This window comes from Devosia sp. P3_B2 (assembly GCF_056402875.1).
The window spans coordinates 1-221,000 of sequence record NZ_JBFUGO010000005.1 but is presented as its reverse complement, the minus strand read 5'-3'; the positions used below and the strand labels follow the sequence as shown (position 1 = coordinate 221,000).

The 221,000-nt window shown below is 65.6% G+C and carries 226 protein-coding genes (1 of these 226 running past the window's edge); 100 read left to right on the top strand and 126 right to left on the bottom strand.

Translation table 11 applies throughout. The features are described from left to right. Positions 1 to 846: the 3' portion of a GTP 3',8-cyclase MoaA gene (moaA, locus tag AC1DV8_RS09845; protein WP_477150294.1), read on the top strand. Its footprint begins 195 nt before the window's first position; only the last 846 of its 1,041 coding nucleotides appear in the window; its start codon lies off the left edge, out of view; the stop codon is at positions 844 to 846. 73 nt (positions 847 to 919) lie between these two features. Here the strand turns inward: moaA and AC1DV8_RS09840 are convergent, their stop codons facing one another. Continuing rightward, positions 920 to 1,687, bottom strand: coding sequence for an SDR family NAD(P)-dependent oxidoreductase (locus AC1DV8_RS09840; RefSeq protein WP_477150293.1), 768 nt, complete (start codon positions 1,685 to 1,687; stop codon positions 920 to 922). A 9-nt stretch (positions 1,688 to 1,696) separates the two neighbouring features. Beyond that, positions 1,697 to 3,343, bottom strand: coding sequence for a GMC family oxidoreductase (locus tag AC1DV8_RS09835; protein WP_477157335.1), 1,647 nt, complete (start codon positions 3,341 to 3,343; stop codon positions 1,697 to 1,699). A gap of 552 nt (positions 3,344 to 3,895) precedes the next feature. On the opposite strand from AC1DV8_RS09835, the gene AC1DV8_RS09830 reads away from it, so the two are divergent. Continuing rightward, on the top strand, positions 3,896 to 4,135 hold the full coding sequence (locus tag AC1DV8_RS09830; protein ID WP_477150291.1) for a helix-turn-helix domain-containing protein: 240 nt from the start codon (positions 3,896 to 3,898) through the stop codon (positions 4,133 to 4,135). Here AC1DV8_RS09830 and AC1DV8_RS09825 read toward each other — a convergent pair. The 3 genes from AC1DV8_RS09825 to AC1DV8_RS09815 all read right to left on the bottom strand — a co-directional run bounded on the left by AC1DV8_RS09825 (position 4,132) and on the right by AC1DV8_RS09815 (position 6,230). After that, positions 4,132 to 5,013, bottom strand: a complete 882-nt coding sequence (locus AC1DV8_RS09825; protein ID WP_477157334.1) for an alpha/beta hydrolase family protein — start codon at positions 5,011 to 5,013, stop codon at positions 4,132 to 4,134. The two genes, AC1DV8_RS09830 and AC1DV8_RS09825, sit on opposite strands and share 4 nt — an antisense overlap. A 1-nt stretch (position 5,014) precedes the next feature. Further along, the gene (locus AC1DV8_RS09820; RefSeq protein WP_477150289.1) at positions 5,015 to 5,494 is read right to left on the bottom strand and encodes an Lrp/AsnC family transcriptional regulator; all 480 of its coding nucleotides are present in this window, start codon (positions 5,492 to 5,494) and stop codon (positions 5,015 to 5,017) included. A 109-nt stretch (positions 5,495 to 5,603) separates the two neighbouring features. After that, entirely contained in the window at positions 5,604 to 6,230 is a 627-nt protein-coding gene (locus AC1DV8_RS09815) for a thermonuclease family protein (RefSeq protein ID WP_477157333.1), read from the bottom strand. A 180-nt stretch (positions 6,231 to 6,410) separates the two neighbouring features. On the opposite strand from AC1DV8_RS09815, the gene AC1DV8_RS09810 reads away from it, so the two are divergent. Continuing rightward, a complete protein-coding gene (locus AC1DV8_RS09810) occupies positions 6,411 to 7,925 on the top strand; it encodes a sensor histidine kinase (protein ID WP_477157332.1) in 1,515 nt (504 codons plus the stop codon). Positions 7,926 to 7,994: 69 nt separating this feature from the next. On the opposite strand, the gene AC1DV8_RS09805 is transcribed toward AC1DV8_RS09810, so the two are convergent. The 3 genes from AC1DV8_RS09805 to AC1DV8_RS09795 form a co-directional block, all read right to left on the bottom strand. Then, positions 7,995 to 8,786, bottom strand: a complete 792-nt coding sequence (locus AC1DV8_RS09805; RefSeq protein WP_477157331.1) for an aminoglycoside adenylyltransferase domain-containing protein — start codon at positions 8,784 to 8,786, stop codon at positions 7,995 to 7,997. Between the two features lie 3 nt (positions 8,787 to 8,789). After that, positions 8,790 to 9,803, bottom strand: coding sequence for a nicotinate-nucleotide--dimethylbenzimidazole phosphoribosyltransferase (gene cobT, locus AC1DV8_RS09800; protein WP_477157330.1), 1,014 nt, complete (start codon positions 9,801 to 9,803; stop codon positions 8,790 to 8,792). A gap of 88 nt (positions 9,804 to 9,891) precedes the next feature. Continuing rightward, positions 9,892 to 10,356: an SRPBCC family protein gene (locus AC1DV8_RS09795; RefSeq protein ID WP_477157329.1), complete on the bottom strand. Its 465-nt coding sequence runs from the start codon at positions 10,354 to 10,356 to the stop codon at positions 9,892 to 9,894. Positions 10,357 to 10,417: 61 nt separating this feature from the next. Between AC1DV8_RS09795 and AC1DV8_RS09790 the strand changes: the two genes are divergently transcribed. After that, the gene (locus AC1DV8_RS09790) at positions 10,418 to 11,266 is read left to right on the top strand and encodes an adenosylcobinamide-GDP ribazoletransferase (protein WP_477150283.1); all 849 of its coding nucleotides are present in this window, start codon (positions 10,418 to 10,420) and stop codon (positions 11,264 to 11,266) included. On the opposite strand, the gene AC1DV8_RS09785 is transcribed toward AC1DV8_RS09790, so the two are convergent. Further along, a complete protein-coding gene (locus AC1DV8_RS09785) occupies positions 11,263 to 11,895 on the bottom strand; it encodes a glutathione binding-like protein (RefSeq protein ID WP_477157328.1) in 633 nt (210 codons plus the stop codon). The two genes, AC1DV8_RS09790 and AC1DV8_RS09785, sit on opposite strands and share 4 nt — an antisense overlap. A gap of 119 nt (positions 11,896 to 12,014) precedes the next feature. On the opposite strand from AC1DV8_RS09785, the gene AC1DV8_RS09780 reads away from it, so the two are divergent. Genes AC1DV8_RS09780 through AC1DV8_RS09770 form a run of 3 tightly spaced genes read left to right on the top strand, consistent with a single transcriptional unit; the run spans position 12,015 to position 14,175 of the window. Then, positions 12,015 to 12,902, top strand: coding sequence for a LysR family transcriptional regulator (locus AC1DV8_RS09780; RefSeq protein WP_477150281.1), 888 nt, complete (start codon positions 12,015 to 12,017; stop codon positions 12,900 to 12,902). 51 nt (positions 12,903 to 12,953) lie between these two features. Then, positions 12,954 to 13,640: a retropepsin-like aspartic protease family protein gene (locus AC1DV8_RS09775; RefSeq protein WP_477157327.1), complete on the top strand. Its 687-nt coding sequence runs from the start codon at positions 12,954 to 12,956 to the stop codon at positions 13,638 to 13,640. A gap of 43 nt (positions 13,641 to 13,683) precedes the next feature. Further along, positions 13,684 to 14,175, top strand: a complete 492-nt coding sequence (locus AC1DV8_RS09770) for a nucleoside deaminase (protein ID WP_477150279.1) — start codon at positions 13,684 to 13,686, stop codon at positions 14,173 to 14,175. A gap of 36 nt (positions 14,176 to 14,211) precedes the next feature. Here AC1DV8_RS09770 and dusA read toward each other — a convergent pair whose 3' ends face one another. Both dusA and AC1DV8_RS09760 read right to left on the bottom strand, forming a co-directional pair. Then, positions 14,212 to 15,228, bottom strand: a complete 1,017-nt coding sequence (gene dusA / locus AC1DV8_RS09765; protein WP_477157326.1) for a tRNA dihydrouridine(20/20a) synthase DusA — start codon at positions 15,226 to 15,228, stop codon at positions 14,212 to 14,214. A 62-nt stretch (positions 15,229 to 15,290) separates the two neighbouring features. Next, on the bottom strand, positions 15,291 to 16,709 hold the full coding sequence (locus AC1DV8_RS09760) for a homospermidine synthase (RefSeq protein WP_477157325.1): 1,419 nt from the start codon (positions 16,707 to 16,709) through the stop codon (positions 15,291 to 15,293). Between the two features lie 203 nt (positions 16,710 to 16,912). Here AC1DV8_RS09760 and AC1DV8_RS09755 point away from each other — a divergent pair, with 203 nt between their 5' ends. The 6 genes from AC1DV8_RS09755 (at position 16,913) to AC1DV8_RS09730 (ending at position 22,399) form a co-directional block, all read left to right on the top strand. After that, a complete protein-coding gene (locus AC1DV8_RS09755) occupies positions 16,913 to 17,377 on the top strand; it encodes a MarR family winged helix-turn-helix transcriptional regulator (RefSeq protein ID WP_477150276.1) in 465 nt (154 codons plus the stop codon). Position 17,378: 1 nt separating this feature from the next. Beyond that, a complete protein-coding gene (locus tag AC1DV8_RS09750; RefSeq protein ID WP_477157324.1) occupies positions 17,379 to 18,524 on the top strand; it encodes an HlyD family secretion protein in 1,146 nt (381 codons plus the stop codon). 1 nt (position 18,525) lies between these two features. After that, a complete protein-coding gene (locus tag AC1DV8_RS09745; RefSeq protein ID WP_477157323.1) occupies positions 18,526 to 20,079 on the top strand; it encodes a DHA2 family efflux MFS transporter permease subunit in 1,554 nt (517 codons plus the stop codon). 65 nt (positions 20,080 to 20,144) lie between these two features. Beyond that, positions 20,145 to 20,672, top strand: a complete 528-nt coding sequence (locus AC1DV8_RS09740) for a TetR/AcrR family transcriptional regulator (RefSeq protein WP_477157322.1) — start codon at positions 20,145 to 20,147, stop codon at positions 20,670 to 20,672. After that, positions 20,650 to 21,003 (top strand): winged helix-turn-helix transcriptional regulator, encoded by a 354-nt coding sequence (locus AC1DV8_RS09735; protein WP_477150272.1) that lies wholly within the window; start codon positions 20,650 to 20,652, stop codon positions 21,001 to 21,003. Before AC1DV8_RS09740 ends, AC1DV8_RS09735 begins: the two co-directional genes overlap by 23 nt. A 121-nt stretch (positions 21,004 to 21,124) precedes the next feature. Beyond that, entirely contained in the window at positions 21,125 to 22,399 is a 1,275-nt protein-coding gene (locus AC1DV8_RS09730) for an NAD(P)/FAD-dependent oxidoreductase (RefSeq protein ID WP_477157321.1), read from the top strand. Between the two features lie 81 nt (positions 22,400 to 22,480). On the opposite strand, the gene AC1DV8_RS09725 is transcribed toward AC1DV8_RS09730, so the two are convergent. Both AC1DV8_RS09725 and AC1DV8_RS09720 read right to left on the bottom strand, forming a co-directional pair. Further along, complete coding sequence (locus tag AC1DV8_RS09725) at positions 22,481 to 22,690, bottom strand: cold-shock protein (RefSeq protein ID WP_055879654.1); 210 nt, start codon at positions 22,688 to 22,690, stop codon at positions 22,481 to 22,483. Positions 22,691 to 22,883: 193 nt separating this feature from the next. After that, on the bottom strand, positions 22,884 to 24,272 hold the full coding sequence (locus AC1DV8_RS09720) for a M24 family metallopeptidase (protein ID WP_477157320.1): 1,389 nt from the start codon (positions 24,270 to 24,272) through the stop codon (positions 22,884 to 22,886). Positions 24,273 to 24,415: 143 nt separating this feature from the next. Here AC1DV8_RS09720 and AC1DV8_RS09715 point away from each other — a divergent pair, with 143 nt between their 5' ends. From AC1DV8_RS09715 to AC1DV8_RS09700, 4 genes are read left to right on the top strand one after another with little or no spacing between them, the layout of a single operon-like run. After that, positions 24,416 to 25,312, top strand: coding sequence for a metal ABC transporter substrate-binding protein (locus tag AC1DV8_RS09715; RefSeq protein WP_477157319.1), 897 nt, complete (start codon positions 24,416 to 24,418; stop codon positions 25,310 to 25,312). Continuing rightward, positions 25,309 to 26,226 (top strand): manganese/iron ABC transporter ATP-binding protein, encoded by a 918-nt coding sequence (locus tag AC1DV8_RS09710; RefSeq protein WP_477157318.1) that lies wholly within the window; start codon positions 25,309 to 25,311, stop codon positions 26,224 to 26,226. Before AC1DV8_RS09715 ends, AC1DV8_RS09710 begins: the two co-directional genes overlap by 4 nt. Next, positions 26,223 to 27,080: a metal ABC transporter permease gene (locus AC1DV8_RS09705; protein WP_477150267.1), complete on the top strand. Its 858-nt coding sequence runs from the start codon at positions 26,223 to 26,225 to the stop codon at positions 27,078 to 27,080. Before AC1DV8_RS09710 ends, AC1DV8_RS09705 begins: the two co-directional genes overlap by 4 nt. Beyond that, positions 27,080 to 27,934 (top strand): metal ABC transporter permease, encoded by an 855-nt coding sequence (locus AC1DV8_RS09700; protein WP_477157317.1) that lies wholly within the window; start codon positions 27,080 to 27,082, stop codon positions 27,932 to 27,934. Before AC1DV8_RS09705 ends, AC1DV8_RS09700 begins: the two co-directional genes overlap by 1 nt. Here the strand turns inward: AC1DV8_RS09700 and AC1DV8_RS09695 are convergent. The 4 genes from AC1DV8_RS09695 to AC1DV8_RS09680 all read right to left on the bottom strand — a co-directional run bounded on the left by AC1DV8_RS09695 (position 27,931) and on the right by AC1DV8_RS09680 (position 30,828). Beyond that, positions 27,931 to 28,848 carry a DMT family transporter gene (locus AC1DV8_RS09695; protein ID WP_477150265.1) on the bottom strand — a complete coding sequence of 306 codons (918 nt, stop codon included), beginning with the start codon at positions 28,846 to 28,848 and terminating at the stop codon, positions 27,931 to 27,933. The two genes, AC1DV8_RS09700 and AC1DV8_RS09695, sit on opposite strands and share 4 nt — an antisense overlap. Positions 28,849 to 28,851: 3 nt before the next feature. Continuing rightward, a complete protein-coding gene (locus AC1DV8_RS09690) occupies positions 28,852 to 29,763 on the bottom strand; it encodes a DMT family transporter (protein WP_477150264.1) in 912 nt (303 codons plus the stop codon). 102 nt (positions 29,764 to 29,865) lie between these two features. Next, positions 29,866 to 30,387 carry a DUF6580 family putative transport protein gene (locus AC1DV8_RS09685; RefSeq protein WP_477150263.1) on the bottom strand — a complete coding sequence of 174 codons (522 nt, stop codon included), beginning with the start codon at positions 30,385 to 30,387 and terminating at the stop codon, positions 29,866 to 29,868. 60 nt (positions 30,388 to 30,447) lie between these two features. Further along, entirely contained in the window at positions 30,448 to 30,828 is a 381-nt protein-coding gene (locus AC1DV8_RS09680) for a winged helix-turn-helix transcriptional regulator (protein WP_477150262.1), read from the bottom strand. 102 nt (positions 30,829 to 30,930) lie between these two features. Between AC1DV8_RS09680 and AC1DV8_RS09675 the strand changes: the two genes are divergently transcribed. Continuing rightward, positions 30,931 to 31,917: a quinone oxidoreductase family protein gene (locus AC1DV8_RS09675; protein WP_477157316.1), complete on the top strand. Its 987-nt coding sequence runs from the start codon at positions 30,931 to 30,933 to the stop codon at positions 31,915 to 31,917. An 18-nt stretch (positions 31,918 to 31,935) separates the two neighbouring features. On the opposite strand, the gene AC1DV8_RS09670 is transcribed toward AC1DV8_RS09675, so the two are convergent. The 7 genes from AC1DV8_RS09670 to AC1DV8_RS09640 form a co-directional block, all read right to left on the bottom strand. Next, positions 31,936 to 32,982, bottom strand: coding sequence for a Gfo/Idh/MocA family protein (locus AC1DV8_RS09670; protein WP_477157315.1), 1,047 nt, complete (start codon positions 32,980 to 32,982; stop codon positions 31,936 to 31,938). A 50-nt stretch (positions 32,983 to 33,032) separates the two neighbouring features. Next, positions 33,033 to 34,067 (bottom strand): Gfo/Idh/MocA family protein, encoded by a 1,035-nt coding sequence (locus tag AC1DV8_RS09665; RefSeq protein WP_477157314.1) that lies wholly within the window; start codon positions 34,065 to 34,067, stop codon positions 33,033 to 33,035. A gap of 60 nt (positions 34,068 to 34,127) precedes the next feature. Beyond that, a complete protein-coding gene (locus tag AC1DV8_RS09660) occupies positions 34,128 to 34,898 on the bottom strand; it encodes a ThuA domain-containing protein (RefSeq protein ID WP_477150258.1) in 771 nt (256 codons plus the stop codon). 192 nt (positions 34,899 to 35,090) lie between these two features. Next, the gene (locus tag AC1DV8_RS09655) at positions 35,091 to 36,101 is read right to left on the bottom strand and encodes an ABC transporter ATP-binding protein (RefSeq protein ID WP_477150257.1); all 1,011 of its coding nucleotides are present in this window, start codon (positions 36,099 to 36,101) and stop codon (positions 35,091 to 35,093) included. 5 nt (positions 36,102 to 36,106) lie between these two features. Next, the gene (locus AC1DV8_RS09650; protein WP_477150256.1) at positions 36,107 to 36,946 is read right to left on the bottom strand and encodes a carbohydrate ABC transporter permease; all 840 of its coding nucleotides are present in this window, start codon (positions 36,944 to 36,946) and stop codon (positions 36,107 to 36,109) included. After that, positions 36,946 to 37,839: a carbohydrate ABC transporter permease gene (locus AC1DV8_RS09645; protein ID WP_477150354.1), complete on the bottom strand. Its 894-nt coding sequence runs from the start codon at positions 37,837 to 37,839 to the stop codon at positions 36,946 to 36,948. The genes AC1DV8_RS09650 and AC1DV8_RS09645 overlap by 1 nt, the downstream gene beginning before the upstream one ends. Positions 37,840 to 38,013: 174 nt before the next feature. Next, a complete protein-coding gene (locus AC1DV8_RS09640; RefSeq protein ID WP_477157313.1) occupies positions 38,014 to 39,276 on the bottom strand; it encodes an ABC transporter substrate-binding protein in 1,263 nt (420 codons plus the stop codon). A 474-nt stretch (positions 39,277 to 39,750) separates the two neighbouring features. On the opposite strand from AC1DV8_RS09640, the gene AC1DV8_RS09635 reads away from it, so the two are divergent. Beyond that, on the top strand, positions 39,751 to 40,770 hold the full coding sequence (locus AC1DV8_RS09635) for a substrate-binding domain-containing protein (protein ID WP_477150254.1): 1,020 nt from the start codon (positions 39,751 to 39,753) through the stop codon (positions 40,768 to 40,770). Between the two features lie 2 nt (positions 40,771 to 40,772). On the opposite strand, the gene AC1DV8_RS09630 is transcribed toward AC1DV8_RS09635, so the two are convergent. The 6 genes from AC1DV8_RS09630 to AC1DV8_RS09605 form a co-directional block, all read right to left on the bottom strand. After that, complete coding sequence (locus AC1DV8_RS09630) at positions 40,773 to 41,561, bottom strand: PP2C family serine/threonine-protein phosphatase (protein ID WP_477157312.1); 789 nt, start codon at positions 41,559 to 41,561, stop codon at positions 40,773 to 40,775. 60 nt (positions 41,562 to 41,621) lie between these two features. After that, the gene (locus tag AC1DV8_RS09625) at positions 41,622 to 42,515 is read right to left on the bottom strand and encodes an alpha/beta hydrolase (RefSeq protein WP_477157311.1); all 894 of its coding nucleotides are present in this window, start codon (positions 42,513 to 42,515) and stop codon (positions 41,622 to 41,624) included. Positions 42,516 to 42,705: 190 nt separating this feature from the next. Further along, positions 42,706 to 43,803, bottom strand: a complete 1,098-nt coding sequence (locus AC1DV8_RS09620; protein ID WP_477157310.1) for a DUF1513 domain-containing protein — start codon at positions 43,801 to 43,803, stop codon at positions 42,706 to 42,708. A 2-nt stretch (positions 43,804 to 43,805) separates the two neighbouring features. Beyond that, the gene (locus tag AC1DV8_RS09615; protein WP_477157309.1) at positions 43,806 to 44,879 is read right to left on the bottom strand and encodes an imelysin family protein; all 1,074 of its coding nucleotides are present in this window, start codon (positions 44,877 to 44,879) and stop codon (positions 43,806 to 43,808) included. Beyond that, positions 44,879 to 46,387, bottom strand: coding sequence for a di-heme oxidoreductase family protein (locus AC1DV8_RS09610; RefSeq protein WP_477157308.1), 1,509 nt, complete (start codon positions 46,385 to 46,387; stop codon positions 44,879 to 44,881). The genes AC1DV8_RS09615 and AC1DV8_RS09610 overlap by 1 nt, the downstream gene beginning before the upstream one ends. A gap of 98 nt (positions 46,388 to 46,485) precedes the next feature. Further along, positions 46,486 to 47,739: an imelysin family protein gene (locus AC1DV8_RS09605; protein ID WP_477157307.1), complete on the bottom strand. Its 1,254-nt coding sequence runs from the start codon at positions 47,737 to 47,739 to the stop codon at positions 46,486 to 46,488. Positions 47,740 to 48,106: 367 nt separating this feature from the next. Here AC1DV8_RS09605 and AC1DV8_RS09600 point away from each other — a divergent pair, with 367 nt between their 5' ends. From AC1DV8_RS09600 to sseA, 5 genes are read left to right on the top strand one after another with little or no spacing between them, the layout of a single operon-like run. Then, a complete protein-coding gene (locus AC1DV8_RS09600) occupies positions 48,107 to 49,219 on the top strand; it encodes an ABC transporter substrate-binding protein (RefSeq protein WP_477150247.1) in 1,113 nt (370 codons plus the stop codon). 1 nt (position 49,220) lies between these two features. Beyond that, positions 49,221 to 50,159, top strand: a complete 939-nt coding sequence (locus AC1DV8_RS09595; RefSeq protein ID WP_477150246.1) for an ABC transporter permease — start codon at positions 49,221 to 49,223, stop codon at positions 50,157 to 50,159. Then, positions 50,156 to 50,944 (top strand): ABC transporter permease, encoded by a 789-nt coding sequence (locus tag AC1DV8_RS09590; RefSeq protein ID WP_477157306.1) that lies wholly within the window; start codon positions 50,156 to 50,158, stop codon positions 50,942 to 50,944. Before AC1DV8_RS09595 ends, AC1DV8_RS09590 begins: the two co-directional genes overlap by 4 nt. Before the next feature lie 3 nt (positions 50,945 to 50,947). Next, positions 50,948 to 52,015 (top strand): ABC transporter ATP-binding protein, encoded by a 1,068-nt coding sequence (locus tag AC1DV8_RS09585; protein ID WP_477157305.1) that lies wholly within the window; start codon positions 50,948 to 50,950, stop codon positions 52,013 to 52,015. Positions 52,016 to 52,065: 50 nt separating this feature from the next. Next, on the top strand, positions 52,066 to 52,902 hold the full coding sequence (sseA, locus tag AC1DV8_RS09580; protein ID WP_477157304.1) for a 3-mercaptopyruvate sulfurtransferase: 837 nt from the start codon (positions 52,066 to 52,068) through the stop codon (positions 52,900 to 52,902). 62 nt (positions 52,903 to 52,964) lie between these two features. Here sseA and AC1DV8_RS09575 read toward each other — a convergent pair whose 3' ends face one another. Together AC1DV8_RS09575 and AC1DV8_RS09570 are read right to left on the bottom strand one after the other, a co-directional pair. Next, complete coding sequence (locus tag AC1DV8_RS09575) at positions 52,965 to 56,006, bottom strand: alpha-mannosidase (protein ID WP_477157303.1); 3,042 nt, start codon at positions 56,004 to 56,006, stop codon at positions 52,965 to 52,967. A gap of 114 nt (positions 56,007 to 56,120) precedes the next feature. Continuing rightward, positions 56,121 to 58,607 carry a beta-mannosidase gene (locus AC1DV8_RS09570; RefSeq protein ID WP_477157302.1) on the bottom strand — a complete coding sequence of 829 codons (2,487 nt, stop codon included), beginning with the start codon at positions 58,605 to 58,607 and terminating at the stop codon, positions 56,121 to 56,123. 153 nt (positions 58,608 to 58,760) lie between these two features. Between AC1DV8_RS09570 and AC1DV8_RS09565 the strand changes: the two genes are divergently transcribed. Both AC1DV8_RS09565 and AC1DV8_RS09560 read left to right on the top strand, forming a co-directional pair. Further along, entirely contained in the window at positions 58,761 to 59,513 is a 753-nt protein-coding gene (locus AC1DV8_RS09565; protein ID WP_477157301.1) for an ArsR/SmtB family transcription factor, read from the top strand. Positions 59,514 to 59,545: 32 nt separating this feature from the next. Next, positions 59,546 to 59,854 carry a YciI family protein gene (locus tag AC1DV8_RS09560; protein WP_477157300.1) on the top strand — a complete coding sequence of 103 codons (309 nt, stop codon included), beginning with the start codon at positions 59,546 to 59,548 and terminating at the stop codon, positions 59,852 to 59,854. Between the two features lie 36 nt (positions 59,855 to 59,890). On the opposite strand, the gene AC1DV8_RS09555 is transcribed toward AC1DV8_RS09560, so the two are convergent. Next, the gene (locus tag AC1DV8_RS09555; RefSeq protein ID WP_477157299.1) at positions 59,891 to 61,063 is read right to left on the bottom strand and encodes an FAD-dependent monooxygenase; all 1,173 of its coding nucleotides are present in this window, start codon (positions 61,061 to 61,063) and stop codon (positions 59,891 to 59,893) included. A gap of 112 nt (positions 61,064 to 61,175) precedes the next feature. Here AC1DV8_RS09555 and AC1DV8_RS09550 point away from each other — a divergent pair, with 112 nt between their 5' ends. The 4 genes from AC1DV8_RS09550 to AC1DV8_RS09535 all read left to right on the top strand — a co-directional run bounded on the left by AC1DV8_RS09550 (position 61,176) and on the right by AC1DV8_RS09535 (position 63,640). Next, positions 61,176 to 61,742 carry a TetR/AcrR family transcriptional regulator gene (locus tag AC1DV8_RS09550; protein WP_477157298.1) on the top strand — a complete coding sequence of 189 codons (567 nt, stop codon included), beginning with the start codon at positions 61,176 to 61,178 and terminating at the stop codon, positions 61,740 to 61,742. Positions 61,743 to 61,998: 256 nt separating this feature from the next. Continuing rightward, positions 61,999 to 62,415 (top strand): DUF4260 domain-containing protein, encoded by a 417-nt coding sequence (locus AC1DV8_RS09545; RefSeq protein WP_477157297.1) that lies wholly within the window; start codon positions 61,999 to 62,001, stop codon positions 62,413 to 62,415. Beyond that, positions 62,399 to 62,956: a TetR/AcrR family transcriptional regulator gene (locus AC1DV8_RS09540; protein WP_477157296.1), complete on the top strand. Its 558-nt coding sequence runs from the start codon at positions 62,399 to 62,401 to the stop codon at positions 62,954 to 62,956. Before AC1DV8_RS09545 ends, AC1DV8_RS09540 begins: the two co-directional genes overlap by 17 nt. 81 nt (positions 62,957 to 63,037) lie before the next feature. Further along, positions 63,038 to 63,640: a dihydrofolate reductase family protein gene (locus tag AC1DV8_RS09535; RefSeq protein WP_477157295.1), complete on the top strand. Its 603-nt coding sequence runs from the start codon at positions 63,038 to 63,040 to the stop codon at positions 63,638 to 63,640. A gap of 6 nt (positions 63,641 to 63,646) precedes the next feature. Here the strand turns inward: AC1DV8_RS09535 and AC1DV8_RS09530 are convergent, their stop codons facing one another. The 3 genes from AC1DV8_RS09530 to AC1DV8_RS09520 form a co-directional block, all read right to left on the bottom strand. Continuing rightward, positions 63,647 to 65,515, bottom strand: a complete 1,869-nt coding sequence (locus AC1DV8_RS09530) for an ABC transporter ATP-binding protein (RefSeq protein WP_477157294.1) — start codon at positions 65,513 to 65,515, stop codon at positions 63,647 to 63,649. A gap of 204 nt (positions 65,516 to 65,719) precedes the next feature. Further along, complete coding sequence (locus AC1DV8_RS09525) at positions 65,720 to 67,588, bottom strand: ABC transporter ATP-binding protein (RefSeq protein ID WP_477150232.1); 1,869 nt, start codon at positions 67,586 to 67,588, stop codon at positions 65,720 to 65,722. A gap of 353 nt (positions 67,589 to 67,941) precedes the next feature. Beyond that, complete coding sequence (locus AC1DV8_RS09520) at positions 67,942 to 69,792, bottom strand: ABC transporter ATP-binding protein (RefSeq protein ID WP_477157378.1); 1,851 nt, start codon at positions 69,790 to 69,792, stop codon at positions 67,942 to 67,944. A gap of 318 nt (positions 69,793 to 70,110) precedes the next feature. On the opposite strand from AC1DV8_RS09520, the gene pepN reads away from it, so the two are divergent. The 4 genes from pepN (at position 70,111) to AC1DV8_RS09500 (ending at position 75,691) form a co-directional block, all read left to right on the top strand. After that, positions 70,111 to 72,750, top strand: a complete 2,640-nt coding sequence (gene pepN, locus AC1DV8_RS09515; protein ID WP_477157293.1) for an aminopeptidase N — start codon at positions 70,111 to 70,113, stop codon at positions 72,748 to 72,750. Between the two features lie 179 nt (positions 72,751 to 72,929). After that, on the top strand, positions 72,930 to 74,186 hold the full coding sequence (locus tag AC1DV8_RS09510; protein WP_477157292.1) for a sensor histidine kinase: 1,257 nt from the start codon (positions 72,930 to 72,932) through the stop codon (positions 74,184 to 74,186). 398 nt (positions 74,187 to 74,584) lie between these two features. Continuing rightward, positions 74,585 to 74,878: a hypothetical protein gene (locus AC1DV8_RS09505; protein WP_477157291.1), complete on the top strand. Its 294-nt coding sequence runs from the start codon at positions 74,585 to 74,587 to the stop codon at positions 74,876 to 74,878. A 306-nt stretch (positions 74,879 to 75,184) separates the two neighbouring features. Further along, a complete protein-coding gene (locus AC1DV8_RS09500) occupies positions 75,185 to 75,691 on the top strand; it encodes a hypothetical protein (protein WP_477157290.1) in 507 nt (168 codons plus the stop codon). A gap of 14 nt (positions 75,692 to 75,705) precedes the next feature. On the opposite strand, the gene AC1DV8_RS09495 is transcribed toward AC1DV8_RS09500, so the two are convergent. Continuing rightward, a complete protein-coding gene (locus AC1DV8_RS09495; RefSeq protein WP_477157289.1) occupies positions 75,706 to 76,410 on the bottom strand; it encodes a helix-turn-helix transcriptional regulator in 705 nt (234 codons plus the stop codon). Between the two features lie 71 nt (positions 76,411 to 76,481). On the opposite strand from AC1DV8_RS09495, the gene AC1DV8_RS09490 reads away from it, so the two are divergent. Next, positions 76,482 to 76,907: a VOC family protein gene (locus AC1DV8_RS09490; protein WP_477157288.1), complete on the top strand. Its 426-nt coding sequence runs from the start codon at positions 76,482 to 76,484 to the stop codon at positions 76,905 to 76,907. 57 nt (positions 76,908 to 76,964) lie between these two features. On the opposite strand, the gene AC1DV8_RS09485 is transcribed toward AC1DV8_RS09490, so the two are convergent. Continuing rightward, complete coding sequence (locus AC1DV8_RS09485; protein ID WP_477157287.1) at positions 76,965 to 79,733, bottom strand: bifunctional [glutamine synthetase] adenylyltransferase/[glutamine synthetase]-adenylyl-L-tyrosine phosphorylase; 2,769 nt, start codon at positions 79,731 to 79,733, stop codon at positions 76,965 to 76,967. A gap of 92 nt (positions 79,734 to 79,825) precedes the next feature. Here AC1DV8_RS09485 and AC1DV8_RS09480 point away from each other — a divergent pair, with 92 nt between their 5' ends. Further along, the gene (locus AC1DV8_RS09480) at positions 79,826 to 80,434 is read left to right on the top strand and encodes a hypothetical protein (RefSeq protein WP_477157286.1); all 609 of its coding nucleotides are present in this window, start codon (positions 79,826 to 79,828) and stop codon (positions 80,432 to 80,434) included. Here the strand turns inward: AC1DV8_RS09480 and AC1DV8_RS09475 are convergent. From AC1DV8_RS09475 to ccmI, 9 genes are all read right to left on the bottom strand, one after another. After that, a complete protein-coding gene (locus AC1DV8_RS09475; protein WP_477150223.1) occupies positions 80,431 to 80,640 on the bottom strand; it encodes a hypothetical protein in 210 nt (69 codons plus the stop codon). The genes AC1DV8_RS09480 and AC1DV8_RS09475 overlap by 4 nt on opposite strands. 81 nt (positions 80,641 to 80,721) lie before the next feature. Next, positions 80,722 to 82,131 (bottom strand): sensor histidine kinase, encoded by a 1,410-nt coding sequence (locus AC1DV8_RS09470; RefSeq protein WP_477157285.1) that lies wholly within the window; start codon positions 82,129 to 82,131, stop codon positions 80,722 to 80,724. 2 nt (positions 82,132 to 82,133) lie between these two features. Further along, positions 82,134 to 82,805, bottom strand: coding sequence for a winged helix-turn-helix domain-containing protein (locus AC1DV8_RS09465; protein ID WP_477150221.1), 672 nt, complete (start codon positions 82,803 to 82,805; stop codon positions 82,134 to 82,136). A gap of 128 nt (positions 82,806 to 82,933) precedes the next feature. Then, the gene (locus tag AC1DV8_RS09460) at positions 82,934 to 84,490 is read right to left on the bottom strand and encodes a Do family serine endopeptidase (protein WP_477157284.1); all 1,557 of its coding nucleotides are present in this window, start codon (positions 84,488 to 84,490) and stop codon (positions 82,934 to 82,936) included. Positions 84,491 to 84,607: 117 nt separating this feature from the next. Continuing rightward, entirely contained in the window at positions 84,608 to 85,357 is a 750-nt protein-coding gene (locus AC1DV8_RS09455) for a sulfite exporter TauE/SafE family protein (RefSeq protein WP_477157283.1), read from the bottom strand. Between the two features lie 100 nt (positions 85,358 to 85,457). After that, complete coding sequence (locus AC1DV8_RS09450; protein ID WP_477157282.1) at positions 85,458 to 85,904, bottom strand: cytochrome c-type biogenesis protein; 447 nt, start codon at positions 85,902 to 85,904, stop codon at positions 85,458 to 85,460. Beyond that, positions 85,901 to 87,868, bottom strand: a complete 1,968-nt coding sequence (locus tag AC1DV8_RS09445; protein ID WP_477157281.1) for a heme lyase CcmF/NrfE family subunit — start codon at positions 87,866 to 87,868, stop codon at positions 85,901 to 85,903. Before AC1DV8_RS09445 ends, AC1DV8_RS09450 begins: the two co-directional genes overlap by 4 nt. A gap of 58 nt (positions 87,869 to 87,926) precedes the next feature. After that, on the bottom strand, positions 87,927 to 88,370 hold the full coding sequence (gene ccmE, locus AC1DV8_RS09440; protein ID WP_477150216.1) for a cytochrome c maturation protein CcmE: 444 nt from the start codon (positions 88,368 to 88,370) through the stop codon (positions 87,927 to 87,929). After that, the gene (gene ccmI / locus AC1DV8_RS09435) at positions 88,367 to 89,434 is read right to left on the bottom strand and encodes a c-type cytochrome biogenesis protein CcmI (protein WP_477157280.1); all 1,068 of its coding nucleotides are present in this window, start codon (positions 89,432 to 89,434) and stop codon (positions 88,367 to 88,369) included. The genes ccmE and ccmI overlap by 4 nt, the downstream gene beginning before the upstream one ends. A gap of 101 nt (positions 89,435 to 89,535) precedes the next feature. On the opposite strand from ccmI, the gene AC1DV8_RS09430 reads away from it, so the two are divergent. Both AC1DV8_RS09430 and AC1DV8_RS09425 read left to right on the top strand, forming a co-directional pair. Further along, positions 89,536 to 90,633 carry a hypothetical protein gene (locus tag AC1DV8_RS09430; protein WP_477157279.1) on the top strand — a complete coding sequence of 366 codons (1,098 nt, stop codon included), beginning with the start codon at positions 89,536 to 89,538 and terminating at the stop codon, positions 90,631 to 90,633. Then, positions 90,630 to 92,630 (top strand): FAD-dependent oxidoreductase, encoded by a 2,001-nt coding sequence (locus AC1DV8_RS09425; RefSeq protein WP_477157278.1) that lies wholly within the window; start codon positions 90,630 to 90,632, stop codon positions 92,628 to 92,630. The genes AC1DV8_RS09430 and AC1DV8_RS09425 overlap by 4 nt, the downstream gene beginning before the upstream one ends. Here AC1DV8_RS09425 and AC1DV8_RS09420 read toward each other — a convergent pair whose 3' ends face one another. The 21 genes from AC1DV8_RS09420 to AC1DV8_RS09320 form a co-directional block, all read right to left on the bottom strand. Further along, on the bottom strand, positions 92,631 to 93,836 hold the full coding sequence (locus AC1DV8_RS09420; protein WP_477157277.1) for a hypothetical protein: 1,206 nt from the start codon (positions 93,834 to 93,836) through the stop codon (positions 92,631 to 92,633). A gap of 135 nt (positions 93,837 to 93,971) precedes the next feature. Then, on the bottom strand, positions 93,972 to 94,457 hold the full coding sequence (locus tag AC1DV8_RS09415; protein ID WP_477157276.1) for a hypothetical protein: 486 nt from the start codon (positions 94,455 to 94,457) through the stop codon (positions 93,972 to 93,974). A 26-nt stretch (positions 94,458 to 94,483) separates the two neighbouring features. Then, positions 94,484 to 95,905 carry a sensor histidine kinase gene (locus tag AC1DV8_RS09410; protein ID WP_477150210.1) on the bottom strand — a complete coding sequence of 474 codons (1,422 nt, stop codon included), beginning with the start codon at positions 95,903 to 95,905 and terminating at the stop codon, positions 94,484 to 94,486. Between the two features lie 218 nt (positions 95,906 to 96,123). Beyond that, entirely contained in the window at positions 96,124 to 96,783 is a 660-nt protein-coding gene (locus AC1DV8_RS09405; RefSeq protein ID WP_291311524.1) for a response regulator transcription factor, read from the bottom strand. A 94-nt stretch (positions 96,784 to 96,877) separates the two neighbouring features. Beyond that, on the bottom strand, positions 96,878 to 97,168 hold the full coding sequence (locus AC1DV8_RS09400) for a hypothetical protein (protein ID WP_477157275.1): 291 nt from the start codon (positions 97,166 to 97,168) through the stop codon (positions 96,878 to 96,880). 44 nt (positions 97,169 to 97,212) lie between these two features. Continuing rightward, on the bottom strand, positions 97,213 to 98,754 hold the full coding sequence (locus AC1DV8_RS09395) for a hypothetical protein (protein ID WP_477157274.1): 1,542 nt from the start codon (positions 98,752 to 98,754) through the stop codon (positions 97,213 to 97,215). Positions 98,755 to 98,870: 116 nt separating this feature from the next. Next, positions 98,871 to 99,146 (bottom strand): hypothetical protein, encoded by a 276-nt coding sequence (locus tag AC1DV8_RS09390; protein WP_477157273.1) that lies wholly within the window; start codon positions 99,144 to 99,146, stop codon positions 98,871 to 98,873. Next, the gene (locus AC1DV8_RS09385) at positions 99,139 to 102,843 is read right to left on the bottom strand and encodes a baseplate multidomain protein megatron (RefSeq protein ID WP_477157272.1); all 3,705 of its coding nucleotides are present in this window, start codon (positions 102,841 to 102,843) and stop codon (positions 99,139 to 99,141) included. Before AC1DV8_RS09385 ends, AC1DV8_RS09390 begins: the two co-directional genes overlap by 8 nt. Then, positions 102,844 to 103,260, bottom strand: coding sequence for an NlpC/P60 family protein (locus AC1DV8_RS09380; protein ID WP_477157271.1), 417 nt, complete (start codon positions 103,258 to 103,260; stop codon positions 102,844 to 102,846). It abuts the gene before it with no gap. Further along, positions 103,257 to 104,147, bottom strand: a complete 891-nt coding sequence (locus tag AC1DV8_RS09375; RefSeq protein WP_477157270.1) for a DUF2163 domain-containing protein — start codon at positions 104,145 to 104,147, stop codon at positions 103,257 to 103,259. Before AC1DV8_RS09375 ends, AC1DV8_RS09380 begins: the two co-directional genes overlap by 4 nt. After that, positions 104,144 to 104,770 carry a phage distal tail protein, Rcc01695 family gene (locus AC1DV8_RS09370; RefSeq protein WP_477157269.1) on the bottom strand — a complete coding sequence of 209 codons (627 nt, stop codon included), beginning with the start codon at positions 104,768 to 104,770 and terminating at the stop codon, positions 104,144 to 104,146. Before AC1DV8_RS09370 ends, AC1DV8_RS09375 begins: the two co-directional genes overlap by 4 nt. Continuing rightward, positions 104,767 to 105,303 carry a phage tail tape measure protein gene (locus AC1DV8_RS09365; protein ID WP_477157268.1) on the bottom strand — a complete coding sequence of 179 codons (537 nt, stop codon included), beginning with the start codon at positions 105,301 to 105,303 and terminating at the stop codon, positions 104,767 to 104,769. Before AC1DV8_RS09365 ends, AC1DV8_RS09370 begins: the two co-directional genes overlap by 4 nt. Continuing rightward, positions 105,303 to 105,500: a rcc01693 family protein gene (locus tag AC1DV8_RS09360; RefSeq protein ID WP_477150200.1), complete on the bottom strand. Its 198-nt coding sequence runs from the start codon at positions 105,498 to 105,500 to the stop codon at positions 105,303 to 105,305. Before AC1DV8_RS09360 ends, AC1DV8_RS09365 begins: the two co-directional genes overlap by 1 nt. Continuing rightward, a complete protein-coding gene (locus AC1DV8_RS09355) occupies positions 105,497 to 105,811 on the bottom strand; it encodes a gene transfer agent family protein (RefSeq protein WP_477150199.1) in 315 nt (104 codons plus the stop codon). The genes AC1DV8_RS09360 and AC1DV8_RS09355 overlap by 4 nt, the downstream gene beginning before the upstream one ends. Continuing rightward, on the bottom strand, positions 105,811 to 106,224 hold the full coding sequence (locus AC1DV8_RS09350; RefSeq protein ID WP_477157267.1) for a phage major tail protein, TP901-1 family: 414 nt from the start codon (positions 106,222 to 106,224) through the stop codon (positions 105,811 to 105,813). The genes AC1DV8_RS09355 and AC1DV8_RS09350 overlap by 1 nt, the downstream gene beginning before the upstream one ends. A gap of 12 nt (positions 106,225 to 106,236) precedes the next feature. Beyond that, positions 106,237 to 106,623, bottom strand: a complete 387-nt coding sequence (locus AC1DV8_RS09345) for a DUF3168 domain-containing protein (RefSeq protein ID WP_477157266.1) — start codon at positions 106,621 to 106,623, stop codon at positions 106,237 to 106,239. Continuing rightward, the gene (locus AC1DV8_RS09340; protein WP_477157265.1) at positions 106,623 to 106,964 is read right to left on the bottom strand and encodes a phage head closure protein; all 342 of its coding nucleotides are present in this window, start codon (positions 106,962 to 106,964) and stop codon (positions 106,623 to 106,625) included. The genes AC1DV8_RS09345 and AC1DV8_RS09340 overlap by 1 nt, the downstream gene beginning before the upstream one ends. Beyond that, entirely contained in the window at positions 106,961 to 107,524 is a 564-nt protein-coding gene (locus AC1DV8_RS09335; protein WP_477157264.1) for a head-tail connector protein, read from the bottom strand. Before AC1DV8_RS09335 ends, AC1DV8_RS09340 begins: the two co-directional genes overlap by 4 nt. A 63-nt stretch (positions 107,525 to 107,587) precedes the next feature. Next, entirely contained in the window at positions 107,588 to 108,805 is a 1,218-nt protein-coding gene (locus tag AC1DV8_RS09330; protein WP_477157263.1) for a phage major capsid protein, read from the bottom strand. Positions 108,806 to 108,815: 10 nt separating this feature from the next. Continuing rightward, positions 108,816 to 109,301 carry an HK97 family phage prohead protease gene (locus AC1DV8_RS09325; protein ID WP_477150193.1) on the bottom strand — a complete coding sequence of 162 codons (486 nt, stop codon included), beginning with the start codon at positions 109,299 to 109,301 and terminating at the stop codon, positions 108,816 to 108,818. A gap of 141 nt (positions 109,302 to 109,442) precedes the next feature. Then, on the bottom strand, positions 109,443 to 109,631 hold the full coding sequence (locus tag AC1DV8_RS09320) for a hypothetical protein (protein WP_477150192.1): 189 nt from the start codon (positions 109,629 to 109,631) through the stop codon (positions 109,443 to 109,445). A gap of 220 nt (positions 109,632 to 109,851) precedes the next feature. Between AC1DV8_RS09320 and AC1DV8_RS09315 the strand changes: the two genes are divergently transcribed. Then, positions 109,852 to 110,082 carry a DUF2442 domain-containing protein gene (locus tag AC1DV8_RS09315; protein WP_477157262.1) on the top strand — a complete coding sequence of 77 codons (231 nt, stop codon included), beginning with the start codon at positions 109,852 to 109,854 and terminating at the stop codon, positions 110,080 to 110,082. A 4-nt stretch (positions 110,083 to 110,086) separates the two neighbouring features. Here the strand turns inward: AC1DV8_RS09315 and AC1DV8_RS09310 are convergent, their stop codons facing one another. The 3 genes from AC1DV8_RS09310 to AC1DV8_RS09300 all read right to left on the bottom strand — a co-directional run bounded on the left by AC1DV8_RS09310 (position 110,087) and on the right by AC1DV8_RS09300 (position 113,037). After that, a complete protein-coding gene (locus tag AC1DV8_RS09310; RefSeq protein ID WP_477157261.1) occupies positions 110,087 to 111,235 on the bottom strand; it encodes a phage portal protein in 1,149 nt (382 codons plus the stop codon). Positions 111,236 to 111,389: 154 nt separating this feature from the next. Further along, a complete protein-coding gene (locus AC1DV8_RS09305; RefSeq protein WP_477157260.1) occupies positions 111,390 to 112,637 on the bottom strand; it encodes a DNA-packaging protein in 1,248 nt (415 codons plus the stop codon). Then, positions 112,618 to 113,037 carry a hypothetical protein gene (locus AC1DV8_RS09300; RefSeq protein ID WP_477157259.1) on the bottom strand — a complete coding sequence of 140 codons (420 nt, stop codon included), beginning with the start codon at positions 113,035 to 113,037 and terminating at the stop codon, positions 112,618 to 112,620. The genes AC1DV8_RS09305 and AC1DV8_RS09300 overlap by 20 nt, the downstream gene beginning before the upstream one ends. A gap of 45 nt (positions 113,038 to 113,082) precedes the next feature. Between AC1DV8_RS09300 and AC1DV8_RS09295 the strand changes: the two genes are divergently transcribed. Continuing rightward, positions 113,083 to 113,331 carry a KTSC domain-containing protein gene (locus AC1DV8_RS09295; protein ID WP_477157258.1) on the top strand — a complete coding sequence of 83 codons (249 nt, stop codon included), beginning with the start codon at positions 113,083 to 113,085 and terminating at the stop codon, positions 113,329 to 113,331. An 83-nt stretch (positions 113,332 to 113,414) separates the two neighbouring features. Here the strand turns inward: AC1DV8_RS09295 and AC1DV8_RS09290 are convergent, their stop codons facing one another. Continuing rightward, positions 113,415 to 113,807 carry a VOC family protein gene (locus AC1DV8_RS09290; protein ID WP_477157257.1) on the bottom strand — a complete coding sequence of 131 codons (393 nt, stop codon included), beginning with the start codon at positions 113,805 to 113,807 and terminating at the stop codon, positions 113,415 to 113,417. 32 nt (positions 113,808 to 113,839) lie between these two features. Further along, complete coding sequence (locus tag AC1DV8_RS09285) at positions 113,840 to 114,799, bottom strand: LysR family transcriptional regulator (RefSeq protein WP_477157256.1); 960 nt, start codon at positions 114,797 to 114,799, stop codon at positions 113,840 to 113,842. A 128-nt stretch (positions 114,800 to 114,927) separates the two neighbouring features. On the opposite strand from AC1DV8_RS09285, the gene AC1DV8_RS09280 reads away from it, so the two are divergent. From AC1DV8_RS09280 to AC1DV8_RS09230, 11 genes are all read left to right on the top strand, one after another. After that, positions 114,928 to 116,331, top strand: coding sequence for an MFS transporter (locus AC1DV8_RS09280; RefSeq protein WP_477157255.1), 1,404 nt, complete (start codon positions 114,928 to 114,930; stop codon positions 116,329 to 116,331). 126 nt (positions 116,332 to 116,457) lie between these two features. Then, positions 116,458 to 116,649, top strand: a complete 192-nt coding sequence (locus tag AC1DV8_RS09275) for a cupin domain-containing protein (RefSeq protein ID WP_477157254.1) — start codon at positions 116,458 to 116,460, stop codon at positions 116,647 to 116,649. A gap of 286 nt (positions 116,650 to 116,935) precedes the next feature. Further along, positions 116,936 to 117,271: an ArsR/SmtB family transcription factor gene (locus AC1DV8_RS09270; protein WP_477150182.1), complete on the top strand. Its 336-nt coding sequence runs from the start codon at positions 116,936 to 116,938 to the stop codon at positions 117,269 to 117,271. Further along, the gene (locus AC1DV8_RS09265) at positions 117,271 to 117,786 is read left to right on the top strand and encodes an SRPBCC family protein (protein ID WP_477157253.1); all 516 of its coding nucleotides are present in this window, start codon (positions 117,271 to 117,273) and stop codon (positions 117,784 to 117,786) included. Before AC1DV8_RS09270 ends, AC1DV8_RS09265 begins: the two co-directional genes overlap by 1 nt. Beyond that, complete coding sequence (locus AC1DV8_RS09260; RefSeq protein ID WP_477157252.1) at positions 117,786 to 118,358, top strand: dihydrofolate reductase family protein; 573 nt, start codon at positions 117,786 to 117,788, stop codon at positions 118,356 to 118,358. The genes AC1DV8_RS09265 and AC1DV8_RS09260 overlap by 1 nt, the downstream gene beginning before the upstream one ends. Before the next feature lie 373 nt (positions 118,359 to 118,731). Beyond that, complete coding sequence (locus AC1DV8_RS09255) at positions 118,732 to 119,598, top strand: alpha/beta fold hydrolase (protein WP_477150179.1); 867 nt, start codon at positions 118,732 to 118,734, stop codon at positions 119,596 to 119,598. 13 nt (positions 119,599 to 119,611) lie between these two features. Beyond that, positions 119,612 to 120,397, top strand: coding sequence for a hypothetical protein (locus AC1DV8_RS09250; RefSeq protein WP_477157251.1), 786 nt, complete (start codon positions 119,612 to 119,614; stop codon positions 120,395 to 120,397). A 27-nt stretch (positions 120,398 to 120,424) separates the two neighbouring features. After that, entirely contained in the window at positions 120,425 to 121,027 is a 603-nt protein-coding gene (locus tag AC1DV8_RS09245) for a TetR/AcrR family transcriptional regulator (protein WP_477157250.1), read from the top strand. Between the two features lie 135 nt (positions 121,028 to 121,162). Next, a complete protein-coding gene (locus AC1DV8_RS09240; protein ID WP_477157249.1) occupies positions 121,163 to 121,480 on the top strand; it encodes a hypothetical protein in 318 nt (105 codons plus the stop codon). 290 nt (positions 121,481 to 121,770) lie between these two features. Then, positions 121,771 to 122,304: a hypothetical protein gene (locus tag AC1DV8_RS09235; protein WP_477157248.1), complete on the top strand. Its 534-nt coding sequence runs from the start codon at positions 121,771 to 121,773 to the stop codon at positions 122,302 to 122,304. 412 nt (positions 122,305 to 122,716) lie between these two features. Continuing rightward, positions 122,717 to 123,400 (top strand): STM3941 family protein, encoded by a 684-nt coding sequence (locus AC1DV8_RS09230; RefSeq protein ID WP_477157377.1) that lies wholly within the window; start codon positions 122,717 to 122,719, stop codon positions 123,398 to 123,400. A 106-nt stretch (positions 123,401 to 123,506) separates the two neighbouring features. On the opposite strand, the gene AC1DV8_RS09225 is transcribed toward AC1DV8_RS09230, so the two are convergent. Next, complete coding sequence (locus AC1DV8_RS09225; protein WP_477157247.1) at positions 123,507 to 124,028, bottom strand: AAA family ATPase; 522 nt, start codon at positions 124,026 to 124,028, stop codon at positions 123,507 to 123,509. Positions 124,029 to 124,237: 209 nt separating this feature from the next. Then, positions 124,238 to 124,825 carry a DUF308 domain-containing protein gene (locus AC1DV8_RS09220; protein WP_477157246.1) on the bottom strand — a complete coding sequence of 196 codons (588 nt, stop codon included), beginning with the start codon at positions 124,823 to 124,825 and terminating at the stop codon, positions 124,238 to 124,240. A gap of 147 nt (positions 124,826 to 124,972) precedes the next feature. On the opposite strand from AC1DV8_RS09220, the gene AC1DV8_RS09215 reads away from it, so the two are divergent. Further along, a complete protein-coding gene (locus AC1DV8_RS09215; RefSeq protein ID WP_477150173.1) occupies positions 124,973 to 125,554 on the top strand; it encodes a TetR/AcrR family transcriptional regulator in 582 nt (193 codons plus the stop codon). A 176-nt stretch (positions 125,555 to 125,730) separates the two neighbouring features. Here AC1DV8_RS09215 and AC1DV8_RS09210 read toward each other — a convergent pair whose 3' ends face one another. Continuing rightward, the gene (locus tag AC1DV8_RS09210) at positions 125,731 to 126,114 is read right to left on the bottom strand and encodes a DUF2147 domain-containing protein (protein WP_477150172.1); all 384 of its coding nucleotides are present in this window, start codon (positions 126,112 to 126,114) and stop codon (positions 125,731 to 125,733) included. Between the two features lie 289 nt (positions 126,115 to 126,403). Further along, on the bottom strand, positions 126,404 to 129,283 hold the full coding sequence (locus tag AC1DV8_RS09205) for an autotransporter family protein (RefSeq protein WP_477157245.1): 2,880 nt from the start codon (positions 129,281 to 129,283) through the stop codon (positions 126,404 to 126,406). Positions 129,284 to 130,031: 748 nt separating this feature from the next. Between AC1DV8_RS09205 and AC1DV8_RS09200 the strand changes: the two genes are divergently transcribed. From AC1DV8_RS09200 to AC1DV8_RS09190, 3 genes are read left to right on the top strand one after another with little or no spacing between them, the layout of a single operon-like run. Next, on the top strand, positions 130,032 to 130,343 hold the full coding sequence (locus AC1DV8_RS09200) for a hypothetical protein (protein WP_477157244.1): 312 nt from the start codon (positions 130,032 to 130,034) through the stop codon (positions 130,341 to 130,343). Then, on the top strand, positions 130,340 to 130,546 hold the full coding sequence (locus AC1DV8_RS09195; RefSeq protein ID WP_477157243.1) for a hypothetical protein: 207 nt from the start codon (positions 130,340 to 130,342) through the stop codon (positions 130,544 to 130,546). Before AC1DV8_RS09200 ends, AC1DV8_RS09195 begins: the two co-directional genes overlap by 4 nt. Further along, positions 130,543 to 130,797 (top strand): hypothetical protein, encoded by a 255-nt coding sequence (locus tag AC1DV8_RS09190; RefSeq protein ID WP_477157242.1) that lies wholly within the window; start codon positions 130,543 to 130,545, stop codon positions 130,795 to 130,797. The genes AC1DV8_RS09195 and AC1DV8_RS09190 overlap by 4 nt, the downstream gene beginning before the upstream one ends. A 33-nt stretch (positions 130,798 to 130,830) precedes the next feature. Here AC1DV8_RS09190 and AC1DV8_RS09185 read toward each other — a convergent pair whose 3' ends face one another. Together AC1DV8_RS09185 and AC1DV8_RS09180 are read right to left on the bottom strand one after the other, a co-directional pair. Further along, positions 130,831 to 131,214, bottom strand: a complete 384-nt coding sequence (locus AC1DV8_RS09185) for a response regulator (RefSeq protein ID WP_477157241.1) — start codon at positions 131,212 to 131,214, stop codon at positions 130,831 to 130,833. 214 nt (positions 131,215 to 131,428) lie between these two features. After that, positions 131,429 to 131,728 (bottom strand): hypothetical protein, encoded by a 300-nt coding sequence (locus AC1DV8_RS09180; RefSeq protein WP_477157240.1) that lies wholly within the window; start codon positions 131,726 to 131,728, stop codon positions 131,429 to 131,431. A gap of 186 nt (positions 131,729 to 131,914) precedes the next feature. On the opposite strand from AC1DV8_RS09180, the gene AC1DV8_RS09175 reads away from it, so the two are divergent. The 5 genes from AC1DV8_RS09175 to AC1DV8_RS09155 all read left to right on the top strand — a co-directional run bounded on the left by AC1DV8_RS09175 (position 131,915) and on the right by AC1DV8_RS09155 (position 135,231). Further along, positions 131,915 to 132,340 (top strand): Rrf2 family transcriptional regulator, encoded by a 426-nt coding sequence (locus AC1DV8_RS09175; protein WP_477150165.1) that lies wholly within the window; start codon positions 131,915 to 131,917, stop codon positions 132,338 to 132,340. Positions 132,341 to 132,525: 185 nt separating this feature from the next. Continuing rightward, the gene (locus tag AC1DV8_RS09170) at positions 132,526 to 133,296 is read left to right on the top strand and encodes a nuclear transport factor 2 family protein (RefSeq protein ID WP_477157239.1); all 771 of its coding nucleotides are present in this window, start codon (positions 132,526 to 132,528) and stop codon (positions 133,294 to 133,296) included. A 153-nt stretch (positions 133,297 to 133,449) separates the two neighbouring features. Then, entirely contained in the window at positions 133,450 to 133,791 is a 342-nt protein-coding gene (locus tag AC1DV8_RS09165; RefSeq protein WP_477150163.1) for a cupredoxin domain-containing protein, read from the top strand. A gap of 9 nt (positions 133,792 to 133,800) precedes the next feature. Further along, entirely contained in the window at positions 133,801 to 134,634 is an 834-nt protein-coding gene (locus AC1DV8_RS09160) for an FTR1 family iron permease (protein WP_477157238.1), read from the top strand. Positions 134,635 to 134,784: 150 nt separating this feature from the next. Then, entirely contained in the window at positions 134,785 to 135,231 is a 447-nt protein-coding gene (locus AC1DV8_RS09155) for a hypothetical protein (protein WP_477157237.1), read from the top strand. A gap of 49 nt (positions 135,232 to 135,280) precedes the next feature. Here AC1DV8_RS09155 and AC1DV8_RS09150 read toward each other — a convergent pair whose 3' ends face one another. Next, entirely contained in the window at positions 135,281 to 135,736 is a 456-nt protein-coding gene (locus AC1DV8_RS09150) for a YcgN family cysteine cluster protein (protein WP_477150156.1), read from the bottom strand. 132 nt (positions 135,737 to 135,868) lie between these two features. Here AC1DV8_RS09150 and AC1DV8_RS09145 point away from each other — a divergent pair, with 132 nt between their 5' ends. From AC1DV8_RS09145 to AC1DV8_RS09135, 3 genes are read left to right on the top strand one after another with little or no spacing between them, the layout of a single operon-like run. Further along, positions 135,869 to 138,034 carry a transglycosylase domain-containing protein gene (locus AC1DV8_RS09145; protein WP_477150155.1) on the top strand — a complete coding sequence of 722 codons (2,166 nt, stop codon included), beginning with the start codon at positions 135,869 to 135,871 and terminating at the stop codon, positions 138,032 to 138,034. Between the two features lie 3 nt (positions 138,035 to 138,037). Further along, entirely contained in the window at positions 138,038 to 138,616 is a 579-nt protein-coding gene (locus AC1DV8_RS09140) for a DUF1214 domain-containing protein (RefSeq protein WP_477150154.1), read from the top strand. Further along, positions 138,613 to 139,161, top strand: a complete 549-nt coding sequence (locus tag AC1DV8_RS09135) for a DUF1254 domain-containing protein (protein ID WP_477150153.1) — start codon at positions 138,613 to 138,615, stop codon at positions 139,159 to 139,161. Before AC1DV8_RS09140 ends, AC1DV8_RS09135 begins: the two co-directional genes overlap by 4 nt. A gap of 1 nt (position 139,162) precedes the next feature. On the opposite strand, the gene AC1DV8_RS09130 is transcribed toward AC1DV8_RS09135, so the two are convergent. Then, positions 139,163 to 139,954, bottom strand: coding sequence for a hypothetical protein (locus AC1DV8_RS09130; protein ID WP_477157236.1), 792 nt, complete (start codon positions 139,952 to 139,954; stop codon positions 139,163 to 139,165). A 365-nt stretch (positions 139,955 to 140,319) separates the two neighbouring features. Here AC1DV8_RS09130 and AC1DV8_RS09125 point away from each other — a divergent pair, with 365 nt between their 5' ends. After that, entirely contained in the window at positions 140,320 to 141,462 is a 1,143-nt protein-coding gene (locus tag AC1DV8_RS09125; RefSeq protein WP_477157235.1) for a DUF2336 domain-containing protein, read from the top strand. On the opposite strand, the gene AC1DV8_RS09120 is transcribed toward AC1DV8_RS09125, so the two are convergent. The 4 genes from AC1DV8_RS09120 to AC1DV8_RS09105 form a co-directional block, all read right to left on the bottom strand. Further along, positions 141,459 to 141,794 (bottom strand): DUF1491 family protein, encoded by a 336-nt coding sequence (locus AC1DV8_RS09120; protein ID WP_477150150.1) that lies wholly within the window; start codon positions 141,792 to 141,794, stop codon positions 141,459 to 141,461. The genes AC1DV8_RS09125 and AC1DV8_RS09120 overlap by 4 nt on opposite strands. Positions 141,795 to 141,826: 32 nt before the next feature. After that, complete coding sequence (locus AC1DV8_RS09115) at positions 141,827 to 142,357, bottom strand: shikimate kinase (protein WP_477157234.1); 531 nt, start codon at positions 142,355 to 142,357, stop codon at positions 141,827 to 141,829. A gap of 97 nt (positions 142,358 to 142,454) precedes the next feature. After that, complete coding sequence (locus tag AC1DV8_RS09110) at positions 142,455 to 143,789, bottom strand: peptidoglycan-binding domain-containing protein (RefSeq protein ID WP_477157233.1); 1,335 nt, start codon at positions 143,787 to 143,789, stop codon at positions 142,455 to 142,457. After that, positions 143,786 to 145,600: a PAS domain-containing sensor histidine kinase gene (locus AC1DV8_RS09105; protein ID WP_477150147.1), complete on the bottom strand. Its 1,815-nt coding sequence runs from the start codon at positions 145,598 to 145,600 to the stop codon at positions 143,786 to 143,788. Before AC1DV8_RS09105 ends, AC1DV8_RS09110 begins: the two co-directional genes overlap by 4 nt. 383 nt (positions 145,601 to 145,983) lie before the next feature. Here AC1DV8_RS09105 and AC1DV8_RS09100 point away from each other — a divergent pair, with 383 nt between their 5' ends. From AC1DV8_RS09100 to AC1DV8_RS09090, 3 genes are all read left to right on the top strand, one after another. Beyond that, positions 145,984 to 146,241 (top strand): hypothetical protein, encoded by a 258-nt coding sequence (locus AC1DV8_RS09100; RefSeq protein WP_477157232.1) that lies wholly within the window; start codon positions 145,984 to 145,986, stop codon positions 146,239 to 146,241. Between the two features lie 270 nt (positions 146,242 to 146,511). Continuing rightward, a complete protein-coding gene (locus AC1DV8_RS09095; RefSeq protein ID WP_477150145.1) occupies positions 146,512 to 146,931 on the top strand; it encodes a SufE family protein in 420 nt (139 codons plus the stop codon). 21 nt (positions 146,932 to 146,952) lie between these two features. After that, positions 146,953 to 147,630 carry a class I SAM-dependent methyltransferase gene (locus AC1DV8_RS09090; protein WP_477157231.1) on the top strand — a complete coding sequence of 226 codons (678 nt, stop codon included), beginning with the start codon at positions 146,953 to 146,955 and terminating at the stop codon, positions 147,628 to 147,630. Between the two features lie 17 nt (positions 147,631 to 147,647). On the opposite strand, the gene AC1DV8_RS09085 is transcribed toward AC1DV8_RS09090, so the two are convergent. The 10 genes from AC1DV8_RS09085 to mbhE all read right to left on the bottom strand — a co-directional run bounded on the left by AC1DV8_RS09085 (position 147,648) and on the right by mbhE (position 155,379). After that, on the bottom strand, positions 147,648 to 148,409 hold the full coding sequence (locus AC1DV8_RS09085) for a DUF6456 domain-containing protein (RefSeq protein ID WP_477157230.1): 762 nt from the start codon (positions 148,407 to 148,409) through the stop codon (positions 147,648 to 147,650). Next, the gene (locus tag AC1DV8_RS09080; protein WP_477157229.1) at positions 148,396 to 148,809 is read right to left on the bottom strand and encodes a helix-turn-helix domain-containing protein; all 414 of its coding nucleotides are present in this window, start codon (positions 148,807 to 148,809) and stop codon (positions 148,396 to 148,398) included. Before AC1DV8_RS09080 ends, AC1DV8_RS09085 begins: the two co-directional genes overlap by 14 nt. A gap of 144 nt (positions 148,810 to 148,953) precedes the next feature. Beyond that, positions 148,954 to 149,376, bottom strand: a complete 423-nt coding sequence (locus tag AC1DV8_RS09075; RefSeq protein WP_477150141.1) for a Ros/MucR family transcriptional regulator — start codon at positions 149,374 to 149,376, stop codon at positions 148,954 to 148,956. A gap of 153 nt (positions 149,377 to 149,529) precedes the next feature. Then, positions 149,530 to 149,856, bottom strand: coding sequence for a monovalent cation/H(+) antiporter subunit G (mnhG, locus tag AC1DV8_RS09070; RefSeq protein ID WP_477157228.1), 327 nt, complete (start codon positions 149,854 to 149,856; stop codon positions 149,530 to 149,532). Further along, complete coding sequence (locus tag AC1DV8_RS09065) at positions 149,853 to 150,158, bottom strand: MrpF/PhaF family protein (protein ID WP_477150139.1); 306 nt, start codon at positions 150,156 to 150,158, stop codon at positions 149,853 to 149,855. The genes mnhG and AC1DV8_RS09065 overlap by 4 nt, the downstream gene beginning before the upstream one ends. Further along, positions 150,155 to 150,634 (bottom strand): Na+/H+ antiporter subunit E, encoded by a 480-nt coding sequence (locus AC1DV8_RS09060; protein WP_477157227.1) that lies wholly within the window; start codon positions 150,632 to 150,634, stop codon positions 150,155 to 150,157. Before AC1DV8_RS09060 ends, AC1DV8_RS09065 begins: the two co-directional genes overlap by 4 nt. Then, positions 150,631 to 152,208 carry a proton-conducting transporter transmembrane domain-containing protein gene (locus AC1DV8_RS09055; protein WP_477157226.1) on the bottom strand — a complete coding sequence of 526 codons (1,578 nt, stop codon included), beginning with the start codon at positions 152,206 to 152,208 and terminating at the stop codon, positions 150,631 to 150,633. Before AC1DV8_RS09055 ends, AC1DV8_RS09060 begins: the two co-directional genes overlap by 4 nt. Next, on the bottom strand, positions 152,208 to 152,585 hold the full coding sequence (locus AC1DV8_RS09050) for a Na+/H+ antiporter subunit C (protein WP_477157225.1): 378 nt from the start codon (positions 152,583 to 152,585) through the stop codon (positions 152,208 to 152,210). Before AC1DV8_RS09050 ends, AC1DV8_RS09055 begins: the two co-directional genes overlap by 1 nt. After that, positions 152,585 to 153,007 (bottom strand): MnhB domain-containing protein, encoded by a 423-nt coding sequence (locus AC1DV8_RS09045; RefSeq protein ID WP_477157224.1) that lies wholly within the window; start codon positions 153,005 to 153,007, stop codon positions 152,585 to 152,587. The genes AC1DV8_RS09050 and AC1DV8_RS09045 overlap by 1 nt, the downstream gene beginning before the upstream one ends. Then, entirely contained in the window at positions 153,004 to 155,379 is a 2,376-nt protein-coding gene (mbhE, locus tag AC1DV8_RS09040) for a hydrogen gas-evolving membrane-bound hydrogenase subunit E (protein ID WP_477157223.1), read from the bottom strand. The genes AC1DV8_RS09045 and mbhE overlap by 4 nt, the downstream gene beginning before the upstream one ends. A 167-nt stretch (positions 155,380 to 155,546) precedes the next feature. Here mbhE and msrB point away from each other — a divergent pair, with 167 nt between their 5' ends. The 4 genes from msrB to AC1DV8_RS09020 all read left to right on the top strand — a co-directional run bounded on the left by msrB (position 155,547) and on the right by AC1DV8_RS09020 (position 159,630). After that, positions 155,547 to 155,948 carry a peptide-methionine (R)-S-oxide reductase MsrB gene (msrB, locus tag AC1DV8_RS09035; protein WP_477157222.1) on the top strand — a complete coding sequence of 134 codons (402 nt, stop codon included), beginning with the start codon at positions 155,547 to 155,549 and terminating at the stop codon, positions 155,946 to 155,948. 235 nt (positions 155,949 to 156,183) lie between these two features. Next, entirely contained in the window at positions 156,184 to 158,256 is a 2,073-nt protein-coding gene (locus AC1DV8_RS09030) for a S9 family peptidase (RefSeq protein ID WP_477157221.1), read from the top strand. Positions 158,257 to 158,359: 103 nt separating this feature from the next. After that, complete coding sequence (locus tag AC1DV8_RS09025; RefSeq protein WP_477150129.1) at positions 158,360 to 158,968, top strand: superoxide dismutase; 609 nt, start codon at positions 158,360 to 158,362, stop codon at positions 158,966 to 158,968. A 158-nt stretch (positions 158,969 to 159,126) separates the two neighbouring features. Then, positions 159,127 to 159,630 carry a hypothetical protein gene (locus AC1DV8_RS09020; protein ID WP_477157220.1) on the top strand — a complete coding sequence of 168 codons (504 nt, stop codon included), beginning with the start codon at positions 159,127 to 159,129 and terminating at the stop codon, positions 159,628 to 159,630. Positions 159,631 to 159,692: 62 nt separating this feature from the next. Here the strand turns inward: AC1DV8_RS09020 and AC1DV8_RS09015 are convergent, their stop codons facing one another. Beyond that, positions 159,693 to 160,679: an NADPH:quinone reductase gene (locus AC1DV8_RS09015; protein ID WP_477157219.1), complete on the bottom strand. Its 987-nt coding sequence runs from the start codon at positions 160,677 to 160,679 to the stop codon at positions 159,693 to 159,695. Between the two features lie 151 nt (positions 160,680 to 160,830). On the opposite strand from AC1DV8_RS09015, the gene AC1DV8_RS09010 reads away from it, so the two are divergent. Next, complete coding sequence (locus AC1DV8_RS09010; RefSeq protein WP_477157218.1) at positions 160,831 to 161,142, top strand: winged helix-turn-helix transcriptional regulator; 312 nt, start codon at positions 160,831 to 160,833, stop codon at positions 161,140 to 161,142. A 94-nt stretch (positions 161,143 to 161,236) separates the two neighbouring features. Here AC1DV8_RS09010 and AC1DV8_RS09005 read toward each other — a convergent pair whose 3' ends face one another. Both AC1DV8_RS09005 and AC1DV8_RS09000 read right to left on the bottom strand, forming a co-directional pair. After that, positions 161,237 to 161,803 (bottom strand): hypothetical protein, encoded by a 567-nt coding sequence (locus AC1DV8_RS09005; RefSeq protein WP_477157217.1) that lies wholly within the window; start codon positions 161,801 to 161,803, stop codon positions 161,237 to 161,239. Continuing rightward, complete coding sequence (locus AC1DV8_RS09000; RefSeq protein WP_477157216.1) at positions 161,793 to 163,310, bottom strand: helicase HerA-like domain-containing protein; 1,518 nt, start codon at positions 163,308 to 163,310, stop codon at positions 161,793 to 161,795. The genes AC1DV8_RS09005 and AC1DV8_RS09000 overlap by 11 nt, the downstream gene beginning before the upstream one ends. A gap of 247 nt (positions 163,311 to 163,557) precedes the next feature. On the opposite strand from AC1DV8_RS09000, the gene AC1DV8_RS08995 reads away from it, so the two are divergent. From AC1DV8_RS08995 to AC1DV8_RS08985, 3 genes are all read left to right on the top strand, one after another. Then, a complete protein-coding gene (locus AC1DV8_RS08995; RefSeq protein ID WP_477157215.1) occupies positions 163,558 to 164,883 on the top strand; it encodes a TIGR03808 family TAT-translocated repetitive protein in 1,326 nt (441 codons plus the stop codon). 106 nt (positions 164,884 to 164,989) lie between these two features. Further along, positions 164,990 to 165,238, top strand: a complete 249-nt coding sequence (locus tag AC1DV8_RS08990; RefSeq protein WP_477157214.1) for a DUF1902 domain-containing protein — start codon at positions 164,990 to 164,992, stop codon at positions 165,236 to 165,238. Beyond that, a complete protein-coding gene (locus AC1DV8_RS08985) occupies positions 165,239 to 165,433 on the top strand; it encodes a type II toxin-antitoxin system HicA family toxin (RefSeq protein ID WP_477157213.1) in 195 nt (64 codons plus the stop codon). 12 nt (positions 165,434 to 165,445) lie between these two features. Here the strand turns inward: AC1DV8_RS08985 and AC1DV8_RS08980 are convergent, their stop codons facing one another. The 6 genes from AC1DV8_RS08980 to AC1DV8_RS08955 form a co-directional block, all read right to left on the bottom strand. Then, a complete protein-coding gene (locus AC1DV8_RS08980; protein WP_477157212.1) occupies positions 165,446 to 166,441 on the bottom strand; it encodes an asparaginase in 996 nt (331 codons plus the stop codon). A 163-nt stretch (positions 166,442 to 166,604) separates the two neighbouring features. Continuing rightward, entirely contained in the window at positions 166,605 to 166,946 is a 342-nt protein-coding gene (locus AC1DV8_RS08975) for an SH3 domain-containing protein (RefSeq protein WP_477150120.1), read from the bottom strand. 177 nt (positions 166,947 to 167,123) lie between these two features. Continuing rightward, positions 167,124 to 167,540, bottom strand: coding sequence for a hypothetical protein (locus tag AC1DV8_RS08970; RefSeq protein WP_477150119.1), 417 nt, complete (start codon positions 167,538 to 167,540; stop codon positions 167,124 to 167,126). A 244-nt stretch (positions 167,541 to 167,784) separates the two neighbouring features. After that, on the bottom strand, positions 167,785 to 168,387 hold the full coding sequence (locus AC1DV8_RS08965) for a hypothetical protein (RefSeq protein ID WP_477150118.1): 603 nt from the start codon (positions 168,385 to 168,387) through the stop codon (positions 167,785 to 167,787). Positions 168,388 to 168,605: 218 nt separating this feature from the next. Then, positions 168,606 to 169,004, bottom strand: coding sequence for a hypothetical protein (locus tag AC1DV8_RS08960; RefSeq protein WP_477157211.1), 399 nt, complete (start codon positions 169,002 to 169,004; stop codon positions 168,606 to 168,608). Between the two features lie 168 nt (positions 169,005 to 169,172). Then, positions 169,173 to 169,592 (bottom strand): hypothetical protein, encoded by a 420-nt coding sequence (locus tag AC1DV8_RS08955; RefSeq protein WP_477150116.1) that lies wholly within the window; start codon positions 169,590 to 169,592, stop codon positions 169,173 to 169,175. A gap of 216 nt (positions 169,593 to 169,808) precedes the next feature. Here AC1DV8_RS08955 and AC1DV8_RS08950 point away from each other — a divergent pair, with 216 nt between their 5' ends. The 6 genes from AC1DV8_RS08950 to AC1DV8_RS08925 all read left to right on the top strand — a co-directional run bounded on the left by AC1DV8_RS08950 (position 169,809) and on the right by AC1DV8_RS08925 (position 177,475). Continuing rightward, positions 169,809 to 170,666 carry an NAD-dependent epimerase/dehydratase family protein gene (locus AC1DV8_RS08950; RefSeq protein ID WP_477157210.1) on the top strand — a complete coding sequence of 286 codons (858 nt, stop codon included), beginning with the start codon at positions 169,809 to 169,811 and terminating at the stop codon, positions 170,664 to 170,666. Then, positions 170,666 to 171,517 carry a sugar phosphate isomerase/epimerase family protein gene (locus tag AC1DV8_RS08945; RefSeq protein ID WP_477157209.1) on the top strand — a complete coding sequence of 284 codons (852 nt, stop codon included), beginning with the start codon at positions 170,666 to 170,668 and terminating at the stop codon, positions 171,515 to 171,517. The genes AC1DV8_RS08950 and AC1DV8_RS08945 overlap by 1 nt, the downstream gene beginning before the upstream one ends. 84 nt (positions 171,518 to 171,601) lie before the next feature. Continuing rightward, complete coding sequence (locus tag AC1DV8_RS08940; RefSeq protein WP_477150113.1) at positions 171,602 to 172,714, top strand: microcin C ABC transporter permease YejB; 1,113 nt, start codon at positions 171,602 to 171,604, stop codon at positions 172,712 to 172,714. Further along, complete coding sequence (locus AC1DV8_RS08935; protein WP_477157208.1) at positions 172,714 to 173,889, top strand: ABC transporter permease; 1,176 nt, start codon at positions 172,714 to 172,716, stop codon at positions 173,887 to 173,889. Before AC1DV8_RS08940 ends, AC1DV8_RS08935 begins: the two co-directional genes overlap by 1 nt. After that, on the top strand, positions 173,886 to 175,517 hold the full coding sequence (locus tag AC1DV8_RS08930; RefSeq protein ID WP_477150111.1) for an ABC transporter ATP-binding protein: 1,632 nt from the start codon (positions 173,886 to 173,888) through the stop codon (positions 175,515 to 175,517). Before AC1DV8_RS08935 ends, AC1DV8_RS08930 begins: the two co-directional genes overlap by 4 nt. 116 nt (positions 175,518 to 175,633) lie before the next feature. After that, complete coding sequence (locus tag AC1DV8_RS08925) at positions 175,634 to 177,475, top strand: extracellular solute-binding protein (RefSeq protein WP_477157207.1); 1,842 nt, start codon at positions 175,634 to 175,636, stop codon at positions 177,473 to 177,475. A 184-nt stretch (positions 177,476 to 177,659) separates the two neighbouring features. On the opposite strand, the gene AC1DV8_RS08920 is transcribed toward AC1DV8_RS08925, so the two are convergent. From AC1DV8_RS08920 to AC1DV8_RS08870, 11 genes are all read right to left on the bottom strand, one after another. Beyond that, a complete protein-coding gene (locus AC1DV8_RS08920; RefSeq protein ID WP_477157206.1) occupies positions 177,660 to 179,324 on the bottom strand; it encodes a urocanate hydratase in 1,665 nt (554 codons plus the stop codon). 198 nt (positions 179,325 to 179,522) lie between these two features. Beyond that, positions 179,523 to 180,653 carry a DUF917 domain-containing protein gene (locus tag AC1DV8_RS08915; RefSeq protein WP_477157205.1) on the bottom strand — a complete coding sequence of 377 codons (1,131 nt, stop codon included), beginning with the start codon at positions 180,651 to 180,653 and terminating at the stop codon, positions 179,523 to 179,525. 1 nt (position 180,654) lies between these two features. Next, complete coding sequence (locus AC1DV8_RS08910; RefSeq protein ID WP_477157204.1) at positions 180,655 to 181,893, bottom strand: Zn-dependent hydrolase; 1,239 nt, start codon at positions 181,891 to 181,893, stop codon at positions 180,655 to 180,657. Next, a complete protein-coding gene (locus tag AC1DV8_RS08905) occupies positions 181,890 to 183,233 on the bottom strand; it encodes a dihydroorotase (protein WP_477157203.1) in 1,344 nt (447 codons plus the stop codon). The genes AC1DV8_RS08910 and AC1DV8_RS08905 overlap by 4 nt, the downstream gene beginning before the upstream one ends. 9 nt (positions 183,234 to 183,242) lie before the next feature. Then, complete coding sequence (locus AC1DV8_RS08900) at positions 183,243 to 183,992, bottom strand: ABC transporter permease (protein WP_477157202.1); 750 nt, start codon at positions 183,990 to 183,992, stop codon at positions 183,243 to 183,245. Then, positions 183,989 to 184,927 (bottom strand): ABC transporter ATP-binding protein, encoded by a 939-nt coding sequence (locus tag AC1DV8_RS08895; RefSeq protein ID WP_477157201.1) that lies wholly within the window; start codon positions 184,925 to 184,927, stop codon positions 183,989 to 183,991. The genes AC1DV8_RS08900 and AC1DV8_RS08895 overlap by 4 nt, the downstream gene beginning before the upstream one ends. Next, entirely contained in the window at positions 184,920 to 186,110 is a 1,191-nt protein-coding gene (locus AC1DV8_RS08890) for an ABC transporter permease (protein ID WP_477157200.1), read from the bottom strand. Before AC1DV8_RS08890 ends, AC1DV8_RS08895 begins: the two co-directional genes overlap by 8 nt. A gap of 82 nt (positions 186,111 to 186,192) precedes the next feature. Next, positions 186,193 to 187,101 (bottom strand): glycine betaine ABC transporter substrate-binding protein OsmF, encoded by a 909-nt coding sequence (osmF, locus tag AC1DV8_RS08885; protein WP_477150102.1) that lies wholly within the window; start codon positions 187,099 to 187,101, stop codon positions 186,193 to 186,195. 99 nt (positions 187,102 to 187,200) lie between these two features. Then, positions 187,201 to 188,754, bottom strand: a complete 1,554-nt coding sequence (locus tag AC1DV8_RS08880) for an aromatic amino acid lyase (RefSeq protein WP_477157199.1) — start codon at positions 188,752 to 188,754, stop codon at positions 187,201 to 187,203. 53 nt (positions 188,755 to 188,807) lie between these two features. Beyond that, entirely contained in the window at positions 188,808 to 189,602 is a 795-nt protein-coding gene (locus AC1DV8_RS08875; RefSeq protein ID WP_477157198.1) for a creatininase family protein, read from the bottom strand. Between the two features lie 14 nt (positions 189,603 to 189,616). After that, positions 189,617 to 190,006, bottom strand: a complete 390-nt coding sequence (locus tag AC1DV8_RS08870) for a RidA family protein (protein ID WP_477157197.1) — start codon at positions 190,004 to 190,006, stop codon at positions 189,617 to 189,619. Positions 190,007 to 190,236: 230 nt separating this feature from the next. Between AC1DV8_RS08870 and AC1DV8_RS08865 the strand changes: the two genes are divergently transcribed. The 6 genes from AC1DV8_RS08865 (at position 190,237) to AC1DV8_RS08840 (ending at position 196,335) form a co-directional block, all read left to right on the top strand. Then, the gene (locus AC1DV8_RS08865) at positions 190,237 to 191,241 is read left to right on the top strand and encodes an ABC transporter substrate-binding protein (RefSeq protein WP_477150098.1); all 1,005 of its coding nucleotides are present in this window, start codon (positions 190,237 to 190,239) and stop codon (positions 191,239 to 191,241) included. Positions 191,242 to 191,367: 126 nt separating this feature from the next. Continuing rightward, positions 191,368 to 192,132: an ABC transporter ATP-binding protein gene (locus AC1DV8_RS08860; protein WP_477157376.1), complete on the top strand. Its 765-nt coding sequence runs from the start codon at positions 191,368 to 191,370 to the stop codon at positions 192,130 to 192,132. Next, positions 192,132 to 193,004 (top strand): ABC transporter permease, encoded by an 873-nt coding sequence (locus AC1DV8_RS08855; RefSeq protein WP_477157196.1) that lies wholly within the window; start codon positions 192,132 to 192,134, stop codon positions 193,002 to 193,004. The genes AC1DV8_RS08860 and AC1DV8_RS08855 overlap by 1 nt, the downstream gene beginning before the upstream one ends. A gap of 2 nt (positions 193,005 to 193,006) precedes the next feature. Continuing rightward, positions 193,007 to 194,323: a cytosine deaminase gene (locus tag AC1DV8_RS08850; protein ID WP_477157195.1), complete on the top strand. Its 1,317-nt coding sequence runs from the start codon at positions 193,007 to 193,009 to the stop codon at positions 194,321 to 194,323. Between the two features lie 3 nt (positions 194,324 to 194,326). Next, positions 194,327 to 195,736 (top strand): FAD-binding oxidoreductase, encoded by a 1,410-nt coding sequence (locus AC1DV8_RS08845; protein WP_477157194.1) that lies wholly within the window; start codon positions 194,327 to 194,329, stop codon positions 195,734 to 195,736. Further along, positions 195,733 to 196,335 (top strand): NAD(P)H-dependent oxidoreductase, encoded by a 603-nt coding sequence (locus AC1DV8_RS08840; protein ID WP_477157193.1) that lies wholly within the window; start codon positions 195,733 to 195,735, stop codon positions 196,333 to 196,335. The genes AC1DV8_RS08845 and AC1DV8_RS08840 overlap by 4 nt, the downstream gene beginning before the upstream one ends. Before the next feature lie 251 nt (positions 196,336 to 196,586). Here the strand turns inward: AC1DV8_RS08840 and AC1DV8_RS08835 are convergent, their stop codons facing one another. Then, positions 196,587 to 197,615: a cell wall hydrolase gene (locus AC1DV8_RS08835; RefSeq protein WP_477157192.1), complete on the bottom strand. Its 1,029-nt coding sequence runs from the start codon at positions 197,613 to 197,615 to the stop codon at positions 196,587 to 196,589. A gap of 235 nt (positions 197,616 to 197,850) precedes the next feature. Beyond that, on the bottom strand, positions 197,851 to 200,103 hold the full coding sequence (locus AC1DV8_RS08830) for a putative PEP-binding protein (RefSeq protein ID WP_477157191.1): 2,253 nt from the start codon (positions 200,101 to 200,103) through the stop codon (positions 197,851 to 197,853). A gap of 157 nt (positions 200,104 to 200,260) precedes the next feature. Between AC1DV8_RS08830 and ispH the strand changes: the two genes are divergently transcribed. From ispH to rnhA, 3 genes are read left to right on the top strand one after another with little or no spacing between them, the layout of a single operon-like run. Next, positions 200,261 to 201,223 carry a 4-hydroxy-3-methylbut-2-enyl diphosphate reductase gene (gene ispH, locus AC1DV8_RS08825; RefSeq protein ID WP_477157190.1) on the top strand — a complete coding sequence of 321 codons (963 nt, stop codon included), beginning with the start codon at positions 200,261 to 200,263 and terminating at the stop codon, positions 201,221 to 201,223. Beyond that, the gene (locus tag AC1DV8_RS08820) at positions 201,220 to 201,744 is read left to right on the top strand and encodes a GNAT family N-acetyltransferase (RefSeq protein WP_477150090.1); all 525 of its coding nucleotides are present in this window, start codon (positions 201,220 to 201,222) and stop codon (positions 201,742 to 201,744) included. Before ispH ends, AC1DV8_RS08820 begins: the two co-directional genes overlap by 4 nt. Further along, entirely contained in the window at positions 201,741 to 202,214 is a 474-nt protein-coding gene (rnhA, locus tag AC1DV8_RS08815) for a ribonuclease HI (RefSeq protein ID WP_477150089.1), read from the top strand. Before AC1DV8_RS08820 ends, rnhA begins: the two co-directional genes overlap by 4 nt. Here the strand turns inward: rnhA and AC1DV8_RS08810 are convergent. Then, entirely contained in the window at positions 202,211 to 203,326 is a 1,116-nt protein-coding gene (locus tag AC1DV8_RS08810; protein WP_477157189.1) for a nucleotidyltransferase family protein, read from the bottom strand. The two genes, rnhA and AC1DV8_RS08810, sit on opposite strands and share 4 nt — an antisense overlap. Positions 203,327 to 203,493: 167 nt before the next feature. Between AC1DV8_RS08810 and AC1DV8_RS08805 the strand changes: the two genes are divergently transcribed. Further along, positions 203,494 to 203,820 (top strand): hypothetical protein, encoded by a 327-nt coding sequence (locus tag AC1DV8_RS08805; protein ID WP_477157188.1) that lies wholly within the window; start codon positions 203,494 to 203,496, stop codon positions 203,818 to 203,820. Between the two features lie 15 nt (positions 203,821 to 203,835). Here AC1DV8_RS08805 and AC1DV8_RS08800 read toward each other — a convergent pair whose 3' ends face one another. From AC1DV8_RS08800 to AC1DV8_RS08780, 5 genes are all read right to left on the bottom strand, one after another. After that, positions 203,836 to 204,762: a glycine--tRNA ligase subunit alpha gene (locus AC1DV8_RS08800; protein WP_477150086.1), complete on the bottom strand. Its 927-nt coding sequence runs from the start codon at positions 204,760 to 204,762 to the stop codon at positions 203,836 to 203,838. A 71-nt stretch (positions 204,763 to 204,833) separates the two neighbouring features. After that, positions 204,834 to 206,024, bottom strand: coding sequence for a low temperature requirement protein A (locus AC1DV8_RS08795; protein ID WP_477157187.1), 1,191 nt, complete (start codon positions 206,022 to 206,024; stop codon positions 204,834 to 204,836). A gap of 58 nt (positions 206,025 to 206,082) precedes the next feature. After that, a complete protein-coding gene (locus AC1DV8_RS08790) occupies positions 206,083 to 206,301 on the bottom strand; it encodes a hypothetical protein (protein WP_477157186.1) in 219 nt (72 codons plus the stop codon). 2 nt (positions 206,302 to 206,303) lie between these two features. After that, positions 206,304 to 207,128 carry a S49 family peptidase gene (locus AC1DV8_RS08785; protein ID WP_477157185.1) on the bottom strand — a complete coding sequence of 275 codons (825 nt, stop codon included), beginning with the start codon at positions 207,126 to 207,128 and terminating at the stop codon, positions 206,304 to 206,306. 49 nt (positions 207,129 to 207,177) lie between these two features. Beyond that, entirely contained in the window at positions 207,178 to 207,960 is a 783-nt protein-coding gene (locus tag AC1DV8_RS08780; protein WP_477157184.1) for a tRNA1(Val) (adenine(37)-N6)-methyltransferase, read from the bottom strand. A 70-nt stretch (positions 207,961 to 208,030) separates the two neighbouring features. On the opposite strand from AC1DV8_RS08780, the gene AC1DV8_RS08775 reads away from it, so the two are divergent. Beyond that, complete coding sequence (locus tag AC1DV8_RS08775; protein ID WP_477157183.1) at positions 208,031 to 209,050, top strand: polyprenyl synthetase family protein; 1,020 nt, start codon at positions 208,031 to 208,033, stop codon at positions 209,048 to 209,050. Positions 209,051 to 209,203: 153 nt separating this feature from the next. Then, entirely contained in the window at positions 209,204 to 209,887 is a 684-nt protein-coding gene (locus tag AC1DV8_RS08770) for an outer membrane protein (RefSeq protein WP_477157182.1), read from the top strand. Positions 209,888 to 209,940: 53 nt separating this feature from the next. Here the strand turns inward: AC1DV8_RS08770 and AC1DV8_RS08765 are convergent, their stop codons facing one another. The 3 genes from AC1DV8_RS08765 to AC1DV8_RS08755 all read right to left on the bottom strand — a co-directional run bounded on the left by AC1DV8_RS08765 (position 209,941) and on the right by AC1DV8_RS08755 (position 214,339). Then, a complete protein-coding gene (locus AC1DV8_RS08765) occupies positions 209,941 to 210,810 on the bottom strand; it encodes a 4-(cytidine 5'-diphospho)-2-C-methyl-D-erythritol kinase (RefSeq protein WP_477157181.1) in 870 nt (289 codons plus the stop codon). Positions 210,811 to 210,829: 19 nt separating this feature from the next. Continuing rightward, positions 210,830 to 212,566: a tetratricopeptide repeat protein gene (locus tag AC1DV8_RS08760; protein ID WP_477150078.1), complete on the bottom strand. Its 1,737-nt coding sequence runs from the start codon at positions 212,564 to 212,566 to the stop codon at positions 210,830 to 210,832. Between the two features lie 114 nt (positions 212,567 to 212,680). Then, entirely contained in the window at positions 212,681 to 214,339 is a 1,659-nt protein-coding gene (locus AC1DV8_RS08755) for an electron transfer flavoprotein-ubiquinone oxidoreductase (RefSeq protein ID WP_477157375.1), read from the bottom strand. Between the two features lie 49 nt (positions 214,340 to 214,388). On the opposite strand from AC1DV8_RS08755, the gene AC1DV8_RS08750 reads away from it, so the two are divergent. From AC1DV8_RS08750 to AC1DV8_RS08720, 7 genes are all read left to right on the top strand, one after another. Further along, on the top strand, positions 214,389 to 215,216 hold the full coding sequence (locus tag AC1DV8_RS08750) for a uracil-DNA glycosylase (RefSeq protein ID WP_477157180.1): 828 nt from the start codon (positions 214,389 to 214,391) through the stop codon (positions 215,214 to 215,216). A gap of 183 nt (positions 215,217 to 215,399) precedes the next feature. Then, on the top strand, positions 215,400 to 216,788 hold the full coding sequence (locus AC1DV8_RS08745; RefSeq protein ID WP_477157179.1) for an MFS transporter: 1,389 nt from the start codon (positions 215,400 to 215,402) through the stop codon (positions 216,786 to 216,788). Positions 216,789 to 216,792: 4 nt separating this feature from the next. Next, a complete protein-coding gene (gene moaB / locus AC1DV8_RS08740) occupies positions 216,793 to 217,329 on the top strand; it encodes a molybdenum cofactor biosynthesis protein B (RefSeq protein WP_477157178.1) in 537 nt (178 codons plus the stop codon). Positions 217,330 to 217,374: 45 nt separating this feature from the next. After that, positions 217,375 to 217,524, top strand: coding sequence for a hypothetical protein (locus tag AC1DV8_RS08735; RefSeq protein ID WP_477157177.1), 150 nt, complete (start codon positions 217,375 to 217,377; stop codon positions 217,522 to 217,524). Positions 217,525 to 217,554: 30 nt separating this feature from the next. Then, positions 217,555 to 217,743, top strand: a complete 189-nt coding sequence (locus AC1DV8_RS08730; RefSeq protein ID WP_477157176.1) for a DUF7230 family protein — start codon at positions 217,555 to 217,557, stop codon at positions 217,741 to 217,743. Positions 217,744 to 217,922: 179 nt separating this feature from the next. Further along, the gene (locus AC1DV8_RS08725; RefSeq protein WP_477150071.1) at positions 217,923 to 218,480 is read left to right on the top strand and encodes a LemA family protein; all 558 of its coding nucleotides are present in this window, start codon (positions 217,923 to 217,925) and stop codon (positions 218,478 to 218,480) included. A 196-nt stretch (positions 218,481 to 218,676) separates the two neighbouring features. Beyond that, positions 218,677 to 220,584 (top strand): DUF2207 domain-containing protein, encoded by a 1,908-nt coding sequence (locus tag AC1DV8_RS08720; RefSeq protein WP_477157175.1) that lies wholly within the window; start codon positions 218,677 to 218,679, stop codon positions 220,582 to 220,584. Positions 220,585 to 221,000: the final 416 nt, after the last annotated feature.

Here is a 221,000-nt window from a genome sequence, read left to right as displayed (position 1 = left end):
GACAGTATCGTCACCGCCTTCGTCGCCCGCGGGGTGAAGAAGGTGCGGCTGACCGGCGGCGAGCCGCTGGTGCGGCGCGACATCATGGAACTGGTCGAAAAGATCGGCGGCCATCTCGGGCAAGGGCTCGAGGAGGTGACGCTCACCACCAATGGCAGCCAGCTTCGCCGGCATGCGGAAGGCCTGGCCCGAGCTGGGGTGAAGCGGCTCAACGTGTCGCTGGATACGCTCGACGACAAGCGCTTCACCGAAATCACCCGCCGCGGACGGATCGCCGACGTGCTCGATGGGATCGACGCCGCCGACGAGGCCGGACTGAAGATCAAGATCAACATGGTGGCGATGCGCGGCGTCAACGAGGACGAGATCGAGCCGATGCTGCATTGGGCGCATGGCCGCGGCTTCGGGCTGACGCTGATCGAGGGCATGCCGCTGGGTGAGGTCGGGATCGACCGCGTCGACACCTACCTGCCGCTGAAGGAGCTGCGTGAGCGGCTGCAGTCGAAATACACGCTGGAGCCGACCGGGCACCGCACCGGCGGGCCGGCCCGCTACGACTACGTGGCGGAGACCAACGGCCTCGTCGGGTTCATCACCCCGATGAGCCACAATTTCTGCGAGAGCTGCAACCGCGTGCGGCTGACTGCGACGGGACAGCTCTACATGTGCCTGGGGCAGGACGACATGGTGGACCTGCGCGGTGCCATCCGCGACGGCGGGCCGGAGGCGCTGGACGCGGCGCTCGACCGCGCGATGCTGCTGAAGCCCAAGGGGCACGATTTCGTGCTGGACCGGGACCACACGGCGCCGGCGCTGAGCCGGCATATGAGTGTGACCGGCGGTTGACGGCGCCCCAGTCGTCCTGACACGTCGGTGGTTTGCCGCCCCCCACCCCTGGCTCGCGCCGGTGTTGGTGTGATCACCGCACCGTATATCCCCCATCCACCACCAGCACTTCGCCCGTTACATACCCCGACGCCGGTGAGCACAGGTATAGCGCCGCTGCGCCGATATCCGTGGCCGAACCCGGCCGCTTCATTGGGGTCATGTCGCGCCAGACCGGGCCCCAGACCGGATCCGCCAACCCGCCATTGGTCATGTCGGTGGTGATGTAGCCGGGGGCGATGGCGTTCACCCGGATGCCGTCTTCGGCGTAGTCCGAGGCAAGGCTCTTGGTCAGCATGTGCACTGCGGCCTTGGACGCATTGTAGGCTGCCTGCGGCTGCGGGATGTTCGAGATCAGCCCTGAGATCGAGCCGATATTGAGGATCACGCCGCTCTTCTGGGCGCGCATCGGGATGAGCGCCGCCTGGCAGGCGCGAAAGACGCTGTCGACGTTGATATCCATCAGCCGGCGATACTGCTCTTCGGGGAAGCTGTGGGTCTCGCCGTGCTGGGCGACGCCGGCATTGTTGACGAGGATGTCGAGCTTGCCGCCGCCGAGCCTTACTGCCTCGGCGACGAGTTGCGCGGGCACCGCGGGGTCCTGCACGTCGCCCTGGATATAGTCGACCTTGTGGCCGGCGTCCTTGAAGCGCGCGACGACATCCGGCTTGGGGACCTTGGACGAGAGGATCACGTGGGCGCCCGCGTCGGTCAGCGCTTCGACGATGCCGAGGCCGATGCCGCGGGTGGCGCCGGTGACCAGCGCGACTTTGCCGTCCAGACGAAACAGATCGAAGATCATTGCTCTCTCCTAATGCAGCACAGCTGTTGGCGGCCGGTCGAGGCCGAGAATGAAATCGGCGCAGCGGTCGCCCAGCATCATGGCGGGCGCCGTGGTGTTGCCGGCGTTGATGTTGGGTACCGCCGACATGTCGGAGACGCGGAGGTTATCCACGCCGCGGACGCGCAGGCGCGCATCGAGAACGGCCATCGGGTCGCCGTCGGCGCCCATTTTCGCCGTGCTGGCCGGATGGTAGTTGGTCTTGACGAACCGGCGGCAGTGCTCGGCCATCACCTCGTCGCTGAGGTCCGGGCCGGGTGGCGCGATGACCTTTTCGATGCGCTTGCCGAGGGGGCCGGTGAGCAGCACGTCGCGGAAGAAGCGCTGGCCCTCGACCATCATCTTCATGTCGTCCGGGTGCTGCAGCAGATGCGGCGAGACCAGCGGCATGTCGGCGGGGTTGGCGGAGCGGAGTTCGACGTAACCGCGTGATTTGGGTTTCACCAGCACGGTGGTGATGGTGACCCCGTAGGTGTCGTCGAACACCTTCAGCAGGTCGCGGTCGAGGTAGACGATCGGCACGCAGAACGCCTGGATGGAGGGCGGTGCGTCGCGGTCGACGGGGTTGATGAAGGCACCGGCCTCGAAGCCGGCGGAGAGGATCGGACCGTTGCCGAACAGCTTGAAGTTGAGGCCGTTCTTCAGCATGCGCCAGCCGACGCCCTGCTTGAAATAGCCGTAAGGCCCGTTGGCGACCGAGATCACCGGGACTTCGGGATGGTCGATGAGGTTCTGGCCGACGCCGGGCAGATCGACGAGGGTATCGATGCCGTGGCTACGCAACTGCTCGGCGGGGCCGAGGCCTGAGAGCATCAGCAGTTTCGGTGTCACCAGCGCGCCCGAGCTGAGGACAATGTCGCCAGATGAGTACGCGGTGTGCTCGGTGCCAGCCGCGTCTCGGTAGGTGACGCTGACCGCCCTGCCCTTCTCGATGTTGATCTTCTGCACCGCGGCGCGGAGGCGCACCGTCAGCCGCGGGTCGTCCTTCAGCGGCTCGACATAGGCGTAGGCGGCGCTCGAGCGTTTCCCCTTGCGGTTCATGAACTGGTAGAAGCCGACGCCGCGCTGCGTCACGCCGTTGAAATCGTTGGTGAACGGCTCGCCCTTCTGCTGCACGCTCTGTACGAACCAGCGCGACACGTCGTCGATGTGGCCCGGGTCGGAGACCAGCAGCGGGCCGTCATTGCCGTGGTAGTCGTTGCTCAGCCGGTTGTTGCCCTCGATGCGGCGGAAGTGCTGCAGCACGGTCGACCAGTCCCAGGCGGCGCCGTCATTGCTGCCGCGCAGGATCTGGTCCCACTCGTCGTAGTCCGAGGGCCGGCCGCGCATGTAGACCTGCGCGTTCACCGAGGTGCCGCCGCCGAGCACATTGCCCTGCGGAATGTCGTGCACGCGACCATTGAGGTGCTGCTGCGGCACGGTGTGGTGATAGGTCATGTACTTGGAGCCGTTGATCAGCTTGAAGATCCCCGGCGGCATGTCGAGCAGCGGATGATGGTGCGAATAGCCCGCCTCGAGCAGCAGCACGCGCCGCCCGCCATCGGTCACGAGCCGGGCGGCCGCGACACAGCCCGACGCTCCCCCTCCGATCACGATGTGATCGAATTCCTCCCGCATATTCGCCCCCTCCAGGACCGCGCCCTAACCGGCGCGCAGATCAGGCGCTTTGCGCCATCTTGTTCGCCTACCATAGACGGGCCGTAGAAAAAGTCGAACGGTCGGAGGGGGCCGGACCGCTCAAAAGTCAGGGGACGCGCAGATAACGGCGGTCCGTTATGTTCGCGTTACTTACGGATACGCGAATCGGCAAACTTCGCGCTCGTTCCATCATGTAAGACGTAATCCCACCCTGCCGGAGCAGCATTGTCTGCAAGTATCTGAGAGCACTTTCTGTCCTCATCCATCCGCTTTGACCGCCTAAACTTAACCATTCGCCTCTTATCGAAAAATGTGATTGGTATCGCCGCCTGTTTGACTAAATTTCGCCGCATATTCTGCGAATTGGAGACGCCAGCGCAGTCCCGGATGAGCCCGAATGGTCTTCCGGCGAGGCGATGTAGGGCTGGGACAAGTGAATACCGAGATACGTATTGATGCGCGTCGCATCGCGCCGCCGGATAATGTTGCGCAGCGGCGCCGGGATTGGCTGGTTTGCGGAGCGCCCGGAGCGTGACCGACAGTCCGTCGCATGCACAAATTCGCGCGGCGCGCGCCTATCTCGGCTGGACCGCCCTGGACCTTGCCGCCGAGGCAGGCGTCTCGTTCTCGACCGTGCGGCGCGTCGAAATGCCTGGCCCGCGGGCGGTACGCGACGAGAACTTCGCCGCCATATGCGACGCCTTTGCCCGCCATGGCATGCGGTTCGTCACGCATGACGATGGGACGCTTGGGGTTGCAGGCCCGCGCTAGAGGCTCTTGGCGAAGAACGCCAGCGCAGCTTCCCGCATGCGCGGCGTTTCCTGGTGCTTGACGCCAGGTTCCGACACCAGTTGCAGCCGGTCGGGGTGACCGGCGTAAGCCGCACTTGTCTCGTCCCAGGCCAGCGCGACGGCTTCCGGGGGCGTGAGCGAGTCCGCCTCGCCGATGCAGATGAGTTGCGGGCGCGGCGCGACCAGCGCTCCGATGGCGCCGGCATCGGCCTCGTTCAGCAGGCCCGGCACCACGAGATAGACACCGTGCCCGTCGTGGGCGCCCAGCTCGATCATGGTGCGGAGGTCGGCAAAGCAGCAGAGATGCGCCACGGCCTTGATGCGCTCGTCCATGGCGGCGAGCCAATAGCTCAGGGTGCAGCCCATCGAGATGCCGAAGGCGCCGATGCGGAGCGGATCGACCTCAGGGCGCGACGCCAGGTAGGTCAGCGCGGCCGAGTGATCACAGAGCATCTGGCCGAACAGGCCCTTGCCGTACCAGAGCAGCGCCTTGGCGGCGGCACCTTCCGACACGGTGGCGCGCTTGCCGAACACCGGCATGTCGATGCAGAGCGTCACATAGCCGGCGCGGGCGAAGACCGGCCCGAGCGGATCGAGCAGATACTCGCGGCCGTCGAGCAGTTCGTCGGCGCCGATGTCATAGCGCCCGCCATGCGAGTGGCCGTAGAGGATGGCCGGCAGGCGGCCCTCGACCTTGAGGGGACGGGTGAGGATGCCGCGCACCTCGGTGTCGTCGAGCAGCAGGGTCAGGTGTTCGACCTCGTAGCCGTCGCGCTGCTCGATGTGAGCCGCGCTCAGCGAGATAGCCGGTTCCACCAGCCCGACGAGCTGGCGCAGTCTTTCGCGGGTAACGGGCATGCTACTTGTCGTCGTCCGAAACGATGGCGAACTCGAGCGGCAAAGCCGTGGTGTACTTGATCTGCCCCATGGCGAAGGACGAGCTGACGTCGGTCAGATTGATCTTCGAAATCAGCTTTTTATAGAACGAGTCGTAGGCCGCGATGTCGGGCACGACGACGCGCAGCAGGTAATCGACCTCGCCGCTCATGCGGTAGAACTCGACCACCTCGGTGAAGTCGTCGACCACCGCAGCGAACTTCCGCATCCACGCGTCGTTGTGCTCGTTGGTGCGGATCGAGACGAACACGGTGACGCCGGCGTTGATCTTGGTGGGATCGAGAACCGCGACGCGGCCCTTGATGATCCCGTCCTCTTCCATCTTCTGGATCCGGCGCCAGCACGGCGTCGTCGACAGCCCCACCTTGCGGCCGATTTCGGCAACCGGAGTGGTCGCGTCCTTCTGCAGGAGCGCAAGAATCTTGCGATCGATCTTGTCCAAAGCTATGGCAGCCCCCTTGAAATCAGATTGCGTGATGGTGGAAAAATCACCGATGCAGCGCAAAAATACACAGTGCAGGCGGCCATACAACGCAAATATCTTGCGCCTGTCAACTAGACAGAAGGTTCCAAAGCCACGCCAGAAACCGATCAAATCGACTGGGATTTCCGGTCTCGGCGGCGGTAGCAGCCGCCTCGCGCCGGCGCCATGCGGCAGGCGCGTCGAAACTGCCTTGCCAGATGCCGAGCCGCGCCTTGCGGGCTGATGCCTCTACGCCGGCGTAACGGCTTGTGGCAACTGCAAATCCGTCGGCTACCATGGCCTCGGCGATGTCGGTTTTGCCATCGCGGCAGAGGGCGAGCAGCCGGCCGTAGCGGTCGTGGCCCTCCGGCCGGCAGGTGAGTGTCTTGCCGCGCGTCAGGTCGCGCATCCAGCGCGACGAGCGGGCGCCGCACTCCCAGGTGCCGCCGTCAGCCGTGCGGCAGGTCTGGTTCCACTCGGGTGCATCGAGGCCGGTAAGCCGGATGCGCTGGCCGGCGATGTCGATGGTATCGCCGTCGACCACGCGCTCCACGGTGCCAGTCAGCGGCGGGCCGTCGAGCGAGAAAGGTGCGTCGGGCATGATAAGGTAGACTGCGAGCAGCCCCACCCCGATCAACACGACGAACCAGCCTCGCCAACGCATGCGGAAACGGCGCGGCAGCGGCGTGCGGCGCCCGCTTGCCCAGGCCGGCATGGCACTCCGCACTACTGGCGAAGACTGCCGATCGTCTTGGGTTTCACCCATTTGGCCACCCGGCAGTTCACCGTAACTTAACCATGCGGCGCATAGGGTTTTTGCACAAGCGTAACGAACGCGTTTCCTGTTCGCGATAGTGTTGTGTTGAGTATTTGAGTAATGGCGTTGAAGCCCGCGATGCACGATGAAGACGTGCGCGCCCAGATGGGTCGCGAGCTTCGCCGTAACTCGCAGCGGACGGTGTTCGACGCGCGCCAGCGCCTCACCTCAAGCTCCGGCACCCGCGCTTCCTTCGATTTCGAACTGCTCGACGAATATGCCAGCTCCCGGCTTGGCGGGCTGCTGGCCGTGCCGGCCCTGGTGCTGATCCTGGCGCTGTTCGCCAGCCTGTGGGTGTCGCCGCTGGCCGCCGCGGGCTGGGCGGCCCTGATGATCGTCGCCAATCTGGCCGTGGCCTGGCTCTGCCGCCGCTTCAAGGACGAGCCGCAGGAGAAGTTCAACGCCGGGCGCTGGACCGCCAGCTTCGTCGTCGCCGAGATGGTGAACGGCATCGCCTGGGCGCTGCTGTCACTGTTCACGCTGATGACCACCGATGCCGGACCGCTGCTGGTCGCGATGTTCGCCATGGCGCTGATCGGTATTGCCGCCAACGCCGTATCGACGCGCACGCTGCCGGGTGCCACGCTGTCCAGCACGCTGCCCTCCGCGGTGACGGTGACGATGAGCCTCGTCACGGCCGGCGGCACGCTGAACTGGGCGCTGGCCGCGGTCGTCGTTGGCGGCGAGATGTTCTTCGTCTACCTGGCCAAGCAGCTCTACAAGTCGGAACTCGAGACCATCGAGCACCAGGCGGAAAAGGACTCGCTGATCAACGAGCTCGAGGAAGCGCGCGAGATGAGCGACGAGGCGCGACGGCATGCCGAGCAGGCTAATATCGCCAAGTCGCAGTTCCTCGCCACGATGAGCCACGAGTTGCGGACGCCGCTCAACGCCATCATCGGCTTTTCCGAAGTGCTGCAGTCCGAACTGCTCGGGGCGCATAACGTGCCACAGTACAAGGAATATGCCGGCGACATCCATTCGTCCGGCCAGCATTTGCTCAACCTCATCAACGAGCTGCTCGATCTGAGCCGCATCGAGGCGGGCAAGTACGACCTCAACGAAGAGGCGGTCTCGCTGATCGATATCGCCGAGGATTGCCGGCGCATGGTGGAGATCCGCGCCAAGGCCAAGAGCATCGAGCTCAGCGTTAGCTATGCGCACAACCTGCCCAAGCTCTGGGGCGACGAGCGGGCGATCCGCCAGGTGGTGTTGAACCTGCTCTCCAACGCCATCAAGTTCACCCCGCAATCGGGCAAGGTGCACCTGATGGTGACGCGCTCGGGCGATGGCGGGCAGTTGCTGAGCGTGCGCGACAACGGGCCGGGCATTCCCGAGAACGAGATCGAGACGGTGTTGTCGTCGTTCGGTCAGGGTTCGCTGGCGCAGAAGACCGCCGAGCAGGGTGCGGGGCTGGGGCTGCCGATCGTGCAGAAGATCATGGAACTGCACCAGGGGCGGTTCGACCTGTTCTCGAAGTTGCGGTTCGGAACCGAGGTGATCGCGACTTTCCCCCGGGCGCGGGTGATGGATGCGCTGGCGCCGGTGGTGGAGAAGAAGCCGCGGCTGCAGATTTACTCGGAAGCGAGCTGAGCGGGACGACATCCACCGGCCCCACTCTTCCCCGCGAGGGGGGAGATGGGCGTCGAGTAACCGGCCACGTCAGTCCACAATCTCCTCAATTGCCATCTCCACAAATGCCAGTGCATCCCTCCGCCTCGCGAACGGGTTGCCGTATCGCGATGGCTCACCTTTCCGATACGCCAGCGCTTCCTCCACAATCGGCCGCCACCGCGCATCGAACGCCGTTAGTGCCCACTCGCCGGCCGCGGACTTGGAAGCAATCTTGCCCGTGGCTTTGGTGTAGTGGAGGCGGCTGATGCCGAGGACGCCCCACATCGGCATGGCGCGGCCGAACATCTGGACTCCTGTCGACGAAACGCCCGACGCTCGGGCCAACCAACGCCGCCAGTAGCTCTCGGCGTTCCCGCGCACCCATGCGACGAGCCGTTCCCGGTCGTGCCACAGCGCGTCGCGGTCTAGCTCCCCGATGACTGTCACGGCGTCGGCGAGCGCGAACCACGTCACCGGGTTGCGGTTGCCGCGCGCCACGATGACGAAATCGCCCTGTTGGGACGTCGGCCCATCCGCGACAGCGTCGGGGCCGGCGTGCAGTTCATCCTCCGTCAGCCAGACGCCATCGAGGCTCGGCAGGGTCGGGTCGGTGCGATAGCTGCGGTGGACGACGACCAGCGCCTCGGCGTCGTCATCAGTCAGTTCCCGCGATAGCACAGCGACGAAATCGAGATCGCTCCTGCCCGGACGGAAATCGCCATCGGCAACGGAGCCGACAAGATGCAGGCTGCGGATCAGGTCGCCGGTATTGCGCTGCAGCAGGGCGACGAGATGGCCAGTGGCGAGGTCGATGGTCGACTGCGCACCGGCCGCGATCATCGCCTACGCCTCCTTGTCGCTGACCCCGGCGCTTCCGAAGGTCGCCATGTTTTTGTGCAGGTGAAGCGCGGTCTTGGCAAGCACCGCCGCAAGGGCCGCGCCGCTCCCCTCCCCCAGCCGCATGCCGAGGCTGAGCAGCGAGCGCTTGCCCATCGCTTCGAGCGCGCGGGCATGGGCATGCTCGGCGGACACGTGACCGAAGATGCAGTGGTCGATCGAATCCGGGTTCACGGCATGGGCGATCGCCGCAGCGGAGGTGGCGACGAAACCATCGACGATCACCGGGATTTTCTGCTGGCGCGCTGCGATGATGGCGCCGACCATGGCGGCGATCTCGCGACCGCCGAGGCGGGCGAGGATGGCGAGCGGATCGGTGAGCGCGCCGGCATGGAAGGCGATGGCGCGGTCCACCGCGTCGGCCTTGCGCTTGAGGCCGGCATCATCGACGCCGGTGCCGCGGCCAACCCAGTCCGCGCCGGTGCCGCCATAGAGGGCGGTGTAGAGCGCGGCGGCGATGGTGGTGTTGCCGATGCCCATTTCGCCGATGGCGAGCAGGTCGGGCTTTCCAGCGATCGCCTCCATGCCGTAGGCAATGGTGGCGGCGCACATCTTGTCGTCCATCGCCGCTTCGCGCGTGATGTCGCCGGTGGGCAGTTCGAGCGCCAGTTCGAAGACGCGCAGGTTCAGTTCGTGCAGTGCGCATATCTGGCTGATCGCGGCGCCGCCGGCGGTGAAGTTGGCGACCATCTGCGCCGTCACCTCGCGCGGAAAGGCCGAGACGCCCTGGTCGGTGACGCCGTGGTTGGCGGCAAAGATCGCGACCATGGGGTTATCGAGCGTCGGTTTCGCCTTCCCCTGCCAGCGGCCGAGAAACTCGACCAGCCCCTCCAGCTCGCCGAGCGAACCGGGCGGCTTGGTGAGCTGGCGATCGCGCTGGCGGATGGCAGCGACCGCGGCTTCGTCGCCCGAGGGGGCGATATGCAGGAGGTCGATGATGTCGGCGAAGGGGGACGGCAATTTCAGCTCCGGATCGGGGGACGACACTCATGGGCGAGTCCGGCCCCAAGAGTCCAGCACGATCGGGATCAGCAGTGCTGACCTGGGCTCAGCCGATGCCCAGCCGGGCCTTGAGGTCGGACTCGCCCCAGCCCATCAGCACATTGTGGTTCCAGGCGAAGGCGGGACGCAGGATTGGCGCGAAGGCGCGCATCCAGGGTTTGCCGAGGTCGATGCGCCAGTCGTAGCGCACTGCCGTGCCGTCGCCGTCGGTGGTGAGCGTCCAAAGTCCGACACCGTTCAGCTCGCCGCTGGCGCGGCCTTCGATCAGGCGCATCGGCTCTATGCGAGTGGACTCGACGTCGAACGTGATGGTGTAGGGCAGCGCCGTGACCCAGGTCAGGCGGCGGACCGCTCCAACCCCGCTCGCGTCGCCGTCGTGCAGCCGCTCCACCTTGCGAACGGCACGCCACCACGAGGGCCAGGCGTCGACATCGGCGATCTCGGGCCAGACGCGATCCAACGGCGCAGCGATCCGCCAACGCGACACCAGTTCGAACTGGGTGACACTCATCTTGCATTGCCCCGAAGGCCGAAGGACAAGCGAGCATCGCCCCATGGCAAGGGAACCGCAAGTGAGTGACGACGCCCCCGGATCGCCCCCACGGCAGGACAATCATCGCCCGGTCACGCCACCCGAGGCGCCTCCTGCCTATGGCTGGCGGCTGACCGACGACCTGATCATGGGCTTGCGGTTCTTCTCGCGGTTGCCAACCGGTGACAGCCCGTTCGAAAAGCCCGTTCTCAACCGCATCGCGGTGGGATTGGGCTTCACCAGCGTCGCCATCGGGTTCCTGCCGGCGCTGCTGATGATGCTGACGGCCTGGGCCGGGATCCCGAGCTATTTCGCCGCCACGCTGGGCGTCGCGGCCATGCTGGTGGCCACCGGGGCGATGGCCGACGACGCGATTGCCGACAGCGCCGATGGGCTGTTCGGCGGAGCAAGTGTCGAGCGCCGGCTCGAGATCATGAAGGACAGCCGGCACGGCACCTATGGGGTGGCGGCGCTTGGACTCTATCTGCTGTTCCGCATCACGGCGATCGGCGGGGTCGCTGCCCACAACCCGCTTGCGGCCGGCGCCATCTGGCTCGCCTCGACGGTGATCGGACGGTCCGCCTCGCTGTGGCTCAGTGTCGCGCTGCCCAATGCGCGCGAGGGCGGTGCTTCGGCGGCGGTTGGCCGGGTGTCGCGACGGGCCTTCTTCGGCGGCATGGGCTTTGCCGTGCTGCTGGCCTTCGTGCTCGCGGCACCGTTCACCAGCGTCGTCGCGGTGATCGTGTCGCTGGGCGTCGCAGCGGGTGTCGCAGCGGCGTGGGTGTGGGCCTGCCGCAAGCTCATCGGCGGGCAGACCGGCGACCTGATCGGGGCGCTGCAAGCGCTGATCGAGGTCGCCGTGCTGACCGTGTTGCTGATGTTCGTCTAGGCGGCCTTGGCCTCTGGGCTGGCCGAGTGCAGCCGGATCGCCTCGCGGACGTGCGGGCGGGCCTTCATCCGCTCGAACCAGGCGCGGATGTTGGGGAAGTCGCTGAGCGGCGTTTTCGCCGCGGCGGCCCAGTTGACCATCACGAACAGGTAGGCGTCGGCAACGGTGAACTGCTCGCCGAGCAGCCAGGTCCTGCCGGCGAGTTGCTGCTCGACGATGGCGTAGCGGGCGGCGACACGCTTGCGGGCATAGTCCTGCGCCTGTTCCCCGACTTCGGGGTGGAACAGCCAGGGCGAGTAGGTCTTGTGCAGCTCGGTGCCGAGGAAGGTCAGCCACTGGTTGAGCAGCCGCCGCTCGATCGTGCCGAGGCCGGGCGCAAGACCGGCCGCCGGGTTCAGGTCGGCGAGATACTGCAGGATAATGCCGGCCTCGCTGACTTCGCTGCCGTCGTCGAGCGCCAACAGCGGCACATAGTTGCGGGCGTTGATGTCGGTGTAGAGCGTGCTGTCGGCCAGCGTGTGCGGCTCGCCCATGATGTCGACATAGGTGAAATCGAGCGGGACGTCAGCCTCGGCGGCGGCGATGGCGGGGGCAAGCGAGCAACCGTAGGGGTGGTAGTAGAGCTGCATTTGGTCTCTCCGGGTTGGTGATGCCAGAGAGTTAGTCGCGGCGACTTCGAAAGGCGAATGGTGATTTCGCCATCAGCATTTGCATGCTTGCAAGCGGCGCCCATGCTATATCGAGAGCCATGGAAAACTGGAACGACCTGAAGCTGGTGCTCGCCATCGCCCGTGCCGGCACCCTCGGCGGCGGCGCCAATGCGCTGGGCGTCAACCACTCCACCGCCTTCCGGCGGCTGAATACGCTGGAGGAAAAGCTCGGCGTGCGGCTGTTCGAGCGGTTGCCTGGTGGTGTCTACCAGACGACCACCGAAGGCGAACGCGTTGCGACCACCGCCGAGCGGGTCGAAACGGAGGCGGATGCGCTGAGCCGCGAGGTCGGCGGGCGCGACCAGCGGCTCACCGGCGCGTTGCGCGTCACCTCGTCGGAGACGCTGGCCTACAGCGTCCTGACACAGCAGCTGGCTCGGTTCCGCGGGGCGCATCCAGGGATCGTGGTGGAGCTGGTGGTCGACAACCGGGTGCTGAGCCTCAGCCGGCGCGAGGCCGATATCGCGCTGCGCGTCACCCGGCCGAAGGAGCCAGACCTGTTCGGACGGAAGCTCGCCGACATCGCCTGGACCATCTACGGAGCGCCCTCGCTCGGGCCGGTCGACGACCTGGCCGGGCGCGACTTCATTGGCTGGGGCGCGGAGGTGACCGGTATCGCTGCGGCGGACTGGCTCGGCGAGAAGATCGAGCCGCGTCATATCGTCTATCGCGCCAGCAGCCTCATCAACCAGTTCACTGCCGCAAAGGCCGGCATCGGCTATGCGGTGCTGCCCTGCTACCTCGGCGACATCGAGCCGGGGCTGGTGCGGGCCAGTGCCGGTCCGGTCATCGAGTTGACACGCGAGCTATGGATCGTCACCCATGCTGACCTCAGGAAGACGGCGCGAGTCCGGGCCTTCTTCGATATCGTCGGCGATGGGCTGATCGCGCAGAGTTCACTGTTTGCCGGTCAGCGCACTGCTTGAATTGCGCCGGCGCCACCCCATTATCGTGGAAGCGCCAGCGAAGGGATTTGCATGCTGTTCATCGGTTTCGCCATCGTCATCGCCATCGGGCTGGCCCTCCTGGTCAGCGCCGACGCCGGAACGATGGTCGGCCTCACGCAGGAACAACTGGGCCAACTGCTGCCGCTGCTGGTCATCCTGATCTTCATCGCGGGCGGGCTGTTCTCTCGGCGACACAGGTTCTCCGAGCTGTTCGGCAACCTGATCCTGTGGGCCGGCATCTTCGGCGTCGTGCTGGTCGGCTACACCTATCGCGACGACCTCTCGGGGGTTGCGTCGCGGGTATTCGGCGAGCTGATGCCCGGCATCGCGGTGGTCGACGGAGAGCGCGGCACGGCCACGTTCCGCGGCGGGCGCGACGGGCACTTCCAGATCAACGCGACCATCAACGGCTCGGACATCCGGACCATCTTCGATACCGGCGCCAGCGCCGTGGTGCTGACGCATGGCGACGCCGAGAAAGCCGGCATTGCTACGGACGTGCTGAACTACAACGTCTCGGTCTCCACCGCCAACGGCACCGGCAAGGCCGCGAGCGTTACGCTCGACCAGATCGAGGTCGGCGGCATCGTGCGCAACAACGTGCGCGCCTTCATCGCGGAACGCGGCGCGCTGGAAACGAGCCTCCTCGGCATGAGCTTTCTCGGTACGCTGAGCCGCTATGCGGTGACCGGCAACGCGCTCGAACTGGTCGACTGAGCCGGGCTCGGGCATAGTCTGCGGGCAATCAACGGAGACCCCGATGCCCGCACGCCCCTATGACGAAGCCCTGCTGCGCCAATCCTTCGCCGTGGCCAAGCGCTCGCGCGATGGCGGCGACCATCCGTTCGGCTCGGTGCTGGCGGACAAGCACGGCAAGGTGCTGCGCGAACAGGGCAACGGCTACAGCTCGGAAGGCGGCGACCGCACCGCACATGCCGAGAAGCTGCTGGCTTCGTGGGCGGCCAAGAACCTCAGCCTCGAAGAGCTGAAAGACTGCACGCTCTATACCTCGGCCGAGCCCTGCGCGATGTGCTCGGGCGCCATCTACTGGGCCGGCATCGGCCGCGTGGTTTTCGGCCAGACCGAACGCGACCTCAAGGCGCAGACCGGCGCGCACGAGGAGAACCCGACGCTCGACTTGCCCTGCCACATCGTGTTCGAGGCGGGGCAACGGCCGACCGAGATCGTCGGGCCGATGCTAGCGGAGGAAGCGGCGCAACTGCAGGCGGACTTCTGGAAGGACAAGCACTAGAGGCCGGTGGCTCCCTGACTCCGGGGACGGCCTCAACTAAACCGCCAGCGCCAGCTCCGGCTCCAGCGCGTCGAAGGCGCGCATGATGACTTCCGGACCGGCGCCGCGCTTGCAGGCGTCGACGCTCAGGATCTGGCGGAAGGTGCGGGCGCCGGCGCGGGCGTTGGCGAGGCCCAGCATGTGGCGGGTGATGTTGTTGAGCCGTGCGCCCTTGCCGATCTCGCGCTCGGCATACTCGGCCATCGCCAGCATCACGTCGCGCAGTTCAACGGTCCGCTTCGGCGCGCCGAAGAAGCGCTCGTCGACCAGCGTCAGCAGCATCGGATCGTGATAGGCGAGCCGGCCGAGCATGACACCCGAGACATGCGGCATGTGCGCCTCGGCGTCCTTGATCGACTTGATGCCGCCGTTGAGCATGACCGGCAGTGGCGCCAGCCGCTCGGCCAGGCGATGAACGCGAGGGTAGTCGAGCGGCGGGATTTCGCGGTTTTCCTTGGGGCTCAGGCCCTTGAGCCAGGCCTTGCGCGCATGAACATAGAGCGCATCGACGCCGGCCGCGACCATGGTGTCGGCGAAGCGGTCGAGGCTCTCTTCGGTATCCTGATCGTCGATGCCGATGCGGCACTTCACCGTCACTGGCCTGTCGGTGGCGTCGCGCATCGCGCGGACGCACTCCGCAACCAGGTCCGGCTCCGCCATCAGGCAGGCGCCGAAACGGCCCGACTGCACGCGATCGGACGGGCAGCCGACATTGAGGTTGATCTCGGCATAGCCAAACTCAGTGGCGATGCGGGTCGCCTCGGCCAATTCCTTCGGGTCTGACCCGCCGAGCTGCACCGCTACCGGCTGCTCCACCGCATCGAATCCCAGCAGCCGCTCGCGCGGGCCATGCACCACTGCCGCGCTGGTCACCATCTCGGTGAACAGCAGCGCGCGAGACGTCAGCAGCCGATGCAGGTACCGACAATGCCTGTCGGTCCAATCCATCATCGGGGCCACCGAAAGGCGGCGGGCGGTTGCGAGGTCGTGTGCCATGCCCGGGAAATAGGGCATGCTGATCGAAAATGCCAGACGCCACGACCACCGGGTCGGGGTCACCCCATCAAGGAGCGTCCTCAGCAGACGCGCAGGTTCTTGAACTGCCAGGGGTCGTCCCGGTCCAGGTCTTCGGCGAAGAGCTGCCCCCGGCCATCGAGCGGCGACCAATCGCCGTAGACACCGACCACGTCGCCGAGATAGGGCCGCGCCACGCGCATGATGTCCTCATGGCCGAGGTCGTCGGGTTCGACGATGCCGGCATCAGGGTGCTGGATGGCCCAGACGGTGCCGGCGAGGATGCCCGCCGCGACCTGCAGGCTGGTGGCGTTATTGTGCGGCACCAGCGCCCGGGCCTGTTCGATGCCGAGGCGCGAGCCGAACCAGTAGACGCCCCGTTCGTTGCCCATCAGCAGCACGCCCAGTTCGTCCAGGCCGGAGACGACATCGTCCCGGATGATCCGCGCGCGGTGCTGCGGCACCCAGCCCCTGCCCGCCATCTCGTGCAATGACAGCACGGCGTCGTCGCAGGGGTGGTAGGCGTAGTGGACGGTCGGCCGGTACACCACGCGCCCGGCCTCTCGGACGGTCAGGTGGTCGCTGATCGACATCGACTCGCAATGGGTGATGAGGAACCCCTGGTAGGCGCCCTCGAGCGGCGTCCAGCTGCGCACGCGGGTCGAGGCGCCGGGGCGGTTGAGATAGATCGCGGTGCCGCAGCCGAAGCAGTGCCGCTCGGCATCTTCAGGCCAGTGACGCTCATGCGTGCCCCAGCCGAGCTCGGCCGGCTGCAGCCCCTCGGTCACGAGGCCCGGCACCGACCAGGTGTTGACGAACTCGTCCCGTTGCTTGCGCTGCGCACTCAGCTGGGTGTCGCGCTCGGCGACATGGATCGCCTTGATCCCGAGCGTGCGGGCGAGCTTGGCCCAGGCGACCCGCTCTGCCTCGTGGGGCGGGTCGATGCCGGCGTCGTCCGCCATGCGCAACAGCGCCTCCTTGACGAAGATCGAGGCAAGGCCGGGGTTGGCCCCCATTGTCATGACCGCGGTGGGACCGGCGGGGCGCTCACCGCGGAGGGCCAGCACCTCCTCGCGCAGGGCGTAGTTGGACCGCTCTGATTGCGTACGCAAGCCGAAGGGGTCGTCGCCCGGCCAGCGCTGAATGCAGGTATCGAGATAGAGGGCGCCGCGGGCACGGCAGAACTCAATCAAGGCGGTGCTGGAAAGACCGACCGACAGGTTGAGCACAAAGCTCCCCGGCACGATCAGCGGCTCGAGCACTTCGCGATAGTTGTACTCCGTCAGCGGTAGGATTCGGTGCCCCACGCCATAGGCGCGAGCAATCTCAGCGCCGTTGTCATCGGCGGTGATGATCTCGATCCGCTCTGGTGGCAGGTCGAGGTGACGCAGCAGCAGCGGCAGGCTTGCCTGCGCGATACTGCCGAACCCCAACATGACAAGTCGACCCGAGAGTGGCGCGTGCTTGATGTGGCTGTCCATTTTCGCTCGCCTTCGCGCGCGTGTTTTGGGCCTCTGCGAAGATAACTGTCTGACCCTGCTTTAAGTTTCATCGCGCAACGCTTTCTCGATGCAAGGCCGATCGAGTCGTCCCGCGCGCCATGCATGGGAGCAACGCGTCTTTAGATAGCATGCTAACGGTCCGGTTCATTGACTTCGTATGTGCACTTATTATATGTGCACTTATGAAATCGAATTTCGGATACAAGCACCAAGCCCCGCTGGGCTACCTGATCAACGAAGTGGGCCGACTGATGAAGCGCCGCTTCGAGGAAGAGGCCCGCATCCACGGCATCACGCTGCCACAGTGGAAGGTGTTGGCGCATGTCGGCATGAACGAAGGCATCACGCAGGTGGCGCTGGCCGCGGCGACCGACACCGACCCGATGACTGTATCGGGCGTGCTCGACCGGCTGGAGAAGCGGGGCCTGATCGACCGCTATGCCGACCCGACCGACAGCCGCGCCAAGCTCGCCCGGCTGACGACCGAGGGCGAAGAAGTTTATGCAACGGCCCGGAAGGTCGGGCTCGCCATGTATGAGGCCGCGCTCGAGGGAGTCTCCCCCGAGGATCGGCAAACAGTAATTTCTGCGCTCATGAGGATGCGCGACAATCTTTCCGGCCAGGCGGCCGAACTCGAGGAAGTCTGAAATGAACGCCCGCGTTACCCCCCCTGCTCCCGGCGAAGCCAAGCCGGTTCTGGTCCCGGCCGCCGAGGCAGCGAAGCCGGAGGCGGTCGCCACCCCCGAGGCGCCGGCCAAGAAGAAGCGTTCTGGCAAGCGGCTGGCATTGATGCTGGCGGTGCCGGTGGTGCTGGCGGCAGGTGGCGGCTATTTCTGGCTGACCGGCGGGCGCTATGTCGAAACCGACAATGCCTATGTGCAGCAGCCCAAGGTGTCGGTGTCGTCCGACGTCGCAGGCCGCATCGTTTCGGTGGCGGTAAAGGACAACCAGTTGGTCAAGGCCGGCGATGCGTTGTTCGCCATCGACGCCGAGCCCTATCGCATCGCCCTCAGCCAGGCCGACGCCGCGCTCGCCACCGCCCGGGTGAATGTCGAGCAGCTGCGCGTCGGCTATTCAACGGCCACCGCCAAGCTCGAGGCCGCCAAATCCACCCTCGCCATCCGGCAGAAGGAATGGGACCGCGCGTCGAACCTCCAGAAGCAGGGCATCTCGGCCGAGTCTGCACTCGATGACTCACGTCTTGCCTTGCAGCAGGCGCAGTCGAACGTGTCGCTCGAGGAGCAGGACGTGGCCAACGCCACGGCGGCACTCGGTGGCGATCCCAACATCAAGACCGACGACCATCCCGCGGTGCGCGCAGCCCTCGCGGCGCGCGACAACGCCCAGCGCAACCTCGACAAGAGCACGATCGTCGCTCCCGCGGACGGCATCGTCAGCCAGGTCGCGAGCCTCAATGTCGGCCAGTTCATCAACACCGGCTCGACCATCGCTACGCTGGTCGAAACCGGCGACACCTGGGTCGAGGCCAACTTCAAGGAAACGCAGCTCACCACTCTATCGGTCGGCATGCCGGCCGAGGTGAAGGTCGACGCCTATCCCGGGCTGGCGATCGAGTGCCAGGTCGCGTCGATCGGCGCGGCAACGGGCGCGGAGTTCGCGCTGATCCCGGCGCAGAACGCCACCGGCAACTGGGTGAAGGTTACGCAGCGCGTGCCGGTCAACATCTCGTGCGACACGGGAACGGACCTGCTCCGCGCCGGCATGAGCGCCTCCGTCAACGTCGACACCAAGCCCGAAGGGGGCCAGGCTGCCGAAGGCCCGAAGGCGCTCTAAAATGGCTGCCGCCGGTCCCGCTATCTCGGCCCCGACCGTTGTGGTGAAGAACAAGGGCCTGCTGACGGCCGCCATCATGGTGGCGGTGATCATGCAGGTGCTCGACACCACTATCGCGAACGTTGCCCTGCCCCACATGCGGGCCAGCCTTGGTGCGTCGCAGGACGAGATCAACTGGGTGCTGACCTCCTACATCGTCGCCGCGGCCATCGCGACGCCGCTCACCGGCTGGTTCTCCGACCGCTTCGGCCGGCGTAACCTGCTGCTCGCTGCCGTCGTGGGTTTCACCGCTGCGTCGCTGCTGTGCGGTATCGCCACCAATCTGACCCAGATGGTGCTGTTCCGCGTCATCCAGGGCGTCTGTGGCGCCATGCTGGTGCCGCTGGCGCAGGCGACGATGATGGACATCAACCCGCGCGAGCAGCTCGGGCAGGCGATGGCGATCTTTGGCGCCGGCATCATGTTCGGGCCGATCATCGGGCCGACGCTGGGTGGCTGGCTGACCGAGACGTTCAACTGGCGCGCGGTGTTCCTCGTCAACCTGCCGGTCGGCATTCTTGCCTTCTTCATGCTGTTCGCGCTGATGCCGAACACGGCCATCAAGGTCCGCAAGTTCGATTTCTTCGGTTTCGGCATGCTGGCGCTTGCCGTCGCGTCGCTGCAGATGCTGCTCGATCGCGGCCAGGGCGTCGGCTGGTTCGACTCGGCCGAAATCTGGATCTACCTGCTGCTGGCCATCTCGGGCGTGTGGGTGTTCGTGGTTCACTGCCTGACCGCCGAGAACCCGTTCATCGACATGGCGATGTTCAGGGATCGCAACTTCGTCACCGGCCTGACGCTGATCTTCATCACCGGCATCACCCTGTTCTCCGGCCTGGCACTGCTGCCGCCGATGCTGCAGGGGCTGATGGGCTTTCCGGTGATCGAAACCGGACTGCTGATGGGTCCACGCGGCATCGGAACGATGGTGTCGATGATCGTCGTCGGCCGCCTGGTGTCAAAGTACGACCCGCGCCTGCTGATCGTCGCCGGTACCCTGCTGATGGGCTACTCGCTGTTCATGATGACCGAGTTCGACATCGTGATGAGCTCCGGGCCGATCCTCGTCTCTGGCTTCATCCAGGGCGTCGGCATGGGCTTCATCTTCGTGCCGCTCAACTCGCTGGCATTCGCCACCATCAACGCGAAGTACCGGGTCGATGCGACCTCGATGTTCAGCCTCATCCGTAACGTGGGCCAGGGGGTCGGCATCTCGTTCGTCACGATGATCCTGGCGCAGATGCAGGTGGTGAACTATGGCGAGCTGGCCGAGCGCATCACCCTCGACTCGGGCCCGCTGCGCGACTTCGCGACGGCCGCGGGTGGCTTCGCCAATGTCGTCGGCTCGCTGCACGGCATGATCACGCAGCAGGCCGCGATGCTCGCCTTCCTCGATGACTTCAAGCTGATGATGATCATCACTTTCGCCTCGCTGCCCATCGTCTTCCTACTGCGCCGCCCCAAGGCCGCAAAGCCGATGACCGCTGAGGAACGCGCGCACGCCATGGGCGAATAGCGCGAGACACCGACCAATCCCGGTCGTCAGCCGGCGACCGGGGCAACTACGACTATGGGTGCTCTATGACTTCAGCTCTTCCCGGCAGACCTGCCGAACGCCGCGTGCCGAACTTCCGCCGGCAGGCGGGGCGACGCGACCAGATCATCGACGCGGCGCTCGAGGTGTTCTTCGACAAGGGCTACGAGCGCGGCCGCATCGAGGACGTGGCCAAACTCTCCGGCGTCGGCAAATCGGCGGTGCTCTACCACTTCGGCTCGAAGCTGGCGCTGGTGGCCAGTGTCGTCGCCACCCACTGCCTGCCGGCGACGCCCGTGGGCACGGCCGAACAAGCCATCGAGGCGGGCCTCACGCAGCCTACCGCTGCCAAAGTGCTCCGCTTCGTCATGACCGAGCAGCGCCGGCTACCGTCGCTGGGCCGGCTCTATGTCACCGCTATCGTCGGACGCGTCAGCAGCTGGCAGAGTTTTGACAACATCGACGCCGTACGGGCCGGGGTCGCCGGCGCCTTCGGGCGCATGGCCGCCCGCGTGCTGTTCGAAGGATATCCCGAGATTGAAGGAGAGCATGATGGCCGCAGCCAGCCAGTTTGAGATTGTGCACGAGATCCTCGATCTGGCCGGCGCCCGCTGGACCATCGACGTGTTGACTGCGCTGCGCGGCGAGCGCCTGCGCTTCAACGAGATTGCGCGCACCGTCGACGGCATTTCGCAGAAGCAGCTCACCCAGACGCTGCGCAGCCTGCAGCGTCACGGCTTCGCCCTGCGCGTCGCCTTCGCCACCATCCCGCCGCGGGTGGAATACGAGCTCACCGAGCTTGGCCAGGACTTCGTCGCCAGCGTTCGCCCGCTGGGGGCGTTCGCCGTGCGCAATCAGCAGAGCATCGAAGCGGCGCGCCGGGACTTCGACGCGCCGTCGCTCTAGCGGCCGACAGAGGCCCCTGCGACCCTCGCATGCGTGACCTGCGCTGACGCCTTGGCTCGACCGTTGTTGCTGATCTCGCCGGGGCTTACATGCAGGTCGGGCGCAAAGTTTGGGGTTTGAGATGACCAACTCGGCTCAAAGACATCGCGTCGTCGTCATCGGCGGCGGGTTCGGCGGATTGGCGGCAATCCAGAAGCTCCGGGGCGCCGATGTCGACATCACCGTCATCGACCGGCGCAACCACCACCTGTTCCAGCCGCTGCTCTACCAGGTGGCGACCACCGCCCTCAGCCCGTCGGAAATCGCCTGGCCGATCCGCATGCTGGTCAAGCACCGGCCGGAGGTCACGACGCTGCTCGGCAACGTCACCGGCATCGACAAGGCGGCGCAGCTGGTCGAACTGGAGGATGGCGGGCGCGTTCCCTATGACAGCCTGATCATCGCCACCGGCGCCCGGCACGCCTATTTCGGCCATGACGACTGGGAGCCATTCGCGCCGGGCCTCAAAACGCTGGAGGACGCGACCGCAATGCGCCGCCGACTGCTGCTGGCATTCGAGGCGGCGGAGCGGGAGACCGATCCGGAGAAGCGCAAGGCCTTGCTGACCTTCGCCATCATCGGTGCAGGCCCCACCGGCGTAGAGCTGGCCGGCGCGGTGATCGAGCTGGCGCGCACCTCGCTGAGGCACGAGTTCCGCTCGATCAAACCGGAAGAGGCGCGCGTCATCCTCATCGAAGCGGGGCCGCGCGTGCTGGCGAACTTCCGAGAGAGCCTCTCGGGCTACGCCAAGTCGGCGCTGGAAAAGCTCGGCGTCGAGGTGCTGCTGGGCCAGCCGGTCACCGAGGTGACGGCGGATACTGTCCGCTTCGATGGCCATGTGCTGCATGCCAACACCATCATCTGGGCGGCGGGCGTATTGGCGTCGCCGGCAGCCAAGTGGCTCGGCGTCGAGGCGGATCGTGCCGGGCGGATCAAGGTCGAGCCTGACCTTACGGTGCCGGGCAGCCCAAACATCTTCGCCATCGGCGACACGGTGACGGTGCTGGCGCCTAATGGCAAACCCGTGCCGGGAATCGGCGATGCGGCAAAGCAGGGCGGCAAGTATGCCGCCTCGGTGATCAAGGCGCGGCTCAAGGGGCAGACCGTGGGACCGTTCCGTTATCGCCACCTGGGCGACATCGCGACCGTGGGCAAGAGCGCCGCGCTGATCGACTTCGGCTGGATCCAGCTCACCGGCTGGATCGGCTGGTGGACCTGGGGGCTCGCCCACATCTATTTCCTGATCGGTCTCAAGAACCGCGTCTCGGTGGCGATCAGCTGGCTGTGGATCTACCTTACCGGCCACCGCAGTGCGCGGCTGATCACCTGGGGCGAGGCAGGCAGCGGAAAGAAGTAGCGACATACGCCGGCCCACGGCAATAAAGAGGCCGGGAACCTCGCGGTACCCGGCCTCTTCAATGCAAAATCCTACGCCAGATCAGGCGGCGGAGATCTCGGTGACGGCGATCTTGCCGGTGCGGCGATCTTCGCCGGTCTCGAACGAGACCTTCTGGCCCTCGCTGAGGCCGGTCAGGCCAGCGCGCTGCAGAGCGGTGGCGTGCACGAACACGTCCTTCGCGCCGCTATCGGGCTGAATGAAGCCGTAGCCCTTCTGATCGTTGTAGAATTTGACGGTGCCCTTTTCCATCGGGTAGTCCCTCTTCGCAGTGATGTTGGTGGACAGAACGACGTGCTATCACCCTGCCCGGTCAGTCGAATTTTGGAAGTCCTATCGTGCGCCTGACCGATCGCGGTGGCTTACGGCCGGAAGTCAGCCAAATGTCGATGGAAACGAGATAAATGGCGTTTAGCAAATTGGCAAGCACGGCTCGGTGTGCGCATCACGCTTTGGAAACGATCCGGTCGGGCGACAGCCAGTAAGGTGGCATGGCGCCGGCCAAATTCGATAGCGGCATAACTTCCGGCTTCAGCCGAATTCCGAGCACATCCCCCATGAAGGCGCGCCGCGCCTCGACGCGATTCCACACGTCGGGGAAGTCGGCTTTCAGCTCGTCCCTGCCCTTGTCGTCGAGCAGCGCGATGCCATCCTCGATGTTGGCGCCCTGGTATGGCGGCCCGGCCGCCGGAATGATGTCGCATTGCACCGCCTGGCCCGACAGGAACGGCTCCTTCGAACCCGGATAGACCGGCGTGTTCATCCACTCGTCGATGTGGATCAGGTGCCCGGGATTGAGCACCAGCTTGAAGAACGGCGTGTCGAGGTGCCGGCGCGCCAGCGCGTCGAGTTCGCCCCCCGTGACGCCGATGCCGATGGTCTCGTACCACCCGGCGGCGCAGGCGAAATAGGGTCCGGCGAGGCGGTCGACATAGTCGCGGACATTCTCCGGCAGTTCCGACTCATCGGCCACCAGCCAGCCCATACGGCTCGACAGGCCTCCCCAGTAGCCGACCGCCGAGGTCATCGGGTCGCCCTTCTCGAGCTTCTTACCGGACGGGCTGTTGAGCCCGACCAACCGATCGCCGGACGAGAACATGGTGTGGCACGAGTGCGGCAGCACGCCGAGCCGCATCTGCTGCACCGCCTCGAACTCGCTCATCCCCGGCCGTACATTGGCGATCACCGCCTTCACGGCTTCCGAGCAGGCCACCGCGCCGAACTCGAACTGCGCGATCTGCACGATCTCGTTGACGGCGCGCAGCCCGGTCACCGAGTGCATCAGCAGCGCGTTGGCGTTCACGACCCGGCCATCCGGCCCGACGATCTGGCGCAATGTGTCGACGATATACGATGGCGTCTCGAGCCAGGCCTCGGGCTTGGCCGCCTCATCGGGGCCAAAGTACTTCCAGCCGAGTACGCCGATGCGCTGGTGGTGGGCGATGCCGGCGTTGCGCAGCACCTCGGCCAGCGCCGGGGTCTTGGTGCGATCCTGCCCCAACAGGCCGAATGGCGGGTAGAGCCGGGCCTCCAGATCGATGGCGGCATTGGCGGCGCGGCCGAGGTTCTCGGGGCCGGCCAGCAGCGTCGGCGTGGTGTCCGGGGTGATCAGCAGCAGCGCTTCCTCGAAGCGCGGATCGAACCCGGTGATGTAGGCGAGGTTCGCCGAATGCTCGCGGTCAGCATAGACCACCAGCGCATCGAGCCCCGCCGCACGGCGTGCCCTGCCGAGCGCGGCGAAGCGGGCGAGATAGACGGAACGGTCGAGTTCAGGACGCGTTGAGGGAATGCCGAACTCAGGCAGCTTGGCGTCGATCATGCGAAAGGCAGGCATTGAGCGGGGTCCCCATCCCGGAGGCACTTTTCTTTGGTTGTCACGGAAAGCGCCGACGAAAGCAACTCAAGCCGGAAAGAGTTGACAACGGGGCGAAACTAGATGCTATTGCAAACCATTCGCAACAAGAGATTGCCCGAACAATGATCACCCGCCGCCGCCTCGCTGTCCTGGCCCTCGCTGCGCTGGCCGGGATGACGACCTTGCCTGCCCTTGCACAGGGGAAGTTCAAGGTGGTGACGACCTTCACCATCATTGCCGACATCGCCCGCAACGTTGCCGGCGACGCGGCTGTGGTTGAATCGATCACCAAGCCGGGCGCCGAAATCCACGGCTACCAGCCGGGGCCGCGAGACATCGTCAGGGCGCAGGGCGCCAACCTGGTGCTTTGGAACGGCATGAACCTCGAACGCTGGTTCGAGAAGTTCTTCGACAATGTGAAGGACGTGCCCCAGGTCGTGGTCAGCGACGGCGTCGAGCCAATGAGCATCGGTGAGGGCCCCTACTCCGGCAAGCCGAACCCGCATGCCTGGATGTCGCCGAACAACGCGCTGATCTATGTCGAGAACATCCGCAAGGCTCTGGTGCAGTACGACCCCGCCAATGCCGCGGCCTACGACACCAACGCCGCTGCGTATTCCGCGCAGATCAAGGCGATGGATGCGCCTCTGCGCGCCCGGCTGGAGCAGATCCCGGTCGAGCAGCGCTGGCTCGTCACCAGCGAAGGGGCTTTCAGCTATCTGACCCGCGACTACCAGATGAAAGAGCTCTACCTCTGGCCGATCAATGCCGACCAGCAGGGCACGCCGCAGCAGGTGCGCAAGGTCATCGACGCGGTGCGCGCCAACAAGATCCCGGTGGTGTTTTCGGAAAGCACGGTGTCGGACAAGCCGGCCAAGCAAGTCGCCAAGGAAACCGGCGCCGCCTATGGTGGCGTGCTCTATGTCGACTCGCTGAGCGAAGCCGACGGTCCGACGCCGACTTATCTCAAGCTGCTCGAAGTTACCGTCGACACCATCGCCAAGGGGTTCGGGAAGTGACGCTTACCGCAAACGTGCCGCACGAGGCATGGAACCCCGCCCCGCAGCCGAGCCTCGAGGTCGAGGGCGTCACCGTCGCCTACCCCAACGGCAATGTGGCGTTGCGCGACGCAACGTTCGGGCTTGGCGCCGGCACCATTGCCGGCCTCGTTGGGGTCAATGGCAGCGGCAAATCCACGCTGTTCAAGGCCATCATGGGCTTCGTACAGCCAATTGCCGGCGAGGTCCGGATCGCCGGACTGCCGGTGCGTGAGGCGCTAAAGCGCAACATCGTCGCCTATGTGCCGCAGGCCGAGGAAGTCGACTGGAACTTCCCCGTGCTGGTCGAGGACGTGGTGATGATGGGGCGGCAGGGCCACATGGGCTTTTTCCGCATGCCATCGGCGCGCGACCGCGAGCTGGTCGAGCAGTCGCTGGCCCGCGTCGGCATGAGCGACTATCGCAAGCGCCAGATCGGCGAGCTGTCGGGTGGGCAGAAGAAGCGGGTGTTCCTGGCTCGCGCCCTGGCGCAGGAAGGCCGCATCATCCTCCTCGATGAACCGTTCACCGGCGTCGACGTTCAGACCGAGGCAGCGATCATCACCCTGATGCGCGAACTGCGCGGCCAGGGCCAGCTGATGCTGGTCTCGACCCACAACCTCGGCAGCGTTCCCGATTTCTGCGACCAGGTGGTGCTGGTCAACCGCACCGTCCTCGCCTCCGGCCCAACAACCGAAGTGTTCACGCAGGCCAACCTCGAGAAGGCGTTCGGCGGCGTGCTGCGGCACTTCCACCTCGCCGGCGAGGACCTCCACGACGACAAGGACCAGCGCCGCGTTACCGTGCTCACCGATGACGAGCGACCGGTGGTGTTTTACGGCGAGAACGGCGGCAGCAAGCCGGCCTCGCCCAGCAAGTCGCAGGACGAGAAATGATCGAAGACCTGCTTGTCCCCTTCACCTACGACTACATGGTCAAGGCGATGTGGGTGTCGGCACTGGTGGGCGCCGTCTGCGCCTTCCTCTCCGCCTACTTGATGCTCAAGGGCTGGTCGCTGATCGGCGATGCCCTCGGCCACGCGGTGGTGCCCGGCGTCGCGACGGCGTACCTGTTCGGCCTCCCCTACGCTGCCGGTGCCTTCGTTGCGGGCGGCCTCGCTGCAGCGTCGATGGTGCTGGTGCGGGCGCGGACTAAACTGAGGGAGGACGCCGTCATCGGCATCATCTTCACCTCGTTCTTCGCTCTCGGCCTGTTGATCGTCTCGCTCAACCCCACCGCGGTCGACGTGCAGGCCATCGTCATGGGCAACATCCTCGGCATCTCCGACGGCGACGTCATCCAGGTGGTGATCATCTCGCTGGTGTCGCTGGCGATCCTGATCCTCAAGTGGAAGGACCTGATGCTGGTGTTCTTCGACGAGAACCACGCCCGCACGGTCGGCCTCAACCCGCGCCTGCTGCAGGTGCTGTTCTTCGCTCTGCTCGCTGCCTGCACCGTCGCGGCGCTGCAGACGGTCGGCGCCATCCTCGTCATCGCCATGGTGGTGACGCCGGGCGCCACCGCCTACCTCCTCACCGACCGGTTCCGGAACCTCATCATCATCGCCGTGGTGCTCGGCTCGGCCAGCGCAGCGATCGGCGCCTATGTCAGCTTCTTCCTCGATGGCGCGACCGGCGGGGTGATCGTCTCGCTGCAGACGCTGCTGTTCCTCCTCGCCTTCTTCTTTGCCCCCAAGCACGGGCGCATCGCCGCCCGCCGGCGGGCGCTGCGCGAAGCGGGAGCGAATTGATGGACGCCCTCTACGCCTTCTTCGTCGAGCCGCTGACCTACGACTTCATGCAGCGCGCTCTGCTGGTCGCGATCCTTGTCGGCGCGGTCTCCGCCGTGCTGTCGTGCTTCCTGGTGCTGAAGGGCTGGTCGCTGATGGGCGACGCGATCTCGCACGCCGTGCTACCCGGCATCGTCATCGCCTATGTGATCGGGCTGCCGATCGCCATCGGCGCGTTCGCCGCGGGACTCTTTGCCGCGGTGAGCACGGGCTACCTGAAAGACAACAGCCGGATCAAAGAAGATACCGCAATGGGCATCGTCTTTACCGGCATGTTCGCAGTCGGTCTGGTACTGTTTTCGCGCATCGAAACCGACCAGCACCTGAGCCATATCCTGTTCGGTGACATGCTCGGCGTCACCTGGCAGGACCTGATCGAGACCGCCATCATCGCGCTCGGCACGCTGCTCATTGTCCTCGCCAAGCGCCGCGACTTCCTGCTCTATGCCTTTGATCCGCAACACGCCCGCGCCATCGGCCTGCCGGTCAAACTCCTCCACTACGGCCTGCTCGCGCTGCTCTCGATCACCATCGTTGCCTCGCTGAAAGCTGTCGGTATCATCCTCGTCGTCGCCATGCTGATCGCCCCCGGCGCCATCGGCTTCCTTCTCGCCAAGCGCTTCGAAACGATGCTGGCCATCGCCATGACCGTCGCCATCGCCTCGGGCGTGCTGGGGACGCTGATCAGCTTCAGCATCAATGGCGCCACCGGACCCTGCATCGTGCTGATCCAGGCGGGAGTGTTCCTGCTCGCCCTGCTGTTCGCGCCGGGAAGCGGGATGCTCAGGAAGCGGACGGCGACACCGGCAGCCTAGTCCTCAATCGTGACTTCCGTGACCACCGACTTCGAGAGCTGGCGCTCGCGCAGCCAAATGTAGAGGCCGGAGGCCATGACGATCGGGGCGCCGATGTAGATCCAGACGTCGGGCGGCTGGTTGAAGACGAGCCAGCTGGCTCCGGTCATGAAGAATATCTGCAGGTAACCGAACGGGGCCAGCACCGAGGCGGGGGCGTAGCGGTGCGCGGTGGTGATGAACAGGTGGCCGATCAGCGCCGCGACGCCGATGCCGGCAAAGCACCCCCAGATCAGCGGATCGGTCGGCCAGGTCCAGCCGCCCAACGAGAAGGGCAGCACGCAAACCGTCGCGACACCGGCGGCATAGAACTGCTGCGCCGAGGTACTGTCGACGCCGGCAAGGCGGCGGGTCGAGAGGTTGTAGAGCGCGCTGCAGACGGCTGTGCCCAGCGACAGCAGCACGGCCGGATGGAAGGCCTCGGTGCCCGGCCGCACGATGATCATCACGCCCAGGAAGCCGACGCCGATCGCCAGCCAGCGCCGCCAGCCGACCGTCTCACCTAGCAGCGGGATCGACAGTGCGCAGAGGATCAACGGCATGGTGAAGGAGATGGCCGAGGTGATGGTCAGTGGCAGGTAGACCACAGCGATGAAGTTGAAGATGGTCGAGCCGAGCAGGAACAGCCCACGCGCCACCTCGAGCTTCAGGTTCCGCGTCGCGACGAGCGCCTTGCGGTCGCGCGGCACGAAGAACGCAAGCACGAGGATGAACTGGCCGGCATAGCGGACGAACACCACCTCCATCGGAGGTAGCCCGGCCTGCACCATCAGTTTGGCGCAGCTGTCGATCACGGTGTAGCAGAACAGGGCAGCGATCATCAGGCCGATGGCGAATGGCCGGCGGTCCTCGACGGGTTTCACCACGCTGGCCACGGCTCAGTCCTCCACCGGCTCGACGGTGATCTGGCGATCCAGCTGGCGCTCGCGGAACCAGATGTAGACCCCTGACCCGATGATGATCGGAGCGCCGACATAGAACCAGACGTCCGGTGGTTCGGCGAAGATCAGCCAGCTCGCCAGCGCCAGCAGCAGCAGTTCGGTGTAACTGAACGGCGCCAGCGCCGAGGGTGGGGCGAAGCGATGCGCGATGGTGTTGAGCTGGTGTGCGATCATGCCGGTGACGCCGATGGCGATGAACGCGAACCAACCTGACCCGGTGCTCGGCCACACCCAGCCGTTAAAGGCGAACGGGGTGATGCAGGTCAGCGCGATCAGGCCGGAATAGACCTGCTGCGTCGCGGCGGAGTCGACGCCTGCGAGCTTGCGGGTGATGATCGAGTAGAACGCCGCCGAGAGCGCACCGGCGAGGCAGATCAGCGAGGCCGGATGGAACGCCTCGGTGCCGGGGCGCACGATGATCAGGATGCCGACAAAGCCGGCGCCGACGGCGGCCCAGCGGCGCCAGCCGATGGTCTCGCCGAGCAACGGGCCGGAGAGCGCTGTCACCATCAGGGGCATGGTGAACATCAGCGCGCCGGTCACCGTCAACGGCAGGAAGCGCATGGCGAGGAAGTTGGCGCCGGTTACGCCAAGCAGGCACAGCCCCCGCAGCAGCTGCAGCTTCCAGTTCCGCGTGACGAACAGCCCGCGCTGCATCGGCGCGAACAGCGCGATCGCCAGCGCTACGTGGATGGCGTAGCGGACAAAGACGATCTCGGTCAGGGGAATGCCGATGACGGAGAGGTACTTGGCTGAGGTATCGAGCGTGGCAAAGAACAGCTGCGAGAACAGCAGGATGCCGATGCCGAGATTGCGGCGCTCCTCGACGGGGGCGATGGTGGAAGTCATGGGCTGGTCCGGAGGCCGCGAAGGTATGCGGCGGCAGGATCACCAAAGGGCGCACCGCCCCGGCCTGTCAATGGCGCGGCGGCGGCAAACGGTTCAGTTGAACTAAAGTCTGGCGCCTGCGGCGCCGGCGCCGCGGTCGACATAGCGGCGTGCGAGTACGAACAGGGCAAACAGGAGCGCGGTCGAGCCGATGTCGCCCACGAGGCTGTAACCCCAGAACGGAATGGCTGCCACGTAGCACGCTACCAGCCCATCTATCCCGAAGCCGTAGTAGCCGCCCAGATAGACGCCGAAATTCGAGATGACGAAGAACGCGAGGCTCGCGAGGAACGCGGCTCCGCCCAGTCGGACAACCGAAAGCTGCCGAAGCAGGCCGCGGCCGATAAAGGTGCCGGCCAGCATGCCGGCATAGGTGAACAGCGCCGAGCTGTGCCAGCCGAGGACGAGGTCGGATAGCGCCATCACCGCAAGAGGGATCAGCGCCGCGAGCCACGGACTGCGGGAGGCGTAGGCGCCGAGCAGCGTCACGCCGACGACGGCCGTGACGTTGGGCGGGTGCGGGATCACCCGGCTCAGCACGCCGACAACGATCAATCCTAGGGCCAGTCGTTCGCTATTGGTCACGGGCTTCTCCTCCACCGATTGTCGGGCGAACGCCGTGAAGGGTCAACTGCCCAGTGCGTTTCAGGCCGCCGTAGCGGCGCGGTTCTCGGCAGCGAAGGCATCGCAATAGACCATGCGCTCGTGGTCTCCGGTGGCCTTGGCCTGATGGATGCCCCATTGCTGCAGGCTATCCATCAGCGGCGCCAGCGACAGACCGAGTTGCGTGGCGCTGTACTCGACATGCGGCGGCGCGGCGGCAAACACCGTGCGGGTGATCAGCCCGTGCTCCTCCATCTCGCGCAGTTGCTGCACCAGCACCTTTTGCGAAATGCCTGGAATGCCGCGCTGCAGCTCGGACAGCCGCTGTGGGCCGGCGAGGACGTGGAACAGGATATAGAGTTTCCAGCGCCCGCCGATGATCTGCAGGGTGCGTTCGAGGGGCCAGGTCGAGAGCCGGTTCATCGCATTCTCCAAGCGCACCAGCCGGTGCGTATGACACCAGAAAGTCTGTAGCGGGCTCGGCTCGATATCGGAACAAGGGACGCCTTCGACAAGGAGAGTTCCATGCAGGTGGTTTCGATTTCGCAGTTCGGTGGTCCCGGTGAGTTGCAGGTCCGCGAGGTGCCGATGCCGGTCGCCGGCCGCGACCAGGTGCTGATCAGGGTGGCGTCAATCGGGCTGAACCTCGGCGACGCCATCATCCGCTCCGGTCGTTCGGGACTGCAGCTGCCGATGCCCTTTATCCCGGGCGGCGAGGTTGCAGGTACCGTCATCGCCCTCGGAGATGGCGTCAGCGGGCTGGCGATCGGCGACCGGGTGCTCGGGGCGATCTTCGCCGAGCCACGGCTCGATGGCGGCTATGCCGAGCATGTAGCGCTCGCGGCGGACGTGGCGTTTAAACTGCCGGCCGCCGTATCGTTCGATGCGGCGGTGTCGCTGGCCGTGCAGGGGCTGACGGCGGAGCAACTGCTGGCGCGCCATCCGGCCGCCAGCAAACGCGTGCTGGTCCACTCTGCGGCCGGCGGGGTTGGCCAACTACTGGTGCGTCTGGCTCGGCTCGCCGGTGCCGCGCGGGTCGTCGGAACGGTAGGCAATGCGGCCAAGATCGATGCGGCGTTTGCGGCAGGCGCGGACCAGGTCGTGGTGTCCGCCTCGGGCTGGGCCGAACAGGCACCCGGCCCATACGACGTGATCTTCGATGCGATGGGCGGCGAGGTCAGCACCGCGAGCCTGCCGCTGCTGGCGCCCGAGGGAAGCTACGCGGTCTATGGCGGCGCCAGCGGCGCCTATCCCGGCTTCACCCCGGCGCAGATGGCCGGCGTCACCGCCGCGGCGCAGACCATTTCCGGCTTCTCACTGTGGTCCCTGCTCGGCGATCCGGCACGTCGCGGCCCTGCCCTGCGGGCCTCGTACGATCGGCTGTTCGCGGCCGTCGCCGACGGCACGCTCGGCGTCGACATCGGCCACCGTTTTCCGCTGGCCGATGCCGCCGATGCGCATCGCCTGATCGAGAGCCGGGCCTCGATCGGCAAGATCGTGCTGGTGCCCTGAGGCCCGGGTTGGCGACGCTCAGTGCGTCGCCAGTTCCTTGCGCTGCTGCTCGGACACCGTTGCGAGGTCCAGCACCTTCTGCAGTTCCGCCGCGTGGCGGAAGCTCGGCTCCTGCATCTTGCCGGTCCGCACCGCTTCGGCGAAGCGCTGGTAGTTGGTCGGCACGGGCGGCACTTCCATCTCTTCCCAGGTGCCGCTCTCGACGTTGTCGCCGAGGCAGACGCGCAGGCGCGAGCCGTCGTGGCGGTGCTGCACTTCGACCCCGCCCTTCTCGCCATAGACGCGCAGGCGCAGCTCGTTCATGTGGCCGGTGGCCCAGCGGCTGGCATGGATCACGCCCAGTGCGCCATTGTCGAAATCCACCGCCATGGTGAAGCTGTCGTTGGCGTCGAGCTCGTACTCGCCGATCTTGTTGCCATCAGCCTTGTCGAAGGTCTTCAGCCGCGCGAACACGTGCTCGATCTCGAGCCCCGAGCCATACGAAGCGAAATCGAGGATGTGCACGCCGATATCGCCGAGCACGCCGTTCGAGCCGTGCTTCTTCGACAGCCGCCACAGCCACTGGCTTTCCGTGCGCCAGTCGCCCCAGGCCTTCGACACCAGCCAGCTCTGCAGGTAGCTCGACTCGACGTGCTTGACCGCGCCGATAGCGCCGGACAGCACAATCTCGCGGGCCTTCTGCAATTGCGCGACGTTCCGGTAGGTCAGGTTGACCATGTTGATCAGCCCGGCCTCCTCGGCAACGTCGACCATCTCGAAGGCCTTGGTCGCGTCGGTCGCCAGCGGTTTCTCGCAGAACACGTGCTTGCCGGCCTTCAGCGCCGCGATCGAAGTCGCGTGGTGGATCGAGTCCGGCGTGACGTTGGCCACCGCATCGAACTCACCCCAGGCGATCGCCGCGTCGAGCGAAGCGAAGCCGTTCGGGATGTTGTGCGTGGTGTTGAACTTCTCGAGCCGGTTCGGATCGACGTCGACGCCGCCGACCAGGGTCACCCCGTCGATGGCGGCGAAGTGCTTGGCGTGCTGGGCGGCCATGCCGCCGGTGCCGAGGATGAGCATTCGCATGTTGGTGTTCCCTAGAGAGTCGGACGCGCGAAGCGTCGCGGAGAGTTCGTTCATATCCGGTGTTCCTTGCGGTCGAGATCGGCGACGAGCGCCAGATCGAGGATCTTCTGCAGCCCCGCGGCGTGGCGGAAGCCCGGCTCCGTCTGGACGCCGGTTCGCACGGCCTCGACGAAGCGCTGGTAGTTGGTCTGCACTGGCTCGGCCTTCACTTCGCGCCAGGTCGAGGTGGCCACGTCCTCGCCCGCACATACGCGCAGCAGAGAACCCCAGTGCCCGTGGCTGAGTTCCAGCCCGCCCTTGTTGCCATAAACACGCAGCCGCTGGTCGTTCGAGTGGCCCGAGGCCCAGCGCGACGAGTGGATGGTGCCGATGGCGCCGTTGGCGAACTCGGCGCTGATGATGAAGCTGTCGTTGGCGTCGAGCACGTACTCGCCGATGCGGTCGCCCGGCACCTTCTGGAAGGTCTGCAGCCGGCTGTTCATTGCAACGATCGGCTGGCCGATGGCGAAAGTGGTGAAATCGATGATGTGAATGCCGATATCGCCGACCGTGCCGTTCGAGCCGTGACCCTTGCTCAGGCGCCACAGCCACGGACCGGGATCGTTGAAATCGCGCAGCGCTACCCAGTGCTGCAGGTAGCTCGCCTCGACATGCTTCACCTCCCCAATCGTGCCCGCCGCGATGATTTCGCGGGCTTTGTGGAGTTCGGCGACGTTCCGGTAGGTCAGGTTGACCATATTGATCAGGCCGGCCTGCTCCGCTGCCTCGACCATTTCCATGGCCAGCCCATAGCTCGGTGCCAGCGGCTTTTCGCAGAACACGTGCTTGCCGGCGGCCAGCACTTTCAGCGTCGTCGGGCGGTGGATCGAGTCCGGTGTGATGTTGTCCACCGCATCGAAATCGCCCCAGGCTAGCGCATCGTCCAGCGAGGCGAACCGGTTGGCGATCCCGAATGTGTCGGCAAAGCTGTTGAGATTCTCGGCGACGGGATCGACGGCGCCTACCATTTCCACGCCATCGATGGCCTGGAAGGCTTTCGCGTGATTGATGGCCATTCGGCCAGTGCCGAGCATCAGCAGGCGCATCGTCAAGGTCGTCCGTAACAGAATGGCGTGGGGCCGCCCGAAGGCGGCCCTGGTGTCAGATCATTTCGGGTGGTGCGTCAGCTTGGCGCCGCGCTCGACGATGTGCTCGATCGCCTTGTCCACCGGAGTATTCGGCGCCTTCAAGAGGTGCGCGTGGTTGTCCGGGTTGTAGGCCCAGTTCACCGCGTTGCGGATGACCTTGCCGACGGTGGCGTCGTGGTAGGTCGGATAGGTTTCGTGGCCGGGACGGAAGTAGAAGATGTTGCCGGCGCCGCGGCGGTAGGTGAGGCCCGAGCGGAACACTTCGCCGCCCTGGAACCACGAGACGAACACCGTCTCCAGCGGCTCGGGAACCGAGAACGGCTCGCCGTACATCTCTTCGTTCTCGAGCTCGAAATAGGCCGGCAGGCCCTTGGCGATCGGGTGGCCTGGGTTCACCACCCAGATGCGCTCACGTTCGCCGGCTTCGCGCCAGTGGAGGTTGGCCGGCGTGCCCATCAAGCGCTTGAACACCTTCGAGTGGTGGCCGGAGTGGAGCACGATCAGCCCCATGCCTTCCCAGACGCGCTGCACCACACGCTCGACGATCTCGTCCTTCACCTCGCCATGCGCCGCGTGGCCCCACCAAACCAGCACGTCGGTGTTGGCGAGCTTGTCGACGGTCAGGCCGTGCTCGGCGTCCTGCAGCGTCACGGTCGAGGTGACGATATTCTTGTCTTCGCCGATCAGCTTGGCGATCTGGCCGTGCATGCCGATGGGGTAATTCTCAGCCACGGCCTTGTTCTTCTGCTCGTGGACATTCTCGCCCCAAATGGTGGCTCTGATCGGCATGGGTCAACTCCTTGAATTCGTGGAAAGGGCCGGACGACGGCTCCGGCCCCAAGCTTCGAACATATCTTCCAAAGCGGTTTGAACTTTGAAGCGATTCACTGCATCGGCTTGCCGTGAATGGCAAGCAAGTGCGTCAAAAATCGGTTGCCCTGCGGCAATTTTGCCGCCGGGCGGAACGTCAGCTGAATATCGTCAGTTCTTGACCGGCTTACCGGCCTTGTCGAAGCGGTAGACCTTCCCCGGAATTGGAGCGATCGAGATTGCCGCATCGGGCTGGTGCATGTGGGTGCCTTCCTGACGCACGATGATCGGATCGCCGCCGGCGCCGATATCGACATAGACATAGCTGTCCGAGCCGAGGCTCTCCGAGTGCACGACCTTGCCCTTCCAGGCGCCGTCGCGGTCGGCGATCTCGATATGCTCGGAGCGCACGCCGATGGTGTTGGCGCCGAACTTCGAAGCGATCTCGCCATTGAGGAAGTTCATCTTGGGCGAGCCGATGAAGCCCGCGACGAACAGCGACTGCGGGTTCTCATAGAGCTCCAGCGGCGTGCCGACCTGCTCGACTAGCCCGTCGCGCAGCACGCAGATGCGGTCGGCCAGCGTCATCGCCTCGACTTGGTCGTGCGTGACGTAGACCATGGTGGCGCTGTTCATCGCGTGATGGAGCTTGGCGATCTCGAGCCGGGTGGCGACGCGCAGCGCGGCGTCGAGGTTGGAAAGCGGCTCGTCGAACAGGAACACCTTGGGGTCGCGCACGATGGCCCGGCCAATGGCGACGCGCTGGCGCTGCCCGCCGGAGAGTTGCTTGGGCAGGCGGCTCAGGTACGGGGTGATCTGCAACAGCTCAGCCGCCTTCTCCACCCGCTCCTTGATCGTTTCCTTGCTCGACTTGGCGAGTTCCAGGCCGAACGCCATATTCTCGTACACCGTCATGTGCGGGTAGAGCGCGTAGGACTGGAACACCATCGCGATGCCACGCTTGGAGGGCGCCAGCGCGTTCACCAGTGTGCCGTCGAAGGTCATCTCGCCCGAGGTGATGTCCTCGAGGCCGGCCATCAGGCGCAGCAGCGTGGACTTGCCGCAGCCGGACGGGCCGACGAAGACCATGAACTCGCCCGAGAAGATTTCGAGATCTACGCCCTTGATGACGTCGACGAGGCCGAAGGACTTCTTGATGTTCTTGAGTTCGATATGCGCCATGGAATTTAGCCCTTTACGCCGCCGGCGGTCAGGCCGGAAATGATCTTGCGCTGGAAGATGAGGACGAGGACGACCAGTGGCACGGTGACGATCACCGATGCCGCCATGATGTTGCCCCACGGGATTTCGTACTGGCTGCCGCCCGACAGCAGCGCGATGGCTACCGGCACGGTGCGGGTGTTGTTCGACGAGGTGAAGGTCAAGGCGAACAGGAACTCGTTCCAGGCCGCGATGAAGGCCAGGAGGCCCGTCGTCACGAGCGCCGGCCACAGCAGCGGCAGGAACACGCGCCAGATGATGATCCACGGGGTCGCCCCGTCGACGATGGCCGCCTCTTCGATCTCGATCGGCAGGTCACGCATGAAGGTTGTAAGCACCCACACGGTGAACGGCAGCGTGAAGATCGTGTAGCTGAAGATCAGCGCCCACGGCGTGTTGTAGATGCCGAGGAAGCGGATCACCTCGAACAGGCCGGCGAGCACCGCGATCTGCGGGAACATCGAGACCGCGAGGATGGTCATCAGCAGCAGCCCCCTGCCCCGGAACCGCACCCGGCTCAGCGCGAACGACGCGGTGATGGCGAGGAACAGCGCCGCCAGCACCGTCACCGACGCGACGAAGATCGAGTTGAGGAGGTTGCGCGGGAAGCTGCCGGTGGTCAGGACCGAGAGATAGTTCTCGATCGAGAACGAGGTCGGCCAATAGCTGACCCGGAACAGGTCGGTGCCGGATTTGAAGCTGGTGAGGATCGCGTAATAGAACGGGAAGATCGACACCACGACGATGAAGATGACGAGCGCGTAGAACGCCGTCCGCTTGGCAATTGCCCAAAGGTCAAGAGTCATCAGCGGTCTCCCCCGTCGAACCGTACCTTGCCCAGCCAGATATAGAGCGCGGTCATCACCGCAATCAGCAGGAACAGGAAGGTGGATTGCGCCGAGCCGTAAGCGAACTTGTCGAAGTCGAAGAGGTTCTCGCGCGAGATCACCGACATGGTCTTGGTGGCCGCGCTGTTGGGCGTCAGCACGTAGATCAGGTCGAAGATGCGCATTGCGTCGAGCAGGCGGAAGATCACCGCCACCATCAGCGCCGGCCGTACCAGCGGCAGCGTCACCTTGAAGAACACCTTCACCGGGTGCACGCCATCGATCTCGGCCGCCTCGTAGATATCCTTGGGGATCATCTGCAGGCCGGCGAGGATCAACAGCGCCATGAACGGCGTGGTCTTCCAGATATCGACGATCAGCACCGCGGTCATCGCCGTATCCGCAGAGGCGGTCCAGGCGATCTTGTGGCTGATCAGCCCCAGCTTCATGAACAGGTCGTTGATGATGCCGAACTGGTCGTTGAGCATCCACGACCACATCTTGGCCGAAACGATCGTTGGGATCGCCCACGGGATCAGGATGGCGGCGCGAACGATGCCCCGGCCCTTGAATTCCGCGTTGAGCACCAGCGCCACGACCATGCCGAGCACCGTCTCGAGTGTGACCGACACCACCGCGAAGCGCAGCGTATTGCCCACTGCGTTCCACCATGCGGGATCGACCAGGAGGCCGGAGAACACCGTGCGGCCGCTCTTCAGGGTGGTCCAGCTCAGGTAATTCTTGAAGCCTACGAACTGCGCCTCATAAAGGTTGGTCAGCGAGGCATTGGTCAGCGAGAAATAGATCGTCCGGAGCAGCGGCCACCCGGCCACTACGGCGAGCGCCGCGAGCATCGGGAGCAGGAACCACATCGCCGCGCCGACGCGGGACTTGAGCAGTTCGGACTGAATCTTGGGCTGGGTCCGGACAACCGGTCCGGCTGTGGCTTCGACGGTCATGGGGGCGGTCTTCCTGCTGCAGAAGAGGAGGAGACGGCGCGGGCAACCCGAAACGGATCGTCCGCGCCAATCGTCAGGACGAAAGCCTTACCAGGCGTCGCCCTTGAGCTCGGTCAGCTTGGCTTCCAGAAGCTCGAGGTTCTCGGCACCGGTGCCATTGCCCGACAGCGTATCATGCACGGCCGACCAGAACAGCGAGGAGACCTCGTTGTACTTCACCTTGGTCGGAGCCGACGGACGCGGCACGGCATTCTGGAACACTTCCTTCCAGTTCGGGATGATCGGCTGGGCAGCCGCAACATCGGAGTCGTCATAGAGCGAGACGATCGTGGGCAGGTTGGACTGCTTGATCGCGCGTTCCTTCTGCACTTCGGTCGACGACAGGAACAGGGCGAGCTTGATCGCCTCTTCCGGGGCCTTGGAGTACTTCGACACAGCGACGTTCCAACCACCGAGCGTTGCGGCCGAGCGAGCACCCTCGCCCTCGCCCATCGGCAGCGGCACCACGTCGAACTTGCCCTTCACGGCGGAGTCGTCGCCATTGCCGAGCTGGTAGGCATACGGCCAGTTGCGCATGAACACGGCATTGCCGAGCTGCCACACGCCGCGGCTCTCTTCTTCCTGGTAGGCGAGGACGCCGGCCGGGGAGATCGTGCCGACCCAGCCCTTGACCATGTCGATGGCCGCAGCGGCCTTCTCGTTGTTGATCGAGATGGTGCCATCGGGCTCGACGATCTGGCCGCCGCCGTTCGACATCACCCACTCGAGGGCGTTACAGGTCAGGCCTTCGTAGGCGTTGCCCTGGAATACGAAGCCCTGCATGTCGGGATTGCCGGCAGCGCGCTCCTTGTCCTGGATTTCCTGCGCGGTGGCAGTCAGCTCGGCCCAGGTCTTGGGCGGCGTCTTGCCGTACTTCTCGAGCAGGTCCTTGCGGTAGTAGAGCGCCGGAGCGTCGGTGAAAGCCGGCAGAGCGACGAGCTTGCCGTTCACGGTCTGCGACTCGATGATCGAGGGGAAGTGGTTCGCCACCACGTCCTTGGCGGCGTCCGTCAGGTCGAGGAACTGGTCCGCCAGCTGCGGAGCCCAGATCACGTCGGTCTGGTAGACGTCGATGTCGGAGTTGCCGGCCGCGAGCCACAGCTTGTACTGGCCGAACTGGTCAGTGGTTGAGGACGGCATCGGGACCACGGTCACCTTGTTGCCGGTCTCTTTCTCGAAGCGATCGAGCTGCGAGCGCAGGAACTCGAGGCCATTGCCGGTATCGCCCGAAACGATCGAGAGATCGGCGGCCTGGGCAGCCACGACGCCGAGCGTGGCGCTGGCAAGCAGGGCCGCGATCAGGGACTTCATTCTCATTATTCTTCCTCCCAAAGGACAAACATGACCGGGAGGCAGCCAAAGGCGATCGACGCCGGGGCGGCGTTGATCGGCACTAGTTCCTCCCACAAAAACACTCCGGAAAGCGAGCAGTTCGCCCCGCTAAAGTCTTCCAAAGCGCTTTGAATGAAACCTACCCAAATGGACGAAATCCTGTCAAGCGGGATTCAGCCGCCATTCCTTAACATCGGCATTGGCGGCGCAAATTATCCTTTGATAACAGCGTGTTGCGTTGGCACATCTGTTAACGCTCGAAAACTAACGCCGTCTGGCCTGAGGTACGAACCTCAGAAATGTTAGTATGAACGCGCCACTTGCGTTTGCGATTCAAATCGCTTTGAATGGCGCACTTGTGGAGGAGGACGTCCGGCATTGGGCTCCGGTCCGGGGCTTGGTTCGCGAGCGGAAACCGCCGCGTGCCGCAGTTGGGCGAGTACGCATTTGGTGATGAAACTCAAAGACTTGGCCGCGGAGCTGGGGCTGTCGCAGACGACGGTCAGCCGTGCTTTGAACGGCTTTCCGGAGGTCAATGAGGCGACCCGCCAGCGCGTCAGCGAGGCCGCCCACCGCTTGGGCTATCGCCCCAATGTCAGTGCCCGCCGTCTCGCTACCGGGCGTGCCGGCGCCATCGGCGTCACCCTGCCGCTGCAGCGCTCGATGCATTTCGGCCCGCATACGTCCGAATTCCTCTCCGGCATCAGCGAACGGCTGGCCCAGCACGAGATCGACATCGTCGTTACCCCGATCGATGCTGATGATGAAGTCCCGGTGTTCCGCCGTCTCGCCGCCAGCAAGCGCGTCGACGCCCTGGTGCTCTCGGCCCCGACCCCGAATGACCCGCGCATCGCCGCGCTCACCGAGCTCGGCATGCCTTTCCTGCTGCACGGCCGCTGCGAAGTGAACGTCCCGCACGCCTGGCTCGACATCGACAACGAGGGCGCGTTTCGCCGCGCCACCAGCCACCTGCTCGATCTCGGCCATCGCCACATCGCCATGATCAACGGACCCGAGGACCAAACCTTCGCCATCCACCGCGACCGCGGTTTCCGCAGCGCGCTCCAGGCGCGCGGGCTGACCGCGGATCCGCAACTGATTGGCGGCGGCCGTTTCACCGACGAAAACGGCTTCCGCCTCGCCCAGGCCTTCCTCGAGCGCCGCCCGCGTCCCACCGCCTTCCTCGCCGGCTCGATGATGACCGCACTCGGCGTGTTCCGCGCCATCCGCCTCGCCGGCCTCGAGCTCGGCAAGGACGTGTCGATGATCGCCCACGACGACGTCTTCCCCTATCTCAACGCCGACAACATGGTCCCCTCGATGTCGACCACCCGTTCCTCGATCCGCGCCGCCGGCGCGCGCATCGCCGAACTGCTGCTGCAGATGCAGGATGGCAAGCCGGTGGCGTCGATCCATGAGCTGTGGCCGGTGGAACTGGTGCTGCGCGAGTCGACCGGGCCGGCGCCGAAGTAGCGCTAGCCGCTAGGCATTAACCCGGCGCGCGGATTGTTGACCTGCCAGGCGATCACCGTGGCGCTGTCAGTTCCACCGAGGGCGTGAACGTCGTCCAGCATCCGTGACACCGAACCGCCCAGCCCTGCATCGGACAACAGCGCCTGGCTAAAGGCCGCCGCATCCTCATAAGGCCGGTGCGCGACCTCGAGCAGCCCGTCGGTGATCATCGCGATGGTACTCAACCCCTGCCTCAGTTCGCGAACGCCGCTCGAAAAGCACGGCACTTCGAGCGCCAGGCTGCTGCGCTCGCCGACCCACTCGAAGTAGTTGCGGACGGTCAGCGTATGCTGGCCCACCCGCTGCAGATCGGGTTGCAGCAGGTAGAGCGCGTTGTCGCCGATCGACAGCCAGTACAGATAGCTGCCGTGCTGGTAGCAGACGAGGCACGCCGTCTCGCCGCGCACCTTCGCCATGCGCTCTCGCGCGGACAGCAGCAGGCGCGACACGGCCGCCTGCACCTCGATGATGTGGGAGGGTTCCGGCCGCCCCATCAGGGCAACGAGTTCCGCCCTGCTTTCCGCAAACAGCCCGACCACAGCGTCGGCACTGGCGGAGCTCGCATGCGCGTCGCAGAGGACGGCGAAGACCCAGTCCTCCCCGGCCCAGACCAGCGCAGCGTCTTCGTTCTTCTTCGCCCCGAAGGCCGCGTTGCCGCCAAAGAGCCCTATGGTGACCCGACCAGCGGTTTCCATTCGCGGCCCATCGAGGCACGGATCGACGCTGCCGCTCCAGACATAGGCCTGCATCATCGCCCCCTCCGCTCGGGCACGACGATGGGGGCGACCCGCCGGGGTGTCAACGACCGGCCGCTACCCTCGCCCACACGTCGCATCGAGCTTCGGCACCAGCCATTCCAGCGCTGGGACGATCTGCTGCTGCCAGGTATCCCAATAATGCCGCCCCGGCCCCACCCGCAGCGTCGTGTCGATGCTCAGCTGCCTGAGGCCGCTGTGATACTCCACGGCTGCAGCGATAAGGTCGGGGAAGTCGTCGTCGCCGATGGTGAAATAGAACGCCGGCTTGTGCTCCGCCCGCCGCAGTTTCGGCATCAGCGTGAAGGCGTTGGCGGCATTGAACCGGTCGCGATCGAACGGCGCACCGAAGACGTTGCGGTAGAGGTCCGGGATCCAACGGCTGCGCGGATCATTCTTCTCCAGCGGCTCGTGCAGCGCTCCCGCAAAGCTCATCGCCGCCGCGTAGGTGTCGGGGTGGTTGATCACCTGCAGCACTGCCCCAACCCCGCCCATCGATACGCCGCCGATCGCCCTCCCCTCACGGCACTTCGCCGTCGGGAACTTCTTGTCGATGGCTGCCACGAGGTCAGTCGCGAACGCCGTGTCGATCAACCCGAAGCCACCCGGATCGGGGTTGTCCACGTACCAGCTATCCCCCGCCCCCGGCGCCACCACTACGAGTGGTGGAATCCGCCCATCGGCAATCGCCCGGTCGAGGATCGGTGCCAGGTTCCCCCAGGTGAACCAGTCGCCATCCGCCCCGGTCATCCCGTGCAGCAGATACACCACCGGCCAGCGCTCACCCTCGGCCGGCGCCGGAAACGGCGTGTAGACGGCATACGGGATCGGCCGCCCCAGCGTCGGGCTCTCCGCCTCGAGCCCAAACTCCACGATCCCAGCGCCGAACGCTGCGGAGCCGGCAAACACCATCGTGGCCGCGCCAAGCGCAGCCAGAAATTTCAGTTTCAAGTTGATCCCCTCAGATCGCCGGTATGCGGCGGATTCCATGTTTGAAAGCATGCAGGAAAACGTTTTCCTGATTGCATCCTACCGGTGCCGGTCGCTCCGGGCAACTGGCCGAAAGGTGGGGGATGAGCGTGCCACACGCGCGATGCCCATCTCCCCCTTGGGGGGTGAGAGATGGCCGAGAGGCCGGGTGTCAAACCGCCCGCAGCAGCCTCAGATGATTGTCGAAGTTCAGCTCGAACGTCGTCAGCGGCGCAGGTGAACCGGCAAAGCCGCCGAGCACGCCTTCCCCGCTTGAGGCCAGAAATCCGACCGTGTCCGGGGCGATGCCGCAGCCGTTCTCGAGGCCGAGGCTGGCGACGACTGTGGCGGTGTCCGGGTCGATGGCGAGGATGGTGCTTCCCTCCGGCGACGACACGCCGATCAGCCCGCCATCGGCGGAGGCGGCGACCGAGCCGATGTAGTTGCGCAGTTCCCCCAGCGTCGCATCAGGCAGCTCGATCAGTCGGATCTCGCCGTCGCGTGTCGCATAGCCCACCAGTTGCGGGCGATCGGCCGAGGGACCGCGGAACTGGCAGCCGAACCAGGCCCTGCCTTTGTGGTCGAACGCCATGTGCCGGATCGACAGCTGGTGCAGCCCGCCATCGAGCCGCAGCTGCCCGATCAAATCGCCCGAACGCCGGTCGACGAAGGCGATGGACGGGTCCATCGTCTCGATATTGAGCTCGGTCCGCCCATAGTCCGGATGCGTCTCGATCCCACCATTGGCGACAACGAACGTCTCGCCGTCCGGCATCAGCAGCATCTCGTGCGGGCCGGTGCCATAGGTGTCGAACTCGCCGATCCGCTTGTAGCCGCCCGCAACATCGTAGATGCCGATGACGCCGCGCGCGTTGTCGAAGTCGTTCTCGGTCGCATAGAGGAGCTTGCCGTCCGGCGAGAACGCCCCGTGCCCGAAGAAATGCCGCCCCTCGATGCTGGTCAGCGTCACCGGCGGCATGCCGCCTTTGGGGTCGAAGATCACCGCAAAGGTGCCCGGCTGGCGGGCGAACACCACCCCCTGCCCCGTGGTCGGTGAGAAGGTGATGTCGTGGCCGCGATCGGGCAGCTCGATCGTCGAGATCACCGAGCCGGCCTCGTTCACCAGCGCCGCGGCAAAACCACCCTCTCGCTTCTGGATCGAGGAGGCGAAGACCAGCTCGGCCCGCTCCAGCGCCTCGGCCCGTCGCGGCAGCAGCGACGCCGCGAACCCCGCCCCCGCTGCCTTGAGGAATGCCCGACGCTGCCACATCGTCAGTCTCCGTCGAGCGACGAGAACCCGACCGACAGGCCAAGCGCCGCCGCGAGGTTCTCGCCGAGGATGGTGTCGAGCGACTGCGTCACGATCACCAGGTAATCCAGCGCCTTCTTCTGCTTGGGCTCGGCCAGCGCCTGCTCGACCGGCTGGGTGACTACCTTGCCCGCCCGTTCGGCATTGCCGAACTCGAAGCTGGCGCTGTTGCCGACCCAGAGCTGGTCTGGCGTCGTCGCCTCGGCGATACGGGACTTTTCGAGCAAGGCTCTGAGGCCTTCGAAATTGGCGTTGATCGACGGCACCGTCATGCCGGAGCGCCAGAACAGCGCCGATTTCGGCTTCGGCGCCGCGCCATCGCGACCAAGGAACGGCAGCAGCCGCTGATCGCGGATCGCCTCGGTGCCGTGGGCCAGGAGCCCGGTCAGCGCCTCGGCCACCTCGCGAAAACTGCGATAGTCGGGGTCGCTTTCGGACGGCGCGAGCAGCCGCTTCGAAATGCCCTCGGGGTCGTTCCACTCGGCCGAGAGCTGCGCCGCCATGTCAGCCTGCAGCGTTGCGGCGGCGAGCGCGTAGCGGCAGCGGAAGGCCCATTGCGGCGTTTCCAGTTGCTCTGCCCCGGTGCCGAACAGCAGGAACTCCAGCGCCCCCAGCCCTTGCACCGCCACGCTCTTGATCGCGAGCTTGGCTGGATCGGCTGCGTCCCAATCGGGCTCGGCGAGGATCCCCTGCACCTGCTTCAGCGCGATGCCCTTGCGGTCGGGCCAGAACAGGATCTTGTCGTAGCGGTTCTCGGTCATCAGCGGCCCGAGCCGGTAGAGCTCGACCCGCGACCACGCCGCCACGGTCGATTTGAACTGCGCCCGCGCCGCCTCGAGCAAAGTGTCCGACGCCGCCTGGCAAAGCCCGCCGACACTGATGGTCAGCGCCGCCGTCTCCTCGGCATACTGCGTGAAACCGGGGCGGATCGCCTCGGTGATCGCTAGCGACACCACTTGCTCCGCCGTGAGCTTCTGCTCCTCAGCCATCGCCGGCATCACAATCAGCGCCAGAACGGCTGCAAGCAGTACGCGCATCACAGTGACCCCAGGAAAACCAGCAGATCATCGCGCTGCGATTTCGGCATGTTTGCGAACGCGTCGCGCGATTTCTGCGCCTCGCCGCCATGCCAGAGAATGGCCTCGGTCAGGTTGCGGGCCCGCCCATCATGCAGGAACTCGGTGTGGCCCGACACCGTCTCGGTCAGCCCGATCCCCCACAGCGGGGGCGTTTTCCACTCGTAGCCATCCGCATCGCCTTCCGGCCGATTGTCCGCCAGCCCCTCGCCTAGATCGTGCAACAGCAGATCGGTGTAGGGCCATATCAACTGGAACTTGTGCGCCTTGGTTGGCGCGTCCCGCGAGGTCACGTATTTCGGCGTGTGGCAAGCGGTGCAATTGGCCTCGTAGAACGCCTGCTTGCCGCGCAGCACCTGCGGCTCCCCGACATCGCGCCGCTGCGGCACGCCGAGGTTCTGCGAGTAGAACGTCACGAGATCAAGCACCGGATCGGGCGCCTCGGACGGGCCCAGCCGGGCCTGCTCGCCGGTCGGCGCCGCGAGGCACTCGGCTTCGGCGGCCGTGCAATCGCCATGCGGCTTCATCACCAGCGGCGTCGCGATACCGATATCGCCGGCAAATGCATCGGCCGACTGGGCCCGAATGACCGCCGCCCCGGCCTTCCAGCCGAACCGACCCAGCTTGCGCTGCCCGCTCACCGAGTCGAGCACGATATTCGCCCGACCCGAAATGCCATCCCCGTCACGATCGTCCGGGTCAACCTTCGCCAGGATGTCCTCGGCAGGAACCTGCTCCAGCAGCCCCAACCCGATCATCTGCGGCGAGACGCGCGGGCTGAGCATCACATCGTCGGCCATCGGCCCGTAGGCGAGATCGGTCACCGAGTATGTCGGCCGCCTGAGGGTCACCACCGTGCCGTCGCCGAGCGTCACCGGCTCGTCGGCATAGCTGATCGCCATCTTGCCCTCGGGCTTCACGCCCTGAACGGCGAAATCCTGCAGCTGGCCGCCATAGGTCGGCTCGGCGATCACCTTGGCGCCATCGGCCAGCGCCTGCTTGTCCGCATCGCTATGCGGCGGGACCGACAGGCGGAGGAACATCGAGACGGCATCGTCGCCATTGCCCGACGGCGTATGTCCGCGCCCGTCCTTCAGGTGGCAGTTCTGGCAGCCGCGCGCATTGAAGATCGGCCCCAGCCCGTCCGAGGCCTCGGTCGAGGATGGTGACGAGACCCAGAGCTTGCGGAACAACGCGTTGCCGAGCTTGAACTCACTCTCCTGCTCGAAGGTGAGGTTGGCCGACGAGAACGAGAAGATGTCCTGGTTGACGCGCTTCTTGATCGTGCCTGCCCCACCGGGCAACTGCTCGAAGTTCTCAGGCTTGGTAAAATCGCTGGTCAGCGCCGTGACGCTCTGGACCCGCTTCAGGTCCTTGGGCGTCAAATCGGTACGGGTCCCGCCATCGCTGGCGACGGCGAGACCCGCGATAAGGGTTATGACCAGGAACGCGGTCAAGCGCTTGTGCATGTCTCGCACCCTAGGCTTCCCGGCCACAGACCGGATGAAATGCGGCGCCGCGGATTCTTTCAACCCGCGACGCCGAGAAAACTATGGAAAACGCTCGTTTACTGGAACACCGCGTCCGGATTGGTGAGGCTGTCCGACTGCTCGATGGTCACGGTGTCGCCCAGTTCCAGCAGCGCCACGGCGCGTTCGACACCGCGTGTCTGGGCGATCAGCCCGTCGATCGCGGCCTGCACCACGGCGTTGCCCTCTGTGTTCCCCTCGGCGATCATCTGGTCGTACTTCTCGACCGTGTCGCCGCGGGTCTTCATCGTTTCCATCTTGGCGACCGTGTCAGCCAGCAGCGCCTTGATCTCGGTGTCGAGCGCCGCATCCTTGGCGGCGATCAGCTCCGAAATCGACGGGCCTTCGACAACTGAACCATCAACCCGGGTGTACTTGCCGAGGTAGACGTTCTGGATGCCGATCGCGTCGTTGAGATGCGAAATGTAGGTGTTGTCGGAGAAGCAGTCGTGCTCCTCCTCGGGATCGTGCAGCAGCAGGCCGAGCTTCATGCGCTCGCCGGCCAATTCGCCGAACGACAGCGAGCCCATGCCGGTGAGGATCGTCGCCACGCCAGTCTCGGCGAGAGCGGTGCGAGCCGGCCCACCCTCCTGCCAGTTGGCCACCATTTCCTCGAGATCGGCGACCAGCAGGTCGGTCGCTGAATCGAGATACTGGCCGCGGCGCTTGGCGTTGGCCTCGGTCGAATAGTCAGTGAACGGACGCTCGCCGGCGCCGGCCTCGGTGCCGTGCAGGTCCTGGCCCCACAGCAGGAACTCGATGGCGTGATAGCCGGTCGCGACATTGCTCTCGATGCCGCCGGCTTCCTGCAGCGTATCCTCGAGAAACGCGGGAGTGATCTCGGCCGCATCGACTTCGGTGCCGTCGATGGTGATCTTGGAGTTCGCGATGATATTGGCGGTGTAGAGCCCGTTCTCGTCGCTCTCGGTGCCGTACGAAGAGTCGACATAGTCGATCAGGCCCTCATCGAGCGGCCAGGCATTCACCTTGCCCTCCCACTCGTCGACGATGGCGTTGCCAAAGCGGAATGCCTCGGTCTGCTGATACGACGGCCGCGACGCCTTCCAGGCTTCGCGCGCGGCAGTCAGCGTCTCGTCGCTCGGGTTGGCGATCAGCGCGTCGGTCGCCGCATCCAGGGCCTTGGCGGTGGCGAGCGCGTCCTCGTAGGTGGCGAGCCCGATATCCGCATAGGTCTTGAGGATGGCATCGGCGGTAGGCTCGGCCGCCGACACGAGGCCGCTGCCCATGGCCGCGATGCCGATCGAAATGGCGAGCGTGCTGATCGTCTTCATTGGGGTTCTCCGGCGGGACGCCTAGCGTCCATTGGAGCGCGACCTATCAAAGTGGATTGCGTGGTTCAAGAAATATCGACCAAGGCTGGAACGGCTCTAAACTAGCCCTCCATCGCCCTCAGCGGTCCATCTCGACTCGTCCAAGTAAAACGGGCACTGTCACAATTGTCACAAATGACCTCGGGGGAAATCCGACGGGTGAATCGCCTGCGCTGCGGGACTTTCTTGCAGCCCTGGCAATACGGCGCCCTGTGCACGCCGCTCGTCGGTGTCACGCGCCTGTCACACGGCCAAAATAGGTGAAACGCGGCTTTTGGGGCTCCTCCCGAGTCAGGACAAGAAGCCAAATATTCCAGGGAGACGCAGAATGATCTTCAAGAACGCGCTCGTCGCATCGGTCTCGGTCGCGGCACTCGCCGCTTCGACCTTTTCCGTCTCGGCGCAGACCGACCTCACCGCCCTCTACGACGCCGCCAAGACCGAGGGCCAGCTCACCGTTATCGCGCTGCCCCACGACTGGTGCGGCTACGGTGCCGTCATCGAGGCCTTCAAGGCCAAGTACCCCGGCATCACCGTCAACGAACTGAATCCCGATGCGGGCTCGGCTGACGAAATCGAGGCCATCAAGGCCAACAAGGGCAACACTGGCCCGCAGGCTCCCGACGTGATCGACGTCGGCCTGAGCTTCGGCCCGTCCTCGAAGGCCGACGGCCTGGTGCAGGCCTACAAGGTCTCGACCTGGGACTCGATCCCGGACTCGGCCAAGGATGCCGACGGTTTCTGGACCGGCGACTACTACGGCGTGCTGTCGTTCCTTGTGAACACCGACCTCGTCGCCACTCCGCCGACCAGCTGGGCCGACCTCAAGAAGCCGGAATATGCCAACGCCTTCGCGCTCGCCGGTGATCCGCGCGCTGCCAACCAGGCGATCTCGGGCGTGCACGCCGCCGGCCTCGCAACTGGCGCCGCCGCCGGTGCCGATGCCGGCAAGGCCGGCCTCGCGTTCTTTGCCGACCTGAACAAAGCCGGCAACTTCGTGCCGGTGATCGGTAAGGCCGCCTCGGTGGCGCAGGGTACCACCCCGATCGTCGCCGCCTGGGACTACAACGCGCTTGCCTGGAAGGATGGCTTTGCCGGCAACCCCGCCGCGCAAGTGATCGTGCCCAGCGACGCGGTGGTCGCCGGTGTCTACATCCAGGCCATCTCGGCCTACGCTCCGCATCCCAATGCGGCCAAGCTCTGGATGGAGTACCTCTATTCGGACGAAGGCCAGCTCGGCTGGCTTGCGGGCTATTGCCACCCGATCCGCTTCAACGACATGGCGGCCCGCGGCGTGATCCCGGCCGACCTGCTCGCCAAGCTCCCGCCGGCGGATGCCTATGCCAAGGCCGTGTTCCCCACGCTCGACGAGCAGGGTGCCGCCAAGACGGAAATCACCGCTAACTGGGACAGCGTCGTCGGCGCGAACGTCGCAGAGTAATATGGCCAACGTCAGCTCTGCAGCTGACACCGCGACTGGCCCGGTTTCGACCGGGCCAGTTGTGCGCGTCGGCGGAAACCCGTTCCGGTTCATCACCAGTCTCCGCCCGGGCGACATCCTCGCCATCGCGCCGTTCATTCTGTTCGCCCTGCTGTTCCTGTTGATCCCGACGCTCGGCCTCGTGGTCGGCGCCTTCCAGGATCCGGCGGGCAATTTCACCCTGCAGAACGTCATCGATCTCGGCACGCCGCAAATCGTCGCCTCGTTCTGGATCTCGATCCGGGTCTCGGCTGCCTCGGCGCTGCTTGGCGCCGGCATCGGGCTGGTCATCGCGCTCGCCATCATCCGCGGCCGCCTGCCGCCGGCGATCCGGGCCACGGTGATGACCTTCTCCGGCGTCGCCTCCAACTTCGCCGGCATCCCGCTGGCCTTTGCCTTCCTCGCCACTCTCGGCCGGCTCGGGCTGGTTACGGTGCTGCTGAAGTTCGTCGGCTTCGATCTCTACAAGTCGGGCTTCAACGTGCTGAGTTTCTGGGGCCTCACGATCACCTACCTCTATTTCCAGATCCCGCTGATGATCCTGATCATCGCGCCGGCGATCGACGGGCTGAAGAAGGAATGGGGCGAGGCCGCCGCGACGCTCGGCGCCACCAACGGCCAGTTCTGGCGCTATATCGGGCTGCCGGTGCTGTGGCCGAACCTGCTCGGCACGCTGTCGCTGCTGTTCGCCAACGCCTTTGGCGCCATCGCCACCGCCTACGCGCTGACCGGCTCGTCGCTCAACATCGTGCCGATCCTGCTCTATGCGCAAATCCGCGGCGACGTACTGCACAATCCCGGCCTCGGCGCCGCGCTGGCGCTCGGCATGATCGTCATCACCGCCTTCGCCAACGTCATCTATCTTGTCATTCGCACTCGCGCGGAGAGGTGGCTCAAATGAAGTCGAGCAAGCTCTGGAGCTGGGTGATCTTCGGGCTCGGCGCGGCCTATTTCCTCGTGCCGCTGCTCGCCACCTTCGAGTTCTCGCTGCGCATCCGCCGCACGGGCTACACCTTCGATGCCTATACCTCGGTGTTCTCCGATGGCCGCTTCCAGGCCGCCTTCAGCTACTCGCTGATCATTGGCGTGTGCGCCATCATCGTCGGCCTGTTGATCGTCGTGCCCGCCGCCTACTACGTGCGGCTGCGCGCCCCGCATTTGCGGCCGATCATCGAGTTCGTCACACTGCTGCCGCTGATCATCCCGGCCATCATTTTGGTGTTCGGCTACATCCGGATGTACAACACGTCGTCGGTCCTGCCGCTGCTCGGCACGAACCTCGGCACCGACATCCTGCTGACCCTCGCCTATGTCGCGCTGGCGCTGCCCTACATGTATCGTGCGGTCGACACGGGCCTGCGCACCATCGACGTGCAAACTCTCACGGAAGCGGCCAACATCCTGGGCGCCAACCAGGTGACCATCATCGCCCGGGTGATCTTTCCCAACATCATCGTCGCCGTGCTGTCGGGCGCCTTCCTGACGCTCGCCATCGTCATCGGCGAGTTCACGATCGCGAGCCTGCTCAACCGGCAAGTGTTCGGCGTCTACATGCAGAACGTCGGCGCCAACCGGGCCTTCGAGCCCGCTGCGCTGGCAATCATCTCCTTCGTCATCACCTGGGGCGCCATGGGCATGATCCAGTTGCTCGCCCGCTTCGCACCCAAAACCGCTCGTAGGGACTAGACTATGGCCGAGGAATTCCTTCGCATCGAAAAGCTGGTCAAGACCTTCTCCGGCAACGCCGTGGTCAAGAGCGTCGACCTCTCATTCGACAAGGGCGAGTTCGTCACCCTGCTGGGCCCGTCCGGCTGCGGCAAGACCACCATCCTCAGGATGATCGCCGGCTTCGAGCGGCCGGATTCGGGCCGCATCCTCGTCGAGGGCAAGGATATCTCCGGCCTGGCCCCGAACCAGCGCAAGATCGGCATGGTGTTCCAGGCCTACGCGCTGTTCCCCAACATGAACGTCGCCGACAATATCGGCTTCGGCCTGAAGATCGCCGGCATGCAGAAGCCGCAGCGCGAAGCCCGCGTCGAGGAAATGCTGAAACTGATCGGGCTTTCCGGCTATGGCAAGCGTTACCCGTTCGAGCTGTCGGGCGGCCAGCAACAGCGCGTGGCGCTGGCCCGTGCGCTGGCGCCGAGCCCGCGCATGCTGCTGCTCGATGAGCCGCTCTCGGCGCTCGATGCCAAGATCCGCGTATCGCTGCGCGAGCAGATCCGCCAGATCCAGCGCGAACTCGGCATCACCACAGTGTTCGTGACGCATGATCAGGAAGAAGCACTGTCGATCTCCGACCGGATCGTCGTCCTCAACGCCGGCAATGTCGAGCAGTTCGGCAAGCCGTTCGACATCTACAACCGGCCACAGACCCGCTTCGTCGCGACCTTCGTCGGCACCCTCAATACCCTCAATGCCACCGTCGCCGACGCCGGCGCAAAGACTGTGACGCTCGGCGGCAACACCGTCACCATCCCTGCCCTGCCGGCCACTGCGCGTAATGGCGAGGCCATCGCGCTGACCATGCGCCCCGAAGCGGTGTCGCTGGCGAATGGCGTGACACGCGACATCGTGCTCGACGGCAAGGTCTCGGAGGTCAGCTTCCTCGGCTCGGTGATCCGGCTGAAGGTCGATCTCGGCGACAATTCGGTGAGCCTCGACACCTTCAACGACCAACGCACGCCCCCGCCGGCGCATGGCGCCCCGGTCCGCGTCGGCATCGCCTCCAGCGATGTGCTGGTGCTGGAGCGCTAGCCGAAACCGGACGAAGCTCTTAGGGTGCGCCGCCGAATAGCGGAGCACCCATGACCAACCCTCTCGTCACCACCGACTGGCTCGCCGAACACCTCGACGCCCCCAACGTCGTCCTCGTCGATGCCAGTTGGTACATGCCCGCGACAGGCCGCAAGGGCCATGCCGAATACCTCGAGAGCCATCTCCCCGGCGCGGTGTTCTTCGGCATCGACGACATCGCCGATAAGACCACCACGCTGCCCCACATGCTGCCGACACCTGAGGCCTTCGCCGAAGCCGTCGGCAAGCTGGGTATCGCCGATACCGATACGATCGTGGTCTATGACGAAGCCGGCATCTTCGCCTCCCCGCGCGTCTGGTGGAGCCTCCGCACCATGGGCGCCAAGGACGTGCGCGTGCTCGACGGCGGCGGCCTGAAATGGCGCGCCGAAGGCCGCCCCACCGCATCGGGCGAAGTGACGCGGGCGGCGCGTACGTTCGTCCCCAACTTTCAGCCCAACCAGGTGGAAGACTTCGACAGCGTCCTCAGCCTCACCTCGTCGAAGGCCAAGACGATCGTCGACGCCCGCCCTGCCGAGCGCTTCCGTGGCGAAGTGCCCGAGCCTCGACCGGGGCTGGCTTCGGGGCATATTCCGGGCAGCCTCAGCGTGCCGTCCTCGGCCGTCACCGCCGACGGCAAGATGAAGTCGGCGGCCGAACTGAGCGCGCTGTTCGCTGCAGCCGGTGTCGACGTGACCAAACCCATTGTCACCAGCTGCGGCTCGGGGGTTACGGCGTCGACGGTAGCGCTGGCGCTAGCCATTGCCGGGGCGAAGGACGTCGCGGTGTATGATGGCTCGTGGACTGAGTGGGGCGGACGGGCGGATGCTCCGGTGGACAAGGGCTGAGGGTACCGCCGCTCCAGCGCGAGTTCCCCCCACCGCCGCCAGTGGGAGCAACGCGCTCCGGCCTACTCCCGAGAAATCCGCCAACTCCGAACCTCGAACGGCCGCAGCTCCGCGCCCGGTCCCCGGTCCATCGGCTCCTCGAGGATGCTGAGGCTCTCACCCAAAGCCCACCCATCCGGCACGCTCAGCGCAAAATCGCCGCGGCGGCCCGACGGCTCATAGACGCGCAGCACCAGCCCGTTGCCGTCCTCGGCCGGCTTCAGCCCCGACAGCGCCGCCGCAATACCCTCCGCGCCAATCGGCTCGTAGTGCACCGACGCCACCCCACTCGCCGCCGCCGCCAGCAGCGGCTGGTTCAGGTCCTCGGCCTCCTCGCGCACCCGGCCCTCGTGCCAATCCCCGGGATGCGGATAGAGCGAATAGGTGAACCGCTGCCCGCCCTCGTCAGCGAGCGGATCGGGGTAAACCGGCGAGCGCACGAGGCTCAGCCCCAGCACGTTGCCCTTGGCGCTGTGCCCGTACTTGGCGTCGTTGAGCAGCGCCACGCCGAACCCCGGCTCGCTCATATCGAGGAAGCGATGCCCCGGCACTTCGAACTGCGCCTGATCCCACGACGTGTTGGTGTGCGTCGTACGCTGCACCACGCCATTGGCGTGCTCGAACGTCGCGTGCGTCGTCCGCACCGCCACCGGCGTCTGCGTCCGCAGCAGGCAATGCCGGTCGTGCCAGTCGATCTCGGTCAGGATGTCCAGCCGCACCCCATTGGCTTCGAGGATGTAGGTCTGCGTCACCGTCGAGGCGCGGAAGCGCCGCACGATGCGAACCGCCGCCCGCGCCGGCGTGTCCTCGACCACCTTGATGCTCTCGGGCCGGTTCAGCTCGATACCCTTCTTGGCGTAGTCCTCCTCAATGTCCCAGGCGTCCCAGTCGCGCGGCTTGTCGGCCGGATAGACCCAGAGCTGGTTGCCCCGCCCGGCCAGTGCCTCGCGCCCGGTCGCCTTGTGGATGAGGCTGGTGACCGAGCCATCGAGCCCGATGGTTGCGCGGATATGCGCGTTCTCGAGATGCCCCTCGCCTACCGACAGCCCCGGTAGCGGCTCGAGATCGGCGCGCGTGAACACCTTGATGCCGAGCGGTGCCATTACGTCGGTGCTCGAGTAGTGCGCGCCATCGCTCATCGTCACGCGCACCGGCCGGCGGCTGAGCGAGGGGTTGACCACCACCACTGCGTCCTCCACGTCGCCATCCGGGATCTTCGCGACGATCGCCGACATCGCCATCTGCTGGCGCGCCAGCGCCCGCCCGATGGCGTCGTTCAGCTCGCGCTCGGCGTCGTCATACACCTCGGCGATCGAGGAGCCCGGCAGGATGTCGTGGAACTCGTTCTTCAGCACCACGCGCCAGATATGCTCTAGGCTCTCCGGCTGCTCGCCACCCAGCAGCGCCGCCAGCGAGGCCAGCGTTTCCGCGGTGATCAGCGCGCGTTCCGCCTGGCGGTGCGCTTTCTTGGTGGCGCTCTGCGTGGTCAGCGTCGCCCGATGCAACTCGAGATAAATGTCGCCCTGCCACACCGGCAGCTGCGCCCTCTTCCCCGTCTCATGCGCCGCAGCGAAGAAGTCTTCGACCCGGCTCCAGCGCGCCTTCGGCAGCACGGGGAAATCCCGCAACTGCATCTCGCGCTCGACATATTCCGGCGTCACCCCGCCGCCGCCGTCGCCATAGCCCACCGCCAACAGCGAGGTCGGATGCGCCGACTTCTGCATGAAGTTGCGCCAGGTCTTCAAAATGCTCAGCGGGTTCACCGCCCCGTTGTAGCCGTGCCAGGGGTTGTTGAACGTGTGGGTCAGCACCCGCGAGCCGTCGATCCCCTCCCACCAGAAGAGGTCCGCCGGGATGGTGTTGGTATCGTTCCAGTTCACCTTGATGGTGAAGAACGAACTGATACCGCCTTGTTTGAGCAGCTGCGGTAGCCCGCCGGAGAAGCCGAAGCAGTCAGGCAGCCAGCACACCGTATGCCGCACCCCGAACTTCTGCTGGAAGTAGCGCTGCCCGTAGAGGATCTGCCGCGTCAGGCTCTCGCCTGTCGGCATGTTGGTGTCGGGCTCGACCCACATGCCGCCCACCGTCTCCCAGCCGCCGGCGCTGACCTTGGCCTTGATCTTCTGGAACAGCGCCGGATCGTCCTCCTCGATCTGCGCGTAGTAGTGGGCCGTCGACTGGTTGAAGCGGAAGCCGGATTGCGCCAGGTACTCGTTCGAGCCCTCCATCAGCGTCACCGCCGTGGAGAAGGTCCGCCGCATCTTCCGCCGCGTCTCGGCATAGGGCCACAGCCAAGCGAGATCGATGTGCGCATGCCCGGTGAGCGCGATCTCGCCCTGTTGCGGGAACCGCTCCTGCAGCTCGCGCAGCCTGCGGATCAGCTTGAGATCGGCCTTCACCACGCTCTGCCGCTGCTCATCGGTGAGCGGGGCTGGATTGTCCTTCAGCGGCGGCAACTGCCAGATCCGCTGCTGCCCCCGCTCCGCTGCGAAGCGCGAGACATAGTCCTGCGTCGCCGACGGCCACTCGAGCGCATAGAACGCCTCCTCGGCCGCCGCGACGAGATGCGGCACCACCTCGTGATCCCCGAGTTCCCCCGCTGCCTCATGCACCTGCAGCAGCCGCAGGCGCAGCGCATCCACCGCCCCATCGAGCCAATAGAGTTTCGCCTCGTTGAGGTGCGGCTTTCGCACCGGCTCGCCGAACGGCAACCGCGCCACCGCCTCCGCCTCGATGCGGAAGTTGTGGGCCCTGACCGGGAATTCCTTGTGATAAGGGTCGTTGCCGAAGCCGATATTCTCGTCCGCATAGATCAGCGTCGCCAGCGCCTCGCCACCGAGATCGAGGAACAGCCGCGCCTCACCAATCGGCCAGTTCGGCGGCACCGACACACCCACGGCAAAGCTCTGCACTCCGTCGCGACTCGGCCACGGCGCCCCGACCTCGATCGGCTTGCCGTTCAGCATCCAGCCGCTAACCGGAACGGTCTCGCGCTCCCGCCACCAGGTGAGCTCTTCCAGCCGCACCTTGATCCGGTCCAGCCGCTGCTCGATGGAGAGAGCCATGCGAATATCCTCTTTTGCAACGTTACAATGCGCGGCGGACAAAACCACAACTGCCCCCGCCTCGCTAGGGTCGGGACGCATTTTTGACGATGCGTCTCAACGGATCTTTATGGGTCAGTAGGTCTCGCGCAGATGGCTGAGCTTCAGCCCTTTAGCGAGGTCGTCCTTGCTCACCTTCGCCCCATGCCGCGGCGTGAAGCTCAGCTTTACTTCGCGGCCGGGGAGCAGGGTCACGGCGTTGTCGGAGAAGTAGCCCGGCACGTCCACCGTGGCGGTGACGAACACCGCCGGCTTGTCGGTGGTCAGCGTCAGCACCGGCGCCTTGTCGCCGCCCGACCAGCTTGCCTTTACCTTGGCTTCGGCGAGGTCGTAGGCCTTGTACGCTTTGGGGAAGTAGTCGTTCTCGCCCAGGAGCTTTCCGTCTTCGGCGGTCCAGGCGAAAAACAGGAACTCGTTCGGGCCGAGATCGCTGAGCTTCACCTTGGTCGCGACCACCGCCTTGTCAGGGTTGGTCTTCGCCTTCGCGGTAGCAATCACGCGGGCTTTGCCATTGGCATCCACCGCCTGGACTTCCACAGCGATTTCAGCCTTCTCGGCGGTATCGTTGATCGCTTTGAGGAGGATCGTGTCGCCGTCCGGCACCGCCACAACGTTGATGGGGTTGAAGAAGCGCTTCGCCATGTAGTGGAGCAGCTTCCACTGCCCGCCATAGTCGAGGCTCGACCAGCTGGCCACCGGATAGACGTCGTTGATCTGCCAGTAGAGCGTGCCCATGCAGCGCGGCTTGGTGGAGCGCCAGTATTCGATGGCGGTCTTGATGGCGAGGCCCTGCTGCACCTGGCTCAGGAACACCATGTTCTCGAAGCCCGACGGGAAGCGGAAATAGCGCGTCATCGTTTCGAGGATGCGCGAGTTGCCGCCGGTGTTGCGCTGGTGCGCTTCCATCACTGGCGAGGTCGGGTTGCGGTCCTCGGGCTTGGTGAAGCTCTCGATGACGTTCATAGAGGTGAAGCTCTGGAAGCCGAATTCCGAGGCGAAGCGCGGGTTCACGTCGCGGTAGGCGGAGAAGTCCTTGGCCGAGTGCCAGACGCTCCAGTAGTGCGTGTCGCCGCGCGTATCCATCAGCCAGCCGTCGGAATAGTCCATGTAGCCGAGCGACGGCGAGGACGGCCAGAAGCGGCGGCTCGGGTCTTCGTCCTCGACGATGTAGCCGAGCATCGAGTTCAGCCGGTCGTAGTTGGCGACATAGCGCTCCGGCGCCGCCTTGGTCTCGGGGTACCAGTGGAGCGAGCCGATAACCTCGTTGTCGCCGCACCACAGCGCGATCGAGGCGTGGTGGCTGAGGCGGCGGATCTGCTGGGTGATCTCGGTGCGCACGTCGGCGAGGAAGGCGCGATCCGAGGGGTAGCTCATGCAGGCGAACATGAAGTCGTGCCAGATGAGGATGCCGAGCTCGTCGCACATCTCGTAGAAATAATCCGGCTCGTACTGCCCACCGCCCCAGATGCGCAGCATGTTCATGTTCACGGCCTTCGCGCTTTCGAGCAGGTCGCGAACGGTGTCGGGGGTGATGCGCGAGGGGATGGCGTCGGCGGGGATCCAGTTGGCGCCGAACATCGAGATATCGCGACCGTTGATCCGCACCTTGAAGCTGTGGTCGATCTCGTCCTTCTCGACCAGCCACTCGAGCTTTCTCAAGCCCAGCTTGCGCTTGGTCACCTCGCCGTCGAGCGTGGTCCAGAGTTCGTAGAGCGGCTGCTCGCCCTGCCCGTTCGGCCACCAGAGCTTTGGGTTCTTGATGGTGACGTTGTGGGTGAAGACGTTCTCGCCCGGCCGCACCACCACCTTGTCGGCGAGCTTCTGCCCGTCGACCTCGTGCGTCAGCTCGACCGAACCCTCGGCGAAGGCGAAAACGCGAGTCGTGATCGAGAGTTCGACGGATTTCTTGCCATGCGACTGCTCGACCGTGACGCTCTCCTGGCGGGCGAGGCGCGAGCGGCGGATGGCCATCTTGCCGTAGACGCCAGTTGGCATCAGGCAGATGCCCCAGTCCCAGCCGGCGTGGCAGGCAGCCTTGCGCACGAAGTTCATGTGCACGCCTTCGAGGCCGTTCGACAGGTAGTTGTAGGTGAACGGGATCGGGAACGGATGGGCGTCGGAGCGCGCCTTCGCCACATCGCGGGTCACCGCGAACTCGATGCGTAGCGTGTTGGTGCCGATCTTCACCTTACCGGTGACGTCGATGTCGTAGCGGATGAACTGGTTCTGCGTTTCGGCGATCGGCTCGCCGTTGAGGATCACCGTGGCGATGGTGTCGACGTTGTCGAGCGTCAGCGTCAGGTAGCCATCGATGTCGGCAGCCTCGGCGTCGAACTTCCGCTCCACCGTCCAGGGGGTCTTGTTGACCCACATGACGTCGACTTCGTTCTGGCCGAAATACGGATCGGGGATTTGTTTGGCATCAAGCAGCGCGGTGTGCACGTCGCCGGGCAGCGTGATCGGCGCCTTGATCTTCGTCTTCGGCGAAGTCAGCTGGAACTGGCCTGCGAGGTCGAGTTCGCCATAGCCGGTAGCGGCCGAAACGGTCTTGGTCTTCGCCATTTTGGGGATCCTCCGATCGATGCGCGGCCGCGAAATCGATTTCACCGCCAGCGGACGACTCTCTAGCCGCTACCATTCCAGCTGCCAATCCCCTCCTCCGTAGCAGCCGCTATCGTCGACACTTGACACGTGACCATTTGGTCACCTATTGTTGTGACTGTGGATGCCGTCTTCAAAGCCCTGGCCGATCCGACCCGGCGACAACTTCTCGATAGTCTTCGGGACAAGGCCGGACAGACCCTTACCGAACTCGAGAGCGGGCTCGGTATGACGCGGTTCGGGGTGATGAAACACCTCAAGGTGCTCGAAGAGGCGAAGCTGGTGACGAGCCGCAAGGAGGGGCGGTTCAAATATCACTACCTGAACGCCTCCCCGATCCAGGAAGTCGCCGATCGCTGGATCGCGCCGTACCAGAAACCGTTCGCGCGCTTCGCACTCGATTTGAAGAACCAGTTGGAGAGTTCAGTACCGATGGCCGACAAACCGAACTTCGTGCTCGAGACCTACATCCGGACGACACCGGAAGCGCTCTGGGATGCGCTCACCAAGCCCGAGCTGACCGCGCTCTACTACTACGGCACGCGCGTCGACAGCGACCTCAAGCGCGGCGGGGCGTTCCGGTACCTGAGCGGCGACGGCCAGGTCATGCTCGACGGCGAAGTGATCGAGATCGAGCCGCTCAAGAAGATCGTTTCGACCTTCATTCCGAGCTGGGCCGAGAACTCCCAACCCACCCTCGTCACCTTCGCGATCGAGCCGATGGGTGAGGTCGTCAAGTTCACCATCACCCACCACGACTACGAGAAGGCCAATGCCGGCATCGATACCGGCTGGCCGGTGGTCGTTGCGGGTCTCAAGACGCTGCTCGAGACAGGCAAACCGCTGAACCTGCCGACCAGTATGTGACCGTAAGCAGCGGCAAACAGGGAAACAGAAAAATGGCGAAGTACATCCTGGGCTTTCACGGATCGCCCGCTTCCTCACCCGCAGACGTCGAAGACTCGATGGCCAAGTGGGTCGCCTGGTACAAGGGCATGGGCGGCGCGGTCGCCGACATGGGCAACCCGGCCGGGCCGAGCAAGACCATCGGCGCCGATGGACGTGTCACCAGCACCAACGGCAACGCGCTGACCGGCTACTCCATCCTCGAAGCCAAGAGCCTCGACGACGCGATTTCGCTCGCGCGCGGCTGCCCGATCTATGCGGCCGGCGGCTCGGTCGAAGTCGCCGAACTGATGCCGATGTGAATAGGATGGGCGGCGTTCCGACGCCGCCCTCTCCACTCAGATGCTGATCGCGTTGGCCGCAGCGTAGGTCTCCTTCAGCATCACTTCGACCGGCAGCAGCGGCAGCAGCTTCATCATCAGGTTGCGCACCCAGATGCCGAAATTGCCCTTCGGCACGAAGCCGCCGACCGCCTTGTGCGCTAGTGACTGGCTGGCGTTCACGAAGGGCTGAAGCTTCCGCTGATAGTTGTCGAATGCGGTCTGGTGATCGTCGCGCGAGGCGTTCAGTTCATGCGCCAAGATGTACGCCCCGACCACCGCCATGCCGGTGCCCATGCCCGATAGCGGCGAGGCACAGTGGGCGGCATCGCCAAGCAGCGCCACCCGGCCCTTCGACCAGCGCTCCATCACGACCTGGCTGATGGTGTCAAAGTAGAAGTCGGGCGCCACCTCCATGTCGGCGAGGATCTGCGGCACGTGCCAGCCCTGCCCGGCGAAGCGCTCGCGCACGAACCGCTTCTGCGCGCCCACATCGCGATAGTCGTAATCGCCGAAGTCGCCGTCGAAGAACATCAAGGCCCGCGCCTCCCGGTTCTGCCGCGCGCTGTAGACGCCGGCGAGCGTACCGGGCGCACTGAACAGCCGGCCTGAGTAGTCGAGGTTCATGCGGTTCGGCACCGTGAAGATCGAGGCATAAAGCCCGAGATCGCGCACAAACTGCTCCTCCGGGCCGAAGGCCAGCGCGCGGACGTTGGAGTGGAGGCCATCGGCGCCGATCACCAGATCGAAGGTCCGGTGCATGCCGCTCTCGAAGCGGACCTCCACCCCATCGCCGAACTCGGCGAGCTCGGCGATCGAGTCGCCGAAGATGTACTCGGTGCCTGCCTTGGTAGCGTCGTAAAGGATCCGCGCCAGGTCGCCGCGCATGATCTCTAGTTCGCCGCTGAACGCCGCGGCGGGCATGGTCGCGACCTGCCGGTCGCGGCGATCGACATAGTACATGTCCCCCATGTTGGTCGCCTCGGCCTGCACCGCCTCGAGCAGGTCCATGCGACGGAGCGCCTCCATCGAGGTGCCGCGGAAATCGACGGCATAGCCGCCCTCGCGCAGCTTCTTGGAGCGCTCGACGATGGTCGGCTCGAAGCCGAAGCGGCTGAGCCAGAAGGCGAGCGAGGGGCCGGCGACGCTGGCGCCAGAAATCAGCACGGTACGGATCGGGTGGTGGGTCATCACGGCATCTCCTGTTGCGATGCCGATATTCATACGTATGTATAAAACGGCTGTCTAGATGAATTTCATACGATCGTATAGAACCGACTCGTCGAAGCCGTTAGGAAGGGTTATGGGACACAAGGAAGATCTGCTCGCCGGCGCCAAGAAGTGCCTCCGCGAGAAGGGCTACGCCAACACCACGGCGCGCGACATCGTCGCCGCCTCGGGCACCAACCTCGCTTCGATCGGCTATCACTTCGGCTCGAAGGACGCGCTGATGACCCAGGCGATCATCGAGATGCTTGGCGAATGGGGCGAGCATTTCGGTGCCGAGCCGGCCGCCTCGATCCCCGACTACGGCGAGCGCTTCGAAAAGCACTGGCGCGACCTCGCCGCGGCCGTTGCCAGCGACCGCCAACTGTCGCTCGCCAGCTTCGAGAACGCCGCCACCGCCATGCGCATCCCCGAACTCGCCACCATCATCGCGAGCGGACAGGAGGATGCCCGCGCCGGTCTCGGCGACGATTTCGCCGCCACCGATGCTGATGCCGAAACCAAACGCGCCGTCGGTTCGCTGATGCTGGCGGTGACCACCGGTGTCATTGCCCAGTGGCTGGTCGACCCGGAGAGGTCCCCTACCCCCGACGACATCGTCAAAGCCTTCCACGCCATCGCCGCTGCGTTCGGGCGGAAGTAGCGAGCCAACCGCGGTAGCCGCGCCATACACCCCCACTACTTCCCTCCCACCGGCGTCATCCCCGCGAAGGCGGGGACCCAGTGGGATTTCTCAACGTTCACCTGCGACGCAGCATCCCACTAGGTTCCCGCCTTCGCGGGAATGACGGCGGAGGTGTATCCGCACCATCCCTACGCCCCGCACCACACCCCGCTTGACTCTCATGGCTAACACATGTAGCTATCATAGCTACACACGTTAGCCATTGAGGTTTGTCATGTCCGTCACCCCCGGTTTTCCGCCCAAGTCCGTCGTCTCGCACCTTCGTATCGAAGGCTTCGTGGCGCTCGCCGCCGCTGTTACCGCCTACTGGTTCCTCGGCGGCAACTGGTGGCTGTTCGCCATTCTGCTGCTCGCCCCGGACCTGTCGTTCTTCGGCCTCTATGCTGGTCCGAAGACCGGGGCGAAGATTTACAACCTGGCCCATACCTACGCGGTGCCCGCCGTGCTCGGCGCCATCGGCTGGTTCGGTGGCATCTTCTGGCTCACCGAACTGGCGTTGATCTGGGCCGCCCATATCGGCATGGACCGCGCTGTGGGTTACGGGTTCAAGTATCCCGGCTTCGACCACCACACGCATCTCGGCCTCATCGGGCCGGCCAGAAAGGCGCAAAAGCTTGCCGACGCCCGCTAAGACCTCGCCCGCGGAACTCGCCGCCATCGCCCTGACGCTGGTCGAGGCGTCGGGTCCGGAGGCACTGACCATGGGTGCCGTAGCACAGAGCGCGGGGGTGAAAGCCCCCTCGCTCTACAAGCATTTCGCCGACCGCGCAGCGATCCTGAAGGTCGTCGAGATCGAGATCCTCAACGGGCTAGAGGCCTATCTCCGTCGCGAAACCCAGGGCGACACACCCAAGGCGCGGCTCCTCGCCATGGCCACCGCCTATCGCCGCTTCGGCCTCACGACGCCCAACCGCTACAAGGCGATCTATAGCGGCAACGCCTTCAACGACCCGGAGATCCGCGCCGCCTGCCTGTTCTCGGCCCAGCCGCTGTTCGAGGAACTGAAGGCCGCCGGCATCGCCGAGGCGCGCATCCTGCCGCTGTCACGCACCCTGGTGGCGTTCCTCCACGGCTTTATCCTGATGGAGATCGGCAACGCCTTCAGCCTTGGCGGCAGCGTCGAGGAGGCGTTCACCTCGTCGCTGGAGACGATCTTGAAGGAGATCGGCTAGTCGCTGTCGAAATCGGGATCGCTCGTTCGTCGGGAACATAGGAGGCCAGTTCCGGCGTTCCACCGAAAAGGAGTGAAACCCATGTCTTCGAGCGTGCTCTACATGTCCATGTCCCTCGACGGCTTCATCGCCGGCCCCAACGAGCGCCCCGACAACGGCCTTGGCGACGGCGGCGACCGGCTGCACGAGTGGATATTCCCCGATGCCGAAGGCGGCGATTTCGACGCGGCCTTGGCCCGGTTGAGCGGGGTAAACCGGCAGGTCTGGGATGAGATGATGGCGACCGGCGCCGTGGTCGCCGGACGCGGCACGTTCGAGCCGGCCGGCGGTTGGAACGGCGACAATCACGGCGGGGCGCCCATCTACATCCTCAGCCGCCACGCTGCTCCCGACTGGGCAGCCAAGTGGCCGTTGGTCCACTACGTCGACGATCTCGCCTACGCCATGCGCGAGGCCAAGAAGGCTGCCGGCGGCAGGAACGTGCTGGTGCACGGCGCGAGCGTTGGCCCCATGGCGATCAAGGCCGGCTTGCTCGACGAACTGGAGATCCACCTGGTGCCGGTGCTGTTCGGCGACGGCCGGCGCCTGTTCGAGCATCTCGGCGTCGGGCAGCGCGAACTGGAACGTGTCCGGGTGCTCGAGGGCGACGGCGTCACGCACCTCCGCTACCGCATCCGGCGCTGAGGGCCCTTACTCCGCCGCCTTGAGATCCAGGAACCCGCCCGACTGCCGGGCCCACAGCGAAGCGTAGTGCCCGCCCGTCGCCAGCAGCTCGGCGTGCGTGCCCTGCTCGACGATCCGACCCTGCTCCAGCACGATCAGCCGGTCCATCTCGGCGATGGTCGAGAGCCGGTGCGCGATCGCCAGCACGGTCTTGCCGTCCATCAGCGTCTTCAGCTGACTCTGGATCGCTGCCTCGACTTCGCTGTCGAGCGCCGAGGTCGCCTCGTCGAGCACCAGGATCGGCGCATTCTTCAGCAGCACGCGGGCGATGGCGACGCGCTGGCGCTGCCCGCCGCTCAGCTTCACGCCGCGTTCCCCGACGAAGGCGTCGTAGGCGGTGCGGCCCTTCTGGTCGATCAGTTGCTCGATGAAATCGTCGGCCTCTGCCGATGCCGCCGCGGCGAACATCTCGTCGTCGGTGGCATCCGGCCGGCCATAGGTGAGGTTGGCGCGGATCGAGCGGTGCAGCAGCGAGGTGTCCTGCGTCACCACGCCGATATTGGCGCGCAGCGACTCCTGGGTGACGTGCGCGATGTCCTGCCCGTCGATGGAGATCGTGCCGCCCTGCACGTCGTAGAAGCGCAGCAGCAGGTTGACGATGGTGGATTTGCCCGCCCCGGAGCGGCCAATCAGCCCGACCCGTTCGCCCGCCTTGATCTCGAGTTGCAGGTCATCGATCACCGGCAAGGCGTTGTCGTACTTGAAGCTTACATGGTCGAACGAGATCGCAGCCTTGGTCACCACCAACGGCTTGGCATCCGGCGCATCGACCAGTCCGAGCGGCCGGGCGATCAGTTCGGCCGAGTTCTGCGCCGTGCCGTAATTGCGCATCAGGCCGTTGAGCTGGTTCATCAGCCGGCCGAGCAGGTTATAGAGCCTCAGGATCAGGCCGGTGGTGAAGGCGACGCCGCCAACGCTGATCAACCCCTCGGTCCACAGGTGCACCGATAGCGCCGCGATGCCGGCAATCGCCACGCCCGACAGCATGCCCATCGCCGTCCGGACGCCGACCAGCGTCCGCGCCAGCCTGGTCATCGCCGCAATGAAGGTCTCGAAGCCGGATTTGACGAACTTGTCGTCGGTCTCGGCAGTGCCGAACAGCTTCAGCGTCTGGATGTTGGAGAAGCTGTCGACGATGCGCCCAGTCAGCACCGAGGCCTGCTCCGCCGCTCCGGCCGAGAGTTTTCGCATGCGCGGCACGTAGTAGCGCGCCAGACCGGCGAACGCCGCAACCCACAACAGCACCGCCGCCGCCAGCCGCCAATCGAGTTGGCCGACCAGGACGATGGTGGTCACGGTGTAGATGCCGATGAACCACACCACCTGCAGCAGGCTGACCATGAAGTCGCCGACTGCGCCGCCTGACTGCCAGACCTTGCTCGCGATCGAGCCGGCGAAATCGTTCTGGAAGAAGGTCAGGTTCTGCCGGATCACATGCGCATAGGCCTGCCAGCGCACCAGGTTGTAGAAGCCGAGGTTGACTGTCTGCTCTTCTACCGTGGCCGACAGCCAGGTGATGACGAATCGGATGCCCAGCGTCACCACCAGCATCCAGACCAGTTCCGGCCCGAACCCGGCGATCAGCCCGGCCCAGCCTTCGGCCTGGTTGGAGCTATCGAGAATATCGACGATGCGGCCGACATAGTAGAACAGCGCCGCCTCGACCAGCGCCACCGCCCCGCCCAGCACCAGGAGGGCCAAGAACGGCAGCTTCGCCTGCGAGATGTAGAACCAGAAGAACCGCCACGTCACCGCAGGCGGCCGCAGATCGCCGGACTTCCCGAACGGGTCGATCCAGTTTTCGAACAGCCGGTGAATGGGTTCGAGGGGCTTCATTGATGTTCTCGTTGAACACTCAATAGCTTGAATTCAAACGAAGGAAACATGAAATCGGGGTAAGGTGCCATAGCACACTGACGGCCCCCCACCCTAGCTGCGCTAAGAACTTGGCTCGCGGCCAAGTTCAGCTTCGCTACCCTCCCCGCGAGGGGGAGGGAGAACCGGTGCAAAGAGGGGCGGACCGAAGCCCGCCCCCTGTTCTTACTCCGCGGCTTCCGCCTCGGCCTTCATATCCAGGAACCCGCCGGACTGGCGTTCCCACAGCTGGGCGTAGTGCCCGCCACGGGCCAGCAGTTCGGCATGTGTGCCCTCTTCGACGATCTGGCCCTTTTCGAGCACCACCAGCCGGTCCATCGCGGCGATGGTCGATAGGCGGTGGGCAATGGCGATCACGGTCTTGCCCGCCATCAGCGACACCAGCTGCTCCTGGATCGCCGCCTCGACTTCGCTATCGAGTGCCGAAGTCGCTTCGTCGAGCACCAGGATCGGGGCGTTCTTCAAGAGCACCCGGGCGATGGCGACGCGCTGGCGCTGCCCACCCGAGAGCTTGACGCCCCGCTCGCCGACATGGGCGTCATAGCCGGTGCGGTCGCGCGGGTCTTTCAACCCGGCAATCACGTCGGCCACCTTCGCCTGTTCGGCAGCGCGGATCATCTCCTCGTCGGTCGCACTCTGGCGGCCGTACTTGATGTTCTCGCGCACCGAGCGATGCAGCAGCGAGGTGTCCTGGCTGACGAGGCCGATCGCGGCGCGGACGCTCTCCTGCGTCACTTCGCGAACGTCCTGTCCGTCGATGCGGATGGTGCCGGCTTCCACGTCGAACAGACGCAGCAGCAGGTTCACCAGCGTCGACTTGCCGGCACCCGAACGGCCGACCAGGCCCACCTTCTCGCCCGGCTTGATGTGGAGGTTGAAGTTCTCCATCACCGTGCCTTCCTTGCCGCGCCAGTAGTTGAAGCTGACGTTGTCGAAGGCGATGTCGCCGGCCTTCACCAGCAGCTTGGGCGCCGTCGGGCTGTCGATCATGGTGATCGGCTGCGCGATGGTGTCCATCGAGTCCTTTACGGTGCCGATCTGGCGGAAGATGTTGGAGCCGATCTCGAGGATCCAGCCCGACATGTTCATGATCTGCAGTGCGAAGGGGATGGCCGTCGCCACAGCCGCGGCGTTCAGCGTGCCCTGGTTCCAGCCGGTCAGCGCGATCCAGGTGATCGACACCACAAGGCCGGCGTTCAGGATGAACAGGATCGACCACATGTAGGTGAACACCCGCATGAGCTTCCTGAACTCGACCGTGTGCTCCAGCACCGAGTCCGACACGTACTTGTCCTCGTGCCCGTCGGTCGAGAACGTCTTCAGCGTGTGGATGTTGGTGTAGCTGTCGACGATACGCCCGGTCATCACCGACTTGGCCTCCGAGAGATCCTCGGAATGCTTGGCGATCAGCGGCATGGTGACCGTGAACAGGATGCCATAGAGCAGCATCCAGACCGCGATCGGCACCAGCAGCACCCAGTCGAGCCGGGCCAGCACGACGATCGCGACAACGACGAACACCGCCGCATACCAGGCCGCGTCGATCGCCAGGTTGACCGCCGTTTCGATCGCCTCGCCCGCCTGCATGATCTTGTTGGCGATGCGGCCGGCGAAGTCGTTCTGGAAGTAAGTCCAGCTCTGCCGGATGACGTGCCAGTGGCTCTGCCAGCGGACGACGTTGACGAGGCTGGGGACGATCGCGTGGTTACGGATCATCGTATCGATGACGAAGGTGATCGGCCGGATGAGCACGACAACCGCGATCATCCAGAGGAAGGTCTGCCAGTTGAGGGTGAACATTTCGCCCGGCGGCGTTGTCGCCAGCATGCCGACGATCAGGCCGACGAAGATCGGCATCATCGCGTCGGCGATGGAGCCGATGGCGACCAGCACCATGCGCAGCGCGAACGCCGCACGGAACTGGGCAACGAAGTAAGTAATGAATTGGCGCACGCCCTGCGGGGGCTGCGGATTTTTCGCCAGCGCTACCGGAGAGTAACGGGCATTGAACCAGTCGATGACTCGGTTGAGCATTTTGAACTCATTTTCCCGAGCCCGGTATCCGACTTACTGAGTCAGGTCAGGGCTCTAACAGATTGTTTTCGCTTTAGTTTGGTCCAGCTGGCATTGGGGCCCGCGCTGAGGTCGATGAGTCCGATGAAGTTACGAGTTTCCATTTGATCCCTCCTTGGGATGGTTGAGTTGGCAGGCGAATTCTCTCAGTCGTCTCCCTCCCCCTTGCGGGGAGGGATCAAGGGTGGGGGTGGCCACACGCTCGGAGCGTCGTGCTCCCCCCACCCAGCTACGCAACGGACTTGACCAGGGCCAAGTCCTGCTCTGCTACCCTCCCCGCAAGGGGGAGGGAGATTCCGCGCGTGAGGCAAGCATCACTCAGCCGCCTCCTCCTGCACGTCCATCTCCAGGAACCCGCCCGACTGGCGAGCCCAGAGCTTGGCGTAGGTGCCGCCCAGCGCAATCAGCTCGGCGTGCGTTCCCTGCTCGACGATCTTGCCCTCGTCGATCACCACCAGCCGGTCCATCATCGCGATGGTCGAGAGGCGGTGCGCGATGGCGATCACCGTCTTGTTGCGCATCAGCAGTTGCAGCTGGCCCTGGATCGCGGCCTCGACTTCGGAGTCCAGCGCCGACGTCGCTTCGTCGAGCACCAGGATCGGCGCGTCCTTCAACAGCACCCGGGCGATGGCGATACGCTGCCGCTGCCCGCCGCTCAGCTTCACGCCGCGCTCGCCGACATGGGCGTCGTAGCCCTTGCGGCCCTTGAAATCGACCAGCCCCTCGATGAACGCATCGGCTTCGGCCAGCCGCGCCGCCGCGAGCATCTCCTCCTCGGTCGCGTCGGGGCGGCCATAGAGGATGTTCTCGCGCACCGAGCGGTGCAGCAGCGAGGTATCCTGCGTCACCACGCCGATCTGCTCGCGCAGCGTATCCTGCTGCACGGTGGCGATGTCGGTGCCGTCGATGGTGATCTTCCCGCTCTCGCGGTCGTAGAACCGCAGCAGCAGGTTGACGATGGTCGACTTACCGGCACCGGAACGACCGACGAGACCGATCTTCTCGCCAGGCGCGATCTTGAGGTCGAGGTGATCGATGACGCCGGACGCCTTGCCGTAGTGGAACCCCACATCGTCGAAACGAACGTCGCCCTTCACCGGGCCGATCGGCTTGGCGCCGGGCTGGTCGGCGACGACGCGCGGCAGCGAGATCGAGTTGATGCCATCGCGGACGATGCCGATGTTCTCGAACAGCTGCGACATCTCCCACATGACCCACTGGCTCATGCCCTGGAAGCGCAGCACCAGCGCCGTGGCGACCGCAATCGCGCCCGGCGTCATCGAGCCGTTCAGCCACTGGTTGATGCCCACCGCCATCACCGCGAACAGCAGCAGGTTGTTCATCAGCGGGATGACGATCTGCAGCAGCGCGAACATCCGCATCTGCTTGTGCACGGTGCCCATGAACTGATCCATGGCCTCATGCGCATAGGCTTCCTCACGGTGCGAATGCGAGAACAGCTTCACCGTCGCGATGTTGGTGTAGCTGTCGACGATGCGCCCGGTCATCAGCGAGCGGGCATCGGCCTGCACTTCCGCGACCTTGCCGAGGCGGGGGACGTAGTAGCGCAGCAGCGACACGTAGACGACGAGCCAGACCAGGAACGGCACGGCGAGCCACAGGTCGCTCATCGCCGCCAGCACCACGGCGCCGGCGAAATAGACGACCACGAACACCGTGACGTCGAGCAGCTTCATCACCACTTCGCGCACGGCGAGCGCGGTCTGCATCAGCTTGGCGCCGATGCGGCCCGCGAACTCGTCCTGGAAGTAGCTCATCGACTGGCGCAGCAGGTACCGGTGCGCCATCCAACGGATGCGCTGCGGCAGGTTGCCGATCAGCGTCTGGTGGATGATCAGCGTGTCGAAGATCTGCAGCGACGGCAGCACCAGCAACAGCAGCACCGTCATCAGGGCGAGCTTCCACCCCTCGGTCTGGAGGAAGGTGGCGCGATCGGCCGTGCCGAGCCAATCGATGATCGAGCCCATGAAGCTGAACAGCAGAATCTCGCCCAGCGCGACGCCCGCGCCGAGCACGGCCATGGCGATCAGCCAGCGCTTGGCGCCCTTGCAGTAATGCAGGCAGAACGCGACGAGGCCCTTTGGCGGCTGCACGGGTTCGCCCAGCGGATAGGGATTGAGCCGATCCTCGAACCACTTGAACACTTTGTCGAACACGACCGTCTCCCTCTTAGTCAGGATGGCGGCACGGCTACGGCCTCAACATAGGTTGAGGTCAAGCGGCTCTTGCCCATCCGAGGGCTTTACCCTCTTCTGTATTCTGGATTACGCACGCGTCGCGCCAATAGCGTGACGGAGGTGCGTGCTGGCGGGCCAGCCAGGCGCCAATCCCAATACTGCCGAAATCGGCAAGGATCGTGTCCAAATGGCTGGTTGTCAGCCGCACAGAATACACTAACCATGGGATTCGGCTGTTGCGCCTGCGCCACAGTTGGTTAACGAGTTGATGTTGCGGAGAATTTAATGCGCGGCGAGAACGAAGAGACGGTCTTTCTCAAGGATTATGCCGAGACGCCCTACGCGATCGAGAAGGTCGAGCTGGATGTCCAGATCGCGCCGGAGACCTCGGTCATCCGGGCGATGCTGACGCTGGTGCCGCGGGCCAATACCGCGCCGGGCACGCCGCTGGTGCTCGATGGCGAGGAGCTGACGCTGCGCAGCGTCGCCATCGACGGGCTGCCGCAGGCGCTCACCGCTTACGAGGCGACGGCCACCGGCCTCACCATTCACCAGCCGCCGACCAAGCGCTTCGTGCTCGAGACCGAAGTGGCGGTCGAGCCGGAAAAGAACATCCGCCTGATGGGGTTCTATCGCTCCAACGGCACCTGGTGCACGCAGTGCGAGCCCGAGGGCTTCCGCCGCATCACCTACTATCTCGATCGTCCCGACGTGCTGGCGCCGTTCAAGGTGCGGATGACCGCCGACCAGGTGCTGGCGCCGATCCTCCTCTCCAACGGCAACCTGGTCGAGAAAGGCGCCCTGCCCGACGGCAAGCATTTCGCCGTGTGGGAAGATCCGTTCCCGAAGCCGGCCTACCTGTTCGCAATGGTCGCCGGCGATCTCGGCTCGATCCATGACAGCTTCACGACCTCGTCGGGTCGCGAGGTGACACTCGGCATCTACTGCACGCATGGCAAGGAGAACGAGTGCCTTTACGCCATGGACTCGCTGAAGCGTTCCATGGCCTGGGACGAGCGCCGCTTCGGCCGCGAATACGACCTCGACGTGTTCAACATCGTCGCCGTCAGCGATTTCAACTTCGGCGCGATGGAGAACAAGGGCCTCAACATCTTCAACGACAAGCTGGTGTTCGCCAAGCCCGAGAGCGCCACCGACGCTGACTACATCAATATCGAGAGCGTCATCGCGCACGAGTATTTCCACAATTGGACCGGCGACAGAATCACTTGCCGCGACTGGTTCCAGCTCTGCCTCAAGGAAGGCCTGACGGTTTACCGCGATCAGGAATTCTCGATGGACGAGCGTTCGCGCCCGGTGAACCGCATCGACGACGTGCGCCAGCTGCGCCAGACGCAGTTCCCCGAGGATGGCGGCCCGCTGGCCCATCCGCCGCGGCCGGATCGCTACAAGGAGATCAACAACTTCTATACGGCGACCATCTACGAGAAGGGCGCCGAGATCGTCCGCATGCTGGCGACGCTGCTCGGCGAGGCCGGCTTCCGCAAGGGGATGGACCTCTATTTCGAGCGCCATGACGGCGAGGCGACAACCATCGAAGCCTTCATCAAGGTGTTCGAGGACTCCTCTGGCCAGAACCTGCAGCACTTCCAGCAGTGGTACCTGCAGGCCGGCACCCCTGAGGTCACCGTCACCGACCGGTTCGACCAGGCGACGCAGACCTACACGCTCGACATCGTGCAGGAGAACAAGCCGACCCCGGGCCAGGACAACAAGCAACCCATGGTGTTGCCGATCAAGTTCGGCCTCATCGGCCCCAACGGCAGCCCGATGAGCTGGGCTTCGGTCTCCGGCGGCGAAGTGCGCGACGACCTGATCGTCATGGACACCAACAAGATCAGCGTCAGCTTCACCGGCATCCCCAACCGGCCGGTGCCGTCACTGTTCCGCGGCTTCTCCGCCCCGGTGACGCTCAACAGCAATGCCAGCGAGGCGGACCAGCTGTTCCTCGCGCGGCACGATGCCGATCCGTTCAACCGCTGGCAGGCGCTGCAGGACGTCTCGATGCGCCTCCTCGTCGCTGCCGTCGGCGGCATGGCGTGGAGCGACGCGCAGGTTACGGCCATCGCCGATGCGCTCGAGGAAACGCTGGCCTCGAAGGAACTCGACCCGGCCTATAAGGCGCTGGCGCTCGTCCTGCCCAACGAGCAGACCATCGCCCGCGAGATCGGCCACGATGTCGATCCCGACCGCATCCACGAAGTGCGGACGGGCCTAGTGACGGCACTGGTCGCCCGCCTCGCCCCGACGCTGGAGAAGGTCTACCTCACTAATGACGGCCGCCTCGCCTACTCGCCGGATTTCCAGCAGACCGGCCGCCGTTCGATGAAGAACACGGCGCTCGGCCTGCTCGTCCTGGGCAAGGCCACCGGCGCCGACCAGCTGGCGCGCGAGCAGTACGAGCGGGCGCTCAACATGACCGACCGGCTGTCGGCGCTCTCCACCGTCGTCCAGTCATGGACGCCGGACGCCGATGCACTGCTGTCGGATTTCTACCGGCAGTTCACCGCCGATCCGCTGGTGCTCGACAAGTGGCTGTCGCTCAACGCGCTCGCCTCCGACGACGCTGCGCTCACCCGCATCAAGGCGATCCTTGCCTCGCCGGATTTCCCGCAGAACAACCCCAACCGGCTGCGGGCACTGATGGCGACGTTCGGCATGAACAACCCGACGCAGTTCGCCCGCAAGGACGGCGCCGGTTTCCGCTTCCTCGCCGAGTTCGTGGGCGACGTCGACAAGCGCAACCCGCAGGTCGCGGCGCGCGTGCTTACGGCTTTCCGCGTATGGCGCAGCTACGAATCCGTACGTCGAAGCGAAGCCGAGAAAGCGCTGAAATCGCTTCAGGAATCCGGCACCCTCAGCCGCAACACCGCCGATATCCTCGAGCGGACCCTGGCTGGTTAACAGAACCTTAGCGCTAGAAGAATTTTTCTTCGGCGCTAAGTGATTCAGCCGACTCACGATTTTGCGCTTCGCCGCCACCCCGTTCAGGAACCCCTCTGGACAGTGACGGCGAAGCGGATTCAAAGTCCCCCTACGGGGCAAATCACTGGGTCGTCCCAATCACATAGACGGAGAACTTGATGCGGCCGACGGAGCAATCCGGCGACGAGGCGAAGCGATTCCGTGCGCCTGACGGTGTGGTACGAAGCAGTTGGCTGCGTCGCACCGCCATCGGCGTGCTGGAGTGGTTGCTCACCCGTTTGACTGGTCGCACCGCGACCAGCGGCTACGCTGCATTGATCGAAACGCTGCCCTTCGGCGTCGCCTGCTGGGGTGCCGATGCGCGGCTCATCGCCAGCAATGGCCGCTTCGCCGAGCGGCTCGGCGTGGCGCACGACGCGCTCCCCTCCGGCTCCGCCTACCACGAAGTGGTCAAGAGCCTCGCCCAGGGCGGCTACATGCAATCGGTCCGCGAGGACTGGGAGAACCGACTGCTCGAACTCCACCGCGAGGACGGCTCCACCCTCCTCATTGAGGAGCGCCCGCTCGAAGGCTCGGGCTTCGTCACGCTGGTGATGGACGTCACCGAGAGCCGCCGCACCAACCAGTTGCTCACCTCGATCCGTGAAGAGCAGCGCCTGCTGGCCCGCCGCTACCACGAGGAAAAGCTCCGCGCCGAAGCCGCCAGCCGCTCCAAGACCAGCTTCCTCGCTCATCTCAGCCACGACATCCGCACCCCGCTCAACCACATCATCGGCTTCGCGGACATGTTGCGCCAGCAGCCCTACGGGCCGCTCGGCGACCCCAAATACGTGAGCTATGTCGAGGCCGTGAAAAGCTCCGGCGAACGCCTGCTCGGCTTCTTCGGCTCGATCCTCGAACTCGCCGAACTCGAAGGCGGCCGCCGCGAGCTGAAGTCCGACCGCTTCACCGCCGACGAACTGCTGGTCGGCGTATTCCGCCGCTTTGCCAGCCAGGCGCAGCAGGCGGGCGTCACCTTCGGCCTCGGCGGCCCCTGCACCGCGCTCCTCACCGCCGACCGCTTCGCGATCGAACGCATGATGTCCAACCTCGTCGAAAACGCCGTCCGCTTCACCCCGCGCGGTGGCAAAGTCACCCTTGCCGCCTACGCCGCCGCCGACGGCGTCGTCCTCGAAATCACCGACACAGGCATCGGCATGACCACCGAACGACTGGACACCCTGTCGCAGCCGTTCGTCTTCGGCGACGCCGCGCTGACGCGGGACCGCGAAGGCGCGGGGCTGGGGATTGCGATTGCGCGGGCGATAGCGGAGCTCAGCGGTGGCCACCTCGCCATCGACAGCCGGCAGGGGCTGGGCACAACCGTAGCGGTGAGCTTGCCGCTGCTGGCCGAGGAAGGCGCGAAGGCGGCTTAAGCGTCAGCGACACGCCTGAAGGTGTGGTTCGCCCCCGTGATCACTTTATCTCTCGCCTGTTGCGATAGGGCATAAGTCGGCGCACAGTACAATTTGGCTAAAATGTAGCCATGCCAGCGTATGACGCCCGGGGTTAGGGTGTTCAACTATTGAGTATGTCTTGTTAGTGCGTCTCCTATTCGGGGAATGGCTCGCTGCGCCTGCGAGAGCGTCTGTGTACCCTCTATCTGCAGAGCATATTGCCCAGATTTTTTCTCTCATCCCAACCGACTCGGCCGTCCTGCATTGGCGGAACGTGCGTGATTCTGCACCGCGTTCTGCTTTCGGTCACTGCCAGAGGTGGCTGACTGCTTGCGGTGTGGGTGGATCGGCTCTGGCGACGAGCAAGGAGAGAAATCATGCGTGGATACACTATGCTTATGGCCGCGGCGGCTACGATCACGTTGCTCGGCGGAGGCCTCGCGATCGGCACCGGCAGCGCCCTGGCGTCGGGATCGTCGGCCGCGTGCGAGGCCGACGGAGGGACCTACACCAAGAACGGTCCCGACTCGACCTGTACGTACCCCGTGACCACCAAGGACGTTAAGGGAAACGCCAACGGCACGGCGACGCAGGATACGACGACCGGGCAAGGTAACCTCGGCAACGACCCCGTTACCACCTGCACAGGCAACCCGGGCCACTGCAAGTGATGTAGCGGGTGCATCCCGCCTGGTGCCGCATCCTCGATGCGGCACCTCCCTCGATGCTGGCGGAGGAAAATGCGAACGCCGCCTAGGGGCGTCCTTACCGCATAGGTTAGTTCCCACCGCGATCTCCGCCTGCAAGATCGGCAGCAATACAAATTCTCGAAGATTTGGTCGCGCGTATTCTGCGATTGTTTGGTGTGCTTTGCGTCGAGGACGAAGTCATTTCCAACGCTGGTCGACATGACCGACGGATAACCGTTAGGATAGTGGAACAGGGCACTGCCGTATTGTCTGCATTTGGAGACTATTATGAGCCCAACTCACACCCTGCTTGCGGCCATCGCCATGACCTGCGCCGGCCTTGGGGCCGCCATGGCCCAGGAGGCACCTCCTCCGTCATGGCTGGCGGGCGGAACCTGCACCCTGCGATCGCCCGTCACCCCGCAGCAGCCGAAGTTCCTGCTGACCGTCTTCAGTTCGCTCAATGGTGAAAACCTGCGGCAGCTGACGCCCCGGCTGCAGGTCACCGCCGCCGATGCCAGCATCCCCGCAGCGGCCTCGCTCAAGGGCCTCACACTCGACATCCAGCCGGCGCAGTGGACCGAGCTCAGCGGCAAGGTCGAGATTGTCGACGGGTTGAGCATGGTAACGGTCGCCCCGAAGGTAGCGCCGGCGGAGCTCGTTGGCCCGATCAAGCTGGCCCGCACACTGGTCCTGACCTTGCCGGACAACGCCGGCCAGCTCGCCGTCGACCTCTCCGGTTCACACGAGGCCAGCGGCCCGCTGGAGGAGTGCATCGCGGCGCTGCCGAAGTAGCGGCATCGGCAAGATCAGGCGGTTGCCGGCCCTGTTTCGCGTGCCCGCAACTCCGTCAGGTAGTCCCGCAGCAACGCCGCGCGCCGTGGCCGAAAGCTGGTCCCCGCCATCCGCAGCTCCGTGATCCGGTCCGACCGGAACATGCGGAACGCCTCGCGCAGGCAGCACCACGCGAGCACAGTCAGCGTCCGGTCCGTGTAGACGACAGCCAGCGGCAGGATGGTGCGTTCCGTCACGGCGTGGCCCTTATCGGCATAGCGGATGGTCAGGGCTTGTTCGCGCCAGCAGGCCTGCCGGATCAGGTTCATGTCGAGGGCCGAGGCATGGCGCACCTCGGGGCGATAGACCTGCGAGATTGCGTGGAACAGATGCTGCTCGCCGTCATCGGGTAGCGTCGCCGCGACCTTGGCCAGCACCGCGGTGGCGGCCTTCGCCAGGTCCGGATCGCCCATCAGCTTCACCTGCGCCAGGCCCAATGCCAGCGCCTCGATTTCCGCCCGATCGAAGGTCTGCGGCGGCAGCGCATAGTCCTCGATCAGCCGATAGCCATAGCCCCGCTCGCCCTCGATCCGGGCGCCGCCTGCCCGCAGGCTGTCGATATCGCGATAGAGCGAGCGCAGCGATACGCCCATCTCGTCGGCGAGACGGGTCGCGGTGATCGGCGCGGGCATGACGCGCATCGCCTGCAGGAGCCGGAAAAGCCGGTCGGGTCGGGCCATCATCCAACTGACAGAAAGTGGCAGTTGCCGTGGCGTATAGCAGCTTCAGGCCAAACACAGAAGGAGCCACCATGACCATCAATGCCACGACCCACCTTAACTTCCGAGGCGATGCCCGCGCCGCGCTGGCGTTCTACCACTCCGTCTTCGGTGGCGATCAGGCACTGATCACCTACAGGGATGCAGGAGCGGTACAGAACCCGGCAGAGGCCGATCAGGTGATGTGGGGCCAGGTCGCCGCCGAGAGCGGCTTCCGCATCATGGCCTACGACGTGCCGTCGCGCCTGTCGTGGAACCCGGGCGAAATCCCGTTCTTCGTCTCGATCCGCGGCGACGGCGCCGACGAGATCAGCCGCTACTGGGAAAAGCTCTCCGACGGCGCCACCATCTTCCAGCAACTCGCCCCCGCCGGCTGGTCGCCGCTCTACGGCATGCTCAAGGACCGCTTCGGCGTTACCTGGGTGCTGGACGTGGAGGTCGCATACACCGCGGCATGATTGTGGGCGCGGGCACGGGAGGCCACTCCCCTGCCCGCTACCCGGCACCCGTGAGGGCTACATCCGCTCGGCCCGAGCGTACCAACCTTCAGCCGCCGCGCTTACCTCAGCCTCCATCTCGCGCACATCGGCCGCCAGGCGCTCGAAGTTCGGCGTGTTCGTTCGCTGCGCCAGCAGTTCGCGGAAGGCTTCGGTCCAGCCCTCGTCCTTGAACGGGTCGGCCAGCGCGGCGCTCATCACCTGCAACACGGTCGAATAGAGTTCGAGGATCTCGGCCAGCCGCAGCCCTGCGGGGACCAGCCCAGTCTCGGCCAGCCGTCGCAGCACCACGCCGGTGGTGGCCTGGGGTGTCGCGACGGTGTCCCCCGCCACCAGTTGGGCCGATTGGGCGATGAACTCGAGGTCGACCAGTCCGCCCGGCGCCAGCTTCAGGTCGAAGGCGTGCCGCGGCGGCCGTTCCTTGCTCATCAGCGCCCGCATCGCCAGCACATCGTCGATGGTCTTTGCCACCTCCCGCGGCCGCGACAGGATTTCCGCCACCGTCGCATCCACTTTGGCGCCGAGTTCGCCGTCGGCGTAGACCACGCGCGCCCGGCTCAGCGCCAGGTGCTCCCAGGTCCAGGCGCTCTCGTGGTGATACTGGATGAAGCCGGCGAGGCTGGTGGCCAGCGGGCCGGCATTGCCCGAGGGCCGCAGCCGCATGTCGGCCTCGTAGAGCACGCCCTCTGAGGTCGGGGCGCTCAGCGCCGCCAGCAGCCGCTGCGTCAGCCGGGCGTAATACTGGCTCGCCGCCAGCGGCTTTTCGCCGTTCGATTCCTCGCCGCTCGCGTCATAGAGCATGATGAAATCGAGGTCGGAGCGTGCCGTCATCTCGCGGCTCGCCATCTTGCCGAAGGCCAGTAATGCCACCCGCGCCCCGGGCACCACGCCGTGGCGCTTTTCGAACTCGCGCCGCACTGCGTCGAACAGCCGGGTCAGCAGCGCTTCGGCGAGCGTCGTGAACTGCTCCCCTGCCCGCGCCGCATCCATCGAGCCGGCGAGCAGCCCCGCCGCGATCAGGAACATCTGCTCCTGCCCGATGATGCGGGCGCGATCGATCACGTCCTGGTAGTCGCGCGCGTCGGCGAAGAACGCCTCGATCTTGGCCAGCAGCGTCTCGCGCCGCCGCACGTCGTCGGCGAAGGCCGGATCGATCAGCCCGTCCATCACATGCGCGCGGTGGATCACGGCGTCGGCCATGCGCGGCGCCGAGGCCATCAGCGCGACGAGGAGGCTGCGGAGGTTCTCGTGGTTGCGCAGCAGCGCGAAGAGCTGCACGCCAGAGGGCAACCGGGACAGGAAGTTGTCGAAGCGCCCCAGCGCCTCATCCGGGTTGCCGGCGCCCGAAATGGTCGAGAGCAGCGCCGGCAGCAGCTCGGTCAGATGCGCCCGGGCGGCCGACGCGCGGGTCGCGGCGTAGCTGCCATAGTGCCACTTCTTCACCGTCTCGATGGCTTTGGAGGGCTGCTTGAAGCCCATCCCCGACAGTGTCTCGATGGTCTCCGGGTCGTCGTCCGAGCCGGTGAACACCAGGTTGCCGCCACCCGCCGCAAGGCTCTCGCCCTCGGCGAACAGGTCCGAGTAGTAGCCCACAACCTGATTCAACGCCGCCCGGTAAACCGTTTCGAACGCTGGCAGATCCTTCTCGCCCATCAGCGTGCCGATCACCGCGATGTCGGCCTCCGCTTCGGGCATCACGTGGGTCTGCTCGTCGCGCAGCATCTGCAGCCGGTTCTCTACCGCGCGCAGGAACCAGTAGATGCGGGTGAGGTCAGTGGCCGCCCGCTTCGAGATCCAGTTCACTGCCGCCAACGCCTTGAGCGCCTCGGCAGTCGGCCGCACCCTGAGCGTCTGGTCGCGCCCGCCGGCGATCAGTTGCTGCGTCTGGGTGAAGAACTCGATCTCGCGGATGCCGCCCAGCCCGAGCTTGACGTTGTGCCCGGCCACGCGCGCATCGCCGACATTCTTGGTGATGTTGATCTGGCGCTTCATCGCCTGGATGTCGGCGATGGTCGCGAAGTCGAGGTGCTTGCGCCACACGTACGGCGCGAGGTCCTTCAAGAACCGCTCTCCAACCGCCCTATCCCCAGCGCAGGGCCGCGCCTTGATCCAGGCCGCCCGCTCCCAGTTCTGCCCACGGCTCTCGTAATAGGCGAGCGCGGCCTCGGTCGGCAGCGCAACCGGCGTCGCGCCGGGGTCGGGCCGCAGCCGAAGGTCGGTGCGGAACACGTAGCCATGCGTGGTGCGGTCCTGCATCAACGAGGCAAGCCGCTGAACAATACGCGTGAAGAACTTCGTCTCCTCGCCCCGCTCCGTCACCGCGCCCTTCTCGGGATCGAAGAACGCCACGATATCGATGTCGCTCGAATAGTTGAGCTCGCGCCCGCCGTGCTTGCCGAGCGCGAACAGCGCCAGCCCGCAGTTCGCTGCCGTCGCTTCGGTCAGCCCGCGCGCCGCCGCCAGTCGCAGCAGCACCTCGAGTCCCGCATCGAGTGCAGCATCGGCGAGGTCGGACAGCGCCGCTGTCGATTGCGCCGTGGTCCAGCGCCCCTCGACCTCGGACACTGCGGCCAGCAGCGCCACGCGCCCCTTGGCGATGCGCAATTCCCGGCCGATTTCGTCCTCGGTAGCGGCCGATTGCCCGGCCTTCGTCACCTGATCGAGCACCGCCGCCAACGCGACGTCTGGCGACAGTTTCCGCGCCGCGGCGAACCAGTCGGCGTGGCGTTCGGCGAGATCCCTAAGGTAGGGGGCGGACGACAGCAGGGTTTCGAGCGCGACTTTCATCCCCGTTCGATATCAAGCCCCGCCCAAATGTCACTGGATTTCGCCATCGGCATCGCTATGTTCCCGCGCCAGCGAAATCCCATGAGCTCCCGATGTCCCGCAAGCTTGCCGCCCTCGTCGCCGCCCTCACCCTGAGTGTCGTCCCCGCTTCCGCCGCCTCCCTGGGTGGCATGGGCGAAGCGATCTTCGGCAACAGCTTCAACTTCGCCAAGGCCAATCTCGAGAAGCCGCCGGTGAAGGCAATCGGCGTGGGCAAGCTGACTGTTCAGCTGCAGCGCACCAAGCTCAAGGATGTGCAGAAGGCCTTCGGCGGCACCATCCAGCATGAGGGTGACGGCGCCGGCCGCGCCGATTGGCTCTGCTATGGCACCGAGGGCGCCAATGTGTGGTTCATCTCGAACGCGCTGGGCGGCTTCGAGTTCGTCATGATGGTCGCCGCGGAAGCGGCAAAGAAGCCCGCCGCCGGCTGCGACGCCGCCCCCGCCGGCTTCGCGGTCCCCGCGTTCGGCATTCCCGGCCTCGGCGCCTCGACCGCCGACCTCAAGGCAACGTTCGGCGCCGCCTCAGGCGGCAAGATCGCCTACCGCGCCGACCGCCCGGGCGGCTACTCCGATATCGCGCAGTACATCGGCTACGTGCTGAAGAGCGGCAAAGTCGCCGGCATCGGCATCGGCGAGACCTCGGTACAGACGGCGCATTAGCCGCCGAGCAGCGCCTGGAACTGCCAGTCGGGAAACATCTTGGACAGCTTGCCGACCGTGCGGAAGGTCGTGCGGACAAGCGTGATCCTGCGATCCGGCCTCAGGCTGACGAGTTGTGGGATATGTACCCGCTCGACCGATGCCTGGTCGAACATGGACAGCCGGTGAAAATCGGTTGCCGGCAGATGGACTATGAACGTGGTCATAGCCGCCTCATGCCACGGTGCCGGTCTCCATTTGCTTACGCGCCGCCAGCAATTTGCGCATAGTTTCGCAGCGCGGGCGCATTAGGCCGGCAGATCAATCACTGCCCGCACACCCGGGGCGTTGTCCTCCAGCCGGAGCTCGCCCTTGTGCAGTTGCGCCACTGCCGCCACCAGCGACAACCCCAATCCGGATCCCGCCTCGGTCCGGCTTTTTTCCAGCCGCACGAAGCGCTCGACCACCCGGCCCCGGTCCTCGGCAGCGATACCCGGCCCGTTGTCGGCCACCTCGATGCGCACCCTGCCCGGCTCGCGCTTGAGGCTCACCTTGATCAGCCCGGCCTTGCCCTCTTCCGGCTCGTAGTATTTCAGCGCGTTCTCGATCAGGTTGACCAGCGCCTGCCCCAGCAGCTCGCGGTTGCCGTTGATCTTCACTCCGTCCGGAATGTCGGTCTCCAGGGTCAGCCCCTCTTCCTCAGCGAGAGGCCCGTAGAGCTCGGCGACGTCCACCAAAACGGCGCTCAGGTCGATCTCGCTCAGCGCCCCCGAGGGCGTTCCCGCCTCGGCGCGGGCGATCATCAGCAGCGCGTTGAAGGTCTTGATGAGCTTGTCGCTCTCCTCGATCGTGGTCTCGAGCGCTTCCTTGCGCGTCTCCTCGCCCTGCCCCTCGCGCAGCGCCGACTCCGCCTTGTTGCGCAGCCGAGTCAGCGGCGTCTTCAGGTCGTGGGCCACGTTGTCCGTCACCTCCTTCATCCCCTGCATCAGCTGTTCGATGCGGTCGAGCATGAGGTTGAGGTTGGTGGCGAGCGCGTCGAACTCGTCGTTGCGCTTGGTCACCGGCACGCGCTCACTGAGGTTGCCGGACATGATCTTGTTGGAGGTCGAGGAGATGGTGTCGATGCGGCGCAGCACGCGCACTGCGGTCACGACGCCGGCCACCAGCGAGAACAGCAGGATGCCGCCGGCGCCGACCGCGAACCATTGCAGCACGATGGCGGTGAACCCGCGCCGCTCTACCACGTCGCGCCCGACCACGAGGATCAGCCCGCTGGTCAGCTTCTCGGAGCGCACCATGGCGTAGCCCTGGCGCTGCGGCGATGCGGCGTCCTCGGCATCCGGATCGTCGAACGGCCGGGGCTTGGAATAGTTGAAGCTGTAGGTGCCGGGCTCGGCCAGCACTTCGGGGGGCAGGTCGGTGACATTGCCGACGATCAGCTGCCCTGAGGGGTCGGCGAGGAAGTAGATCCCCGGCCCGGGCTGGCTGGCCAGCCGCTGCACGGCGACGATGGTGCCCCGGAAACCCGCTTCGCTGTCGAGGCGCTTGAACTGGCCCACCTCGCGATCGATCGCGTCGGTCTGCTGGCGCTGCAGCTGCACCGAGGTCTGCCAGGTGATCAGCCCCAGCAGCACCACCGCGAAGATCACGAAGATCAGCATGAACAGCGCGGTGAGGCGCACGGTGGTCGTGCGCCAGAGCTGGGCGAGCCTGAACATCGTCAGTCGCGGATCATGTAACCCGCGCCGCGGATGGTGTGCAGCAGCGGGTTGGCGTGGCCCTTGTCGATCTTGGCGCGCAGCCGCGACATGTGCACGTCGATGACATTGGTCTGGGGGTCGAAGTGATAGTCCCAGACATTCTCCAGCAGCATGGTGCGGGTCACCACCTTGCCGGCATTCTTCATCAGGTATTCGAGGAGCCGGAACTCGCGCGGCTGCAGCAGGATCTGCTCGCCGTCGCGCTCCACCTTGCGGCTCAACCGATCGAGCGCCAGCCCGCCGACCTCGAAGCTCGTCGCCGCCTCGGCCGGCGACGAACGCCGTGCCAGGACTTCGATGCGCGCCAGCAGTTCAGTGAAGGCGTAAGGCTTGACCAGATAGTCGTCGCCCCCGGCGCGCAGCCCGGTCACCCGGTCGTCCACCTCGCCCAGCGCCGACAGGATCAGGACCGGCGTCTGGTTGTCCTCGGCGCGCAAGCTTTCGATGATCGACAGCCCGTCGCGGCGCGGCAGCATGCGATCGACCACCAGCACGTCGTAGTCCATCGACGACGCCATGGCGTAGCCGGTTTCGCCGTCGCTGGCGTGGTGGGCGATATGGCCCGCCTCGTCGAGCGCCTGGATCAGGTAGCTCGCCGCCTCGCGGTCGTCTTCGATCAGCAGAATCTTCATGTCGCTAGCCCTGCGCTATTCTGCGTCATTCCGGCAAAGACCGGAACCCTTGCGGATCCCGGTCTTTGCGAGGAGGACGTAAGGGAAAAAGGGCCCCGGAACGAGTGCTCCGGGGCCCGGTAGTGTGATTACGACTTGGCTTCAGTGATCGGCAGCCCGATGAACCGGGTGTTGCCCTCGCGCTGCGCCTTCACCAGGGCCGTGCTGCGGCCCGCATCCTTGACGGCCGTGATGGCCTTCTCGAAGTCCTCGACCGACTTCACGGCCTGGTTGTTGACCTCGAGGATGGTGTCGCCCACGGCGAAGCCCTTCTCGGCGGCCGGCGAGTTCGGATCGACGTCCTGGATCAGCAGGCCTTCGCCACCCGAGTTCGGCACCAGCGTCAGGCCGACGCTGGTCGGAGCAGGAGCGGCGGGCTCTTCGGCAGGCGCCTGCTGCTGCTCTTCAGTCGGAGCGGCAGCTTCGTCGAGCTTGCCCAGCGTCACGGAGATCTTCTGCTCCTTGCCGTCACGCCAGATCGACAGTTCGACTGCCGTGCCCGGGTTCTTGCCGGCAATAGTGCGGCTCAGATCGAGCGCGTTGCTGACCGACTGGCCGTCAACCGCAGTGATCACGTCGCCGGACTTCACGCCGGCCTTGTCGGCCGGGCTGTCCTTGGACGGCTCGGTGACGAGAGCACCAGCCGCATCCTTGAGGCCCACGCTGTCGGCGATGTCGCTGGTGACATCCTGGATGCCGACGCCGAGGAAACCACGGGTCACGCTGCCGCTCTGGATCAGTTGGCCGGTCACTTGCTTCACGACGCTGGCGGGGATCGCGAAGGCGATACCGACGTTACCGCCGTTGGGGGAGAAGATCGCGGTGTTCACGCCGACCACTTCGCCGTTCATGTTGAAGTCCGGGCCACCCGAGTTGCCGGTGTTCACCGCGGCGTCGATCTGGAGGAAATCGCCGTAGGCCGAGCCGGCGATATCGCGGCCACGAGCCGAAACGATACCGGCGGTCACGGTGCCGCCGAGGCCGAACGGGTTACCGACCGCGACGACCCATTCGCCGACGCGCACTTCGGTTTCCGACAGCTTGACGAACGGCAGGTCGGTCGCACCCTCGACCTTCACCACGGCGAGGTCGGTCTTCTCATCGGTGCCGATGACCTTGGCGGTCATTTCCTTGCCGTCGTCGAACACGACGGTCACCTTGTCGGCGTTCTCGACGACGTGGTTGTTGGTGACGATGTAACCGTCAGCCGAAATGGCGAAGCCCGAACCGGCTGCCATGAACTTGCGCGGCGGCTGCGGCTGGCCGGAGCCCTGCCCGCCATCCTGGCCGAACTGCTGGCCAAACTGGTCCATGAAGTCCTTGAACGGATGATCGTCCGGCAGATCGGGGAAATCGAACTTGAACTGCGGACCACCGCGCTGCAGCTGGCGCGTATCCTGCTTCTCGCCGCCTTCGACGATGATCGAAACCACCGCCGGCTTCACGGCTTCGACGAGATCGGCGAAGTTCGGGGCGTTGGTCACGGCCGGCGGGGTGATCTGCGCGGCTGGCAGGAGCTTGGCGCTCTGGGCGGTGGAAGGTGCGGTCGCCGCAACGAACGCGGTGCCGCCGCCGATACCGGCGAGGATCGCCAGAGCCGAGGCCCCGATCCAGCGGCGAGCGCGGGAAGAGTTAGTCGAGGGCATGATGATCTCCTTCAGTCAGGCACTCATTTATGGGCCAGACATATGGAGCCGGCCGCCTTTCTGCACCGTGACCCGGGTGTTAATAATCGGTAATGTTCGGCCCGGCGGAGGCCGCGCTCAGAGCAGCACCTCGCGCAGCAGGTCGAGCGCCACAAGCGTCAGCACGATCTTGAAACCGCAGCGAAATGCCGCCTCCGGCACCTTCACCAGCAGCCGGCTGCCGATCGCCGTGCCGGCGAAGCCGGAAAGGATCATCGCCAGGATCAGCGGCAGATAGGCCGCGAACGCGAAGCCAAGCAGCACGAACATGACGACTTTGAAGCTGTTCTGCAGCGTCATCAACATGGCGTGAGTCGCAACCAACTGCCGCCGGTCCGCCAACCCCTTGATGAACACCGCCACCAGCGGCCCGGTGGCCCCGACCACCATCGACACCGCCGCAATCACCGCACCGCCGATCACCTGCGCCACGCGGGACTTCCCGACGACCTTCGGCTGCGGCAGCCAGGTGGTCAGCAACACGAACGCCGCGATGGCCACCTGCAGCGCCGTCGCCGGCAACAGGCTGGCGAACTGCCCGCCGACAACGGTGCCGATCACTCCGCCCAGCGACAACCACAGCACCAGCGGCCACTGGATATGCCCTCGCTGCACCACCGCCCGCCCGGCATTCGAGCCAAGCTGGATGGCGCCATGCAGCGGCACGACGACGGTCGGAGGGAAGACGAGTGCGAGCACGGCCACCATCAGCGTGCCGCCGCCGAGCGAGAAGGTCGCGGTGATGAGCGAGGTGATGAAGCTCAGTGCGATGAGCGCGAGGGCGGTAGTGAGGGGGAGATCGGCGGGGAGCAGGTCGGTGAGGGACACGAAAGAGGACTACCGGTCGCGGACCGAGTCGTCACCGACCCCGAGCTCTCCACAGCGCCTTCTCCCCTTGTGGGAGAAGGCGACTACGGACGCATCGTGCCTACCGCTCCAGCTCCTCAATCGCCTTCGCCTCATCCTCGGTCAGCGCAGCCTGCCCCGCCACCCGTTTCCGTCGCGCGCCGATGAACACCGCGATCCCGCCGAGCACCAGTACCACCGGCGCCGCGACCCACAGCAAGATCGTGTGCGGCGCCATCACCGGGTTCAGCAGCACATACTCGCCGTACCGCGCCACGAGATAAGCCCGCACCTGGTCGTCGGTATCCCCGGCGGTCAGCCGCTCGCGCACCAGCACGCGCAGGTCATGCGCGAGGTCCGCATCGGAATCATCGATCGACTGGTTCTGGCAAACGAGGCACCTCAGTCCCTCGGAGATCGCCCGCGCCCGCGCCTCGAGCGCCGGGTCGGACAACAGCTCATCCGGCCGCACGGCCAGTGCCGGAACGCTCAGCAACGCCAGCATCACTAGCGCGAGGATCGCCCTCATTCGGCTGCCACCCGCTGCGCGGCGGGTTTTGGCGCGCCGATGCGCAGCCGGCGATAGCTCAGCGACAGGAAACCGGCGCCGGCCATCAAGAGGCACCCGAGCCAGATCAGCGTCACGTAGGGCTTGAACCACAGCCGCACCACCGATTTGCCGTCGGGCTGCGGCTCGCCCAGCTGCAGGTAGAGCTGGCTGAAGCCATAGGTCTCGATCGCCGCCTCGGTGGTCGGCTGGCCGCTCGCATTGTAGACGCGCCGCTCGGCCAGCGCCTCGCGCACCCCGCCGCCCGGCGCCCGGATCGAAAAGCGCCCGGTATCGGAGACGTAGTTCGGCCCCTCGACATGCTGCATGCCGTCGAACGTCACCTGGTGGTCCGAAATCACCACGCCCTGTCCCGGCACCACGGTGGTCACCAGCTCGGTGCCCCAGGCGCTCGCCGCGACGATGCCGATCACCGTGACGCCAATGCCGACATGCGCGATCGCCGTCGACCACGCGGTGCGCGGCAGGCCGAACAGCCGCTTGAACGAGGTCAAGACGTCCGTGCGGAAGAACTTCGCCCGGTCGACCAGCTCGGCCAGTGCCCCGAACGCCACCCAGAAGCCGAGCAGGAGCCCCAGCGGCGCCAGCGATACCTCGGCTCCACCAAGCGCAAAGCAGAGGATCGCCGCGAACAGCGCCAATCCGGCCGCTCCCGCCAGCCGCTGCGTCACCGCGATCAGGTCGCCGCGCTTCCAGGCAAGGAACGGCCCGAACGGCAGGATGATCAGCAGCGGCGCCATGATCACCCCGAAGGTCAGGTTGAAGAAGGGCGCGCCCACCGAAATGGTCTCATGCGCGATGGCATCGAGCAGCAGCGGATAGAGCGTTCCCACCAGCACCGCCACGGTGGCCGACGCGAGGAACAGGTTGTTGAGGATCAGCGCCCCCTCGCGGCTGATCGGCGCGAACAGCCCACCGTGCCGCAGCGTCGAAGCGCGGAAGGCGAACAGCGAGAATGCTCCGCCGATAAACGCCGCGAGCAGCGCCAGGATCACCATGCCGCGCGTTGGATCGGAGGCGAAAGTGTGCACCGAGGTGAGAATGCCCGAGCGCACCATGAAGGTGCCGAGGAGACTCAGCGAGAAGGTGATGATGGCGAGAAAGATGGTCCAGATCTTCAGCGCGTTGCGCTTTTCCATCACCAGCGCCGAATGCAGCAGCGCCGTGCCGGCGAGCCACGGCATGAAGCTGGCGTTCTCCACCGGGTCCCAGAACCACCAGCCGCCCCAGCCGAGCTCGTAATAGGCCCAGTACGAGCCCATCGCGATCCCGAGCGTCAGGAAGCACCAGCTCACCAGCGTCCACGGCCGCACCCAGCGCGCCCATGCCGCATCGATCCGGCCCGAGATCAGCGCCGCCATGGCGAAGCTGAAGCAGACCGAGAAGCCGACATAGCCCATGTAGAGCAGCGGCGGATGCACCGCGAGACCGATATCCTGCAGGATCGGGTTGAGATCCTGCCCCTCGAACGGCGCCGGCGAGAGCCTGAGGAACGGGTTCGAGGTGAACAGCGTGAACCCCGTGAACGCCGCCGCGATCAGGCTCTGCACCGCCAGCACCAGCGTCAGCAGATCCTTGGGCAGGTTGCGCCCGAAAGCCGCGACGGCAGCGCCCATGATCACGAGGATCAGCACCCACAGGATCATCGAGCCTTCGTGGTTTCCCCACACGGCGGTGATCTTGAAGATCAGCGGCTGCGCCGAATTGGCGTGCTCATAGGCAAGCTTCAGCGAGAAATCCGAGGTAACGAACGCCTGGACCAACGCCGCGAACGCCGCCGCAACCAGCAGGAACTGCAGGATCGCCCCCTGCTGCAGATACCCGGCCAGCGCCTCGCGCTTCCAGAACACCAGCCCGATTGTCGCCGAGATCGCCGAGATGGCGAAGGCGAGAACGAGGGCGAAATGGCCGAGTTCGATGCTCATCGAGCACCCCCGATAGGCGCTGGTGCGATATCTTTCAGCCCCGATGACAAAAACATCCTCACAGCGGAGCCCCCTCGCGCTGCCACTCGCCGCGCTTCTTCAACTCCTCGACCAACTCCTTGGGCATATAATTCTCGTCGTGCTTGGCCAGCACGTTGGTCGCGGCGAACGTCCCCTCGGACGTAACGCTGCCCTCGATCACCACGCCCTGCCCCTCGCGGAACAGGTCGGGCAGCAGCCCCACATAATGCGCCGGCATCTCGGTCTCACCGTCGGTCACCACGAAGTCCGACGTTTCGCCGGTCTTCTTCCAGGTGCCTTCCTTGACGAGCCCGCCCAATCGGATCGGCGTGCCGGCGGCGATCGACCGTTCCTTCACTTCGCTCGGCGAATAGAAGAACACGATCTGGTCGCGCAGGGCCACGAAGATCAGCGTCGCCGCAACGACCAGAACGGCCCCAAGGCCGCCAATGATGGCGAGACGTTTCTGCTTGCGAGTCAATTGCTTGCTACCAATCCATTATCCGCTGCGAGAACATCGAGTTCCGCGCGAGCGCCCGCATCGGGATAGGCCTTGCGAGCCGCATCATAGGCCAGTTGTGCCGCCTCGGTCTGCCCCAGCACCAGCCGCGAGCGCACCAGGCGCGTCCATTCGTCGATCGTGCCGCCGCTCTGCATCAGACGCTTCGACAACCCCTCGACCATGCCGGCGACGTCGGCATTGGCAGGCATGTCGCGGCCGAGCCCCGCCTCGGCCGCTGCCAGTCCGGCCTCGGCATTGGCGACCCAGCTTTCGCCACCGGTGCTCAGCTTCAGCAGCGCTTGCCACTGGGCCTTGGCGTTGGCGAAGTCACCCGCGCGCGTCGCTTCGCTGGCGAGGTAGTAGCGCGAGCGCACGTGCTTCACGTCGCGGTTCGACGCGCTGCGGAACAACTCCAACGGCTCGCCGCTGGCGTCGCCGTCCTTGGCCATCATCAGCGCCTCGCCCAGGTCGGTCTCGCGATCCGCGGTCGGCCCATCGAGCTCGATCACCTTGCGCAGTGCCGCTGCCGCATCGGCAAAGCGCCCCAGTTGCATGTAGGCTGGCGCGATCACGCTCCAGCCCCGCAGATCGTCGGGCTTGGCCTTGAGTTGCGCCTCGATGCGAGCGATCGCGTCGTCGAGCGTCATCTCTGGAGGCGGCACGTCCTTGCGCTCGGTCAGCGGCTGTGCCGGCAGGTCCGGCCGGCCAAGCGCGCTATAGACGCCGAAGGCCAGCAATGCGGTCGCCACCGCTGCACCCGCCACGATGCCGCGCCGCGATCCGGTGTCGGTCAGAGGCTTGGTCGTCCCCTTCAGCCGCATCAGTTCACGCGCCAGTTCACCTTTCGCGGCCACGCCTTCAGCCGGCCCGAGCCGCCCGAGCGCCAGGTCCGACTCGATTTCCCTCAGCTGCAGCTTCAGGTGCGCGACCTCAGGGCTGTCTACAACAGCGGCAGTCGCGTTGACCCTCCGCCCGGCCCCCGCATAATAGAGGGCGGCGCAGGCTATGGCTGTGACCACAAAAGCGAGCGACCAAAATATCATGTGCAGGGCTCTGCCTCATGCGAAGGTGCGGAAACGCGCCCGATCTATAAAGGCATTCTGGCAATTTATGCACCCGCACACATCGATGTGTGGGAGGCGCATTGCCGCAGCCCGAACAATGGTCCGCTAAACTCATGGCCGATGGCAGCTACGACTACCTGATCGTCGGCTTGACCCCGCTTGCCGGGCTGCTCGCCGGCCTGCTCGCGATGGAGCACAAGCGGCGCGTCTGCCTCGTCGGCGAGCCGTTCTCGCCGTTCCGCCTGCAGCGCAGCATCGATATCTCCGTGGCGCCGGTCACCCGGCCCGAAACCCTGCTGCTGACTAAGCGCGTCGCTGCCGAAACCACCAGGCTGGTGAGCGGCTGGGGAAAGGGCCTGCTCGGCCGCATCGATCCGCTGTTCGTCGCCGAAACCCCCTACAGCATCGCGGCGCTCGGCCATTTCCGCCATCTGGCCCTGGCGCTCGACTATGCGGTCGAGCCGGTCGCCGACCGCAGCATCTCCGAAGGCCTGATGCTGCGCGTCCGCGATGCGCAGATGCTCTGTCACGGCCGCCTGGAGCCGGCCATCGAGGCCTGGCTGGCCGCGCACGAGGTGCGCCATCTCGATCGCGCCCAGACTGAGCTCACCATCCGCAAGGACGGTACCGCCCGCATCGTCCATGACGGCCGCAGCGTCGAGGCGGCACAGGTGATCCTCGCGGGCGACGACGCCGTGCTCGAGCACCTGCCCGAGGACGCACGCGATCGTAGCCTCGAGGCGATATCGGGGTCCGCGCACCTCCTCGAGACCGGCAAGCCCCTCCCCGCCCCTTACATCGCCTTCCTCGACCGTGGCGTCATCCTCGGGCAGGACGGCAAGGTCAGCGTCTCGGCGCTGGTCGCCGGCGATCCGGCGACGGCGCGCGCTCGACTCGGTAGCGCCGCGGCGAAGACCGGGCCACTGCGCCTTGCTGGCGAGACCATGGTCGGCAGCCTCCGCACCAGCGATGGCGCGCCGTTCGTCGGCCAGGCCCGCGGCCAGAAGACCACCGTCATAGCCGGTCTCGGCCCGACCGCGGCGTTCCTCGCCCCCGCGCTCGCCCGCCATATCGCCGACGTTTCGCCCGCCGACGAGGCGCAATGGTTCGCCGCCCGCGGCCCCACCCGCGGCAACCTCCGGCTGCAGGCCGCCGACTACCAGGCGGTGCCGGCGTGAGCGACACTCCCCACCGACTCCGGGCCGACGCCCCGCACGGGCTTGGCGGCGCCGAGCTCGATCGCAAGACGCCGGTACAGTTCCGCCTCAACGGGCGAATGATCGACGGCTTCCTCGGCGACACCGTCCTCTCGGCGGCCCTCGCGACCGGCATCCAGATCGCCGGCCGCCACGGCGACGACGCGCTGGCGCTCGACGAGAGCTTCTCCCCGCTGGTCTCCTCGGGCAAGGGCGGTGCGCTGCCGATGGACCGCACGCCAGCGTTGCCCGGGCTCAACCTCGTGACCATCGGCCTACGGCGCGATCCCATCGCCTCGGGCGGCATCCTCGGCGCCTTGCGCAACAAGCTGGTCGGCCCCGCCCGCACCCTCAACCACCGCTTCGGCGATGGCGCGGTAGGCACCCCGCCCTGGCACAGCGCCCCCATCGACGAAACCATCGAGACCGATTTCGCCATTGTCGGTGGTGGCGTCGCGGGCCTCAGCGCTGCAGCCGCCGCCTCGGCCGCGGGCAAGCGCGCTGTGCTGATCGAGCGCACCCCCAGTCTTGGCGGCACCATCCGCTATTTCGGCGCCGTCGATGCCGAGGCCTCGCCGGATACGACGATCGAGCAGCTGGTTGCCAGCCTCGACGGCAAGGGCCCCGTCACCACCCTCACCCGTGCCGAAGCCTTCGCCATCACCGGCACCACGCTGCGCGTCCACCAGGTGGTGGTCGAGGCCGATAAACCCGCCTCGCGGGTGATCGCCATCGTCGCCAGGCACATCATCCTCGCCACCGGCGCGACCGAGCGCCTGCCGCTGTTCCCGGGCAACCGCACGCCCGGCATCGTCGGCGCGCTCACCGCCTTCCTCCGCGCCGAACGCTTCGGCGTCTGGCCCGGCCGGCGGGCGCTGTTCACCACCCCGCACAGCTTCGCCTACCGGCTCGCTTTGCACGCCGCCGATGCCGGGGTCGAGGTGCAACGCATCGTCGACAGCCGCCTTTCCCCCACCTCGCGCTTCGTCGATTTCGCCAAAGCCACCGGCATCACCCTGGCCTCGGCGCTGGCGCCCAGCCACGCCGAGCCGCTCGAGCGCAACAAGCCGGGCCTGCGCGTCGGCTTCGCCGTGGCCATCGACGAGATCCGCCAGGACTCGACCGCCATCGAGACCGACCAATTGATCGCTGCCGGCGCCTGGCAGCCCGAGATCCTGCTCTGGCTGCGCGCCGGCGGCGCCGCCGCGTGGGACGCCGCCAATGGCTGGCTCGCCCCGCGCGGCACCCTGCCAGCGATGGCGCTCGCCGGGGCAGCCGCCGGGCTCCACACCACCGCCGCAGCCCTCAGCAGCGGCAAGGCGGCGGTGCTGGGCTTTCTCGGCAAGACCGCCCCGCCGGTGGTCGACACGGTCATCGAGGAAGCGTTCGAGACCCCTAACGCCCGCACGCCCGTCTCGCCATTCCGCGACGCGGCCCGCGGCGCTACCTATCTCGACCGCGGCCCCTCGCTGATCACCCGCCGTGCCGCCGCAGCCAGCAAGCACGGCGTCTCGGGCCTTGCCACCCGCGCTGTGCAACTCGGGCTCGGCGACATCGCCGCCGCCGTCGACATCGGCGCCATGGCGCCACGCGATGCCGGCTCAGTGGCTGCCGAGCGCTGCGCGCTCTCGGGCGAAGTCACCGACACCGGCTGGCGCGTCCCCGTCACGCCCGCGCCGGAGGAGGACGTCCCCACGCCGCCCGCCTATCTCACCGGCCGGTTCGGCGACAAACCGCAGATCTGGGTGCTCACCGCCGCCGATGCCCGCTCGTTCGAGCCCGGCTGCCTGATCTTCGAAAACTCCGAAACCAGCGACCCCCTCAAAGCCATCGGCGTCACCTACGCCCCCCACCGCCCCGGCGCCAACGGCGGCATCGCGATCATGGGAAAGGTGCCCGAGGCGGCTGAGCTCTACGTGCGAGATGCGGGGACCGCGGTGGCGTCGAGGCTGGTCGAGCGGCTGAAGGCAAAGGGCTGATCAGCCCGCCCGCTTCTCCGCGCTCTCGCGCGCCCGGCGCAGCACATCCGCATATTCCGGGTTGAACCGCAGCTCGGCCATCTTGATCGCCGCATCGAGCCGCGCGCCGGTGACCCGGTCGCCCGGGTTCTGGCGGAAGATCTCGAGGTTGCGCTGCACGTGCACTTCCAGCGCCTGGCCCACCTGGGTCCAGGTCTGGTCGAACATGGCATTGAGCGCCAGCGAATCGCGGCAATCGCGGATCGTTGCCAGCACGTAGCAGCCGTTGAGCGCGGCCAGCACCTGGTCGCTGTCGAGCCGGTCGGTGCCGGCATGCCGCCGCAGCGCCAGGTTCACGTCCGGCGCCACGTCGCGCAGTTTGGGCTCCACCAGCTCCGACACTGTCTTGGTCAGCGCGGCCACCGCCGTCGACCAGCGGGTCAGCCGTCCGAGCTCGACATAACCGGTCACCGCGCGCATCAGCCGGTGGAAGCGGTCGATGGCGCGGCAGGTCAGGTCGATGTCGGCGAAGGCGCCATATTGATGCAGTGCCGGGATTTGCGCCTGCGCCTGCGACAGCATGGCGTCGATCAGCGGCCCGAATCCGGCGCGAGCCACGGCGCTCTCGGTGGCCGAACCCGCCAACCGGATCGCCGCGGCCATCAGCCGGCCGGGATTGCCCACCTGCCCCATCGCCGCCTGGAACAGCAGCGCCGAGACGGCATGATCGTTGAGCGGCATGGATTGCAGGGCCATGCCCAGCGCCGTCTCGTCGGTCATCGAGTTGGCGGCGCGGCCAAAAGCCTGCGCCTTGTCGAGCAGGCTCCGGCACTTGAGCGCATTGAGGACCATCGGCAGCCGGGCATAGGCCTCGTCGCTGCCGAACTGGATCTGCATCCGCCGCACCGATTCCTGCGTCGCTGCCGTCGCCGCAAAAGCGGTACGGGCGCGCTGCAGCAACTCGGGCATCAGCAGCTCGAGGGCGGCGCGGGCGGCGGGGTCGCTGTCGGAGGCGTTGGGGTCGATCAGGTCCGGCGCCACGTCGCGCACCAACCAGGTCCATGCCGCCTGGGCATGCGCCTCGGCGATGCCGCCGTCAAAATCGAAGCCGGCCGGATCAGGCACCAGCACCGCGTCGATCAACCCAAGGAACGGCCGGCCGACGTGCCGGGACCGGCGCGACGTCGCGGTTTCAGAGGGCTGGGAACGAACGGAAGTGTCAGGCATGCAAACCGGTGGGCGTCATGGGTCCAAGGGTAGTCCCCGAACCTAGCGCTCGCCGGTAAACAAATGACTATGCAGGCCGTTTCTGGCCGATCACATCGGTGTCGGCCGACGATCAGCCGGCCACACTACGGGCCGTCAGCCGGCGACACTCCACGTGCCGTCGATCTCGCGGCAGGCGGTGCCCTTGCGGGCGACGGCGGTGCCGGCGATGGTCACGGTGTGGGTGAAATCGCGGCAGTTGATGTTGTTGACGGTGACATAGGGGCCAACCGTCACGTTGCCGGAGGTGCCCTTGTCGCCGGTCCAGGCGCGCGGCGCGCCGGGGCGGCCGAAGGTCAGCGCATTGAACTGCGCGCTCGCCGCCTCGGACTTGTCCTTGGCGCTGAGCTTGCCAACGATCGAGGCATCGAGGAACGCCGTCACGTCGTTCATAGTGGTGCCAGCGGTCTGGATTGCGCCGGCCGCCGGGAGCGAAGCGGGGGTAATCGTCGGCTGCGTCGCCAGCGCCGAATTCGGAGCCGGCAGCGTCGGGCCGAGGGCCATGTCGGAGGAGCCCGTGGTGCCGCAACCGGCGAGCAAGAGCATAGCGAGGACTGGAAGGGCGCGGGCGATCAGCTGCATGTGGGTCTCTAGGGGTGGCCGGGCCCTTATTCCTTGCGTATTGAGGCGAAAGTGCGGAAACCCGCCACCTTTGCGGCCGGGAGCCGCAATTCTGCCAGGAGCCCCCCCAGCACTGAGCGCTTCAATTGCAGGGAGCCGCCGTAGACGTCAACCAGTTCCTTGACGATATCCAGCCCCAGGCCCGAGCCGGGGGTCTTCTCGTCCAGCCTGACACCGCGGCGCAACACCTTGGTCGCCTCCTCCTCGGTCAGCCCGGGCCCGTCGTCGTCGATCTTGATCAGGAGGTTTGCCGTGCCGCTGCCACGCTCCGCCACCACTGTGACGCCGATCGATGACTTCGCCCATTTGCAGGCATTGTCGAGCAGGTTCCCCGCCATCTCCTCGAGGTCGCCCTCGTCGCCGCGGAACCAGGGCAGCGATGCGTCGGGCCGCACCATGGCGATGGTCACCTGCGGGTTGAGCTTCTGCATCACCCGGGTCAACCGCAGCATCACGTGGGTCGCGTCCGCTTTCTTCCCCACCACGGTCGAGCGCGCCGCCAGCCGGGCGCGGTCGAGATAGGTGGTCACCAGCTGGCTCATCTTTTCGGTCTCGGTCGCGACGACCTTCGCAAGCCCGTTCTTCTTGTCGGCCCCCGCCTCGTTGCGCAGCACGGCGATCGGCGTCTTCAGCCCATGCGCCAGGTTGCCCACCTGGTTGCGCGCCCGCTCGACAATCTGCTCGTTGGAGCGCAGCAGCTCGTTGATCTCCTCCGACAGTGGCGCGAGCTCTGCCGGATAAGCGCCGGTGAGCGATGCCGCATCGCCCTCGCGCACCCGCTCCACCTCGCGCCGCAACCGGCCAATCGGCCGCAATGCCAGCCGTGCGACGATCGTCGACATCACCGCCAGCATGATCGCCACCGCACCGAGCACGATCAGCGTCTGCCCGCGGAACTCGTCGACCAGCGACAGGATTTCGTCGAGCGAGCCCGTCACCATGATGTGCAGCGGCAGGCCGTTCACCGTCACGGCACGCTCGATCACCCGGATCTTGATGTTGAACGGGTCGGTGAGCACCGCCGACTTGGTGTTCGTCTCGTCGAATTCGCCGGGCAGCGGGCCCAGCACCATGCCGACATAGGAATTGGAGAAGTTGAGCAGCTCGCCCTTGTCGTCGCGGATCGCCCAGTACCAGCCCGAGCCGGTGCGATCGAAGCGCGGGTCGGCCACCTTGATGGCCTCCGATTTCGGCGTGTCGGAGAGGAGGCTCAGGTCGGTGAGCGTCTCGATGTGGAATTCCAGCGTCTCGACGAGGCTGTTGTCCAGCGCCCGCGAGTAAAGCTCGGTGAGCAGAAACGCCGTCGCCACCAGCGCCACGATCAGCCACCCCGCCGACAGCAGGAACAGCGACGCCGCGATCGAGCCCTTCCGCTGCGACGCGGGTTGCACCGGCGGTGCGTCAGTCACGGCCTGCCCCTGCTCTATCAGTCGGGATGCCTTCTCCCCTTGAGGGAGAAGGTGGCCGAAGGCCGGATGAGGGGTTCCGCAACCAAGGGTTGCGCGATCGGAGCAAAGCGACGAGCGACCAAGCGCGCGGAGAGATACCCCTCATCCGCCCTTCGGGCACCTTCTCCCACAAGGGGAGAAGCCCGCTCGCCGATAGTGTCCCGGTACGAATGACAGCCTCAGTCCTCAGCGATCTGGTAGCCCAGCCCGCGCACCGTCTGGATGCAATCCTCCGGCAGTTTCTTGCGCAGCCGCCCGACGAACACTTCGATCGTATTCGAATCGCGGTCGAAGTCCTGATCATAGAGATGCTCGGTCAGTTCCGTCCGCGAGATCACCTTGCCCTTGTGGTGCATCAGATAGCTGAGCAGCCGCAGCTCATGGCTGGTCAGCTTCACCGAGTGCCCGTCCACGGTGACCTTGCCGGCCTTCACGTCGAGCCGCACCGAGCCGGCGCTGATCTCGTTCGAGGCCTGCCCGGCCGCCCGGCGCACCAGGGCGCGGACACGGGCCAGCACTTCTTCCATATGGAACGGTTTTGCCACGTAGTCGTCGGCGCCGGCATCGATGCCCTGCACCTTGTCGCTCCAGCGGTCGCGGGCGGTCAGCAGCAGCACCGGCATCTTCTTGCCGGCACGGCGCCATTCCTCGAGCACCGAGAGTCCGTCCATCTGCGGCAGGCCGATATCGAGCACCACGGCGTCGTACGGCTCCGTATCGCCGAGGAAGTGCCCCTCCTCGCCGTCGAACGCCACGTCGACGACGTAGCCCCCCTCGGTCAGCGCGTCCTTTAGCTGCCGGTTGAGATTGGTGTCGTCTTCCACGACGAGAATGCGCATCGATACGTCCCCTTTGCCGCCACGACAGCTCCCGCGCCCGGCGACAGCCGGCCCTACGCGCGAAGAACGTCCGACTTTGATTTTACGTGAGGCTTCACTGAGCCGGCAAGCTCACAGGTTTGCTTTCGCCATATTCGTCCATGACGTTGACCTGCCACTCCCACTGGCCGTCCACCATGCAGACCTTGGCCTGCGAACTGATGATCTTGCCGTCGACCTCCGACGCCGCCATCGCCTCGGACAGCTGGATCAGTTCACCGGTATCGATCTTTTCCTGGATCTCGCGCCGGCTCAGGCACTCCTGCGCCACCGCCGGCGCAGCAATACCAAGAGCCAGCCCCAACGCCAACGCGCCGGCCGCCACCAATGTCACTATGTGTTTCATGGGAGGGTTATGGGGGAGGATGGCTGAATGTGGGATGAACGGGGCTAGGTACCCGGCCGGAAGATGGGCCAAGACAATATCTTGCCAGTTGCCGCTACCGCCTCCCTCACCTCCGGGCGGTTCCTTACCTCATCGTAAAGTGCATCCATCTGCCGACCCATCTCGGTGTTTGTCGGTAGAGGTGAGTAGATCTGCAAGTCCCGCAGCATGTCACGCCGTGTCGCTGGATCCTGGAGCCGGGCAACAATGAGTCGGGCCAGGCGATCGCTGTCTCCTATGCACAGTAATCCCAACTTCGCGGAGAGGAAATTGTCGGCAACGTGCTCCACCAAGAGGTTAAGGGCTTCGGCCGCCTTGGCCGTCTCGCCCTGCTGGTGAAAGGCGCATGCCTCGACCTCCTTTGCCGCCGAAACACCGAACTCATTGGCCTTTTCAAGGTCCATGTCGCCGACGGCCTCCAGCGCCTTGGCCGGTTCGCCAAGGAGGTAGTAGAGGTCGCCAAGGTTGATGCTCTGACTCACTGCACCCGGATCATATGAATGTGAAATGTCGCGGGAGCGAATTTGCGACTCTATGGCCTCATCCCAACGACCCAACCGCATCAGAATACGCGTGCGCGCGTTGTGTATCCATTCCAGATACTTTTCTTCGTCGTCAAAAGCGGGCCGACCAATGGCCGCGTCCACCCGGGCAATTGCCTCGTCCAGAAGAGCTAGAGCCTCCGGCAAGCTGTCGACGTCCGCCAACGTATTAGCCAGCAATGCAACAGCGCGAGCATCGCGCGGGTAAGTGGCCAGCAACGCCCGCCCATCTTCGACTCGCTTGTCCACCGCCTCGCGGAACGCCGCTTCGAGATCGGAAGGCGCAAACACGGCAAGTCGACCGTCGAAACCGAGGGCCGCAATGCTCGTCGGTTGTGTAAGCGTCGCGGCAACGGCAGCGGCCTCGCTGTCTTCGCCATCTTCGAGATGTATGTCGACTAGATCCAGCCAATAATTCTCGAGCGACAGGTAACCGGATTTCGGCCGATATCCGCTGTTCAACAGCGCCTGGAGAACATGCTTTTTAACCGAGCGATCGGCAGATTTCCCGGCTTCACGCAATATTCGCGTAATAAAGCGCTCGTTCCACGTGTCGAGCAGATCCGGGTACTCCACAGCGATCTCGGCCATCGCATTCGCGGCGCCTGTATAGTCCTCCACATCCGCGGATACTTGGGTATAGGCCTGCCAGTAGGTTCCATCGCGGAACTGCGGCTCCGCCTCGCCGGCGGTGGTGAGATGCTGCATCGCGACTTCAGGCGATCCCAACTCCCGTTCCAGTATCCCAGCCATCAAATAGCACCGGAATTGGAGAGCGGCGTCCATCGTCGCAAAATCCGGCCGTGCCAGGATACTCCTTGCCTCCGCAAGTGCTCCGTTTCCATCGCCGGCATACAGCTTCGACGTCAGTGCGTCGAACTGGGCAAGGATATCGATCTGCGTCTTTTTGTTCGGAGATTTGTCTGTTCGGGCGGTCGGTAGCTGGGGCGACGCCTGGGCAATTACCTCCGTTGTTCCGAAAACCAGCGCAAGCAGCAACGTCATGAGTATTCGCAAGTGCATTCTGACCAACACCCCAGCCGATTAGATTGGAATGCTTATCAGCTCAAACTGAGTTGTCCAGTTGGCCAACACCCGAGGGCGCGCTCACATTGTGTCCGCTACCCCTTAATCCCCTTCCGCAAAAACAAGATCGCCAGCCCTTCCATCAGCAGCTGACCCGCCGAGTGGCCCTCGAAGCTGGGGAGGTCGACGCCGACCAGTTGGCTGATTGCGGCGAGCACCATGGCGGTGGCGACGAGGTAGGTTTTGAAGCCGTCGAGAAAACCGAGGTTCATCAATAGTCTCCTGAGGTTGTGAGAAACGAGGCCCGCCAGCAGCTTGAGCCGCTGGCGGGCCAGGGCGTCGCCGAGGCCGTCGAAGATGGTCTTACGCATTGAAGCTCCCCGCCGCGGCGTGCCCGGCGCCGAACACCGGGCTCAGCTGTGCCACGGCGAAATCGAACGCCGCTGGCGGTGCGCCGAAATCGGCCGCCTGCATCGCGGCGGTGTAGAGCGCCGCGGGCGCCGCGACATCGAGGCTCCGCACCGGCGTCGCGCCATCGAGGATGGTCACCCGATAGGCCTCGGGCAGGTGCTCGAGCGGCACTTCCATCGCCGCCCAGGCGCCGGCATCGGCCCGGCTCCGCCGCACCCAGCCCAGCGCCACGTCGCCCCCTGGCCCGCGCACCGCGCGCAGATGCACCGGCGGCAGCGGCAGCACCGGGCCCAACCCCAGCGTCGCCGTGAACGCCGTCCCGGTCGCATCGTGCCGCCCGGCAAAGGCCCGCAGCGCCAGCTCACCGCCGAGCCAATCCGGCTCCACCGGCAGCACCGCGACAGTTGTGTCGAGCACCACCAGCCGGTTGCCGACCGCGGCTGGGCCCATCGCCACATCGCTGCCCCCGAGCCCGCGCAGCAAATCGGTCAACCGATAACGCCCCGGCGCGATCAGTTCGGCGCCGGCAAAGCCCAGCACATCCCATTCGCCCGCGTCGGTCTCCACCGCGATGCGGTTGCCACCCGCCAGCGCCACCTCGAAATCCACCGGCGCCAGATGTCCGCCGCTGAGCGAAATCTCGACGCTCCGCCGATCCCGCAAATGCAGTGGCCCCGCCGTCAGCGGCGTCACCAGCTCACCCATCGCCGCCGGTCGAGCCAATCGCGCCAGCCGAGCGCCAGTCGCCGTCAGCTGCACATCCACCTGCCCCGGCCACGGGCTGGCATAAGCCGCCAGCAGCAACCGCGATTGCCCCGGGCTCGCCGCATCCGGCGGCAGATGTGCCGCCAGCAACGCCGGCACCGCCCCCGGCGCCGGTCCCGCCGCCGCCCGCGCCGGCCGGTCGCTCAGCACCGCCGCCCGCGACACCGGCGGCACCGCCCGCGCCGAAATTTTTCGCGCCACTCCATCGCGGATCTCGGCAATCTCGAACGGCCCCTCGCCTGCCCCTGCCAGCGCCACCACGTCGCCCACCTCGAGCCCCGCCGCCGATGGCGGCAGCGCAAATTCCAGCGTGTCGCGCCGCGCACTCGCCGAGAGCAGCAATTGCTCCGCCGCCGCCCGCGCCGAAGCCCCATCGAGCACCAGCCTCGAATTCTCGGCTGACACCGCCGCCCCCTCGGGCCGCATCGCCGTCACCGTGCCCGCCAGGTAATCCCGCTCGCGATCGACAAATCCCAATGCCAGCCGCGCCACTTCCTCGGACGGATCCGGCCGTCGCCGCGCGGTCAGCGGCCCGTCCTCCTTCACCAGCCCATCGGCAGCCAGCGTCGCCGCCACCGCCCCCGGCCGCACCAGCTCAAGCCCATCCGCCCCATCGCGCACGCTCAACCCGGCCGCCGCCAGTGCCGATCCCGTCGCATCGCGCCACGACACCACGCCCTCGATCGTCACCCCGTGCACCAGCGGCGGCGCCACATCGGCCGCCCCGAGCGTTACGCCGTAATCCGCCGCCACCGCCCTGGCCAGTTCATCCGCCGCCAGTGCCCCGAGCCGCCCGGTCAGCCAATGCCCCGCCGCATGGTTTTCCGCATCCGCCCAGGTCGCCATCTCCGCCGGAAAGGCCGGATAAGGCCGCGCGTCCCAGGTCCACAGCGACACCCGCTCGACCATCGGATCGCCCTCCCAATGGCTCAGGTGCGCCCGCAAAAACTGCCGCTGCATCAGCGCATCCGGCGCGCCCGACGAGAAATACGGCCGCCCGCCCTCGCTGCTCTTGGCGTCCGGAAACACATTCGGCTGGTTCGCCCCCTTGTCGACCGCCCCGCAGCCAAGCTCGGTCAGCCACACGGGTTTCGACCCCGGCACCCAAGCCGTCGGCGTCGCCGAGCGCACCCCGCCCACCCGGTCGTTATGCGCATTGCCCCACCAGCCGGCGATATCCTTGAACCGCCAGACCCAATGCTCGCCATGCGCCCCATCGCTGATCGGCGACCGCACCCCCGCCAGCCGATCGGCCGCCGACTCATAGTACCAGTCGAACCCCTCGCCCCCGTCGATCCCCGCCTCGATGTAGGCCAAGCCGTACGGCCCGCCGGCCGCCGCATCCGGCCCATCCTCGCCGTCGCGCCAGTCGGTGGTCGGCATGTAGCTGTCGATCCCCACCGCATCGATGTCGCCCGACGCCCACAGCGGATCGAGGTGGAACAGCTTGTCCCCCGGCGCATCCGGCGGCTGAAACCCGTGATACTCGCTCCAGTCCGCCGCATAGGTCAGCTTCACCCCGGGCGCGAGCGCCCGTGCCTCCGCCGCCAGCACCACCAGCGCGTCGACGAATGGAAACCCGCCCGTCCCGCGCAGGGTGGTCATCCCGCGCATCTCCGAGCCGATCACCAGCGCCTCGGCTCCAGCCTCATCGGCCAGCGCCGCGTAGTGCCGCACCATGCGCCGAAAACCCCAGCCGGTGGACGAACCGACAAACGCCGCCACCTGCGCATCCAGAGCGGCCGTCCCCTCGGGCGAGCCCAGCGTCCCCGGCGCCGGATCACAGCTGATCCGCCCACGCCACGGATAAGCCGACTGCCCCATTGGGTTGCCCGCCGGAATATCCATCAGCACCATCGGGTAGAGCGTCACCGCCAGCCCGCGCGCCCGAAGGTCAGCAATCGCCGCCCGCACGCTCGCATCCGAAGGCGTCCCGCCATAAGCCGGCGCGCCATCGTGCTGGCTCACCACCTCCGCCGCCCCCCGTGTCAGCCCCGCAACGCTCCAGCTCGCCCCCTGCACGCTGCGGCTCGCCGCCTCGACCTTCGGCCGGATCGTACACTCGCCGCAGCGCAAATCGTCGCCGAACCAGCTCACCACCAGCGACACATGCTCGAGGTTCGGACACAGCGCCGTCAGCTCGTCGATCGACAGCGTCCAGTCGCTCACCAGCGCCGACGCGTGTGCATTCTCATGCGCCGTCGCCCCGCGCCCCAGCACCCGCACCCGCGCCACCGGATCGTAGCCGAACTCGGTCGCCCCGGGGATCACCGTCACCGAGCGGATCAGCGGCTCCAGCTCGCCCACCACGCGGCACAGCTCCACCGTGATGTTGGGGATGCGGTTGCCGAACTCACCAAGCGGCAGCCGCTCGAACACCAGGTAGCAGAGCCCGCGATAGCCCGGCGCCGCATCCGCCCCCTGCTTCGCCTCGATCAGGCTGTCGACGTCCTGCGTCTCGGTCCCGCGATAGAACCTGAGCGTCAGTCCCTCGGTCTCGAGCAGTTGCCCATCCGCCCAGATCCGCCCCAACCGATGCACTTCGCCCTCGCACAGCCCCACCGCAAAGCTCGCGACGATCTCGCGCTCCTCCGGCTGCGCCGTGCCCTTGGCGCCAGAGTCCTCGGCTGCCAGCTCCTCGAGCTCGGTCGCCCAGATGATGTTCCCCGCCAGCCGCCCCCAGCCATAAAGCCGCGGCACCGCCCCGCCCTCGGCCGAGCCCGACAGCCGGATATCCGCCCCCGGCGCCTGCTGCGGTTTCTCGCCGAACAACGCCTGGTCGACCACGCTCCCCGCCAGCGCCCCCAGCGCCCGCCCGATGGTCGCGCCAATCGGCCCGCCAATCGCACCGCCGATGAACTGCCCGGCAACGGACAGCGCGAGAGTTGCCATTCACTCCACCTCCGGAAACGCAAACACCCCGGCCACCCGTCGCCGCCACCCGTCGGTGAGGTTGCCCTCCACCACGCCCAGCCGCTCCTGCGCGTGGACGAACCGCCCCTCGCCCACCAGCACCCCGCAATGTCGCGGCAGCACCGATGCCCCCATGCGGAACAGCACCACCGCCCCGGGCGTCATCTCCCCCGGCCGCAGCCAGGTCTCCGCCAGCGCCTGCAGCTCCCCCGCATGCGACACGTCCCGCCAGTCCGCCCGATAGTTCGGCAGCTCCGGCGGCTCGGTCCCATAGACCGTGCGCCACACCCCGACGAGCAGCCCGAGGCAATCGCACCCGGCCCCCAGCGTCGCCGCCCGGTGCCGATAGGGCGTGCCGACCCAAGCCCGGGCCGCCGCCACGATGTCCGCCCTCATCCGACCAGCTTCCGCCCGTCCATCTGCCCACCCGAGCGCGGGTAGCGCAGCACGAAGTCGTTCCCCGGAATATGCGGAAAGCCGCGGAACCGCTCGGCATTGCCGAACTTGCTCCCGCACGTCGCAAATCGCCGATCGCAACCTGCTGTCAGGATGAGCCCGTCGCCCTCGACCACCCAATCCCCCACCGGCGCCGCGAACCCCAGCACATCCACCCCGCCCAGCCGCTCCGCCGTTACCACGCGATCCCGCAAGCCCTCGCGCTTGCCCGAGCCCCACACGGCAATCCCGAACGCAAACCAGCCCTCGGCAAACCCATCGATCCCCGCGAGCACCAGCCGGAACCGGTCGCGCACCCCTAGCACCGTCGCCTCGGCCCGAAACGCCGGATCATCGAGGTCCACCCCGCACCGCGCATCGCCCAGTTCGGCGTCGCACAGCGCCTGGTAGATCCGCCCACGCTTCTGGTTGATGGCGTGCTGCCCCGAGCGCAGCTCCGCCCGGAACACCCCATCCTCGCGCACGATCTCGCCGATCGTCGTCCGGCTCACCAGCATGCGCTGGCTCACGTCGCGCCAGTTCACCCGCCAGGTCTCGACCTCGGCCCCATCGAACCGCCCGAGCAGGATGTCGTCCTCGTCGATCGCATCCGAATGCAGCACGCCGACCACCTCGGCGGTGTCCACCTGCGCCCCGAGCTTCGCCGTCCCCGCCCCACCATCCAGCCCATGCGCCGGCGTGTACTCGGTCCCGCCGAAGCTCAGCGCCACGTCATGGTCGGTGAACCCCAGCACCAGCCCGTCACTCCGCTGGATCCGCCAGCACGTCGCCAGCGTCGTCGCACCGCTCGCAATGTGGCTCGCGAAGCCCGCCTCCAGCACCCTCATTCACGCACCTCGATCAGTGGAATGGCCGGCACCTCGGCGGCATCGAAGCTGGTCAGCTCGACATCCAGCCGGTCGATATCGAACCGCGCCGGCACATCGAACAGGAACCCCGCCGTCACCGCCGCGCCCATCGCCGGCGCCGCATCCAGCGTCACCAGTCCAGTCAGCGCATCGACGGAAAAGTCGGCGGCAGCGAGGGAGGCGCCCGCCACCGCCACCATCACCGACCCTGCAACAGGCCTGGTAATGGGTCTCAGATAGGGGTCGAAGTTCGCCCCGTATCGCTTTGTCAGTGCAAACGAAACCCGCACCCCGTCACCGGTACCGATCACCTGGTCCAGCGCCGTCGGTACCTCGGTCCCGTTGGACGAGTAATCGAGCCCGTCCCGCCACAGGAACGAATGAAACCGCCCCCGCCGCTCCTCGAAGAACGCCAGCACCGCCTGCATATCGGCCCGCGATTTCACCCCGTAGCCAGCATTGTACCGCCGCCGCGAATGCGCCCACCGGCTGTTGCGCTCCTCACGGCCGGAGGCGAGCGTCACGACATCAGTGGCGCGCTCAGGCCCGCCGCGCGCGCCGAGCGCCACGTCGAGGGGGAAGCGGATGGGATGGAAGGTCATGACCCTCGCGTCCCCCGCCGAACCGCCCGCAGCAGCATCGCCGACAGTTCCGCCTCGCTGCCGAGAAAGCTTCGCGCATCGCTCGCCGTCACGTTGAACGTCACGTTCACCGCCCCGCCACCGCCACTCGCCACGCCCAGCCGCCCGTCGCTCCCGCGTGCCAGCGGCAGGATCGCCTCGGCCCCGGCCTCGCCCGCCAGCCCCAGCCCGCGCCCGAGCGGAAAATACGTCGGGCTCCCCAGCACGCCGCCCTTGGCGAACGGCGTCACTGCCGGGTTGGTGGCCTGGAACAGGCTCTCGATCGCCCCGCTGACGAGGTTACCGATCGGCTGAAACGCCGCCTTCAGCGCGATGTCGGCAAAGCTCCGCGCCACCTCGCCCAGCACTGATTTCAGCGATTTGCCGTCGAGCACCGCGCCGCGAAACGCCCGGCTCAGCGAGCGCCCCACCCCATCGGCCAGGTCGCCGATCCGCTCCAGTTCCAGCGACACATCACCAAGCGCTTCGACGCTCGATCCAAACGCGTCCGCCATCACCTCACCTCATCGGGAAACGCCGACATCAGCCGGCCGAGTACCTCGCGCCCCGGTGCCCCGCCCCGCGCCCGCCCGCTGGTCGCCTCGAACGCCGCCGCGAGCTCGCGCGGCGTCAGCCCCCAAAACTCCTTCGAGCTCAGCTTCAGCACCCCGAAGCCCAGCTGCATCGCCTCAGTCCACGGAAACGCCCTCATGCCGCCTCCCCGAATGTCGCGCGAAGCAGCCGCGCCGCAATCTCCGCCGCGCCCTTCAGCCCGCCCTCGATCGCCATCCGCGCCAGGTCGTCATCGGTCACCGCGTTGCCGCCGCCGCGCAGCCCCGCCCCGATGATCGCGGTCAAGTCCCGCGCCGAAACCCGCCCCGAGCTGAACCGTTCGCTCAACCCGACCAAATCCCCCGCCTGCAACCGCGCCTCGAGTTCCGCCAGCGCTCCCAGCGTCAGGCAAAGCACCCGCTCTTCGCCCTCGAACACGGCCGAGATTTCACCCCTCTGTGCGTTCGCCATCACGCCACCGCAAAGCTCAGTTGCCCGGCGCTCTCCAGCGCCAGTTCGAACGTCACCTCGCCGGCATGGTCGGCCGAGAACTCCAGCGCCACGATCTGGAACGGCCCCTCGACCGTGCCGAAATCGGGCAGGATCAGCTGCCAGTTGCGGATCGTCCCGGCGAAGAACAGCGCCCGGATCGTCGCGTCCGACGCCTGGTCCTTGAATATCCCCGACCCTGCCACTGCCGCTCGCTTGATGCCGCCGCCGGCCAGCAGTTCGCGCCACCGCCCGGCGCTCTCGGCATCGGTCACATCGATCGCCGCCGCGTTAAACGCGAGGCTCCGCGAGCGCAGCCCCGCCACCGTCGCAAAACTGCCCGACCCGGTCTGGTCGAGCTTCAAAAGCATGTCCTTGCCGCTCTGGGCCGCCATGTCAGGTCCTCCTCAAATGGGTTCGGAAAAGAAGCGAAACGCCACCGCCGCCCGGGCCTGCCCGGTGTCAGCATCAATCGCCGTATCGGTCCGCTCGTGCTGCCGATGCGTCACGCGGATCGCAGCGGGCGACAGCCCCTCGGCTACCGCCACGACGCGCTCGGCAGTCGCCAGCGCCGCCCGCCGGCTCGGCTGCCCCGCCCAAACGTGCAGCGTCACCCGATGCTCATGCCCGGGCGCGACGTCCCCATCGCGCGGCAGCAGATCATGGCGGGCAATGGCGACGTATGGCGGGGTCGCGCCTTGCGATGGCGCATCGAAGACGCCGACGGCCCCGAGATCTGGATCGGCCTTGAGCGCAGCCACCAGCGCAGCCTGCAGTTCGACGATCGGATGCATCACCCCACCACCCCCGTCTCAACACAGGCACAGCTCAGCCAGGCCCGCCGCCCGTTGAGGTCCGCCGCCGAAACCACGCTCAGCCACCGCCCGCGATAGCCGAACCGGTCCCCGGTCTTCACGTCGCTCCGAAACCGCAGCACCACCGAGTGGCTCACCGCCACCCCGCGCGCGTCGGCCTCGGTGACCTGCCGCCCACTCAGCGCCCGTACCCGGGCCCATAGCGCCGTCACCGGCACGAACAGCACCGCGTGCCCGCCCTCGTCCTCGCCGGTAGTCTCGCGCCGCTGCAGCGACACCCGATCGGTGAGGCTCCCCACCGCCGGCGCCGCCTCGCTCACAGCCGCACCTGCCGGTAGCCCGCTACCAGCCGCTCGAACCCTGCCGGCATCACGGCGTCCGCCACCGCATCGCGGTGCTCGAACCAATGCGCCACCAGCGCCAGCACCGCCTGCTTCAGGTCATCAGGCACATCGGCCGCCTCGCCAAAGCCGGCGACATAGTCGATCTCGATCCCCAGCCGCTCACGCAGCACCGGCATGCCGCTCACCGTCACCGGCAGCAGCAACCGCGCCGGCGCCACCCCGGTCTCGGCCTGGAACTGCCCGAGCGGAATCACGTGCTCGTCGTCCTGCTCGTCGAACACCCGGATCTCGGTGAGTTCGATCAGCGGCGCCACCGGCAACCGCGCCACGCGCTCCACCGGCCAGGCATCGAGCACCGCCCGCCAGCTCTGCCGCACCAGCGCCCGCCCAGTGGTGCCCTCGACATGCAGTCGCGCCGCCGCGATTAGCGTCGTCACCAGCGCATCCTCGGCGCCGGCATCGAGCCGTAGGAAAGCCTTGGCCTCGACAAGCGAAACCGGCTCCTCCGCGGGTCCCGCGAGAAGATAGGAAATCATCGGATGTCCTTGGAAATGAAGAGAAAAGGAGCGCCCGCGGCGCTCCTTGCGGCCTTCGGCCGATCAGCTCACCGCAAATTTGAGCAGCTTGATCGCGTCAAAGTCCTGCACGCCGCCGCCCACCCGCTTCGTCGTGTAAAACAGCACATACGGCTTGGCCGAATACGGATCCCTCAGCACATTCACGCCCGTGCGATCCACCACCAGATACCCGCGCCGGAAGTCGCCGAACGCAATCGGCGTCGCCGCGGCCGCCACATCCGGCATGTCCTCGGCCTCCACCAGGTCGAACCCGAGCAGCGTCGCCTTGGCGCCCGCCGCCGCCCCCGGCGACCACAAATAGTTGCCGTCCGCGTCCTTGAGCTTCCGCACCGCCGCCTGGGTCTTGCGGTTCATCACCCAGCTGGCGTTCTGCCGGTAGCCGGCCTTCAGCGCGTAGACCAGGTCGATCAGCACATCGCTGGCATCACCCGACGGCCACGCCCCCGACACGCCCGTCGCGATGTAGCCGAGCTTATCCCAGGCCCAGGCGCTCTCGGCCACCAGCGTTTCCGTCAGGAACCCCTTGGGCTTGTTGGTGCCGCTGCCGTTGACGAAGGCCGCCGTCTCCTGCTCGGCGAACGCCGCGTTCACCTCGTCGGCGATCCACTGGCCGACATCCACCGCCGCATCATCGAGAAACGCCGAAGTCGCCGCCGGCATGGCGTAGAGCTCGGCCGTGGGGAAATCGATGAGGTCGATGGTCTGCGAATTGGTCTGCGGACGACTTGCGGTCTCCGCCACCCAGCCCACCGCCGGCCCGGCCAGCGTCACCGGCTTCTTGTACACGGTCGACGACACGTTCCGCACCGAAGCGATGGCGCGGATCGGCGACACCGCCGTCAGCCGCCGCGTGATCTCGCTCTCGGTTTCCGCCGGCACCAGGTAGCCGCCATCCGGGTTCGAGCCGATCGACAGCGCCTTCTCCTCGCCGCGCTTCACATAGGCCGAGAACGCGTCCTTGTACTCGTCGCCGAGGTCGGGCCGCCCCGCCTCCAGCGCCGGCCGCGCCTTCTCGAGGCTCAGCCGCTCCATTGCGGCCTTGGCGCCATCGAGCGCCTGGTTCAGCCGCCCCAGCTTCTCCTCGGTCAGCGCATCGGTCGCGCCGCGCTTTTCGAGTTCCTGCAGCCGCCCGTCATTGGTGCGCTTGAACTCCTCGAAGGCGCTCATGAACTCCGAGAACATGCCGTCGGAATCCCCAGCGCTCGCCTTGATTTCAAGGCGCTCGGTCATATCGGTCATCGATTTTCCTCTATTGCTTCAGAAGCGAAATGGCCGCGCGCAGCGACCGGTCATGCCCAGCCGCACCGGGCGAAATGCGGGCGTCCGCCAGCATCGGAAACGTCACGATCGAGATCTCCCACAGGTCGATCGCCCACAGTTTGCGGTGCCCACCCCGCGCCTCGCGCGTCGCCCGTTCGGTGCGAAAGCCGATCGACAATCCATCGATCGCTCGCCGCTCAATCAACCGCCGCAACGCATCGGCCCGCGGCACCCCCGGCACCAGCCGCCCCTCGACCCACAGCCCGAACCCGTCCTCGCGCGCCACGTCCCAGATGCCCACCGGCTCCTTCGGGTCGTGCTGGAACAGCATCCGAAGCTTTGCCGCGCCGCGCCGCGCCAGCGATTTGGCGAATGCCCCCGGCATCACCAGGTCGCCCGCATCGTCGAGCCGCCCGAACACGCTCGCATACCCCGCGAACCGCCCGCGCTCGTCGATCGGGATCGTCCCGCTCACGGTTTCGGCCCCGCCGCAGGCCGCGGCTTCACCGCTCGCCTAACCGGCTTCGCCAGCGTGCCGGCCAGGTGCCAGGCAAACTGCCGGAACACCTCTCCGGCCATGTGCTTATCCGTAGAATTGCCCTTTGCGCCCATAGGCTTATTTCTCCCGGCGGAACAATTGATTCAGCGTCGAAATCTCTTTGACGAAGTCGTTGAACCGGCGATTGGCGGCCACCAATTCCTTCAGCGTCCAGACGAGCAACCCCGTCGCCCCGGTCGCCCAAAGAAACAGCGCCAGATGCGCCAGGTCCCCCCGCGTCACGATCGATTTGGTGAGCTCGTCCATGATGGCCTCCTAGTTTGGTGTAGTGCTCGGCCGCGCCCCAGCACCGGCTGTCATCCCAGCGAAAGCTGGGACCCATGCCGCCGCTTGAGCCAGCCGAGAGTTGGATCCCGGCCTTCGCCGGGATGACATCTGTGATGGGCGGGACAGCCGCGTTTCCCACCTTCTCCCCCCACGAGAACGCAGCTACGCTCCTCCCCGCATGCTCTGAGGAGGAGGACCAATGAGCACGACAACCGACCCCGGCTCCCGGGCTATCGACGTCCGCTTCGGCACCGCCACGCTTGAAGTGAAACTCGAAGACGGCCGCGAACTGATCGCCCCGCTCGCGCAATACCCTCGCCTCCGCGACGGCCCACCCGCCGCCCGCCTCAACTGGCGCTTCACCGAAGGCGGCACCGGCATCCGCTGGCCCGATCTCGACGTGGATATCTCGGTCAAGGAGCTGGAGTAATCGGCTAACCGATCCCCAACATCGCCCGCTTCTCCTCATCACTGAGGAAATTCGCGCCACCCACCCGCGCCCACAGCGCCGCGCGGTCCTCGGCCAGTGCCTCCACCCCATCCAGGTCCGGCACCAGTGTCACCCCGCCGAACCCCGGTGCCAGCCAGAAGCTCAAATCGTCCGCCACGCGCCGCACCAGCGGGATCACCGTGCCGCGCCAGAATGCCCGGTTGGCCTCCGCGTAGTTGGCGTAGGTGTTGTCGCCCGGTATCCCCAGCAGCATCGGCGGCACGCCGAAGGCCAGCGCGATCTCACGTGCCGCCGAGTGCTTCAGCTCGATGAAATCCATCTCGGCCGGGGTCAGCGCCATCGCCTTCCAGTCGAGCCCGCCCTCCAGCACCATCGGCCGGCCGGCGTTCTTTGCGCCCTGGAACCCCGCCTCCAGCTCGTCCTTCAGCCGGGTGAACTGCGCCTCGGTCAGCGTGCCGCCGCCAGCCGAATAGACCAGCGCCCCGCTCGGCCGCGCCGCGTTGTCGAGCAGCGCCTTGTTCCACTCGGCCGCCGCGTTGTGGATATCGAGGCTCTGCGCCGCCGCCTCGAGTGGCGCCATGCCGTAATGGTCGTCGAGCGGATGGAACAGCGCCAGGTGCAGCACCCCCGCCACGGGCTTGCTGTCGAGCCGCAGCTCCACTGTCCGCCCGCCTGCGGTGTAGGCATAGGCCGCCGGATAACCATCCCGCCCCAGCACCACCTTCACCCGGTCGGGCCGCAGCAGGTGCAGCTCGCGCACCGCCCCATCGACGATCCCGGCCGCGAGATAGGCATTCCCCGCCGTCTGCAGGTAGGCATACACCGCCTCCAGCAGCTCGCCGCCCGATTGCCGCGGGTTCGGCCGCCCAAGCAGCCCGAGCACGGGATGCTCGCTCAACCGCCGCCCGCCCTCCTCCGCCTTCAGCGGCACCCGGTTCGCCGCCTCGGCAATCATCCGCACGCAGCGATGCACCACCGGGTTCCTGGCGTATCCGGCGTTCGCCAGACTCACGAACCCCCGCCGGCTCCAGCTGGCATCCCCCAGCGCCGTCAGCGTCATCAAACTCTGCGGCCCGCCGGACTTCCGCTCGGCCGCCATCGCCCCGCCAAGACGGGTGAACCAGTTGGGCATTGTTGTTCCCTTGAATTTCCTTGGTGAGGCACTCCGCCTCCCCACCCACCGGGTCATTCCCGCGAAAGCGGGGACCTCGGTTTGCGATCTCGCCTGCCGCACCAAAACAGAGGTTCCCGCTTTCGCGGGAATGACCTCCGTGCGTGTGGTTCCCTCAGAGGCTCCGCACCCGCGGCACCGCCACCACCGGCATCAGTTCCGTCAGCGCCCATACCAGCGCGTCCACACGGTCCGGCGAATGACCCTCCGCCAGCCCGTCCGCGCCGAACGCGCACATCTCGTCCTCGAGCGCCGTCAGCCCCGGCCGATGCGCCACCCGGCCATTGGCATAGAGCGCCGCCACCGGCTCGGCCCGCACCCATTTGCCGCGGCTCGCCCGCACTTCGCGCACCGGCACGTTGGCGTCCTCCTGCGCGATCACCGCCTTCACCATGTCGCCGCCCTGGTTCACCTCAGCGACGATGCAGTCCGCCCCATATTCATGGTACGCTGCCACCGCCCGCCGCGCCCAGGCATCGGGCGCCGCCGGCGCAAAGCTCATATCCGCCAGCACCGCCGCCCTCTCGCCGGCTCGCCCAGCCACCACGATCCCGCATGCATCCGAGCGCTTATGCCCGCTCACCGGCGGATCCACCGCCACCACGATCCGCTCCAGCGGCCCATCCTCCGCCACCCGAAACACCGACCGCGACCAAAGCGCATCCGGCCGATCCTCGATCAGCTCACCCTCGAGCTCCTGCCGCCCGAGAACCGTGTTCTCGTAGCGGGCGACGATCGCCTTCAGGAACGCCTTGGCCAGATTGTCCTCGTTCTGCCGCGTCGCCATCCGCGTCACCACGGTCAGCGGCTCCGCGATCAATCGCCGGATCAGTGGCGTTGTCCGCGGCGTGGTGGTCGCCACCTGTCGCGGCCGGTCGCCCACCCGCAGCCCGAACTGCAGCATGTCCCAGGCCGCCTCGGCGTTGGGCCATTTGCCGATCTCGTCGCACCAGGCCGCCGCAAACTGCGGGCCGCGAAACCGCTCCGGGTCCGACGCGCCCAGCAACATGCCCTCGACACCACCAGGCCACAGCAGCGTGTGGCCCCGGATGATTGGCCGCTCGTCCTGCGGCGTCACCTTCATGATCCCGCTGTCGCCGCGCACCATTATTTGCAGCGCCTCGGTTATCGTCTCGCCGACGATGGCGATCGGCCCGATCTGTTGCGCCGCCAGACTGCGCACCCATTCGGCGCCGGTCATGGTCTTGCCCGAGCCGCGCCCACCCATCAGCAGCCAGGTGTTCCAGTCGCCGGGCGGCAGCTTCTGCTCGTCGCGGCTCCAGAATTCCCAGTCGTGGGCGAAAGTGCCGAGCTCGTCGTCTTCGATCGCTGCCAGCAGCGCCCTAACTGACTTTGAGAGCATCCAGCCGCTTTGCGATCTTGGAGCGGAGTTCCGTCATCTCCTTGCTCTGTTTCGGTGTCGGCGGCTTGCCCCTCACTCTTGTCTCGAGCGCGATCAGCCGGTCGAGCGTCGTCGTCAGCCGACCCAGCAGAGCCGTTTCGCGCGTCCCATCGCTGTCGCTCATTCTGTTCTCCACGATGCGGTCGATCTCAAGTTCGACAGCGAGCATGAGCTTGCCGACGATGATCCTGCGGTCCAGCTCGCCGGTATCGACTTCGACATCCCACTTCTTCTCCCTGATGTGCCGCGCCAGCCGCTGCGGCGTGATGCGGTGCTCAGCGCAGATCCGGTTGCGCGTCAGCTCGCCCAGCTTCACCTGCAGCCGAACCACCTCCCAGGGGATCTGTTCGTCCGAAGGCAACCGTCTCTCCAATGGCTCGTTGATCCCGCGACCGAGGAGGCACCCATGCCATCCACCGTGATCGCCGATATGGCGTACGACCCGGAGACCCAGACGCTCAGCGTCTGGTTCCGCCCCTCAGGCCGCCGCTACGATTATTTCGAGGTGCCGGCGGTCGTGTACGACGCGCTCCGGCACTCACCGTCCAAGGGTCGCTATTTCAACGCCCACATTCGCGACGGCTACGAATTCACCCAGTCGGACCGCACCGAACCCCGCCCCCGGCTCCAGCCCCACTTCTCCGACCGTAGCTGAACTATACCCGCCCACCGTGACGCGGGGATTCGATGGGCGAAAGAAAATGATAAGTGATTGATTTCGCTGGAAATTCTACAGCATCACTCCGCATCAAACAGCGTCAACTGCACCCCGTCTGGCGCCTCCAACCGCGAGTTGGTCGACCTGAACGGAGTCGGCCGCGGCGTACCCAGCACCTTGGCCCCCGCCGCCTCCAGCATGTCGGTCGCGGCAGGCACATCGTCGAAGCGCAGCGCCACGCGGAACTGCCCGCCCATCGCCCTGCCCACCTCGATCTTGTCGATGAACTCGGCGTGCTTCCGGTCGCTGATCTCGAGCGTCGCGATCCCTGCCCCGAGGATCGCCACATGCCCGTCGTCGTCCCCGACCGAGATCTGCTCCTTCAGCCCCATGGTGTCCCGCCAGAACGCCACCGCCCGCTCGAAATCGTCGACGGTGATGACGAGGCGGAGTTCATGCACGGTGTTGGTCATTCGATCCCTCCAAGTAAGTCCGAGCGAAGGCCTCAAGCCGCCTGCATGATCCCGCAACTACACCCACTCGCCTGCAGCGCCTCCGCGGCCACTTCGACGAACACCCGCCTGAACCACTGCGCCCGCCCATCCGCCCGGTCCACGCGCCGGTACAGCAGCGACACCGGCGCCGCTTCCAGCGCCACCGGCGGCGCCGAAATCGCCAGCCCATGCAGCGTCGCCATGCAGCGCGCAATCGACTCAGGGATCGTGGCGATCGCCGGCATGGCGCTCAGCGCCGTCGGCAACGCCGAAAACCGCGGCACCGTCGCCACCACCGAGCGGCTGCGGCCGACCTTCTTCAGCGCCGCGTCGACATCGCCCATCATGTCGCCCTCGAACGACACCGCGATATGCGCCTCGCGGGTGAAATCCTCGAGGCTCAGCGGCGCCTTCAGCTTCAGCTGGTGCGGGTCGTAGATCGAAATCGAGGATTGGTTGAACAGCGGCTGGCGGATGTGCCACGACGCCGGCTCAGGGTGCACCGACACGCTGAGGTCGAAATCCCCATCGTCGAGCTGTTGCCCCGGGTGATGGCTGTGCGCCGCCACCGACACCAGCCTCGCCCCGGGCGCCTCGCGCCGGATCCGCGCCGCCAGTGGCCCGAAGAACGCCGTCTCGAGGTTATCGCACATGCCGATGCGGAACGTGCCCTCGAAGCTCCGTGGATCAAACGCCTCCGGCACCCGTATCGCCCGCTCGATCGAACCCAGCGCATCCTCGATCGCCGGCGCGATCTCGAGCGCCCGCGGCGTCGGCTGCAGTCCGCGCCCGACGCGCACGAACAGCTCATCGTCCAGCGCCTCGCGCAGCCGCTTCAGCGCAGCCGAGAGCCCCGGCTGCCCCAGCAGCAGCCGTTCGGCGGCACGGCTCACGTTGCGTTCCTGCATCAGCACCGAGAAGGCCAGCAGCAGGTTCAGGTCGATCTTGCGGAGGGCGGTGTCATTCATCATTGCCAGTGATACCTCGCATGATCACTATCAATTTGCAATATGGATGGCAGATCGTCAGGTTCCGCTGCCTCTGCCGTCCGGCGCGAACCTCCCTTCGCGACGCCGGCATAGCGAAAGGGATAATTTCGATGACCACCACCAAGATTGGAGGTGTCGCCGGGCTGGCTCTGTTCCTGCTCTGCGCCGCCAACTTCCTCGACGCCATGGACGTTTCGACCATCGGCGTCGCCCTCCCCGCTATCCAGGCCGAACTCGGGCTTCAGCCCAACGTGCTGCAATGGGCGGTAAGCGCCTATGTGCTCGGCTATGGCGGCTTCCTGCTGCTCGGCGGCCGCGTCGCCGATATCTTCGGCCACCGCCGCGTCTTCCTCTGGGCGCTCGGCATCTTCGCCGCGGCGTCCATCGCCGGCGCCTTCGTCGATTCGGGCCCGACCCTGATCGCCGCCCGCTTGATCAAGGGCATCGCCGCCGCCTTCACCGCGCCGGCCGCCCTCGCGCTGCTGCTCAACGTGTTCGGCGAAGGCCAGGCCCGCGCCAAGGCGCTCGGGCTCTTCGCCTCCACCGGCGCGGCCGGCTTCGTCCTCGGCATGGTGCTGGGTGGCGCGGTCACCGTGTTCAGCTGGCGCGCCACGCTGGTGATGGCCGGGCCGGTCGCCCTGCTCGTCCTGTTCATCGCGCCGTTCGTCCTCCCGCCCGATCAGAAGAGCGGCAAGTCGCGCGCCTCGTTCGACTGGGCCGGCGCCATCACCATCACCCCGGGCCTGTTGCTCTTCGTCTTCGGCGTCACCAATGCCTCGGCCGCCGGCTTCGCCGCCCCCCTCACTTGGGGCCCGCTCGCCGCCTCCGTGGCCCTGATCGTCATCTTCCTCATCGTCGAGGCCCGCCATCACGATCCGATGGTGCCGCTCTCGATCTTCAAGCGGCGCAAGCTCAGCCACGCCAACATCGTCGCCGCGCTGTTCCAAGGCGTCTATGTCGGCTTCCAGTTCCTCGCCACGCTCTACTACCAGCACGTCTATGGCTGGTCGGCCTTCGCCACCGGCTTCAGCTTCGCGCTCGGGGGCGCCTGCGTCATGTTCCTCGCCCCGCGTCTGGCCGGCCTCGCCCAGCGCAAGGGCACCACGCGGCTGATGGCCGGCGGCGTCGCGCTGCAGGCTGCCGGCTACATCTTCTGGGTGCTGGCCATCGGCCGCTTCGATCCGATCACCCTGGTGATCATCTCGCAGCTGCTGCTCGGCCTCGGCTACGCCGCCACCTATCCCTCGGTGCAGGTCGCGGCCCTCTCGGACGTCGAAGACGACAAGTCCGGCCTCGCCTCGGGCCTCTTGTTCGCCTCGTTCCAGATCGGCGGCGGCATCGTCTTGGCGGCGGTCTCCGCCATCTTCACCGCCGCCCCCGGCTTCAACTGGGAGCCCTACATCGCCGGCGGCACATTCGTCGCACTGCTGGCCGTGGTCACGACCCTGATCGCCGCGTCCGGCCCCCGCGCCAGCCGCAGCGTCCCGAGCGCCGTCCCGCAGGCGGCGGAGTAAAGCACCCGCACCCCACGCCCAGAAGCGGCGTGGGGTGTCAGCAGGGCCATAACGCTACGAACTGCCCTCCGAACCATCTCTTCACCCAGGCGCGCCGGATGTCGTATGGTCAGGAGGAGGTTCATCATGCAGACCCGCCCGTTTCCACCGGCCCCGCATGCCCGATCGCCCGCCGGGGCAGAGGTCCGCTACCTGATCGGCGGCGACACGGGCGACATGATCCACTCCACCGTCCCACCGGGTCAGGTCAATCGGGCCACCGTCCACGCCACCGTGAGCGAGTTCTGGCACGTTCTCTCGGGCGAGGGGCAGATCTGACGGCGCGACGGCACCGGTGAGGAGACGACCGACCTAAAGGCTGGCGTATCCATCGACATCCCGGTCGGAACCGCCTTCCAGTATCGCTGCACCGGCACCGACCCGCTCGAGTTCCTCTGCATCACCATGCCCCGCTGGCTCGGCGACCAGGAGGCCACGATCATCGAGGGGCCCTGGACACCGAATGCCCCCAAAGGTTGGCCACCTGAGTCAACACGCTAGACGGCCCCGCTGATGGCGCTGGGCGCGCCTTGACTAAGAATATGCACGACGATACATATGCATCATGATGCAACAAAGCGTATTCCAGACATTGGCCGATCCTACGCGGCTTCGCATCGTCGAAGCGCTGGCAGGCGGCGAGCAGGCTGTGGGTGACCTCGTTCGCGCCGTGGACATCGATCAGTCCGGCGTTTCGCGGCACCTGCGGATCCTCGGCGAAGCTGGCTTCGTCACGATGAGGCCTGATGGGGCGAGGCGCCTCTATTCGCTCCGACCCGAGCCGTTCCAGGCGATCGACGACTGGGTTGGGAGCTATCGCAAGCTTTGGGAGAGCCGGCTCGATCGCTTCGACGCAGCCCTGGCTAGGCGCAGCTCGCGGCAACCCGAGGGGAAGAAGTGATGGCGCACGCCAGAGAGCTCGGTGCGGAGACCATCAGGTTCGAGCGGGTCTACAACGCATCGATCGAGGACGTCTGGGCGCTGTGGACGACGAAGGAAGGGCTCGAGGAGTGGTTCGCCCCCGAGGGAATGCGCTTCGAGGTGTCGATCCTCGAGCTGTGGGTCGGCGGTGCGTTCGATCACGTGATGACCGCGGTGGGTACTGAGCAAGTCGCCTACCTCGCGAACCTCGACAGGCCGCTGTCAGTCTGGGTAAGCGGTCGGTTCCTGGAGATCGAGCGCCACCGTAAGCTGCGCATTCGCTTCGACATCGACTTCGTCCCTGGCGTCGAGTCGTATCCCTACGACATGGCGGTCGAGCTCCGCGCCGAGACCGGGCAGGTTCGGATGATCCTGACGGCCGATCGTCACCCGGACCCCGAGATGACACGCGGCGCAATCGTCGGACTGACCAGCCAGCTGCAACGCTTCGACCTGGCCATCGCGGCACGAGCGACAACGGAGCAACGACCGTAATGCGCCCTCTTCTCTACTCCATCAACGTGACGCTCGACGGGTGCGTCGACCACAACGCCATCCCGGCGGACGAGGCACTGCAGCAGGAGCAACTGCGTGCAACACATCTCCACGCCACTGAAAGCCTCGGCCGAGCCGACGCCCTGCTCTTCGGTCGCGTCACCTACGGAATGATGGAAGGCGCGTGGCGCCTGGCGGCGCGGACCAGCACGCCGCCCGACTGGACGGAGCCTTTCGCACGCACCATCGACGCGATGAAGAAGTATGTCGTTTCGAGCACGCTCGACCGGGTCGACTGGAACGCCGAGCTCCTGAGCGGAGACCTGGCCGAGGCCGTCCGGGCGCTCAAGCAGCAACCGGGCAAGGCGCTGCTCACGGGGGGCGTGAAGCTTCCGTTGGCGCTGGCGGAGCTGGGGCTGATCGATGAGTACGAATTCGTGGTGCAGCCCAGACTTGCCGGTCATGGACCGACGTTGTTCGCCGGACTCTCCAAGTACATCGAGTTGAAGCCCGTCGACCGCCTGGAACTCAGCTCAGGCGCCGTGGCGCTACGCTACGAGCCGAGAAGGTAGTGGGTGAGCACCCGACGATGAACCACGGTTCGCGCCGGAGACGATGCCCGCTTCTAGCGTAGCGGACGAAGGTCTGCTTATGGCCCACAGCGGCCATCCGGAACGCTGCTTGACCGAGCCAAGAGCTCCCTTCGCCGGCCGTAGCGGCCCGCGGCTATGCCTCGCCGCCAGCATGGACAGACACTGCATTCGCCAGTCGTTCCTAGCTTCGATCGCCAGCTCGTCCGCGTCCGGGCTTTCTTAATCTGCCGCGCTCGTCTCGACGTCGTCGATCGGTCTCACTTGACAAAAACTGAATGCGTTCATATTTGATCTCAATCATCAATGATGACAGTCTGAAATTTACCTGACGTCATCCACCGAGGAGCTCACCATGAACGCCCACTTCCACCCGAACGACACCACCATCATTGCCTACAAGGACGCCCCGGCGCGCACGATCACGGCCGGCGGCGTCACCTACGCCTACCGCGAGCTGGGACCGAAGGGCGGGGTTCCGGTCGTCTTCTTTGTCCACCTCGCCGCCAACCTCGACAACTGGGACCCGCGCATCATCGATCCGATCGCGAAAGGCCACCATGTCGTCACCTTCGACAATCGGGGCCTTGGCGCCTCCACCGGCCAGGTGCCGGACAGCATCGAGGCGATGGCGGATGATGCCTTTACCTTCATCAAGGCGCTCGGCTTCGAAAAGATCGATATCTTCTCGTTCTCGCTCGGCGGGATGGTGGCGCAGGCCCTCGTGGTCAAGCACCCCGACCTCGTCCGCAAGCTCATCCTCACCGGCACCGGCCCTGCCGGCGGCAAGGACATCGACAAGGTCGCGGGCGTCACCTATTTCGACATCCTCCGCGCCACCGTGACTCGGTCGGACCCGAAGGAGTTCCTGTTCTTCAACCGCAACGCCAGCGGCAAGCCCGCGGCACGCGCCTTCGTCAACCGGCTGAAGGAGCGTACGAGGGACCGCGACGTACCCGTGACGCTCAAGGCGTTCGGTACGCAGCTCAAGGCGATTGCGAAGTGGGGGCGCTCGGCCCCGGCTGACCTCTCGCAGATCGCCCAGCCCACGCTGATCGCCAATGGCGACAATGACCGGATGGTGCCCTCGATTCTCTCGACGGACCTGCACCGCCGCATCAAGGGATCGGAGCTGATCATCTACCCGGACTCGGGCCATGGCGGTATCTTCCAGTTCCACGAGAAGTTCGCCCCTGTCGCCGTCCAGTTCCTCGATCGCTGAGGGGGAAGAGAAGATGAGCACGACATTCAGGAAGCGCTTCTCGTCATCGATCCTGTTGTGGATGCGCGCCGATCAGCCCCGTGAAACTGGAATGAACTACTGGAAGGGCCCGCATTCCAAGATCATCTCCGCCGCTCCGGGCTTGGATGAGTACCTGCAAGTCCACCTTGCGGCGACAAACCCGGGCCTGTGGCCGGCGACGCCGAGCGTCGAGACGGCGATCCCCGCCGGGCGGAAGATCGACGGCGTCGCCCAGGTCGCGTTCCAGTCGGTGTTTTCGGTGCTGGCCGGGCGCGAACAGAACAAGCTGGCATTCAAGGACGAGATCAACGTGTTCAGGCGCACGCTGCTCTATCTGGGTCTGCCGAACTGGTCCCGCTGGTACGATGTGGCGCGACCCGGTGAGAAGGTGGGCACCCGTGTGCTCGTTTATGTCAGGCGGCGGGACGGCGTCAGCGGCGGCGCGTTTCGGAAGTTCATCAACGATGAGCTGGCGCCCGCTCTCGCCGGCACCGGAGCACTGAAGGAACTGAGAACCCAGACTTTCCTACCCTGGAGCAAGAGCCTGTGGGATACGCCCAACGTTGCGCATGACAACCCGGCCGATCAGCGGTTCCACGCCTCGGTGATGCTGGGCTTCGCCGACGCAATCGAGCAGGAGGCGTTCCTCGAGAGCCGCAAGCTCACGGGCCTCTCGACCTCACTGGCCCGCTTCGCCTCCGCGGTCCATGCCTACCAGGTCGCCGAGGCGCTGACCTTTGTGCGGGACGGCGCCATCCTTCCGCACTATCAGGAGTAACTGGTGAGAACTCGAGAAGGACAAGGCATGCCAGTCGACGCCCAACCGATCGGACGCCGCGAGCGGAACAAGCGGGACAAGCTGGAACGCATCATCGCCGCCGCACGCCAACTCTTCGACGCGTACGGCGTCGAGGCGGTGACGACCCAGCAGATCGCCGACAAGGCCGATATCGGGACGGGAACGCTGTTCCTCTATGCCAAGAGCAAGAGCGAGCTGTTCCTGATGGTGCAGAACTCGAGCTATGCCGAAGCGCTCGAACAGGGCCGGGCCGACGCGGAAAACATTCCCGGGATGGTCGAAGCGCTGATCGCCATCATCCGCCCGATCGTCGAATGCAACCGCACCCATGTCGAGAACGGGCGTAGCTACCTGCGGGAACTCGTCTTCGGCGACCCCGAAGAGCCGCATCATCGGGACGCGCTTGCTCTCACCCTTCAGACTGAACTGGAGGTGGCAGCGGTAATGCGTCGTGACGGGCGCATCAGTTCTGAGGACGCGGCCGCGCTGGCACAAATCGTTTCGGCGGTCATGTTCCTCAGCATGGCGGCGACGGTTAACGCTAACCGGACCGTCGACGACATCATCGCTGAGGTCGCCAACCGGCTGCGGGTCATACTGCCCCACTAACTCGCGAACGCTGCTGCAACAACGCGACGTAATCGCGGCGGAGCAAGGCACTTCCAACCTTCGCTCCGGGGCCGGGGCGGAGACCATCCAGAGGCGCCGTGTCGCTGCGCGGTATCCTGCAAAACGGCGACAACATTGACCGCAGCGACTCTGGCTCCGAGAGCCCGGGCGGCGGAGGTGGCGGCGAAGGTGGCGGTAAGGAGGATGAGGGCAGCCCTTGCGGACCGGACGGCTGTCTCTACTAAGATACCCTGGTTGGCGCTGGCGGGGCTGGGGCTGATCGATGAGTACGAATTCGTAGTGCAGCCCAGACTTGCCGGTCATGGACCGACGTTGTTCGCCGGGCTCTCCAGGTACATCGAGTTGAAGCCCGTCGACCGCCTGGAACTCAGCTCAGGCGCTGTGGTGCTGCGCTACGAGCCGAGAAGGCAGGGCGTAAGCGCGCGACGATGAACCACGGTTCGTGATGGATGTCCGCTTCTGGCGGGAAACGGACGTTTCACGAAGGTCTGCTTCTGGCCCAAAACGGACATTTCCTTTGCCGCATGTCGGCTCAGGGATTCCAGCATCTGTTCGAATATTCCAGGATGTGCTAAAGAAAAGTGCGGCGAATACGTTTGGTGGGTGGACAGATGTCAACACCTAGACGTTTCCAGTGGCTCAAGTCGCTCTTATCCCTGATACTGCTCATCGGACTGTCGACACCCACGCCAGCTGAGGATGATGGTATCCCGGAGATGAGCGTGGTTGAGATGGCATTCTGGATATGCCTGCAAGACACTGAAGCAACAATAACTGACAGCGCTGCTGAGTGTTGTGATGGAGCAGCGTGCTACATTTGCCTTAGGGACTTTTCAGAATGTTGGATAACTACCGATTCCAGCAGCAGTTCGTCGCAAAAGACGGAGCGCGCGTCTCTGGGGCTGGATATTAAGCCGATGCAGGAAGGCCCACACGAGGGTCAGTTGCAGAGCATTTGCAGCAGTGTAAAGGCAAATTTCACGAACTTGAAAGGTTTTGGCTATTCGTGCGTGAAGCCCAACTGCAATGGTAAGGGCGACTATTGCTCGATCATCTGTCATGGTGATCGCCGCTGTACAGCCGGGACGCCCGACGCCATCAGAGGCGCCGTGTCGCTGCGCGGTATCCTGCAAAACGGCGACAACATTGACCGCAGCGACTCTGGCTCCGAGAGCCCGGGCGGCAGAGGTGGCGGCGAAGGTGGCGGTAAGGAGGATGAGGGCAGCCCTTGCGGACCGGACGGCTGTCTCTACTAAGATACCCTGGACGGCTATCGAGTCTGTACAGGCCCCTGTAGGCCGCCTACGCAATAGCATCGACCGAGAGGTTGCTGGACCGAGCGACCACATCCATGTCCTCCTTCGGCACCGCCCAACCGCGATGGTCCTCGAGCGCCATCCCAGCGCGAAGAAAAAGGACGTGGCCCACGCCGCCTATCGCCTGATGATTGAAGCCGCCCGGGGCAAGCCCCTCACCATATGCTCCGCCTGATTTCCCTCTCCCCGGCGTTGCGGGAACACCGCCATCCATCCCTGCTCAACGAAGTAGCCTGCTATGACGGCCGGAGCGACCGTTCTGGAATAGAGGGACCTGTTCTGCCCCCTTCCGGTCGAGCCGTGGTTGAACACAACCGCGGGAAACGGACCTTTGTTGCCGGGCTTGGCAACAATGACTTCCAGTCGGACGCCGAGCTCCGCGGAGGGTATGAGGAGCTTCTCAAATTTCATTTGGGTTGCAGCAGTCTATGGGGGAGGCTGCGCTAAGCTGCATCTCCTATTTGTCGATTCCACAGACTGCGGACAAGTGAGCGACGGAACTAATACATCCGAGGCCTTGCGCTTCGAGGAAAACCCTTTGCGAGTTCTCGGGAACATTGCCTTGTGCGTTGCCCTCGCAGGCATCGGTGCGCTGATGATCTGGGTTCCCAATCGAAGCGCTGGCTGGGACCAACCATTTTGGGGATGGGTCTGTCTGCTCATATGCGGAGGCCTGGCTGCCACGAGCGTTTGGCGCTTTTTCAGGTCGCCCGTCGACAGCATAGTTCTCTCGCCCGCGGGAATTCGAGTCTCACGGTTTGGGCCAAAGATTATCCCCTGGTCCGAAGTTCAGTCCGTCGGCGAGCGGACGATTCGCTTCAACAGATTCCTAACTCTGCGTCTCACGCCAGAGGGCCATGGGTTGATCCGACGGTCCCGCATCTCGAGGCTTCTCTACGGCATCGATCGGGTGCTTGGCATAAAGTACGTCATACTGCCGCATGCCGCGTTGGACGTTTCTCGACGCGACTTCCAAGCGTCGCTTGCTGCGTACGCTCGAGCGCAAGGTGTGCACGTGGAGTATGAATTAGCCTAGACTCCAGTCGACCGACCGGCGCGTCGGGGCGCCAAGCTCCCCGTTCGGGTCCCCGGCCTCAATGTGTCGATCGCGACGGTCGCCTGGGGCTAGCGCCATCCACACTTCATCGACACTTCGCCAGGATCTCATCGACGACGTGGGCGATCGGCGCTGTAGCGTCGATGCTCACCGCATTATCAGGAACATCCTCTCTGGTTGCCTGCAGTCGCAAGGCCAGCTCCCGTTCGACTGGCTTGCCACCGAATACGTCCTCAGGTCGCGCGGCCAGCCGCCGGTTCAAACTGCCCGGATCGACTTCAAGAACGAAAACGGCATCGAACAGATCGATGAAGCGACGGCGATTTCTCGAACCGCCGCAGAAGAAGGTCATCGCGTCGCGTTGATCGGCGATCAGCAGCCTCACCTTCTCGAGCGGCCAGATCCAATGCTGGTAGCCCCAGTCCACGGTGTCCTGTTCAGTCTTGCCGGTCGGCCAGTCCAGCGGTTCGCCGCTCTCCGGATCGCCGTAATAGGCGAATTGCCGGTCACCGTGAATGACTTGGTAGCCACGCCGCTGCAGTTCTTCGGCCACCGTGGTCTTGCCGGAGCCGGAAACGCCTTCGATCAGGTAGTTTCGAACGCCCATCTTCCCTTCCCCGACTGCCGGTCCCTTTTGGCGGGTCGCGTGGGACAGCGCAACTGCTTCGCCCCGCAGCCATTCTGCCGGTCACAGGCTCGGTGCACTTATCCCCCAGCCCTGCCCTCACCCGCATACTCGCAATAAAAAACCCGCGCCGGCGGAGGCGCGGGTTTCGAGCTCGGCAGTTCGTGAAGGCTGCCTACGCTCGATGCCCGTCAGTTCAAAACTGGCGAGCGACGGCGGGTCGGCTTGACGGTCAGCCAGATGGCCGAGAGAAGGAAGTAGAATGCGCCGAAACCCGCATAGCCAGCGATAGGCGTGATGTCGACAGGCGTGGGGGCGACCGCCATCAGGATGAAAAAGCCGCCAGCCAGCGCTGACTGTGCTCCGCTGAGGATCATCACCCACTGCGCTCCAGCGGACTTCCAGCGGCGGACGGCCGTTGCGAGCTGGAACAAGCCACTCAGTATCGCCCACACGCCGAAGACCACCAGCACGGCGTTCATGCTGACGCCCAGCGCGAAGGCGACGGCGACCGCGACGACGGCGCTCACCACGAGGTTGAGCGCCTGGGTCGGGTTGGCACGCAGCCCGCCAGTGTTCTTCGCGTCGAGATAATTCGCAAGCGCGTCCCAGGCGGGGTAGGCGACGAGCAGGACCGCGGCGATCGCGGGATTACCCCGCCCTACTATGAACGCCAGGGTTATCCAGACGATCGAAACCGCCGCGCGGGTGAAGTAGTAGGTTCGCAGCCAGTCGCTCGAAGCGAAAGGGAGGGACTGGTCTTGCGGCTGGTTCGCCATGGTACATCTCCATTTTGACTACCTACTAGAAGGTAGGGCGACAGGAGTCAATCGACGCGGCGGCCGGAAGAGCGTTGTCATGCTGCGCGGACCATCGGTTGCGCCCTGGGATTGACATCCAGACCTACTAGAAGGTAGGCGGTCCAGATGACAAACACGTCCACGACTTCGGATCAAATCCTGGCGTCTGCTCGCAGCTTCATCATCTCGGGTGGCTATAGCGGCTTCAGCTATGCGGATATTTCCGCGGTGGTGGGGATACGCAAAGCCAGCATCCATCATCACTTCCCCAGCAAGGTCGATCTCGTCCGCACGCTGGTGACGCGGTACCGCGAGGATGCGGAGACTGGCCTTACCCAACTGGCTGGTGACGTTCCCGATTCACTGGAGTTGCTCCGGTCCTATGCCCGCAATTGGGCCAAGTGCATCGAGGATGCGAGCATTCCGTTTTGCGTGTGCGCTCTGCTCGCCTGCGAGCTACCGGCTCTGCCGCCCGAGGTGGCATTGGAGGTGACGGCGTATTTCCGTTTCCTGTCGTCCTGGCTGACCGCGGCTATGGAGCGCGGCGCCGATCAGGGCACTGTCGCGATCGAGGCATCGGCAGAGGTCGAAGCCGAGATGTTCATGGCGACCGTTCACGGCGCGATGCTGTCGGCGCGGGCGCAGAACAGCCCGGCCCTGTTTGACGCCATCCTCAAACCCACACTTGCAAGGCTGACGGCTCGCTGAACCTTGTTCGGTCAGTCGACTTCGACGCATCGGTCTTGAAGTCGCATCCGCACACCGGTGGAGTTTGTCCCCCTCCCCCCGCCCCGCCGGCATACTGACAATAAAAAACCCGCGCCGGCGGAGGCGCGGGTTTCGAGTTCGGCAGTTCTTGAAGGCTGCCTATTTCAAGCAGCGCCTCAGACGCGGCTGAGTTTGACCGTCTGGCAGAAGACGCCCTGGCAGCCGTTGACCTTGAGGCTGTTCTCGCCGGTCATGACCATCGTGCCGGAGTAGACGTCGCCGGCGTTCTTGACGGTGCCCGTCCACTTGTTGTCGGAGGCCTGCGTGCCCTGGACAATGACCTGGTTCAGGTACTGCCGGTTCTGGTCATCCTTGTCGCGGAGCCAGATCAGGCGCGCGCACAGGGCGCCGCTGCCACATTGGGTGATCTTGTAACGGCTCTTGCCGTCATCGGCTTGCCAGGTGCCTGTCGGGTCGGCGGCGAGGGCGGCGAGGGGGGCCGTGGCGCAGATAGTAGCGAGCACGGCGGCGGCGAGTTTGGTCGCGAGGTGCATGGTCATGCGTCTCCGGAAACGATCGGGGTCAGTTCGGGTTCGGTTGGTGCTGGCCCGATAAATGGGAACTTTGGCTGAATCTTGAATAAAGGCCTCGTTCATCTGCCGTTCATCTCTGCGGCAAAGTACGGCCCCGAAATGGCAGCGACGCTGACTTGCTGGCGAGACGGTTGTTCAGCATACATTCAGCCTGCCACAATCTCGTCTTGGCGAGACGGCCCGGCCATGCATGACGTTTCGATCACGAAGTCGTGAAGAAGCAAAACTGGCCGTCAGATCGCTCCGACGGCCCCGGTCAGGCTGTCGCACCCGCGACGCCGCCTCTACCACTTGCGCTGAAGCCGACCTTCGCACCCACGGCATTGTTGCCGCCAAAGTCCTCCACGCTGCCCCGCACCAGGGCCTCGCCGAAGACGCTGTACTGCTCGTCGGCCCAGCTCATCGAGCCGCCGACGCCAACGCCGCCCCACAGCCCCTGGTTCTGCGACACGAACTCGGTCCCGGACACGTCGACCGACGTACCATCGAGGAAGTCGTAGTAGAGGTTGGCCACGCCATAGAGGTGCGTGCGGTTGGTCGCGCCGGACGCATCCCGCCACTCATCCTCGTAGTCGGCGGAGAGGCCAAGCCGGCCCACCAGCGTGTCGCCGCTATTGAGCGACACCGTGCCGTCATACTGGTCGGTGAAGTCGTTGAAGCGCACTGCCGAGTAGCTGAGCTGCGCCTGCGGCGTCAGCGACCAGTTGGCGTCGAGCCCGATCTTCTGGCCCGCTTCCAGGCTGAGCCCGTAGCCAAAGGCATCGTTCCCCTCGACCAGCGTCGTCCCGGTATCATCGGAGACGATATCGGCCGAGTACCAGGTCGCCTGCGCCTGCCCGTCCAGATAGAACCCGCCGGCGCCGTACCAGGTGAGCGTGCCGCCCACGCCGTAGCCCAGGGCGTTGATCGAGCCCGCACCATAGAGCGAGGCGATATCGGAGCCGACCGTGCCGAACTGCGCATTCAGCCCGGCCACGAGCGAGCCGGCCTCACCCTGCTGCAGCACACCATCCATGCCGGCCTGCAGCCGCCAGGTGCTCACGTCATAGCTCGCGCCCGTGGTCGAAACGCCGGGCTCGAAATGCGCCTGCGAGGCATCCATGCGCGCCCAGATGGCGTCGGGCGCAACCGCGCCCTGCTCGCCGGCCTGCCCGCCATTCAGCCATTCGCGGCTGCCGACGCGCTGCTGCAAGGTGCCCAGCTCATTGAAGGCCTGCAGCACGTTGGCGTAATTCTCGTAAAGCGGCACGGTGGGCGCATAGAGCGGGCCCGCGTCGATGATCTCGGACCGCAGGTACCAGTCGCCATCCGCCGTGGTCTCGGTGCCCTTATAGAGCCTGTAGGCATAAGCCCCGCCGACCACCGCCTGATCGCCCTCGAACACATAGTCGCCGATGAGCGAGAAGGTGCCGTTCGATGCGCCGAGGACATCGACGACCTTGATGCCTGCCGGGCCAGTCTGTGCACCGGCGCCGCCGACATTGGTCACGACCAGCGACGAGTTGCCCCCGGTGTCGCCGTTCACCACGAGGCGATCGGTGGCCGAAGTGTCATCGCCGAGCGCGACGTTCAGTTCGACGATGCCGTCCATTCCCAGATACCCGCCGGTCATCGTCAGCATCGTTCCCGGCGCGCCGCCGAGCCGCAACCGTCCGCTATTCTGGAGGTTGACGATCGTCTGGTCGAAGCCATTCAGGTCGAGCGTGCCATCCGCCAAAGTCACATAACTGCCGGCGAAGACACCGGCCGCACCCGCCTGCAACGTGCCCGCCGCTACCATGGTCCCGCCGAGATAGCCCGTCACTGAGTTCTGCAACAGGGTTCCCTCGCCGAGCTTGGTCAACCCACCAGCCCCGGTCATCGGCCCGTTCACCGTCAGCACGGCGCCCGCAACGACATCGATGCCGCCGACGGAGGTGAAGTTCATCGTACGGTTCGTCGCGAAGCTCGCCAAAGCGCGCAGCGCGCCGCCATTGTAGGTCACCGCGCCAGCCACAGCGCCCAGCGCAGCGTCGCTCGTCACTGCAAGCGTGCCGCCCGAGATCGTCGTGCCGCCGCTATAGGTATTGGCGCCCGACAGCGTCTGCGTTCCACCGGTGAGCGTCAGCGCGCCGGTGCCGGAGATAATTCCGGAGAACGTGTCGCTGGCGTTGGTAATCGTTAGCGTCTTGGCGTCGAGCGTCACGCCACCGCTGCCGGCGAGGCTCTGAATGCTGGTGCCGCCGGCGGCAATGGTGGAAATATCGAACGTCCCGTTCGCGACGACGCGGCTCGAATTGCTGATGGTGCCCGCACCGGTCAGCGCAAGGGTGCCTGCCTGGATCAGTGTCTCGCCGGCATAGGTGTTGTTGGCTGCGAGATTGAGCTTGCCGGTGCCGGTCTTGGTCAGTCCGCCGACGCCGGTGAGGGCCGATGTCGCATCGGTTCCGACCTCGAATGCGCCGGTGTCGATCGTCAGCCCGCCCGCGAGGATGTTCAGCTCGGTGCCGTCAAATCCGTTGATGAAGGTCGCCATGCCGGCCGTGGCCTTCAGGATGCCATTGTCGAAATTAGCGTGGACCGTACCTGGGCCGCCCTTCAAGGACTGGGTCTGCAGTACGCCGCCGCCGCTCATGTTGAGCGTGCCTGAAGCTGCGGCGCCGTTGGTAAGCGCGGTGCCGGCCCCTGTAACAACTTGGCCGCCGTTCTCGATGTTCAGCGTGGCGACGCCCAAAAAGCCGACATAAAACGTATTGCCGGCCGTGGCCAGCCATTGTGACCCCGGTCCGGTGACGGTCACGGTACCGATGCCGGTGGCAGATATCCCAATCCGCGTGTTGCCGGTGCTGGTGAGGGTGCTACCGTTCCTGATCGTCAGGTTGCCGGCCACTCCGCCGCTGTTGCCGACGCTCATGGCCCCTACCGAGACGTTGACCGCGCCACTGACGCCAAGGATGGCGTCGCTCTGCGGCGGCGAACCGAGAACACCGATGTTGACGGTTTGACCAGCAATGGGCGGGGCAGCGGTCGTCCAGTTACCCCCTACTGTCCAGTCGTTGCCTGAAAGGCCGGTCCAATTGGCTTGGGCCGAGGCAGGCACCGTGGACAACGCCATGAGCAACGCCGCCAAGCCAACACCCGCAAGCAGCTTGCCCATCCCAGGATTCCGGACACGATTAGCGTAGCCGCGCCCGGTCGCCCCAATAGACATGCCGCCTCAAAATCCGCAAAACTACGACGATAAGTAGTGAACCCAAGTTGCCGGGATTCTAAAGCTTAGACAAGCACACCTTTCGGCCTAACGCATTGTCATAATTAAGAAAGATTTGCGACAGAGCTTCGCAGGGCACAGCGCCCCAGTCGACGGCAAGCTCAGTACGGCCGAGTGCTTCACTGGTGAAGCAACGTCCCGACCTGGTGCGAAGCGCTCCCGCGCGATTTGCGTCGCCGCCGCCGCAAAACGCACGTCTTCGGAGACAGGTGGCTCGTCCTCATCAGCCACGAAATTCGGTGCCGAACTGCTCAGGTGGGTTCGACCGGAACCGACATCGACCCTTATTATTCGCTCGCCGAAGCACCACATGAGAATGCGGCCAAGGTGCCGCGTCCTTGGTCCCCACTCCCGCCCCCTGACCCAGGATCCATCCGCACAGCGGATTTGGCGGACTGGACCTTCCAATGACACATCTAAATCGCGCCCTGGAGCGCAGCCACTTCGGCAACTATCGCGCCGAGTTGCTGTTCTCCCAGCACTTGCAGAGGCATCCTCGCGCCAGCCCGTCCTGGTTCGCCGCGATCCACGAGGGCACCGAACCGTTGATCGAAGGCGTCGAGTTGCGGCGCCAACAGATACGCAATTCCCTGCTGGGTTCTCGCAAGGTACCCACTTCGGCAGCGATAATCCGATGATGGCGACCTATCATGCTTACTCCAATGCTCCCCGGCTGCACGCTGGAGCCGTTGTTCTAGTCACCGGCGGTTCCCAGCAAGTCGCGGTCAGAACCGGAGACCAATTATCGATCGAGGCACCCGAATACAGCCGCACTTCGGCAGTGGTGGTTGACCGGACCGGCAGCAAATTGCTTCTCGGGCTTCCGGACGGGACATCGATCTGGCTCGAGCGGGCGCACGGCGAGACTTTTGACGAGCTGAAGCTGTCCGACGGCTTTTCACGCGAATCTTGGACCATCACGCGATGTCGAGAGGCTCTGCAATGACCGCGGTCATGCGCAGCGATTTCGACCGCATCTACGACGAGGCCGGGCCGGGGGGCTTGATGCGTACGCTGCAGTTGCGGCTCGGAGATACGCCGAGGTTGGACAAGGAACTGGTTCGCATGGGCAGGTCCGGCAAGTGGAAGATCGTCTGGGACGACGAGACCGGTAAGGGCCAGGTCGTCACCCGACTGGCTGCGGAATGACCAGCACCTCGGAACTCGTGACGTTCCATCATCCGTTCCTGCTTCCGGGGCTGGATCAGCCGCATCCGGCCGGAGCCTTCACCGTCGTCACCGATCGGGAGGCGTTGGATGTGTCTTTCCCGGCATTTCGCGTGACGACGACGATCATGCTGTCCGATGGGCGTGGAACGATCGAGGCCCTTCAGGTCGCCAAGGCAACGCTCGATGAGGCACTTGCACGGGACCAAGCCACTTCGAAAGCCCCCTCGTGATCCCGGGCTATGCGTCGTCTGCCGATTTCCCCCTCACGCCCCCTGGTAGAGACCTTCGGGGGAAAACAGGGCGGTAACGGCCGCCACCAGGTCGTGGTCGCTGAATGGCTTCAGCATCACGCGCGCATCGGGGAAATGTTCGCAAACCTCTTCCGCGCTGGCCGCGGTGCAGATGATGAAAGGAATACCGCGCCGATCCAGCTCGGCGACGAGCCCTTCGGGCCCGCCATGGTGCAGGCGGAAGTCGATCAGGGCGAGATGCACCTGATGGGCACCCATCAACGTGAATGCCTCAGCCGGATCCGTGGCAATCAGCACCCGATACCCGGCGTTGGCCAGCGGCGATTCAATCACCGAGGCGACAAGAAAGTTGGTTTCCACGACTATGGCCGTGCGAGGGAACTGCTGAATTGACATGTCTTTTTCACAAACACAGAAGTACCATCCACCGGCTGGTGGACTGGCATAACTCAGTGCGCTTGCTAAACGCCCGGAAGCAGCGAGTTTGCCCGCAGGGCATCGGCTCGTCCGGTCCATACAGACTTTATGCCGATCAGGAGCCCCCCGCACTTAAATAAGACATGCTCGGCTTCAAGACATGCTCGGCTTCGCCGGCGGATGCCGCGAGGGCCTAACTGGCAGCCGCAGTCTTCCGCGGTCGACTGGCTCGCTTTGGAACTCGCTCCCGCAGCAGCCGCAGCGTCTCCTCGAGGCTGCTCCGCATGGCGACGACCAGGTCCCGAACGCACCCAACCCTTATGGCATCGAAGCCGGTGAGGCCCGGGCTCACGCAATCGATCGCGTCCAGTTCCTCCTGAAGGCTGGCAAGCAGCTTCTGCGCCCGTGTCACATGGTGTTTGCGCGCCGTGCCCAGACCATTACCCAACCGCCGCAACTGGTCCGCTTCGTCCTCCCAGTCCGAGTAGGACAAGCCATTTATCTTCAGATACGTGCCAGCAGGCCGATCCAAGATCTCCATAGGCACGGAAAATACTCAGCCCAGTGGGCCAAAATGCGACCGTGACCCGGTCGGCGCCGGCCACCCGCTCGAAGCCATGGCACCCAGTTGCCAGGCGCCCGGTGTGTTCCTATCTTAGGCACACATGGAGATCTGCCGATGAACACCCGCTTCGCGGTTGCTACGCACATTCTGACCTTTCTTGCGTACCAGGCCGGGCAACCCGCCACGTCGGAGCTCATCGCTGCAAGCGTGAACACCAATCCGACGTTCATCCGTCGCCTCCTGACACAGCTGGCAAAGGCAGGCCTTACCAAGTCGCAACTGGGCGCCGGCGGAGGCGCCTTGCTTGCACACGAGGCCGGCAAGATCAGCTTGCTGGACGTGTACAGGGCGATTGACGAGGAGCAGCAGGTCTTTGCCCTGCACGAGGCGCCCAACCCAAAGTGCCCGGTCGGCCGCAACATCGACGTGGTCCTGAGGGGCCGCATGCTCGAGGCGGAACGCGCGCTCCAGGCGCAGCTCGGCAAAACCACAATTGCAGACCTCGCCGCCGACATTGCCGAGCGAAACAAGGTAGCCTGACCCACCGATCGACCCGAGAACGGATGCCTCTTTACAGACATGTGTATCCATATTAGATACCAATATATGTGACCAACATGGATACACACATGACAACCCGAACCCTCGCCGCAGCCGCCCTGGCAGCTTTGCTGGCTTCAGCAGCAGCTCTGCCGATCACAGCCTCATTCGCACAGGAGCAAACCATGAGCGCCCAGGAACAGCAGGTCGTCGACCTCCTCAAAGCCATCGAGACCGGCGCCGGAGGGCCGGTGGCCGTCATCAATCCCGATCAGTACAAGCAGCACAATCTGGGGGCCGCAGACGGGCTCGCCGGCTTTGGCGCCCTGCTCGCTGCCCTGCCGCCGAACTCGGCGAAGGTGAACACCGTCCGCGTCTTCCAGGATGGCGACTACGTCTTCTCCCACACCGACTACGACTTCTTCGGGCCAAAGGTCGGCTTCGACATCTTCCGCTTCGAGAGCGGCAAGATCGTCGAGCATTGGGACAACCTGCAGGAGACGCCGGCCTCGGCCAATCCGAGCGGCAAGACCATGATCGACGGCGCGACCACCGTCCTCGATCTCGACAAGACCGAAGCGAACAAGGCCCTGGTTGCGCAGTTCGTCGACGACATCCTCGTCAACGGCGAGCTCGACAAGCTCGCCGGCTACTTCGATGGCGACAACTACATCCAGCACAACCCGCAGATCGCCAACGGCCTATCGGGCCTGGGCGCCGCGCTCGAGGGTTTGGCCAAGGCCGGCATCACCATGAAGTACGACGCCGTGCACAAGGTGCTGGGCGAGGGCAACTTCGTCCTGGTCGTCAGCGAGGGCAGCTTCGGCGGCAAGCCGACGTCGTTCTACGACCTGTTCCGTGTCGAGGCCGGCAAGATCGCCGAGCACTGGGACACGCTCGAGACCATTCCGCCCAAGGGTGAATGGAAGAACCAGAACGGCAAGTTCGGTTTCTGAGCATGAAGGGGGCGCCTATGGCGTCCCCTTTCGACGCAGAGCCGGGGCTCCATCCACCGTTCCCGGGAAAGTAAGTTGACATGCGCGATCACCTTTCCTACTGAGCGGCCTGACCGAAGACGCCGAACACCGGCCAGACCCGAACGAGGAAACATGATCCGCCAGACGACCCTTGGGGCGATGCTCATCGCCGCTGCCATCTGTGTCACCGCAGCGCCGGCTATCGCCGCCGAGCCCGAATTCACCCTGACGATCAAGGACCATCTGTTCACGCCGGCGACGCTTGAGGTCCCGGTCGGCCAGAAGATCAAGCTCATCGTCATCAACCAGGACGCCTCCGAAGAAGAGTTCGAGAGCCACGACCTGCACGTCGAAAAGATCGTCTCCGGCGGCAAGACCATCGCCGTCTTCGTCGGCCCGCTCGAGGCCGGCACCTACAATTTCGTGGGCGAGTTCCACGAAGACACCGCCAAGGGCACCCTCGTCGCAAAGTAGGAGCCCACGGTGGGTTCGACCTTCATCATCGCCTTCCGCGAAACGCTCGAAGCGGCCCTGATCGTCTCGATCGTTCTGGGCGCGAGCCGCGACATCCCGGGCCGGACCCTCTGGGTTGCCGGGGGGCTGGTTGCGGGGCTCCTCGGCGCCGGCCTCGTCGCGGTGTTCGCCGACGCCATTTCCGGCTTCTTCGACGGCATGGGCCGCGAGCTGTTCAACGCCGGCGTGCTGCTGATCGCGGTGCTGATGCTGGCCTGGCATCAGATGTGGATGGGGGCGCATGGCGCCGAGCTGGCGGCCGAAAGCCGCCAGCTCGGGCAGAGCGTGCAAAAGGGCGTACGCCCGGTATCGGCGCTGGCGCTGGTGACGGCGATCGCGGTGCTGCGCGAAGGCTCGGAAACCGTGCTGTTCATGTACGGCATCGCGGCCGACGGCACCGCCGACACCAAGTCCATGCTTATGGGCGGGGGCCTCGGCGTCCTCTCCGCCGCGGCGCTCGGATGGGTGCTCTATGCCGGCCTTGTGCGTGTGCCGGTCAAGCACATCTTCAAGGTGACCGGCATCATCATGCTGCTGCTGACCGCAGGCCTCGCGGCGCAGGCCTCGGCCTATCTCGTCCAGGCGGGGTACCTGCCGGCGCTCGGCTACGATATCTGGGATTCCTCGGCGCTCCTCGCGCAGGACAACCCGATCGGGGTGTTCCTGCACATCCTCGTCGGCTATGTGGCGCGGCCGATGGGCATCCAGGTGCTGGTCTACGCGACCACCCTCATCGGCATCCTTCTGGCCTCGGCCCTGGTGCTTCGCGCGCATCGTGCGCCCGCTCGGTCTGCCGCTGGCTAGGCTGGGCTGAAGCGGGGTTGCATCAGCGCCCAGATGCTGACACCGCGAGCGACCACTTGAACCCACCACCAAAGCGCGCGGTGCGGGGGGCCAGCTTGACAACAACTACTTCTGCCACTCACCTAGCCCGAGAACGCGCAGGGGGCTGGATTGAAACACTTGGCGTCGTCATGCCTTGCCGCCCTCGTCGTCATCGTGGTGACCGCCTCCGCTCAATCCTGCCCGCTGGTGCGGAACGGTGAATTGGCGCAACGCCTTGAGGATGGCGGCTTTCCCTTGGCCTTACTCAGCAAAGCGCACGTTGCGGAGCTCAATCACTACGGCGACTTCCTCCAGTGCGAATGGGGTTTTGGTCCGTATGAGGTTTGGTCCCTGTCTGCCTCCCGCCGATTGGACGACATCTATTGGGAGACAGTCGTTTTCAGCGCCTTTGGCTTTCCTACTCACGCGGTCGCAGTTGCAGAGATCGGCGGTCGCACGTCTTGGGAGGCCCACGCCAAGAACAACCCGGACACGGACATCTACTACTACCTCGCGCCTGGAAGTAGCACGGCATTCAGGGTGAGCCGGGCACGCCACACTCTGGGAGAGGAGTGAGCCGACGTTCGGTCGGCCACCTGGATTTAGGAGCGCGTTGCCCCTGCCCCTAGATCTCCTCCGGCGGTTCCCAGTTGGGCCAATCCGCCACGTGGTCTTCCCACTCGCCCGGCTTCACCGATTGCTCCGGCACGGTGCGGCCGCGCACCGAGACGCCGACGGCCATCACTGTCTCCGGGTCGCCCGATACCAGCGGGTGCCACCAGGCGAGGCCCTTGCCTTCGGCGATGCGGCGATAGGCGCAGGTCTTGGGGATCCACTCGATGGTGCGGACATTCTCGGGCGTCAGCTTGATGCAGTCGGGCACCACCTTCAGCCGGTTGGGATAGTCCGAGCACTTGCAGCTGTCGCCGTCGAGCAGCTTGCAGCGCACGTCCGACACGTAGATGTCGCCGGTGTCCTCATCCTCGAGCTTCATCAGGCAGCAGCGCCCGCAGCCGTCGCAGAGCGCTTCCCACTCCACGTCAGTCATTTCCTCGAGCGTCTTTTCTTCCCAGAAGGCCATTCAGAATTCCCGTGTGGCGCCAACACGCTTGCGCAAACTATCCGCTGATCATATTCGAGCGACTGCCTTGCCAATGCGCCCCAAATTGGGGAGATTCAAGACCAGCGTCGGGGCACGTCGCGGAGTTTTCGGTTGCAGGACCCGTTCTACCACAAAGAGAAGCGGCGCAAGAAAACCCGCATGCTGGCAGCCGATGCCTGGCTCGACTCGGCGCTTTACGAGTTCGGCCAGTCGCTTGGCCGCGGCTTCACGCAGGTCGAAGACTTCTTCTCGCGCTTCCGCGTTTCGGGCATCAAGCGCTTCTTCGTCGAGATTCTGTCGGACGGTTTCAGCTTCCTCGCCATCGGCATGGTGCTGGTCACCGCGCTGGCGCTGCCGGCATTTGATGCCACGGTCAGCGGCCGCTTCAACAAGGCCGAGGATTTCGCGGTCACCTTCCTCGATCGCTACGGCAACGAGATCGGCCGCCGCGGCATCCGGTCGGACGATTCCTATCCGCTCGACAAGCTGCCGGACTATTTCGTCAAGGCGGCCCTCGCCACCGAAGACCGGCGTTTTTACGACCACTGGGGCATCGACGTCGTCGGCACGATGCGCGCGCTGGTCTCGAACGCCCAGGGCGAGAACTCCACCCAGGGCGGCTCCTCGATCACCCAGCAGTTGGCGAAGAACCTGTTCCTCAGCTCCGAGCGCACGCTCGAGCGTAAGATCAAGGAAGCGTTCCTGTCGGTCTGGCTCGAGTGGCACTACACCAAGGACGAGATCCTCAAGCTCTATTTCGACCGCGCCTATATGGGCGGCGGCAATTTCGGCGCTGCTGCCGCAGCGGAGTTCTATTTCGGCAAGAAGATCACCGAGGTGAACCTCGCCGAAGCGGCCATGCTGGCCGGCCTGTTCAAGGCGCCGACCAAGTACGCCCCGCATGTCGACCTCGCCGCAGCCCGCGGTCGCGCCAACCTGGTGCTCTCGAACCTCGTCGACGCGGGCTTTCTCACCGAGGGGCAGGTCACGGCGGCGCGGCGCAACCCTGCCGTGCCGATCGATCGCTCGGCCGAGGCCAACTCGCCGAACTACTTCCTCGACTATGCCTTCGAGGAGGCCAAGAAGGTCATCGAGACCTCAAGCAGCAACTCCAACACCTTCGTCGTGCGCACCACCATCGATCCGGTGCTGCAGTCCTATGCCGAGGACGCCGTCACCTCCGTCGTCCGCGAGCAGGGCGAGGCCTACAATGTCAGCCAGGCGGCGATGGTGGTGCTAGAGCCCAACGGGCAGATCCGCGCCATGGTCGGCGGCATGGACTACGGCAAGAGCCAGTTCAACCGCTCGATCGTCCCCAACCGCCAGCCGGGCTCGGCCTTCAAGCTGTTCGACTACGGCGCTGCGTTCGAGAACATCCCCGAGTACGACCCCGACACCGTCGTTAGCGGCGCGACGCAATGCATCGGCAACTGGTGCCCGCGCAACTATTCGGGCAACGCCGTCGGCCGCATCAGCCTGATCTCGGCCTTCCAGCAGTCGATCAACACCGTGCCGGTCAACCTCTCGATCAAGATGGGCCGCCAGCCGATCGCCGATTTCGCCCACAAGATCGGCCTCACCAACGATTTCCCGGTCACCCGCTCGCTGGCGCTCGGCGCCGCCTCAGTCAGCGTCATCGACATGGCGTCGTCCTACGCCGTGTTTGCGAACCACGGCTACAAGACGCCGGCCTACGGCATCACGCGCATCACAACGCTGGCCGGCGATCCGATCTTCGACGCCGAAGCCAACCCGCCGCAGGTGCGCGTGGTCAGCGAGCAGACCGTGCAGTATATGAACCGCATGATGCGCGCCGTGGTCGAAAGCGGCACCGGCCGGCGTGCGCAGATCGAGGGCGTGCCCTCCGTCGGCAAGACCGGCACCACCTCTTCCTATCGCGATGCGTGGTTCTGCGGCTTCACCGGCAACTACGTGGCGGCCGTCTGGTTCGGCAATGACGACTACCGGCCAACCAAGAAGCTGACCGGCGGTATCCTGCCGACCATCGCGTGGCAGAAGTTCATGGCCTACGCCCATACCAATATCGAGATCAAACCGGTCGAAGGCGTCGACTTCCAGCCCGCTCCGTTCGTCATCGCCAACGCCGAGGAAGGCCAGCCGCTGGCCCCGGTCGCCGAGCGCCCGCCGGGGCTGAAGCCCCGCGCCGCCGACAAGCTGCTGGAGGTTGCCGATCGGTTGCGCAGTGCCTTGGGCGGCGCCGGCAACCAGGCCGCACTCACCGTTGCCGCTCCCCCTACTCCAGCCAAGGCGCTGTAACCCTTGCGCTTTCTCGTTCATCTCGGGGCCATGCTGATGGTCGCACTGGTCGTGGGCTTCGGGCTCAGCTGGTACGCGCTCAGCGACGGCCGGCTGTTCGGCGCCATCGAGATCGGCCCCTGGTCCGCCTGGCGCGATGTCGGCATCCCCACGCCCGATCCCTACACCCGCGCCTTCATCGCCCGCTCCGGCGCACTCGAGCTCGGCGCCAGCGAGGGCATCCAGTTCGTCGCCACCACTGACAGCGACAACCGCCGGCTCGATCGAGCCTGCCGCTACCGCATCGATGGCACGACGCCAGCCGCGCGCTTCTGGACCCTGGTCCCCGTGGCGCCCGACAATGGCGCGCCGATCAGCCGCGAAGATGGCCCCATGGACTTCCACAGCGCCAGGCTCAGCCGGGCCGGTGACGGCTCGGTCGAGCTCTATGTCTCCAAGACCCTTGCCCCGCAGAACTGGCTGGAAATCACCGGCAATGGCGCCTTCGACCTGATCTTGACGCTCTACGACACATCCAGCCTCTCCGGCGTCGGCGCTGATGTCGCGGCCCTGCCCTCGATCATCCGCGAGGCCTGCGCATGATCCGCACCCTGCTCTGGCTGTTCGGCGGCGTCGTGCTCGGCGGCATCATCCACATCGCGGTGATCCTCAGCCTGCCGTCGCTGTCGGCCACCGCCGCCTGGGATCGTGTCGCCGCAGTCGGCGCCGGCCCCGGCCCCACCGTGCTGCCTGCGGCCAAGGCCGGCGAGGCCAACCCGCTGCGGCTCGACCCCGAACTCGCCTACGCCGTCTGCAAGATCGACCTCAGGAACGGGCCCGCTTCGGTCAGCGGCACCCTGCCCCAGGCCTATTGGTCGGTCGCGGTCTATAGCCGCGCCGGCACGGTGGTCTATTCCACCACCAACCGCGACGGTATCGGCACGGCGCTCGACCTGGGGATCTTCAACCCGGGCCAGACGCGCCTCCTCGCCGAGCAGAAGCTGGATGTCGCCGAAGGCCTGCTGATCGTCGAAGCCAAGGAAGACGACCTGTTCGTCGTCGTCCGCCTGGCCCCGTCTCATCCGGAAATGCGCGCCCGCTACGAGAAGGCGCTGACCGGCCTCAAGTGCGGCACCATCGCCACCTGAGCTACTTCCGATACTCGCCCTCGCTGGGCGCATCGAGCAGCACGCGGCCGGGGATGGCCGCTTCGTCGTCATCCCAGCCGTTCGGACCACCGCCGCAGAAGTCCCAGGCTTCGGCCCGATCGACCCACGGGGCCATGCGGCTCAGCCGTTCATCCACCTCGATGGCCTCGCCGTGCGGCGTCTCCACCAGGAAATGGTCGAGTGCGTAGCTGTAGGAGCCATAGCGGTAGCCGAGCGCGGCGATGAAGCGACCGACATAGAGGTCGTTCTCGGCCTTGCGCAGGTGCATCTGCTCGATCATGCCCGCCTCGATATCGCCGATCTCGGCGGCGGCCACTGCGCGCTGCCGGTCGATCTCGATCACCGCGCAGATCGCCGCGAAAGTGGTCGGCAAAGTCAGCAGGTCCGCCCCGATGTCATCGGCGATGGTGTTGTAGCGCACCCGCGACGAGGCGTAGCGCTCGTTGGTCAGCCAGCGGTAATAGAGATCAACCCTGTCCGGGCGAGAGCTGAACACGCCGGCCACGAAAACGATCTGCTCGTAGTCGAAGGCCCAGTCCCTGGCGTGGCGCGCGATGAGGAACCGGTACACCCGGTCGTGCATCTCGCGTTCCTGATCGGTGATATTGAAGTTCGAGACAGGCTGGTTGCCCAGCCGCCGCATCAGCCGGTCGGTCTCGGGAATGATCTCGTCATTGAGTACGCCCGGCTTCACCCGACCGAAGTCGCCAAGCTCGTGCCCGGCCACCGGCGCAGCACAAAGCAGCAGCGCCAGCCCCAGCGCGCGAAGCATCGTCCGGTCAGCCACGGCGGCGCTTGCCGCCCGATGCCGTTCCGACCGGCTTGTCCGGCAGCGGCGAGTTGCCTCCCCGCTCGTAGCGTATCCCGGTGAACAACAGGACCTCGCCCGTGCCCGCCGATTGGGAGCGCGTTTTCGTGCGTCCACGCTTTGGTAGTTGAACCAGCTTTCCCAACCTTGCCTCCGGGCGGGCGGGCGATATCTGCCGGGGACCCATTTCCATCGGCAGATCGGGAGCGACGCAGGGACCCGATGAAAGCCATTAAGAGTTCGTCAAGGTTAACAGTTCGCTAACGATTTCCCTGAAATAGTCAGCCTTGTGGTTGAGGCCCGAATCCTGGGGCCTTTCAGGGCAAAATATGATCGGTTTCCAGCCTTACGAGACGTTTCAGCTCCTCATCGAGACGGGCGGCGTCGATCGAACGAACACGCTGCTCTGCGCAGCATGCGATGCGTTTGCGCGTCGCGGACGGCCGACCAGTGCCGAAATGGAACAGTTTGCGGCGCTCGCCCAGCGCCTGTTCCCGGCTGCGGCGCCCGCTGCCCGCGCCAAGGCTGCGGCAACGCTCGGCCGGTCCGAGGACCTGTCCCCCGAGCTCGAGCAACTCGTCGTGCGCCACCTCGGCGACGACCTGCCGGATTTCCTCGTTTCGGCGCCAAAGCTCTCCGAAGGCACCATGCTGAAGGTGATCTCGTCGAACGACGTGACGCTTGGTGCCGCCCTCGCTCGCCGGGCCGATCTCTCCAACAACGTGCTCGGCCGCCTGTTTCAGATGAACAGCCGCAAGGTCTATCGCGCGCTCGCCACCAACACTGCGATCTCGCCGCGTGGCCCCTATCTCAGCGCCCTCGCCCGCTCGGCGCAGATGGATCACCAGGTCGCCTGGTCGCTCGCCGCCCGCGAGGATTTCGATGCCGCCCTCCTCGCCCCCGCCTTCTTCGATCTGGGCGAGAACGACCGGGTCAAGGTGATCAACGCCTTCGCCAAGCGCGAGACACCGGACGCCCCGATCAAGCGCACGCTCGAGCAGCTATCGGTCGCCACCGGCGAGCTTACCCGCGCGCTGATGAAGCTGTTCTCCGAGAACCGCCGCCCGGAAGTCACCAAGCTGCTGCATCAGATCACCGGGCTCGACGAAGTCCGCTGCGGCCAGATCGCCCACGATACCTCCGGCGCCGCCCTGTTCGTGGTGCTGCGGGCCTTCGGCTGCAACGCCCAGGACGGCCTCAAGGTGCTGATCCACGCCACGTCGCACGACGAGGATCGCTCCAAGGCGCTCGCCGAGTTCTCCAAGCTGTTCGACAGCGTAAGCGTCGACGCCACGGCCTTCCTGATGAGCGCCTGGCGCGGCGAGGTGAACCTCCTCGACATGACCAAACCGGAATACCGGCCGTTCGAAATCGAACGCCGCCGCATCCCGCCCCCACAAACCCGCGAGCGCAACCCGGTGGTGGATCAGGCGATCGAGGCACTGGCGCGGATCGGGGCCAGGGCGAGCTAGCCCTTCGCCAACTCCAGCCCTAAATCCCCGCTCCGCATCTCCAGCGACACCACCCACAAATCCGGGTCGAAATCGTGCTCGCGCGCAATCCGCTCGCGCACCTTCTCGGGCTCCACATGGTCGAAGCGTAGCTGGAACACCCGGGCCTCGGAATTGTCGCCGAGGCTCGTCGCCGGCGCCGGTGTGTAGAGCGAAACTTCGCCGTTGAGGTGATCCACCTCGACGAAGATCTGCCCGGCGATCGGATCGCCGCGGCGGGACACCACGCACATGTGGCCGATATCGTTATGTCGGCGAACGAACGCCGAAACCCAGAGGTCGGTGCGAAACATCGTTCACGTGTGCCGGAAAACCCGGCGCCTGGCTAGGCTGGCGCCGTCAGGCCAAGGCTGGCGAGCACGGCTACCGCGATCTGGTCAGGTGCACCCACCGAGCAGACAAGCATATCCCCCGTCTCCCGGTAGGTCTCGTACCGCACGCGAAACTTCTGATCCTCCGACTCGCGCTGAAACCCAAAGCCGCGCGTCAGCTGCCGCTCCACCACGATGGAGGTGGCAATGTCGATGTCGAGCGAAGGCAGCAGGGTCACGCCATAGCCGGAGGCAACCAACCGGTCAGCACGGCGGCGATCGTCGGTGGCCGGCGTTGCCGCAAGGAAACCGGAGGACGTAACGAAGATGCTCGACGGAGCCGCCTCGCCAACCAGCCGCTCGGCCAAGGCAAGATTCTCGGCCCGATACAGCTCGTAGCCATGCTTGCCGATGAAGCTGCCGATCACCTCGATCCGCTCGCAGAACTCGAGATCGAGATCGATCAACGACCAACCGAGCGTTCCGGCCAGCGAGCGACCAAGCGTCGACTTGCCGACGCCTCCCGGCCCCAGCAGGACGAGCATCTCACCCTGCCGCCAGGGTCGCCGTCTTTCGATATGAACCGCCGAATCCATGCCCCATCGGACCGCGACGGGACGATGGGTGCAACCTCATACGGCGCTAGATCGAAGCGCCGTTGTCAACCAGGAGGTCAAGCAGCTCGGGCGAGATCCGGCCGGTCACCTTGTAGTTGAAGTAGACCTCGAAGTTGCGGATCGCCTTGGCGGTCGCTTCGCCGGCCACGCCGTCGGCCGGGCCATGCAGGAAGCCGAGGCTCCCCAGTCCGCGCTGCACCTTGGCAACGATCACCGGATCGGTCACCGAGAACGGCGCCATGATCTGGTCGGGGGTCGCTTCGGTGTCGAGCACGGCAATATCCTCGCCCGGCTTGGGCGGCGCTTCCTCGATCTGCAGGGGCACGCCGACCTGCGGGTTGTCGGGTAGAGCCGCGACCTCGGTTCGCTGCTGCGACTTCGGCACCAGCGGGATCGGCGCGACGGCTTCCGCCGTCGTCAGCGCGTTCGTCTCCGCGGCGAACTGCTGCTTCACCGGCTTCTTCTCGGGCGCCGTCGTCATCGCCATCGACTGCACACCGTCGATGATGGTGTTGATGGCGTCGCCTGCGGTATCGGCCGCCATCTCCAGCGCCGCTTCCGGCGTCTCGGGTACGGCGCGGCCGAGCACGGTGTTGGATTTGGCGCGCTTCACCGGTTCGATCGAGCCGGTCGTCTCTACGTCGGCGGTCAGCGGCTTCGGCTTTTCCAGCGCCGCCAGCGACTGCGGCTTCACCTTGGTGGCCGCCGGCAGGTCCGCCTCGACAGGCGGCGCCTGCAGCTTGGGCAGCGTCACCGCGGCCGGCTGTTCCGCCGCGACAGGCGCGGCAACTGGTGCCGCCGGCTTCGCCTCGGGCGTCGACAGCGGCGCTGCCAGCACCATCTCGATAATGTCGCGCGTCAGCTCGCCGGTCGGCTTCAGCCCGCGCAGCTCTTCGAACTTCTTCAGCGCCCGCGCCGTCTGCGGGCCGTAATAACCATCGACGGTGCCGGTAAACAGCTGCAGCCGCTCGAGCTTGCGCTGCACCTCGAACACGTCCTTGTTGCCGATCGGCCCGCCCTGGGTGTCGACCGGCGCCGCCACCGCGAGCTGGCGCTGCACCTTGGCCGGCGACGCCACGACGAAGCTCTTCGGCCGCGTCTTCGGAATCACCGGCTCGATATCGGCGGTGATCTGCGAATCGATCCCGGCCGAGAACAGCGGCGCAGGATGCTGATGGCGCTGGCCATACAGTGCGTTCGAGCCGGCCATGGCGGTGGTTACCACCAGCGCGGCGATCGCGGAATTGGTGAGGGGCGAGCGCATGTAGCGCGCAATGACCCAGAGCGCCGCCCGGCCCGCCTGGGCCAATGCGACGCCGCCGACCTGCAAGGGCAGGTGCGCAAGAGTTGCTGCCGTCATAGGGCTCTTTTTCTTTCGTCGTGCCATGTGGTGGGCATTTGCTGCTGAACCGGGTCCCGATGAAGGGGCGTAACGGCAGCAGTTTCCTCCACCTTGGTTTCCGGACCGTTTATCGGCAGCAAAACCGTCATCACGGTGCCCTCGCCCGGCGACGAGCTGGTGTGCAGCACACCATCATGCAATTCGACCAGTCCCTTGACGATCGAAAGCCCCAGTCCGGTGCCTTCGTAGCGGCGCGCCAGGCCGTCCTGGGCCTGGAAGAACGGCTCGCCGATTCGGCGCACCGATTCCTCGCCCATGCCGATGCCGTGGTCGGCCACCGAAATGGCAAGATGCCGGCCCTGCCGCTTCATCGCGAGGGTCACCACCGAGTGCTCGTTGGAGAACTTCACGGCATTCGACAGCAGGTTGATCAGGATCTGCCGGCAGGCGCGCTCGTCGGCCACCAGCATCGGCAGGCTGCGCGGAATATCGGTCATCAGCCGCACCGATTTGGCACGCGCCATGGCGTCGACCATCTTCAGGCACGGCTCGACCAGCGATTCGGGCGCGATCGGCTCGGTGGTCAGTTCGAACTTGCCCGCTTCCAGCCGGCTCATGTCGAGCAGCATCTTCACCACCTCGATCAGATGGTGGCCGCTCTGCTGGATCAGCGTGGCGTATTCCTTGTGCTGCGGCGAAAGCTCGCCGACGACGCCCGAGGTCATCATCTCGGAGAAGCCGACAATGGCGTTCAGCGGTGTGCGCAGCTCGTGCCCAATGGTGGCGAGGAAGCGCGACTTGGCGTTCGACGCCTCTTCGGCGATCTTCCGGGCCCGCTGCAGCTCGTTCATGTAGTCGTGCCGCTCAGTCACGTCGCGCAACAGCACCACGACCTCGTTGCGCGCTCCGGGCGCATCGGCGTCGATAACCGGCGAAAGCGAGGCTTCCACCCACACGTAGCGCGGCGCGGCGGCGGAAGGGCCGGGCTCGTCGCGGCGCATGCGGATCTCGACGCGGCGGGTCTGGCCGTCCTGGTTGGCTTCGGCGAAGGCGGTGAGATAGGTGGGGCGATCCATCACGTGGATGCGCTCGACGAGGCCGTTGCCGCTCAGTTCGAACCGCCGGCAGCCGAACAGCTTTTCAGCCGAGCGCGAGGTGAACAGCACCGTGCCGTCGCTGGCAAAGCGCATCACCGCGTCCTGCACATGCTCGATCAGGTGCCGATAGGCGTTGATCTGCGCCTTCTCGTAAACCTCGAATACCGAGTTCAGCCGGTTGGCCGAGTGCGCAACGATCGCCGCCGAGGCGAGGAACACGAAGCCGCCGAGCAGCGTATTGCCGAAGTGGAACGGCTGCGGCCAGGCGAGAATGCCCAGGCTCGCCAAGACTCCGAGCGCCACCACGACGACGAGCATCGCCCACGCGCGCTTCTTCACCGGGGTGCGGGTCAGGAGCGACGCGTGCACCGGCCCGAGCACCGCCACGGCGAGGCCGAAATCGGCGATCGACGGGTCGGCGACGGTCAGAAGCGCCCCGCAGAGCAGCGTGGCATAGACCTGCCCGGCCGCCGCGCGCTCATACTGGCCACGCTGGCACCAGGCCATGGTCAGCACGCCCGCGGCGATACCGGTGGTGGCGAGGACGAAAGGCAGCAGAATGGACTGGGTCAGCGCATAGAGCGCCGCCGGCATGCCGATGAGACTGAGGATCAGGATCAGCCGGGCGTTGGTTGCAATGGCCTGCCGCCGCAGGGCCTCGGGACGGCCGCCGGCGCCTCGCACCGGCTCGGTGCGCCACACATCGCTCAACCATGACCAGAGGCTACGCATAACTCGAACCAAACGCCCCGCCACCCTTTTTCTTGTTGCCCGGAGCTTCCACCCGAACGCCTAATGCGGGTTTAAGGGGAAGCCGTCCCGAGCGGGTTCCGCACCCGTTCCACGGGGTTACGCGGGGGCTTTCTGGGGTTAGCGTAAACAGTTCCTTGCAGCGACGCGTGGTTCCGAGGCGGCGGCCCGTCGACCCAACTCCCGCCACACTCGCAATAGTCGCGATCCGACTCGACGCGACGCATTTGTGTCTAATTTTATCGAATAGTCGAAACCCGACTTAAGCCGCCGCGCCCAATGTCCCTCCAACAAAGGCAGCAGGTCTGCCGGTACGGGAAGAGGCGACGATGTTCTTGTTGAGGTCTGCATTCTGGCTGACGGTGATGTTTCTCATCATCGCGCCGAAGGACTTCGATCTGGGCAAGACCGCTGGCGAGGCATCCGAGCAGGCCTTCAAGGCCGGCCAGCAAGCCATCGTCTCTCAGGTTCTCGCCAGCGAATGCAGCACCCTCGAGTGCGCCGGCGGCAAAGCCGCGCTCACGGTGCTCGCCGGCAGCAAGTTCCCGTCCGTCGACATGCCCATGCAAATGACGTCGAACCCGGTCCCGCTCCCCCGACCGCGACCGGATCGGATGGGTTAAGCCAGGGGTTGCGTCGCTTCCCCGACGCTACTCCAACAGCGATCCCTGGCCGAGCCGCAGTGCGCTGCCCCGCACTGCGGCTCTCTTTCTTCTGCGGCGACGAACCCCGCACGTGCCCCGCGAGTTCAAGGGGGCATGGCCGCGCGATGACAGGCGGGCACTTCTTTCCCGAGGAGCATCCGGCCGAGACCGCCGCCCTCGTCGCGTTCTTTGCGCGCGATTAGTCGGGAAGCGCTTCAATCGCCGCCCTTGATCGCTTATCTATCCCCTATGACTCATCCGCCAGCCTTCGCCGAGATCGCCGAAAACCTGTCCTTCCTTGACGATTGGGAGGACCGCTACCGCTACATCATCGAACTCGGCCAGGCCCTGCCGCCGCTGGCCGAGAGCGAAAAGAACGCCGAGAACAAGGTGCACGGCTGCACCTCGCAGGTCTGGCTGGTCTCCAACCACAACGGCGCGAGCCTCACCTATCGCGGCGAATCCGACGCCATGATCGTCCGCGGCCTCGTTGCCGTGCTGATCGCCCTCTATTCCGGCCGCCCGGCTCGCGAAATCGCCGAAACCGACGCCATCGCCATCTTCGACGAACTGGGCCTGCGCGAACACCTCACGACGCAGCGCTCGAACGGGCTCGTCGCGATGGTCAACCGCATGCGCGGCGAGGCAAAGGCGCTGGCGGCGGCTTAGCCGGTCGCGGCGAAACCTCCGATGACCCAAACTCCCTTCAGCGCCAGCGCCGCTCATACCTATGCCGAAGGCCCGCCGCGGCAGGTGCCGGGGTTTGCGAGCCTCCATCGCATGGTCTCGCTGCTGCTGGCTGAACGCACGCCGCCAGAGGCCAGCGTACTGGTGCTGGGCGCCGGCGGCGGGCTCGAGCTCAAGGCGCTTGCCGACGCGCATCCCGGCTGGTCCTTCGTCGGCGTCGATCCGTCCGCCGACATGCTCCGGCTGGCTGAACACACGGTGGGTGAGCACCTGCCGCGGATGCAGCTGCACGAAGGCTATATTGACGGCGCTCCTTCGGGCCCGTTCGACGCGGCCGTCAGCCTCCTCACCTTCCACTTCATCCCGCGCGACCAGCGTCTCGAAACACTCCGGCAGGTTCGCACCCGCCTGAAGCCGGGTGCCCCCTTCGCCCTGGCGCATATCAGTTTCCCCCAGACCGAGCCCGAGCGTTCGCAATGGGTCGCCCGCCACGTCGCCTACGGCGCCCCGAAGGGCAGCGACCCCAGCAAGATGGCCAGCGCCCGCGAAGCCATCGCAACGAGGTTGACGATCCTCTCGCCCGAGGAAGACGAAGCCATGCTCCGCGAAGCCGGCTTTACTGAGGTCAGCCTGTTCTACGCCGGCCTGAGCTTCAGGGGCTGGGTCGGTTACGCTGGCTAGCGCCACTCGGCAGAGCCTCACCTAAACATCGCAACCCGCACCCCATCCATCCAGGCCCGCCGCCGCCTCGTCTCAACCCCGATCGCCATAGCACCGATCCCCCAGATCTCCGCCAGCCGGTCGAGCCCGATCCGCAGCACCAGCTTGGCGCTGCGGCGGGGCCAGCCGCGCTCGGTCTCGATCTGCTGCAGGCCCTTGCCGAAGCCGCAGACGTCGAGCACCACCTCGGCGCAGTCATGCGGAAGTTGCCGGTGCAGATCGGCCAGGCCGTTCCGCGCATCGGCCGCCATGTCGCCGATTTCGCCGGCATGCGCGGCTCCCTTGCCGGCGGTGTGCGCTGCCGAATAGCTCATCGTCAGCCGCGGCTGCAGTTGGGCCCGCTCGACCAGCCGGCGCAGCCGCTCGCCCGCCTCTACCTGGTGCGGCGCAAGAAAGGCTTCGCCCTCACCCGTCGCCACCGCCAGCCGTGCCAGCGGGCTCTCCGCGAGGTTGAGCACTGTGTCGCCCTCACCGCGTGCCTCGACCCGGTGCTGCGCCGCAAACGCGTCTTCCTCGAGCATCTGCCGCTTCAGCCACTGCGCCGTGCCCCGGTTGGCCCGACAGGTCCCGGCATCGGCGTCGAGCACACCGAGCGACGCCAAGCCCTGCACCTCCCCGGCGGCCAGCGACACCTGACGCCCGTCATGTTCAACGGCGAACACCTCATCCCCAACTCGTGCCACCCCATGCGGCAACAGCGCGCGCACGAACCGCAATGCCGCTTTGCTAGGCCGCTGCATCAGCAGCCTCCCGCTCTCGCTTTGCCTCGTCGAGGAGCGCCAGCCGCAGCCGCTCCAGCATCGCGTCGAACTCGCAATCGTCGCGCAGGTCTTCGATCAGCGCACAGGCGTGCGACACCGTCGTGCGGTCGCGATGGAAGAAGCGACCGACATCGGCATACAGCCGGCCAAATTCGACATGCATCAGGTACATCGCCAGCTGCCGCGCCAGCGCGATATCGGCCTGTCCGCGGTCGGGCTGGAACAGCGCCTTGAGGCGCACGCCGCGCTCGGCCGCCACCAGTTCAGCCAGCCGCCAGCCACGCGGGTCGGCGCGGCGCGGGTCGAGCCGCAGCAACCGCCCCCGGGTTCGCAGTCTCGATGCGGGGGCCTCGCCCGCCTGTGCCAATTCGCTCCGCATTGCCACCTCCGACGATATAGGACGATATTCCTATAACGGGCAATGGCTCGAGCGGGGATAAGTCGGCCGAGATAGTCCGGAAATGCAGCGTGGCCGCCCCTTTCGGAGCGGCCACGGACGAAATCGGCTATCAACTGGACGAGATCAGGCAGCCTTGCGGCCGAGACCATTGTCCTTGGCAAGACGCGAGCGGGTCGCCGAGTAGTTCGGCGCGACCATCGGGTAATCAGCCGGCAGGCCCCACTTCTCGCGATATTCTTCGGGCGAGAGATTGTAGTGCGTGCGGAGGTGCCGCTTCAGTGACTTGAACTTCTTGCCGTCCTCGAGGCAGATGATGAAGTCCGGAGCAACGGACTTACGAACCGGGACGGCGGGCTTCAGTTCCTCGGCCGGTTCGGCGGCAACGGGGGACTGCAGGTTACGCAGGGCGGAGTGTACGTCTGCAATCAGCTTGGGCAGGTCGGTAACGCTGAGTGCATTGTGGCTAACATAAGCGGAGACGATGTCGGCGCTCAGATCGATGAGATCGTTGTCAGCCGCGGCATTGCCGCTGATGATGTCGGTCATTTCGGGTCCTTTTCTGCGGTATGTCAGGGCGAAGGGGTGGCAGCCTTGCCCTGGACTGTTCATTAGAACCGCTGCACTGCAAATGCAATAGCAACTGTCGTCGATGTGTATAACCTTTGATTTGCGGCAATAATGTGCAGTTGCATCAGCACATCAACTGAAATCGTCGACAGTCGTCGCAGGCGTCGGGGCCTCACCGCTGCGATATGCCGCACGGGCCAGCAAGTGTGCTGACACCGGCGTCGACAGCAGCAAGAACACAATGCCCAGGATCGCGCGAAGGACCACCGCGCCGTCGAACGAGGTCACCGCCAGGGCGAGAAATATCAGCCCGGCACCTATAGCCCCCGCCTTCGATGCTGCGTGGAGCCGAGTATAGAGGTCCGGCAGTCGCAAAACCCCGATCGCCGCGATCAGGCCGAACAACGCTCCGGCGATGATCAGCAACGCCGCAAGATATTGAGCAAGCTCGACGATCATTGCTCGGTTCCCCGGTTTTCACGCCGCGCGGCACGGCTCATCAGGTAGCGCGCCAGCGCCACGGTGGAGAGAAATCCGACCAGCGCCAAGGCGATGGCGATATCGACATAGAGCGAGAAACCGGTAAGCACCGCCACCCCGACGATGAAGCCGGTGGCGAGCACGGTAATCAGGTCGAGCGCCAGGATGCGGTCGCCCAGATTCGGCCCACGGATCAGCCGAATCACCGCCAGCAGCATCCCGACCAGCAGCAGCCCCAGCGCCGCCTGGCTCGCCCACTGCAGTGCCAGCGCGCCGCTCATCGGAACGCTCCCATCACCTTCGCCTCGAAGCCGTCGGCGAGATCCTTGATGAACGCCGCACGGTCGGTGACGTGAATGACGTGGATGTAGAGAAACCGCCGATCTTCGGAAACATCGACGCTCAGCGTCCCCGGCGTCAGGGTGATCAGGTTGGCCAGCAGCGTGATCTCGGCGTCGCTCGTCACGCTGAGCGGAAACGCGATGATCGCCGGCCGGATATGCGCGTTGAGATCAGGCCGGATCACCAGCCGCGCCACGCGCAGCGCGCTGATCACCAGCTCGCCGATGAACAGCAGCGCCAGCGAGACGATTCGCCAGGCGCGCGGCAGCAGTTGCGGGCGCGACACATACCGGCGCACCACGAACAGTCCGGCACCGCTGACCAGAGCGCCCAGCAGCAGGTTGGGTAGCGTGAAGCTGCCGGTCGCCGCCGCCCAGCCCAACGCGAGGACAATAGTGAGGAGGACAAGGCTCATGGCACGGCTCCCTCCAGCCCGACGGCGGCAATGTACCCCACCGGCCGCAGCAACCCAGCAGCCGCCTGTTTGCCGAAGCCGAGCAGCGGCTCCGGCCACAGCCCGAGCGCCAGCACCACCAGCGCCAGCACCCCGGCCGAGCCGAGCCCAAGCCAGCCAGCCTGTCGCGTCAGCGGCCTCAGATCCGGGTTCGGCGCCTCGGACGCGGCTCCCTCATGCCCAGCGCGCCAGAAGATGTGCGCCCACAGCCGGCTCACGGCGATCAGCGTCAGCAGCGCGTTCACCAGCACGGCGACCCACACCGCCAGCCCCCAGCCATCGCGCCCAAGACCCCAGCCCTCGATACCGCCCTGCACCAACAACAGCTTCGGCCAGAAGCCGAGGAACGGCGGCACCCCCGCCACCGCCAGCATCAAGACGAAGAACAACAGCGATGGCCAGGACGCGGCGGCATAGAGCCCGCCCATCCGTCGCGTATCGGTCTCGCCGGTCATCGCCTCGATCAACCCGGCGACGAGATAGAGTCCGGTAATGCTCAGCATGGCGTGCAGCACGTAGGTCGCCGAGCCCGCCAGCCCCGCCGCGTTCCCCAGCGCCGCACCGGCGATGGTCGCGCCGATCCCGCCAATCACCAGGAAGCCCAGCGCCCGCCGCAGGTTGGTCTCGGCGATCGCTCCCAGCGGCCCCAGGATCAGCGTCGCCACCGCGACAACCGCCAGCACCGGCTCCAGTACCTCGCGGCTCGCCGGCAGCAGCATCACCAGCGCGCGCAACAGCGCATAGACACCCACCTTGGTCAGCAGTCCCGCCAACAGCGCCGAGATCGCCGCAGGCGGCGTGTGGTAGCTCGCCGGCAGCCACGCATTCACCGGGAACGCCGCCGCCTTCATGCCGAACGCCAGCAGCAGCAGCGCCGAGATCGAGGCCATGATGGCCGGGCTCGCCATGCCGGCGCGCGCCACGATATCGGCCATATTGAGCGTCCCGAGCGTGCCGTAGAGCAGCCCGAGTGCGGCGAGGAAGAAGGTCGTCGCGAGGAAGTTGAGGAAGCCGTACTTCACCGTGCCGTCGAGCTGGATGTTGCGCCCGCCCAGCACCATCAGCCCGAAGCTGGCGATCAGCATCACCTCGAACCACACGTAGAGGTTGAACAGGTCGCCGGTGAGGAACGAGCCGCTGACGCCCGCCAGCAACAGCAACATCAGCGGATAGACCCCGTCCCGCCGCGCCCGGTCGGGCATGTCCATCCGCAGATAAACCAGCAACAGCAGCGTCACCCCCGCCGCCGCCATGGCGAACACCGCGCTGGTGATGTCGGCGACAAAGCTGATGCCGAAGGGCGGCAGCCAGCGCCCCATGGTCATCGCCACCGGCCCCAACTCGCTCACTCGCAGCGCCAGCGCGATGTCGGAGAGGAAGATCACCGCCACCACCGCCAGCGCCAGCCAGAACTGCGCTTCCCTCGCCTCGCGCAGCATCAGCAGCACGGCGCCACCGAGCAGCGCCAGCACCACCGGCAGGATCACCAGCCAGTCGGTTGGATGCGTCGCGAAATCCTGGAACGCGCCGGCCATCAGTAGCTCATCGGCGGTTTGGGGCCACCGCGCGGCTCGGCGACGCGCATCCGGTCGGTATCGTCGGCCTCGAGCGACTGGTAGGCCCGATAGGCCAGCACCAAGAGGAACGCGAACATCGCAAAGCCGATGACGATGGCCGTGAGGATCAGCGCCTGCGGCAGCGGGTTGGCCGCGCCCTCCAGCGGCGCCTTCGCATCACCCAGCGCAATCGGTGGCACGATCCGCCCCAGCCGTCCGGCGACGAGGATCAGCAGGTTCACCGCGTTCCCCAGCAGCACCAGCCCGAGCAGCATGCGGATCAGCGAGCGCGAGAGCAGCAGGTAGATCGCGGCGGTGAGGAACACGCCCGAGAGCGCGGCGATGACGTGATCCATCAGCCCTCGCCCCCCTCGTCTTCGAGGCCCAGCGCCACCGCCGAGATGGTGCCGAAGACGACGAAATAGACCCCGATGTCGAACACCATCGGCGTCGACACCGCGACCTCCACCTCGTCGAACTCGAAGATAGTCCACAGCCCGGTAAGGAACGGCACGTCGAACAGGATCGACAGCACCCCGGCCAGCGCCGCCAGCGCCACGCCGAAGCCGGCATAGGCTAGCGGATGCGCCTTCAGCGCGGCGCGCGCCGCGTCAGGGCCCGTGGCCATGCCGTAGATCGCCAGCGCCGACGCCCCGATCAGCCCGCCGATAAAGCCGCCGCCCGGCTCGTTGTGCCCGCGCAGCAGCACGAACACCGAGAACACCAGCATCACGGCAGTGAGCAGCGGCGCGATGGTGCGGAAAATCAGCGAGTTCATGCCGCCGCCTTTCGCGTCCGCCGAGGCTTCGACGCAGGCGTCGGCTCCGTCTCAGGCACTACCGGCTTCCGCCGCTTCGCCCCGCGGATCAGCGCCAGGATGGCGATGCCCGCCGTCATCACTACCGAAATCTCGCCCAGCGTATCCAGCCCGCGAAAGTCGACGAGAATGACGTTGACGACGTTGTGGCCATGCGCCAGCGGCACGCTGTGCGCGTTGAAGAACGTCGAGAGCCGCGCATAGAACGGCCCCTCGATCACCGCCCAGAGCAGCATCGTCACCGCCACGCCCCCGAGCAGCGCCACGGCGCCGTCGCGGGCCCAGTCCTCGAGCGGGCGCGGGTCGGCGGTGTCGAGATCGAGCCGGGTCATCACCAGCGCCAGGATCACCACACTGAGGATCTCGACCATGAACTGGGTGAAGCTCAAATCCGGTGCGCCGACCAGCAAATAGAGCAGCGCCACCGCCAGCCCCTGCACCCCGAGCGCCAGGATCGCGAACAGGCGGCTCCGCGCATAGACCACCGTCACGACGCCGAGCACCGCCAGCCCGACCAGCCCCCACTCGTAGAATGTGAGGTCGATCGCCCGCGGCCCCCGCGGCAGCCCGTCCATCAGCCAGAGCGGCCCGACCGCCGCTGCCGCCAGCAGCACGAACACCACGAACAAATACAGCTCCAGCCGCCCGTGATGCAGCAGCCGCGTCACCCCGCCGGCAATCCGCACGATGCCGAAATACACCCAGTCGAAGCCGATATCGAAGCTCCAGCCGATCACCGTCGCCGCCCGCCGCAACAGCGTCCGGGCAAAGTCGAGCCGTATGAACAGCCCGATCGCCAGCAGCCACGTCACCACCGACAGCCAGAACGCCGGCCCGAGCAGGTCCAGGCCGAACGCCAGGTGCGTCACCACCTCGACCCCGAGGATCGCCGATGTCGCCGGAGCCACCGCCAGTTGTCCCGCCAGCGCCGGCACGAAGCCGAAAAAGATGCCGAGCACCCCGAGCACGATAGGCCCCGCCAGCATCGCCACCGGCGCCTCGTGCGCCTCGATTGGCGTCGGCAGCAGCTGCCCCATGAACGGCTTGATCAGCAGCGCCAGCCCGATCGCCCCGAGCAGTGCGTTGCCCACCACCAGCGCCACCAACGCCACCAGCGACTCGACCTGCCCGAGCGCCAGCGCCGCATACATCTCTTCCTTGGCGAAGAACCCGATCAGCGGCGGCAGCCCGAACATCGCCGCGCTTGCCATGATGGTGCCGATGAAGCTCACCGTCATCGGATCGCGCAAGCCCCCGAGCATGGTGATATCGCGTGTCCCGGTGCCATGGTCGATCGCCCCGGCGACGAGGAACAGCCCCGCCTTGTAGAGCGCGTGGGCGATGAAATAGAGCACCGCCGCCGTCACCGCGAGTTCTGTCCCCGCCCCAAGCAGCAGCATCAGCAGCCCAAGCGACGCCAGCGTCGTCTGCGCCAGCATCTGCTTCAAGTCAGTCTGCCGCAGCGCCGCAATCGCCCCCCACAGCAGCGTCGCGCCGCCGAAGACCATCAGCGTGGTGTTCCAGATCGGCTCGCCGCCGAGATGCGGTGTCATCCGCGCTACGAGGTACACGCCGCCCTGCACCATGGTCGCCGAATGCAGGTACGCCGAAACCGGCGTCGGCGCCTCCATGGCGTTGGGCAGCCAGAAATGGAACGGCAGCTGCGCCGATTTGGTGAAGGCAGCGAGCAACACCAGGCCGACCAGCAGCGGATAGGCGACGTTGCCCTTGAGATCGCCTGCCGCACTCAGCTCCCAGCCACCCGAAATGCCGTAGATCACCACCCCCGCCGCCAGCAGCGCCAGCCCGCCGAAGCCGGTCACCACCAGCGCCTGTATCGCCGCCCGCCGCGCCGCTTGCCGCGTGTGGTCGAAGCCGATCAGCAGGAATGAGGCGACCGAGGTCAGCTCCCAGAACAGGTAGAGCGCGACGAGGTTGTCAGCCAGCACCAGCCCCTGCATCGCCCCCATGAAGGCCAGCAAGAACCCGAGGAACCGCCCCTGCTTGTGCCCCTTTAGGTAGGCGCCGGAATACAGCAGGATCAACGCCCCGATCCCGCCAATGGTCAGCGCGAAAACCAGGCTCAGCCCATCGATAAGGAAGCTCAGCTCGAGCCCCCAGGACGGCGCCCACGGCCAGGCGACAGTGATCACCTCACCATCGGCGATCCGCCCAAGCAGCCCCCACAGCGCGATGAATCCGGCCACCGGCACCAGCGCCACCACCCAGCCGGCGAAGTCGCCGACCAGCCGATGCACAAGCGGCGCCAAAGCCGCCGCCACGAAGGGCAGCAGCACGACGAGTGCAATCGCTATTGCCGGTGTGGCCTCCACCCGGGTCCGCCCCCTGTGGGATTCGCTGGCGTCAGCTTAGCCCCTCCCCCCGCCCCGGCAAGGCAAACCGGTCAACCCGGCCAGATGCACCACAGCTTTGTGAGCACTGGGGGATTTGCGATCCACGGGCACAATCGCCATATCTTGCGCCGTAACGGAGATTCCCGATGAGCGAGACCTTCAAGGTACAGAAGTCTGATGAAGAGTGGCGCGCCACGCTCACCCCCGAGCTCTATCGCGTCGCACGCGAGCACGGCACCGAGCGTCCGTGGTCCCACATCTACAACACCGAAAAGCGTGACGGCATCTATCACTGCGCCTCGTGCGGCGCTGCGCTGTTCACGGCCGACACCAAGTACGAATCCGGCTCCGGCTGGCCGAGCTTCTTCAAGGCCATCGAGGGCTCTGTCGCCCAGACGATCGACAAGAGCCACGGCATGGTCCGCGTCGAAGCCCACTGCGCCAACTGCGGCGCCCACCTCGGCCACATCTTCCCCGATGGCCCCAACCCCACGGGCGATCGTTACTGCATGAACGGCACGAGTTTGCAGTTCGAGCCGAAGGCATAATCCTCTAAACCTCCCCCACGCGCTCTTGCCTTCTCCCCTTGAGGGAGAAGGTGCCCGAAGGGCGGACGAGGGGTATCGCATCGCCTGGCGATGCGCGCTTCGAGCGCCAGCGAGAAGCGAGTGCCCCTCACCCGTCTCGGCTTCGCCGAGCCACCCTCTCCCTCACGGGGAGAGGGACACCACGTCCTCAGCCGGTGTATAGGCGCACCTGTTAACTCCCCCGAGACCCTCCCACATGCCCATCCCACCCGTCGCCGAACGCCGCCAGCATGCCACGACCAATCACGGCATCACGCGACTGGACCCGTATCACTGGCTGCGCGCGGACAACTGGCAGGAGGTGATGCAGGATCCGTCCACTCTCCCCGCCGATATCCGCGGCTACATCGAAGCCGAGAACGCCTATTTCGCCGAGGCCTTCGAGACCCCGCACGAAGCCCTCGTCGACAAGATCTACCGCGAGATCCGCGGCCGTATCAAAGAGGACGAGACCGGCATCCCATCGGCCGATGGCCCCTGGGCCTACAACTCGCGCATGGAAGAGGGAAAGCAGTACCCGATCCTCGTGCGCACCCCGCGCGACGGCGGCGACGAACAGATCCTCCTCGACTGCAACGTCGAAGCGGGCGACGAGTATTTCGGCTTCGGCGGCGGCGACCATGACCCGTCGCACCGCCTGCTCGCCTGGAGCGCCGACCGGCAGGGCTCGGAGTTCTACACCCTCAATATCCGCGACCTCGCGACCGGCAAGGACACCGGCGAAGTGATCGAGGACATCGCCGGCGGCGGCGTATGGTCCGCCGATTCCAGCGCCATCTACTATTCGGAGTACGACGACAACCACCGCCCGTACCGCGTGCGCCGGCACGTGCTCGGGACGCCGCAGGCCGATGACGAGATCGTCTACGAGGAAAAGGACCCGGGCTTTTTCGTCGGCGTCGACGAGACGCTATCGCGTAACTACATCGTCATCGACGCGCACGACCACCAGACCTCCGAGTTCTGGCTGATCGACACCCGCACCGGCGGCGCCCCGAAGCTGGTCTCCCCGCGCCTCACCGATCGCGAATACGATGTCGAGGACCGCGACGGGGTGTTCTACATCCTCACCAATGCCGAGGGCGCCGAGGACTTCAAGATCGTCACCGTCGCTGCGGACAACCCCGCCGCCGAGAACTGGATCGACCTCGTGCCGCACCGGCCGGGCGTATTGATCCTCGACATCATCCTCTTGCAGCATCACCTCATCCGCCTCGAGCGCTCCGAAGGCCTGCCGCGCATCGTCGTGCGCGACCTCGACGATGGCGACGAGTGGACGGTGAAGTTCGATGAGGAGGCCTATGCGCTGGGCATGTCGGCCGGCTACGAGTTCGACACCAAGACTATCCGCTTCACCTATTCCTCGCCGACGACGCCGTCCCGTACCTATGATCTCGACCTCGTCACCGGCGAGCGTACCCTGCTCAAGGAGCAGGAGGTCCCTTCCGGCCACAACCCCGCCGACTATGAGACCAAGCGCATCTTCGCCACCGCCACGGATGGCGAGCGCGTGCCGGTCACCCTGCTCTACCGTAAAGGGTTGAAGCTCGACGGCAAGGCGCCCGCCCTGCTCTACGGCTACGGCGCCTACGGCATGGCGCTGCCCGCGGGCTTCTCAGTGTCAAAGCTGTCGCTGGTCGATCGCGGATTCGTCCACGCCACGGCGCATGTCCGCGGCGGCATGGACAAGGGCTATGCCTGGTACAAGACCGGCCGGCGCGCGCAGAAGACCAACACCTTCACCGATTTCATCGCCGCCGCCGAAACGCTGATCGAGCTCGGCTACACCAGCCAGCGCCGCATCGTCGCCGAAGGCGGCTCGGCCGGCGGCCTGTTGATGGGCGCCATCGCCAATCTCCGCCCCGATCTCTGGGCCGGCGTCATCGCCGAAGTACCGTTCGTCGACGTGCTCAACACCATGCTCGACGAGACCCTGCCCCTGACCCCGCCCGAGTGGCCCGAGTGGGGCAACCCGATCACCGACAAGGCCGCCTACGACCGCATCGCCGGCTACGCCCCCTACGAGCAGGCGGGCGCTATCGATTATCCGCCGATCTTCGCCCTAGCGGGCCTCACCGATCCGCGCGTCACTTACTGGGAGCCGGCCAAGTGGGTAGCCAAGCTCCGCGCCACCAAGCTCGGCGACGCGCCGCTCTATCTCAAGACTCACATGGGCGCCGGCCACGGCGGCGCCTCGGGCCGCTTCGACCAGCTCAAGGAGACCGGCCTGAGCTACGCCTTTGCGCTCTGGTGCGTAGGATTGGCATAAATCCACCCAAAGCGGGAATTGTTGAGCAATGCCAAAGGGCCTATATCGGAGCCAGCCCAGCGGCCAACAATCATAGAGACTGTCCCCCAAGGAGGCATCCAGAATGGCATACGAACTTCCCCCCCTGCCCTACGCCTACGATGCGCTCGGCCCCTACATGAGCAAGGAAACGCTTGAGTTCCACCACGACAAGCACCACCAGGCCTATGTCACCAACGGCAACAAGCTCGCCGAGGGCAAGGGTCTCGAAGTGCTCGAGCTCGAGGACGCGGTGAAGGAAGTGTTCGGCAAGGATCCGGCGCTCTTCAACAACCTTGGCCAGCACTACAACCACGTGCATTTCTGGAACTGGATGAAGCCCAATGGTGGCGGCGGTGCCACCAAGGTCCCGGCGGCGCTGCTCAAAGCCATCGACTCTGATCTCGGCGGCTTCGACAAGTTCCGCGCCGATTTCATCGCGGCCGGCACCACCCAGTTCGGTTCGGGCTGGGCCTGGCTGTCGCTGAAAGATGGCAAGCTGCAGGTCACCAAGACCGCCAATGGCGAGTCGCCGCTGGTGCACGGCAATGCCAAGCCGCTGCTCGGCGTCGACGTGTGGGAGCACTCCTATTACATCGACTACCGCAACGCGCGCCCGAAGTACCTCGAAGCCTGGTTCGACAACCTGGTGAACTGGGAACATGTCGAGCTACTGTTCGATGAAGCCAAATAAGCTTCCCGCAGATCAAGTTCAGGGCCCGCTCCGGCGGGCCCTTTGCTTTTGGCATGGAGGCTGTGGCCCCCAAAAAACAGCGCGCGCAGCCTGTCACCACCTTCCCCGTCCCGTCGCACAATGGTAACAATTGATTAACCATTGGGAGCCGGAAGATCGTGGCCGATCAACGCACCATCGCTGTCCTCGTCGCCAACCCGGCGCTGAGTTCGATTCTCTCGATGGTGCTCGCGTCCGTGCCGAGCTTTCGCGTCCGCCCCTTCGACTCCGAACTGGCGCTCGTCACCTACATGCGGCTCGCCCCCGTCGATGTCGTCGTCACCGATTTCGACAGCGCGTCGGCCCGCGCCGACCGCGTCACGCGCGACCTGCGCGCCGATACCGCTATCCCCAACCACGATTACCAGGTGATCGCGCTCGCCAGCACCGTGTCGCCGGAAACCAAGGAACTCTGCATCGCCTCCGGCATCGACGAAGTCATCGTCAAACCGATGTCGCCGAAGTACCTGCTCGAGCGCGTGCAATCACGCCTCGCGCGCCGCGCCGCCAGCCTCAAGGGCTACCGCCCGGCCCGCCAGCCAACGCTGCGCCGCCCGGATTTCTCGCAGTACAGCAACGTCATCCCGCTGTGGACCCGCGAACGACCGCTGCCGACGCACTGACAGCCGGGCTTCGCGACCCCTCATCCGGCGTCCCTCCCCAGTGGACCAATCAGGCTGTTGCCTCAGCCCAGCGCAATAATCGTCTTGCCGAGTTCGCCGCGTTCGACGGCTTCGTGGGCGGCGACGATGTCGTCGAGGGTCAGCACGCGGCCGATCTGGTGGGTGAGTTGATTGGCCTCAAGCGCGGCGTTGATGCCGGCGGCGGCTTCGCGATGGGCCTCAGCAGTCATCACATAGACCAGCACGAAGCGGATGGTGGCGTCGAGAAAGATCATCGGCCAGAACGGCAGGGTGGGCTGCGGCACAGTATCGCTGGCATAGGTGGCGACGACGCCGTTGGGCGCCAGGGTCTTGCCGATCAGGTCGAGATTGGCGCCAAAGGCGACTTCGACGAAGCGGTCGACACCCCTGCCCTTGCTGTCGCCAGTGAAGGCAGCAACCCGGGCGGGCAGATCATCAGTATGGCGGTTGAGGACCAGATCGGCACCGGCCGCAGTGGCTGATGCGGCCGCCTCGTCATTGCCGACCGAGGCGATGACGCGGGCACCGCCGAGCTTGGCGAACTGGATGGCGTAGCGGCCGACCGCGCCGGCACCGCCGGAGACGAAGACGGTCTTACCAGTGACCGGACCATCGACGAAGACACAGCGATAGGCGGTCATGGCGGGAATGCCGAGGCAGGCGCCTTCCTCGAAGCTGACGCCATCGGGCAGGTGCACAGCCTTCCAGTCGGGGAGCGTAGTGTATTCGGCGGCTGAGCCGTTCCAGCGGCCAAGCTGGGATTCGTAGAACCAGACGCGCTCACCGATCCGGCTGTCGAGTTCGGGGGAACCCACGGCGACGATCTCGCCCGCGCCATCCTGATTGGGCACGACCTGCGGGAAAGCCGGGGCGCCGCTGCCGCTGCGACCCTTGGTGTCGGACGGATTGACCCCCGAGGCGCGGACGCGGATCAGCACTTCGCCGGGCGCGGGTTGTGGCGTCGGCAACTCGCCGACCTGCAATACGTCGCGGGCGGGGCCCTTGGTGGAAAACCAGGCAGCTTTCATTCGCACGTTCCTCTTGTTTCCCAGCCTAACTAGGTCTTCAATGCATCTGAGAACAGTACGCACAAAGGCATCATGTACTATCATGAATGATAGCACCCCTATCCTGACTCGCCCGCGCCGCAGGGCTGGCCGCACCGGTTGCGCGGTGGAAGTGACCCTTTCGGTAATCGGGGGCCTGTGGAAACCGGTGATCCTGTTTCACCTGCTCGACGGCAAATTGCGCTTCAATGCGCTGTGCCGGATGGTGCCCAATGCGACGGCGCGCATGGTGACGCTGCAATTGCGCGAACTGGAGCGTGACGGGGTGATCAATCGCATCGTTTATCCGGAAGTGCCCCCGCGAGTCGAATATGAGCTGACGGAACTGGGCCGTTCGCTCGAGCCGGTGCTGCTCAGCATGCGAAATTGGGGGATGGGCTTCAGCTCGGACGAGGAGCGCGAGCACCTCCATGTTTGCCCCTAAGCGCGCTCTCGCGGCAGTCCGTCTAACTTGCTAGACAGGCCGACCCTCCGACGCGGGGATGACATCGAGTGTGGTTTGGAGAGCGTGCCTGCCCTCAGGCGGTCACGTTCAGCGCCCAGGCCACCTTGTTCCACAAGTCCTCGACGTTATCCGTGAACACCACCACCCGATCCGCATGGCTCACCGAGTGGCTGAGAATATCCGTCGCCATGCCGCGCATCGCCTCGAACGCCCGATGGTGGTTCAGCAGCACCACCGGCTTGCCGCCGCCGCCGGCGCCGGTGCGCACCCAGGTGCGATAGAGCGCCGCCGCCGAGGCCAGCGAGCCCGGCAGCCCGACGAAGCCCTGCGCCAGTTCCCCCACCCGCTTCACCCGCGCCTCGGGATCGTCGATCCGCTCCACCGGCACCTCGGCCAGCGCCGCCGGCGCCTGGAACGCCGCGTCGGCGACGATCAGCACTTCGCCGCCTGCGGCCCGGGCGCTGGTGATCAGCGGGATGTTGTCCAGCGTCTCGTCAGCAAGGCAAATGATCCGCGCCCCATGCCGCGCCAGCAGCGTTCCCGCCTGCGACATGATTGAGCTGCGCTCGGCATCGCCAGGCCCCTTGTCCGAGGCAAACACCGCCAGCGCCGGGTGGTTCTGCGCGACGTTACCTGCCACGGGTCAGGCCACCGAGAATGCCGCGCAGCAGCGCCTTACCGAGTCCGTTCGCCATGGTGCGGCTGAACGAGGTGATCGCCGCTTCGGTCGGCGACTGCCGGGTCGACCGCCGCGGCTGCGCCGCCCGCTCGGCCCGCTCCTGCGCCGCCGCAGCCTTTGCCTCGGCGGCAGCCGTTTTGGCGTCGAGCTCGGCCTGCCTGGCATTCGCCTCGATCGCCTGCCGCTCCTGCGTCTTCTTGGTCAGCACCTCGAACGCCGACTCACGATCGACCGGCGTGTCGTACACCCCGGCTACCGGCGAATTGGCGATCACCGAGCGACGCTCTTCCGGCAAGAGAGGTCCGACCTGCCCCGAAGGCGGCCGGATCAGCGTCCGCCCGACGATCGACGGCACGCCCTTCTCCTCCAGCACCGAAACCAGCGCCTCGCCAGTGCCGAGCTGGGTGATCACTTCCTCGGTCGAGAAATCGGGGTTGGGCCGGAACGAGTCGGCCGCCATCCGCACCGCCTTCTGCTCTTTCGGCGTATAGGCGCGTAGCGCGTGCTGCACCCGGTTCGACAGCTGCGCCAAAACTGCGTCCGGAACGTCGATCGGGTTCTGCGTCACGAAATAGACGCCGACGCCTTTCGAGCGCACCAGCTTCACCACCTGTTCGACCTTATCGACCAAAGCCTTCGGTGCATCGTCGAACAAGAGGTGCGCCTCGTCGAAGAAGAACACGAGCTTCGGCTTATCCGGGTCGCCCACCTCCGGCAGCACTTCGAACAGCTCCGACATCAGCCAGAGCAGGAACGTTGCGTAGAGCCGCGGCGCGCGCATGAGCTCGTCCGCGGCGAGGATCGAGACATAGCCCTTGCCGTCGGTCGTGGTGCGCATCAGGTCGCGGATGTCGAGCGCCCGCTCGCCGAAGAACTGGTCGCCACCCTGCTGTTCCAGCACCAGGAGCGAGCGCTGCACCGCGCCCACCGTCGCCGAAGCCACGTTGCCATACTGAACCGAGATGTCCTTGGAGTTGTTGGCGATTTCCACCAGCAGCGCACGCAGGTCCTTCAGGTCGAGCAGCAGCAGCCCGTTATCATCGGCATACTTGAAGGCGATGTTCAGCACGCCTTCCTGCGTATCGTTGAGATCGAGGATGCGGCTCAGCAGCAGCGGCCCCATCTCCGAAATCGTGGTCCGTACCGGGTGGCCCTGCCGCCCGAACAGGTCCCAGAAGATCACCGGGAACTTGTCGGCGACATAGTCGGTGAAGCCGATCTCCTCGGCCCGCTTCACTTGCCAGTCGAGCATCTTGCCCATGGCGGCAATGCCCGACAGGTCGCCCTTGATGTCGGCCGCGAACACCGGCACGCCGGCCGCCGAAAACCCCTCGGCCATCGACTGCAGCGTCACCGTCTTCCCGGTGCCCGTGGCGCCGGTCACCAGCCCGTGGCGGTTGCCGTACTTCAGCGCCAGATATTCCGGCCGAGTACTTTGGCCGAGATAGATCTTGTCGGGAAGGAGCATGACGCCTCACTGGATTCGATGGCCGGTTCAGGACTCTATAGCGGCGAGGGGTTGGGCTGCCAAATGAAAGCGGGGCGACGGAGGCTGTGCGCCACGTCCATCGTGCGCAAAGGATACCCCCACCAGCCTATCCGCGTGCCGGCCCCGTGAACCGGTGTCCAATTTCAACCCCGCATCCCCTGGGGAAGCCACAGCATTCGCCAGTTCCCAAAAGCGCCCCTGCGCCCTTACACTCCGTGCCATGCGTATGAACCGCCGTCACATCCTCGCCGGCCTCGCTGCCCTGCCGCTCGTCGGCGCTGTGCGCGCGCAATCGCTCGATTCGTCGTCGCTCAACCTGACGCCGGGCAGTCTCGACGATCAGAGCAGCGCGATGCAGGAGGCCCTGCTGCGCGCCGCGGGCGAAGGGCGGCCGCTGTTCCTCCAATCCGGCAACTACTACGTGCAGAACCTTCAGGTCCCCAGCAACGTGGTGGTCCATGGCATCCCGGGCGGCACCATCCTCGCCGCCGCAGACGGCGCGCCGGTGATCCGCATTGCCGGCAGCGCCCATGTCAGCTTTTCCGGCGTCACCTTCACCCGCGGCAATGGCGGCCCCTCGGGAGCCGACCGCGGCCTTGTCGAGATCGAAGCCAGCGACCACGTCACCATCAGCAATTGCAGCTTCGTCGGCGGCGCGGCTAACGGTCTTGCCGTACGTGATGCCGGCGCCGATATCGAGGATTGCGATTTCACCGGCCACGCACTCGCCGCGATCTTCTCGGTCGATGGCCGCGGCCTCAACATCGCATCCAACCGCGTCGACAAGTGCGGCAATGGCGGCTTCCTGATCTGGGGCAGCCAGCCGCGCCACGATGGCTCGGTGATCACCGGCAACACCATTACCGGCGTCGGCAACACCAATGGCGGCAACGGGCAGAACGGCAACGGCATCAACGTCTTCCGCTGCAACGACGTAATCATCTCCAACAACCAGATCGCCGATTGCGCCTTCACCGCGGTGCGCCTCAACTCGACCGGCAATGTCGCCGTCACCGGCAATGTCTGCCGCAACTCCGGCGAGGTCGCGATCTTCTCCGAGTTCGCCTTCACCGGCTCGGTGATCTCCAACAACATCGTCGACGGCGCCGCCGCCGGCATTTCGATCACCAACCTCGATTCCGGCGGCCGCCTCGCGGTCTGCTCGGGCAATATCGTGCGCAACATCCGCGCCCGCTCCGAGGTCAACCCGGACACCAAGCCCTTCGGCATCTACGCCGAAGCGGAAACCAGCATCTCGGGCAACAGCATCGACAACGTCCCCGGCATCGGCATCATGGCCGGCTACGGCACGTTCCTGCGCGACGTGATCATCGCCGACAACGTGCTCTACGCGACGAACACCGGCATCGGCGTCAGCGTCGTCCAGAACCCCGCTCCCGGCCCGGTCACCATCACCGGCAACATCGTCCACGCCCCCCAAGACCACGCCATCGTCGGCATGGAGTGGGACAAGGTCGTCACCGGGGATCTGGTGAAAGACGCGGCGAAGTACCCGCACGTGACGGTGGCGGATAATTCGGTGACGTCCTAGCGCGTGCCCACGACCGACGCACTGGTCTCGGCATGGCACAGCGTCTACATATGTGATCCAATTCACATCGGCATGTGACTTCCGTCACATCACAGGAACGCTTCCTATGACCAATCGAACATTCCGCGTGCGCGCGCTGTGGGACGAGGAAGCAAATGTCTTCTACTCGGAGAGCGATATTGTCGGCCTCCACGTCGAAGCGCCGACTTTCGAGGAGTTTGAAGCGGTCCTGATGGAGGTCGCACCGGACCTGATCGTCGCCAACCATATGACGTCGGCCGACTTCGCCAGCACCCCGTTGCGCGACCTCATGCCGGCGATAGTTCTCGAGATGCCCTTGGCGCGAGCCAGCTGAGTGGTCGACGGCTACTACAGCGCCGTGACCAAAGAGCTTAGGCGGCTCGGCTTTCGATACGACACCAACGCCAAGGGCTCGCACGAGAAGTGGGTCGATGACGCGGGGACCATCCTGATCGTCCCGCGAAACCTGATGAGCCGTCATACCGCAAACGGCATCCTCAAGGACGCCGGCAGCAAGCTTCATCTCTGACGCATTCGTCCCCTAAGCCGCCCGCATCTCACCCACATCGAACCCGCGCACGTTCCGCACCACCTGCCGGGCGAACTTCTCCAGCACTGCGCGCTGCGCCGCGTCCGGGTCGGCGAAGCGCAGCAGCAGGTTGGCGACGAGCGTCTGGCTCGCCAGCATGTTGCCGTCGTCGATCTTCAGCGCGTAGCCCCAACCCTTGTCACGGATGGCGCCGCACTGCACGCCCTCGGCGCCGCCCTTCTGCATGACGCGGCCGCCGAACGCTTCCATCACCAGCGTGTCGAGATGCCCCGTGCCTGCCACCAGCAGCGGATGACGGGTCGCCGCGTCGAAAATGCGCCGAGCAGCGCTCCCCAGGTCGTCCGGCAGGCCCACGCCCGTCGCCATCTTGGCGAACCCACGCGCAAAGCCCGAAAGCGGCGCTGCCCAGGTCGGGATCGAGCAGCCGTCGGTGCCGCAGCGATCCTCGCTCAGCGGCTCGCCAATCACCGTCTCGATCGCCTTGCGCACCGCCACCTGCACCGGATGCCCACGCGTCACGTAGTCATGCGTGTCGACACCCAGCGCGCGCGCCACGCTCAGCATCCCCGAATGCTTGCCGGAACAATTGTTGTGCAACTGGCTCGGCTCCAGCCCAGCTGCCCGCAGGGCCTCGCGTGCCTTGCTGTTCGTCGGCTGGTGCGCCCCACATTCGAGATCGCCGGCGCCAAGCCCGATATGGTTGAGGAAATGCGTCACGCCGAACACGTGAACGTCTTCGCCGTGATGCGAGGCGCAGGACAGCGCCAGTTCCTCTTCGCTCAATCCGAAGCGGTCGATGGCGCCCGACGTCACCATGGCCAGCGCCTGCATCGACTTGATCGCCGAGCGCGGAAAGACCGGCCGCGAAATGTCGCCGGCCTCGGCGATGATGTTGCCGTCGGCATCGGAGATGACGAAGGCGCCACGGTGGCGGTTCTCGACGAAATTGCCGCGCGTCTGCTCGACAAGGATGGGGTTGGCGTCCACGACTGCACTCACAGAAAAAAGGCCCGGAAGGTTCCCTAGGGAACGCGTCCGGGCCGTGAAGTCAATGTTCGGAGGTCAGTCAAAGGCACGTGTGCATGGGAGGTCAGTCGGTAGAAGCCCGCCACGCGCCGTTTGGAGCAACGCGGGCGGGAAATCGGTGGGATCAGATATCCCAGTCGTAGGCCATCTTCAGGAACTTGGCGTTCACCCAGCCCTTGGTGTCCTGCTGCTCGACGAGGCACCAGTCCGAGCCGCCCTGCGGCGCGATGATGCAGCGCTCGACCCAGACACTGGTCTTGGGTTCGAACTCGCCGACCTTCTGGGAGTACGAAGCGGGCCACTTGCGGACGTTGAGCGTGTCCCACTTCTTGACACCCACGATGTGGGCGGGGCTCTCGACGTCATAGCCAGCGGCCATGGCGGGCTGGATGGCGAAAGCGGCAGCGCTGGCGATGATCAGACCGGCGAGGGTCGCGACCAGTAGCTTCTCATGGTTCTTGTTCATTTGGGGCGTCCTCACGGAGCGGGTTCAATCTGTTGTCCCGAACATGCCCCACCCGGTTTGAACCCGCTCTGAGCCCGCCATTCAGAAAGCATTCATCGGCAGGGCAATGTCGCGGCCACAAAAAGGATGGGGCGGCTGCCCTGCGGCGCCGCCCCATCGAAACGATGATCGATGCGTTCAGCGCTCGAAGTGGTGCACGTAGAGGCTGATAGTGTCGTCGCCCATCATTCTGACTGCGAACACGTCGTCGGCGTGGTAGCCCTTCTCACCGAGCATTTCGACGAGCAGGTCGTTCCGGGCGATCGAGGCGCGGAGGTAGGCCGCGTTACCATCCGCGCGCATCAGCTCGCCGCCCGGGCAAAGCTCGGTGACCCAGACGCGGTAGCCGTTGTCGATGCCGGTCACGTCGGCCGGGAACACGCGGCTCAGATGACCCAGTTGGTCGCCGCAGGAGTTGGATGATGAGCCGCCATCAGGACAACTGGCCTGGCCGCACGGGGTGTCCAGCTGAATCTGGATGGCCCCGGCCGGCACGGCAGAGAACGAAGTCAGCACGGCGATGGCGAAGGTGGCGGCGAGAGCGAGCTTTGGCATTTTTGTCTCCTGGGTGCGGCGAGCGCGCCGCACGGCGTTTAGGGCGCGAAGCATTACTGCTGGTCCGATGGCCAGCAGTTGGGCTCATTGCCTTGAACCGCCTCTGACGACGCCGTTCAGGTTGGCTACAGGAATGGCCCGGGCCAAATCAGGGCGGTTCAGCGATCGGGTCCCGCTTCTTCTTCGCAAAAAAAAGAGGGCGGGACCCCGCGGGTCCCGCCCTCAATATTCGATGCGTCGTGGATCAGAGTGCGTGGACGTAGAGCACCGCTGCCTTGCGGCCGACGACCACGCCGACCACGTCATCGGCACCGTAGCCACCCTTGCCGAGCGCCTTGTCCATCTTGTCGTTCTGGGCGATGGCATGGCGCAGGTTTTCGACACCAAGCTGCTGCTCGATCAAGTTCTTGTCGACGCAAACCGGCACGACATCCACGGCGTCCCTGCCGTTGACGCTGGTGATCTGCTTGGCCGTGACCTTGGCCAGGTCGCCGATCTTGGCGTCGCAGCGCACGAGGCCCGCGGTATTGCCCGGGATTTCCGGATCGCCGCCGGGCTTGCCCGGCTGGCAGTTCTTCATGCAGCCCTCTTCGGCGACTTCCGGAATGTCCGGGCCGTCGCAGTTCAGCATGCAGCCTTCTTCGGCAACGTCCGGTTCGTCGCACTCGACCACGTGGCAGAACGGATCGAAGGGTTCGCCCACTTCGGAGTCGCCATCGTCGCAGTCGATGGTACAGCCACCGCCGCCGCCAGGGATGGTAGAAGTCGGCTGAGCGTAAGCAGGCATCGCAAAGGCGGCAAGGCCGATGGCAGTCACCATGGCCAGCAGAATGAGTTTCAGGTTCATGATTTCTCTCAACAGGTTTGGTTGCCCGGCGGCACCCTCTGCCGCCGTTCGCCACGCTCTCGGCGCGTCGTTGGGGCGGAACTAGTGCTGGGCGTTTGAACTGCTGGTGAGAGCCGTATTCAGAGATCGTTCATCATCGGACCGCGGCGGAAGTGGCGCAGACTGTCATCGATCAGGGACAGGGACAGGCGCCGGCGGCGCCCGTCCGTGGCTAGCGATCAGCGATGATCGTCGAAGCGGTGGACATAGAGGCTGATGGTGTCATCGCCCATCATCTTGACGGCGAACACGTCGTCCGCGTGGTAGCCCTTCTCGCCGAGCATATCGACGAGCACATCGTTCTGGGCGATGGAGGTGCGGAGATAGGCCGCGTTGCCATCCGAGCGCATAAGATCGGAGGTGGGGCAGAACTCGGTGACCCAGACGCGATAGTGATTGTCGACGCCAAGCACTTCGGCGGGGAACACGCGCTTCAAGTGGCCGAGCTGGTCGCCGCAGTTCTCGGCGGGCGATGGCTCTTCGCAGCGTACCAGACAGTTGGGGCCCGGCTGCGCAAGGGCCGGCAGGACGGAAGTCAAGGTAGCAACCGCCAACGCGGCCATAGCAAGCTTGTTCATTTCAGTCTCCTGTGTGGTGCGGCAGCTTCGCCGCGGCAGTTCCTTTCCAGTTCGGGGCACGGGTGCCCTGTGACGCTTTGAGCCTGATGCCAGATAGCATCGGACCCAACGCCGGCCGGCATCGTGTGCCGGTTCGGCGTCAGGGTTTATTGTAGCACTTCTGGGAGGTTAGCGGTCGAAATGGTGGACATAGAGGCTGATGGTGTCGTCACCCATCATCTTCACCGCGAACACGTCGTCGCTGAAGTAGCCCTTGCCCTTCAGGGCATCGACCAGAACGTCATTGTCGGCGATGGCGGTACGCAGATAGGCAGCGTTGCCGTCGGAGCGCATCAGGTCGGAGGTGGGGCAGAGTTCGGTGATCCAGACGCGGTAGCCATTGTCGATGCCGAGAACCTCGGCCGGGTACACGCGCTTCAGGTGCCCCAGTTGATCGCCGCAGCGTTCGGGGCTGGAGGAACCCTCGTGGCCGCACTGGTTGCTGGTACATGGAATGTCGAGCGGGACGCGCTGGGCATTGGCCGGAGCTACAGAGAACGAAGTCAGCATAGCAGCCGCGAACGTCGCGGCGAGGGCGAGCTTGGTCATTTCAGTCTCCTGATTGGGGGCGGCGGGGTGCTGGCCCGCACGTCGAGTCCTTTTTCAATGTTGAGGGGTCGCGATGAAGCGAACCGCCTCCTTGACGCTGGAGACGAGGCTGCGCCAACCGGCTTGAACCGGCCGTGACAAGTGCGTTCAGGCTCGTGACAGAATGGGTGCAACCCGTGCTAGGCTCAGCGCAAATCAGTTCGGGAGGATGAGGAAATGGCCAAGGTTCTGGTGACGGGCGGCAGCGGTAAGCTCGGGCGGGCGGTGCTCAAGGACCTGGTGACCAACGGCTACTCCGTCCTCAACATCGACCAGCAGATGCCCAAGGACCCGATCTGCCCTACCGTCCGCATCGACCTCACGGATTTCGGCCAGGTGGCACAGGCGATCATGGGCGGCGTCGACGAGCGCAAGGGCCCGTTCGACGCAGTGGTCCACCTTGCCGCCATCCCGGCGCCCGGCCTGTTCGCCAATAGCCGCACCGTCGCGAACAACGTGCCCACCAGCTACAACGTGTTCGAGGCCTGCCGCCTCGCCGGCATCAAGAACGTCGTCTTCGCCTCGAGCGAAACCGTGCTCGGCCTCCCCTTCGAAACCCCGCCTCCCTACGTGCCGGTCGACGAAGAGTACTTCCCGCGCCCCGAGAGCGCCTATTCGCTCGGCAAGCTCCTCGACGAGACCATGGCGGCGCAGTTCTGCCGCTGGGACCCCGAGCTGAAGATCGTCGGCCTGCGCTTTTCCAACGTCATGGATATCGAGGACTACAAGGCGTTCCCCGGCTTCGACGCCGACCCCAAGCAGCGCAAGTGGAACCTCTGGGGCTATATCGACGCCCGCGATGGGGCCCAGGCCGTGCGCCGCGGCATCGAGGCCGAGTTCAAGGGCTTCGAGCCCTTCATCATCGCCAACCACGACACGGTGATGAGCCGCTCCAACATGTCCCTGATGGCCGAAGTGTTCCCCAACGTGCCGCACAAGCGCGAGCTCAGCCAGAACGGCACGCTGCTCTCGATCGACAAGGCCCGCCGGCTACTCGACTACAACCCGCAGCACAGCTGGCGGAACCACGTCTGATGATCCTGCTCGGGGGTCACGGCCTGCCCGTCGGCAGCGACGACCCATACGCCTTCGCCCACGCCCACCGCGAGTTCGGCTACGGCGCTGCCTACGTGCCGGAGGTGTCGATCAACGACACTGCCCGGCTCGTCAATATCGAGCAGGCCTTTGCCGAGGCCGATGTCGTTCTCGCCGAGATCGGCATCTGGCGCAACCTCGTCTCGCCCGACGAAGCAGTACGGAAGACCAACCTCGCCTACGCCGTGGAGCGCCTCGCCATCGCCGATGCCGTCGGCGCCGGCTGCGCGGTCAGCTACATCGGCTCGTTCAAGGCCGGCACCGATTATGCCCCGGCCGCCGAGAACATGGGCCGCGAGGCGTTCGACGCCTCAGTCGAGACTGTCCGCTACCTGCTCGATACGGTGAAGCCCACCCGCGCGAAATTCGCGCTCGAGATGATGCAGTACTCACTGCCCGATAGCGTCGACAGCTATGTCGAGCTGATCCACGCCATCGACCGGCCGATGTTCGGCGCGCATTTCGATCCGGTGAACCTCATCATGACGCCGCGGGTGTATTTCGATAACGCCGCACTGATCCGCGAGTGCTTCGACAAGCTCGGGCAGTGGGTGGTCTCGTGCCACGCCAAGGACATCAAGCTTCACCACCAGGCGGCGCTCCACCTCGATGAAGTCCAGATCGGCGAAGGCGTCCTCGACTACCGCACCTATCTCACCCAGCTCGATCGTCTGCCGCGCGAAGTGCCGCTGATGCTCGAACACCTCACTGGCGAAGCCTACGCGGTGGCCCGCGACCGTATTTTCGCCGTCGGCGACGCCATCGGCGTCAGTTTCGCGGTGCGGCCGTGACATTCACTCCTTGGTGATTTGCCGCATTCCGGCCCACAGTACTGCGTTGCTAGCCTCAACCGACCACGACGACTGGAGCCGCCATTGGGCGCCTATATCCTGAGACGCTTGCTCCTGATGATCCCGACGCTGTTCGGCATCATGGTGGTCTCCTTCGTCATCGTGCAGTTTGCTCCCGGCGGACCGGTGGAGCAGGTCATTGCCCAGATGTCCGGCCAGAACATCAGTGCCACCGAGCGCATCACCGGCAGCGAGCAGGGCGATTTCGCCGGCCAGCAGACTGGCGAGGCGAAGAGCACGAGCGATGTCAACTCGACCTATCGCGGCGCCCGGGGCCTCAGGCCGGAAATCCTCGAGCGGATCAAGAAGCAGTTCGGTTTCGACAAACCGCCGCTCGAGCGCTTCGTCACCATGATCTGGAACTATGCCCGCTTCGATTTCGGCAACAGCTACTTCCGCGATATCTCGGTCATCGACCTGATCAAGGAGAAGCTGCCGGTCTCGATCACGCTGGGCTTGTGGATGACGCTGCTCGGCTACGGCGTCTCGATCCCGCTCGGCATCGCCAAGGCCATCCGCGACGGTTCGCGATTCGACGTCTGGACCTCATCCATAGTCATCGTCGGCTACGCGCTACCCGGCTTCCTCATCGCAGTGCTGCTGATCGTGCTGTTCGCCGGCGGCAGTTTCTGGAACATCTTCCCGCTGCGCGGGCTGGTGTCCGAGAACTTCGCCAACCTCCCATGGTATCGCCAGATACTAGATTACCTGTGGCACATCACCCTGCCGATCACCGCCATGGCGGTCGGTGGCTTCGCTACGGTGACGCTCCTCACCAAGAACTCCTTCCTCGAGGAAATCCGCAAGCAGTACGTCACCACCGCCCGCGCCAAGGGCCTGAACGACCGGCAGGTGCTGTACCGGCACGTGTTCCGCAACGCCATGCTGCTGGTCATCGCCAGCTTCCCGGCGGCGTTCATCTCGGCCTTCTTCGGCGGCTCGCTGCTGATCGAGACGATCTTCTCGCTCGATGGCCTTGGCCTCCTGGGCTTCCAATCGGTGCTCAACCGCGACTACTCAGTGGTGTTCGCGACGCTCTATGTCTTCTCGCTGATGGGTCTCGTCATCGGGCTGGTCTCCGACCTCATGTACATGTGGATCGATCCGCGCATTGATTTCGAAAGTCGGGAGGTCTGATGCACGCCAGCCTAGCGGGCGCCCGCTCCTCCTTCCTCGTCTTTGCTCCGGCCGATCAGGCTCGTTCGGCGCCAGTGCTCTCGCCGATCAACGAGCGCCGGCTCAAGGTGTTCAACGCCAATCGCCGTGGCGTCTGGTCGCTGTGGATCTTCCTCGTCCTGTTCATCCTCACCATGTTCGCCGAGCTGATCGCCAACGATCGGCCGCTGTTGGTGAGCTACAAGGGCGAGCTGCTGTTCCCGGTGGTCGTCGCCTACCCCGAAACCAAGTTCGGCGGCTTCCTCGCAGAGACGATCTACCGCGACCCCTTCATCGCCGACGAGATCAACGCCAATGGCTGGATGTTCTGGCCGCCGATCCGCTACTCCTACGGCACGGTCGACGAATCCCTCACCGGCGCGGTGCCCTCGAAGCCATCCTGGCTGCAGACCGCCGAGGAGCGCTGCGCGTTCTACCCCGGCGGGGTGGACGACCCGTCCTGCAACATCGGCAACTTCCACTGGCTCGGCACCGACGACCAGGGCCGCGACGTGCTGGCCCGGCTGATCTACGGCTTCCGCATCTCGGTGCTGTTCGGGCTGATCCTGACCGTGCTCTCCTCGGTCGTCGGCATCGGCGCCGGCGCACTGCAGGGCTATCTCGGCGGCTGGGTCGATCTCATCGCGCAGCGCCTGATCGAGATCTGGACCTCGGTGCCCTCGCTTTATCTGCTGCTGATCATTTCCAGCATCATCGCCCCAAGCTTCTGGGTGCTGCTCGGCATCCTGCTGCTGTTCTCGTGGACGGCGCTGGTCGGCATCGTCCGGGCGGAATTCCTGCGCGCCCGCAACTTCGAATATGTCGCCGCCGCCCGCGCGCTCGGGGTCTCCAACCTCAAGATCATGGTCGGGCACCTGTTGCCCAACGCCATGGTCGCCACCCTCACCTTCATGCCGTTCATCCTCGCCGGCTCGGTCACCACCCTGACGGCCCTCGACTTCCTCGGCTTCGGCCTGCCCGTTGGCTCGCCGTCGCTGGGTGAGTTGCTGAGCCAGGGAAAGGACAACCTTTCGGCCTGGTGGCTCGGCATCACCGGCTTCTTCACCGTCTCCCTGATCCTGACCCTCCTCGTCTTCATCGGCGAGGCGGTGCGCGATGCGTTCGATCCGCGCAAGACCTTCGCGGGGACACGTTGATGCACGGGCCGCTGCTCCAGGTTGATGACCTGCACGTCGATTTCCAAACCGAGCACGGGCAGATGCACGCCGTACGCGGCGTCTCCTTCGACATCCACGTCGGCCAGACCGTGGCGCTGGTCGGCGAGAGCGGCTCCGGCAAATCGGTCACGGCGCTATCGATCCTCCGCCTCCTGCCCTATCCGGCCGCGTCGCACCCAAAAGGCCGCGTCCTGTTCAACGGCGAGGACCTGCTGCATGCCGAAGACAAGGCCATCCGCGGCGTGCGCGGCAACGCCATCTCGATGATCTTCCAGGAGCCGATGAGTTCGCTCAACCCGCTCCACACCGTCGAGCGGCAGGTGAGCGAGGCGTTGATCCTCCATCGCGGCATGCGGAAGGCCGCAGCGCGCGCCCGCACCATCGAGTTGCTGACCGAGGTGGGCATCCCCGACCCGGTCTCGCGCCTCGACGATTTCCCGCACCAGCTCTCCGGCGGCCAGCGTCAGCGCGTCATGATCGCCATGGCGCTCGCCAATGAGCCGAAGCTGTTGATCGCCGACGAGCCGACCACCGCGCTCGACGTCACCGTGCAGGCGCAGATCCTCGAACTGCTGATGTCGCTGCAGCAGAAGCGCGAGATGGCGATCCTGTTCATCACCCACGACCTCGCCATTGTCCGCCGCATGGCCGAGATCACCCACGTGATGACCGAGGGCAAGATCGTCGAGTCGGGCCGCACCGAAACTATCTTCGCCGACCCGCAGCACGCCTACACCAGGAAGCTGCTGGCAGCCGAACCGAAGGGCGATCCCCCGACGCCAGCCGCCGATGCTGAACAGATCGTCGCCGCCGAAAAGCTGCGCGTCTGGTTCCCGATCAAGCGCGGTTTCTTCCGCCGCACCGTCGGCCACATCAAGGCGGTCGACGACGTCGACATCGCCATCCGTCGCGGCGAGACGCTCGGCGTCGTCGGCGAATCCGGTTCAGGCAAGACCACGCTCGGCCGCGCCCTGCTCCGCCTCATCGGTTCGGAGGGCCGCATCGTCTATCTGGGCCGCGACATCGAGAAGCTCTCCTGGGGCGCCATGCGGCCGCTCCGCAAGGACCTGCAGATCGTCTTCCAGGATCCGTTCGGCTCGCTCAGCCCCCGCATGTCGGTGGCCGAGATCATTGCCGAGGGCCTCGCGGTCCACGCGCCGCAACTTCGCCCGGCCGAGCGCGACGCCCGCGTCGTCCGCGCCCTCACGGAAGTCGGGCTCGATCCGGAAGCCCGCTTTCGCTACCCGCACGAGTTCTCCGGTGGCCAGCGCCAGCGCATCGCCATCGCCCGCGCCATGGTGCTCGAACCGAAATTCGTCGTCCTCGACGAGCCCACTTCCGCGCTCGACATGAGTGTCCAGGCGCAGGTCGTCGACCTCCTGCGCGAGCTGCAGCATCGGCATGGCCTCACCTACCTGTTCATCTCGCATGACCTCCGCGTCGTACGCGCCCTCGCCAACCAGGTGATGGTGATGCGCAACGGCAAGGTGGTCGAGCACGGCCCGGCCGCCGAGATCTTCGCCGCCCCGAAATCCGACTACACCAAGGCCCTGATGGCCGCCGCCTTCGCCGTCGAAGCCGTGCCCACCCCCGAGGTGGCGCAGTGATTGCCCTGGGGTCCGGCGCAAACAGACCCCCACCGGCTCGGAAGCGACCCACCTCGATTCCCGCCACAATCCCCCCTAAGCTCAGCCAACACGTTCTCCCCCGAATGGAGGCCTTCATGCACAAGCTAGCCGCCCTCACCCTCGCCGCGCTCCTCGCGTTCAGCCCGGCGATCGCCCAGGACAAGGTCTGGCACCACGCCGGCTCGCTGATCGGCGAACCCAAATATCCCGAAGGCTTCCAGAAGTTCGACTACGTGAACACCGATGCGCCAGTCGGCGGCGTCGTGCGGTTGAGCTCAATGGGCGGCTTCGACACCTTCAATCCGATCCTGCCGCAGGGCGAACCCGCCGACGGCATCGGGCTGGTGTTCGAGACGCTGACCACGCCCTCGCTCGACGAGAACTCGACCCAGTACGGCAACCTCGCCGAAGCTTTCAGCTACCCCGACGATTTCTCCTCGGTCACCTTCCGGATGAACCCACGCGCCAAATGGGCTGACGGCGAGCCGGTCACCGCCGAGGACGTGGTGTGGACCTTCAACAAGGTCATCGAGCTGAATCCCAGCCAGGCCAACTACTTCGCCAACGTCAAGAAGGCCGAGGTCACCGCGCCCGGCGAGGTTACCTTCACGTTCGACCAGGGCGGCAACCGCGAGCTGCCGCACATCATGGGCCAGCTGATCGTCCTGCCGCAGCACTGGTGGGAGGGCACCGGCGCCGACGGCAAGCCGCGCGATATCGCCCACTCCACCCTCGAGCCGCCGATGGGCTCGGGCCCTTACAAGCTCGCCAGCTTCTCCCCCGGCGCCTCGATCACCTATGAGCGCGATCCCAACTACTGGGGCCTCAAGGAGCCGTTCAATCTCGGCCAGAACAACTTCCAGGAGATCAAGTACGAGTATTTCCGCGACACCACAGCCGAGTTCGAAGGCTTCAAGGGCGACGAATTCGACTGGTGGGACGAGAACCTCGCCCTGCGCTGGCAGAACGACTACAACTTCCCCGCCGTCACCGACGGCAAGGTGATCAAGGAGCTGTTCGAGAACGCCTATCGCGGCTCGGGCATCCTCGTCGGGTTCGTGCCGAACCTCAGGAAACCACTGTTCCAGAGCGAAGCCCTGCGCGAAGCAATGCTCTACGCCTTCGACTTCGAGGAGCTCGACAAGCTCCGCTTCTTCGGCCAGTACGACCGCATCAACAGCTTCTTTTACGGCACCGAATTCGCCTCTTCCGGCCTGCCGCAGGGCGAGGAGCTCGAGATCCTCAATTCGGTCAAGGACCTCGTCCCCGCGACGGTGTTCACCACCGAGTACAAGAACCCGGTCAACGGCGACACGACCAAGCTCCGCAACAGCCTCCGCACCGCCAACGAGATCCTCACCAAGGCCGGCTACACGCTGAGCGGCAACCAACTGATGACTCCCGACGGCCAGCCGGTGACGTTCGAGATCCTCCTCAACGGCCCGACCATCGAGCCCATCGCCACGGCGTTCCAGACCAACCTCAAGCGCCTCGGCATCAACGCCAGCATCCGCTCGGTGGATTCGCCGCAGTACATCGAGCGCGTGCAGAACCACGACTTCGACATGATCTACACCGGCTGGGCGCAGTCGCTCTCCCCCGGCAACGAGCAGCGCGATTTCTGGGGCTCGGCCTCCGCCGCGCAGAACGACAGCCGCAACTATGGCGGCATTTCCGACAAGGGCGTCGACGCCCTGATCGACAAGATCGTTTTCGCCGACGACCGCGAAACCCTCATCGCCGCCACCCGTGCGCTGGACCGCGTGCTGCTCGCCCACCACTACGTCACGCCCACCTACACCCTCCGCAAATCCCGCATCGCCCGCTGGGACCGCTTCAGCCACCCGGCCGAGCTGCCCGAGTTCTCGATCGGCTTCCCGACAGTGTGGTGGTACGACGAGGCGAAGGCCGCGAAGACCGGGGCGGCGAAGAACTAGGGCGGCGCGCCCACCGGCCGTCATCCCGGCGAAAGCCGGGATCCACTGCTCGATGGTTGGATAGGCGCAGGCCCATCCGGTCCATCACAGCAAGGTCGGAGAGGTTGGTGCAAGTGGAGCGGTCAGCGCACTGGGTCCCGGCTTTCGCCGGGATGACGTCCTATGGATGATGAGATGAGCTGCCTCACCCCCTCAAATCAAACCACCCAATCCCTTTAGCCGCCGCCTCATCCACCGCGTCCTCATACCCGGCATCCGCATACCGCATCACGCCAAGCCCCGTGTCATTGGTCAGCGCATGCGATAACCGCGCATCCCCTGCCTCGGTCCCATCCGCCACCAGCGTCACCCCCGCCGAGGTCATGTACCCCGCATACCCGCCACCGCCCGAGTGGATCACCACCAAATCCGCCATGGACGAAGCGAGCAGCATCGCATCGAGCAGCGGCCAGTCGGCAATCGCGTCCGAGCCGTCCTTCATGTTCTCGGTCATGATGTTGGGATGCGCCATCGCCCCGGCATCGAGATGATCGCGCGAGAACGCCACCGGCCCCGCAAGCTCACCCGACCGCACCAGCGCATTCACCGCCAGCGCCAGCGCCGTCCGCTCGCCATGCCCCAGCCACGCAATGCGCGCCGGCAGCCCCTCGAACGGCACATACTGCCGCGCCAGCCGGATCCAGTTGGTGACGATCTTGTTGTCCGGGAACATCTCCAGCACCAGATCATCGATCCGCGCGATATCCGACGCCTCGCCCGATAGCGCCATCCAGCGGAACGGCCCGATGGCGCGCGCAAACAGCGGCCGCAGATACGCCTCAGTGAAGATCGGGATATCGAACGCATTCTCCACCCCGGCCTGCTTCGCCTGCGTGCGGATCAGGTTGCCGTTGTCGAACACCTCGGCGCCCGCCTGCTGAAACCCCAGCATCGCCCGCACGTGGTCGGCAATCGAAGCGCGGCTCGCCGCCATCAGCTGCCCCTGCCCGTCCACCCGCAGCCGCTTCACCTCATCGAGGCTCATCCCCTTGGGCACGTAGCCATAAACGAGGTCATGCGCACTGGTCTGGTCGGTGACGATGTCGGGAATGATCCCGCGCCGCAAAATCTCCGGATAGACCTCGGCCGCATTGGCCACCAGGCCAACCGAAACCGCCCGCTTCTCCTTCACTGCCGCCTCGATAAGCGCCAGCGCCGCATCGAGGTCTGGCGCGATCTCCTCGAGATAGCCGATCTCCTTTCGCCGCCGCGCCCGCTCCGGGTCGACATCGACATCAAGGATCGCCGCCCCCGCCATGCGCCCGGCCAACGGCTGCGCCCCGCCCATCCCGCCCATCCCGGCAGTCAGGATGAAGCGCCCGGCCAACGAACCGCCGAAGCGCTTCTCGGCGATGCGCATGAAGATCTCGTAGGTGCCCTGGATCACCCCCTGGCTGCCGATGTACTGCCACGCCCCGGCGGTCAGCCCGCCCCAGGCGATCAGCCCCTTCTTCTCGAGCTCGTAGAACACCTCGGCCTTGGCCCACTGCCCCACGATGTTGCAGTTCGCCATGATCACCAGCGGCGCCTGCGCATGGGTCTTGAACAGCCCGATCGGCTTACCGGACTGGATGACCAGCGTCTGGTCCTCGTCCATCGTCATCAGCGTCTCGACGATCTTCTTGTGCGCCGCCCAATTCCGCGCCGCCTTCCCCAGCGCCGCATAGACGATGAGCTTCTCAGGGTCCTCCCCCACGGCCAGCACGTTCTCGAGCAGCCGCAACAACGCCTCCTGCCGCCAGCCTTTGGCGCGGAGGATCGGACCGGATGGAATGGGGAAATTCGGATGGCGGGGATTGGGTTTTGGCATGGAGTTTTCTACCGCGTCCGTGCCCGAAAGAAACCCCCACCCCTGTCCCCTCCTCAAGGGGGAGGGAGACGCCAGCCGCCGACAACGGTGTCAGTGGGACGAAGGCAATAGCCGCAGGGTCTCCTCCCCCTCGAGGGGGAGGGACAGGGTGGGGGGTACGTTTCCCGCACCAGCCTATCGGCCGCAGGACTGGCGGCCTTACTCCCAGCCCTTCACGCCACCCTTCCTCCGCGGCTTGATCCCGTCGAGCGCATACGTCGCAAGATCGATCCCCAGCGCCTTCTCCACCGGCGGGAACACCGCCGGCTCGATCACCGAGGTCGAAAGCGGGATGATCTTCTTGCTGACATGGAGGATGAACACGAACATCCCCACCCGCAGCTGCCCAGCCGAAAGCGGCGTGCCCGAAGCGTCCAGCGTCGTGATCACATCCGGGAACGTCGCGAGCCGGTTGCCGCCGGCGTCGTCCACCGCCATGTACTCGTTCATGGTGTGGATGGTGATCGCCTTGTCGCCCTCGTTGAGGACGAACCGGCCGACGTCGAACGCTTCCTTGGTGTAGACGAGGTCCTTGTTGGTCACCGTCCCCTTGGCGAGGATCGAGCCGCCGGTAGCCTTGACGATCGCGTCGATCACCGCCGAGCCGCCCTTCTTTTCCGCTGCGATGATCGCCTCACCCAGTTCCAGCGCCAGCGAGATGCCGCCCAAGGCCGCGTTGCGCCGCACATACTTGGCGCGCACCGGATTGCGGCACGAGGCTATGAAGCCGCCGGACATATCCGACGCGGTGCGGAGGATCGGCGAGATCTTCGCCGTGGCGCCGCGCGTCACCAGCTCGATGTAGCGGTTCTCGGCCCGGTTGCCGCCCACCGCCGTCTGGATCGATTGCTCGGGCGAACTCGCCATGCCGATCGAGCCCATGTCGCCGGTGGGGTGCGCGCGGATATCGCCCACTGCGTCCACCACCTTGGTGCCTAGGATCGCCCCCGGCAGCCAGGCATTGAGCGTCGAACTTTTGCCGTTCTGCCCGATCATCAGCCCGGCGAGCCGCTCGCCCAGCGCCTCCTGCAGCAGCTCGACGGCCTTCACATAGTCGCGGCCCTGCATCTCCCAGGGCGTGGTCGAAGCCGGCGCGCCGATCGCGGCGGATGTCGCCACCCAATCGCGCGGCTCCAGCTCCTCGATGTCCACCAGTTCCGGCTTGCCGATACTCACCGCCGCATAGCCGAGCATCCGGCCATGGTCAGCCCATCCGCCCCCGCCCGCGGCATAGACGGACCCGCCCTTCACCGCCGGCTCCACATCCTTCTCGGTCAGTACGCGACCCATCCTACAAGTCCTTATCGAGCTTCTTCACCGCCTCCAGCAGCACCGCAGCCCCCAAGGCAACGTCGGCCGTTTCGGCATATTCCTCCGGCGCATGGCTGCGGCCGCCGAGGCAGGGGATGAAGATCATCGCCGCCTTCGTCACCCGCGCCATCCATGCCGTGTCGTGCCCGGCGCCCGAGGCCATGCGGCGATGGCGCGCCCCCACGGCCACAGCTGCCGCGTCGAGCGTATCAAGCACGAACGGGTCGCAAGGCGTTGGCAAATTGTCGGAAATGGTCAATGGCGGCTCTATCGCCACCCCGGTGGCGGCTGCCGTCGCGTTAACGAGCACAGCAAGCTCGGCAACGAACTTCTCCATGTCCTCGCGCCGCTCGGCCCGCGCATCGATCAGCAGCCGCGCCCTAGATGGCACCACGTTCGCCGCACCCGGTTCGATCGAAAATTCACCCACCGTCGCTGCGAAATGGAACCGGCCCTTGCTGAGCCGCGTCCCCAGGTCCTCGATCCCCACCACCAGCCGCGCTGCCGTGGTCAGCGCATCCTGCCGCGACCCCATCGGCGTCGTCCCGGCATGATCGGCCTGCCCGTTCACCACCACCTCGATCCGGGTGATTCCGGCAATTGCCGCCACCACGCCGATATCGAGATGCCCATCCTCCAGCACCGGCCCCTGCTCGATATGCAGCTCGAGGAACGCCGCGATATCCTCGCGCTTTTCGAGCTTGTTCGGATTGCCGCCAACCTCGGCAATCCCCTCGCGCAGCGTCAGCTCATCGACGCGCCGATCCAGCCACTCCGCCGGCCGCACCCCAGCCATGCCGCGGCTCCCGACGCACGACACCCCAAAGATTGACACCTCCTCGGCGAGGAAATCGACGATCTCCAGATCATGCTCCAGCACCACGCCCTGGTCGTGCAACGCCCGCGCCACCTCCAGCGCCGCCGACACCCCGGCGATGCCATCAAAGCGGCCACCGTCCGGCACGGTATCGGAGTGCGAGCCAACCATGATGGTTTTGCCGCCAACGCGTCCCCGCCGCCGCCCGATCAGGTTGCCGGAAGCATCGATCCGCGTCTCCAATCCGGCCGCCTCAAAGCGGCGGACGAGCCACTCCCGCCCGCGCAGGAACATCGGGGTAAAGGCGCGCCGCGTGTACGGCCGTCCGGGCTCGGTGATCTCGGCAAGGGTGGCGATATCCTCGGCGATGCGGGCTTCCTGCGTGGGGAGGTTTCGGGTCACGGTCGCACCCACCGCCCTACCCCCGGCTCAGCCACAGTCGTCCCGTCAAACACCTGTTTCCCCCGCAACCAAGTCCCCGCCACCGTCCACGGCAGCGTAATCCCGTTATACGGGCTCCACCCCACCACGTTGTGCCCCGACCGCGCCGCGTCGTACACAACCGGCCGGTCCACCAGCACGGTGATATCCGCGTCCTTCCCAGCCTCCAGCGCCCCCTTTTGCCCTAGCCGGAAATGCCGCGCCGGGTTCGCCGCCATCAGCTTCGCTGCCCGGGTCAGCGGCACCCCGCGCTCCAGCGCGCCCTTGACGAACAGCGGCACCATCGCCTCCAGCCCCGGCACGCCCGAGGCATTCGCCAGCATGTCCGGATTGGTCTTCCGGTCCTCCGACCAACTCACGTGGTCGGTCGAAACCAGCGTCACGTTCCCCGCCGCAACCTGCCGCCACAGCGCTTCCACCTCGGCGCGCGGCCTTATCGGCGGGTTGATCTTGGCCTTGCCGCCCAGCCGTCGCACGTCGTTCTCCTCGTCCAGCGTCAAATAGTGGATGCAGCACTCGATGGTCGCGCCGAACCCGTGCGCCCGGTAATCCGCGGCGATGTCGTAGCCGCGGCTCAGCGAGCAATGCACCACATGCGCGTCGCACCCGGTCTGCGCCCCGGTCTCATAGATCTGCAGCGTCGCCAGCAGCTCGGTCAGCGGCGGCCGGCTCATGCCATGCGCCCGCCAGTCGGTGATCCCCGAGGCCTTCACCATGGCCATCGCGGCGCGAACGCTCTCGTCGTCCTCGTTGTGCACGCCCGCCGTCAGCCCGGTCTTCGCCACCTCGGCAAACGCCTCGGCCAGCAGCGGCGGCGAGATGCGCGGAAACCGTACCGGGTCCGTCCCAAACGTCGAAAACTTGAACGCCGCGACGCCAGCCTCTGCCTGCTCGGCAATCCGGCTCGCGCCCTCCTCGGGGTTGATCGTGCCGTAGAGCGCGAAATCCACCCGCGCCTGCGGTTCAGCATGCGCCACCTTGATCCGCACCGCCTCGGCCGAGCACACAAGGTTGCCCTCGTCATACGGCATGTCGACGATCGTCGTGACCCCGCCCGCCGCCGCCGAGCGGGTCGACCAGATGAAGTCCTCCTGGTTCTTCTGGCTCAACGAATGGGTCTGCGCGTCGATCGCGCCGGGCAGGATCAGTCCGCGACCGAAATCATGCCGCTCATGCCCATGCGGGGCCACGCCCTCGCCCACATGCGCCACCTTGCCGTCGCGCACCGCCACGTAACCGCCCTCGATGACCATGGAAGGCAACACCACGGTACCGGCGATGACGAGATCGAAATCGGACATCTGAGTTCCCTACGATTGCTGCCGACGCTGACCGGTGCGGGCCATCAGCATCCGCTCGAGCGCCGAAAGCGCATCATAGATCAGAACCGCCATCACGCCGACCACCAGGCCGCCTTGCGCGATGAAGGCGAGATTGTTCGAGAGCAGCCCGGCGATGATCACCTCACCCAGCGTACTCGCGGCCACAGTCGAGCCGATTGTCGCCGTCGCCACCGAAATCACCACCGAGAGCCTGATGCCCGCGAGGATCACCGGCGTCGCCAGCGGCAGTTCGACACCAAGCAGCCTCTGCCGGTCGGTCATCCCCACCCCGCGCGCCGCCTCGGTCACCGCCGGCGGCAGCGTCGTCAGCCCAGTCAGCGCATTCTCGAAGATCGGCAGCAGGCCATAGAGAAACAGCGCCACCAGCGTCGGTGCCGCCCCGAACCCCAGCACCGGCACGGCCAGCGCCAGCACCGCCACCGGCGGAAAGGTCTGCCCGATATTGGCCAGCGACCGGCTCAGCGGCAGGAACTCCGCCCCGAACGGCCGCGTGACGAGGATCGCCAGCCCCACCGCCAGCAGTGTCGACGCGATGGTTGCAATGGCAACGATGGTGAGGTGGCTCAGCGTCAGGTTGAGCAGCGAATTCTGCACATAGATCGCCGGCTGGCCGTTCTTGGTCAGCGGCTGGAACACCCAGGCAAAGCTCCCGGGCGTCAGGATGAACGCCACCAGCAGCGCGAGGACGACCAGCCGGATGATCAACCCGAGCCTCATTGCGGGCGCTCGGCCTTGTGGGCGATGTCGTCGCGGCGGATGCGGCCGATGGTGGTGCCAGTCTCGTCGACCACGGGCAGCATCTCGCGCCCGGTCCACAGCAACTCGGCATAGGCGTCGCGCAACGAGGCGTCGGCCGAGATCGGTTCGCCCTGCGCTGGGCCGGCTTCCACCAGGTCGCGGACCCTGCCCAACGACATCAGCCGGAACGGCCGCTCACCGGTGCCGATCAGCTCGGCGACGAACGGCGTCGCCGGCCGGGCGATGATCTCGTCGGGCGGCGCGTATTGCAGGAGCTTCCCCTTGTCCATCACGGCGATCTTGGTGCCGAGGTGGATCGCCTCCTCCATGTCGTGCGTCACCAAGACGATGGTGGTGCCGAACCGCTTCTGGATCGCCAGCAAATCCGACTGCGCCTTGGCACGGATGATCGGGTCGAGCGCACCGAACGGCTCGTCCATCAACAGCAGTTTGGGCTCCGCCGCCAGCGCCCGCGCCACCCCGACGCGCTGCTGCTGGCCGCCCGAAAGCTCGCTCGGCATCCGGTCACGAAATTCCGCGGGCTCGAGTTGGAACAAGCTCAGAAGCTCATCAACCCTTTGCATGGATTTCTGCTTGTCCCAGCCAAGCAGCGTCGGCACCGTCGCAATGTTCTGCCCCACCGTTCGATGCGGAAACAGCCCATGCCCCTGGATCGCATAGCCGATCCGGCGCCGCAGTTCGAACGCCGGCACCGCCCGCGTATCCTCGCCGTCGATCTTCACCACGCCCGAAGTCGGCTCGATCAACCTGTTGATCATCCTCAACAAAGTCGTCTTGCCCGAACCCGACGTGCCGACGATCACCGCAAGCTCGCCGTCCGCGACGGTGAGGCTCACGTGGTCGACCACGGTCAGCTCGAGATAGTCCTTGGTGAGGGCTTCGATCTCAATCACGGTGAATATCCTTGGGCGAGACCATTTCCACAACAGAATCAAGCACTACGGCCGCTGCAAAGGCCAGGGCCACGGTCGGCACGGCGCCCAGCAGCACCAGGTCCATCGCCGTCTGCCCGACGCCCTGGAACACGAACACCCCGAACCCGCCGCCGCCGATCAGCGCAGCAATGGTGGCGAGCCCGATGTTCTGCACCAGCACAATCCGGATGCCGGTGAGGATCACCGGAAAGGCCAGAGGGAACTCGACCGTCGTGAGCCGCTGCCAGTCGGTCATCCCCATGCCCTTGGCCGCGTCATTGGCGGCCGGCGGCACATTGTCGAGACCCACCACGGTGTTAGCCACCACCGGCAGCAGCGAGTAGGCGAAAAGGGCCACCATCGCCGGCGCCGCACCAATTCCGGAAATACCAACCGCCGAAGCGCCGGGAACGTTCGCCGCCACCCAGGCCAGCGGCGCGATGAGCAGCCCGAACAGCGCGATCGACGGAATGGTCTGGATGGCGTTCAGCACATTCAGCACCGGCGCCCGCCACGCATCGCTGCGGTGGCAAAGGATGCCGATGGGAATACCAGCGACCGTCGCCGCCGCGAGCGAGCCGAGCGCTAGCGCCAGATGCGTCTGCGCCTCGCGCCAGAAGGTGTCGCCGCGGTTGAAATACTCGCGCAGGATCGACAGGTCGTTGAGCGTGCCGGAAACGAGCAGCACCGCGAAGAACACCGCCACCGCCGCCAGCACCCCGATCCGCGTCCAGGGCCTCAGCCTCAGCCGCGCGACAGCATCGGCGGCGAGCAGCGCAAAGGCAAAGATCAGCAGCCAGAAGCCGCCACCGGGTGAAACGCGGGCAATCTTGTCTCCCGGCGGCGTCAGGAACGTGCCGGCATGGCCGATAGCGATGAACAGCAGCGCCAGCACCACCAAGCTCGTCGCCAACCGCCACAGCGTCGGCGTCCGGAACAACGCGATGCCGATGCCAGCCACCAGCACCAACGCCAGCAACACCGCCTCCCACCCGGGCAGCGCAACGAATATCCCCTTCGATTCCCCCAGCACGATGCGATTAGCGCGAAACGCTGCGAACGGCAGGAACGACGCGACAGCCGCCAGCCCCGCGATCAGCACGCCGAGCTTGTCGACGGCGAACGGCAACCGGCCAGCTTGGGGAACCGCGATGTCTGTCATGGTGTCCGTTCGCTCATCGCGAAAACATTAGGGGTGGGCAGTATTCCTGCCCACCCCCAAAATGCACTGTCTGCGCCAAGGCTTACTTCAGGAAGCCGTTGGTCTTCAGCCAGTCGATGGCGACGTCCTTAGCAGCTTCGCCGCCGACCTGGATGCGGCCGTTGAGCGTCTGCAGCGTCGCGAGGTCGAGCTTGGCGAACACCGGCTTCAGCAGCTCTTCGATCTGCGGGTTAGCCTTAAGCACCGCTTCACGGATGATCGGCGCCGGCTCGTAGACCGGCTGCACGCCCTTGTCGTCGGTCATGACGACCAGGCCCGAGGGGGCAATGCCACCATCGGTGCCGTAGACCATCGCGGCGTTGACGCCGTTGGTCTGCTGCGCGGCCGCAGCAATCGTCGCCGCGGTGTCACCGCCCGAGAGCGTCACCAGCTGGTCGGGCTTCAGCGTGAAGCCGTAGACTTCCTGGAACTTCGGGAGGGCGGCGGGGGACGAGACGAACTCGGCCGAGGCCGCCAGCTTGATGTTTCCACCACCGGCAATGTACTTGCCGAGATCGGAGAACGTCGCGAGCTTGTTGGCGTCGGCTACATCCTTGCGAACCGCCACGGCCCAGGTGTTATTGGCCGGAGCGGGCGACAGCCAGACGATCTTGTTGGCGTCGTAGTCGAGCTTCTTGGCCTCTTCATAGGCCTTCGCGGCGTCGTTCCACAGCGGGTCGTCGGCCTTCTCGAAGAAGAACGCGGCGTTGCCGGTGTATTCGGGGTAGATGTCGATCTCGCCGGCGGTAATTGCCTGGCGGACGACGGGCGTACCGCCGAGCTGGATTTTCTCGGTTACGGCGACGCCATTGGCCTGCAGCACCTGGCTGATGATGTTGCCGAGCAAGCCACCTTCGGTATCGATCTTCGACGACACGACGACCTGGGCGTTGGCCGCGGTCACCGTGAAGGCCAGCGCCGCAACGGCGCCGAGCAGTTTCTTCGAAAGCATGATGGTCTCCTTATTGTTCCGGCCGCCGTGCACGATCCCTAGGGCCGGAATTGGCGCCAAACCTATACGGGCGCCAAGGAAAAGTCATACTCCGGCATGCTACGTGACGGGGCCGAGCGCGAAAAACTCGTCCAGTGCAGGAATGGGTGCGTGGGAAATCAGTTCCGCCATTGCCTGTTCGGAACCGAGATCGCTTTCGATGATTTCCACCTCGGCGGAAAGTGGCCGGTCGATTTCGTAGAACGCCGCGTGCTTGCGCACCTTCGCGTAGATCATCCCCGGCACGCCACTCGGCCGGTCGCCGTGAATGTCCATCGCCTGCGCCGCCAGCAGCCCCTCGAGCGCCGCGAGACGCCGTAGCGCCCGCACCTGCCGCTCCAACCGCTCGACCACCAGCGGCAGGAACGACACCTCGTCCTCGAGCCCGGCGGCCACCACCAGCGATTGCGCGGAGACCGGCATGGCCATCGACAGCGCCCGTGCAAACAGCTCGCCCGCCAGCTTGATGATCGGGCCGAAGCCGGTAGCAATCGCGCCGCGCGGCACCAGGTTGATCGGCAGGTCGCGCCGCGCTCCGTTGCTCAGCAGCACGCACCTGTTGAACGAGTTGCGCGCCGCATGTGCCAGCGCCAGCTGCGCGGTCTGCAGGTAAATCGTCACATCAAGCGGCAGCGAGCCGCCCGAGGTCAGCACCTGTCCTTCGACCACCACAGGGTTGTCGTCGGTGCGGCCGGTGGCGGCCAGCACAGTCCGCCCCGCCACCAGCAGCGTGTCGAACACCGAGCCGAACACCTGCGCCATCATGCGCAGCGACAGCGGATCCTGCACGTGCGTGGCGTTGGGCCAGTCCCAGCCCATGGCATTGTGATAAAGCCACGCGCCGATCTCGGCCTCGCGCTCGGTCCCCACATGCGCCACGGCCTTCCACGGGTCGCGAGACGCGCCCAACGCGCCGGCCGTGGTGAGGCTCGTCGCCAGCAGCATGCGCACCGCCGACGCTGCCGAACGCACCGCCTCGGCCGCGGCCGCAAAGCCAACGGCATTGACGCTGATCGAGGCGAGGCTGTCGCGCGGCGCCATACGGCAAGGCGCCAATCCGGCTTCAGCGAGCGCGGCTTCGGCTGACATCCGTCGGTTCTGGTACACCGCCTCGCCGACGCCGGTCAGCACGGCGCCGATCTGGCCCATCAGCCCAATATCGGCGGTGCCGATCGAGCCGGTACGCCGCACCACCGGCACCACATCCCTGTCGAGCAGCGCCAGATACGCGTCAACGAGCGCGCGCGAGCACCCCACCCGCCCGGTCAGCGCCGTGTTGACGCGGATCGCCATGGCGCTGCGCACCACCGAGTTGGGAAACGGCGCGCCGGTGCCGAAATGGTGGGCGCGCACCAGCCCGAGATTGAAGGTCTCGAGCTGCTCAGGCGTCCACTCGACGTCCTTCATCGCCCCGACGCCGGTATTGGCGCCATACACCGACTCACCGCGCGCGAGCTTGTCGTCGACCACCTTGCGCGCCACGTCGACACGCGCCATGGCGATGGGATCGGCCTCGAGCGACACCGCACGCGCGCCGATACGCGCCAGGCTCGCGAAGCTGAGTGGCTTGCCGTTGAGCGATAGAGTGTCGGTTTGCGTCTGAAACTGCTGCATCAGCAGGGATTACCGGGTGCAAGGCAGGCGCGCAATGGGAGGCGCCGGCTTCCCTAGTCGCGCGTCCCCGGCAGCGGATAGCGCTCCACCTCACGCAGCAGCTCGATGAAACCGTCCACCGCCGTCTCGACAGTGATCCGCCCCTTGTCCGCCGTGGCCAGATGCGCCTCGCCGGCGGCGCCGAGTGGGTGGATGTCGCTGGCGATCCAGGCGTAGCTCAGCATGCCGGTTGGCCGCATGTACTTGTAGCCCTGCTCGTCACGCTGCGCGACCGACGGGAAATCCTGCAGCGCCTCGCGGTTCACCAGTTCGGGCCGGAAGTGCATCACCAGCGAGGTCTCGCTGTCGCCGCCATGGATGCCGAAGCGGTTCTCGATGTCGGAATAGATGTCCTTGGGCCAGAAGTGGCTCCAGCCGGCCTTCACCGCCAGCATGTTCTGCCGCACCCGCAGCTCGCGCGCCACGATGTCGAGGATCGACACGTTCCCGCCATGGCTGTTGACGAACACCACCTTTCTGATGCCGGTCCGCGCGATCTCGAGCCCGATCTGCGTCCAGGCGTCGATCAGGTTGGTCGCCGTGCCGCTCAGTGTGCCCTTCTGCCAGATGTGCTCGTTGGATTTGCCGATCGCCTGCACCGGCAGGATGCGGATATCGAGATCCGCCGGCGCGCGTTGCACCAACAGGTCGAGATGGCCCTGGTTGATGATCGTGTCGGTGCCCACCGGCAAATGCGGGCCGTGCTGCTCCACCGCCGCCACCGGGAACACCGCGATCGTCTTGTTCGGATCGAGGCGATGGAATTGGTTGGCGGAGAAGTCGTTCCACCAGATCTTGCGATAGCTCATGTGAAGTCTTTCAGTCAGCTGGGGATCGCGGCGATCGCTTCGATCTCGACGACGAATTCGGGCCGCGCGAATCCCGTCACGATCATCAGGGTTGAAGCCGGAAATGGCTCCGGAAACAGCTCGTTGCGCACCTTCATGTACTCGGCCAGGTGCTCGCGGCCGGTAACGAACGCATTGAGCTTCACCACATCGCCAAAGCCCATGCCGGCCTCCGCCAGCACGGCGGCAATGTTGTCGAAACAGACGCGCGTCTGGCCCGCGCAATCGGCGGGAATCGCGCCATCAGCGGTGATCCCGACCTGGCCGGAACAGAAGACGTAGCGCGAGCGCGAACTGACCTCGACACCGAGGCTGTAGCGGGAAAACGCCGGATGAATCGATGAAGGCGAAAGCGGCTTATGCACAGGACCCCCGGTGTGTATGCTCAGCTAAGCGTCAAACGAGGGCGAATGAAAGCCCCAATCTAATCCTTATTGCCTATTCTGGCGGCACTTTGCTGAATGGCGCAATTTTGGGCTTTTCTTTTGCTTTTCGGCGCGGAATGAATGGTTTGGTGTGCCCGCGGGCATGGAAGTTTGCCGACCGGCCGGGCGGGGGACAAGCCCCGGCGGATACCTTAACAGGGAGACTAACGATGATCGACTTCACCAAGCTCATCTCGGCTGGCGTGGTAACGCTAGCATTGGGCATGAGCGGCGCCATCGCGCAGGACAAGGTGAGCTTCGGCACCAACTGGCTGGCCCAGGCGGAGCACGGTGGCTACTACCAGGCCGTGGCCGACGGCACCTATGCCAAGTACAACCTCGACGTCACCATCCGCCAGGGCGGGCCGCAAGGCGCCAACCGCTCGCTGCTGATTGGCGGGCAGATCAATTTCTACATGGGTGGCCCGACCACCGCGATCGACGCGGTCAAGGAAGGCATCCCCACCATCACGATCGCCTCGATCTTCCAGAAGGATCCGCAGGTGCTGCTGGCCCATCCGGATGCGGGCTTCGAGACCTTCGCCGATCTCGCCAAGGCGTCGAAGTACATCCTCTCCAAGGATGGCTTCATCTCGTACTTCAGCTGGATGAAGTCCGCCTACGAGGGCTTCGTTGACGAGAAGTTCGAGCCCTACACCTTCAACCCTGCGCCGTTCATCGCCGACAAGCAGGCGATCCAGCAGGGCTACCTGACCTCGGAGCCCTACGAGATCGAGAAGCAGGCCGGCTGGGCGCCCAAGGTGTTCCTGCTCGCCGATAACGGCTTCCAGCCCTATTCGACGACGATCGAGACCATGAAGCCCTGGTACGACGCCAACAAGGACGTGGCCAAGCGCTTCGTCGAAGCATCGATCATTGGCTGGTACAACTACCTCTACGGCGACAACGCCGCGGCCAACGAGCTGATCAAGAAGGACAATCCCGAGATGACCGATGGTCAGCTCGCGTACGGCCTCGCCAAGATGAAGGAATACGGCATCGTCGTTTCCGGCGACGCGGAGACCGGCGGCATCGGCTGCATGACCGACGCGCGCTGGAAGGATTTTTACGACCAGATGGTCAAGGTCGGCCTGTTCGCCGAAGGCATCGACGTCACCCAGGCATATACCACTGAACTGGTCTGCCAGGGCCTTGGCAAAGAGCTGGTGAAGTAAGAAGAACCTACTCGGCGCGGGCAATTCCGCCCGCGCCGTTCGTCCCTAACGTGGGCTGCTGCATTGACTGATCTTTCCCTCGCCGAGCCGAGGACCGCACCGAAATCGACGCACACCGTCGTCTCCATGCGGAACGTCTCGAAAGTCTTCTCCAACGGTACGCTGGCGCTCAAGGACATGTCGCTCGATGTCGAGCGCGGGGAGTTCCTGAGCCTGCTCGGCCCGTCCGGCTGCGGCAAGTCGACGGCGCTCCGGATCATCGCCGGCCTCGGCGGCGCCAGCTCGGGCAGCATCGACTGGCCGTCGTCCAAGATCAATTCCAGGGGCCTGCCCGAGGGCGATGTCGGCTTCGTGTTCCAGGAGCCGACGCTGATGCCGTGGCAGACGGTGTTCGGCAACGTCTACCTGCCGCTCCGCCTGGAGGGCGTGAGCAAGTCCGCCGCCCGCCCCCGCATCATGGAAACGCTGGCCTCGGTCGGCCTCGCCGATTTCGCCGAAGCCTACCCGCGCGAACTGTCGGGCGGCATGAAAATGCGCGTCTCGATCGCCCGCGCGCTGGTCACCAAACCCAAGCTGCTGCTGATGGACGAGCCGTTCGCCGCGCTCGACGAAATCACCCGGCAGAAGCTCAACGACGATGTCCTGCGCCTCTGGAAGCAGTCGGGCGTCACCGTGATTTTCGTCACGCACTCGGTGTTCGAGAGCGCCTACCTTTCCAACCGTATCGTGGTGATGAAGGCCCGCCCCGGCCAGGTGTTCGCGGATATCCCGCTGAAGACCAGCGGCGAGCGCAACGCCGAATACCGCACGTCGGAAGAGTACCGCGCCACCACCCACGAGGTGTCGCACGCACTGCACGAAGCCATTCACGCCGGTGGGGGGACGCACTGATGAGCAACGTCGTGCAAACCGCCCCCGACACCGACGACGAAGCCGGCACCGACAGCGCCGTCGCCATCCTCCGCCCGCGCACCTCCAACACCGAGCGCGTGCTGCGAATCGTCGTGCCGGTGGCCATGCTGGTGCTGGCGGTGATCGCGTGGCACTTGATCGTGGTGCTCAACGGTATCCCGAAATACATCCTGCCGACGCCGGGCGACGTGGTGACGTCGCTCTACAATGACTGGCCGACGCTCGCCCCCTCGCTGCTGGTGACGCTGCGGATCACCTTTACCGCGCTGATCTTGGCGTTGATCGGCGGCGTTGCGATGGCGATCATCCTCGTGCAGAGCAAGTGGGTCGAACTGGCGCTGTTTCCGTTCGCGGTGATCCTGCAGGTAACCCCGGTCATCGCCATCGCGCCACTGCTGCTGATCTATGTGCCCGACACCCAGACGGTGCTGCTGATCATCGCGTTCCTCGTGGCGTTCTTCCCGATCCTCTCCAACATGGTCACGGGCCTGAAGAGCGTCGATCACAACCTGCTCAACCTCTACGATCTCTACGGCGCCTCACGCTGGCAGACGCTGATCTATCTCAAGCTGCCGGCGTCCCTGCCCTACTTCATGGCCGGCCTCAGGATCGCCGGCGGCCTCGCGCTCATCGCAGCTGTTGTCGCCGAGTTCGCCGCGGGCACCGCCGGCCAGGGCTCGGGCCTCGCGTTCCGGCTGCTCGAATCGCAATACCGGCTGAACATCCCCCGGCTGTTCGCAGCACTGATCCTCCTCACCGGCACCGGCATCGCCATCTTCGGCCTCACCTCGTTCATCGCCTGGCTGTCCCTGCACCGCTGGCATGAGAGCGCGATCAAGCGGGAGAATTGAGCGTGCACGGCACCCCTGCCCTCGCGACCGGCAATGTCACCCTCCGCAACGCCCGGATCCCGAGCGCTGCGTTGGGCAAGGCCGGCAGCGGTGCCATCGAGAACGTCGATATCGAGATCCTGGATGGCCGCATCGCCGCCATCCGCCCCACCGGCTCGGCCCCCGTTACCGGCCCGAGCCATGATCTCGATGCCGGCCTGATCCTCCCCGCCTTCGTCGATATCCACACCCATCTCGACAAGGGTCACATCTGGCCGCGCAAGGAAAACCCGGACGGCACCTGGCTCGGCGCCCTGCTCGCCGTCGGTGCCGATCGCGAGAGCAAGTGGGCCGCCGCCGACATGGAGCGGCGGATGGATTTCGCGCTGCGCTGTGCCTATGCGCACGGCACCGCCGCCATCCGCACCCATCTCGATAGCGCCCCGCCCCAGCACGAGATCAGTTGGACGCTGTTCGAGCAGATGCGCGAGCGCTGGGCCGACCGCATCGAGTTGCAGGCCGTCTCCATCACGGGCCCGGACACGCTGGTGAACCCGGCCGAACTCGACGCTGTCGCCCAGCAGGTGAAGGCTTCGGGCGGTATCCTCGGCGGCTCGGTCGCCGAATATGCTCGCTCCAAGGAGGCCATGCTGCGCGTGGTCGAGAAGGCCGGCGACCTCGGCCTCGATCTCGACCTCCACACCGACGAGACCGGCGATCCCTCGGCGCACGCCCTGCTGCATCTCGCCGAGGCGGTACTCGAGACCGGCTACACCGGCAAGGTGATGGCCGGCCATTGCTGCGTCCTCACCGTGCAGGACGAGCGCACCCAGCGCACCACCATCGACAAGGCCGTCGAAGCCGGCATCGCCATCGTCTCGCTGCCGATGTGCAACATCTACCTGCAGGACCGCAGCAACGGGAACGGCGCCGTCCGCACCCCGATCCGCCGCGGCGCCACCCTGCTCAACGAATTCAAGGCTGCTGGCGCCGTCGTCGCCATCGCCTCGGACAACACCCGCGACCCGTTCTACGCCTATGGCGATCTCGACGGCGTCGAGGTGCTGCGCGAGGGCGCCCGCATCCTGCAGTTCGACCACCCGCAGGATCAGGCGTGGGACTGGGTGCGCGCCGTCGGCTCAGCGCCTGCCGCGCATGCCGGCTTCACCTACAAGGCAGTGATCGCGCCCGGCGCGCCCGCCGACCTGGTGCTGTTCCGCGCCCGCAGCTGGACCGAGCTCAACGCCCGCCCGCAACATGACCGCATCGTGCTTCGTGCCGGCAAGGCCATCGACACGAGCCTTCCCGACTATCGCGAACTCGACGACCTGATGGAGTAAACCATGGATATCACTGGCTTTCGCGCCGCTCTCGGCGACATTCCGGTCGAAGACAACCCGCGCATCGTGCAGCAGAAGAGCCGCGACCATTACTGGTATTCGCCGCGCCTGAAGCAGCAGCTCGAAGGCGTCACCGCCGAGATCGTGGTCTCGCCGCGCTCGGTCGATGAAGTCGTCACGGTGCTGCGCGAGGCCTTCAAGTACGAGGTGCCGATCACCCCGCGCGGCGCCGGCACCGGCAATTACGGCCAGGCCATGCCGCTCTCGGGTGGCGCCATGCTCAACCTGATGAACCTCAACAAGGTCATCAAGATCGAGCAGGACCGGGTGCGCGCCGAGGCCGGCGTCATCCTCGAGCAGCTCGACGAACAGACCATCCACGCCGTCAACGGCGAACTCCGCTTCCACCCCTCGACCTATCGCATGGCCTCGCTGGGCGGCTTCATCGCCGGCGGCTCGGGCGGTGTCGGCTCGATCCGCTGGGGCGGCTTGCGCAATTTCGGCAACATCCTCGGCCTCAAGGTCGTCACCTGCGAAGCCGAACCGCGCGTGCTCGACCTGCGCGGCCCCGACATCCTCAAGGTGGCCCACGCCTACGGCACCAACGGCATCATCGTCGAAGCCGAGATGCCGCTGACCGCGCATTACGACTGGGTCGACATGATGGTCGGCTTCGACACCATCCAGGAAGCCTGCGCCTTCGCCGAGCAGGTGGCGCTGCAGGATGGGCTGTTGTGCAAGGAAATCTCGCCGGTCGCCGCGCCCATCGCGCACGACTATTTCAACCGCCACCGCCCCTACATCCGCAGCCGCGAGCAATCGGTCGTGCTGCTGATGGCGGCTCCTGCAGCCGTCCCCGCACTGGTCGATTTCGTCGCCTTCCACGAAGGCGACCTGCTGTATCGCGCCGACACCCTGACGCCCGAGGAAAAGGCCAAGCTGCCCCCGATCTACGAGCTGGCCTGGAACCACACGACGCTCCGCGGCCTCAAGATCGACCCGACCATCACCTACCTGCAGACCCAGTACCCCGACCTCGACCATGTGAAGAAGATCATCGACATCTTCGGCGAAGAGCTGCCGATGCATATCGAGATGACCCGCTTCGACGGTCGCGTCGTGTTCTCCGGCCTCCCCATCGTCCGCTACACCTCGGAAGAGCGGCTCGAGGAGATCATCCGGATCCACGAAGAGAACGGCTGCCTGGTCTTCAACCCGCACCGCTACACCCTCGAAGAGGGCGGCATGAAGCGGACCGACCGGGCGCAGCTGCAGTTCAAGAAGGAAGCCGATCCCAAGGGTATCCTCAACCCCGGCAAGATGATCGCCTGGGACGATCCGGATTTCGATTTCGAATCCGGCCGTACCTGGCTGTTCACCGGCCTCTACACGCTCGGCGGCGCCGCCGAATGAGGGTGCTGGTCGTCCACGCCCATCCGGTCGAGACCAGCTACAACCGCGCGCTGTTCAACGCGACCTGCGAAACCCTTCGGGCGAAGGGCGACGAGGTTGATGCGCTGAACCTCTATGACGACAACTTCATCGCGGCGATGAGCCGCGACGAACGGCTCGGCTACCACGACGTGCCAGGGAACCTGACGCCGCTGACCAAGCCCTACGTCGACCGCCTCCGCGCCTGCGACAAGATCGTTTTCGTCCACCCGGTGTGGAACTATGGCTATCCGGCGATCCTCAAGGGCTTCTTCGACCGCATCTTCCTGCCGGGCGTCTCGTTCGTCCTCGAAGGCGGCGACGCCAACGACAAGGGCAAGCTCATCCCGGCGATGAAGAACATCAAGAAGGTGGCCTACATCACCACCTATGGCGGCGATCGCCTCCGCACCATGATCATGGGCGACCCGCCCCGCCGCCTCGCCATGCGCTGGGCCTGGGTCACCTTCGGCACGCTGATGCCGCCAAAATACCTGGCGCTCTACGACATGAACAACCAGACCGAAGCGGGTCTCAAAGGCTTCATCGAGAAGGTTAAGCGCGAGATGGCGAAGTTCTGAGGCTTTGGGCGAATTTGCACCGATGCCTCAGTCATCTCTCCCCTTGCGGGAGAGAAAGCGATTTCTTGGGCTTAGCGTCTGCTAAGCCTTAGAAATCGCAAGAGAGGGGATCGTGGAGGGCACGATGGCTCCGCACCCCCTCTCTTGCGAAAACTAAGGACTTAGCTGCGCTAAGCCCAAGTTTTCGCTTTCTCCCCCGCCAAGGGGGAGAGGGGCATCGAGTCAGCCGCAGCTTCAGAAACAGCCAGTTATCAGCCGAACTTCCATCCGCGCTTGAACTGGTAGAACACGTGCATGCCGATCTTGGTGTTCTTCTTCATGCGCGGCGCCCAGTGCGGGTAGACGTAGGTGGCGTGGTAGTGGGTCGAGTAGCCGACTTCGGCCAGGTATTCCTTGCCCGAGATCACGTCCTTGGCGATTGCCATGGCCTGCTTCCAGGATTTCTGGTCGGTCACCTTCTCGGGGATGCCGTCGCAGGCAAAGGAGAACTGGCAGGCGTTGCGCTTACTCTGGTTCTGGAACACCACGCCGCAGATCGTGTCGGGATAGAGTTTGTGGTAAACGCGGTTCATCACCACCTGGCCCACCGCCACCTGGCCGCGATAGCTCTCGCCGCGTGACTCGAAATAGATCGCAGTGGCCATGCACCAGACTTCCTTGTCGGAAACCTTCTTGCCCTGCTTGCTCATCACCGAGCCGTCGAACACCGTCGCCGGTAGGTCGGCCCGCGCATAGGCGAGCTTCTCCGACATTGTGTGGGGCACCGGCACATCGCTGCCGGTGCCGGCAAGGCCTTCGATAGCATCAAGCGCGGGGGTCGTCAGCGCGGGGTCAATGGCCGCAACGGCTACCGGCATCTCGGCTGGGGCCTTGGCCTCCACCTGGCTCTTGGTCCAGGTGGCAAGGTCGGCCTTGGCCGTCTCGACGGTCGCCGGAGCCGTGCCCTTGGGGTTGCGTGCGGCCGCGATCTTGGCGCGGATATCGGCGAAACTGGCGGTCAGTTCCGCCAGTTGGATCACCGGGCGGGCGCGATCCTGCTTCAGCGCACGATTGGCGCCGACGAAGCTCTGCGAAAGGAAGATGTTGTCGATCGAGCCGGTGATGACCACATCCGTGCCGGAACGACTGAGGCTCGGCCGCGTTAGGCTAGCCTCATAGGCCGAACTCGACCCCATGTCGGGAGCGTGAGCGGCGCCGGTCAAGCCGGCGACGGCGAAAATTGCGAGCGCGAAACCTGCGCATGCCTTGAGTGCGGCGAGCTCATTGCGAGCACGGCGCATCGGGGTGGTCCGGTACGGGGCCATCAGAACGCTTTACTATCCACGCGAACGCAACAAACGACGCGCCGGCATTTCAGATAAACTGTGACGCAAATGCCGGCCTTCGCGATAATGCGGGTTTAGGGTTAGCCGACCGTAAACAGGGGAAATTTGGCGTCAGGACGGGCCGGAGATGGCCACGAAGGGGCTATATCCGGGCGAAATGGGGCAGCTGGGCTGACGTAAATGCTGCCGGCTATTGCGCCAGCGTCAGCCTCGCCACCGGCACCCGATATGGCGAGCAGCTCACGTAATCCACATCCAGCCGGGCGAAAAACCACAGCGAGGCCGGGTCGCCTGCATGCTCGCCGCAGATGCCGATCTTCAAGTTCGGGTTCGCCCGCTTACCGCGCTCGATCGCGATGGTGATCATCTCGCCGACGCCCTTCTGGTCGAGCGTGACGAACGGATCAAGGTCGTAGAGCCCCTTGCGCTGATAAGCCGAGAGGAACGCCGGCGCATCGTCGCGGCTGATGCCGTAGGTGGTTTGCGTCAGGTCATTGGTGCCGAACGAGAAGAAGTCGACATGTTCGGCGATGTCCCCTGCCCGCAGCGCCGCGCGCGGCAACTCGATCATAGTGCCGAAGGCGAAGCGCTCCCGGGCCGCCGGCGGTAGCCCGGCCTGCTCGACGATGGCGTAGGTCTGGCGCTTAACCTCCACCACCTCGCTGACAGTGGAAACGAACGGCACCATCACCTCGAGCGTCACCGGCTCCGACTGCTTGGCCGAAGCGGCACGCACGCCGGCGCACAGCGCCTCGATCTGCATCTTCAGGATCTCGGGATAGGTGATGGCGAGCCGCACGCCGCGGTGCCCCAACATGGGGTTGGTCTCGGCAATACGGTCGAGCCGCATACGAAGCGCACGCACCTCGAGGCCGAGCGACTGCGCCGTCTCCTCGATATCCTCGTCGGTACGCGGCAGGAACTCGTGCAGCGGCGGATCGAACAGCCGTACCGTCACCGGCCGCCCCTTCATGGCAAGGAAGATCGAGGAATAGTCCGCGGTCTGGAAATCGACCAACCCGGTCAGCGCCTTGGCGCGATCGTCGGCATCTTCCGACAGGATCAGCCGCCGCAGCGCCACCATGCGCTCGCGCGAAAAGAACATGTGCTCCGAGCGCGCCAGGCCGATCCCCTCGGCGCCAAAGCTCAGCGCCGTATTCACCGCCTCCACCGTCTCGGCATTGGCCCGCACCTTCACCCGGCGCGAGGCGTCGGACCAGCCCAGGAGCTTCCCCATCGCGCCGCCAATATGCGGCTGCGCCAGTGGCAGGGCGCCCAGATAGACCGAGCCGTCGGTGCCGTCGACCGTGATGCGGTCACCCTGACGGAATTCCTTGTTGCCGATGCGGCAGGTCATCTCCGCCTGGTTGACGCTCAGTGTCCGCACGCCGGCAACACAGGGCTTGCCCGTGATACGCGCCACCACGCCCGCGTGACTGGTCATGCCGCCCCGGGCGGTCAAGATGCCGGTCGCCGCCTTCATCCCTTCGATGTCGGTCGGGCCGGTCTCGGTGACGACGAGGATGCAATGCCGGCCGCGCGCCTTCATCCGCGCCGCATCCTCGGAGTTGAAGACGATGACGCCACTGGCGGCGCCCGGGGAGACACCAAGTCCGGTGGCGAGCACCGTGGCGCTTTCAGGCGAGCGGAGCCGGGGATGCAGCATCTGCTGCAGGCGCGCCGGGTCGATATGGGTCACTGCCTCGCGCTGCGTCCAGCGTCCACGCGCCACACGATCAACGGCGGCTTCGAGTTCGGCTGCTGCCGAAGCCGGGGCGGCACGAGCCGAAAGCAGGCGGACCGTGTCACCCTCGATTGACACCAGGCAGCTCAGATGCTGCCCAGCCGCCGCATCCAGCAGATCGACGAACGCCGTTGCAGAAGTCGGCAAGGGACCGAACGGCGTGCCATTGACTGGCGCCGGGCCAAGCACTCCCGTCTGCGCGTCGCGAGTGAGGAACTGCCGAACGTCCCCGTCAGCCATCGCCTGGACAATGACGATCTGCCGCTCTGGGCGCGGATCGAATGTGGCGTAGGACGCAAAGGCATCCGAGATGGCCTTTGCCAACGGCCGTGCCGGGTCGACGGACTCGGCCTCGTTGGCAGGCGGGCTCAGCCCCGGCCGTGCCGGCATCAGGCCCGAACTGTGCGCCGCGCTCGACGTGCGCACCACCAGCGCCGGCGGCCGGCCATCGCGGCCAACCAGCCGGAACAGCGTCGCCACCCAATGGATGCGCAGCCGGTCGTCCTTCGCCTTGCGCTCTTCCTGCAGGGCGTTCCAGGCGGCGCGACTGATGACAATGGTCGGGGCAACGGGCAACCCGGCTTCGGCAGCGCGGCTCAGCCACAAAGCCTTGCCGACCAGCAACCCGTCCTGGATCGAGGAAAGGTTCGCCTTGCCCGTGGCGGGCGCGATCGCGAACATCTCCATTGCCAGGGTCACCGGGGACACCTTCCGCCAAGTTGCGAAACATATTGCCGTTCAGGCCGTTGCACCGCAACTGATCACTTGTGATCGGCTTGACGCACCGTTGCCCGTGCCCTTGGGTCGCGGCATTGCTACCTTGACTTGCCTGGGCATTGAACGCATCTGCTCTCCTATGCAAACAAGGCCGCACTTGGACATTACGCTGTGTGCGCCGCGCGGTTTCTGCGCCGGCGTCGATCGCGCCATCCAGATCGTCGAACTGGCGCTCGAGCGCTACGGCGCGCCGGTCTATGTGCGCCACGCCATCGTCCACAACAAATACGTCGTCGACGGCCTGCGCCAGAAGGGCGCGGTGTTCGTCGAGGAGCTCGACGAGATCCCGGATACCGGCGCTCCCGTCGTGTTTTCCGCCCACGGGGTGCCCAAGTCCGTGCCGGCCGGCGCCAAGGCGCGCAACATGTTCTTTCTCGATGCGACCTGCCCGCTGGTGTCGAAGGTCCATATCGAGGCCAACCGGCACCACAATGAGGGCCGCGAGATCGTCCTCATCGGGCATGCAGGCCATGTCGAGGTGATCGGCACCATGGGCCAGTTGCCCGATGAAGCCATCACGCTGATCCAGACGGTCGAGGAAGCTGAGAGCTTCGTGCCCCGGGACCCGGCCAAGCTCGCCTACGTGACGCAGACGACGCTCAGCGTCGACGACACCTCCGCTATCGTCGAGGTGCTGCGCCGGCGCTTTCCGACCATCGCGCTGCCGCACAAGGAAGACATCTGCTACGCCACCACCAACCGCCAGGAAGCGGTGAAGCGGGTGGCGCCGAATGTCGATGCGATGATCGTGGTCGGCGCGCCGGAATCGTCGAACTCGGTGCGCCTGGTCGAAGTGGCGCAGCGCAACGGCTGCCCCAACGCCTCGCTGGTCGAGCGCGCCGACAAGATCGACTGGAGCAAGTTCGAGGGCATCAAGACGCTGGGCATCACCGCCGGCGCCTCTGCCCCCGAGACGCTGGTCGATGAGGTCATCGAGGCCTTCGCGCAGCGCTTCGACATCGCGGTCAGCGCCAGCGGCGAGCAGCGCGAGAGCATCGTCTTCAACCTGCCCCGCGAACTCAGAGCCCAGCCCGCCGCATGACTGACCTGACCCTCTTGGAAACGGAGCGGCTGGTCCTCTCCGGCTGGCGTGCCGACCAGATCGACGACCTCTACCGCCTGCATGGCGATCCGACGGTGGCGCGCTATCTCACCGGGCACGGACAGCCGTGGAGCAAGGCGGACATGGACAAGGCGCTCGCCCACTGGATCGCGCTGTTCGAGCGCCAGAAGATGGGCAAGCTCCGGGTGACGCGGAAGGCCGATGGCGTGCTCGTGGGGCGCTGTGGCTTCGGTATCTACGGCGCCGACGAGATCCCGGAGATCGGCTACTCGCTCTATCCGGAGTTCTGGGGCCAGGGCTACGTGTACGAGGCGGCGAGCGCTCTCAGGGACTGGTATTGGCGCGACACCGACCGCGACCATTTCCTCGGCATGGCGGACGCGCGCAACGAGCCCTCGCTGAAGGTGCTGCGCAAGCTCGGCGGCGTCTACACCCATACGGGAGACAGCTACGGCCATCCCGATGTCGAGTTCTACCGCTACGATCGGCCGCCCGCATGAACTCTGTTATCATCCACACCGATGGCGCCTGCTCAGGCAACCCCGGTCCCGGCGGTTGGGGCGCCGTGCTGCAGTATGGCGACACGGTGAAAGAGCTGAAGGGCGGCGCGCCGCTCACCACCAACAACCAGATGGAACTCACCGCCGCCATCGAAGCACTGACCGCGCTGAAGCGGCCGTGCGAGATCGAGCTCCACACCGACAGCAATTACGTCAAGGACGGGCTGACCAAGTGGATTCACGGCTGGAAGAAGAACGGCTGGCGCACAGCTGACAAGAAGCCGGTCAAGAACGTCGAACTCTGGCAGTCCCTCGACGCCGCCACCCAGCGCCACAAGATCAACTGGCACTGGGTCAAGGGCCACAATGGCGACGAAATGAACGAACGCGCCGACCAGCTCGCCAACGAGGGCATGGAGCCGTTCAAGGGCAAGAAGCGGAAGTCGGAAGGGCTGATGCCGCCGGTTTAAGCCGGCCGGGCGGCCAGTTCGTAGCGGACCGGGTCGCCGAGCATGCGTTCAAGTGAGACCAGTAGCGCCCGCCGAATGTCTTCCAACACTTCCGGATCGATAGTCCGCAGGCTTTGTCGGATGGCGTCGCGCCAGGCCGGGCCACGATCCCACGCCGTCATGTAGGCGTCGGCGAGGGCGTCGGTCTGGCGGGTCTGGACCATGGCCTGCATGATCTCCGTTGCCTGTTGCACATCCTTGCGGCTCTTTGCGAGGCCGTCGTTGTCCGTGAGCCGGCGCGTGGCGACGATCAGCTTGTGGATGGCATAACGCTCGGGGGCAGGCACCAGCACAGGCACGCCGGCACCATGTAGAAGCACAGCGCGAACTAGCTCATAAATCAGAAAGTCGAGGAAGCGGAGCGGTTGCGCTGCGGTTGCACCCAATGCCGGCATGGCGGCAGGCCGATCGGTGTGATCGTCCGAGCCGGTGTTGGGAGTGAGGAACTCGACCTTGTAACCCGAGCGGGTGCTGTACTGTGTGGTATAGCGTCCATCATTGCGATGCGGAATCTCCCGGAAGGTGGGATCCACCTCGCGCAACACGTCGAGGATGGACGGCATGCTATCGTCGACCGCGTTGGCGATCGAATGGAACTGGGCGAAGTCGGCATCGCCGGTCTGCATGATCGCGCCGGGCATGCGGACACCCAGCAGCGCCGAGTAGCACTGAAACGCCACGGTACCGATCAGCACACCGCGAAGCCGGAAGAAACCAGCGCGAGAGAGCGCTTCGACGATGTTGCCGGCGAGCGGCTGGGGGCGAGGCAGGTAGGCTTCGCGCACAAGCGTGGAAACAAGGCGCGAGCGGACGCGGTAGTCTTCCTTGAGGTCCTTGAACTGCTCGACGCGCCGGGTGATCTCCTCATCGTCGGAGGGGCCGACGTAGGTACGACGCTTGGCCTGGACGTCGCCGGGTTGCTTGGGCGCGTCGTAGTACCAGAATTTCCTGCCCTTGACCTCAACAGCTACGAAGCGTCCATCGAGTTCGAACTCGGACGTGAAGGCGGCATCGAGGCTGCGTTGAGCGAGTTCCGAGTAGAGGGTCTGGTAGGTCAGATCGAGCTGTTTCATCGCGTTATACCATTTTCGCGAAAATGGTATAACACAGGTTCCGGTCCGGTTATACCATTTTCGCGAAAGTGGTATAACTGCGGGCCAAGCTGGGCGTCATGAGCAATTGGAGAGCTGCTTATGACCTGCGCGTTGCCTCCGCTGCCTGGCGGTCGCATACTCCCATCATGCGCCCGCTCCACCTCGCTGCCGCCCTAGCCCTGCTCGCCACCCCCGCGCTGGCGCAGTTCCCACCGCCCGGCGTCTACGCCTGTGTCAGCGAGAATGGCGCCAATCTCGGTGAACTCACGGTGTTCGTGGCGGGCGACTATTCGTTCAAGAACGTCGACGGCAACAGCGCGAGTGGGCAGGTGGCATCGGCCGGCAACGACGTGAACCCGCTGTCGGGACCGCTCAAGGACATGCAACTCGTCGGCGTGTTCGGCACCGACGACACGGGCAAGACGAAGTTCCGGTTCACCGGCTCGGATGGCCTAGAGGTGACGTGCAGCTAAGGCTGCCGCAGGCCGTCAGTCGGCGGCCCCGCCGCCCGCTGTCTGCAGCCAAGCCTCACCGCAGGCCTTGGCGAGATCGCGGATCCTGAGGATGTAGCTCTGGCGCTCGGTGACCGAAATGGCGCCGCGGGCGTCGAGCAGGTTGAAGTTATGGCTGGCCTTGATGACCTGCTCATAGGCCGGCACGGCGAGGGTCTGGCGATTGCCGACCGCGCCCTTCTTCAGCAGCGCCTTGCACTCGTCCTCGGCATCCTTGAAGTGCCGGAACAGCATGTCGACGTCGGCGGCCTCGAAATTGTACTTCGAGAACTCCTGCTCGTTCTGCAGGAACACGTCGGCATAGGTGACCTTGTCCTCGCCGCTGCCGCCGTTGAAGTTGAGTTCCATGATGGAATCGACGTTCTGCAGATAACAGGCCAGGCGCTCGAGCCCATAGGTGATCTCGCCCGGCACGGGCTTCGTCTCAAAGCCGGCGACCTGCTGGAAATAGGTGAACTGGCTCACTTCCATGCCGTCGCACCAGCATTCCCAGCCGAGCCCCCAGGCGCCCAGCGTCGGGCTCTCCCAGTCATCCTCGACGAAGCGAATGTCATGCAGGCTCGAATCGAGACCGATCTCGGCCAGCGACTGCAAGTAGAGTTCCTGGATGTTGTCGGGCGACGGCTTCAGGATCACCTGGAACTGGTAGTAATGCTGCAGCCGGTTCGGGTTCTCGCCGTAGCGGCCGTCCTTGGGCCGGCGCGAGGGCTGCACATAGGCCGCCTTCCAGGGCTTCGGGCCAAGCGCGCGCAGCGTCGTCGCGGTGTGGAAAGTACCGGCGCCCATCTGCATGTCGTAAGGCTGCAGGATCACGCAACCCTGCTCCGCCCAGAAGCGCTGCAGCGTCAGGATCAGCCCCTGGAACGAGTTCCTGGGGTCCATGTGGGCGGGTAGGGAGGTCATCGGCGGGCGGTCCGGCTCTGGAATTGCGCGCGGAACCTAGTGGGGCCAAGGCACCGGGTCAATTCCGCTGTTCATTCGCCATGGTGCTGCATGGCTGGAAACCGCTCCGGGTGCCTCGCGATATCGACGACTTCCCAGGCCGCAAGCGCAATCATGATGCAAGTGGCGGCGGTAGACAGCAGCAGCGGCGACAACCCGCCGGCCAGCGGATAGAGCGCGAGCATCAGGCCCAGACCGATGAGGCGCGGGATCGACCAGTACTTGAACACGGCCAGCTTGAACAAGACGGCGCCGACGAGGAACAGTGCCGGTCCACCGATCAGCACCAGTATCGCGGATGTATCGAGGTGCCCATCCGGATGGGCCAGCACCATTTCGTCCCCGACTGCCGAAACGACGATGCCGGCGATCAGCAGAATGGGGACATAGGTGTAAGCAAAGCGGGCGATGCCACCGGGATCGTCCGAGCGCCCTATGGCCGCCGCTGCGGCTCCGGCATGCTGGCCGAAGTAAATCCACCACATGGCGATCGACTGCAGCAGCGACACGGTCATCGCCAGGATCAGCGCCGGCGTCCACTCGAGTTCGGTGAAGGCCGTACCGGTCACCAGCACCGACTCGCCCAGCGCGATCATCACGAACAGCCCGCTGCGCTCGGCCATCAGGCCGCCATCGATCGTCCACTCATGCGTGTCGGAGTGACCCAGCCCCGGCACCCAGAAGTTCACGATAGGCGACATCGCGTCGAGCAGCACGGCGATGAGCCACAGGTAGAGGCGCAGATCGCCCTCGGCGAAACCGCCGGCGAGCCAGAATACCGCCGAAGCGCCATACCAAATGGCAATGCGCACGAAGTTCTGCCTCAGCGACGCATCCCGTCGGACCGCCCAGAGCATGAAGGCCGTGCGGCCGAGCTGGAACACCACGAAGGCCAACGCGAAGGCAAGCCCGCGCTCGCCAAAGGCCTCGGGCAGCGCGCTCGAGATCACGAGCCCCACACCCATGAGGATGAACAGTAGCAGCCGCACAAGCGGCTTTTGCGGGTCGAGCCAGTTGGTGATCCACGCAGTGTCGATCCAGGCCCACCAGATGGTGAGAAGCAGCATTCCTGCCCTGAGGGCGCCGCTCCAGGTGAGGTCTTCGAGCAGTGCGTGCGATATCTGGGTGACCGCGATGACGAAAACGAGGTCGAAGAACAACTCGACCGATGTCACCTCGGCGTGGTGTCCCGCCCGCCGGCTGCGCAGCAAACTGTCGACCATTTCCCGACTCCAGTTTGCCGGAAGGCTAGCCGGGGGCCATCGTCCTGTCTTCGGGAATCTAGCGCCCGTCATCCTCGGGCGGGCGGAACTTGCCGTCCTTGTCGCGCTTCAGCGTGATGACGTCGGGGCGCTTGCGCTCCTGCAGGTCACGCTCGTGTTTCGCCTTGTCGATTTCCTTGAACTGTCCGGTCCAGTCGCGCCAGATCTTCCGCACACCCCAGAGGATGGCGAGGATAATCGCCACGAAGATAAGGACGCGGAGAAGGGTGCCGGTCATGGCTAGAGCCCCAGCCGCGCCCACACGGAGCGGTCCTCAATGTTGGCGGCAACGTCGCCGGCCAGCGCCGCCAAGCCGAAGCCCGGGAGACTGAAGAGCCTGCGCTTGGGCCCGATCGGCAGCAACTCGACCTTGTCGCCGTAGCGCGTCTGCAGCACCTCATGCAGGTCGCCGAGGCCATCGACCAGGCCCAGTTCCAGCCCGCGGATGCCGCTCCAGAACTCGCCGGTGAACAGCAGGTCATCCGATGCCTTCAGCCGGTCGCCACGACGCATCTTCACCCAGTCGATGAACACCTGATGGATGTCGGTCTCCATCTGCTTGATGCGCTCCACGTCCTCCGGCTTCTCGGGAAGGAAAGGATCGAGCGTCGACTTGTTGCGGCCCGAGGTATGCACCCGGCGATCAACACCAACCTTCTTCAGCGTCTCGACAAAGCCGAAGCCGGCGAAGATCACGCCGACAGAGCCCACGATGGACGAGGGATCGGCGATGATCTCATCACCGGCAGTGGCAATGAAGTAGCCGCCCGAAGCCGCGGCGTCCTCGACGAATACCAGCACAGGCTTTTCGTGCTGATCGGCAAGATCACGGATGCGCTTCGAGATCAGCCGCGATTGCACCGCCGAGCCGCCGGGAGAATTGATGACGATGGCGACCGCCGGAGCGGATTTCACCGCGAAGGCGCGCTTCAGCAGCGGCGCCACAGTCTCGATGTTCAGCCGGCCGGGCCGCTGGTCGGCAGCGATGACGCCGTGCAGGCGGACCACCGGCACCACCGGACCGCCCTGCCCCATCTTGCGCTTCATCCAGGACCGGAGACCCATGCGATACCCTCGTTTTCGACCGGGCAGATGTATGTGCCTCGGCGCGAGATTACCAGATGAGCCGCCCGGTCCCGCGGAAGATCGCGTCGAACTCGGGGCGGAAGGCTCGGCCCGTGGGTTCGTGCAAGGCGCGAGCCGCCATCAGCGTGAACGGCGCACGGGAGCCCTTGATGCCGCGCACCAGCACCCGGCTGGCCGGCTCGCCCTCGCGTGGCAGCAGCGGCAGCACGCTGACGGCGCCGAAGCGCCGGGTGAAGGCGGTCAGCAGCAGCGGCAATGCCTCTGCGACATGAATGAAGATCACCTCGCCTCCCGGCGCGGCATGGGTGGCAGCGGTCTTCACCCAGCGATCGAGAACGTCGTCGTCCATGTGCCGTGCGTCGGCGCGCTGAGTGGACGGCGCCGAGCCCCGGCCTGGATCGAAGAAGGGCGGGTTGGCGATGACGGTGGTGAAATGATCACTGGCCAGCCCCGCAGCGGCACGAACCCGGCCCAGCGCCGTCAAATCGAGCTGCAGCACCTTGCTGCGCTGGGCCATGCCGTTGGTGCCGAGGTTCAGCGTCGCAAGCGCCGCCATTGCCGGATCACCCTCGACTAGCGTCCCCGTGAGGTCCACGAGCTCGGCCATGGCGACCAGCGCCGCGGTGCCGGCGCCGGCGCCGAGATCAAGCAGGCTGCGCGAGCCGGCGCCCACCGACGCACCGAGCAGCACGGAGTCCAGCCCGGCGCGAAAGCCCCGCTCAGGCTGCGACACGGTGAGGCGGCCACCCAAAAAGGCGTCGCGCGTCAGCGTTTGTTGTTTTACAAGATCGGTAGCTTCGTCTAGGGACATCGCACCATCGCGACAGTTCGCATGCGCCCGACTATAGGGTGCCGGATGCGTAGCTCAAACCGGGGATTTCATGGCTCTATCGGCGGCAGCGGCAAACGAGGCGACGACGAACGCCGGCGCGCTTGACCGGCTGGTCGACGCCACCCGGACCGGCATGGATCTCGTCAATGCGATGATCCTCGAAAAGGCCAGCTCGCATGTCCAGCTGGTGCCGGAAGTGGCGCGGTATCTCATCGATGCGGGCGGCAAGCGGCTCAGGCCAATGCTGACGGTCGCGGCTTCGATGCTGTTCGGGCGTGCCAATGGCAGCGAAGTGAATTTCGCCGCCGCCGTCGAGTTCATGCACAACGCCACCCTGCTGCACGACGATGTGGTCGACGAGAGCGAGATGCGGCGCGGCCGTGCGGCAGCGCGGATGAAATGGGGTAATCAGGCGAGCGTCCTGGTGGGCGATTTCCTGCTCGGCCAAGCCTTCATGATGATGGTCGACACCGGCAATGTCGAAGCGCTGAGGGTGATCTCGCAGGCCGCGACGATCATCGCCGAGGGCGAAGTGCTGCAGCTGGCCAAGACGCGCGATCTCAGCACCAGCGCCGCCGACTATGACGAGGTGATCGGCGCGAAGACAGCCACCCTGTTCGAGGCGGCGACGGAAGTGGGTGCGATGGCCGGCGGCGCCGACGCGGCCGGTCGCGAGGCGCTCCGCAACTATGGCCGCGAACTGGGCTTCGCGTTCCAACTGGTCGACGACGTGCTCGACTATCGCGGCGAAAGCGGCACCCTGGGCAAGAACACCGGCGACGATTTGCGCGAAGGCAAGATGACCCTGCCGGTTATTCTGGCGCTGCAAACGGCGACACCGGCTGAGCGCGACGTGCTGGTCGCGGCACTGGGCGTCGTGGACGCCGGGGAAACCCAGCTCAAGCAAGTCGTCGCGATCTTCAATCGTTACGACACCCTTGGCCGCACCATCGAGCAAGCCAGCACTCACGCCCGCCGGGCCCGTGAGTCGTTGAAGCAGTTGCCCCCCAGCGAGATGAAAGCGCTGCTGGGCGAGATCGCCGAATTTACTGTTGCGCGGGCGTATTAACACTTATACGGCCGCGGCGTTTTCCTCTGCCGCGGCGGCTTTGTGGCAAGCGCGCAACATTTGGCCACAGTTCTTTCCGCATCCCGCCACAATTAATTAGACTCCCAACAATCGACCCCCTATCGAGTGGTCCATTGATTTGGGAGATTTTCTATGTGGACGAAGACTAAAATTGCATTCGCCAGCGTGCTGCTGTTGAGCGCGGCCGGCGCCGCCAACGCTGCTGATCTGATCGTTGACGAAGTCGCCGTCGAAGCGGCGGCACCCGTTGCTGACTGGACCGGTGCGTATGTCGGCGGTCACGTTGGCTGGGTCAGTGGTACGGTCGACTGGGAGCTCGTGCCCCCGCCAGGCCCGTTCGGTACCTACGACATCGATGGCTGGTTGCTCGGTGTCCAGGGCGGCTACAACTGGCAGGTCGATACATTTGTGCTCGGCGTCGAAGGCGACATTTCTCTCGGCGACATCGTGAGCGACCCGGATCTCTCCGGCTTCATCGATCGCCAGATCAACTGGACAGCTTCGCTGCGTGCTCGCGCCGGCGTGTCGTTCGACGCCATCCTCTTGTATGGTACCGCCGGCCTCGCAGTGGCCAACAGCACTACGGAGATTTTCGGCTTTGCCGATGACACCAACACCCATGTGGGTTGGACCGTCGGTGTTGGCGCGGAAGCCATGGTTGCTGAGAACGTGTCGGCCAAGCTTGAGTACCGCTACAGCGACTACGGCAGCCAGACCTACGACTACTTTATTCCGTTTGGCCCGGGCTTCAATATCGAGTCCGACAGCAACATTGTCGCCCACAGCATCACCGCGGGCGTGAACTTCCACTTCTGATCGTACCGATCAGCATCATTTCGCAGCGGCCCCTTCGGGGGCCGTTGTCGTTTTCAGCTGATCACCGGAGCCGCTGCGACCCAGTATTGCGGGTATTTCGCGCGCATGTCGTGGGCGGCCTGATGGGCCTGCGCGGCGGAGCCGAAGAGGCCGAACACCGTGCCGCCGGAGCCGGACATGCGGGCCAGCGCGCAGCCATCCAGCACCCGCATCTGCCGTAGCAGGTCACCGATCGCCGGCACCAGCGCGACGGCCGGAGCCTCGAGGTCGTTGCGAGTCTCGGCCAGCCACAGGCCGAGCTGCGCCGGCCGGGTGAGCGGTTGCGGCAGGGCCGGCATTGGCGGGTTGGTGCGCTGCTCCAGCCGGCGGAACACGTCGGCGGTGACCACCGGGATCAGCGGATTGACCAGCACCAGGTGAGTGGCGGGAAAACCGCGCAGCGGGTGGAGAATTTCGCCGACGCCACGCACTTCGCAGGGCCGCGACAGCAGGCAGGCTGGCACATCGGCGCCGAGCGTCAGTGCAACCGCCCGCAGGTCGGCGAGCGAGAACTCGCCCTCCGCGGTGCCCGCAAGCAGGCGCAGCATCGCTGCGGCGTCGGCCGAACCGCCGCCAATGCCTGCGGCGACCGGCAGGTTCTTGGTCAACGAGATATCCAGCCCGTTGGGCAGGCTCTCCGGCCAGCGGGCCCGGAACGCGTTCACTGCCCGCATCACGAGGTTGGAGTCGCCTCCGCCCGCCGCTGCGGCGAAGGGACCGGTGACGCGCAGGCGATCGGCCTTGGCGGGGTGCGCCGAGACCTCGTCGGCGACATCGACGAACACCACGAGGCTCTCGAGCTCGTGGTAGCCATCGGCGCGCCGGCCGGTGACATGCAGGGCGAGATTGACCTTTGCGGGGGCCGCCTCGGAAACGGCGGCCACGGCGGTGCCTTGCGCCATGTTACTGGGCGGGCGCGGCCTGGCCTTCCGCTACAGGGCTTGCATCGGGCGCGGGGCTAACGGCATCGAGACCGCCCGCGAGCTTCTTGGCCACCCGCTCCTTCACCGCGCCGGTGGTGTCGACGGCCGCAGCGATGTTCCACTGGAACCGAGCCTCGAGCTGGCGCCCGGCCCGCCAATAGGCATCGCCGAGGTGGTCGTTGATCTCGGGATCGGTGGAACGGAGCTGCACGGCGAGTTCGAGCTGCTGCACCGCGTCCTCGAAGCGGCCAAGCCGGAAATAGGCCCAGCCAAGGCTGTCGATGATGTAGCCGTCATTCGGCGCCGCCGCGACTGCCTTCTGGATCATGTCGAGCGCCGGCATCAGGTTGATGCCCTGGTCGACCCAGCTGTAGCCGAGATAGTTCAGCACCTGGGGCTGGTCGGGGTTGAGCTCGAGCGCGCGCTTGAAATCACCCTCGGCCTTCTCCCACCGCTTGTCGCGCTCGTAGGCAATGCCGCGCACATAGTAGAAGCGCCAGTCGCCCGGAGCGTCGCCACCGGCAACCGCAAGCGCCTTGGTGTAGGTGTCGGCCGCCTCGGCATATTTCTCGGCGGCGCGCTGCATGTCGCCGAGCACCGAAAGCGCCTCGAGATCCTTGGGGTTGGTGGCGACGATGTTGCCGAGCTTGCGGATCGCTTCGTCGCGATTGCCCATGGCGTTGAGGTTTTCCGCCACCCGCACCACGGCCATCGGCTTCATCGGCGAGTCGGCCGGCAACTTGTCGTAGATGGCGTTGGCAGCGTCATGCTGGCCCGCGCCATCGAGCAGCTGGCCATAGACCAGGTCGATCACGTCGGACTTGGGATCGAGATACATCCCGAGCTGCAGGAACACGGCCGAGACATCGGGGCTGCCCTCGCGGGCCAGCGCCACGCCGACCGAATGGAACATCTCGGCTGCGCCCGACTGCACGTCGGCCGCAAACACGCCGGGGCGCTGCTTCAGGTCGAGCTTGGCCTTCACGGCAGCGACGAGCGGATGGTCGAGCCCCTGGGCCTCGAACTTGGCGATCACTTCCTCGGCCTCGTCAAAGCGGCCGGCATTGCCCAACATGCGCGCATAGGCCTCGACGATACGGGCGACAAACGGGTCGGTCTCGTAGGCCTTGGCGGCGTATTCCAGCGCTTCCTTGCTCTTGCCTTCGACGTCGGCCATCAGCGCGCGGTGGAAGACGAGGAAATCCTCGAGCCCGCCCTGCCCGATCTCGTCGAGCACCTTGTTGGCCTCATCCGGCTTGCCGTCGCCGAGCAGCGCCCAGGCGCGCAGCAGCCCGCCGGTGATCCCGGCAAAGGTATCGCCGCCGACATTCTCGAGTTCCTTGGCCGCGGCGCCATAGCGGCGCTGCTTGACCGCCTCGGTGCCGAGGACGAGGCTCGCCAGGTCGTTCGGCGCGCTCAGCTCGAGCATGTGCTTGGCAACGCGCGCCGCGTCGGACACCTGCCCGTTCGCGGCATAGGCGATGAAGCTGCGCTCGATGATGATCGGATTGTCCCAGTCGCCCTCTGCGGCGGCGCGGAAATAGCGCGCTGCGTCATCTGTGCGCAGATCCGAAAGCGCCTGCCGGCCGGCGAGGTAGCTGCCGGTGACGCTGTTATCCCGCAGCGGGAACGCGGTCGATTCGAGCGCCATGGCACCGCCGATGGTGAGCATGGCGGCGAGCAGAACGCCGGAAGCGAGACGGGCTTTTTGGGTCACGAGGCTCGAAAACTCCGAGGAGGGCAGGAAAGCGCTGACTAGCCCAAGAAACATGGGCGATTTTGCGACTGCGCCGCAAGGGGCAGGCACGATGACGTGACGGCGTCCGGCCGCCTACATTCCGGAATAGTTGGGTCCCGACCCGCCTTCGGGCGGCACCCAAGTAATGTTCTGTGCCGGGTCCTTAATATCACAAGTCTTGCAGTGCACGCAGTTCGCCGCGTGGATGCGGAACACTGGCGCCCCGCCTTCCTCGGTCACTTCATAGACCCCCGCAGGGCAGTAGAGCGGCGCCGGCTCACCATAGCGCGGCAGGTTCTCCCGCACCGGCAGATCGGGGTCGGCGAGCTTGAGGTGCACCGGCTGGTCTTCGTCGTGGCTGAGGTTGGCGAGATAGACCGAGGCGGCGCGATCAAAGGTCGTCACGCCGTCCGGGCGCGCATAGGTCCGCGGCGTCACTGCCGAGATCGGCTTCAGCCCCTGGTAGTCAGCCTTACCGTGCTTCAGTGTGCCAAAGAGCGAGAAGCGGAACAGCGCCTCGCACCACATGTCGAAGCCGCCCAGTAATACGCCGAGATACGTGCCGAAGCGGCCCCAGAACGGCTTCACATTACGCACCGGTTTCAGTTCAGTGCCGATACCGGTTGCCAACACGCTGTCGTTCAGCCCCTCGAGCATATCGTGCGCCCTGCCCTCGCCGATCGCCGCGGCGACCCGGTCGGCGGTGGCCATGCCCGAGCGGATGGCGTTGTGGATGGCCTTCAGCGCCGGCACGTTCATGAAGCCCGCGGCGCAACCGATCAGCGCACCGCCCGGAAAAGCGAGGTCCGGAACCGACTGCAGCCCGCCCGAGGTCAATGCACGCGCGCCATAGCTCAGCCGTCGCGCGCCCTGCAGTACTCGGGCAATCGCGGGATGGCTCTTGAACCGCTGGAACTCACCGAATGGTGACAGCGTCGGGTCTTCGTAGCCGAGGTGGATGACAAAGCCGAGATAGAGCATGTTGCCCGCCGCATGGTAGGCGAACCCGCCACCGGAAGTGGCATTGTCGAGCGGGAAACCGAGATAATGATCGACGCGCCCCGCCTCGTGATGCTCGGGGGCGATCTCCCAGACTTCCTTCATGCCGAGCCCGTAGAGCTGCGGATCGTGCCCGTCGGCAAGGCCGAAATGGCCAATCAAATGCTTGGCCAGCGAGCCGCGGGCCCCTTCGCCGATCAGCGTGTATTTGGCCCTGAGCCCAATGCCCGCGGCATAGGTCCCCTTGGGATTGCCGGCGTGATCGACGCCGAGATCACCGGTGATGATGCCTTCGACCCGGCCGCCCTCGCCAGTCAGCACATCCACTGCCGCGGTCATCGGGAAGATGTCGACGCCGAGGCCCTGTGCCTGCTCGCCGAGCCATTTCACCAGATCGCCCAGGCTGACGATCACCGCATCGGGGACCTTCATCTGCGGCGGGATCATCAGGCCCGGCAGCGGGACATCGGCGGTGCCGGTGAGGAAGTGGAAGGTATCGCGCGTGACATCGGGACCAACCGGCGCCCCCATGTCGCGCCAGCCGGGCAGCAGCGCATCGAGTCCTACCGGGTTCATCACTGCGCCGGAAATGATGTGTCCGCCCAGTTCAGCCGACTTTTCCACTACTGTGACCGACAGGTGCGGCGCCACCTGCTTCAGCCGGATGGCCGCGCTCAGCCCGGCGGGACCAGCGCCGACGATGACCACGTCGGTCTCGAGGATCTCGCGGTTACCGGCGTCGGCCAAGGTCACATCCATTCGAAGATGGCGGGGGAAAGCGGGCTGTGACATAACAGAACAAATGTCCGAAAATCGACCGCTAAATGACGCCGAAGCCCGCGCGGCGCTCGACTGGTATCGCGCCGTCGGCGTCGATTTCGCCGTCGGCGAGGAACCGGTGGACCGTTTCTCCGCCTCCGTCGCGCCGTCGCGCGCCCGCCCGGCACCAGTTGCCGACGTTGCTCAGACCGCGACGCCGGTGCCCGCACAGGCTCCGATCGCGATCTCGCTGACGTCGGATCCGACCGAAACGACTGCTCTCGCGGCCGGCGCCACGACGCTCGACGAACTCCGCGCCGTGATGAACGCCTATGACGGGTGCCTTCTTAAGAAGCGCGCCACCCAACTGGTGTTCGCCGACGGCAATCCCGAAGCCGAGATCATGCTGGTGGGCGAGGGCCCCGGCGAGCAGGAGGATTTGCAGGGCAAGCCCTTCGTCGGCCGCGCCGGGCAACTGCTCGACCGCATGCTGGCAGCCATCGGGCTAGACCGCACCAAGGTCTACATCGCCAACATGGTCCCCTGGCGCCCGCCCGGCAACCGCGACCCCTCCCCCGAGGAAATGGCGCTCTGCACCCCGTTCCTGCTGCGCCAGGTCGAGCTGGTGGCGCCGAAGTTCCTGGTGACCCTCGGCAACGTCCCCACCAAGTCGCTGTTCCAGACCCAGAACGGCATCACCCGCATGCGCGGCCAGTGGCGTGACCTGACGATCAACAGCCACCAGACGAAGGCGCTTGCCACCCTGCACCCGGCCTACCTGCTGCGCACGCCGGCCTCGAAGGCATTGGCTTGGCGGGACATGCTGAGTTTGAAGCAGGCGATGGATGCGGCGCGGGCCGCTGCCGGCTAGTCCGCGCGGTCGCCACAACCACCAGCCGTTATCCCCTGCGACCAAAGCACCAACCCACATCGCTATTTTGACGGCGACTTAACGCTCTGGCGCAGAGAATAATCGCGGCGCTTGAGTATCCTGCCCGAATTTGGTCCGACTCCACGGGCAAGCGCCTCAGGACCAAGAACCGCAGAAAGCCCCATGTCCTCCGCCCTCAAGATCTATGCCCTGTTCATTGGCTCGGCACTCCTGATGTTCGGAGGCGGCCTGCAGGGCCTCTTGCTCTCGGTGCGCGGCGCCGAGGAGGGCTTTTCGCTCACCGCGCTGGGCCTCATCGGCACCGGTTGGTCGGTGGGGTTCGTCGCCGGCTCGATCACCGTGCCGCTGCTGGTGAAACGGGTCGGGCACATTCGCGCCTACTCGATCATGGCGGCGATCGGCACGGTCACGATTCTCCTTAACCTGCTCTGGGTTCAGGACATCGGCTGGATCGTGCTGCGCGCCTTCTCCGGCTTCTGCTTCGCGGGCGCCGCGATGATCGTCGAGAGCTGGCTCAACGAAGTCGCCGACAACCGCAGCCGCGGCACCATTTTCTCGGTCTACACCACGATCAACATGGCAGCTTCGACGGTCGGCCAGCTCGCCATGGCGGTCACCGGCACGTTCGGGCACATCCCGTTCGTGGTCGGCGCCATCGCCTTCATCTGCGCGCTCCTGCCGTCCGCGCTCACCTCGACGCCGCAGCCGAGGCCGATCTCGTCGGCGCGGCTCGACGTGGTGCTGCTCTACAAGACCTCGCCCCTGGCGGTGATCGCGGCCTTCGCCTGCGGCATGGCCAACGGCACGTTCGGCACGCTCGCCCCGGTCTATGGCTTCGAGCAGAAGCTCGATGCCTCGACCATCGCCTACCTGTTCGCCGTCACCGCCGTCGTCGGCGCCGTGGCGCAGACGCCATTCGGGCGCCTGTCCGACAAGATCGACCGCCGGCTGGTGATCGTCGGTCTCAGCGGCTTCTCGGCTGTCGTCGGGCTGCTCACCGTGCTGATCAACCCCAGCAGCGGGGTGCTGATGTTCATCCTGTTCGGGATGTACGGATTCGGCGCCTACCCGCTCTATGCCATCGCCGTGGCGCACGCGAACGACTTCGCCAAGGAAGGCGAGTTCGGCCGCGTCGCCGGCGGCATGCTGCTGATCCTCGGCATCGGCCTCGCCATCGGTCCGATCATCGCCAGCTGGGTGATGAACACGATCGCGCCGGTGGGACTGTTCATCGTCACCGCCACGTTCCACGGAGCGCTTGCCGTCACGGCGTTCCTCAGGATGAAGGTGCGGCCAGTGCGCGACGCGACGGGACGAGTCCGATTCCGTGCCATGAGCGCCGAGAAAGGCGTGTCGCCCGGGACAGTGACGCTCGATCCGCGCGGTGACGAAAGCCAGGCGCCGCGCCCGACTGCCGCTCCTCCGGCACCTGCGGGCGAAGCCGAGATCATCGTGCCTGATCCGATCGAGCCGGTGGTGCTTGCGCCCGAGCATCCCAAGCCCGATGCTCCAGGCGACACGACGAAGTCGGACAAGCCGAAGCCGGAGTAGAGAGATGTTCAAGAGCGAGCTCGACCAGAGCAAGCCATTCACCCCGCTGTCGATCGCAGTGCTCGCTGTATCAGATACGCGCACGCTCGAAACCGATACCGGTGGAGCGCTGCTGAAATCGCTGATGGAAGCCGACGGGCACAACTGCTTCGAGCGCGCCGTGGTGCGCGACGACATCCACCAGATCCGCGCCAAGGTGATGGGGTGGGTGGTGAACCCGGCGGTCGACGCGATCATCACCACCGGCGGCACGGGGTTCTCGGGCCGCGACGTCACCCCCGAGGCGCTGGAGCCGCTGTTCCAGAAGCGGATGGAGGGGTTCTCGGTGCTGTTCCACCAGTACTCCTCGACCACCGTCGGCACCTCGAGCCTCCAGTCTCGCGCCACTGGCGGGCTGATCGGCGAGACGTTCGTCTTCGTCCTTCCCGGCTCGCGCGGCGCCTGTCGCGACGCGTGGGAGGGGATCCTGCGGGCCCAGCTCGACAACCGGCACAAGCCCTGCAACTTCGTCGAGCTGATGCCGCGGCTGGCCGAGCGCTAGGAACGGCGCTTCGGCCCCGGCGTTGTCCTTCGAAGGAGAACTCCGATGATCCGCAAGCTCAAGTCCGGCGAATACCGGCTCTATTCCAAGAAGACCGACCCCAAGACCGGCAAGCGTCGGAACCTGGGCACCTTCGACACGCGCGAAGGCGCCGAAAAGCACGAGCGCGAAGTGCAGTACTTCAAGCGCCACTGACAACCGACCCTCAGCGCGCTATCTTCCGGCATGCCCAGCAAGGACCAGAAAATCACCGTCGCCCTGACGCGCAAGCAGACGGCGCCGCGCAACGTCGCCGCCAAGGCACTGCGTGAAGGGCAGTTCCAGCCCAAAGTGGAGCCCGATCCGAAGGGCTACAAGCGCAAGAAGAAGCACAATCAGGACCCGCTGCTCGAAACCGAAGAGCCAGACGAATAACTACATTGCAGTTAATTCAGTTGATTTGCTGAATTCCAGTTTATCCCCAAGTTTAGCTCGCGCCGCGAACTCCTTCCAAAAACACGTTCATTTCCCATTCAGCCGGCGCAATTCAATTGCGATGCCCTACCGTCCGGTGCCACTTTGCGGCACTCAGGGCGTCACATCGGGAGGGCTCCATGACTGGGCTGATCATTCTGGCGATCGTCGTCGCCGCAGTTGGCTACGCGATCTTCATCTACAACGACCTGGTGTCGAAGCGGCAGCTCAAGGAAGAGGGCTGGTCGGGCATCGATGTGCAGCTGAAGCGCCGCACCGACATGATCCCCAACCTGATGGAGACGGTGAAGGGCTATATGGGCCATGAGCGCGAGACGCTCGAGGCCGTCACCAACGCCCGCGCCGCGGCCACCGCCGGCGCCAATGCCGGCCCGGCAGAGCGCAGCCAGCTCGAGGGGGCGCTGTCAGGTGCTCTCGGCAAGCTGCTCGCCATCGCCGAGGCCTATCCAGACCTCAAGGCCAACACCACCTTCCTCGAATTCCAGAGCGCGCTGCAGAACGTCGAAGACGAAATCCAGCTGGCCCGCCGGTACTACAACGGCTCGGTGCGCAACCTGAACACCGCCGTCGAGAGCTTCCCCTCCAACGTCGTTGCCAATGCCTTCAAGTTCGAGAAGGCGGAGTATTTCGAGCTGGAGAACGAGGCCGACCGGGCCGTGCCGTCGGTGAAGTTCTAAGCGCCGGTTGTTCAAAATGGAGAAGCTGGTGGCTGTGGACCCCCACCCCTGTCCTCTCCCCCTGCCGGGGAGGGAGACGAAGGAGCCGCTTGCTCCGACGTTGCGGCAGCCGCCGCCAATTCGGAGGGTTTCCCTCCCCAGTAGGGGGAGGAGACAGGGGTGGCGGTCCACAGCCACCGGGTTCGCGGCCGCTCTATTGGCGCTGTTTTTCGCCCTCCTCCTCGCCCTTCCGGCCACCGCCCGCGAAGCCATTACCTCATTCGCCTCCGCCGTCACCCTCCTCGCCGATGGCTCGGTCGACGTCATCGAGACCATCGAGGTGAACGCCGAAGGCTATGAGATCAAGCGCGGCATCTATCGCGACATCCCATTGATCCTGATCAACCCGGACAACTCGCGCCTCCGCTCCAACCTCGCCGTGCAATCGGTCACTCGCGACGGCCGGGCCGAGCCCTACTCGCTCGAAAGCATCGGGGCCGGCTTCAAGCGCATCCGTATCGGTGATGCCGATGTGTTCCTCAGCAACGGCCGGCACAAATACACCATCCGCTACACCATGACCCGGATGGGCCGCATCTTCGCCGATCATGACGAGCTGTTCTGGAACGCCACCGGCAATTACTGGAACTTCCCGATCGAGGAGGCTGTCGCCTCGATCACCCTGCCCAAGGGCGCGGTGATCGACCGGCTGGTCGGCTACACGGGCCCGCCCGGATCGATGGAGCAAGCCGTCACCATCACTCGCACCTCGGACAACACTGCGATCTTCCGGGTAAACCGACCGTTGGCCTCGGGCGAAGGCGTCAGCGTGGCGGCGTCGTTTCAAAAGGGCATCCTCACCGAGCCGGAGGGACTAGACGCGCTGCTGTTCTGGCTGAGCGACCACCGCGACATCGTGGTGCCCGTGATCGCTGTCGGCCTGGTGCTGCTCTACAACCTCCTCGCCTGGAGCGCCGTCGGCCGCGACCCCAAGAAGGGCACGATCATCCCGCTGTTCCACCCGCCCAAGGACTTCTCACCGGGGCTCGCCGAATATGTCGACGGCATGGGCTGGGCGAAGGGTGGCTGGACTGCCTTCACCGCCTCGATCTTCGACCTCGGGGTCAGGGGCCTGGTAAAGATCGACAACCCGGGCAAGACGCTGACCGTCACCACTACCGGGAAGGAGCCGCCGGACGATCTCGGGGCGGCCGAGCGGCTGCTCTTCAACTACTTCAACTCGCAGGGCAAGGTAACGGTCAACACCACGACAGGGCCGAAGCTCAACGAGACCCGCGGCCAGTTCGTCTCGGCCATCGAGACCGAGAACCGGCAGGTCTACTACAAGAACAACACCGGCTACGTGGTGCTGGGCGTGGCGCTGTCGGTGGCGATCCTTCTCGCCATGGTGCTGTTCGACATGCTGGACCCGATCACCCTCGTGTTCGCGGGCGCCGGCGCGCTGTTTCTGGGCATCCTCGCCGGCATCCTCAGGGGCCTGTGGCGCAGCCCGATCCTGTCGAAAATCATCTTCGCAGTGTGGGCAGTGATCTTCGGCGGGAATGTCCTCGGCGCGGCCGGCAGCTTCTTCGGCGACTTCCGCATCGGCGAGTTCCGCCCCGACATGGCGCTGATCGGCGCCGCCTCGATCATCTTCATCAACGTGGTGTTCGCCGTGCTGATGCGGGCGCCGACGGTGCAGGGCCGCAAGGTCATGGACCAGCTCGACGGCTTCAAGATGTACATGAACACCGCTGAGAAGAATCGCCTCAACATGACCAACGAGCCACCGATGACGGTGGAGCGGTTCGAGCGCATCCTGCCCTACGCCATCGCGCTGGGCGTCGAAAAGCCATGGTCGGAGTACTTCGAGGGCGAACTAGCGCGCAACGCGGTGGCGGACGCGCGCAGCGGCAGCTATTCGCCCGGCTTCTATTCCGGCCGCGACTGGTCGAGCGGCTCGGGCAGCTTCGCGAACACCGTTTCCTCGGTCGCCAGCGGCATGAGCGCTGCCATGGTCGCGGCGCAGCCGAGTTCGTCATCGGGCTCTGGCTTCTCCAGCGGCGGCGGTGGAGGCGGCGGTTCCGGTGGTGGCGGAGGCGGTGGCGGCGGAGGTGGATGGTAGCCTGTAGGCAGCGCGCAGGTTGGTGACGCACCATCTGAACACACATCCGCCCTGCAGTGGTCGGAGCTCGATCTTGCCACAACCACCGCCCGGCACCTCCCCCTCTGACGGGGGAGGATGGATGAGGGTGAGCGGAGCCACAATCACGAGGCCGGGCAAGGCGTTGCGAGAATCTTGCGCCGATCTATCCCCCCCACTCCCCACCCATGCGATTCTCCCACCCATCCGCTGCACCGAAGCGAGATCATGACGAGTGGTTGGTGCGGKGGAGACCGGGTGGGCTGCGGGTCGCTGCAGTTCAGGCGGAAACCATCACGGCAAGGACCGGTTCGCCGGTCAAGCCGCTATCACGCGAGGGTCGCTCGATGCGGAGTGGCCCAAGGGACGAAGCCTGGCACGCATGAGCCGGGCGGGAG

What these genes read in the sequence shown, in the direction of transcription:
- AC1DV8_RS09375 (WP_477157270.1), bottom strand. Translation starts at nt 104,147, where the DNA reads ATGAGGGTGCTGGAGGCGGGCTTCGCGAGCCACATTGCGAGCGGTGCG.
- AC1DV8_RS09185 (WP_477157241.1), bottom strand. Translation starts at nt 131,214, where the DNA reads ATGTCAATTCAGCAGTTCCCTCGCACGGCCATAGTCGTGGAAACCAAC.
- AC1DV8_RS08900 (WP_477157202.1), bottom strand. Translation starts at nt 183,992, where the DNA reads ATGAGGCTCGGGTTGATCATCCGGCTGGTCGTCCTCGCGCTGCTGGTG.
- AC1DV8_RS09445 (WP_477157281.1), bottom strand. Translation starts at nt 87,868, where the DNA reads ATGAGCATCGAACTCGGCCATTTCGCCCTCGTTCTCGCCTTCGCCATC.
- AC1DV8_RS09840 (WP_477150293.1), bottom strand. Translation starts at nt 1,687, where the DNA reads ATGATCTTCGATCTGTTTCGTCTGGACGGCAAAGTCGCGCTGGTCACC.
- AC1DV8_RS09265 (WP_477157253.1), top strand. Translation starts at nt 117,271, where the DNA reads ATGGCGCACGCCAGAGAGCTCGGTGCGGAGACCATCAGGTTCGAGCGG.
- AC1DV8_RS09290 (WP_477157257.1), bottom strand. Translation starts at nt 113,807, where the DNA reads ATGACCAACACCGTGCATGAACTCCGCCTCGTCATCACCGTCGACGAT.
- AC1DV8_RS08975 (WP_477150120.1), bottom strand. Translation starts at nt 166,946, where the DNA reads ATGAACAAGAACCATGAGAAGCTACTGGTCGCGACCCTCGCCGGTCTG.
- AC1DV8_RS09320 (WP_477150192.1), bottom strand. Translation starts at nt 109,631, where the DNA reads ATGGACGAGCTCACCAAATCGATCGTGACGCGGGGGGACCTGGCGCAT.
- AC1DV8_RS09535 (WP_477157295.1), top strand. Translation starts at nt 63,038, where the DNA reads ATGTCTTCGAGCGTGCTCTACATGTCCATGTCCCTCGACGGCTTCATC.
- AC1DV8_RS09730 (WP_477157321.1), top strand. Translation starts at nt 21,125, where the DNA reads ATGACCAACTCGGCTCAAAGACATCGCGTCGTCGTCATCGGCGGCGGG.
- AC1DV8_RS09380 (WP_477157271.1), bottom strand. Translation starts at nt 103,260, where the DNA reads ATGAGGGCGGACATCGTGGCGGCGGCCCGGGCTTGGGTCGGCACGCCC.
- AC1DV8_RS09270 (WP_477150182.1), top strand. Translation starts at nt 116,936, where the DNA reads ATGATGCAACAAAGCGTATTCCAGACATTGGCCGATCCTACGCGGCTT.
- AC1DV8_RS08950 (WP_477157210.1), top strand. Translation starts at nt 169,809, where the DNA reads ATGGCCAAGGTTCTGGTGACGGGCGGCAGCGGTAAGCTCGGGCGGGCG.
- pepN (WP_477157293.1), top strand. Translation starts at nt 70,111, where the DNA reads ATGCGCGGCGAGAACGAAGAGACGGTCTTTCTCAAGGATTATGCCGAG.
- AC1DV8_RS09330 (WP_477157263.1), bottom strand. Translation starts at nt 108,805, where the DNA reads ATGACCGATATGACCGAGCGCCTTGAAATCAAGGCGAGCGCTGGGGAT.
- AC1DV8_RS08860 (WP_477157376.1), top strand. Translation starts at nt 191,368, where the DNA reads ATGCGGAACGTCTCGAAAGTCTTCTCCAACGGTACGCTGGCGCTCAAG.
- AC1DV8_RS09610 (WP_477157308.1), bottom strand. Translation starts at nt 46,387, where the DNA reads ATGCACAAGCGCTTGACCGCGTTCCTGGTCATAACCCTTATCGCGGGT.
- AC1DV8_RS09810 (WP_477157332.1), top strand. Translation starts at nt 6,411, where the DNA reads ATGCACGATGAAGACGTGCGCGCCCAGATGGGTCGCGAGCTTCGCCGT.
- AC1DV8_RS09775 (WP_477157327.1), top strand. Translation starts at nt 12,954, where the DNA reads ATGCTGTTCATCGGTTTCGCCATCGTCATCGCCATCGGGCTGGCCCTC.
- AC1DV8_RS09760 (WP_477157325.1), bottom strand. Translation starts at nt 16,709, where the DNA reads ATGGACAGCCACATCAAGCACGCGCCACTCTCGGGTCGACTTGTCATG.
- AC1DV8_RS09045 (WP_477157224.1), bottom strand. Translation starts at nt 153,007, where the DNA reads ATGAACTCGCTGATTTTCCGCACCATCGCGCCGCTGCTCACTGCCGTG.
- AC1DV8_RS09030 (WP_477157221.1), top strand. Translation starts at nt 156,184, where the DNA reads ATGCCCATCCCACCCGTCGCCGAACGCCGCCAGCATGCCACGACCAAT.
- AC1DV8_RS09420 (WP_477157277.1), bottom strand. Translation starts at nt 93,836, where the DNA reads ATGCCTGACACTTCCGTTCGTTCCCAGCCCTCTGAAACCGCGACGTCG.
- AC1DV8_RS08925 (WP_477157207.1), top strand. Translation starts at nt 175,634, where the DNA reads ATGCACAAGCTAGCCGCCCTCACCCTCGCCGCGCTCCTCGCGTTCAGC.
- AC1DV8_RS09190 (WP_477157242.1), top strand. Translation starts at nt 130,543, where the DNA reads ATGACCAGCACCTCGGAACTCGTGACGTTCCATCATCCGTTCCTGCTT.
- AC1DV8_RS09660 (WP_477150258.1), bottom strand. Translation starts at nt 34,898, where the DNA reads ATGCCGATCAGAGCCACCATTTGGGGCGAGAATGTCCACGAGCAGAAG.
- AC1DV8_RS09260 (WP_477157252.1), top strand. Translation starts at nt 117,786, where the DNA reads ATGCGCCCTCTTCTCTACTCCATCAACGTGACGCTCGACGGGTGCGTC.
- AC1DV8_RS08995 (WP_477157215.1), top strand. Translation starts at nt 163,558, where the DNA reads ATGAACCGCCGTCACATCCTCGCCGGCCTCGCTGCCCTGCCGCTCGTC.
- AC1DV8_RS08785 (WP_477157185.1), bottom strand. Translation starts at nt 207,128, where the DNA reads ATGGGTCTCCGGTCCTGGATGAAGCGCAAGATGGGGCAGGGCGGTCCG.
- AC1DV8_RS09650 (WP_477150256.1), bottom strand. Translation starts at nt 36,946, where the DNA reads ATGACTCTTGACCTTTGGGCAATTGCCAAGCGGACGGCGTTCTACGCG.
- AC1DV8_RS09715 (WP_477157319.1), top strand. Translation starts at nt 24,416, where the DNA reads ATGATCACCCGCCGCCGCCTCGCTGTCCTGGCCCTCGCTGCGCTGGCC.
- AC1DV8_RS08770 (WP_477157182.1), top strand. Translation starts at nt 209,204, where the DNA reads ATGTGGACGAAGACTAAAATTGCATTCGCCAGCGTGCTGCTGTTGAGC.
- mnhG (WP_477157228.1), bottom strand. Translation starts at nt 149,856, where the DNA reads ATGATCGTCGAGCTTGCTCAATATCTTGCGGCGTTGCTGATCATCGCC.
- AC1DV8_RS09620 (WP_477157310.1), bottom strand. Translation starts at nt 43,803, where the DNA reads ATGTGGCAGCGTCGGGCATTCCTCAAGGCAGCGGGGGCGGGGTTCGCG.
- AC1DV8_RS09745 (WP_477157323.1), top strand. Translation starts at nt 18,526, where the DNA reads ATGGCTGCCGCCGGTCCCGCTATCTCGGCCCCGACCGTTGTGGTGAAG.
- ispH (WP_477157190.1), top strand. Translation starts at nt 200,261, where the DNA reads ATGCAAACAAGGCCGCACTTGGACATTACGCTGTGTGCGCCGCGCGGT.
- AC1DV8_RS09750 (WP_477157324.1), top strand. Translation starts at nt 17,379, where the DNA reads ATGAACGCCCGCGTTACCCCCCCTGCTCCCGGCGAAGCCAAGCCGGTT.
- AC1DV8_RS09510 (WP_477157292.1), top strand. Translation starts at nt 72,930, where the DNA reads ATGCGGCCGACGGAGCAATCCGGCGACGAGGCGAAGCGATTCCGTGCG.
- AC1DV8_RS09255 (WP_477150179.1), top strand. Translation starts at nt 118,732, where the DNA reads ATGAACGCCCACTTCCACCCGAACGACACCACCATCATTGCCTACAAG.
- AC1DV8_RS09465 (WP_477150221.1), bottom strand. Translation starts at nt 82,805, where the DNA reads ATGAAGATTCTGCTGATCGAAGACGACCGCGAGGCGGCGAGCTACCTG.
- AC1DV8_RS09725 (WP_055879654.1), bottom strand. Translation starts at nt 22,690, where the DNA reads ATGGAAAAGGGCACCGTCAAATTCTACAACGATCAGAAGGGCTACGGC.
- AC1DV8_RS09195 (WP_477157243.1), top strand. Translation starts at nt 130,340, where the DNA reads ATGACCGCGGTCATGCGCAGCGATTTCGACCGCATCTACGACGAGGCC.
- AC1DV8_RS08905 (WP_477157203.1), bottom strand. Translation starts at nt 183,233, where the DNA reads ATGTCCGATTTCGATCTCGTCATCGCCGGTACCGTGGTGTTGCCTTCC.
- AC1DV8_RS09835 (WP_477157335.1), bottom strand. Translation starts at nt 3,343, where the DNA reads ATGCGGGAGGAATTCGATCACATCGTGATCGGAGGGGGAGCGTCGGGC.
- AC1DV8_RS09720 (WP_477157320.1), bottom strand. Translation starts at nt 24,272, where the DNA reads ATGCCTGCCTTTCGCATGATCGACGCCAAGCTGCCTGAGTTCGGCATT.
- AC1DV8_RS08735 (WP_477157177.1), top strand. Translation starts at nt 217,375, where the DNA reads ATGATCCGCAAGCTCAAGTCCGGCGAATACCGGCTCTATTCCAAGAAG.
- AC1DV8_RS09655 (WP_477150257.1), bottom strand. Translation starts at nt 36,101, where the DNA reads ATGGCGCATATCGAACTCAAGAACATCAAGAAGTCCTTCGGCCTCGTC.
- msrB (WP_477157222.1), top strand. Translation starts at nt 155,547, where the DNA reads ATGAGCGAGACCTTCAAGGTACAGAAGTCTGATGAAGAGTGGCGCGCC.
- AC1DV8_RS09635 (WP_477150254.1), top strand. Translation starts at nt 39,751, where the DNA reads ATGAAACTCAAAGACTTGGCCGCGGAGCTGGGGCTGTCGCAGACGACG.
- AC1DV8_RS09280 (WP_477157255.1), top strand. Translation starts at nt 114,928, where the DNA reads ATGACCACCACCAAGATTGGAGGTGTCGCCGGGCTGGCTCTGTTCCTG.
- AC1DV8_RS09795 (WP_477157329.1), bottom strand. Translation starts at nt 10,356, where the DNA reads ATGAGTGTCACCCAGTTCGAACTGGTGTCGCGTTGGCGGATCGCTGCG.
- AC1DV8_RS09370 (WP_477157269.1), bottom strand. Translation starts at nt 104,770, where the DNA reads ATGACCTTCCATCCCATCCGCTTCCCCCTCGACGTGGCGCTCGGCGCG.
- AC1DV8_RS08990 (WP_477157214.1), top strand. Translation starts at nt 164,990, where the DNA reads ATGACCAATCGAACATTCCGCGTGCGCGCGCTGTGGGACGAGGAAGCA.
- AC1DV8_RS09360 (WP_477150200.1), bottom strand. Translation starts at nt 105,500, where the DNA reads ATGAGGGCGTTTCCGTGGACTGAGGCGATGCAGCTGGGCTTCGGGGTG.
- AC1DV8_RS09615 (WP_477157309.1), bottom strand. Translation starts at nt 44,879, where the DNA reads ATGCGCGTACTGCTTGCAGCCGTTCTGGCGCTGATTGTGATGCCGGCG.
- AC1DV8_RS08865 (WP_477150098.1), top strand. Translation starts at nt 190,237, where the DNA reads ATGATCGACTTCACCAAGCTCATCTCGGCTGGCGTGGTAACGCTAGCA.
- AC1DV8_RS09450 (WP_477157282.1), bottom strand. Translation starts at nt 85,904, where the DNA reads ATGAGGGCGATCCTCGCGCTAGTGATGCTGGCGTTGCTGAGCGTTCCG.
- AC1DV8_RS09110 (WP_477157233.1), bottom strand. Translation starts at nt 143,789, where the DNA reads ATGACGGCAGCAACTCTTGCGCACCTGCCCTTGCAGGTCGGCGGCGTC.
- AC1DV8_RS09600 (WP_477150247.1), top strand. Translation starts at nt 48,107, where the DNA reads ATGATCTTCAAGAACGCGCTCGTCGCATCGGTCTCGGTCGCGGCACTC.
- AC1DV8_RS09825 (WP_477157334.1), bottom strand. Translation starts at nt 5,013, where the DNA reads ATGCCCGTTACCCGCGAAAGACTGCGCCAGCTCGTCGGGCTGGTGGAA.
- AC1DV8_RS09095 (WP_477150145.1), top strand. Translation starts at nt 146,512, where the DNA reads ATGACTCATCCGCCAGCCTTCGCCGAGATCGCCGAAAACCTGTCCTTC.
- AC1DV8_RS09785 (WP_477157328.1), bottom strand. Translation starts at nt 11,895, where the DNA reads ATGCAGCTCTACTACCACCCCTACGGTTGCTCGCTTGCCCCCGCCATC.
- AC1DV8_RS08725 (WP_477150071.1), top strand. Translation starts at nt 217,923, where the DNA reads ATGACTGGGCTGATCATTCTGGCGATCGTCGTCGCCGCAGTTGGCTAC.
- AC1DV8_RS09590 (WP_477157306.1), top strand. Translation starts at nt 50,156, where the DNA reads ATGAAGTCGAGCAAGCTCTGGAGCTGGGTGATCTTCGGGCTCGGCGCG.
- AC1DV8_RS09670 (WP_477157315.1), bottom strand. Translation starts at nt 32,982, where the DNA reads ATGCGAATGCTCATCCTCGGCACCGGCGGCATGGCCGCCCAGCACGCC.
- AC1DV8_RS09585 (WP_477157305.1), top strand. Translation starts at nt 50,948, where the DNA reads ATGGCCGAGGAATTCCTTCGCATCGAAAAGCTGGTCAAGACCTTCTCC.
- AC1DV8_RS09575 (WP_477157303.1), bottom strand. Translation starts at nt 56,006, where the DNA reads ATGGCTCTCTCCATCGAGCAGCGGCTGGACCGGATCAAGGTGCGGCTG.
- AC1DV8_RS09530 (WP_477157294.1), bottom strand. Translation starts at nt 65,515, where the DNA reads ATGAAGCCCCTCGAACCCATTCACCGGCTGTTCGAAAACTGGATCGAC.
- AC1DV8_RS09210 (WP_477150172.1), bottom strand. Translation starts at nt 126,114, where the DNA reads ATGACCATGCACCTCGCGACCAAACTCGCCGCCGCCGTGCTCGCTACT.
- AC1DV8_RS09480 (WP_477157286.1), top strand. Translation starts at nt 79,826, where the DNA reads ATGTCCCGCAAGCTTGCCGCCCTCGTCGCCGCCCTCACCCTGAGTGTC.
- AC1DV8_RS09460 (WP_477157284.1), bottom strand. Translation starts at nt 84,490, where the DNA reads ATGCCCTCGACTAACTCTTCCCGCGCTCGCCGCTGGATCGGGGCCTCG.
- AC1DV8_RS09365 (WP_477157268.1), bottom strand. Translation starts at nt 105,303, where the DNA reads ATGGCGGACGCGTTTGGATCGAGCGTCGAAGCGCTTGGTGATGTGTCG.
- AC1DV8_RS08890 (WP_477157200.1), bottom strand. Translation starts at nt 186,110, where the DNA reads ATGACAGACATCGCGGTTCCCCAAGCTGGCCGGTTGCCGTTCGCCGTC.
- AC1DV8_RS09705 (WP_477150267.1), top strand. Translation starts at nt 26,223, where the DNA reads ATGATCGAAGACCTGCTTGTCCCCTTCACCTACGACTACATGGTCAAG.
- AC1DV8_RS08795 (WP_477157187.1), bottom strand. Translation starts at nt 206,024, where the DNA reads ATGGTCGACAGTTTGCTGCGCAGCCGGCGGGCGGGACACCACGCCGAG.
- AC1DV8_RS08875 (WP_477157198.1), bottom strand. Translation starts at nt 189,602, where the DNA reads ATGAGCTATCGCAAGATCTGGTGGAACGACTTCTCCGCCAACCAATTC.
- AC1DV8_RS09170 (WP_477157239.1), top strand. Translation starts at nt 132,526, where the DNA reads ATGAGCGCCCAGGAACAGCAGGTCGTCGACCTCCTCAAAGCCATCGAG.
- AC1DV8_RS09690 (WP_477150264.1), bottom strand. Translation starts at nt 29,763, where the DNA reads ATGACTTCCACCATCGCCCCCGTCGAGGAGCGCCGCAATCTCGGCATC.
- AC1DV8_RS09150 (WP_477150156.1), bottom strand. Translation starts at nt 135,736, where the DNA reads ATGGCCTTCTGGGAAGAAAAGACGCTCGAGGAAATGACTGACGTGGAG.
- AC1DV8_RS08790 (WP_477157186.1), bottom strand. Translation starts at nt 206,301, where the DNA reads ATGACCGGCACCCTTCTCCGCGTCCTTATCTTCGTGGCGATTATCCTC.
- AC1DV8_RS08945 (WP_477157209.1), top strand. Translation starts at nt 170,666, where the DNA reads ATGATCCTGCTCGGGGGTCACGGCCTGCCCGTCGGCAGCGACGACCCA.
- AC1DV8_RS09390 (WP_477157273.1), bottom strand. Translation starts at nt 99,146, where the DNA reads ATGCGTAAGACCATCTTCGACGGCCTCGGCGACGCCCTGGCCCGCCAG.
- AC1DV8_RS09630 (WP_477157312.1), bottom strand. Translation starts at nt 41,561, where the DNA reads ATGATGCAGGCCTATGTCTGGAGCGGCAGCGTCGATCCGTGCCTCGAT.
- AC1DV8_RS09275 (WP_477157254.1), top strand. Translation starts at nt 116,458, where the DNA reads ATGCAGACCCGCCCGTTTCCACCGGCCCCGCATGCCCGATCGCCCGCC.
- AC1DV8_RS09305 (WP_477157260.1), bottom strand. Translation starts at nt 112,637, where the DNA reads ATGCTCTCAAAGTCAGTTAGGGCGCTGCTGGCAGCGATCGAAGACGAC.
- AC1DV8_RS09000 (WP_477157216.1), bottom strand. Translation starts at nt 163,310, where the DNA reads ATGCTCCTTCCCGACAAGATCTATCTCGGCCAAAGTACTCGGCCGGAA.
- AC1DV8_RS09310 (WP_477157261.1), bottom strand. Translation starts at nt 111,235, where the DNA reads ATGCCCAACTGGTTCACCCGTCTTGGCGGGGCGATGGCGGCCGAGCGG.
- AC1DV8_RS09350 (WP_477157267.1), bottom strand. Translation starts at nt 106,224, where the DNA reads ATGGCGGCCCAGAGCGGCAAGGACATGCTTTTGAAGCTCGACCAGACC.
- AC1DV8_RS09605 (WP_477157307.1), bottom strand. Translation starts at nt 47,739, where the DNA reads ATGAAGACGATCAGCACGCTCGCCATTTCGATCGGCATCGCGGCCATG.
- AC1DV8_RS09405 (WP_291311524.1), bottom strand. Translation starts at nt 96,783, where the DNA reads ATGCGCATTCTCGTCGTGGAAGACGACACCAATCTCAACCGGCAGCTA.
- AC1DV8_RS09295 (WP_477157258.1), top strand. Translation starts at nt 113,083, where the DNA reads ATGCCATCCACCGTGATCGCCGATATGGCGTACGACCCGGAGACCCAG.
- AC1DV8_RS08935 (WP_477157208.1), top strand. Translation starts at nt 172,714, where the DNA reads ATGCACGCCAGCCTAGCGGGCGCCCGCTCCTCCTTCCTCGTCTTTGCT.
- AC1DV8_RS09165 (WP_477150163.1), top strand. Translation starts at nt 133,450, where the DNA reads ATGATCCGCCAGACGACCCTTGGGGCGATGCTCATCGCCGCTGCCATC.
- AC1DV8_RS09485 (WP_477157287.1), bottom strand. Translation starts at nt 79,733, where the DNA reads ATGAAAGTCGCGCTCGAAACCCTGCTGTCGTCCGCCCCCTACCTTAGG.
- AC1DV8_RS09075 (WP_477150141.1), bottom strand. Translation starts at nt 149,376, where the DNA reads ATGACCGACATCATCAGCGGCAATGCCGCGGCTGACAACGATCTCATC.
- AC1DV8_RS09245 (WP_477157250.1), top strand. Translation starts at nt 120,425, where the DNA reads ATGCCAGTCGACGCCCAACCGATCGGACGCCGCGAGCGGAACAAGCGG.
- AC1DV8_RS09200 (WP_477157244.1), top strand. Translation starts at nt 130,032, where the DNA reads ATGATGGCGACCTATCATGCTTACTCCAATGCTCCCCGGCTGCACGCT.
- AC1DV8_RS08835 (WP_477157192.1), bottom strand. Translation starts at nt 197,615, where the DNA reads ATGCGCCGTGCTCGCAATGAGCTCGCCGCACTCAAGGCATGCGCAGGT.
- dusA (WP_477157326.1), bottom strand. Translation starts at nt 15,228, where the DNA reads ATGCCCTATTTCCCGGGCATGGCACACGACCTCGCAACCGCCCGCCGC.
- AC1DV8_RS08855 (WP_477157196.1), top strand. Translation starts at nt 192,132, where the DNA reads ATGAGCAACGTCGTGCAAACCGCCCCCGACACCGACGACGAAGCCGGC.
- AC1DV8_RS09740 (WP_477157322.1), top strand. Translation starts at nt 20,145, where the DNA reads ATGACTTCAGCTCTTCCCGGCAGACCTGCCGAACGCCGCGTGCCGAAC.
- AC1DV8_RS09215 (WP_477150173.1), top strand. Translation starts at nt 124,973, where the DNA reads ATGACAAACACGTCCACGACTTCGGATCAAATCCTGGCGTCTGCTCGC.
- AC1DV8_RS09815 (WP_477157333.1), bottom strand. Translation starts at nt 6,230, where the DNA reads ATGCCGGCCTGGGCAAGCGGGCGCCGCACGCCGCTGCCGCGCCGTTTC.
- AC1DV8_RS09570 (WP_477157302.1), bottom strand. Translation starts at nt 58,607, where the DNA reads ATGGCGAAGACCAAGACCGTTTCGGCCGCTACCGGCTATGGCGAACTC.
- AC1DV8_RS09285 (WP_477157256.1), bottom strand. Translation starts at nt 114,799, where the DNA reads ATGATGAATGACACCGCCCTCCGCAAGATCGACCTGAACCTGCTGCTG.
- AC1DV8_RS09345 (WP_477157266.1), bottom strand. Translation starts at nt 106,623, where the DNA reads ATGCATCCGATCGTCGAACTGCAGGCTGCGCTGGTGGCTGCGCTCAAG.
- AC1DV8_RS09680 (WP_477150262.1), bottom strand. Translation starts at nt 30,828, where the DNA reads ATGAACCGGCTCTCGACCTGGCCCCTCGAACGCACCCTGCAGATCATC.
- AC1DV8_RS09100 (WP_477157232.1), top strand. Translation starts at nt 145,984, where the DNA reads ATGTTTCTCATCATCGCGCCGAAGGACTTCGATCTGGGCAAGACCGCT.
- AC1DV8_RS09495 (WP_477157289.1), bottom strand. Translation starts at nt 76,410, where the DNA reads ATGGCCCGACCCGACCGGCTTTTCCGGCTCCTGCAGGCGATGCGCGTC.
- AC1DV8_RS09395 (WP_477157274.1), bottom strand. Translation starts at nt 98,754, where the DNA reads ATGACGTTGCTGCTTGCGCTGGTTTTCGGAACAACGGAGGTAATTGCC.
- AC1DV8_RS09550 (WP_477157298.1), top strand. Translation starts at nt 61,176, where the DNA reads ATGGGACACAAGGAAGATCTGCTCGCCGGCGCCAAGAAGTGCCTCCGC.
- AC1DV8_RS09505 (WP_477157291.1), top strand. Translation starts at nt 74,585, where the DNA reads ATGCGTGGATACACTATGCTTATGGCCGCGGCGGCTACGATCACGTTG.
- AC1DV8_RS09230 (WP_477157377.1), top strand. Translation starts at nt 122,717, where the DNA reads ATGACTTCCAGTCGGACGCCGAGCTCCGCGGAGGGTATGAGGAGCTTC.
- AC1DV8_RS09525 (WP_477150232.1), bottom strand. Translation starts at nt 67,588, where the DNA reads ATGCTCAACCGAGTCATCGACTGGTTCAATGCCCGTTACTCTCCGGTA.
- AC1DV8_RS09475 (WP_477150223.1), bottom strand. Translation starts at nt 80,640, where the DNA reads ATGACCACGTTCATAGTCCATCTGCCGGCAACCGATTTTCACCGGCTG.
- AC1DV8_RS09385 (WP_477157272.1), bottom strand. Translation starts at nt 102,843, where the DNA reads ATGGCAACTCTCGCGCTGTCCGTTGCCGGGCAGTTCATCGGCGGTGCG.
- AC1DV8_RS08810 (WP_477157189.1), bottom strand. Translation starts at nt 203,326, where the DNA reads ATGAAACAGCTCGATCTGACCTACCAGACCCTCTACTCGGAACTCGCT.
- AC1DV8_RS08800 (WP_477150086.1), bottom strand. Translation starts at nt 204,762, where the DNA reads ATGACCTCCCTACCCGCCCACATGGACCCCAGGAACTCGTTCCAGGGG.
- AC1DV8_RS09250 (WP_477157251.1), top strand. Translation starts at nt 119,612, where the DNA reads ATGAGCACGACATTCAGGAAGCGCTTCTCGTCATCGATCCTGTTGTGG.
- AC1DV8_RS09120 (WP_477150150.1), bottom strand. Translation starts at nt 141,794, where the DNA reads ATGTTTCGCACCGACCTCTGGGTTTCGGCGTTCGTTCGCCGACATAAC.
- AC1DV8_RS08730 (WP_477157176.1), top strand. Translation starts at nt 217,555, where the DNA reads ATGCCCAGCAAGGACCAGAAAATCACCGTCGCCCTGACGCGCAAGCAG.
- AC1DV8_RS09735 (WP_477150272.1), top strand. Translation starts at nt 20,650, where the DNA reads ATGGCCGCAGCCAGCCAGTTTGAGATTGTGCACGAGATCCTCGATCTG.
- AC1DV8_RS08745 (WP_477157179.1), top strand. Translation starts at nt 215,400, where the DNA reads ATGTCCTCCGCCCTCAAGATCTATGCCCTGTTCATTGGCTCGGCACTC.
- AC1DV8_RS09770 (WP_477150279.1), top strand. Translation starts at nt 13,684, where the DNA reads ATGCCCGCACGCCCCTATGACGAAGCCCTGCTGCGCCAATCCTTCGCC.
- AC1DV8_RS09640 (WP_477157313.1), bottom strand. Translation starts at nt 39,276, where the DNA reads ATGAAGTCCCTGATCGCGGCCCTGCTTGCCAGCGCCACGCTCGGCGTC.
- rnhA (WP_477150089.1), top strand. Translation starts at nt 201,741, where the DNA reads ATGAACTCTGTTATCATCCACACCGATGGCGCCTGCTCAGGCAACCCC.
- AC1DV8_RS09490 (WP_477157288.1), top strand. Translation starts at nt 76,482, where the DNA reads ATGACCATCAATGCCACGACCCACCTTAACTTCCGAGGCGATGCCCGC.
- AC1DV8_RS08970 (WP_477150119.1), bottom strand. Translation starts at nt 167,540, where the DNA reads ATGCCAAAGCTCGCTCTCGCCGCCACCTTCGCCATCGCCGTGCTGACT.
- AC1DV8_RS09415 (WP_477157276.1), bottom strand. Translation starts at nt 94,457, where the DNA reads ATGCAGCTGATCGCCCGCGCCCTTCCAGTCCTCGCTATGCTCTTGCTC.
- sseA (WP_477157304.1), top strand. Translation starts at nt 52,066, where the DNA reads ATGACCAACCCTCTCGTCACCACCGACTGGCTCGCCGAACACCTCGAC.
- AC1DV8_RS09780 (WP_477150281.1), top strand. Translation starts at nt 12,015, where the DNA reads ATGGAAAACTGGAACGACCTGAAGCTGGTGCTCGCCATCGCCCGTGCC.
- AC1DV8_RS09050 (WP_477157225.1), bottom strand. Translation starts at nt 152,585, where the DNA reads ATGGATCACGTCATCGCCGCGCTCTCGGGCGTGTTCCTCACCGCCGCG.
- AC1DV8_RS09175 (WP_477150165.1), top strand. Translation starts at nt 131,915, where the DNA reads ATGAACACCCGCTTCGCGGTTGCTACGCACATTCTGACCTTTCTTGCG.
- AC1DV8_RS08750 (WP_477157180.1), top strand. Translation starts at nt 214,389, where the DNA reads ATGTCCGAAAATCGACCGCTAAATGACGCCGAAGCCCGCGCGGCGCTC.
- AC1DV8_RS08845 (WP_477157194.1), top strand. Translation starts at nt 194,327, where the DNA reads ATGGATATCACTGGCTTTCGCGCCGCTCTCGGCGACATTCCGGTCGAA.
- AC1DV8_RS09130 (WP_477157236.1), bottom strand. Translation starts at nt 139,954, where the DNA reads ATGCTTCGCGCGCTGGGGCTGGCGCTGCTGCTTTGTGCTGCGCCGGTG.
- AC1DV8_RS08965 (WP_477150118.1), bottom strand. Translation starts at nt 168,387, where the DNA reads ATGAACCTGAAACTCATTCTGCTGGCCATGGTGACTGCCATCGGCCTT.
- AC1DV8_RS09105 (WP_477150147.1), bottom strand. Translation starts at nt 145,600, where the DNA reads ATGCGTAGCCTCTGGTCATGGTTGAGCGATGTGTGGCGCACCGAGCCG.
- AC1DV8_RS09060 (WP_477157227.1), bottom strand. Translation starts at nt 150,634, where the DNA reads ATGAGCCTTGTCCTCCTCACTATTGTCCTCGCGTTGGGCTGGGCGGCG.
- AC1DV8_RS08840 (WP_477157193.1), top strand. Translation starts at nt 195,733, where the DNA reads ATGAGGGTGCTGGTCGTCCACGCCCATCCGGTCGAGACCAGCTACAAC.
- AC1DV8_RS08915 (WP_477157205.1), bottom strand. Translation starts at nt 180,653, where the DNA reads ATGGGTCGCGTACTGACCGAGAAGGATGTGGAGCCGGCGGTGAAGGGC.
- AC1DV8_RS09125 (WP_477157235.1), top strand. Translation starts at nt 140,320, where the DNA reads ATGATCGGTTTCCAGCCTTACGAGACGTTTCAGCTCCTCATCGAGACG.
- AC1DV8_RS09700 (WP_477157317.1), top strand. Translation starts at nt 27,080, where the DNA reads ATGGACGCCCTCTACGCCTTCTTCGTCGAGCCGCTGACCTACGACTTC.
- moaB (WP_477157178.1), top strand. Translation starts at nt 216,793, where the DNA reads ATGTTCAAGAGCGAGCTCGACCAGAGCAAGCCATTCACCCCGCTGTCG.
- AC1DV8_RS09015 (WP_477157219.1), bottom strand. Translation starts at nt 160,679, where the DNA reads ATGAAAGCTGCCTGGTTTTCCACCAAGGGCCCCGCCCGCGACGTATTG.
- AC1DV8_RS09595 (WP_477150246.1), top strand. Translation starts at nt 49,221, where the DNA reads ATGGCCAACGTCAGCTCTGCAGCTGACACCGCGACTGGCCCGGTTTCG.
- AC1DV8_RS09065 (WP_477150139.1), bottom strand. Translation starts at nt 150,158, where the DNA reads ATGAGCGGCGCGCTGGCACTGCAGTGGGCGAGCCAGGCGGCGCTGGGG.
- AC1DV8_RS09805 (WP_477157331.1), bottom strand. Translation starts at nt 8,786, where the DNA reads ATGATCGCGGCCGGTGCGCAGTCGACCATCGACCTCGCCACTGGCCAT.
- AC1DV8_RS09220 (WP_477157246.1), bottom strand. Translation starts at nt 124,825, where the DNA reads ATGGCGAACCAGCCGCAAGACCAGTCCCTCCCTTTCGCTTCGAGCGAC.
- AC1DV8_RS08955 (WP_477150116.1), bottom strand. Translation starts at nt 169,592, where the DNA reads ATGACCAAGCTCGCCCTCGCCGCGACGTTCGCGGCTGCTATGCTGACT.
- AC1DV8_RS09205 (WP_477157245.1), bottom strand. Translation starts at nt 129,283, where the DNA reads ATGGGCAAGCTGCTTGCGGGTGTTGGCTTGGCGGCGTTGCTCATGGCG.
- AC1DV8_RS09500 (WP_477157290.1), top strand. Translation starts at nt 75,185, where the DNA reads ATGAGCCCAACTCACACCCTGCTTGCGGCCATCGCCATGACCTGCGCC.
- AC1DV8_RS09755 (WP_477150276.1), top strand. Translation starts at nt 16,913, where the DNA reads ATGAAATCGAATTTCGGATACAAGCACCAAGCCCCGCTGGGCTACCTG.
- AC1DV8_RS08780 (WP_477157184.1), bottom strand. Translation starts at nt 207,960, where the DNA reads ATGTCCCTAGACGAAGCTACCGATCTTGTAAAACAACAAACGCTGACG.
- AC1DV8_RS08960 (WP_477157211.1), bottom strand. Translation starts at nt 169,004, where the DNA reads ATGAACAAGCTTGCTATGGCCGCGTTGGCGGTTGCTACCTTGACTTCC.
- AC1DV8_RS09025 (WP_477150129.1), top strand. Translation starts at nt 158,360, where the DNA reads ATGGCATACGAACTTCCCCCCCTGCCCTACGCCTACGATGCGCTCGGC.
- AC1DV8_RS09470 (WP_477157285.1), bottom strand. Translation starts at nt 82,131, where the DNA reads ATGTTCAGGCTCGCCCAGCTCTGGCGCACGACCACCGTGCGCCTCACC.
- AC1DV8_RS09080 (WP_477157229.1), bottom strand. Translation starts at nt 148,809, where the DNA reads ATGCGGAGCGAATTGGCACAGGCGGGCGAGGCCCCCGCATCGAGACTG.
- AC1DV8_RS09090 (WP_477157231.1), top strand. Translation starts at nt 146,953, where the DNA reads ATGACCCAAACTCCCTTCAGCGCCAGCGCCGCTCATACCTATGCCGAA.
- AC1DV8_RS09675 (WP_477157316.1), top strand. Translation starts at nt 30,931, where the DNA reads ATGCAGGTGGTTTCGATTTCGCAGTTCGGTGGTCCCGGTGAGTTGCAG.
- AC1DV8_RS09545 (WP_477157297.1), top strand. Translation starts at nt 61,999, where the DNA reads ATGTCCGTCACCCCCGGTTTTCCGCCCAAGTCCGTCGTCTCGCACCTT.
- AC1DV8_RS09355 (WP_477150199.1), bottom strand. Translation starts at nt 105,811, where the DNA reads ATGGCGAACGCACAGAGGGGTGAAATCTCGGCCGTGTTCGAGGGCGAA.
- AC1DV8_RS09225 (WP_477157247.1), bottom strand. Translation starts at nt 124,028, where the DNA reads ATGGGCGTTCGAAACTACCTGATCGAAGGCGTTTCCGGCTCCGGCAAG.
- ccmI (WP_477157280.1), bottom strand. Translation starts at nt 89,434, where the DNA reads ATGATATTTTGGTCGCTCGCTTTTGTGGTCACAGCCATAGCCTGCGCC.
- AC1DV8_RS09645 (WP_477150354.1), bottom strand. Translation starts at nt 37,839, where the DNA reads ATGTGGTTCCTGCTCCCGATGCTCGCGGCGCTCGCCGTAGTGGCCGGG.
- AC1DV8_RS09055 (WP_477157226.1), bottom strand. Translation starts at nt 152,208, where the DNA reads ATGGCCGGCGCGTTCCAGGATTTCGCGACGCATCCAACCGACTGGCTG.
- AC1DV8_RS08920 (WP_477157206.1), bottom strand. Translation starts at nt 179,324, where the DNA reads ATGCCAAAACCCAATCCCCGCCATCCGAATTTCCCCATTCCATCCGGT.
- AC1DV8_RS09135 (WP_477150153.1), top strand. Translation starts at nt 138,613, where the DNA reads ATGATCCGCACCCTGCTCTGGCTGTTCGGCGGCGTCGTGCTCGGCGGC.
- osmF (WP_477150102.1), bottom strand. Translation starts at nt 187,101, where the DNA reads ATGCTTTCGAAGAAACTGCTCGGCGCCGTTGCGGCGCTGGCCTTCACG.
- AC1DV8_RS09665 (WP_477157314.1), bottom strand. Translation starts at nt 34,067, where the DNA reads ATGCGCCTGCTGATGCTCGGCACTGGCCGAATGGCCATCAATCACGCG.
- AC1DV8_RS09335 (WP_477157264.1), bottom strand. Translation starts at nt 107,524, where the DNA reads ATGATTTCCTATCTTCTCGCGGGACCCGCGGAGGAGCCGGTTTCGCTT.
- AC1DV8_RS08880 (WP_477157199.1), bottom strand. Translation starts at nt 188,754, where the DNA reads ATGCAGCAGTTTCAGACGCAAACCGACACTCTATCGCTCAACGGCAAG.
- AC1DV8_RS09560 (WP_477157300.1), top strand. Translation starts at nt 59,546, where the DNA reads ATGGCGAAGTACATCCTGGGCTTTCACGGATCGCCCGCTTCCTCACCC.
- AC1DV8_RS09085 (WP_477157230.1), bottom strand. Translation starts at nt 148,409, where the DNA reads ATGCAGCGGCCTAGCAAAGCGGCATTGCGGTTCGTGCGCGCGCTGTTG.
- AC1DV8_RS08805 (WP_477157188.1), top strand. Translation starts at nt 203,494, where the DNA reads ATGCGCCCGCTCCACCTCGCTGCCGCCCTAGCCCTGCTCGCCACCCCC.
- AC1DV8_RS09115 (WP_477157234.1), bottom strand. Translation starts at nt 142,357, where the DNA reads ATGCTCGTCCTGCTGGGGCCGGGAGGCGTCGGCAAGTCGACGCTTGGT.
- AC1DV8_RS08775 (WP_477157183.1), top strand. Translation starts at nt 208,031, where the DNA reads ATGGCTCTATCGGCGGCAGCGGCAAACGAGGCGACGACGAACGCCGGC.
- AC1DV8_RS09555 (WP_477157299.1), bottom strand. Translation starts at nt 61,063, where the DNA reads ATGACCCACCACCCGATCCGTACCGTGCTGATTTCTGGCGCCAGCGTC.
- AC1DV8_RS08820 (WP_477150090.1), top strand. Translation starts at nt 201,220, where the DNA reads ATGACTGACCTGACCCTCTTGGAAACGGAGCGGCTGGTCCTCTCCGGC.
- AC1DV8_RS09400 (WP_477157275.1), bottom strand. Translation starts at nt 97,168, where the DNA reads ATGAAACACATAGTGACATTGGTGGCGGCCGGCGCGTTGGCGTTGGGG.
- AC1DV8_RS09315 (WP_477157262.1), top strand. Translation starts at nt 109,852, where the DNA reads ATGAGCACGACAACCGACCCCGGCTCCCGGGCTATCGACGTCCGCTTC.